226 protein-coding genes, 4 tRNA genes, 1 rRNA gene and 1 other RNA gene (2 of these 232 cut by a window edge) are annotated in these 228,274 nt (G+C 58.5%); 109 read left to right on the forward strand and 123 right to left on the reverse strand.

The window, feature by feature from the left end; all coding sequences use genetic code 11:
• Window positions 1-415 carry the 5' portion of a dCTP deaminase gene (gene dcd / locus ACZ5OO_RS06240; RefSeq protein WP_013266313.1) on the reverse strand. The gene continues 137 nt to the left of window position 1, outside the view, so the window shows 415 of its 552 coding nt (coding positions 1-415); it begins with the start codon at window positions 413-415; its stop codon lies beyond the left edge, outside the window.
• 151 nt (window positions 416-566) lie between these two features.
• Here dcd and ACZ5OO_RS06245 point away from each other — a divergent pair, with 151 nt between their 5' ends.
• Window positions 567-1,346: a DUF1614 domain-containing protein gene (locus ACZ5OO_RS06245; protein ID WP_464078042.1), complete on the forward strand. Its 780-nt coding sequence runs from the start codon at window positions 567-569 to the stop codon at window positions 1,344-1,346.
• Here the strand turns inward: ACZ5OO_RS06245 and ACZ5OO_RS06250 are convergent.
• Both ACZ5OO_RS06250 and rnpB read right to left on the reverse strand, forming a co-directional pair.
• Window positions 1,343-2,398 carry a class I SAM-dependent methyltransferase gene (locus ACZ5OO_RS06250; protein ID WP_464078043.1) on the reverse strand — a complete coding sequence of 352 codons (1,056 nt, stop codon included), beginning with the start codon at window positions 2,396-2,398 and terminating at the stop codon, window positions 1,343-1,345. The genes ACZ5OO_RS06245 and ACZ5OO_RS06250 overlap by 4 nt on opposite strands.
• Before the next feature lie 16 nt (window positions 2,399-2,414).
• Window positions 2,415-2,732, reverse strand: an RNA gene (gene rnpB / locus ACZ5OO_RS06255) — RNase P RNA component.
• Window positions 2,733-2,814: 82 nt separating this feature from the next.
• Here rnpB and ACZ5OO_RS06260 point away from each other — a divergent pair.
• Both ACZ5OO_RS06260 and ACZ5OO_RS06265 read left to right on the forward strand, forming a co-directional pair.
• The gene (locus ACZ5OO_RS06260; RefSeq protein ID WP_013266317.1) at window positions 2,815-3,681 is read left to right on the forward strand and encodes an NAD(+)/NADH kinase; all 867 of its coding nucleotides are present in this window, start codon (window positions 2,815-2,817) and stop codon (window positions 3,679-3,681) included.
• A 16-nt stretch (window positions 3,682-3,697) separates the two neighbouring features.
• Window positions 3,698-4,099 carry a hypothetical protein gene (locus tag ACZ5OO_RS06265; protein ID WP_464078044.1) on the forward strand — a complete coding sequence of 134 codons (402 nt, stop codon included), beginning with the start codon at window positions 3,698-3,700 and terminating at the stop codon, window positions 4,097-4,099.
• Here the strand turns inward: ACZ5OO_RS06265 and ACZ5OO_RS06270 are convergent.
• Both ACZ5OO_RS06270 and ACZ5OO_RS06275 read right to left on the reverse strand, forming a co-directional pair.
• Window positions 4,086-5,399, reverse strand: coding sequence for a tRNA (N(6)-L-threonylcarbamoyladenosine(37)-C(2))-methylthiotransferase (locus ACZ5OO_RS06270; RefSeq protein WP_464078045.1), 1,314 nt, complete (start codon window positions 5,397-5,399; stop codon window positions 4,086-4,088). The two genes, ACZ5OO_RS06265 and ACZ5OO_RS06270, sit on opposite strands and share 14 nt — an antisense overlap.
• A 34-nt stretch (window positions 5,400-5,433) precedes the next feature.
• Window positions 5,434-5,907, reverse strand: coding sequence for a Holliday junction resolvase-like protein (locus tag ACZ5OO_RS06275; RefSeq protein ID WP_158303780.1), 474 nt, complete (start codon window positions 5,905-5,907; stop codon window positions 5,434-5,436).
• A 114-nt stretch (window positions 5,908-6,021) separates the two neighbouring features.
• Here ACZ5OO_RS06275 and ACZ5OO_RS06280 point away from each other — a divergent pair, with 114 nt between their 5' ends.
• Both ACZ5OO_RS06280 and ACZ5OO_RS06285 read left to right on the forward strand, forming a co-directional pair.
• Window positions 6,022-7,593 carry a CTP synthase gene (locus tag ACZ5OO_RS06280; protein WP_464078567.1) on the forward strand — a complete coding sequence of 524 codons (1,572 nt, stop codon included), beginning with the start codon at window positions 6,022-6,024 and terminating at the stop codon, window positions 7,591-7,593.
• A 120-nt stretch (window positions 7,594-7,713) separates the two neighbouring features.
• A complete protein-coding gene (locus tag ACZ5OO_RS06285) occupies window positions 7,714-8,304 on the forward strand; it encodes a transcription elongation factor NusA-like protein (RefSeq protein WP_013266322.1) in 591 nt (196 codons plus the stop codon).
• 188 nt (window positions 8,305-8,492) lie between these two features.
• Here ACZ5OO_RS06285 and fen read toward each other — a convergent pair whose 3' ends face one another.
• The 3 genes from fen to ACZ5OO_RS06300 form a co-directional block, all read right to left on the reverse strand.
• Window positions 8,493-9,545, reverse strand: coding sequence for a flap endonuclease-1 (gene fen, locus ACZ5OO_RS06290; protein WP_464078046.1), 1,053 nt, complete (start codon window positions 9,543-9,545; stop codon window positions 8,493-8,495).
• Between the two features lie 37 nt (window positions 9,546-9,582).
• The gene (locus tag ACZ5OO_RS06295; RefSeq protein ID WP_048812736.1) at window positions 9,583-9,867 is read right to left on the reverse strand and encodes a hypothetical protein; all 285 of its coding nucleotides are present in this window, start codon (window positions 9,865-9,867) and stop codon (window positions 9,583-9,585) included.
• 170 nt (window positions 9,868-10,037) lie between these two features.
• Window positions 10,038-12,260, reverse strand: a complete 2,223-nt coding sequence (locus ACZ5OO_RS06300; protein ID WP_013266325.1) for a CDC48 family AAA ATPase — start codon at window positions 12,258-12,260, stop codon at window positions 10,038-10,040.
• Window positions 12,261-12,416: 156 nt separating this feature from the next.
• On the opposite strand from ACZ5OO_RS06300, the gene ACZ5OO_RS06305 reads away from it, so the two are divergent.
• Genes ACZ5OO_RS06305 through ACZ5OO_RS06325 form a run of 5 tightly spaced genes read left to right on the forward strand, consistent with a single transcriptional unit; the run spans window position 12,417 to window position 17,273 of the window.
• Window positions 12,417-12,668 carry a hypothetical protein gene (locus ACZ5OO_RS06305; protein WP_464078047.1) on the forward strand — a complete coding sequence of 84 codons (252 nt, stop codon included), beginning with the start codon at window positions 12,417-12,419 and terminating at the stop codon, window positions 12,666-12,668.
• Window positions 12,669-12,700: 32 nt separating this feature from the next.
• Complete coding sequence (locus ACZ5OO_RS06310) at window positions 12,701-14,176, forward strand: B12-binding domain-containing radical SAM protein (protein WP_420805105.1); 1,476 nt, start codon at window positions 12,701-12,703, stop codon at window positions 14,174-14,176.
• Window positions 14,166-15,155: a flippase-like domain-containing protein gene (locus ACZ5OO_RS06315; RefSeq protein ID WP_464078048.1), complete on the forward strand. Its 990-nt coding sequence runs from the start codon at window positions 14,166-14,168 to the stop codon at window positions 15,153-15,155. Before ACZ5OO_RS06310 ends, ACZ5OO_RS06315 begins: the two co-directional genes overlap by 11 nt.
• Window positions 15,156-15,198: 43 nt before the next feature.
• The gene (gene asnS / locus ACZ5OO_RS06320) at window positions 15,199-16,497 is read left to right on the forward strand and encodes an asparagine--tRNA ligase (RefSeq protein ID WP_464078049.1); all 1,299 of its coding nucleotides are present in this window, start codon (window positions 15,199-15,201) and stop codon (window positions 16,495-16,497) included.
• Window positions 16,494-17,273 carry a diphthine--ammonia ligase gene (locus ACZ5OO_RS06325; RefSeq protein ID WP_464078050.1) on the forward strand — a complete coding sequence of 260 codons (780 nt, stop codon included), beginning with the start codon at window positions 16,494-16,496 and terminating at the stop codon, window positions 17,271-17,273. The genes asnS and ACZ5OO_RS06325 overlap by 4 nt, the downstream gene beginning before the upstream one ends.
• On the opposite strand, the gene ACZ5OO_RS06330 is transcribed toward ACZ5OO_RS06325, so the two are convergent.
• Window positions 17,213-17,944: a TatD family hydrolase gene (locus ACZ5OO_RS06330; protein ID WP_464078051.1), complete on the reverse strand. Its 732-nt coding sequence runs from the start codon at window positions 17,942-17,944 to the stop codon at window positions 17,213-17,215. The two genes, ACZ5OO_RS06325 and ACZ5OO_RS06330, sit on opposite strands and share 61 nt — an antisense overlap.
• A gap of 132 nt (window positions 17,945-18,076) precedes the next feature.
• On the opposite strand from ACZ5OO_RS06330, the gene ACZ5OO_RS06335 reads away from it, so the two are divergent.
• Window positions 18,077-18,154: transfer RNA gene (locus tag ACZ5OO_RS06335), tRNA-Val, on the forward strand.
• Window positions 18,155-18,170: 16 nt separating this feature from the next.
• Here the strand turns inward: ACZ5OO_RS06335 and ACZ5OO_RS06340 are convergent.
• The 4 genes from ACZ5OO_RS06340 to ACZ5OO_RS06355 all read right to left on the reverse strand — a co-directional run bounded on the left by ACZ5OO_RS06340 (window position 18,171) and on the right by ACZ5OO_RS06355 (window position 22,942).
• Entirely contained in the window at window positions 18,171-19,229 is a 1,059-nt protein-coding gene (locus ACZ5OO_RS06340) for a site-2 protease family protein (protein ID WP_013266332.1), read from the reverse strand.
• 66 nt (window positions 19,230-19,295) lie between these two features.
• Entirely contained in the window at window positions 19,296-20,150 is an 855-nt protein-coding gene (locus tag ACZ5OO_RS06345) for an SAM-dependent methyltransferase (protein WP_013266333.1), read from the reverse strand.
• Between the two features lie 65 nt (window positions 20,151-20,215).
• Entirely contained in the window at window positions 20,216-20,683 is a 468-nt protein-coding gene (locus ACZ5OO_RS06350; RefSeq protein WP_464078052.1) for a PadR family transcriptional regulator, read from the reverse strand.
• Between the two features lie 195 nt (window positions 20,684-20,878).
• Window positions 20,879-22,942, reverse strand: a complete 2,064-nt coding sequence (locus ACZ5OO_RS06355; RefSeq protein WP_464078053.1) for a V-type ATP synthase subunit I — start codon at window positions 22,940-22,942, stop codon at window positions 20,879-20,881.
• Between the two features lie 143 nt (window positions 22,943-23,085).
• Here ACZ5OO_RS06355 and ACZ5OO_RS06360 point away from each other — a divergent pair, with 143 nt between their 5' ends.
• Genes ACZ5OO_RS06360 through ACZ5OO_RS06375 form a run of 4 tightly spaced genes read left to right on the forward strand, consistent with a single transcriptional unit; the run spans window position 23,086 to window position 27,231 of the window.
• Window positions 23,086-23,418, forward strand: a complete 333-nt coding sequence (locus ACZ5OO_RS06360; RefSeq protein ID WP_464078054.1) for a V-type ATP synthase subunit F — start codon at window positions 23,086-23,088, stop codon at window positions 23,416-23,418.
• Entirely contained in the window at window positions 23,415-24,023 is a 609-nt protein-coding gene (locus ACZ5OO_RS06365) for a V-type ATP synthase subunit E (protein WP_048812739.1), read from the forward strand. Before ACZ5OO_RS06360 ends, ACZ5OO_RS06365 begins: the two co-directional genes overlap by 4 nt.
• 5 nt (window positions 24,024-24,028) lie before the next feature.
• A complete protein-coding gene (locus ACZ5OO_RS06370; RefSeq protein WP_148217247.1) occupies window positions 24,029-25,831 on the forward strand; it encodes a V-type ATP synthase subunit A in 1,803 nt (600 codons plus the stop codon).
• Window positions 25,828-27,231, forward strand: a complete 1,404-nt coding sequence (locus tag ACZ5OO_RS06375; RefSeq protein ID WP_013266339.1) for an ATP synthase subunit B — start codon at window positions 25,828-25,830, stop codon at window positions 27,229-27,231. The genes ACZ5OO_RS06370 and ACZ5OO_RS06375 overlap by 4 nt, the downstream gene beginning before the upstream one ends.
• A gap of 71 nt (window positions 27,232-27,302) precedes the next feature.
• Here ACZ5OO_RS06375 and pyrH read toward each other — a convergent pair whose 3' ends face one another.
• Complete coding sequence (gene pyrH, locus ACZ5OO_RS06380; RefSeq protein ID WP_013266340.1) at window positions 27,303-27,992, reverse strand: UMP kinase; 690 nt, start codon at window positions 27,990-27,992, stop codon at window positions 27,303-27,305.
• A 115-nt stretch (window positions 27,993-28,107) separates the two neighbouring features.
• Here pyrH and ACZ5OO_RS06385 point away from each other — a divergent pair, with 115 nt between their 5' ends.
• Window positions 28,108-28,521, forward strand: coding sequence for a hypothetical protein (locus ACZ5OO_RS06385; RefSeq protein WP_464078055.1), 414 nt, complete (start codon window positions 28,108-28,110; stop codon window positions 28,519-28,521).
• 53 nt (window positions 28,522-28,574) lie between these two features.
• Here the strand turns inward: ACZ5OO_RS06385 and ACZ5OO_RS06390 are convergent, their stop codons facing one another.
• Window positions 28,575-28,961 carry a hypothetical protein gene (locus tag ACZ5OO_RS06390; RefSeq protein ID WP_013266342.1) on the reverse strand — a complete coding sequence of 129 codons (387 nt, stop codon included), beginning with the start codon at window positions 28,959-28,961 and terminating at the stop codon, window positions 28,575-28,577.
• Between the two features lie 92 nt (window positions 28,962-29,053).
• Between ACZ5OO_RS06390 and ACZ5OO_RS06395 the strand changes: the two genes are divergently transcribed.
• From ACZ5OO_RS06395 to ACZ5OO_RS06410, 4 genes are all read left to right on the forward strand, one after another.
• A complete protein-coding gene (locus ACZ5OO_RS06395) occupies window positions 29,054-29,341 on the forward strand; it encodes a DNA-directed RNA polymerase subunit K (RefSeq protein ID WP_013266343.1) in 288 nt (95 codons plus the stop codon).
• 217 nt (window positions 29,342-29,558) lie between these two features.
• Entirely contained in the window at window positions 29,559-29,858 is a 300-nt protein-coding gene (locus ACZ5OO_RS06400; RefSeq protein WP_013266345.1) for a 50S ribosomal protein L21e, read from the forward strand.
• 18 nt (window positions 29,859-29,876) lie between these two features.
• A complete protein-coding gene (locus tag ACZ5OO_RS06405; protein ID WP_013266346.1) occupies window positions 29,877-30,233 on the forward strand; it encodes a DNA-directed RNA polymerase subunit F in 357 nt (118 codons plus the stop codon).
• Window positions 30,234-30,404: 171 nt separating this feature from the next.
• Window positions 30,405-32,444 (forward strand): DNA topoisomerase I, encoded by a 2,040-nt coding sequence (locus tag ACZ5OO_RS06410; RefSeq protein ID WP_013266347.1) that lies wholly within the window; start codon window positions 30,405-30,407, stop codon window positions 32,442-32,444.
• Here ACZ5OO_RS06410 and ACZ5OO_RS06415 read toward each other — a convergent pair.
• Together ACZ5OO_RS06415 and ACZ5OO_RS06420 are read right to left on the reverse strand one after the other, a co-directional pair.
• Window positions 32,441-32,977: a signal peptidase I gene (locus ACZ5OO_RS06415; RefSeq protein ID WP_013266348.1), complete on the reverse strand. Its 537-nt coding sequence runs from the start codon at window positions 32,975-32,977 to the stop codon at window positions 32,441-32,443. The two genes, ACZ5OO_RS06410 and ACZ5OO_RS06415, sit on opposite strands and share 4 nt — an antisense overlap.
• A gap of 217 nt (window positions 32,978-33,194) precedes the next feature.
• Window positions 33,195-36,128 carry an adenosylcobalamin-dependent ribonucleoside-diphosphate reductase gene (locus ACZ5OO_RS06420; RefSeq protein ID WP_464078056.1) on the reverse strand — a complete coding sequence of 978 codons (2,934 nt, stop codon included), beginning with the start codon at window positions 36,126-36,128 and terminating at the stop codon, window positions 33,195-33,197.
• Between the two features lie 355 nt (window positions 36,129-36,483).
• On the opposite strand from ACZ5OO_RS06420, the gene ACZ5OO_RS06425 reads away from it, so the two are divergent.
• Window positions 36,484-37,353: a hypothetical protein gene (locus tag ACZ5OO_RS06425; protein WP_048812740.1), complete on the forward strand. Its 870-nt coding sequence runs from the start codon at window positions 36,484-36,486 to the stop codon at window positions 37,351-37,353.
• Here ACZ5OO_RS06425 and ACZ5OO_RS06430 read toward each other — a convergent pair.
• Complete coding sequence (locus tag ACZ5OO_RS06430) at window positions 37,286-38,143, reverse strand: hypothetical protein (protein WP_013266351.1); 858 nt, start codon at window positions 38,141-38,143, stop codon at window positions 37,286-37,288. The two genes, ACZ5OO_RS06425 and ACZ5OO_RS06430, sit on opposite strands and share 68 nt — an antisense overlap.
• Before the next feature lie 117 nt (window positions 38,144-38,260).
• Between ACZ5OO_RS06430 and ACZ5OO_RS06435 the strand changes: the two genes are divergently transcribed.
• The 3 genes from ACZ5OO_RS06435 to ACZ5OO_RS06445 all read left to right on the forward strand — a co-directional run bounded on the left by ACZ5OO_RS06435 (window position 38,261) and on the right by ACZ5OO_RS06445 (window position 40,373).
• Window positions 38,261-39,043: a radical SAM protein gene (locus ACZ5OO_RS06435; RefSeq protein WP_013266352.1), complete on the forward strand. Its 783-nt coding sequence runs from the start codon at window positions 38,261-38,263 to the stop codon at window positions 39,041-39,043.
• A 65-nt stretch (window positions 39,044-39,108) separates the two neighbouring features.
• Window positions 39,109-39,432, forward strand: coding sequence for a 4Fe-4S dicluster domain-containing protein (locus ACZ5OO_RS06440; RefSeq protein WP_013266353.1), 324 nt, complete (start codon window positions 39,109-39,111; stop codon window positions 39,430-39,432).
• Window positions 39,429-40,373, forward strand: coding sequence for a heterodisulfide reductase-related iron-sulfur binding cluster (locus tag ACZ5OO_RS06445; RefSeq protein ID WP_013266354.1), 945 nt, complete (start codon window positions 39,429-39,431; stop codon window positions 40,371-40,373). Before ACZ5OO_RS06440 ends, ACZ5OO_RS06445 begins: the two co-directional genes overlap by 4 nt.
• Here ACZ5OO_RS06445 and ACZ5OO_RS06450 read toward each other — a convergent pair.
• From ACZ5OO_RS06450 to map, 8 genes are all read right to left on the reverse strand, one after another.
• On the reverse strand, window positions 40,359-42,593 hold the full coding sequence (locus tag ACZ5OO_RS06450; RefSeq protein ID WP_464078057.1) for a hypothetical protein: 2,235 nt from the start codon (window positions 42,591-42,593) through the stop codon (window positions 40,359-40,361). The genes ACZ5OO_RS06445 and ACZ5OO_RS06450 overlap by 15 nt on opposite strands.
• A 135-nt stretch (window positions 42,594-42,728) precedes the next feature.
• A tRNA-Glu gene (locus ACZ5OO_RS06455) sits at window positions 42,729-42,806 on the reverse strand.
• A gap of 29 nt (window positions 42,807-42,835) precedes the next feature.
• On the reverse strand, window positions 42,836-45,733 hold the full coding sequence (locus ACZ5OO_RS06460) for a DEAD/DEAH box helicase (RefSeq protein ID WP_464078058.1): 2,898 nt from the start codon (window positions 45,731-45,733) through the stop codon (window positions 42,836-42,838).
• A 149-nt stretch (window positions 45,734-45,882) separates the two neighbouring features.
• Complete coding sequence (gene thsA, locus ACZ5OO_RS06465; protein WP_013266357.1) at window positions 45,883-47,541, reverse strand: thermosome subunit alpha; 1,659 nt, start codon at window positions 47,539-47,541, stop codon at window positions 45,883-45,885.
• A 141-nt stretch (window positions 47,542-47,682) separates the two neighbouring features.
• The gene (locus ACZ5OO_RS06470; protein WP_013266358.1) at window positions 47,683-47,961 is read right to left on the reverse strand and encodes a hypothetical protein; all 279 of its coding nucleotides are present in this window, start codon (window positions 47,959-47,961) and stop codon (window positions 47,683-47,685) included.
• 58 nt (window positions 47,962-48,019) lie between these two features.
• Window positions 48,020-48,304, reverse strand: a complete 285-nt coding sequence (locus ACZ5OO_RS06475) for a hypothetical protein (protein ID WP_013266359.1) — start codon at window positions 48,302-48,304, stop codon at window positions 48,020-48,022.
• Window positions 48,304-49,416 (reverse strand): DUF1512 domain-containing protein, encoded by a 1,113-nt coding sequence (locus ACZ5OO_RS06480; protein WP_013266360.1) that lies wholly within the window; start codon window positions 49,414-49,416, stop codon window positions 48,304-48,306. The genes ACZ5OO_RS06475 and ACZ5OO_RS06480 overlap by 1 nt, the downstream gene beginning before the upstream one ends.
• Window positions 49,417-49,475: 59 nt before the next feature.
• Window positions 49,476-50,387: a type II methionyl aminopeptidase gene (gene map, locus ACZ5OO_RS06485; protein WP_013266361.1), complete on the reverse strand. Its 912-nt coding sequence runs from the start codon at window positions 50,385-50,387 to the stop codon at window positions 49,476-49,478.
• A gap of 105 nt (window positions 50,388-50,492) precedes the next feature.
• Between map and ACZ5OO_RS06490 the strand changes: the two genes are divergently transcribed.
• Window positions 50,493-51,179 (forward strand): metal-dependent hydrolase, encoded by a 687-nt coding sequence (locus tag ACZ5OO_RS06490; protein WP_013266362.1) that lies wholly within the window; start codon window positions 50,493-50,495, stop codon window positions 51,177-51,179.
• 32 nt (window positions 51,180-51,211) lie between these two features.
• Complete coding sequence (locus tag ACZ5OO_RS06495) at window positions 51,212-53,017, forward strand: ribosome biogenesis/translation initiation ATPase RLI (RefSeq protein ID WP_464078059.1); 1,806 nt, start codon at window positions 51,212-51,214, stop codon at window positions 53,015-53,017.
• On the opposite strand, the gene ACZ5OO_RS06500 is transcribed toward ACZ5OO_RS06495, so the two are convergent.
• The gene (locus ACZ5OO_RS06500) at window positions 53,014-53,751 is read right to left on the reverse strand and encodes an RNA methyltransferase (RefSeq protein ID WP_464078568.1); all 738 of its coding nucleotides are present in this window, start codon (window positions 53,749-53,751) and stop codon (window positions 53,014-53,016) included. The two genes, ACZ5OO_RS06495 and ACZ5OO_RS06500, sit on opposite strands and share 4 nt — an antisense overlap.
• A 3-nt stretch (window positions 53,752-53,754) precedes the next feature.
• Window positions 53,755-54,336 (reverse strand): 6-phospho-3-hexuloisomerase, encoded by a 582-nt coding sequence (gene hxlB / locus ACZ5OO_RS06505; protein ID WP_048812953.1) that lies wholly within the window; start codon window positions 54,334-54,336, stop codon window positions 53,755-53,757.
• A 330-nt stretch (window positions 54,337-54,666) separates the two neighbouring features.
• On the opposite strand from hxlB, the gene ACZ5OO_RS06510 reads away from it, so the two are divergent.
• Complete coding sequence (locus ACZ5OO_RS06510) at window positions 54,667-54,936, forward strand: hypothetical protein (RefSeq protein ID WP_013266366.1); 270 nt, start codon at window positions 54,667-54,669, stop codon at window positions 54,934-54,936.
• A gap of 35 nt (window positions 54,937-54,971) precedes the next feature.
• Window positions 54,972-55,349 (forward strand): hypothetical protein, encoded by a 378-nt coding sequence (locus tag ACZ5OO_RS06515; protein ID WP_464078060.1) that lies wholly within the window; start codon window positions 54,972-54,974, stop codon window positions 55,347-55,349.
• Window positions 55,350-55,353: 4 nt separating this feature from the next.
• Here ACZ5OO_RS06515 and ACZ5OO_RS06520 read toward each other — a convergent pair whose 3' ends face one another.
• The 4 genes from ACZ5OO_RS06520 to ACZ5OO_RS06535 all read right to left on the reverse strand — a co-directional run bounded on the left by ACZ5OO_RS06520 (window position 55,354) and on the right by ACZ5OO_RS06535 (window position 57,922).
• Window positions 55,354-55,668 carry a hypothetical protein gene (locus ACZ5OO_RS06520; RefSeq protein WP_464078061.1) on the reverse strand — a complete coding sequence of 105 codons (315 nt, stop codon included), beginning with the start codon at window positions 55,666-55,668 and terminating at the stop codon, window positions 55,354-55,356.
• Between the two features lie 72 nt (window positions 55,669-55,740).
• A complete protein-coding gene (locus tag ACZ5OO_RS06525) occupies window positions 55,741-56,364 on the reverse strand; it encodes a methyltransferase (protein WP_464078062.1) in 624 nt (207 codons plus the stop codon).
• On the reverse strand, window positions 56,337-57,089 hold the full coding sequence (rsmA, locus tag ACZ5OO_RS06530) for a 16S rRNA (adenine(1518)-N(6)/adenine(1519)-N(6))-dimethyltransferase RsmA (protein ID WP_464078063.1): 753 nt from the start codon (window positions 57,087-57,089) through the stop codon (window positions 56,337-56,339). The genes ACZ5OO_RS06525 and rsmA overlap by 28 nt, the downstream gene beginning before the upstream one ends.
• The gene (locus tag ACZ5OO_RS06535; RefSeq protein ID WP_464078064.1) at window positions 57,086-57,922 is read right to left on the reverse strand and encodes a DUF655 domain-containing protein; all 837 of its coding nucleotides are present in this window, start codon (window positions 57,920-57,922) and stop codon (window positions 57,086-57,088) included. Before ACZ5OO_RS06535 ends, rsmA begins: the two co-directional genes overlap by 4 nt.
• Window positions 57,923-58,110: 188 nt before the next feature.
• Here ACZ5OO_RS06535 and ACZ5OO_RS06540 point away from each other — a divergent pair, with 188 nt between their 5' ends.
• The gene (locus ACZ5OO_RS06540) at window positions 58,111-58,473 is read left to right on the forward strand and encodes a hypothetical protein (RefSeq protein WP_013266372.1); all 363 of its coding nucleotides are present in this window, start codon (window positions 58,111-58,113) and stop codon (window positions 58,471-58,473) included.
• On the opposite strand, the gene ACZ5OO_RS06545 is transcribed toward ACZ5OO_RS06540, so the two are convergent.
• The 5 genes from ACZ5OO_RS06545 to aspS form a co-directional block, all read right to left on the reverse strand.
• Window positions 58,470-59,615 (reverse strand): glycosyltransferase family 2 protein, encoded by a 1,146-nt coding sequence (locus ACZ5OO_RS06545; RefSeq protein WP_464078065.1) that lies wholly within the window; start codon window positions 59,613-59,615, stop codon window positions 58,470-58,472. The two genes, ACZ5OO_RS06540 and ACZ5OO_RS06545, sit on opposite strands and share 4 nt — an antisense overlap.
• An 86-nt stretch (window positions 59,616-59,701) precedes the next feature.
• Window positions 59,702-60,055 (reverse strand): transcription factor S, encoded by a 354-nt coding sequence (locus tag ACZ5OO_RS06550; protein WP_013266374.1) that lies wholly within the window; start codon window positions 60,053-60,055, stop codon window positions 59,702-59,704.
• Window positions 60,056-60,138: 83 nt separating this feature from the next.
• Window positions 60,139-61,200 (reverse strand): phosphoesterase, encoded by a 1,062-nt coding sequence (locus tag ACZ5OO_RS06555; RefSeq protein ID WP_464078066.1) that lies wholly within the window; start codon window positions 61,198-61,200, stop codon window positions 60,139-60,141.
• Between the two features lie 93 nt (window positions 61,201-61,293).
• Complete coding sequence (locus tag ACZ5OO_RS06560) at window positions 61,294-61,869, reverse strand: DUF429 domain-containing protein (RefSeq protein ID WP_464078067.1); 576 nt, start codon at window positions 61,867-61,869, stop codon at window positions 61,294-61,296.
• The gene (aspS, locus tag ACZ5OO_RS06565) at window positions 61,869-63,197 is read right to left on the reverse strand and encodes an aspartate--tRNA(Asn) ligase (RefSeq protein ID WP_464078068.1); all 1,329 of its coding nucleotides are present in this window, start codon (window positions 63,195-63,197) and stop codon (window positions 61,869-61,871) included. Before aspS ends, ACZ5OO_RS06560 begins: the two co-directional genes overlap by 1 nt.
• Before the next feature lie 113 nt (window positions 63,198-63,310).
• On the opposite strand from aspS, the gene ACZ5OO_RS06570 reads away from it, so the two are divergent.
• Both ACZ5OO_RS06570 and ACZ5OO_RS06575 read left to right on the forward strand, forming a co-directional pair.
• Window positions 63,311-64,144 (forward strand): CoA transferase subunit A, encoded by an 834-nt coding sequence (locus tag ACZ5OO_RS06570; protein ID WP_464078569.1) that lies wholly within the window; start codon window positions 63,311-63,313, stop codon window positions 64,142-64,144.
• A complete protein-coding gene (locus ACZ5OO_RS06575) occupies window positions 64,144-64,890 on the forward strand; it encodes a CoA-transferase subunit beta (RefSeq protein ID WP_464078069.1) in 747 nt (248 codons plus the stop codon). Before ACZ5OO_RS06570 ends, ACZ5OO_RS06575 begins: the two co-directional genes overlap by 1 nt.
• Here the strand turns inward: ACZ5OO_RS06575 and ACZ5OO_RS06580 are convergent.
• Window positions 64,887-65,678, reverse strand: a complete 792-nt coding sequence (locus ACZ5OO_RS06580; protein WP_464078070.1) for an aldose epimerase family protein — start codon at window positions 65,676-65,678, stop codon at window positions 64,887-64,889. The genes ACZ5OO_RS06575 and ACZ5OO_RS06580 overlap by 4 nt on opposite strands.
• Window positions 65,679-65,878: 200 nt before the next feature.
• On the opposite strand from ACZ5OO_RS06580, the gene ACZ5OO_RS06585 reads away from it, so the two are divergent.
• Entirely contained in the window at window positions 65,879-67,471 is a 1,593-nt protein-coding gene (locus ACZ5OO_RS06585; RefSeq protein ID WP_464078071.1) for a radical SAM protein, read from the forward strand.
• On the opposite strand, the gene ACZ5OO_RS06590 is transcribed toward ACZ5OO_RS06585, so the two are convergent.
• The gene (locus ACZ5OO_RS06590) at window positions 67,449-68,069 is read right to left on the reverse strand and encodes a trimeric intracellular cation channel family protein (protein WP_013266382.1); all 621 of its coding nucleotides are present in this window, start codon (window positions 68,067-68,069) and stop codon (window positions 67,449-67,451) included. The two genes, ACZ5OO_RS06585 and ACZ5OO_RS06590, sit on opposite strands and share 23 nt — an antisense overlap.
• Before the next feature lie 115 nt (window positions 68,070-68,184).
• On the opposite strand from ACZ5OO_RS06590, the gene ACZ5OO_RS06595 reads away from it, so the two are divergent.
• The 10 genes from ACZ5OO_RS06595 to ACZ5OO_RS06640 all read left to right on the forward strand — a co-directional run bounded on the left by ACZ5OO_RS06595 (window position 68,185) and on the right by ACZ5OO_RS06640 (window position 78,377).
• Window positions 68,185-69,243: a phosphate signaling complex PhoU family protein gene (locus ACZ5OO_RS06595; protein ID WP_013266383.1), complete on the forward strand. Its 1,059-nt coding sequence runs from the start codon at window positions 68,185-68,187 to the stop codon at window positions 69,241-69,243.
• Window positions 69,244-69,284: 41 nt separating this feature from the next.
• Window positions 69,285-69,590 (forward strand): hypothetical protein, encoded by a 306-nt coding sequence (locus ACZ5OO_RS06600; protein WP_013266384.1) that lies wholly within the window; start codon window positions 69,285-69,287, stop codon window positions 69,588-69,590.
• 2 nt (window positions 69,591-69,592) lie between these two features.
• A complete protein-coding gene (gene gatA, locus ACZ5OO_RS06605) occupies window positions 69,593-71,032 on the forward strand; it encodes an Asp-tRNA(Asn)/Glu-tRNA(Gln) amidotransferase subunit GatA (protein WP_464078072.1) in 1,440 nt (479 codons plus the stop codon).
• Window positions 71,029-72,486, forward strand: coding sequence for an Asp-tRNA(Asn)/Glu-tRNA(Gln) amidotransferase subunit GatB (gene gatB / locus ACZ5OO_RS06610; RefSeq protein WP_464078073.1), 1,458 nt, complete (start codon window positions 71,029-71,031; stop codon window positions 72,484-72,486). The genes gatA and gatB overlap by 4 nt, the downstream gene beginning before the upstream one ends.
• 70 nt (window positions 72,487-72,556) lie before the next feature.
• Entirely contained in the window at window positions 72,557-73,708 is a 1,152-nt protein-coding gene (locus tag ACZ5OO_RS06615) for an alkaline phosphatase family protein (RefSeq protein WP_464078074.1), read from the forward strand.
• Between the two features lie 54 nt (window positions 73,709-73,762).
• Complete coding sequence (locus ACZ5OO_RS06620; RefSeq protein WP_464078570.1) at window positions 73,763-75,010, forward strand: MgtC/SapB family protein; 1,248 nt, start codon at window positions 73,763-73,765, stop codon at window positions 75,008-75,010.
• Between the two features lie 152 nt (window positions 75,011-75,162).
• Window positions 75,163-76,143, forward strand: coding sequence for a DNA repair and recombination protein RadA (radA, locus tag ACZ5OO_RS06625; RefSeq protein WP_013266389.1), 981 nt, complete (start codon window positions 75,163-75,165; stop codon window positions 76,141-76,143).
• 4 nt (window positions 76,144-76,147) lie between these two features.
• Window positions 76,148-76,798: a hypothetical protein gene (locus ACZ5OO_RS06630; protein WP_013266390.1), complete on the forward strand. Its 651-nt coding sequence runs from the start codon at window positions 76,148-76,150 to the stop codon at window positions 76,796-76,798.
• Entirely contained in the window at window positions 76,799-77,338 is a 540-nt protein-coding gene (locus tag ACZ5OO_RS06635) for an HIT family protein (RefSeq protein WP_013266391.1), read from the forward strand.
• Window positions 77,316-78,377, forward strand: a complete 1,062-nt coding sequence (locus ACZ5OO_RS06640) for a DHH family phosphoesterase (RefSeq protein ID WP_013266392.1) — start codon at window positions 77,316-77,318, stop codon at window positions 78,375-78,377. The genes ACZ5OO_RS06635 and ACZ5OO_RS06640 overlap by 23 nt, the downstream gene beginning before the upstream one ends.
• Here ACZ5OO_RS06640 and ACZ5OO_RS06645 read toward each other — a convergent pair whose 3' ends face one another.
• The 9 genes from ACZ5OO_RS06645 to ACZ5OO_RS06685 all read right to left on the reverse strand — a co-directional run bounded on the left by ACZ5OO_RS06645 (window position 78,378) and on the right by ACZ5OO_RS06685 (window position 84,456).
• A complete protein-coding gene (locus ACZ5OO_RS06645) occupies window positions 78,378-78,785 on the reverse strand; it encodes a hypothetical protein (RefSeq protein ID WP_013266393.1) in 408 nt (135 codons plus the stop codon).
• A 75-nt stretch (window positions 78,786-78,860) separates the two neighbouring features.
• Window positions 78,861-79,820, reverse strand: a complete 960-nt coding sequence (locus ACZ5OO_RS06650) for an ABC transporter ATP-binding protein (protein ID WP_202965459.1) — start codon at window positions 79,818-79,820, stop codon at window positions 78,861-78,863.
• 80 nt (window positions 79,821-79,900) lie between these two features.
• Entirely contained in the window at window positions 79,901-80,842 is a 942-nt protein-coding gene (locus ACZ5OO_RS06655) for an ABC transporter ATP-binding protein (protein WP_013266395.1), read from the reverse strand.
• 93 nt (window positions 80,843-80,935) lie between these two features.
• Window positions 80,936-81,057, reverse strand: a 5S ribosomal RNA gene (rrf, locus tag ACZ5OO_RS06660).
• A 117-nt stretch (window positions 81,058-81,174) separates the two neighbouring features.
• Window positions 81,175-82,239 carry a tRNA (guanine-N1)-methyltransferase gene (locus tag ACZ5OO_RS06665; protein WP_013266396.1) on the reverse strand — a complete coding sequence of 355 codons (1,065 nt, stop codon included), beginning with the start codon at window positions 82,237-82,239 and terminating at the stop codon, window positions 81,175-81,177.
• 2 nt (window positions 82,240-82,241) lie between these two features.
• Window positions 82,242-82,913, reverse strand: coding sequence for a ribonuclease HII (gene rnhB / locus ACZ5OO_RS06670; protein WP_013266397.1), 672 nt, complete (start codon window positions 82,911-82,913; stop codon window positions 82,242-82,244).
• 42 nt (window positions 82,914-82,955) lie between these two features.
• Window positions 82,956-83,405 carry a metal-sulfur cluster assembly factor gene (locus tag ACZ5OO_RS06675; protein WP_013266398.1) on the reverse strand — a complete coding sequence of 150 codons (450 nt, stop codon included), beginning with the start codon at window positions 83,403-83,405 and terminating at the stop codon, window positions 82,956-82,958.
• 60 nt (window positions 83,406-83,465) lie between these two features.
• Entirely contained in the window at window positions 83,466-83,660 is a 195-nt protein-coding gene (locus tag ACZ5OO_RS06680; protein ID WP_013266399.1) for a hypothetical protein, read from the reverse strand.
• Window positions 83,641-84,456: a nicotinamide mononucleotide deamidase-related protein gene (locus ACZ5OO_RS06685; protein ID WP_013266400.1), complete on the reverse strand. Its 816-nt coding sequence runs from the start codon at window positions 84,454-84,456 to the stop codon at window positions 83,641-83,643. The genes ACZ5OO_RS06680 and ACZ5OO_RS06685 overlap by 20 nt, the downstream gene beginning before the upstream one ends.
• A 116-nt stretch (window positions 84,457-84,572) precedes the next feature.
• Between ACZ5OO_RS06685 and ACZ5OO_RS06690 the strand changes: the two genes are divergently transcribed.
• Entirely contained in the window at window positions 84,573-84,824 is a 252-nt protein-coding gene (locus ACZ5OO_RS06690) for a hypothetical protein (protein WP_013266401.1), read from the forward strand.
• Here ACZ5OO_RS06690 and ACZ5OO_RS06695 read toward each other — a convergent pair.
• Window positions 84,796-85,467 (reverse strand): V-type ATP synthase subunit D, encoded by a 672-nt coding sequence (locus ACZ5OO_RS06695; RefSeq protein ID WP_013266402.1) that lies wholly within the window; start codon window positions 85,465-85,467, stop codon window positions 84,796-84,798. The genes ACZ5OO_RS06690 and ACZ5OO_RS06695 overlap by 29 nt on opposite strands.
• Window positions 85,468-85,545: 78 nt before the next feature.
• Here ACZ5OO_RS06695 and ACZ5OO_RS06700 point away from each other — a divergent pair, with 78 nt between their 5' ends.
• Window positions 85,546-86,631 (forward strand): pelota family protein, encoded by a 1,086-nt coding sequence (locus tag ACZ5OO_RS06700; RefSeq protein ID WP_013266403.1) that lies wholly within the window; start codon window positions 85,546-85,548, stop codon window positions 86,629-86,631.
• Here ACZ5OO_RS06700 and ACZ5OO_RS06705 read toward each other — a convergent pair.
• From ACZ5OO_RS06705 to ACZ5OO_RS06755, 11 genes are all read right to left on the reverse strand, one after another.
• Window positions 86,606-87,400: an inositol monophosphatase family protein gene (locus tag ACZ5OO_RS06705; protein ID WP_013266404.1), complete on the reverse strand. Its 795-nt coding sequence runs from the start codon at window positions 87,398-87,400 to the stop codon at window positions 86,606-86,608. The genes ACZ5OO_RS06700 and ACZ5OO_RS06705 overlap by 26 nt on opposite strands.
• A gap of 60 nt (window positions 87,401-87,460) precedes the next feature.
• Window positions 87,461-88,561 carry an MFS transporter gene (locus ACZ5OO_RS06710; protein ID WP_464078075.1) on the reverse strand — a complete coding sequence of 367 codons (1,101 nt, stop codon included), beginning with the start codon at window positions 88,559-88,561 and terminating at the stop codon, window positions 87,461-87,463.
• A 7-nt stretch (window positions 88,562-88,568) separates the two neighbouring features.
• The gene (locus ACZ5OO_RS06715; RefSeq protein ID WP_048812745.1) at window positions 88,569-89,615 is read right to left on the reverse strand and encodes a glycosyltransferase family 4 protein; all 1,047 of its coding nucleotides are present in this window, start codon (window positions 89,613-89,615) and stop codon (window positions 88,569-88,571) included.
• Between the two features lie 5 nt (window positions 89,616-89,620).
• Window positions 89,621-90,892, reverse strand: coding sequence for an NAD-dependent epimerase/dehydratase family protein (locus ACZ5OO_RS06720; RefSeq protein WP_464078076.1), 1,272 nt, complete (start codon window positions 90,890-90,892; stop codon window positions 89,621-89,623).
• 94 nt (window positions 90,893-90,986) lie between these two features.
• The gene (locus ACZ5OO_RS06725; protein ID WP_048812746.1) at window positions 90,987-91,271 is read right to left on the reverse strand and encodes a winged helix-turn-helix domain-containing protein; all 285 of its coding nucleotides are present in this window, start codon (window positions 91,269-91,271) and stop codon (window positions 90,987-90,989) included.
• Window positions 91,268-91,927 (reverse strand): hypothetical protein, encoded by a 660-nt coding sequence (locus tag ACZ5OO_RS06730; protein WP_013266409.1) that lies wholly within the window; start codon window positions 91,925-91,927, stop codon window positions 91,268-91,270. Before ACZ5OO_RS06730 ends, ACZ5OO_RS06725 begins: the two co-directional genes overlap by 4 nt.
• Before the next feature lie 60 nt (window positions 91,928-91,987).
• Window positions 91,988-92,806: a carbohydrate kinase family protein gene (locus ACZ5OO_RS06735; RefSeq protein WP_013266410.1), complete on the reverse strand. Its 819-nt coding sequence runs from the start codon at window positions 92,804-92,806 to the stop codon at window positions 91,988-91,990.
• Window positions 92,803-93,855: a potassium channel family protein gene (locus ACZ5OO_RS06740; RefSeq protein ID WP_013266411.1), complete on the reverse strand. Its 1,053-nt coding sequence runs from the start codon at window positions 93,853-93,855 to the stop codon at window positions 92,803-92,805. The genes ACZ5OO_RS06735 and ACZ5OO_RS06740 overlap by 4 nt, the downstream gene beginning before the upstream one ends.
• Window positions 93,856-93,905: 50 nt before the next feature.
• A complete protein-coding gene (locus ACZ5OO_RS06745) occupies window positions 93,906-94,541 on the reverse strand; it encodes a thiaminase II/PqqC family protein (RefSeq protein ID WP_013266412.1) in 636 nt (211 codons plus the stop codon).
• Window positions 94,542-94,585: 44 nt separating this feature from the next.
• Complete coding sequence (locus tag ACZ5OO_RS06750) at window positions 94,586-95,797, reverse strand: MFS transporter (protein ID WP_013266413.1); 1,212 nt, start codon at window positions 95,795-95,797, stop codon at window positions 94,586-94,588.
• 32 nt (window positions 95,798-95,829) lie between these two features.
• A complete protein-coding gene (locus ACZ5OO_RS06755; RefSeq protein WP_013266414.1) occupies window positions 95,830-96,171 on the reverse strand; it encodes an MGMT family protein in 342 nt (113 codons plus the stop codon).
• A gap of 73 nt (window positions 96,172-96,244) precedes the next feature.
• Between ACZ5OO_RS06755 and ACZ5OO_RS06760 the strand changes: the two genes are divergently transcribed.
• A complete protein-coding gene (locus ACZ5OO_RS06760) occupies window positions 96,245-96,757 on the forward strand; it encodes a DUF1641 domain-containing protein (RefSeq protein WP_464078077.1) in 513 nt (170 codons plus the stop codon).
• 72 nt (window positions 96,758-96,829) lie between these two features.
• Here ACZ5OO_RS06760 and ACZ5OO_RS06765 read toward each other — a convergent pair whose 3' ends face one another.
• The 5 genes from ACZ5OO_RS06765 to ACZ5OO_RS06785 form a co-directional block, all read right to left on the reverse strand.
• Window positions 96,830-97,081 carry a ferredoxin gene (locus ACZ5OO_RS06765; protein WP_013266416.1) on the reverse strand — a complete coding sequence of 84 codons (252 nt, stop codon included), beginning with the start codon at window positions 97,079-97,081 and terminating at the stop codon, window positions 96,830-96,832.
• A gap of 114 nt (window positions 97,082-97,195) precedes the next feature.
• Window positions 97,196-97,831: a superoxide dismutase gene (locus ACZ5OO_RS06770; protein ID WP_013266417.1), complete on the reverse strand. Its 636-nt coding sequence runs from the start codon at window positions 97,829-97,831 to the stop codon at window positions 97,196-97,198.
• Window positions 97,832-97,886: 55 nt separating this feature from the next.
• A complete protein-coding gene (locus ACZ5OO_RS06775) occupies window positions 97,887-98,630 on the reverse strand; it encodes an ABC transporter ATP-binding protein (protein ID WP_464078078.1) in 744 nt (247 codons plus the stop codon).
• A complete protein-coding gene (locus tag ACZ5OO_RS06780; protein WP_013266419.1) occupies window positions 98,624-99,613 on the reverse strand; it encodes a FecCD family ABC transporter permease in 990 nt (329 codons plus the stop codon). The genes ACZ5OO_RS06775 and ACZ5OO_RS06780 overlap by 7 nt, the downstream gene beginning before the upstream one ends.
• Window positions 99,594-100,865 carry an ABC transporter substrate-binding protein gene (locus ACZ5OO_RS06785; protein ID WP_013266420.1) on the reverse strand — a complete coding sequence of 424 codons (1,272 nt, stop codon included), beginning with the start codon at window positions 100,863-100,865 and terminating at the stop codon, window positions 99,594-99,596. The genes ACZ5OO_RS06780 and ACZ5OO_RS06785 overlap by 20 nt, the downstream gene beginning before the upstream one ends.
• A gap of 126 nt (window positions 100,866-100,991) precedes the next feature.
• Between ACZ5OO_RS06785 and ACZ5OO_RS06790 the strand changes: the two genes are divergently transcribed.
• From ACZ5OO_RS06790 to ACZ5OO_RS06800, 3 genes are all read left to right on the forward strand, one after another.
• Window positions 100,992-101,876 carry an eIF2B alpha/beta/delta subunit family protein gene (locus tag ACZ5OO_RS06790; protein ID WP_013266421.1) on the forward strand — a complete coding sequence of 295 codons (885 nt, stop codon included), beginning with the start codon at window positions 100,992-100,994 and terminating at the stop codon, window positions 101,874-101,876.
• Between the two features lie 16 nt (window positions 101,877-101,892).
• Window positions 101,893-102,240, forward strand: coding sequence for a hypothetical protein (locus ACZ5OO_RS06795; RefSeq protein WP_048812957.1), 348 nt, complete (start codon window positions 101,893-101,895; stop codon window positions 102,238-102,240).
• A 135-nt stretch (window positions 102,241-102,375) separates the two neighbouring features.
• Window positions 102,376-103,281: a mechanosensitive ion channel family protein gene (locus ACZ5OO_RS06800; RefSeq protein ID WP_464078571.1), complete on the forward strand. Its 906-nt coding sequence runs from the start codon at window positions 102,376-102,378 to the stop codon at window positions 103,279-103,281.
• On the opposite strand, the gene ACZ5OO_RS06805 is transcribed toward ACZ5OO_RS06800, so the two are convergent.
• The gene (locus tag ACZ5OO_RS06805; RefSeq protein ID WP_464078079.1) at window positions 103,278-104,495 is read right to left on the reverse strand and encodes an OFA family MFS transporter; all 1,218 of its coding nucleotides are present in this window, start codon (window positions 104,493-104,495) and stop codon (window positions 103,278-103,280) included. The two genes, ACZ5OO_RS06800 and ACZ5OO_RS06805, sit on opposite strands and share 4 nt — an antisense overlap.
• A 49-nt stretch (window positions 104,496-104,544) precedes the next feature.
• Here ACZ5OO_RS06805 and ACZ5OO_RS06810 point away from each other — a divergent pair, with 49 nt between their 5' ends.
• The gene (locus ACZ5OO_RS06810; protein ID WP_048812748.1) at window positions 104,545-105,294 is read left to right on the forward strand and encodes a helix-turn-helix domain-containing protein; all 750 of its coding nucleotides are present in this window, start codon (window positions 104,545-104,547) and stop codon (window positions 105,292-105,294) included.
• On the opposite strand, the gene ACZ5OO_RS06815 is transcribed toward ACZ5OO_RS06810, so the two are convergent.
• Window positions 105,291-106,181: an MBL fold metallo-hydrolase gene (locus tag ACZ5OO_RS06815; RefSeq protein ID WP_464078080.1), complete on the reverse strand. Its 891-nt coding sequence runs from the start codon at window positions 106,179-106,181 to the stop codon at window positions 105,291-105,293. The genes ACZ5OO_RS06810 and ACZ5OO_RS06815 overlap by 4 nt on opposite strands.
• Before the next feature lie 130 nt (window positions 106,182-106,311).
• Here ACZ5OO_RS06815 and ACZ5OO_RS06820 point away from each other — a divergent pair, with 130 nt between their 5' ends.
• Both ACZ5OO_RS06820 and ACZ5OO_RS06825 read left to right on the forward strand, forming a co-directional pair.
• A complete protein-coding gene (locus tag ACZ5OO_RS06820) occupies window positions 106,312-107,169 on the forward strand; it encodes a DMT family transporter (RefSeq protein WP_048812750.1) in 858 nt (285 codons plus the stop codon).
• 144 nt (window positions 107,170-107,313) lie between these two features.
• On the forward strand, window positions 107,314-107,541 hold the full coding sequence (locus ACZ5OO_RS06825; RefSeq protein ID WP_048812958.1) for a UPF0147 family protein: 228 nt from the start codon (window positions 107,314-107,316) through the stop codon (window positions 107,539-107,541).
• Here ACZ5OO_RS06825 and ACZ5OO_RS06830 read toward each other — a convergent pair.
• Window positions 107,538-108,128: a hypothetical protein gene (locus tag ACZ5OO_RS06830; RefSeq protein WP_464078081.1), complete on the reverse strand. Its 591-nt coding sequence runs from the start codon at window positions 108,126-108,128 to the stop codon at window positions 107,538-107,540. The genes ACZ5OO_RS06825 and ACZ5OO_RS06830 overlap by 4 nt on opposite strands.
• A 163-nt stretch (window positions 108,129-108,291) precedes the next feature.
• Here ACZ5OO_RS06830 and ACZ5OO_RS06835 point away from each other — a divergent pair, with 163 nt between their 5' ends.
• From ACZ5OO_RS06835 to ACZ5OO_RS06860, 6 genes are all read left to right on the forward strand, one after another.
• Entirely contained in the window at window positions 108,292-109,971 is a 1,680-nt protein-coding gene (locus ACZ5OO_RS06835; RefSeq protein WP_464078082.1) for a long-chain fatty acid--CoA ligase, read from the forward strand.
• Between the two features lie 129 nt (window positions 109,972-110,100).
• The gene (locus ACZ5OO_RS06840; RefSeq protein ID WP_464078083.1) at window positions 110,101-111,456 is read left to right on the forward strand and encodes an NAD(P)-dependent malic enzyme; all 1,356 of its coding nucleotides are present in this window, start codon (window positions 110,101-110,103) and stop codon (window positions 111,454-111,456) included.
• Window positions 111,453-111,941, forward strand: a complete 489-nt coding sequence (locus ACZ5OO_RS06845; protein ID WP_464078084.1) for a GNAT family N-acetyltransferase — start codon at window positions 111,453-111,455, stop codon at window positions 111,939-111,941. Before ACZ5OO_RS06840 ends, ACZ5OO_RS06845 begins: the two co-directional genes overlap by 4 nt.
• 2 nt (window positions 111,942-111,943) lie before the next feature.
• Entirely contained in the window at window positions 111,944-112,432 is a 489-nt protein-coding gene (locus tag ACZ5OO_RS06850; protein WP_013266433.1) for a GNAT family N-acetyltransferase, read from the forward strand.
• Window positions 112,433-112,521: 89 nt separating this feature from the next.
• A complete protein-coding gene (locus ACZ5OO_RS06855) occupies window positions 112,522-112,932 on the forward strand; it encodes a metal-dependent transcriptional regulator (protein ID WP_464078085.1) in 411 nt (136 codons plus the stop codon).
• Entirely contained in the window at window positions 112,922-113,371 is a 450-nt protein-coding gene (locus tag ACZ5OO_RS06860; protein WP_148217113.1) for a CopG family ribbon-helix-helix protein, read from the forward strand. Before ACZ5OO_RS06855 ends, ACZ5OO_RS06860 begins: the two co-directional genes overlap by 11 nt.
• A gap of 1 nt (window position 113,372) precedes the next feature.
• On the opposite strand, the gene ACZ5OO_RS06865 is transcribed toward ACZ5OO_RS06860, so the two are convergent.
• Entirely contained in the window at window positions 113,373-114,494 is a 1,122-nt protein-coding gene (locus tag ACZ5OO_RS06865) for a tryptophan--tRNA ligase (protein ID WP_464078086.1), read from the reverse strand.
• 112 nt (window positions 114,495-114,606) lie between these two features.
• On the opposite strand from ACZ5OO_RS06865, the gene ACZ5OO_RS06870 reads away from it, so the two are divergent.
• A complete protein-coding gene (locus tag ACZ5OO_RS06870) occupies window positions 114,607-115,551 on the forward strand; it encodes a winged helix-turn-helix transcriptional regulator (RefSeq protein WP_464078087.1) in 945 nt (314 codons plus the stop codon).
• Here ACZ5OO_RS06870 and ACZ5OO_RS06875 read toward each other — a convergent pair.
• Together ACZ5OO_RS06875 and ACZ5OO_RS06880 are read right to left on the reverse strand one after the other, a co-directional pair.
• Window positions 115,541-116,887 carry a BUD32 family EKC/KEOPS complex subunit gene (locus tag ACZ5OO_RS06875; RefSeq protein ID WP_013266438.1) on the reverse strand — a complete coding sequence of 449 codons (1,347 nt, stop codon included), beginning with the start codon at window positions 116,885-116,887 and terminating at the stop codon, window positions 115,541-115,543. The two genes, ACZ5OO_RS06870 and ACZ5OO_RS06875, sit on opposite strands and share 11 nt — an antisense overlap.
• The gene (locus ACZ5OO_RS06880) at window positions 116,884-117,144 is read right to left on the reverse strand and encodes a DUF504 domain-containing protein (RefSeq protein ID WP_464078088.1); all 261 of its coding nucleotides are present in this window, start codon (window positions 117,142-117,144) and stop codon (window positions 116,884-116,886) included. The genes ACZ5OO_RS06875 and ACZ5OO_RS06880 overlap by 4 nt, the downstream gene beginning before the upstream one ends.
• 59 nt (window positions 117,145-117,203) lie before the next feature.
• Between ACZ5OO_RS06880 and ACZ5OO_RS06885 the strand changes: the two genes are divergently transcribed.
• Both ACZ5OO_RS06885 and ACZ5OO_RS06890 read left to right on the forward strand, forming a co-directional pair.
• Window positions 117,204-117,692 carry an HIT domain-containing protein gene (locus ACZ5OO_RS06885; protein WP_464078089.1) on the forward strand — a complete coding sequence of 163 codons (489 nt, stop codon included), beginning with the start codon at window positions 117,204-117,206 and terminating at the stop codon, window positions 117,690-117,692.
• A 112-nt stretch (window positions 117,693-117,804) separates the two neighbouring features.
• Window positions 117,805-118,494: a PHP domain-containing protein gene (locus tag ACZ5OO_RS06890; RefSeq protein WP_013266441.1), complete on the forward strand. Its 690-nt coding sequence runs from the start codon at window positions 117,805-117,807 to the stop codon at window positions 118,492-118,494.
• Here ACZ5OO_RS06890 and ACZ5OO_RS06895 read toward each other — a convergent pair.
• Window positions 118,488-120,011 carry a DUF2139 domain-containing protein gene (locus tag ACZ5OO_RS06895; RefSeq protein ID WP_464078090.1) on the reverse strand — a complete coding sequence of 508 codons (1,524 nt, stop codon included), beginning with the start codon at window positions 120,009-120,011 and terminating at the stop codon, window positions 118,488-118,490. The genes ACZ5OO_RS06890 and ACZ5OO_RS06895 overlap by 7 nt on opposite strands.
• A 101-nt stretch (window positions 120,012-120,112) precedes the next feature.
• Here ACZ5OO_RS06895 and ACZ5OO_RS06900 point away from each other — a divergent pair, with 101 nt between their 5' ends.
• The 6 genes from ACZ5OO_RS06900 (at window position 120,113) to ACZ5OO_RS06925 (ending at window position 126,946) form a co-directional block, all read left to right on the forward strand.
• Window positions 120,113-120,814: a cyclase family protein gene (locus ACZ5OO_RS06900; RefSeq protein ID WP_464078091.1), complete on the forward strand. Its 702-nt coding sequence runs from the start codon at window positions 120,113-120,115 to the stop codon at window positions 120,812-120,814.
• A gap of 106 nt (window positions 120,815-120,920) precedes the next feature.
• Entirely contained in the window at window positions 120,921-122,360 is a 1,440-nt protein-coding gene (locus ACZ5OO_RS06905; RefSeq protein ID WP_464078092.1) for a B12-binding domain-containing radical SAM protein, read from the forward strand.
• Window positions 122,347-123,891 carry a radical SAM protein gene (locus ACZ5OO_RS06910; RefSeq protein ID WP_464078093.1) on the forward strand — a complete coding sequence of 515 codons (1,545 nt, stop codon included), beginning with the start codon at window positions 122,347-122,349 and terminating at the stop codon, window positions 123,889-123,891. Before ACZ5OO_RS06905 ends, ACZ5OO_RS06910 begins: the two co-directional genes overlap by 14 nt.
• Window positions 123,892-123,982: 91 nt before the next feature.
• Window positions 123,983-124,528, forward strand: a complete 546-nt coding sequence (locus ACZ5OO_RS06915; protein WP_013266446.1) for a DUF4382 domain-containing protein — start codon at window positions 123,983-123,985, stop codon at window positions 124,526-124,528.
• A 266-nt stretch (window positions 124,529-124,794) separates the two neighbouring features.
• Window positions 124,795-125,742 carry a beta-ribofuranosylaminobenzene 5'-phosphate synthase family protein gene (locus ACZ5OO_RS06920; RefSeq protein ID WP_464078572.1) on the forward strand — a complete coding sequence of 316 codons (948 nt, stop codon included), beginning with the start codon at window positions 124,795-124,797 and terminating at the stop codon, window positions 125,740-125,742.
• A gap of 37 nt (window positions 125,743-125,779) precedes the next feature.
• On the forward strand, window positions 125,780-126,946 hold the full coding sequence (locus tag ACZ5OO_RS06925) for a DUF1464 family protein (RefSeq protein WP_464078573.1): 1,167 nt from the start codon (window positions 125,780-125,782) through the stop codon (window positions 126,944-126,946).
• 19 nt (window positions 126,947-126,965) lie between these two features.
• Here the strand turns inward: ACZ5OO_RS06925 and ACZ5OO_RS06930 are convergent.
• Window positions 126,966-127,052, reverse strand: a tRNA-Ser gene (locus ACZ5OO_RS06930).
• Window positions 127,053-127,180: 128 nt separating this feature from the next.
• Between ACZ5OO_RS06930 and ACZ5OO_RS06935 the strand changes: the two genes are divergently transcribed.
• A complete protein-coding gene (locus ACZ5OO_RS06935) occupies window positions 127,181-127,711 on the forward strand; it encodes an inosine/xanthosine triphosphatase (RefSeq protein ID WP_013266449.1) in 531 nt (176 codons plus the stop codon).
• Here the strand turns inward: ACZ5OO_RS06935 and ACZ5OO_RS06940 are convergent.
• Complete coding sequence (locus ACZ5OO_RS06940) at window positions 127,686-128,921, reverse strand: FprA family A-type flavoprotein (protein WP_013266450.1); 1,236 nt, start codon at window positions 128,919-128,921, stop codon at window positions 127,686-127,688. The two genes, ACZ5OO_RS06935 and ACZ5OO_RS06940, sit on opposite strands and share 26 nt — an antisense overlap.
• Window positions 128,922-129,120: 199 nt before the next feature.
• Between ACZ5OO_RS06940 and ACZ5OO_RS06945 the strand changes: the two genes are divergently transcribed.
• On the forward strand, window positions 129,121-129,912 hold the full coding sequence (locus ACZ5OO_RS06945; protein ID WP_013266451.1) for a sugar phosphate isomerase/epimerase family protein: 792 nt from the start codon (window positions 129,121-129,123) through the stop codon (window positions 129,910-129,912).
• Window positions 129,913-129,952: 40 nt separating this feature from the next.
• Window positions 129,953-131,371, forward strand: coding sequence for a threonyl-tRNA synthetase editing domain-containing protein (locus ACZ5OO_RS06950; RefSeq protein WP_464078094.1), 1,419 nt, complete (start codon window positions 129,953-129,955; stop codon window positions 131,369-131,371).
• Here the strand turns inward: ACZ5OO_RS06950 and ACZ5OO_RS06955 are convergent, their stop codons facing one another.
• From ACZ5OO_RS06955 to ACZ5OO_RS06965, 3 genes are read right to left on the reverse strand one after another with little or no spacing between them, the layout of a single operon-like run.
• Complete coding sequence (locus ACZ5OO_RS06955; protein WP_013266453.1) at window positions 131,372-131,530, reverse strand: hypothetical protein; 159 nt, start codon at window positions 131,528-131,530, stop codon at window positions 131,372-131,374.
• Window positions 131,527-132,264, reverse strand: coding sequence for an ABC transporter permease (locus ACZ5OO_RS06960; RefSeq protein WP_013266454.1), 738 nt, complete (start codon window positions 132,262-132,264; stop codon window positions 131,527-131,529). Before ACZ5OO_RS06960 ends, ACZ5OO_RS06955 begins: the two co-directional genes overlap by 4 nt.
• Entirely contained in the window at window positions 132,251-133,114 is an 864-nt protein-coding gene (locus ACZ5OO_RS06965) for an ABC transporter ATP-binding protein (protein WP_013266455.1), read from the reverse strand. The genes ACZ5OO_RS06960 and ACZ5OO_RS06965 overlap by 14 nt, the downstream gene beginning before the upstream one ends.
• A 129-nt stretch (window positions 133,115-133,243) precedes the next feature.
• Here ACZ5OO_RS06965 and ACZ5OO_RS06970 point away from each other — a divergent pair, with 129 nt between their 5' ends.
• The 3 genes from ACZ5OO_RS06970 (at window position 133,244) to ACZ5OO_RS06980 (ending at window position 137,726) form a co-directional block, all read left to right on the forward strand.
• A complete protein-coding gene (locus ACZ5OO_RS06970; RefSeq protein ID WP_464078095.1) occupies window positions 133,244-134,566 on the forward strand; it encodes a lyase family protein in 1,323 nt (440 codons plus the stop codon).
• Window positions 134,567-134,899: 333 nt separating this feature from the next.
• On the forward strand, window positions 134,900-135,694 hold the full coding sequence (locus tag ACZ5OO_RS06975; protein WP_013266457.1) for an aldo/keto reductase: 795 nt from the start codon (window positions 134,900-134,902) through the stop codon (window positions 135,692-135,694).
• Window positions 135,695-135,806: 112 nt separating this feature from the next.
• Window positions 135,807-137,726: an AMP-binding protein gene (locus ACZ5OO_RS06980; protein WP_464078096.1), complete on the forward strand. Its 1,920-nt coding sequence runs from the start codon at window positions 135,807-135,809 to the stop codon at window positions 137,724-137,726.
• 5 nt (window positions 137,727-137,731) lie between these two features.
• Here the strand turns inward: ACZ5OO_RS06980 and ACZ5OO_RS06985 are convergent, their stop codons facing one another.
• Window positions 137,732-138,130: a DUF1634 domain-containing protein gene (locus ACZ5OO_RS06985; protein WP_013266459.1), complete on the reverse strand. Its 399-nt coding sequence runs from the start codon at window positions 138,128-138,130 to the stop codon at window positions 137,732-137,734.
• A gap of 12 nt (window positions 138,131-138,142) precedes the next feature.
• Window positions 138,143-139,009: a sulfite exporter TauE/SafE family protein gene (locus ACZ5OO_RS06990; protein ID WP_013266460.1), complete on the reverse strand. Its 867-nt coding sequence runs from the start codon at window positions 139,007-139,009 to the stop codon at window positions 138,143-138,145.
• 193 nt (window positions 139,010-139,202) lie between these two features.
• On the opposite strand from ACZ5OO_RS06990, the gene ACZ5OO_RS06995 reads away from it, so the two are divergent.
• Complete coding sequence (locus tag ACZ5OO_RS06995; RefSeq protein WP_013266461.1) at window positions 139,203-139,940, forward strand: helix-turn-helix domain-containing protein; 738 nt, start codon at window positions 139,203-139,205, stop codon at window positions 139,938-139,940.
• Here the strand turns inward: ACZ5OO_RS06995 and ACZ5OO_RS07000 are convergent.
• A complete protein-coding gene (locus tag ACZ5OO_RS07000; RefSeq protein WP_013266462.1) occupies window positions 139,927-140,271 on the reverse strand; it encodes a nascent polypeptide-associated complex protein in 345 nt (114 codons plus the stop codon). The genes ACZ5OO_RS06995 and ACZ5OO_RS07000 overlap by 14 nt on opposite strands.
• A 98-nt stretch (window positions 140,272-140,369) precedes the next feature.
• Here ACZ5OO_RS07000 and ACZ5OO_RS07005 point away from each other — a divergent pair, with 98 nt between their 5' ends.
• Window positions 140,370-141,659, forward strand: a complete 1,290-nt coding sequence (locus tag ACZ5OO_RS07005) for an MBL fold metallo-hydrolase (RefSeq protein ID WP_013266463.1) — start codon at window positions 140,370-140,372, stop codon at window positions 141,657-141,659.
• A 101-nt stretch (window positions 141,660-141,760) separates the two neighbouring features.
• On the opposite strand, the gene ACZ5OO_RS07010 is transcribed toward ACZ5OO_RS07005, so the two are convergent.
• A complete protein-coding gene (locus ACZ5OO_RS07010; RefSeq protein ID WP_464078097.1) occupies window positions 141,761-142,471 on the reverse strand; it encodes a phosphoglycolate phosphatase in 711 nt (236 codons plus the stop codon).
• 90 nt (window positions 142,472-142,561) lie between these two features.
• Between ACZ5OO_RS07010 and ACZ5OO_RS07015 the strand changes: the two genes are divergently transcribed.
• From ACZ5OO_RS07015 to ACZ5OO_RS07030, 4 genes are read left to right on the forward strand one after another with little or no spacing between them, the layout of a single operon-like run.
• Entirely contained in the window at window positions 142,562-144,232 is a 1,671-nt protein-coding gene (locus tag ACZ5OO_RS07015) for an acyl CoA:acetate/3-ketoacid CoA transferase (RefSeq protein ID WP_013266465.1), read from the forward strand.
• Window positions 144,233-144,279: 47 nt separating this feature from the next.
• Entirely contained in the window at window positions 144,280-144,558 is a 279-nt protein-coding gene (locus ACZ5OO_RS07020; RefSeq protein WP_013266466.1) for a lipoate protein ligase C-terminal domain-containing protein, read from the forward strand.
• Window positions 144,548-145,366 carry a lipoate--protein ligase family protein gene (locus tag ACZ5OO_RS07025; protein WP_464078098.1) on the forward strand — a complete coding sequence of 273 codons (819 nt, stop codon included), beginning with the start codon at window positions 144,548-144,550 and terminating at the stop codon, window positions 145,364-145,366. The genes ACZ5OO_RS07020 and ACZ5OO_RS07025 overlap by 11 nt, the downstream gene beginning before the upstream one ends.
• 57 nt (window positions 145,367-145,423) lie before the next feature.
• Window positions 145,424-145,849: a CBS domain-containing protein gene (locus ACZ5OO_RS07030; protein WP_464078099.1), complete on the forward strand. Its 426-nt coding sequence runs from the start codon at window positions 145,424-145,426 to the stop codon at window positions 145,847-145,849.
• Window positions 145,850-145,851: 2 nt separating this feature from the next.
• Here the strand turns inward: ACZ5OO_RS07030 and ACZ5OO_RS07035 are convergent, their stop codons facing one another.
• The 5 genes from ACZ5OO_RS07035 to ACZ5OO_RS07055 form a co-directional block, all read right to left on the reverse strand.
• The gene (locus ACZ5OO_RS07035; protein ID WP_464078100.1) at window positions 145,852-146,406 is read right to left on the reverse strand and encodes a DUF998 domain-containing protein; all 555 of its coding nucleotides are present in this window, start codon (window positions 146,404-146,406) and stop codon (window positions 145,852-145,854) included.
• Window positions 146,407-146,444: 38 nt separating this feature from the next.
• Window positions 146,445-150,476, reverse strand: a complete 4,032-nt coding sequence (locus ACZ5OO_RS07040) for a DEAD/DEAH box helicase (RefSeq protein ID WP_464078101.1) — start codon at window positions 150,474-150,476, stop codon at window positions 146,445-146,447.
• A 68-nt stretch (window positions 150,477-150,544) separates the two neighbouring features.
• Entirely contained in the window at window positions 150,545-151,471 is a 927-nt protein-coding gene (locus ACZ5OO_RS07045) for a TFIIB-type zinc ribbon-containing protein (protein WP_048812753.1), read from the reverse strand.
• A 6-nt stretch (window positions 151,472-151,477) separates the two neighbouring features.
• Complete coding sequence (locus ACZ5OO_RS07050; RefSeq protein ID WP_464078102.1) at window positions 151,478-151,762, reverse strand: H/ACA ribonucleoprotein complex subunit GAR1; 285 nt, start codon at window positions 151,760-151,762, stop codon at window positions 151,478-151,480.
• 171 nt (window positions 151,763-151,933) lie between these two features.
• Window positions 151,934-152,614, reverse strand: a complete 681-nt coding sequence (locus tag ACZ5OO_RS07055; protein ID WP_048812755.1) for an MBL fold metallo-hydrolase — start codon at window positions 152,612-152,614, stop codon at window positions 151,934-151,936.
• 136 nt (window positions 152,615-152,750) lie between these two features.
• On the opposite strand from ACZ5OO_RS07055, the gene ACZ5OO_RS07060 reads away from it, so the two are divergent.
• Both ACZ5OO_RS07060 and ACZ5OO_RS07065 read left to right on the forward strand, forming a co-directional pair.
• Window positions 152,751-153,920, forward strand: coding sequence for an MFS transporter (locus tag ACZ5OO_RS07060; protein WP_464078103.1), 1,170 nt, complete (start codon window positions 152,751-152,753; stop codon window positions 153,918-153,920).
• Between the two features lie 48 nt (window positions 153,921-153,968).
• Entirely contained in the window at window positions 153,969-154,646 is a 678-nt protein-coding gene (locus ACZ5OO_RS07065) for a diacylglycerol/polyprenol kinase family protein (RefSeq protein ID WP_048812757.1), read from the forward strand.
• On the opposite strand, the gene ACZ5OO_RS07070 is transcribed toward ACZ5OO_RS07065, so the two are convergent.
• Window positions 154,625-156,304: an MFS transporter gene (locus ACZ5OO_RS07070; RefSeq protein ID WP_464078104.1), complete on the reverse strand. Its 1,680-nt coding sequence runs from the start codon at window positions 156,302-156,304 to the stop codon at window positions 154,625-154,627. The genes ACZ5OO_RS07065 and ACZ5OO_RS07070 overlap by 22 nt on opposite strands.
• 164 nt (window positions 156,305-156,468) lie before the next feature.
• Between ACZ5OO_RS07070 and ACZ5OO_RS07075 the strand changes: the two genes are divergently transcribed.
• Complete coding sequence (locus tag ACZ5OO_RS07075) at window positions 156,469-157,212, forward strand: DUF72 domain-containing protein (RefSeq protein WP_464078105.1); 744 nt, start codon at window positions 156,469-156,471, stop codon at window positions 157,210-157,212.
• Here the strand turns inward: ACZ5OO_RS07075 and pgsA are convergent.
• The 8 genes from pgsA to ACZ5OO_RS07115 all read right to left on the reverse strand — a co-directional run bounded on the left by pgsA (window position 157,209) and on the right by ACZ5OO_RS07115 (window position 163,922).
• Entirely contained in the window at window positions 157,209-157,787 is a 579-nt protein-coding gene (pgsA, locus tag ACZ5OO_RS07080) for an archaetidylinositol phosphate synthase (RefSeq protein WP_013266478.1), read from the reverse strand. The two genes, ACZ5OO_RS07075 and pgsA, sit on opposite strands and share 4 nt — an antisense overlap.
• 6 nt (window positions 157,788-157,793) lie before the next feature.
• Complete coding sequence (locus tag ACZ5OO_RS07085) at window positions 157,794-158,552, reverse strand: polysaccharide deacetylase family protein (RefSeq protein WP_464078106.1); 759 nt, start codon at window positions 158,550-158,552, stop codon at window positions 157,794-157,796.
• Entirely contained in the window at window positions 158,479-159,774 is a 1,296-nt protein-coding gene (locus tag ACZ5OO_RS07090) for a glycosyltransferase family 4 protein (protein WP_013266480.1), read from the reverse strand. The genes ACZ5OO_RS07085 and ACZ5OO_RS07090 overlap by 74 nt, the downstream gene beginning before the upstream one ends.
• A complete protein-coding gene (locus tag ACZ5OO_RS07095; RefSeq protein ID WP_464078107.1) occupies window positions 159,762-160,604 on the reverse strand; it encodes a lysylphosphatidylglycerol synthase domain-containing protein in 843 nt (280 codons plus the stop codon). The genes ACZ5OO_RS07090 and ACZ5OO_RS07095 overlap by 13 nt, the downstream gene beginning before the upstream one ends.
• An 83-nt stretch (window positions 160,605-160,687) precedes the next feature.
• A complete protein-coding gene (locus tag ACZ5OO_RS07100; RefSeq protein WP_464078108.1) occupies window positions 160,688-161,449 on the reverse strand; it encodes an SDR family NAD(P)-dependent oxidoreductase in 762 nt (253 codons plus the stop codon).
• 39 nt (window positions 161,450-161,488) lie between these two features.
• Window positions 161,489-162,325, reverse strand: coding sequence for a sulfite exporter TauE/SafE family protein (locus tag ACZ5OO_RS07105; RefSeq protein ID WP_464078109.1), 837 nt, complete (start codon window positions 162,323-162,325; stop codon window positions 161,489-161,491).
• A gap of 104 nt (window positions 162,326-162,429) precedes the next feature.
• Window positions 162,430-163,581: an inositol-3-phosphate synthase gene (locus tag ACZ5OO_RS07110; protein ID WP_013266484.1), complete on the reverse strand. Its 1,152-nt coding sequence runs from the start codon at window positions 163,579-163,581 to the stop codon at window positions 162,430-162,432.
• Between the two features lie 62 nt (window positions 163,582-163,643).
• A complete protein-coding gene (locus ACZ5OO_RS07115; protein WP_013266485.1) occupies window positions 163,644-163,922 on the reverse strand; it encodes a U6 snRNA-associated Sm-like protein LSm6 in 279 nt (92 codons plus the stop codon).
• A 138-nt stretch (window positions 163,923-164,060) separates the two neighbouring features.
• Between ACZ5OO_RS07115 and ACZ5OO_RS07120 the strand changes: the two genes are divergently transcribed.
• From ACZ5OO_RS07120 to ACZ5OO_RS07135, 4 genes are all read left to right on the forward strand, one after another.
• Entirely contained in the window at window positions 164,061-164,903 is an 843-nt protein-coding gene (locus ACZ5OO_RS07120) for a fumarylacetoacetate hydrolase family protein (RefSeq protein WP_013266486.1), read from the forward strand.
• A gap of 63 nt (window positions 164,904-164,966) precedes the next feature.
• Window positions 164,967-165,920 carry an aldo/keto reductase gene (locus ACZ5OO_RS07125; protein WP_464078110.1) on the forward strand — a complete coding sequence of 318 codons (954 nt, stop codon included), beginning with the start codon at window positions 164,967-164,969 and terminating at the stop codon, window positions 165,918-165,920.
• A gap of 51 nt (window positions 165,921-165,971) precedes the next feature.
• The gene (gene gcvT / locus ACZ5OO_RS07130) at window positions 165,972-167,096 is read left to right on the forward strand and encodes a glycine cleavage system aminomethyltransferase GcvT (RefSeq protein WP_464078111.1); all 1,125 of its coding nucleotides are present in this window, start codon (window positions 165,972-165,974) and stop codon (window positions 167,094-167,096) included.
• 4 nt (window positions 167,097-167,100) lie between these two features.
• Window positions 167,101-168,594 carry an amidohydrolase gene (locus ACZ5OO_RS07135; protein WP_464078112.1) on the forward strand — a complete coding sequence of 498 codons (1,494 nt, stop codon included), beginning with the start codon at window positions 167,101-167,103 and terminating at the stop codon, window positions 168,592-168,594.
• Here the strand turns inward: ACZ5OO_RS07135 and hutI are convergent.
• From hutI to ACZ5OO_RS07150, 3 genes are read right to left on the reverse strand one after another with little or no spacing between them, the layout of a single operon-like run.
• Window positions 168,580-169,818 carry an imidazolonepropionase gene (gene hutI / locus ACZ5OO_RS07140; protein ID WP_052296723.1) on the reverse strand — a complete coding sequence of 413 codons (1,239 nt, stop codon included), beginning with the start codon at window positions 169,816-169,818 and terminating at the stop codon, window positions 168,580-168,582. The two genes, ACZ5OO_RS07135 and hutI, sit on opposite strands and share 15 nt — an antisense overlap.
• 10 nt (window positions 169,819-169,828) lie before the next feature.
• Entirely contained in the window at window positions 169,829-171,241 is a 1,413-nt protein-coding gene (locus ACZ5OO_RS07145; RefSeq protein WP_464078113.1) for an aromatic amino acid ammonia-lyase, read from the reverse strand.
• A gap of 60 nt (window positions 171,242-171,301) precedes the next feature.
• Window positions 171,302-172,219 (reverse strand): arginase family protein, encoded by a 918-nt coding sequence (locus ACZ5OO_RS07150; RefSeq protein ID WP_464078114.1) that lies wholly within the window; start codon window positions 172,217-172,219, stop codon window positions 171,302-171,304.
• Between the two features lie 144 nt (window positions 172,220-172,363).
• Between ACZ5OO_RS07150 and ACZ5OO_RS07155 the strand changes: the two genes are divergently transcribed.
• The 5 genes from ACZ5OO_RS07155 to ACZ5OO_RS07175 all read left to right on the forward strand — a co-directional run bounded on the left by ACZ5OO_RS07155 (window position 172,364) and on the right by ACZ5OO_RS07175 (window position 181,662).
• Window positions 172,364-174,220, forward strand: a complete 1,857-nt coding sequence (locus tag ACZ5OO_RS07155) for a urocanate hydratase (RefSeq protein ID WP_013266494.1) — start codon at window positions 172,364-172,366, stop codon at window positions 174,218-174,220.
• Window positions 174,221-174,453: 233 nt separating this feature from the next.
• Complete coding sequence (locus tag ACZ5OO_RS07160; RefSeq protein WP_464078115.1) at window positions 174,454-177,909, forward strand: MMPL family transporter; 3,456 nt, start codon at window positions 174,454-174,456, stop codon at window positions 177,907-177,909.
• A gap of 83 nt (window positions 177,910-177,992) precedes the next feature.
• Window positions 177,993-178,157, forward strand: a complete 165-nt coding sequence (locus ACZ5OO_RS07165; RefSeq protein ID WP_013266496.1) for a YHS domain-containing protein — start codon at window positions 177,993-177,995, stop codon at window positions 178,155-178,157.
• A complete protein-coding gene (locus ACZ5OO_RS07170; protein WP_464078116.1) occupies window positions 178,154-180,430 on the forward strand; it encodes a heavy metal translocating P-type ATPase in 2,277 nt (758 codons plus the stop codon). The genes ACZ5OO_RS07165 and ACZ5OO_RS07170 overlap by 4 nt, the downstream gene beginning before the upstream one ends.
• A 53-nt stretch (window positions 180,431-180,483) precedes the next feature.
• Window positions 180,484-181,662: an aminotransferase class V-fold PLP-dependent enzyme gene (locus ACZ5OO_RS07175; protein WP_013266498.1), complete on the forward strand. Its 1,179-nt coding sequence runs from the start codon at window positions 180,484-180,486 to the stop codon at window positions 181,660-181,662.
• On the opposite strand, the gene ACZ5OO_RS07180 is transcribed toward ACZ5OO_RS07175, so the two are convergent.
• Both ACZ5OO_RS07180 and ACZ5OO_RS07185 read right to left on the reverse strand, forming a co-directional pair.
• The gene (locus ACZ5OO_RS07180; protein WP_464078117.1) at window positions 181,652-183,085 is read right to left on the reverse strand and encodes a hypothetical protein; all 1,434 of its coding nucleotides are present in this window, start codon (window positions 183,083-183,085) and stop codon (window positions 181,652-181,654) included. The genes ACZ5OO_RS07175 and ACZ5OO_RS07180 overlap by 11 nt on opposite strands.
• Before the next feature lie 137 nt (window positions 183,086-183,222).
• Window positions 183,223-183,660 (reverse strand): peroxiredoxin, encoded by a 438-nt coding sequence (locus ACZ5OO_RS07185; RefSeq protein WP_048812966.1) that lies wholly within the window; start codon window positions 183,658-183,660, stop codon window positions 183,223-183,225.
• 134 nt (window positions 183,661-183,794) lie between these two features.
• On the opposite strand from ACZ5OO_RS07185, the gene ACZ5OO_RS07190 reads away from it, so the two are divergent.
• Window positions 183,795-184,949, forward strand: a complete 1,155-nt coding sequence (locus tag ACZ5OO_RS07190; protein WP_013266501.1) for an acyl-CoA dehydrogenase family protein — start codon at window positions 183,795-183,797, stop codon at window positions 184,947-184,949.
• 1 nt (window position 184,950) lies between these two features.
• Here the strand turns inward: ACZ5OO_RS07190 and ACZ5OO_RS07195 are convergent, their stop codons facing one another.
• Together ACZ5OO_RS07195 and ACZ5OO_RS07200 are read right to left on the reverse strand one after the other, a co-directional pair.
• Window positions 184,951-185,916, reverse strand: a complete 966-nt coding sequence (locus ACZ5OO_RS07195) for an AbrB/MazE/SpoVT family DNA-binding domain-containing protein (protein ID WP_464078118.1) — start codon at window positions 185,914-185,916, stop codon at window positions 184,951-184,953.
• A 140-nt stretch (window positions 185,917-186,056) separates the two neighbouring features.
• Complete coding sequence (locus tag ACZ5OO_RS07200) at window positions 186,057-186,746, reverse strand: peroxiredoxin (RefSeq protein ID WP_048812967.1); 690 nt, start codon at window positions 186,744-186,746, stop codon at window positions 186,057-186,059.
• 183 nt (window positions 186,747-186,929) lie between these two features.
• Between ACZ5OO_RS07200 and ACZ5OO_RS07205 the strand changes: the two genes are divergently transcribed.
• From ACZ5OO_RS07205 to ACZ5OO_RS07215, 3 genes are all read left to right on the forward strand, one after another.
• On the forward strand, window positions 186,930-187,949 hold the full coding sequence (locus tag ACZ5OO_RS07205; protein WP_464078119.1) for a radical SAM protein: 1,020 nt from the start codon (window positions 186,930-186,932) through the stop codon (window positions 187,947-187,949).
• A 69-nt stretch (window positions 187,950-188,018) separates the two neighbouring features.
• Complete coding sequence (locus ACZ5OO_RS07210; RefSeq protein ID WP_013266505.1) at window positions 188,019-188,735, forward strand: DUF364 domain-containing protein; 717 nt, start codon at window positions 188,019-188,021, stop codon at window positions 188,733-188,735.
• 67 nt (window positions 188,736-188,802) lie between these two features.
• Window positions 188,803-189,075: a hypothetical protein gene (locus ACZ5OO_RS07215; protein WP_013266506.1), complete on the forward strand. Its 273-nt coding sequence runs from the start codon at window positions 188,803-188,805 to the stop codon at window positions 189,073-189,075.
• Here ACZ5OO_RS07215 and ACZ5OO_RS07220 read toward each other — a convergent pair.
• The 5 genes from ACZ5OO_RS07220 to ACZ5OO_RS07240 are packed head-to-tail and all read right to left on the reverse strand — an operon-like array spanning window position 189,038 to window position 191,822.
• The gene (locus tag ACZ5OO_RS07220; protein WP_048812968.1) at window positions 189,038-189,580 is read right to left on the reverse strand and encodes an XTP/dITP diphosphatase; all 543 of its coding nucleotides are present in this window, start codon (window positions 189,578-189,580) and stop codon (window positions 189,038-189,040) included. The genes ACZ5OO_RS07215 and ACZ5OO_RS07220 overlap by 38 nt on opposite strands.
• Before the next feature lie 11 nt (window positions 189,581-189,591).
• The gene (locus ACZ5OO_RS07225; protein ID WP_464078120.1) at window positions 189,592-190,290 is read right to left on the reverse strand and encodes a Kae1-associated kinase Bud32; all 699 of its coding nucleotides are present in this window, start codon (window positions 190,288-190,290) and stop codon (window positions 189,592-189,594) included.
• Window positions 190,269-191,324: a KEOPS complex N(6)-L-threonylcarbamoyladenine synthase Kae1 gene (gene kae1, locus ACZ5OO_RS07230; protein WP_464078121.1), complete on the reverse strand. Its 1,056-nt coding sequence runs from the start codon at window positions 191,322-191,324 to the stop codon at window positions 190,269-190,271. Before kae1 ends, ACZ5OO_RS07225 begins: the two co-directional genes overlap by 22 nt.
• Window positions 191,284-191,466 (reverse strand): 30S ribosomal protein S27ae, encoded by a 183-nt coding sequence (locus tag ACZ5OO_RS07235; RefSeq protein WP_013266510.1) that lies wholly within the window; start codon window positions 191,464-191,466, stop codon window positions 191,284-191,286. Before ACZ5OO_RS07235 ends, kae1 begins: the two co-directional genes overlap by 41 nt.
• Window positions 191,466-191,822: a 30S ribosomal protein S24e gene (locus tag ACZ5OO_RS07240; protein WP_148217119.1), complete on the reverse strand. Its 357-nt coding sequence runs from the start codon at window positions 191,820-191,822 to the stop codon at window positions 191,466-191,468. The genes ACZ5OO_RS07235 and ACZ5OO_RS07240 overlap by 1 nt, the downstream gene beginning before the upstream one ends.
• Before the next feature lie 389 nt (window positions 191,823-192,211).
• Here ACZ5OO_RS07240 and ACZ5OO_RS07245 point away from each other — a divergent pair, with 389 nt between their 5' ends.
• Complete coding sequence (locus ACZ5OO_RS07245; protein WP_464078122.1) at window positions 192,212-193,804, forward strand: N-6 DNA methylase; 1,593 nt, start codon at window positions 192,212-192,214, stop codon at window positions 193,802-193,804.
• A 252-nt stretch (window positions 193,805-194,056) separates the two neighbouring features.
• On the opposite strand, the gene ACZ5OO_RS07250 is transcribed toward ACZ5OO_RS07245, so the two are convergent.
• A tRNA-Arg gene (locus tag ACZ5OO_RS07250) sits at window positions 194,057-194,132 on the reverse strand.
• A gap of 144 nt (window positions 194,133-194,276) precedes the next feature.
• Between ACZ5OO_RS07250 and ACZ5OO_RS07255 the strand changes: the two genes are divergently transcribed.
• The 7 genes from ACZ5OO_RS07255 (at window position 194,277) to ACZ5OO_RS07285 (ending at window position 201,485) form a co-directional block, all read left to right on the forward strand.
• A complete protein-coding gene (locus ACZ5OO_RS07255) occupies window positions 194,277-194,681 on the forward strand; it encodes a helix-turn-helix domain-containing protein (RefSeq protein ID WP_013266514.1) in 405 nt (134 codons plus the stop codon).
• 59 nt (window positions 194,682-194,740) lie between these two features.
• Complete coding sequence (locus tag ACZ5OO_RS07260) at window positions 194,741-195,721, forward strand: amidohydrolase family protein (RefSeq protein WP_013266515.1); 981 nt, start codon at window positions 194,741-194,743, stop codon at window positions 195,719-195,721.
• Between the two features lie 119 nt (window positions 195,722-195,840).
• Window positions 195,841-197,820, forward strand: coding sequence for an acetate--CoA ligase (acs, locus tag ACZ5OO_RS07265; RefSeq protein ID WP_013266516.1), 1,980 nt, complete (start codon window positions 195,841-195,843; stop codon window positions 197,818-197,820).
• A 4-nt stretch (window positions 197,821-197,824) separates the two neighbouring features.
• A complete protein-coding gene (locus ACZ5OO_RS07270) occupies window positions 197,825-198,388 on the forward strand; it encodes an acetate uptake transporter (RefSeq protein WP_013266517.1) in 564 nt (187 codons plus the stop codon).
• A 169-nt stretch (window positions 198,389-198,557) separates the two neighbouring features.
• Entirely contained in the window at window positions 198,558-199,127 is a 570-nt protein-coding gene (locus ACZ5OO_RS07275) for a GNAT family N-acetyltransferase (RefSeq protein ID WP_464078123.1), read from the forward strand.
• 39 nt (window positions 199,128-199,166) lie between these two features.
• A complete protein-coding gene (locus ACZ5OO_RS07280) occupies window positions 199,167-199,850 on the forward strand; it encodes a TTX_0299 family putative ATP pyrophosphatase (protein ID WP_464078124.1) in 684 nt (227 codons plus the stop codon).
• 114 nt (window positions 199,851-199,964) lie between these two features.
• Window positions 199,965-201,485: an ABC transporter substrate-binding protein gene (locus ACZ5OO_RS07285; protein ID WP_464078125.1), complete on the forward strand. Its 1,521-nt coding sequence runs from the start codon at window positions 199,965-199,967 to the stop codon at window positions 201,483-201,485.
• Between the two features lie 55 nt (window positions 201,486-201,540).
• On the opposite strand, the gene ACZ5OO_RS07290 is transcribed toward ACZ5OO_RS07285, so the two are convergent.
• Window positions 201,541-202,977, reverse strand: coding sequence for an MFS transporter (locus ACZ5OO_RS07290; RefSeq protein ID WP_464078126.1), 1,437 nt, complete (start codon window positions 202,975-202,977; stop codon window positions 201,541-201,543).
• Window positions 202,978-202,982: 5 nt separating this feature from the next.
• Window positions 202,983-203,159 (reverse strand): hypothetical protein, encoded by a 177-nt coding sequence (locus ACZ5OO_RS07295; protein WP_158303782.1) that lies wholly within the window; start codon window positions 203,157-203,159, stop codon window positions 202,983-202,985.
• Window positions 203,160-203,433: 274 nt separating this feature from the next.
• On the opposite strand from ACZ5OO_RS07295, the gene ACZ5OO_RS07300 reads away from it, so the two are divergent.
• Window positions 203,434-204,672, forward strand: coding sequence for a YeeE/YedE thiosulfate transporter family protein (locus ACZ5OO_RS07300; protein ID WP_464078127.1), 1,239 nt, complete (start codon window positions 203,434-203,436; stop codon window positions 204,670-204,672).
• A 5-nt stretch (window positions 204,673-204,677) separates the two neighbouring features.
• A complete protein-coding gene (locus ACZ5OO_RS07305; RefSeq protein ID WP_464078128.1) occupies window positions 204,678-204,947 on the forward strand; it encodes a hypothetical protein in 270 nt (89 codons plus the stop codon).
• Window positions 204,948-205,071: 124 nt separating this feature from the next.
• Here ACZ5OO_RS07305 and ACZ5OO_RS07310 read toward each other — a convergent pair whose 3' ends face one another.
• Window positions 205,072-206,808 carry a hypothetical protein gene (locus ACZ5OO_RS07310; RefSeq protein ID WP_464078129.1) on the reverse strand — a complete coding sequence of 579 codons (1,737 nt, stop codon included), beginning with the start codon at window positions 206,806-206,808 and terminating at the stop codon, window positions 205,072-205,074.
• A gap of 306 nt (window positions 206,809-207,114) precedes the next feature.
• On the opposite strand from ACZ5OO_RS07310, the gene ACZ5OO_RS07315 reads away from it, so the two are divergent.
• Window positions 207,115-208,770: an ABC transporter permease gene (locus ACZ5OO_RS07315; protein ID WP_464078130.1), complete on the forward strand. Its 1,656-nt coding sequence runs from the start codon at window positions 207,115-207,117 to the stop codon at window positions 208,768-208,770.
• Here the strand turns inward: ACZ5OO_RS07315 and ACZ5OO_RS07320 are convergent.
• From ACZ5OO_RS07320 to ACZ5OO_RS07360, 9 genes are all read right to left on the reverse strand, one after another.
• Entirely contained in the window at window positions 208,757-209,464 is a 708-nt protein-coding gene (locus tag ACZ5OO_RS07320; RefSeq protein ID WP_464078131.1) for a carotenoid biosynthesis protein, read from the reverse strand. The two genes, ACZ5OO_RS07315 and ACZ5OO_RS07320, sit on opposite strands and share 14 nt — an antisense overlap.
• A 41-nt stretch (window positions 209,465-209,505) precedes the next feature.
• Window positions 209,506-212,280 carry a GH116 family glycosyl hydrolase gene (locus ACZ5OO_RS07325; RefSeq protein WP_464078132.1) on the reverse strand — a complete coding sequence of 925 codons (2,775 nt, stop codon included), beginning with the start codon at window positions 212,278-212,280 and terminating at the stop codon, window positions 209,506-209,508.
• Window positions 212,281-212,331: 51 nt separating this feature from the next.
• Window positions 212,332-212,937: an indolepyruvate oxidoreductase subunit beta gene (locus tag ACZ5OO_RS07330; RefSeq protein WP_464078133.1), complete on the reverse strand. Its 606-nt coding sequence runs from the start codon at window positions 212,935-212,937 to the stop codon at window positions 212,332-212,334.
• Entirely contained in the window at window positions 212,928-214,829 is a 1,902-nt protein-coding gene (iorA, locus tag ACZ5OO_RS07335; RefSeq protein WP_464078134.1) for an indolepyruvate ferredoxin oxidoreductase subunit alpha, read from the reverse strand. Before iorA ends, ACZ5OO_RS07330 begins: the two co-directional genes overlap by 10 nt.
• A gap of 97 nt (window positions 214,830-214,926) precedes the next feature.
• Entirely contained in the window at window positions 214,927-216,339 is a 1,413-nt protein-coding gene (locus ACZ5OO_RS07340; protein ID WP_464078135.1) for an APC family permease, read from the reverse strand.
• Between the two features lie 169 nt (window positions 216,340-216,508).
• Window positions 216,509-216,928 (reverse strand): hypothetical protein, encoded by a 420-nt coding sequence (locus ACZ5OO_RS07345; protein WP_464078136.1) that lies wholly within the window; start codon window positions 216,926-216,928, stop codon window positions 216,509-216,511.
• A 49-nt stretch (window positions 216,929-216,977) separates the two neighbouring features.
• Window positions 216,978-219,134: a 2Fe-2S iron-sulfur cluster-binding protein gene (locus tag ACZ5OO_RS07350; protein ID WP_464078137.1), complete on the reverse strand. Its 2,157-nt coding sequence runs from the start codon at window positions 219,132-219,134 to the stop codon at window positions 216,978-216,980.
• Between the two features lie 5 nt (window positions 219,135-219,139).
• Entirely contained in the window at window positions 219,140-220,597 is a 1,458-nt protein-coding gene (locus ACZ5OO_RS07355) for a complex I 51 kDa subunit family protein (protein ID WP_464078138.1), read from the reverse strand.
• Between the two features lie 35 nt (window positions 220,598-220,632).
• Window positions 220,633-221,805, reverse strand: a complete 1,173-nt coding sequence (locus ACZ5OO_RS07360) for a pyridoxal phosphate-dependent aminotransferase (protein WP_464078139.1) — start codon at window positions 221,803-221,805, stop codon at window positions 220,633-220,635.
• Window positions 221,806-221,914: 109 nt separating this feature from the next.
• Here ACZ5OO_RS07360 and ACZ5OO_RS07365 point away from each other — a divergent pair, with 109 nt between their 5' ends.
• Window positions 221,915-223,639 (forward strand): chloride channel protein, encoded by a 1,725-nt coding sequence (locus tag ACZ5OO_RS07365; RefSeq protein WP_464078140.1) that lies wholly within the window; start codon window positions 221,915-221,917, stop codon window positions 223,637-223,639.
• Here the strand turns inward: ACZ5OO_RS07365 and ACZ5OO_RS07370 are convergent.
• Both ACZ5OO_RS07370 and ACZ5OO_RS07375 read right to left on the reverse strand, forming a co-directional pair.
• Complete coding sequence (locus tag ACZ5OO_RS07370; RefSeq protein ID WP_464078574.1) at window positions 223,614-224,741, reverse strand: tRNA sulfurtransferase; 1,128 nt, start codon at window positions 224,739-224,741, stop codon at window positions 223,614-223,616. The genes ACZ5OO_RS07365 and ACZ5OO_RS07370 overlap by 26 nt on opposite strands.
• 54 nt (window positions 224,742-224,795) lie before the next feature.
• The gene (locus ACZ5OO_RS07375; protein WP_464078141.1) at window positions 224,796-225,890 is read right to left on the reverse strand and encodes a thioredoxin family protein; all 1,095 of its coding nucleotides are present in this window, start codon (window positions 225,888-225,890) and stop codon (window positions 224,796-224,798) included.
• 185 nt (window positions 225,891-226,075) lie between these two features.
• Here ACZ5OO_RS07375 and ACZ5OO_RS07380 point away from each other — a divergent pair, with 185 nt between their 5' ends.
• Window positions 226,076-226,468 carry an Sjogren's syndrome/scleroderma autoantigen 1 family protein gene (locus ACZ5OO_RS07380; protein WP_420805107.1) on the forward strand — a complete coding sequence of 131 codons (393 nt, stop codon included), beginning with the start codon at window positions 226,076-226,078 and terminating at the stop codon, window positions 226,466-226,468.
• Here ACZ5OO_RS07380 and ACZ5OO_RS07385 read toward each other — a convergent pair.
• Window positions 226,465-227,091 (reverse strand): hypothetical protein, encoded by a 627-nt coding sequence (locus tag ACZ5OO_RS07385; RefSeq protein WP_013266540.1) that lies wholly within the window; start codon window positions 227,089-227,091, stop codon window positions 226,465-226,467. The two genes, ACZ5OO_RS07380 and ACZ5OO_RS07385, sit on opposite strands and share 4 nt — an antisense overlap.
• 62 nt (window positions 227,092-227,153) lie before the next feature.
• On the opposite strand from ACZ5OO_RS07385, the gene ACZ5OO_RS07390 reads away from it, so the two are divergent.
• Both ACZ5OO_RS07390 and ACZ5OO_RS07395 read left to right on the forward strand, forming a co-directional pair.
• A complete protein-coding gene (locus ACZ5OO_RS07390; RefSeq protein ID WP_464078142.1) occupies window positions 227,154-227,981 on the forward strand; it encodes a DMT family transporter in 828 nt (275 codons plus the stop codon).
• Between the two features lie 79 nt (window positions 227,982-228,060).
• Window positions 228,061-228,274, forward strand: partial view of a RuvB-like helicase gene (locus ACZ5OO_RS07395; RefSeq protein ID WP_464078575.1) — the 5' end (the start) only. Its footprint extends 1,136 nt past the window's final position; the window shows 214 of its 1,350 coding nt (coding positions 1-214); it begins with the start codon at window positions 228,061-228,063; its stop codon lies beyond the right edge, outside the window.

The raw sequence follows: 228,274 nt of genomic DNA on the forward strand, positions 1-228,274 counted from the left end.
AGAGCTTCACTGGGAACTCGCTCCCTATGACCTCTATGGTTAGCTGCCCCTCAAAGCCAGCGTCAACGACGGTGCTGGGTATGTATATGCCCGTCCTGGCCCACGTGCTCCTGAGGTTCACGAGGCCCGCCACGTAGGGCGGCAGCCTTATGTACTCCGCCGTGTGAAGCAGGTAGTGCCTGTGAGGCGCAATGATGAAGCTTCCTCCCTCCCCAGCATCCCTGCAGTCGTAGAACTCTCCTGGGTCCCCTGGCGACCTGGGATCCAGCACGGTTCCGGTGCTCCTGAACTCACAGTAGGTGCTCCCCAGCCTGAGGTCAAGGCCGTTCTCCCTTATGACCTCGTCGTCCAGCGGCTCTATGCCCAGCTCCCCTGCCCTTATGAGTGTCTCGATGTCCCTGTCGCTGAGTATCATAGATGATTCCCCTTGCTCATATTTATTCTAGGACGGCAAGGTAGTTACATCTTTAGGGTCGATATTACCTTACCCTGCCTAAGGAAATTGTAGACAACCTATTCAACTGCAAGTAACTCGGATCTTAAATTTTAAATCTTTGAATATCTAGTTGGCCTGGGAGCGCGACTTAATGGATAGGGATGAAATACAGAACAGGAAAGTGCTGATAACTTACCCAACGCATCCAATGTTCCTATGGGCTTACCTTGCAGTGGCCTTGATTTTAGCAGTCCTCTTCTCGAGGTTTCCGCTCTACGTTGCAGAGGTCTCTTATAGCAGTGACTCCTTAGAGCTGGCGTCGATAGCTATAGCACTTATAGTGTTAAGTCCTATACTGAGCTTCATAAACCTTGTAATTAAGAAGCTTAACACTGGAGTCATTGCCAGTGAAATCGAGCTTAACTATGTAGAGTTTTTTGGAATACCAATACCGATACCGAGGCTTAGGATGCGCGAGGTGAAGACGCTTTTAGCCATGAATGTGGGCGGCGCCCTTGTGCCGATAACCACATCCGCTATATTCTCATATTTGCTGGTCAACTCTCCCTATAAGGGCATGTTCGTGGCCTCCGCTGCCATAGATGTAATAGTAGTCGCAGCTGTTACATACGCACTTTCAAGGCCTATGCCAGGCGTGGGCATTGTGGTGCCCGCCTTTATCCCGCCCTTAATAGCGGCCTTTGTTGCCATAGCTACAAGCGGCTTTGGAGTCCCGGCGGCGGCCGCCGCCTACATAGGCGGTTCCTTGGGCAGCCTCCTTGGAGCTGACGTCATTAGGCTATCGCGGAGCTACAGGAATCTAACGGCCACGGTACTAAGTATAGGCGGCGCTGGGGTATTTGATGGGGTGTTCATGAGCGGAGTCCTTGCGTTTCTCCTGGCCATCTAGAGGCTGAGCGAGTTAGGGCGTCTCGCATAACCCTTTACTTCAAGGTCAACCACGTATATGGACTTGGAGGGACTGTACTCTATGGCTTTGCGCGAAGATACAACTGTGAACTCCTTGCAGGTTCTCGAAGCCTCCTCAGCTATTGCCCTGATTGCTAGGTCTTCACTTTCAGCTAGATAGTAAACATGAAGTATGGATCCACTTGCGAGGGAAAGCTGGCAGGCAGCCTCTATGAACTTAGGCGAAGAAGTAGGGTTGTTCATTATTATCCTGTCAAAGCCTCCCTTAAGCAGTGATGGCAGGGCGCTGGCGTCGGACCTCGTAATAGTTACGTTGCCCTTAAGCAGCTTCCTGTTAAGCCTGGCATTAGCGCCTGCCAGGGCAGCTGCGTAGGGGTTAAGGTCATTAGCTATCACTGAGGCCCTCCTCCTGGATGCTATTAACAGTGAAAAAGGCGCTACGCCGCAGAACATGTCAAGCACCCTCTCGCCGCTTTCTACTAGCGATGATATCCTAAGCCTTTCCCCGGAAAGCCTGGGGTTAAAGTACGTCCTGGCGACGTCCACGTAGAGCCTGAGGCCTGACTCCTTGGTTATAGTAATAGTGTTGCCATCACCGTATATGAGCACCAGCTGGGGGAGCCTCAGCTCGCCAGTAGTTCCAAGTTTTAGAAACACTGAGGTCACCCTAGGATACATCCTCGAAATCGCCTCGGCGGCCCTTACGTAAGCTGGAATCCCGACGCTGGAATTGTAGTTCAATAAAACAATGCTGCCTATAATTAGGAAGCCGGATAGCCCTGGCACTTCGTCGGAGAGCTTGCTGAGCCTCTCCTTGGCATCAAATCTTTCTTTGCAGGGCCTGACGCTTATACCCTCGGTTAAAAGCGCAGAGATAGCCCTCTCGACATTGTTAACTGGCACTGCAAGCTCATCACTTCCAAGCCTTCTGGGTTTTAAGTTGGTCAGGAGCCCTGCTAGCCTGAGCATCTTCAGCGTCCTGTCGGCGTCCGTTAGCTTAATTGCTATGCAGTCATGATATTCACTGGCCAAGTTAGCAGCACCTGGGAGGCCGAGGCTATAACCCGCCTTCTGTACTTCGGCGGCATTTGACTCAGCGGTCCCCAGGGCCTCCCGCGGCCCCTCACAGGCCCTGGCCTTGCTCCGCCGGGGACGGCCGTTTCACCGCATCCCCCGCGGTCCTCGACCGGTTACTGCGGGCCTGTCGCCAGGCCCGCCTCGCGGAGTCATCGCCATGCCGTGGGGGCCGTGTCGTCTCTGTGCCGTTGCCCAGGGGCCTGCCCTGGCCCCTTGCGGGGTCCGGCTGCCGCTGGGAGGGCGGTGTTTCCTCAGGCCCTCTCGGGCCCGTGGCCGCCAGCCTCGGCCTCCCAGGGTTTCATTAAATGTCGGGGACGCAAGTAATAAGGGTTGGCTGTAAGTGAGATATCTGCGGCAGTAAGTGAGGCGGCTTGACAGAAAGGGAGGCGGTTGGAATAGTTGCTAGGCCATCAAGTGGCATTGCTGAGGGCCTTGCCCTAAAGGCAGCGGAGGTCCTTAGGCAGCTCGGGGTGGAGCCCCTTGTTGAGGCGGAGACCGCCGCTGCATACAGTAACACCTTGGGGAAGCTGGGAACCTTTAACATAGAACGCGATCCGCCGCATAAGGTGATAGTGATAGGCGGCGACGGGACCCTGCTCAGGGCAGCGATAAGGTCTGGGAGCAACGAAGTTGTTTTCCTTGCAGTGCGCGCAGGCAAGCGCGGTTTCCTCTTAGACGTCGATGAGTCAGTGCTGAGCGAGAGAATTAGGGACTTCGTTAACGACAAGTATGAACTGGTGCTCCACCAGCGCATCAAAGCTTACGTGAACGGTAATCAACTCCCCTGCGCCGTAAATGATGTCGTCATATTTACTTCGGAGGGCTCCATGGTCAGGCTTGACGTCTATCATGATGAGGAGAAGCTTAGGGAAAGGGTTATGGGAGTTGACGGCGATGGGCTCATAATATCCACTACAACGGGCTCCACAGCATATAGCCTTAATGCTGGGGGGCCCATAGTGGACCCTCGGCTTGACGTAATTATCATAACGCCCCTCAATCCTGTGCAGCTATTCTTAAGACCTGTGGTTATGTCTAGGAGCAACAGGCTCAGCATAATAATGAGGGACGAAAGCGGGCCCGCTTACCTGGTCCTTGATGGCCAAGTCAAGGTTAACCTAAGGCCAGGTGACAGGGTTAACATTTATCCCTGCGAGGTCCCCCTGAAGGTGGCCAGGTTTGAGTGGTGGTCAAACTACTACGAGAGGCTCTTCGCCCGCCTGCTCAGCTATTGGTAAAGGTGTCAGCGCAGCTGTGCTAGACACGGCTGCTCTGCTGGCATCAGTCCAGCTGCACCTGCCCTTGACGTGCGTCACCACTGAGGAGGTCTACGATGAAGTCAGAGATGAGGAGTCGAGGGCGGCTTTAGATCTCTCCGCTGGGGCTGGGAAACTCCTTGTCATCACGCCCTCAGCGGAATCGAGAAGTAAGGCCTTAGAGTACGCTAGAGCTGCCGGAGTGCTCGGAAAGCTGAGCGCCGCCGACCTAAGCGTGCTCTCCCTAGCCATAGAGCTAAGGGATTGCGGCAACAGGGTTTCTGTAGTGACGGACGATTATGCCCTTCAGTTGGCCTCTGTCCATGCAGGGCTTGACGTGGTGAGGGTGAGGTACAGGGGCATTAAAGAGCTCAGGAAGGGCAAGGCTAACTTACGATAACTCCCCTCAGGTCAAAGTATGTGGCGCCCGTGATCTTAACGTCTACGAACTCTCCGTAACTTCTTAACGTGCTCGCTGGCACCGCCACAGGGAAGTAGTTGTCAAGTCTTACTGTGCTGAAGCCCTCCCTGAAACCTCTCGACGCCAACAGCCCCCTGAACCTGCCACCCACGTAACTGCCGTAAATTTCAACGCCTATCTTCTTAATTACTTCCTGTATTCTCAGGCTCCGCTCCTTCTTGACAGGCTCGGGCACCTGAGGCATGGAGGCCGAGGCCGTCCTGGGCCTTATGCTATACTGGGCGAGGTAGACCCTCTCAAACTTGAGTTCCTCCACCAGCCTGACGCTGTTCATAAAGGCCCCTTCATCCTCGCCTGGATGGCCTACTATGATGTCTGTGGCAAAGAGCGAGGATGGGTACTTAGCTTTAACCTTGCTATGAAGTTCCTTGAACTCGGCCACGGTGTACCTGCGGTTCATTATTTTAAGCACGCGGTCGTCGCCGCTCTGGACAGGTATGTGAAAGAACTTGAAGACGCGTTCATCGCGGTAAACGTCCAGCAGGTCATCAATTATCTCCATGGCCTGGTTTGGCGTCATCATGCCAATTCTGAGCCTGTACTCGCCTGGCACCTTATCAAGTATATCTGCTATGAGGTCAGGAAGCCTTGGCTTGCCGGGCAGGTCTACGCCATAAGCTGCCGCGTCCTGCCCGGTGAGCCTAATTTCCCTTGCCCCGCCCTGCACCAGGTCCCTAACTATACTGACTATGGCCCTAGGAGGGTATGACTTCAGGTACCTCCTTGCCAGCTTGGTCTCGCAGAAGCTGCAGTTCTCAAGGCAGCCCTCGGATATCATTACCGTGGCTACGCTGTCCCTCGTTGGAGGCTTTGGCAAGAAGTTTACATCTCTCTCACCATCTAGCATGTAGATGGGCCTATCAAGAGTGACCGCGTCGAGTATTCTAGTCACGTTCTGAGGAGATACCAGGCTGGCTGCAGGGGCTGTCCTCAGGATCAGGGAGGGCCTAGCCTTGGAGAGGCAGCCGCTCACTACGAGCTTCTTGCCCTGAAGCGACAGGCCATTTAACTCCTTAAGCCTTTTCACTATTTTGGCTTCCGTGTCGAGCCTCACTGCGCAGGTGTTAACTATTATTACATCTGCTTCCCTCGGGTCCTTGCACTCCTCATAGCCGGCACCTCTAAGGATGCTCCTCATTATCTCGCTGTCGAACTCCGACAGGGCGCAGCCATAGGTCTCAATGTAGTACTTGGTCGTGGAGCCCACCGAAACCTTCAAAGTGGCCTGAACTTTTCTGCTTTAGTTATAACTGTTAGCGCCTTAGAAGGTCCTCAGCCTTAACAACCTCGAACGAGACCCTGCAGCTCTCCACAGCGTCTTTGACTGCCTTCTCCCTGTCGGTCAGCTTCGAATCGCCGCTCTTAAGCTCAACAAACCTTACATAAACTCTCTTACCATCTTCAAGCCCGTCAAATACTACGAAGTCTACTGGGCTTCCGAGGAACCTCACGTCCTTTGGGTTGAACTTAAATCCAGGCAAAATAGGGGCGAGCTGCTCATATATCTTGCCTGCAGTGACGGCCGAACTTCTCTTGGCGGCGTCCTCCCTGGCCCTATCTACTATGGCCGCGGCCATCTCTCGGGCTCTGGCATCAGCGAGCTTATCTATGTTCATTTCCAGGGTCTTCAAGGACCTCTGGGCCAGGGCTAGCCTAACCGTCTGGACCACTATAATTATTAGTTCTGCCAGTATTATTGAAGCTATGAGATAATACAGGATCTGCATCATCCCACCTTGCTCTAACCGCGGCTGGAGCGCTTACCGTTAAAAGAGCTACTAGTCCAGAGACCAGGAGGCACAGTGCCAGAGACGAAATACGTGTTCATAACTGGCGGCGTGATGTCAGGCATAGGCAAAGGCATAGTGTCGGCCTCCACGGGCCTTCTGCTTAAGTCCCGTGGATACAGGGTTGGCATAGTTAAGGTTGACCCCTACCTTAATGTTGACGCAGGAACTATGAATCCGTACGCCCACGGCGAGGTCTACGTCACTGAAGATGGCGGTGAGACCGACCTAGACCTAGGCCATTATGAGAGGTTCCTTGGGGAGAACCTAAGCAAGAAACACAACATAACTACTGGCCAGGTCTACTACAACGTCATAATGAAGGAGAGGAAGGGCGAATACCTAGGCAAGACTGTGCAGATAATACCTCATATAACTGACGAGATAAAGCAGCGCTTATCTTCAGTTGCCCGCGAGACTGGAGTTGACGTATTAGTTGTAGAGATCGGCGGCACTGTAGGCGACATAGAGGGGCTCCCGTTCCTAGAGGCGGCCAGGCAGATGTATGTTGAGCTAGGCTCAAACAACGTGGCATTCGTTCACGTTGCCTGGGCCCCAGTGCTGAGCACCACGGGAGAGCAGAAGACAAAGCCTGTGCAGCACAGCGTTTACGAGCTTCGCAGGATAGGGATCCAGCCCAACATGGTCGTGGTTAGAAGTCCAAGGTCCCTTGAGGCTGAGTCCCGCCAGAAGATAGCGCTTTTCTCTAACCTATCTCCCTCGGACGTGATAAGTGATCACGATGTAGACTATGTCTATGAGGTCCCACTGCTCCTTGAGTCCCAGGGTTATGCGGCCAGGCTACTGTCGAGGCTGGGCCTTCAGGACAGGGAGCCGGATCTTGAGGCCTGGAAATCCTTTGTCGACAGGCTCAAGAGCATCGAGAAGACCGTCAACATAGCCATGGTGGGCAAGTATACCAAGCTGAGGGACAGCTACCTCAGCATAGTTGAGGCGCTGAGGCACGCCGGGGTTGCAGTTGGCGTTAAGCCGAACTTAGTCTGGGTCGAGGCTACAGAGGTTGAGGAGGGCAAGATAAAGGTTGAGGATGTTCTGTCGACCGTCGACGGCGCTGTTGTGCTGCCCGGCTTTGGGAAGCGCGGCGCAGAGGGCAAGATAAGGGCCATTAAGTACCTGAGGGAGAATAACATACCAACGCTAGGGATTTGCTTTGGGCTCCAGCTATCGGTGGTGGAGTTTGCCCGTGATGTGGTAGGTCTCGAGAATGCAAATAGCACGGAGATAGACCCAAGCACCCCTTACCCTGTGGTTGACCTGCTTCCATGGGAGCGCGACGTTAAGGAGCTTGGAGGCACGCTAAGGCTTGGAGCCTCACAGATAAACCTAGTCAAAGGCACCCAGCTCTATGACCTGTACGGTAGGGACGTGATATATGAGAGGCATAGGCACAGGTATGAGGTTAACCCTAAGTATGTTGAGAAGCTCGTCGAGGCGGGCCTTATAGTAAGTGCCTGGAGCCCGCAGGGCCTAGTTGAGGCGGCAGAGCTGCCGCGCAAGGAGCACAAGTTCTTCATAGGCACGCAGCCCCACCCAGAGTTCAAGAGCAGGCCCCTGTCACCCAGCCCACCCTATGTGGGCCTACTCAGGGCTGCCCAGACGAAGTGATAGCAAGCCAGCACTGGGGCCTGCGCCTAACCTTAGTTAAGGGCCCTCGGTTACAGCATTAATTTTAAAGTAAACGTTTAAGCTTTCCTGCTCACATGTAGCTCTTTGGTGTAACAGAATATGCAGATACCCTTAGACAAGATCTGCGTCAAGAGCGGGGTGCTCTGTGACAAGTGCAAGGCTAAGATAGACTCTGGAAAGTACCAAGGCTGGGAAGTCGATGTGATGAGGGCCCTTCTGAACCTCGAGTCAAACTTTAGGGAACTGAAGAACGCCTCCTACAGAAAGTCCGTGATAGTGGGGGATACGCTTTACATAGTGCTAGACAATGTTACTGTGGTTAGCAGGCAGTTAGCTAGGGCCCTGGAGAAGGAGCTTTCAAGCCTTAACATTAGGAGGATATTTGTCGTGCCGGGCTCAAATGACCCAAGGAAACTCATAGAGAGCCTGCTGCCCTCCCAGGTGCTCTCCGTGAACACCTACTACGCGCCTGACGGCTCGACCTACTATATAGCTAAGCTGCCCTCGAATGAGAGGTGGAGGATATCGGAGTTAGAGCAGAGCACCAAGGCCGTCTTCAAGTCGCTGAGCGGCAGCGACCTCTACATAGAGTACGAGAACGTAACTGTGCCAGGCCGTCCTCGGGACCTTGAGGAGAGCAAGATAGATAAGACAAAGCTCTCGGACGTCCTGCGTCGCATAGGTAGCTAAGCGGCAGGCCGCGGACTCTTATGAGAAGCCCTGCCCTCAGGGGCAGGGAGCTTATAAAGTCTTGACGGGCTCTATGCTGGGGTTAGCACGCGGCCCTGAGCGAGGCGATGATTCTAGGCAGCGAGGACCGCTCTAACCATGATGGACTCTCTAGGCGTCAAAGAACTCGCCCTAGTGTTGGGAGGAGTTCAGCCAAACCACATGTCCAGCCTGGACTGCTTCCCCCTCAGGTTCTCCTTGAATGCCTTAGCAAGCCTCTCAGCAGCCTTGACAACTCTGTCCTCGCTGAAGTCATGCTCTCTGACCAACAGCTCCTTAATCTTTTCAACGTCGGGCTCCTTGAAAAGTATCCTGTAGTCGGAGCTCACTGGAGGCCTAGCAAAGTAATCAAATATCTTAAAGGGGTCGACGTCTCCAGGAAGCTGCGACTTTATGGACTCCAGAGCCTTGGTGACGTCCTTCACGCCCTTGACGAAGTTAAGGGCAGTCTTAGGTCCATAGCCTTTGATGCCGTCTGGGTCAAAGTCCGTCCCTACCAGTATGCCCAGGAGTATTAGCTGCTCCCTAGTTATGCCCAGCGCCTTAAGCATGGCGTTGAGGTCTATGATCTCAGGCTTAACCTCGACGTACTCGTCCTTGTTAGGCAGCTTTCTTTTACCAGTTATTGCCAGGTTCCTGACCAGCCTGGGGGCGCCGAAGAGCAGGCTGTCATAGTCCTGGCTCCCCGCGGCCCAGGCGTCGCCCTTTTGAGCCAGGTGAGCCGCCTGCGCCTCCCCATCAGCTGGCGCCTGAACCCATGGTATGCCCATATAGTCTAGCAGCCTCTTGGCCTCGCTTACCATGTCGCTGGAGAGCTCAGAGGTCGCCTGGGCGTACTTCCTGGCCTCCTCAATGGAGCCGGACTCCTTGGCCTTGGCATACTTCTCCGCGGCCTCCTTCTTCCTCGCGACCCTCTCCTCTATCTCTTTCCTCTTCATCTCCGGCGGCTTGCCGTCAAAGACGTAGACCGGCTTCAGGCCCTCCTCCACGAGGTTTATAGTCCTGTAGAAGAGCCCGCTCAGGTGGCTTGTGACCCTTCCCTGCGAGTCCTTGAGTGGGGTGCCGTCGGGCTGCCTTATTGCTGAGAGGAACTGGTAAAGCATGTTGTAGCCGTCTAGGGCAATCACATAGCCCTTAAGCGCCTTCAGGTCGACTTCGCGCCTCGCTTGGTCAGGTATTATGTCCCTAATGTTAACGCCCACGGAGGCCCCCTTGTATGTTAGGAGCCTGCGAAGCTATCTATGTTTGCTGCTCTTCTACGCTTTTGGCCTCCTCAGCGTTTCCATGACGTCCTACAAACTCTATCTGTCTGTCCTCCTTTGTGCTGGAGCTTACCCTGACAAGTCCCATAATTTCAAGTTTGAGGAGAATCTTTGTCAGGTCAGCCAAGGAAATGGAGTACCCATTCTTGATAAGGTAGGATAACACCTCCTCGTCAGTCACTGGAACTTTGCCATCGCTAGTCATCTCCCTCAGGGTTTCATACACTATGTTTATTAGAGGTTGATTGTACCATACGGACAACCCTGTTCACCGTCTGCGGAGTAGCTTAACGCTGTCCTCCAAACAGATTAACTTACCTGAGAGTAGTTTAAAATTTTACTTTTAATTATAACGTGTTATAATGAAAGGGAGCAGCGGCAGCTTAAGGTTAAGGCCGTAAAGGTCGTCGGCCTTTCTCTAGATTTGAATAATTACAGCGAGAGAGAAGGCTGCGATGGCCTCTGTGATGACACGCTTATCTGCCTTGCAGTTTCGAGCCACCTAAGGTAGAAGTCTATCATATACTTAGTCACGCTGGGTCTGACCTTGTTAAGGGCCTGCTCGAAATGCTTGAACTTCACTATCGGGGAGTTTATATCCTCCCTCAGCGCGGTGAGCGCCGCCTCCCTCACAAGCGCGGCTAGGTCTGCGCCGGTGTAGCCGTTGGTCATCTTTGCCAGCTCGGCTAAGTCGACGTCCTCAGCTAAGGGCACGTTGCGCGTGTGTATCTTCAGGATCTCCAGTCTGCCCTTCTCGTCTGGCGGAGGCACGTATATGAGCTTCTCAAACCTGCCAGGCCTGAGCAGGGCTGGGTCCACGAGGTCAGGCCTGTTGGTGGCCGCTATTACTACCACGTTCTCAAGGTTGGTTATCCCATCTATCTCTGTGAGCAACTGGCTCACTATTCTCTCGCCAACGTTGCTGTCCTCCTCGGTTCCCCTAAGGCTCGCTATCGACTCTATCTCGTCGAAGAACACGACAGCCGGCGCGTACTGTCTGGCTTTCTTGAATATCTCCCTTATGGCCTTCTCGCTCTCGCCGACCCACTTGCTCAGCACCTCGGGCCCCCTTATGGCTATGAAGTTGGCCCCGCTCTCGGTGGCCACTGCCTTGGCAAGCATTGTCTTCCCGGTGCCCGGCGGGCCGAAGAGCAGCACGCCCTTTGGAGGCTCAATGCCAAGCCTGCTGAATGAGTTGGGATACTTCAGCGGCCACTCAACTATTTCCCTGAGCTCCTGTTTAACGTCCTCGAGGCCGCCTATGTCGCTCCAGTGAACCTCAGGCACCTCAACTTCTATCTCCCTCAGGCCACTGGGGGTTACCTCCTTAAACGCCGCAAGGAAGTCCTGCATTGTGACTACCATTCTCTCTAACAGCTCCGTAGGTATCTTCTCCTGGTCTATGTCTATTTCAGGCAGGTATCTCCTTAGGGCGTGCATGGCTGCCTCCTTGGCCAGCGCCGCTAGGTCAGCGCCTGTGTAGCCCTTGGTCATCTCAGCCAGCTTCTCAAGGTCTACGTCGTCTGCCAGCGGCATGTGTCTGGTGTGTATCTGAAGTATCTCAAGCCTTCCCTGTTTATCTGGTACCGGTACCTCTATCTCCCTGTCAAACCTCCCGGGCCTCCTGAGGGCAGGGTCTATGGCGTTGGGTCTGTTGGTGGCCCCTATTACTATGACCTGCCCCCTCCCCTCAAGGCCGTCCATTAGGGCCAGGAGCTGCGCGACAACCCTTCTCTCGACCTCACCTATGACCTCGTCCCTCTTCGGCGCTATGGCGTCAATCTCGTCAATAAAGATGATGGCTGGCGCGTTCTTCTTGGCCTCCTCAAATATTTCCCTCAGCCTCTGCTCGCTCTCGCCGTAGAACTTGCTCATGATCTCAGGGCCATTTATCGCAACAAAGTACGCGTCGCTCTCGGTGGCGACGGCCTTGGCCAAGAGCGTTTTCCCAGTACCTGGAGGCCCGTAGAGCAGGACCCCCTTGGGAGGCTCAATGCCAAGCCTGCTGAAGAGCTCTGGGTGCCTCAGGGGCAGCTCCACGAGCTCCCTAATTCTGGCTATGACTTCATGCAGGCCTCCTATGTCCTCATATGTAACCTTTGGGAACGAGGTGGTTATAGGCTTCTCCAACACATCAACAGCGGTCTTCTCAGTTACCACCACGACGCCCCTTGGCTTGGTATCTATTACCACCAGCTGCACGGCCTGCCCTATTACAGGTATCTGGACTATGTCGTTCTCAACGAGCGGAAGGCCTATGAGCTTCTTCTTCACGTACTTCTTGAAGCTGTCGTCTATCGATATTGAGTGTATGGTGGGCGCTAACTTAACCCTTATGGCCTGTTTAGGTTCAGCCTTCCTAACTATGACCTTGTCACCTATGTTGACGTCCGCGTTTCTCCTGAGGCTGCCGTCCATCCTTATTATGTCAAGCCCTGCGTCCTCGGGCAGCGCTGGCCACACTATGGCGGCTGTCTTCTTCTTGCCCTCTATCTCTACTATGTCACCAGCCTCAACGCCCAGCTCCTTCATTATATCGATGTCTATTCTTACCCTCTTTCTGCCTGAGTCCCTTGGCTTGGTCTCAGAGACCCTTAGGACGACTTCTTTAGATGGAGGCCTCTGTTGGTTTTGGTTGCTGTTGTTTTCGGCCAACTAAGCGCACCTCCAATATTCCTCCTGTGTCGGGCCTAATAAAATGGAGCTCTTTAGATTAAAAATAAAAACAAAGATAAAAATAAATTAGATTAATACTAATATTAGAGGACCTTTTTATAGGTGCCCTTCAGTTATGGAAGGCGGAGATAGCATTTGCAGGTGCAACAGAAGAAGTTTACACTTGATATTAATAGTTATCATATAATTAGATGGGACCCAAAGGTCCAGGGAGAGGACGATCTCAGGAAAATGCTGGCCGACAGCCTGAAGAAAGGAGCCAAAAGGGTAGCTATCATAGTTAAATCAGATGACGTCGACTATATGGTAAAGGCCAGAGAAGTCATAGCTGGCTTCATAGCTCAAACCATAGTAATCTTTAGGGAGAAGGAGGTGGAGATAGCTTGACATTCGATGTTGTGATAACTACAGATAGAAGCATGATGACCGATCATCATCATCACGAGTTCCTGGGGTTCATGACGACGGGGCCCGCCTTTGGGGTCCCTGAGTGGGTATGGAGGTGGATAGCGGCACCAAAGCCCAAGGTAGACAGCCTGGGAAGGCCTAAGGTGGCGCCCTACGGACTCAGGAAGATAGAGGCCGCCCTGGTCGACGCTGGTTTTAACGCTGCAGTCGTGGACCCTGACCATATAAGCAAACACCTGGACACAATGAAGGTCCTCATGATAGGCCACCACGACTTCTTCGCCTATGGGCCGCCCAGCAGCGAGTGGTGGACTATAACGGGCAGGGAGCCCTTCAACAGGGTCAGCTTCAGGAGGTTCATGGAGAGCCCGGCCGTCAGGGAGGCCAAGAGGAGGGGTGTCAAGATAATAGTTGGGGGCCCCGCGGCCTGGCAGTGGCTCTGGAGCACTGACGAGTGGAAGAAGTGGGGCGTTGACACGGTAATTGACGGCGAGGCTGACAGGGTGGTTTCAGAGGTAGTGGACAGGGCCATCAAGGGCCAGGAGCTTCCAGACTACATATATGTAGGGCCTTATGACACGCCCGCAACTGCGGATGAAATACCTAAGATAAAGCACGCCAGCGTCAATGGACTAGTGGAGATCATGAGAGGATGCCCAAGGGGGTGCAAGTTCTGCAGCGTGACCCTAAGGCCGTGGAGGTTCATACCGGTCGACGACGTAATAAGTGAAATAAAGGTTAACATGAGCGAGGGCGAGAAGGGCATTATACTCCACAGCGAGGACGTTCTCCTCTACTACGCTGATGGCATAAAACCAAGGCCTGAGGGCCTGCTAAAGCTTCACACTGCGGTGAGGCAGCTTACCGATGAACCCATAGGCTGGAGTCACGCGAGCCTGGCGGCCATAAAGTACGCTGAGGACAACTACAAGCTCATATCTAAGCTGACCGAGATAATGTTCTCAAGCGAGAAGCAGAGGTACCTGGGCGTCGAGGTTGGCCTGGAGACGGGCAGCGTCAAGCTCGCCAGGAAGGTCATGCCAGCCAAGTCAGCCCCCTACCCAACTGAGAAGTACCCAGAAGTCGTGGAGGACGCGTTCGCGATAATGCATGAACACAACGTGATCCCCGCCGCCACATTAATAATTGGCCAGCCGGGCGAGGAGCCTGATGACGTAGTAGCCACTACCGAGCTCGTGGAGAAGTTAAGGCCTTACAGGAGCCTTATAGTGCCCATGTTCTTCGTGCCCATGGGGGCTTTCAAGAACATGGAGTGGTTCAGGAGGAACATGGTGAGGCCTGAGCACGTGGAGCTCCTCAGGGCCACGCTCAGGCACAGCGCCTACTGGGCCAGGGATATAGTGGATAGGTTCTACCTTAAGGGAACCAGGTACTTCCTAGTGAGGGCAGCGGTCAAGTGGATCATAGGGTATATAGAGAGGAAGGCCGAGGAGGCTGCTAGGGCTGTGGAGCAGCGTGGAGCCTAAAGTTAACGGCTCGGGAAGCGCTAAGAGGTACCTGGTCTTTATAGTTATACTCTTTGCGCTTCTAGTGCTCGCAATCTTTAATATAGTAGGAGGCGGTCTCGAGCACGTAGTATACTACTTGTCGCGCAGCTATGACGCTGTTCTCATAGCTGCCGCCATCATATTTCTCGAGGAGTCCCTGAAAAGCGTCAGGTTTGTCATAGCTGCCAGGTCGAGAGGGCTGAGGCTTTCCCCCTTAAGAGCCTGGGAGGCCCACTTCTCAAGCCTCTTCATAGGAATGCTGACGCCCGCGTTCTCAGGGGCCATACCTACGGCCACCGCAATAATAGGCAGCGCCACGGGGGCGCCTCCTCCAGAAGCGCTGTCGGTAGCGCTCTCAGCCACGTTCATAGACTCCGTAGTGCCAGCCGCCGTATCCTTGTACTTTGCCTGGTCACTCATGCCTAGGTCTGTGGTGGTGTTGCTGATCTCGATAACTATCATAGTTATCTGGGCCATGGTGATATCGAGAAGGCTCACGACCTGGTTTCTATCAGAGGTCTCAAGGAGGTTGAACTCTAACGCTGCGAGATTAATAGAGGGGGAAATCGAGAACATGCGGGATTCCCTAAGCCATATTATAGCGTCAAGGAGATCAATGATACCGATGCTGTTGGTGTCAGCGGCTTCCTACATTATAGAGGCGTTCTCTATCTATGTGCTTACTCTGGGAGGCCTTCACGGCTTCCTTATAGACCTCGAGGCCCTAATGATGTCATATGTAGGAGGCAACGTGCCCACGCCTGGCGGCGAGGGAGGGGTTGAATACTCCTTAGCGTTGGTGCTCAAAGGAGTAGACGCGGTGCTGTGGAGGACTGCTTACATAATAGTTGCTATGGTCCCCATAGTGCTGCTCGGAAAGATCGTGTCTGAGTATGTAGACTACGGAAGCCTCGTTTACTCTCACTACAGGGCAATGCTCAGGGGCCGCGGGGGATAATGCCAAATATATAAGACCTACGCGGCATCCTCTGCAGGGGCACATGATGTCTGTGAGCTTTATGAGCAGCAGGGAAGTGGTTGCAAGCAGCGAAGGCAGCAGGGTTAAGTTAAGGGGGTGGGTGTATCGCAAGAGGGACCTTTCCTCGAAGATATTCATTGTGGTCAGGGACTCAGAGGGCATAGTTCAGTGCGTGGTTGATAGGAGCAACGAGGAGCTCTCAAAGGTGGCGGAGAAGGTGACCATAGAGTCCTCCGTGGAGGTGGAGGGAGTTGTTAGGAGCGACCAAAGGGCCCCTGGAGGCAAGGAGGTGAACGTGGAGAGGCTGAACATAGTGGGCCTAGCTGACGACTTCCCCATAAAGGGAGGGGAGAGCGTAGACTACCTCCTTGACATAAGGCACCTGTGGCTCAGGTCAAGGAGGCTAACCCAGATTATGAGGATACGCGCGACGGTCCTTGAAGCCCTGAGGAACTACTTCATTTCAAACGGCTGGTGGGAGGTCAGTCCCCCCATATTGACCCAGAGCGCGGTGGAGGGCGGAGCCACGCTTTTCCCAGTGGACTTCTTCGGCAGGAAGGCCTACTTGAGCCAGAGCGCGCAGTTCTACCTAGAAGTCATGATATTCAGCCTTGAGAGGGTGTGGTCGCTCACGCCAAGCTTTAGGGCCGAGAGGAGCAGGACCAGGAGGCACCTCTACGAGTACTGGCACCTGGAGGGCGAGGCTGCATGGATGGACATGCACGACATGATGAAGTTCGTCGAGGGCCTAGTAAAGAGCGCCGTTAAGGCTGTCCTGGATAAGAGGCAGGAGGAGCTGCAGTTCCTCAGGAGGAACCAGGAGCCGCTCGAGGAGACTCTGAAGTCGTCATTCGAGGAGGTAACCTACGACGAGGCCATAGAGAGGCTGCAGAAGAGGGGCTTCAAAATAAAGTGGGGCGATGACATAGGCGCCGACGAGGAGAAGGCGCTGACGCAGGACCTTAGCGTGCCCTTCTTCCTCACCATGTTTCCAAAGCACCTCAAGAGCTTCTACATGAAGACCTGTGATAAGAGGCCAGAGGTTGTGTTAGGCTTTGACCTCGAGGCCCCTGAAGGCTATGGGGAGGTAGTTGGTGGAAGCCAGAGGGAGGACAGATACGACGTCCTGCTGCAGAGGATAAAGGAGAGTAACCTAAACCCTGACGACTATCAATGGTACCTCGACCTGAGGAGGTACGGTTCGGTGCCACACAGCGGCTTTGGCCTAGGCGTGGACAGGCTGGTGATGTGGATAGCGGGCCTCGATCACATAAGGGACTCCATACCGTTCCCGAGGCTTCGCGAGAGGATATACCCATGAAGGTCTGTGGCCTCCTCTCTGGGGGCAAGGACAGCAACTATGCATTTTACATGGCTTTAAGGGAGGGCGCCGAGGTAAGCTGCATAGCTTCCGCAGCTCCAGCCAGGGAGGACAGCTGGATGTTCCACAGGCCCCTGGTTGAATTTGTAAAGCTTCAGGCTGAGGCGATGGGGTTCGGCGACAGGTATCATACCATAGGCGTGAGCGGCGTTAAGGAGAGCGAGGTCTCAGAGCTCAGGGAGGGGCTCAGGAAACTTAAGGCAATGTATGGCTTTGACACCATAACAGTTGGGGGCATAGCGAGCAGGTACCAGTATGAGAGGTTTAGAGCAATAGCGGAGGACCTAGGAGTGAAGGTTTACGACCCCCAGTGGGGCATGGATCCAGAGGAGTACATGAAGGAGCTCGTGAGAAAGGGCGTGGTCTTTGTTATAAGTCAGATAACCACCGAAGGCCTTGATATGAGGATGCTCGGCGTGCCGGTCCAGGAGCTCTCTCAGGTGGAGGAGATATTAAGGCTCTCAAGGAGGTATGGCTTCCATCCAGCCTTCGAAGGGGGCGAGGCCGAGACGTTTGTAGTTATGGCGCCTCACTTTAAGAAGGGCATATGTCTGAGGGCTTCCAGGGAGAAAATAGCGGAGTACCAGTACGTTCTAAGCGTTTCTTCCGCTCAGCTATGTGATGACGTGGCCATATCTGTGGATTCAGAGGTATATCACGTATTCAGAAGGCGTGACGAGTTAGCCTCAACAGCCTTTAGAAGCTCCTCAAGCTGAACAGACTTTAGGTTGGCCACCTCTTTGGCCAGGTCAGGGATCATAAGCGGCGTGAGCCTAAGTCCATGGTAATTATACGGGCCGTCGCTCTCAAATACCATGAAATCTATGGGAGTGGCCTTAGCCACATCCTTAAGCTTAGGCTGAACCTTCAGGGCAACGTTTATCGAAACGAAGTAGCCTCTGCCGGTTATTTCTGGTATCAGGTTGAGCGGGCCGCTGTACCAGTGGAACATAACCTTAGGTACGCCGACCTCGACAGCTATTGAGAGCGCGTCGCGCCATGCATCGGGCGAATGCACGTTGAGCAGCGCACCAAGCTCCTTGGCCGCCTCGGCATAAGCTCTGAAGACCTTTACCTGGGACTGCATGGTGTCTATAGGCATAAAGTGCCTGTCAAGGCCTACCTCTCCAAGGCACCTTATTCCGTGCCTGGTAGCAAGTCTTAACAGGTCCCAGGCCTCGGATATGTCGTGGTCCTTAAGTGACCACGGGTGAAAGCCTGCGCAGGGCACCACGTTGGGGAACCTCTCGGAGAGCTCAAGTACCCTGTTGAACGACTTTAGGTCCTCGGACACGGCTACTACCTTTAAGTCTTTAATCGTCTCGAACAGATCCTCTACTTCCTTATCAGTGAACTCACTAAGGTGACAGTGCATGTCATAATACAAGGGCGTCACCCGACCTCTCTGTGGGGCTATACTTAAAGGCCTTTAGTTTACTTTCAACGGCTCCGACAGCTAAAAGGCCTTTAAGGGAGGCCACAGAGGTTTCTACAGGGCCCGGCAAGGAGCCGAGGTCGTGGGCCCGTCGTCTAGACTGGATAGGACGCCGCCCTTACACGGCGGAGGTCGCCGGTTCAAGTCCGGCCGGGCCCACCAATTTAATGGGCCTGCGCTATGCAGGTATCGGAAGAGTTAGCGCCAACAGTATGCCATATATTATTATGGCAACAATGCCAGGCCATGAAAGCCTGGAGGTCTCTATTGCGGGCCCAGGGTGCCTGCCCCTGGTGAGAAGCAGCAGGAATAACGCTATTATCCCAAAGAGGCCCAAGGTGGGCAGGTAGAGGCCAGCGATTAACAGTGTTACTACAAACACAAGCGAGATCAACATGTGGCCTCTCTCGCCCAGCGCCGCCCTCAGCACATGGCCTCCGTCAAGCTGGCCAACAGGGATTAAGTTAAGGAACGTCACAAAGAACACTATATAGGCGGCGAAGGACAGAGGGGACATCTCCACTACATAACCGGATGGCGTGTGTATGAACGCCAGAAGGAGGTCCATGATTACAGGTACCGCAGGCAGGGAAGAGCTTGGAGGTACCGCGGCGGCCGGCACCAGGGCAGACATGTGAAGGCCCAGCAGAGCTACCGGTATCGCCGCAAGGAAACCAGCCAAGGGGCCGGCCACCCCTATGAGGGCCAGCTCATCAGCGGTGGCGGGTATCCACTTCATGTTTATCACGGCTCCTAACGTACCAAGGAAGCCGAGCTGAAGCGGCGGCGCGGGTATTAGGTAGGGCGGACTTCTTGGCACGTCGAACCTTCTCATGAAGGCCCAGTGGCCCGCCTCGTGTATTAGGAGGGGGCCCAGCAGCCCTACCATGTAAAGCAGTGGGGTTAAGCCGCCTCCGCCTGGCAGTCCTGTCAGGGCCATCCCTGACACGTAGACAGTCACTATCGTGAAAGCCGCGAGGCCTATTAGTAATGCCAGGTTAGAGCCCCTGCTGTACTTGGTCACTATCAACGTAAGCGAGCCGTCGCTCTCCTTCCTAAGGGCCGGCGCCAGGCCTATCCTGACAAGCTCCTTGTAGAGTGACTTGAAGGAGTGAGTCAGATCCCCCTTAACTCCTATAACCTTATACTTAACGGCCCCTCCTTCAAGCTCTGCGCGCTCTGTTAAGTCCATGTACTTTATCGCGACCTGGTACGCAGGGTCGTGTTGGTAGTCCATCCTTTCCAAGTTCCCCAGGGTACAGGGAGTCTCCGGATTTAATTAAACCTACTTCATGACACCGCCTCAGGCGCTGCTAGAATACATGACCCTGAGCGCCTCGCTGTACGCACTACACGCGTCAAAGCCCTGTAAAAGTTTATTGTGCGACATCATGATGTCCTCAGGAACCGAGTAGGCATACCGCAGGAACTCCCTCTCGCTCACATGTAGCCTAGACGGCACCACAAGGCTTCCAACATCAACGTCGGGGATGGAGTCCGCGTTGCCAAGAGTGAAGTGTTTTACTATAGTATTTTCGCCTACGGAGACCAAAAGTACCATCATGTTCATCAGCTCATCCAGCTTGGTTCCTATCAGCCTCCTAAGCGATTCCTTCAGCTCCTTGACGGCCCTGGAGGGGCTTAGGCTTAGGCCTTCAGGGGACACGTCAAGGAGTAGCAGGGTGTGAAGGTCATGACATAAGTTACCTAGCAGTCCCAGCGCTGCCTCCTCCGCGCCCACACCCCTCCAGGGACCCGGTACCGTTACAGTTCTGCCGAACTTGTAGAAATGAAGGCCAAGGAGGGACTCAACGGAGCAGGGGCCAGAGATGCCGCTTACAACTTTGACCTCGACCCCTCTCTTCAGGCCTTCCACCACTAGCGAGCTATGGGTGGTCGCTATTAGGGGATCCCCAGGAACTACGAGAACGACCTTGAGCTTAAAGGCCAGCTCTACAATATTTGATGATAGTTCCTCTAGCTCAGACCTTGAAGCCTCTCTCACGTTACTGTTAAGTTTTCTGACTGCAGTGGGAAGCCATTTACTTGAAGGCATAGTGTAAGTCTCTACTATAACAATATCGGCGCCTTTGATGGCCTCCTCGGCCTCACGTGTCAGCTGGGACTCCCTTAGACCGCTGCCTACAAGGATTAGCATAGGGACTCCTAATATCTTGAGAATTGCGAATACTACTTAAAAGCTTCTCAAGGGTATGGAAAGCCTCACTGTGCTTTGTTGGGCTGATTGGCGGCTTTAAGATCGCCGCATTCGGACTGAGCGCTCTCAATGAGTTCCTTGGTCCAATTACTGACACGATTACACAGAAGGCTTGCGTCCTCGTTATATCCATGTTCCCTCAAGCGTCTTATCGAGTTCTTGACTATAAAGCTGAGGAAGTTCATGTAGAGGTCGCTCTTCTTTAGCAGCAGCTCTCTGAACTCTTCCCACCCCTTATCAGTCAGGGTATAGGTTATCTTCTTGCCACCTCTGACCTTGTTCTCCTCAATGTTAGCTATGTCAACAAGTCCGAGATCCTTCATGTAGCTCAGGAGCGGGTATATGGAGCCCGCAGCGGGTTTCCACTGATTCATGGTAAGCTCTCTAATTCTCTTTATTATCTCATAGCCATGCATGGGCTTCTCTGAAAGTATGAACAACATGAACCATATTAGCGTGTCCCTATACCTCACTGCGCCTTTAGTTTCCTCTTCGGCTTCAGTCATGCAGGATCCCGTCTTCTTGCAGCTGTCCCATCTAAATCTGTAAGTATAACTAGCATATATATCTTTTACTATCTAAAGATTGCCTTAACTTTCGGGCGCTCAGCCCTGGCGTCACTCCTCACATCTTCTCGGTAATACCAGCTCTCCTCACAGCGCCTCGTTTTAGCTGGAGGTGGGAAGGATTACAAAGGTAACTCCAGGCACCCTTATTGGGTTGAACGGCACTCCAAGGCCTCTGTAGAACTTGTTGAACCACTCGTAGAAGTGAAGCCTCAGGTCATGAGCGAAAGCCACTATGCCCTCAAGTCCTGCTGTCAGCAGGTTGCCAATTATGTATATCACCGCTGCGGCGGTTATTGTGTAAGGCGTTGGGTGTGCTGTGAGGACCACGTATGTAAGCACCGTGAAGCCTACCATGAGTCCCGCGTGGGCCAGGCTGAGGCCCATGATCCTCAGGAAGCTTATAGTGTTGCCAAGGGCCATTATCAGTCCCTCAAAGACCCCTAGGAAGCTCTCGTATGGGTCAAGCCTAAAGCCCTCGCCCACAGAAGCTTTATACAGGCCATCCCCCAGCACAAGCCATATTACGGAGGCTATGCCGCCGTAAAAGACAAAGGCCTCCATGGGGCCCCCGCGGCCCAGGCCGAACACGGCAAGCTCTATTACGTAGCCTGCCCTGTAGGCATTGAAGTACGCTAGGAACGGCAGGTCTGCTGCAAGGAAGAGCAGGAGCAGTGGGGCCCTCCTGGCGACCAGGTCCTCATAATCGTGGCTTATCAGGTCGTCAGCAACTCCGAGGGCGTTGCCAAACACTAGCATAAAGCCGCCTATCCAGAATGACAGGTCTAAGATCTCATCAAAGAGCAGCATAGTGTAGTTACTGCTCGGGTGTTCGTAGGCCTCGGCTACGGGCGATTCAAGCGGCGGCACCTTGAATCCCAGCGATCTCCAGAGCGAGTCCAGCCCAACGAAGTGGGCCGGGATGGGGCCGAAGAATTCGCCGGCGAAGAAGCCAGCTACCATGCCGGCGGCCCCTAGCACGACAACCACCTTGCCGAGGTTCCTGTCCCTTGGGAGTATGTAAAGCGCCGCAAAGAGGAGCACCAGGAGGCCGTGACCTATGTCAGGGAACATGAGTCCAAATATTATGGGCATTGTAATCGCAAGGAAGAGGGTCGGCACAATTTCATTATTTGAGGGGGTCCCATACATGTCAACTATGCTCTGGAACCACCTGAAGTAGCCTGGAAGCTCAACCTTTGAGGGAACGTAGCTCTCGCCCCTCTTAAATCCAAGGCTTAGGACCATGTAAGAGCCGTTGCAGCACGCGTCGAGCGACTCCCTGAGCCTTTTAGAATCCTTGGTGTCCACAAAGCCGTGGATAAAGGTAATCGTCTCGGTTTTGGCAGAGTAGCTCAGTATCTTGAAGACTTCGGATAGCGCCGAAACTTCGGCGTAGTACTCCTCAAGCTCTGGCAGCCTCTTTTTTATATCGCTCTTTATGTCCTCCAGTTCAGAGCTCAGCTTGGAGAGCTCGTCGCTCACCTGGGAGGCCGCTTGGGAGGGCGATCCGGGAAGCTCAGGTGGCAGGACTAGCTGCCTCCAGCCAAGGGACCTCGTGAGCTCGGCCGTCGCGTCCCTGACCTGGCCGGGCTCGCCTGCCACGGCAAATATCGCTGTATCCTTGCCTATTAGCTCGATGGCATAAAGCAGCCCTCTCCTGCTGGCTACACTCATGGCGTTGTCCAGCTGCGCGGCGCTTACTATGCCGACTGAGGCCTTTATGTTGCCCCCTTCCCCGGCAGACCTAACGTCGGAGGACAGTCCCTTGAACGGCTCAAGGGCCAAGGCTATGTTCTGGAGCTCGGCTATGCGGGCGGTGAGCTCCGTGGCCCTTGCTGAGAGCTTCTCTAGGTCCTTCTCGAGGTTTACGTGGACCTTAACTACGCTATTAAAGGTCTCCTCCCAGCTGCTGACCTTTATAGTTACGTTGATGTTGCTTGACGGCGCAAGCCCAGCGGTCTTAAAGAACCCCTCAAGCCTTGACTTGAGCTCCGTGGACTCTGTCATCAGGCGCCTGTAGCTGCGGTTGACGTACCTTGAGAGGTCCCCTGAGGGCTCCTCTACGTGAAATATCCCTAAGGAGGCTAAGGCTGCCACTGCGCGGTCGTACTGCTCGTTAGGTATTGCTATGAGCACTTCTTCAAGCCTGTTCGCAATTATCATAGCTTTCTCAGGAGCCCTCTGTGCTGAAGGGCATTTTAAACTTCACAGGGAGAGACTACTACGTACCCTCAAGGGCTGCAAATCGTGAATTAAAATAAAATAAAAAATGAATACATCAAAAGCTTTAAAACTAGCTCGTCTTGATGAGAACCAAGGGCCCATTGTTGATGTCGGCGGGCGAGGAGTCAAACGTTGTAGTAGTTGGCGATAAGGAGACATTACCTCTTTTCAGGATGATAGGTATGGATGTGGTTGAAGCTAACGACCAGCGAAGCGCCGAGGAGGCGGTCAGGCAGGCAGCCTCAAAGGGCACAAGACTTATCATAGTGCTTAAACACTTGGTATCTGACGAGGATTCTTTAAGGAAAGTGGCGCGGCAGTACGACGCAACTCTACTTGTGCTTCCAACTAAGTGGGCCAAGTCAGAGCCTATTAATATAGAAAAGCTGCTGGCTGAAGCCCTTGGTTTAGGGTGAGCAAAGTGAGCATGAGCGGGAACCCAGACAAGGTGGCGACTGACATCGTCAAAAAGAAGTTAGCTAGCTTCAACTCAATGCTAAGCGAGGCGGAAGGCGCCGCGGAGAAGCTGCTCTTAAGCGCCTATAGCGATGCTGAGAGGAGGCTCAGGAACTCCATAGAGGCTAAGGCCACGGAGCTTAAAGAGAGGCTCAGGAGCGACATGGCTGCCGCAGACCTTCAAGTTAAGCTTAAGGAGGACGAGATAAAGGACAGGGCGATAAGCGAGGTAATAAATGAAGCCATATCAAGGCTGAGGTCAGACAGGGGCGAGTGGTACACCAGGTACATAAAGTCTGTAATAGAGGAGCTTGCCGAGGAGTCCAAGGAATATGGCGGCTTTATCATACAGGTTAACAATGATGACAGGAAGCTGGTCTCTGACATGATAAAGGCTTACCCTACCCTTGAGCTTTCTGAGAAAACAGCGGACATAACGGGCGGCCTTATAGCTATCTCCAAGGATGGCAGTTTAAGGGTGGACTACTCTATTGATCAGTTTATAAAGGAGAACTTCTCGTCTTTGAGGGGGCTGGCCTCAAGGGCATTATTCGGAAGTGAGTGACAATGGTGGTAAGGGGAAGGATATACAGGATATCAGGGCCGCTAGTTATAGCTGAGGGCATGACAGGGGCTCAGATGTTTGAGGTGGTCAGGGTTGGCGAGGAGGGCCTCATAGGTGAGGTCACGAGGATTAGGGGCGACATGGCCTATATACAGGTCTATGAGTCAACTAGCGGCCTCAGGCCCGGCGAGCCCGTGGAGGGAACTGGGGCCCCGCTGAGCGTAGACCTGGGTCCTGGACTTATTGGCAGCATATTCGACGGCGTCCAGAGGCCGCTTCCGAGCATAGTAGCGACAATAGCTAGGACTAACCCCGCGAGGAGCATATTCGTCGAGAGGGGGGTCACCGTACCCCCAATACCAAGGGACAAGAAGTGGCACTTCACACCATCAGATAGAGTTAAGCCTGGCGACAAGGTTGGCCCAGGCGACATAATAGGCGTAGTGGAGGAGACGCAGATAATCCAGCACAAGATACTGGTACCTCCTAACGTTGAGGGGACGGTGAAGTGGATAGCTGGCGAGGGCGACTACACAATAGTAGACCCCATAGCTGAGATTGACGTTGGTGGTGGCGAGATAAAGCAGCTGTACCTATACCAGAGGTGGCCAGTGAGACAGCCAAGGCCCTACGTGCAGAAGCTCGAGCCGACGGAGCCCCTCATAACTGGGATGAGGATCATAGACCTCCTGTTCCCCATGGCTAAGGGAGGCACCGGCATGATACCTGGCGGCTTCGGCACTGGGAAGACAGTGACTCTGCATAACCTAGCGCAGTGGTCATCAGCTAACGTCATAATATATATAGGGTGCGGCGAGAGGGGCAACGAGATGACCGAGGTCCTTGACAAGTTCCCAACATACAAGGACCCATGGACCGGCAGGCCGCTCATGGAGAGGAGCATCCTGGTGGCTAACACGAGCAACATGCCCGTGGCGGCCAGGGAGGCAAGCATTTACGTGGGTATAACAATGGGCGAGTACTACCGTGACATGGGATATGACGTGCTCCTCGTAGCCGACTCCACCAGCAGGTGGGCCGAGGCCCTGAGGGAGATGGCCGGAAGGCTAGAGGAGATGCCGGCAGAGGAGGGCTACCCGAGCTACCTCGCCTCAAGGCTGGCAGAATTCTACGAGAGGGCAGGAAGGGTCAGAACCCTGGGAGAACCCAGCAGGTTTGGCAGCGTCACAGTCATAGGCGCTGTCAGCCCGCCGGGCGGCGACTTCACGGAGCCGGTTACAACGCACACCAGGAGGTTCACCAAGGTGTTCTGGGCCCTTGACACGGCCCTGGCCTACAGCAGGCACTACCCGGCGATCAACTGGATAACGAGCTACAGCGCGTACTCTGACACAGTTGCCGAGTGGTGGCACAAGAACGTGGATCCGCGCTGGAGCGAGTACAGGCAGGAGGTGATGAACATACTGATAAGGGAAAACGAGCTCAGGGAGATAGTTAGGCTCATCGGAACTGAGGGCCTCAGCGAGCAGGACAAGCTAATACTTGAAACCGCCAGGCTCATAAAGGAGGGCCTGCTGAAGCAGAACGCCTTTGACCCCATAGACACGTTCACGACGGTGCAAAAACAGATGGCGCTGATGCGGATGTTCGTTGAGTTCTACAGGGCTGCCAGCGACGCAGTGAGGAGGAACGTGCCCGTGAATAAGATAAAGGACTCGCTTGGCAGGATGTACAGCTACATGATGAGGGCCAGGTTCACGATACCAAATGATAAGATAGATGAAATAGACAAGATGACGCGGGACATAGTTAACATTATAAATAACATTGGAGGTGGCCAGGCATGAGCGTCCTGGGGGCCAGAGAGTATAGTAAGATCTCCGAGATCAGGGGTCCCCTGCTCATAGTGGAGGGCGTCAGCAGGGTAGCCTTTGATGAGATAGTTGAAGTTGAGCTCAGCAGCGGCGAGAGGCGCAGGGGCAGGGTGCTTGAAGTAGCTGGCAACACAGCTGTGGTTCAGGTCTTCGAGGGAACGACCGGCATCTCAACCACGGGGGCCAGGGTCAGGTTCCTGGGCAGAACCCTTGAGATGCCCGTGTCGGCCGACATGCTTGGCAGGACCTTCGACGCGCTTGGGAAGCCCATAGACGGAGGCCCAGACATAATAGCTGAGGAGAAGTATGACATTAATGGTTCGCCTATAAACCCGGCGGTCAGGGCCTACCCCGAGGACTTCATCCAGACGGGCGTAAGCGCCATAGACGGCATGAACACGCTTGTGAGGGGTCAGAAGCTTCCTATATTCAGCGGCACTGGCCTGCCCCACAACGAGCTTGCAGCGCAGATAGCCAGGCAGGCCACGGTAAGGGGCGAGGAAGAGGAGTTCAGCGTGGTCTTCGCCGCCATAGGCATAAAGTACGACGACTACATGTTCTTCAGGAAGTTCTTCGAAGAGACTGGCGCTATGAAGAGGGTGGCAATGTTCGTCAACTTGGCTGACGAGCCAGCGATGCTGAGGCTAGTGACGCCGAGGGCCGCGCTGACGCTCGCTGAGTACTTAGCCTATGAAAACGACATGCACGTCCTGGTGATACTGACTGACATGACTAACTACGCGGAGGCCCTTAGGGAGATCAGCGCGGCAAGGGAGGAGGTGCCGGGCAGGCAGGGCTACCCCGGCTACATGTACAGCGACCTGGCCAGCATCTACGAGAGGGCAGGCAGGGTTCACGGCAGGAAGGGAAGTATAACTCAGATGCCCATACTTACCATGCCTAATGACGACATCACGCACCCCATACCTGACCTAACCGGCTACATAACTGAGGGTCAGATAGTTCTGAGCAGGGACCTCTACAACAGAGGCATATACCCGCCGATCAACGTGCTCATGAGCCTCTCGAGGCTGATGAAGGAGGGCATAGGCGCCGGCAAGACGAGGGAGGACCACGCCCAGGTCAGCGATCAGCTCTACGCCGCCTACAGCAGGGGAGTGGAGCTCAGGAGCCTGGCGGCCGTGATAGGCGAGGAGAGCCTCAGCGAGACGGAGAGGAAGTTCCTGAGGTTCGCCGACCTCTTCGAGAAGAAGTTCCTGTCTCAGGGCCTTAGGGAGAACCGCTCAATAGAGCAGACTTTAGACATAGCGTGGGAGATACTGGCTGAGCTGCCAGAGGATGAGCTGACTAACATTAGGGAAGAGATGATAAAGAAGTACCACCCCAAGTACAGGTCGCAGGGGGCCTCTTAAACAGATAAAAAGTTCTACGTACCCTAGCATATAGCCCATTATTTTACTAGCTTTATTATTTGACACTAACTTCAGCCGACCAGCGTGCCCAGGTCCTCCTGGTTTAGTAGGATCCTTTGTATAACCTCTGGGTCCCTCCCATCCACGAACCTCACCTTTATGTGACTTCTCCTGACAACGCTCACGGCTACAGAGTCAAAGAGCTCATAGGTGCCGGCCAGGCTCCTTTTGTCTCTTACGATGTTCTCAAGCTCATCGTATGTGGCAGCCCTCAGCAACCTTGCCCCAGGCTCCCCTGGGGCGCCGCCGGCGTAGACCCCTGCCACGCCGTTAAGCAGATTTAGCAGCAGGTCCGCGCCTATGGTTTCAGCTAGGACCGCCGCGACCGCGTTAGTGCTGTGGCCTGGCTGAAGGCCCCCGAGGACAGGTATGAGGCCCTCCTCGAACACAGTGAGAGCCTCCCTGACGTTCCTTGGTATCTCTATGGGCGAGTATGGGTAAAGCGCTGAGGCGACGGCCATTGCATTCAGGACGGCAGACTCTATGCCTACCTCGTCAAGTATGGACTCAGGAACGCCAAGTTCCCTAAGCGCTGTTATATAGGATCTGGCCGTGGCCCCTCCGCCCACCACTATGCCTAACCTCCACCCAGAGCTCCTGGCCCGCTCAACAGAATCCCTGAGGCGCCTTAGATATAGGGGCGAGGGAGGGCTTACTAAAGATCCGCTGAGCTTCACTACAGCTACCTTCCGCTCACTCATGTTATCAGCCTCAGCCGCCTAGCCCCGTTCACCTCTCACCGCTTTTAACCTACATCATCGGCAGAATTCTGCGGTTACATCAAGGCTAAAAGCTCACGCGTCCCCCGCTACCTTGGTGCCTAAGTTGGCGTCTGTGACCCTCGAGGTTGACATGGGCAAGTACAAGAGCGTGAAGGTGCCCTTAGACGTCGCTGAGAAGCTCATAGTGGACGTCAGCAAGAGGCTGAACATAGAGTCTAAGGACGTTATGGAGTCTCTCAGGATAGTGAGGAACTTCGACGAGTTTTACGAGTTTCAACAGAAGAAGTTCAAGGACTACGTGGTGCCAGATAAGGACATAAGCGACATGATAAAGGGCGCTGTCGTTGTGGACAGCCTGAAGCTAATAAAGGAGGGGTCCTCTAAAGAAGTAGTCGTTACGTTTGACAGGAGGATCAATGAGAGCGTCATAATTGACTCGCTGAGGTCGCTGGGCTTTGATGTAGAGGTCAAGAGGTTTGACCTAATGCAGTTCCTCAAGGCCAAGTAGTGCCGGTAGATACGAAAGAAAAAGGGGGTCCTTCCGCCCGAACTTTAAAGGCCTCAGGAGCTGGCTCCCGGCTCCTTTTGCGACTCACTCTCTCCCCTGCTCTTTGAACCCTTTCTCCTCTTCCGCGTTGAGGATTTCTTAGCGATCGACTTGGACCTTGAACCCCTCCTCCGCCTCTTCTTTACGCTCTCGCCGACCTTCTTGAGGGCGTCCTCGACCTTCTCAAGGTAAAGGGCCTTAGCTTCGTCTACGGTTATCTTGCCCTCCTCCGCCTCCTCCAGTATGTCAAATGCATCAAGCATTATTTGTAGAAGCTCTGGGCTGCTGACCTTGTACTCTAAGGTCTCTGCCTCCTCACTGGTCTTCTCACTCTCAGCCTCGCTGCTCTCCTCAGTGGTGACCTCTTCGGTTTCCTTAGACTCCTCCTGGTCCTCGCTCACGGGGCCCCTCCTCAGCGATTTGGTTAAGTGCTGAAGCGTGAGTTAAAAATTTAAAACAACATAACAAATGTTAGAAAGAGCAGGTGCCTCTGATGCCTGAGCAAGTCAAGCTGCACCCGACTAGTAAGGAGGAGATAGTCATTGGGCCTCCTTACCTTACAAAGTACGAGAGGGCTAAGATCATAGGGCTAAGGGCCCTTCAACTTGACAGCGGCGCTCTACCCCTGGTGGATGTTGATAAGATTAACGTAAGGAGGGACTCAGTGGAAATAGCGGCCTACGAGCTGGACCATGGACTTCTTCCGATATCTATCGTGAGATACACGCCCTCGGGAGCTGTTCAGATAATACCTGTTAAGCTCCTACTGCAGGATCAATAGTCTCAGACCTAAAGCGAGCGGAAAGCTCCTTAAGCGCAGGCAGGTACATGGAACAGCTGCCTTCATTTATGCTGCGCCCTGAGGCCGTCAACTACAGGGTTTCCGCTAAGTCATAGAGTCAAGCTATCGAACTTGTCGACATAGAGCAAATACAGTAAACGGGCAGCAACGCTTTTAAATAGTTAAAGGCAGGTAAAAGAAGGTTTGGTGGCACAGCATGGTCAAGGCGCCTAAGGGCTACAGGCACAGGACAAGGAAGCTCTTAACCAAGGACGTGCGTGAGAAGGGCGCAATACCAAGGGCCAGCGTTATGTTTTATCCATATAAAGTAGGCGACAAGGTAGCCATAAAGATAGATCCGTCGTTCCACAAAGGCATGCCCCATAGGCGCTACCACGGGCTTACAGGTACTATAGTCGGCGTCAGAGGTAGGGCCTACGTGGTCTCTGTTCCTGTGGGCGACAGCGTGAAGACTATAATAACATACGCTGCTCACCTCAGGCCCCTTAAGGCCTGAGGGAGGTGCCCCTTAACCATGTTAAGGAGGATAGAGAGCAGGAGGTACCTGACTTACGCTGAAGCGCGCAAGATCCTTGAAGATAGGATCGCCGAAAGCGGCGGTGCTCTAAACCCGACACAGGATAGGACGTGGCAGTACCTCAAGCTGTTTGGAACTACAGACCCAGCAGCGGCCAGGGAGGCGGTAGACTCATTGGTCAAGGAGGGCCTAGATGAGTACCTCGCTGTGCAGCTTGTCAATATGTGCCCCAACGAGGACGGCTATATAAATGCAATACTTAGCTCTAAGGAAGGTCTTGAAATAAAAGAGGAGCTCTTAGCTAAGGTTAAGGAAACGCTCTCCAAGGTGTGCACTCAGTCGCCCTCAAAGTAAGTGTTGGCCTATAGATAAGTCATAGGTCTACCCAGCTATGACTTGGGTCAAGTCCTAACGGCTCCATATAAGGATAAAGTGGAAGCCATTAACGGCCGCTCTTACCTTAGAGGGCTCCTTATCTCCTTTTCTTCCCATCTTGAGCCCTTAACTTAATGTAGGGTAGCGAGGTTGCGCTCTAGCAGGGACTGCAACATACCGCAGTACTATGACGTTATAATAGCTGAGAAGCCTAAGGCAGCTGACAAAATTGCTCATGCGCTCGGGAGCCCGTTCAGATGCGCCATAGGCAGGGTTCCCATTTACATACTTAATGTAAACGGCACTAACATAGTCGTAGTTTCAAGCGCAGGGCACATGTTTGGACCGTCAACTGGCGTTGAGGGCCTTCCAGTTACCATGATAAGGTGGGAGCCTCTCTGGCGCTTTGACAGGAGGTCGAAGTACCTGAGGCCCTATTATGAGGTCCTCTCCAGGCTTGTGCCCAAGGCTAGGTATTTCATAAATGCATGCGACTATGACATAGAGGGAAGCACGATAGGCTACAAGATAATAGAGGCCTTCGGTGACAAGTCAAGGGCAAAGAGGATGAAGTTCTCTAGTCTGACCGCAGCGGAGCTCAGGCAGGCCTTCAGGAGGCTTCAGCCGCTTGACGTTAACAACGCCATGGCAGGCATAGCTAGGGCGGAGCTTGACTGGCTCTGGGGCATAAACATCTCAAGGCTATTGATGAAATCTTATAGGGAAGTGACGGGGGAAAGGCTTTCCCTTAGCGCAGGTCGCGTGCAGACCCCAACTCTAGCGGAGGCTATAAGGAGGTGGGTCAAAATAAACACGCACGTGCCTATTCCTCAGCCCTCGCTGACAGCAAGGCTGCTTCACAAGGGTGTAGAGTTCACGGCATACCCGCTGGGCTGGTCCGTTAGCACGGTGAAGGAGGCCAGGGAGGTCGCTAAGGAAGTAAAGGAGGGCATGTACATGGAGGTGATATCACTTAGCAGGGCCTCGGAGAGCGTCAGGCCGCCGCCTCCCTTTAACCTGACGGACCTGCAGAAGGAGGCCGCGAGGATCTATGGCCTCTCCCCATATAAGACGCAGGAGGTGGCAGAGGACCTTTACCTGGCTGCCCTGATAAGCTACCCGAGGACCAACAGCGAGAAGCTGCCCCCCACGCTTAACTACAGGGAAGTACTTGACAGCATAGGCAGGCAGCCCAAGTACAGGGGGCTCGTGGGGGACCTGCTTAGGGAGACAGGAGGGGTTCTGAGGCCGCGGGAGGGACCTGCTGACGACCCTGCGCACCCGGCCATATATCCCACCGGTGAGCAGCCTACGCGGCTTGACAGAGTTCATGAGACCGTGTATGACCTTATTGTTAGGAGGTTCATGGCTGCTTTTGCGCCGCCAGCCACGCTCAGCACGGTGTCGGCGGTGCTCACTGATGTCAAGGCAAGGAGGTGGGAGGCTCGGGGACTGAACGTAGCTGAGAGGGGCTGGCTTAAGTATTATCCATTCCACAAATTCGATGAGTCGCAGCTTCCCACGCTTAACAGAGGGGACAGGCCTTTAGTTAGGTCGATAACCGTTAAGGTTTCATGGAGCGGTCCTGGGCTCAGGCTCAGCAGGCTCTCCTTGCTTGAATGGATGGAGGCCAACGACCTGGGCACTAAGGGCACCAGGGCTAGGATCATAGAGACCCTCTATAAGAGGGGCTTCATAACGTCTAGGGGTTCACACGCTGAGATAACGAACCTTGGCTACGCGGTTTACAAGGTGCTCAGCGAGGTGGCGCCCGAGTTGATGAGCGTCTCACTGACAAGGGACTTTGAGAGGATGCTTGATGAAATATCAATGGGGAAGGCAAGCAGAGAAGAGGTGGTGAGCAGAGCCAAGAAATACATATCAGAGCTGGTTGAGAGACAGCTAAACAGTAACAACATAAAGGTGATGGGCACCTACTTGGCTGAGTTCATAGGTAAAGTCAGGCCCAGGAGCAGGTGCGCCATATGTGGAAGGCCGACGGATGGTCAGAGCCTCTGTGAGCTGCATCTAGCGGCCAAGAGCAACCTGGAGAAGAGCATAGATGAGGTTGCCAGAAGGCTTGGAGTTAGCAAGGAGGAGGCCCTCAGGAGAATTTCCAACAACAGGTTGGCAGGCAAATGGGTTAGGGACGTGGCCGCACTAATGATATCAGGGAAGGAGAGGCCCTAGGGCTGTTGCGACGAGGGATGGAACATGAGCGAGAGCCCGCCTATGTAAGGTATCACCAGGGGGTGCTGGCCGCCTATAACCACTCCCTTAACATAAAAATACGGAGTCCCGCCGACCTCATAGCCATTTATGTCAACAGTGCCGCATATCGACGGGTAACCCGGGTCAGGGAACGGGTTGTTGTCGCCCTTGGTGACAAAGCACAGTATTCCATTATGATAGTACTTGTAGATGACCCTGTGAATTATGAGCGCGTCGTTAAGATATATGCCGTAAAAGTTACCTGTAAACTTGTATACCACTACGTCACCAACCCTTATGTCCACAGGATTAACTTTCTCTATGAACACTACGTCGCCGGTCTGAAGGGTTGGCAACATGCTCCTGCCGTCAACTACGACGGCCTGAAGGCCATATGCCACATGCCAGTATGCTATAAGCGACGTTAACGCTACTATAACTACGATAAGGGCAACAAGCCCTAAGGGAGCGGCTTCCAGGCCTTCTCGTCTAGCCTTGGGGCTCTGGGACATGACAGCTCATAGGGAGCTTACTTCAGAGCCCTTAAAATTGTTTGTTAGTGACGCAACTAGCACTTAGCTTTTCAGTAGTGTCGTGCGCGCAAGGTCCTCGCGAGCTTCTATGTAAGGTAAGGCGCAGCCAGCGTGCGCAGCCACGCTCATGGAGATACAAAAGGACTAGAGATGGAAACTACGAACTGCGATCTGGGCTCAAGAATCGGCTGTCAGATCAGAGGTTGCAGGTCTTACATGTGCTGTTTTCATCAGACTCAACTTCCACAATGTTGCTGTCCTTCTTTATCTTGAAGAGGCCGCCCAACTTCTCGTCGGCTAAGGCCTCCTCAGCATTCATGGATCTCTTTATTAGCGCCATCCTCATGCTTGGCTTCTTGAGCAGCTTCACTGGAACCCTGTTGAGCTCGCGCTGCTGTCCGCCGAAGTAGATGACCTGTACGCCCTTGCTTTCATCCCTGTAGACTGTGACCCCCTTGAGGCCCGTGAGCCACGCGGTTAAGTAGGCCGTTGCCACGGCGTTCACGCTGGCATCCTTGGGCAGGTTCACGGTTTTGCTTATGGCCTGGTCCGTGTAGAGCTGGGCCGCCGCCTGGTGGGCTATGTGGTACCACACGTCGAAGTCCATGCTGGTGGCGAAGAGTTTGGCCAGCTCCTTAATCCTCGATATTAGCTTCTCGGCATCCCAGTTGGCCTTAACTATCTTCCCGTCAACCTCCTGCAGCTGGGCGTCCCTTATGGCCTTCTCAACGTCCTCCAGCGCCCACCTTAGGCTGCCCTTATGCCTTGATATCGCCTCAAGCAGCTTCTCTCCTAGCTCGGCAGGGGCCCCTGCCTCAGCTATAGCAGAGTATAGCCTGTCCCTGAACTCCCTCACAACCTCCCAGAGCTCTCCTATTGTAACTCTCCTGAGGTACACCAGGGCAAAGTATGGCTCTATGCCGCTCGTAGTGCCAGCTATTATAGAGATGGTGCCCGTCGGCGCGGTGGTGTTCACTGCGGTGTGCCTCGGCGCCCTGGCCCCCAGGGACCTGCCGTAATCCTTCAGGGCATTCCAGAGCCTGGCCGGATCATATATGGCCATGGCTAACATATGCCTTGGGCTCGCGGCCAGCTCCTGGGGCCTCATCCTCTCGGCCTCTGAGAGGGTCTCCTCTGTTACGTCGAACACGTCCCTCAGGACCCTCTCCAGGGCCTCAAGCTTCAGCAGCTTCACGGAGCCGTCGGCGGAGACCCTCCTCGCGCTTTCGCCCTCCAGCTGGCTCATTATGTAATCGCTGAGCTTCACATCATGGTATTTAACGGTCAGGTAGCCATCCCTTATGCTCGCCACCTCAGCGGCCTTCAGCAGCGCTGGAGTCAGCAGGTTCACCATCTCCTCTGGGTCGGCCTTCTCCACGCACTTCAGCTCCTTCCAGTCGAACTTCCTGCATTCAAACGCTGGGGCGTGGCCTAGCCTAGAGCCGAGCTCCCAGCTCCTCTTCCAGGCCTCGGCCTCTATCATTGCCATAGCTATCATGGTGAACGCCACTGCCTCCTCGCTGTCATACGGAATGTTGAGCTTAGCCAGGGCGTTAGCAAGTCCCATTATTCCAAGGCCTACCTTCCTTGTGAACTTGTTGACTAAGTCCTGCCTCTGGTCCGGCTGCCTGTTGTAATCTATTACTGCGTCAAGGCCATCAACGGCTAGGTCTACGTCCTTGGCGAAGGAGTCCAGGTCAAACTTGCCGTCCCTGATGTACTTGTCAAGGCTGAGGGACCCCAGGTTACAGCTCTCATAGGGGTACAGCGGCTCCTCGCCGCACGGGTTGGTGGCCGCCACGGCCCCAAGCCATGGAGTTGGGACCCACTTGTTGTGGTTGTCAAGGAATATCATGCCTGGGTCTCCGCCCTCCCAGGCACCCCTTACAATCTCCTCCCACAGCCTCCTGGCAGGGTAGTGCCAGCCGTGCGGGTTTCTCCTTGAAGTGTCCATGTCCTTAGGTATCCTTGACTTTGCCCTCTCAACGACTTCCTCAAACACGTTCATGTAGGGGGTCTCTATCCTGCTTTCCCTGAGCACCCTTAGGGCCCTTCCCTCGCCCGTGGCCCTAGAGACTGAGTAGTGCAGCCTGTAGATTCCATCACCCTCATCACTGTACCTTGGGTTTACCATCCACCACTCCTGGCCGTTTATGACAGCCTCCATGAACGCGTCGTGCGTTCCGACGCTTATGTTGAAGTTAGTCAGGAAGGCATCCTGCATGGGCGCCCTCTTGGCCTGTATGAAGCCGGCCTCCTCAGGGCTCTGCCAGCCTGAGGTTAGCCTTGTCAGCGCCTCGAGGGCCGTTTTATCAACCTCATAGTAACCGTCCTTCTCAAGCTGCTCTAAGGTCTTTCTGTACTGTTCTAGTATCGCGCTCACCTGCGGGGGCAGCGTGGAGGCCAGGGCTTTCCAGGGGTCGTAGTCCGGGTTGTAGAGGTCGGGGTGCCAGTCGTGCAGGATGCCCATGTTAGCCCCCCTCCTCTTGCCTCCCTGCTTGACTACATCGGTTGAGACGTCGTAGAGCCTCATGAAGCTCAGGGGGCCGCTGGCCACGCCGCTGGTCCCCGCCACCACGTCACCCCTTGGCCTCAGCTCCGAGAAGCTGAAGCCCTCGCCGCCGCCGTACTTGAACGTCATGACCTGGACGGTGAGGCCGTCCATAATGCCCCTCATGTCGTCATACACGGGGGTCACGTAACAGGCGCTCAGTGCGCCCTTTGCGCCGTCAGCGTACATGTTGAAGAGCGTCGGCGAGTTAAACATGAACCTGCCCTCTATCATAGCCCTGTAGAGGGAGTCGGGGTCAACCCTTCCGCTGAAGCCCAGGGCCACCCTCCTCATTACCATCGAGGGGGTCTCTATGTACCTCCCCCTCAGGTCCTTGGTCATGTACCTGCTCATGAGGACCCTGATGGCGTTGTAGGTAAACTTCATGTCGTCTTCACATATGCTATTTACGCACGCAGGAAGCTCGGAGACCTTGCCGCCGTTAGGGGCACGCCCGCTGTAGGCCTGCCTGACCTCTGAGTATATGTCTAACAGCAGCAGCTTCTTAGCCTCATCCTCAAGCTCAGGCCTTGTCAGCGAGGCCCTTATGAGCTCCAGCTGCTTTGCATCGCTGCTCATTGTATCTTCACCTCAGCGTGCTAGCAACAGATGTGTGTGAGCGGAGGCTCTTCTGTAGCTGCCATTGCGTGGGAGGAACCTCGATTTCGGCAGGACTATATTTTGCAAGAAACTGCAAAGTTCTCGCTGCTTTAGGGCCAAGTCATAGTTGATGTTGTAATAGGGACTTCGGTATGACCTGTAGGCATCAGCGGTAGTACCATATACCGTGTTACTAAGGCGTTTGGGCTGCATTGCTAGAGCCCCGGTCATATATTTAGGGCAACAATCTTTAGGCTGGGTATAACCTGACTATTCACACGGCCCGCCGAATATCTATAACTTCCGCTGAAACTTAAAGCCTGTGCGGCCAGCCTTGGAGCCCTCAGGAACCTGCAGCGTCTGCGGCGTCAGGCAGGCGAGGTACTACAGGGCTTCCAGTGGCGAAAAGTTATGCGACAGGTGCCTCTTCAGGCTCCTTGAGAGGTCGATGGCCAGAGCCCTCAGCAGGGCAGCCGCCAGGGAGGACAGCAGGTTTGCCGTGCCTATAACTTCGTTTTCGCCGTCAAGCTCCATGCTCGCAGCTAAGGTATTAGCGCACGTGGAGCGCAAGTTTAAGTCTAAGGTATACGTGCTTCTGCCCAGCTTTTACCGCGGGCTCGAGGGCCTCCTTGAGGGCCTGCCTCAGCCGGCTGAAGTGGTTGACGTTACCGTCGACCCGCCTCCTCCTGGGAGCTCAGGAATAATTTCATGCATTAGGTACGACAGGTCATGGTCGCTTAGGGCTTCGGAGCAGCTGGGCGTTGATATAATTGTCATGCCGCTGGCCAGGACCACATCAACGCTGGTGCTCCTCGAGTCGCTCATGACGGATGGAGGGATAGGGCGCACGGAGTCCTTGGAGGTGCTCAGCGTAAACAAGGTTAAGGTTGTAAACGCCTTTTACAGGCTTGAGGATGAGGCTGTGAGGGCTGCAGAGTTCCTGGAAGGGTTTAGCGAGGCGCGGCCAGCCTGCAGGGCAACGATTACGGTTAAAGGCATTTACCTTTCAGTGGCTGGGAGGCCAGAGCTAGACCACAGCTCTGAAGAGCTTGTAGAGCACCTAGCGGCCTCCGTTACGTCAACGTGCCCAGTCTGCGGCGGCGCCTCAGAGGGGGGCATGTGCAGGTACTGCAAGGCTATGGGACTTGAGAGCCTGAGGGTAACTGTTGGTCCCCGGCCCCTTGGGCCCGGCCCTGGCTATTAAGGAGCTTCTGCAGGATCTCCCTCTCAGACCTGCTCAGGTGCAGGACCAGCGCGTAGCCCTGCTTAGGGGCGAGGCTGGGGGGCTTCACGTCATCATCAAGCACTACGTAGCCGGCCGACGCTATCTCCTCTATGAGCCTCGGGTGAAGCCTCGTTGCCAGGGACTCGAGGACCTTCTCGAGCCCGATGTGCTTCTTAATTTCACCTTCGCTGAGCTCAGCGCCGCAGACCATGCAGGTGAGGTCAGGGGTCACGGCCCTGAACCCGCACCTGGGGCACTCAACAGGCGTTGGGTTACCGTACTGGGACCAGAGGGACCTAAGGCTGTCAATTATGTCGTCAGCCTTCAGCCTTAGGGCTTCCCTGTACAGGTAAGGGGCTGCCCTGCCAGCCATCTCGGGCGCATAGGCCACTATGAACTCCAACTGCTCCCTGGTCAGGTGCTGTCCCTTCGAGAGCAGCGATGCCGACACCGCCTTAAGTACGTTATCCTTCATGGCCACTATCCTCTTCATGGCAGCCTCCTCGGTTAACTTGGAAGACCTGGACTCAGCCAGGGAGCTTACAATTGAGTATACAAGGTCCTTTATGTCAGCCGGTTGCAGGCCTATCAGGTCAAGCCCTAAGGCCGGTATCAGCCTTGAGGAGAGGGACTCGGCAATCGCCTTCACGTCCTCCTCGCTGGTGCCCCTCTTGACAGCCGAAGACCTGCGCTTTCTCTGAGCGGCAGCGGCGGCGTCCTGGGGCTCCTCTGCGCGCTGTTTTCTTCTGCCCCTGGGCAAGTTCCACATCCACCATGTCTGGTTCTAGGAAAGGTAATAGGGCTAGCAGTTCCGTGGTCTTGCCGTCGCGGTTTAAGCTTCAGGCGTTTAGGCCGCCGTCAACACTGTACAGGCAAGCGAGCAGAGTTGAGCCAGGAGGGCTACGACCCCCTTCAGAGGGCTGAGGCCGTCAGGAGGCTGGTTACGAGGGAGGTTAACGGCGTGGAGCAGAGGCTATACTATAGGTTCAGGGCTGATAGGTGGTATGGCGGCATAGCCACCGGTGACGTCATAGGCTGCGACCTCTCGTGCGGCTTCTGTTGGAGCTGGCGCTTCAGGGACAACATATCCCTTGGTAAATTTATGACGCCTCAGCAGGCCTTCAACGCCATATACTCAATAGCCAAGTCCAAGGGCTTCACGCAGGTCAGGTTGAGCGGCGCGGAGCCCACCATAAGCAGGAGGCACCTGCTCGACCTAATAGAGCTCTTTGACGAGAGGGGGATAACCTTCGTACTTGAGACCAACGGCCTCCTAATAGGAAACGACCCCTCATACGCCAAGGACCTCGCAGCTCACCCAAACGTCGTGGTCAGGGTGTCGTTCAAGGGAACCAACGCGGAGGAGTTCCACAGGCTCACGGGGGCCAGGGCTGAGTTCTTTGAGCTTCAGTTCAGGGCCATTGAGAGCCTGGTCTCGGCGGGCCTGGAGCCCGGCAGGGAGGTCTACGCGGCCGCCATGATAGGCTTCAGCGACGACAACTCCATAAGGGACTTCGTGAGGAGGCTAGCCTCAATAGATGAGAGGCTCGCTGACGTGGACTGGGAGTACGTCATACTTTACAGGCACGTTGAGGAGCAGCTCAGGAGGCTGGGGCTAAGGCCGAGGAGGGCTGTTACCCCAGACAACATACCCGTGAGCATGATATGAACCTCCGCTGCTCGACAATACGGAAGCGTGAATAGGGGCGAGGCCACTGTAATACAAGAGGGCGCTTGAGCTACAGGGACCAGCTGCTGAGCGAGGCCAACAAGTGCGTGTACTGCGGCTTCTGCGAGAGCGTCTGCCCTACCCAGCCCTTTGGGCCGCACAGGGGCTACGGTCCCAGGGGCAGGGTCACCCTGCTGAGGGAGCTCCTGGAGGGCCGCGCGAGCCTAAGTGACGAGGTGCTGTCAAGTTTCTACAGCTGCCTGCTATGCAATGCCTGCTCAACAGTATGCCCAGCCAGGATCAGGGTTGGGGACCTGATGAGGATGGCCAGGGCGATGCTGTGGGGCAGCCCCGTGATCAGCTCTAACGCGGCGGTGAGAACGAGATGAGGGGGCTTAAGATCTCCTCGGTCCTCAGGTTCATGAGAACTTACACGCTCCTCACAGGCTACCCGGTGCCGGCGCCGCCCGGCTTCGCCTCACAGTGGTCACGGGGCCTCGACCTGAAGAGAAGGGGCAGCAGGTATCTCCTGTTCACGGGGGCTCTCTATCAGCTGGTGCCCTACATCAATGCGACGGTGAGGTTCCTCAGCCTCATGGAGTCGCGGGGGCTGTCCGACCTGCTTGACGTCGCTGAGAGCCTCGCGAAGCTGAGACCCTCTTACCTTCAGGGACTTGTTAGGCCCGACCCCCGCGAGGTGGAAGAATATAATGGGATCCTTAGATCTATAGCCTCACTGCTGGCCAGCTCACAGGTGGACTTCATGTATGACCCTGCGGTCTCAAACATGTACAGCGGCGCTCTGCTCTTTGACTATGGGATAGCTGACGGCCTCAGGGAGCACGCGACGAAGGTAGCTAAGGCCATAGAGTCCGAGGGGGAAGTAGAGGGTGTAATAACCATAGATCCGCACACGACCCTCACCCTGATGCACTACAGGGAGCTCGTGGGCTTTGACATTAAAGTCGTCAACTACTTAGAGTTGGTCAAACCTAGGCTGTCCACCCAGATTAAAGCCACCATTCACGACTCATGTATATATGCGAGGGACCTAGGGCTCGCCGACAGGGTCAGGTCGCTGCTTAAGGGGGCAGGCGTTTCATTGGTGGAGCCAAGGAATCATGGCACCAGGACCTCGTGCTGCGGCGGGCCAGTGGAATCCCTCTCGCCTGGCCTGGCCGAGGCCATAGCTGTGAGGAGGGTCAGGGAACTCAGGGAGGCCTCTGACATGGCCATAGCTATGTGTCCCATATGCCTAAGTAACCTCAGGCGGGCCGGAGGATCTGTAGTAGATATAGCGTTGGTTCTGAATGGCTTAGTCAAGCAGTGACGCCATGGCTAGCGACACCGCAATGATACCCTGACCTAATACGGCTGATGGTATAGCAGCGATAAGGGGGGCGATTCTATTGGCGCGCGAGGCGGTGATGTAAGCTAATGGCAGCGCAACGGCCAGGATTAGGGAGATGAGGGCCAATGGAAGGCTTGACAGTTCAAGAATCCACGATACCTTGAAATGCACTCCTATGACTATGCCGATGGCCGCAGAGACCGCATAGGTTATGGCATTAATCATGAGGTTACGCCTCCCTCTAACCTTGGTGGTTACACTAATTATCCACATGGACAAGGCTGCAGGGGTGAGGAACGTGGTCGCCCCCAGCATGAGTGAGGCCGCTACGCTGCGAGGCTCCCCGCTGACGTAAAGGGTCATAGCTATGATTACAATTAAGGCAGCGAGCGACGTTAGAGGCCCAGACGTCAATAATGGTATGGCGGCGGCGCCGTCCATTAGGGCGGCCGCACGTAGCAGTGTAAGGCTATCTTTGCGCGTGGACACGAAGAGCATAGCCGAGAGCAGAGCGAAGGCGCTCGTTACTGAGGCCGCCAGAGCTAAAGTCAGAGGAAGGCCCACTGCTTTAGAAGGCCAAAGGGTGCCGTACTCAAAGGATCCTAAGGCCAACGGCAGCCCACTGCTTAAGTCATAGATTAAAGCGGGCGGCCCATTAGCCGCTCTCGAGGCCATGACGACAGGCCATGAGATGTAGCTCCTTGCAGCGAGGGCCACAAGGCCTAGGCCCATGGGCAACACGAGCGTGGCGATCATAACGTCCAGCGACTCTTTCGACCTTAAGAGGTCCCCGGCCCGCGGCAACAGGATTATCATAGTTAATGACATCGAAAATACAGCAATAGTAAGTAGGCTCAGCACCCCGCTGGCGTAAATCGAAATTGCGGCTATAGTTGAAGCTATGCCCAGGCCCTCTAATGAAATGGACCTAATCAAGGGGCTGCCATCGCCCTTCACGTTAGTGAGGGAGGCTAGAAGTCCAACGAAGGGGAACCAGAGCCAGTAGGAGTAAAGGGGGCGTGGATAAATGAAGAATGCAAGCGCTGGAAACACAAATGCAGCGGCCTCCAGCTCATCATAAAACGAGTAGGTAAGCGCTGAACCCACTATAAGGGTTGTGACTGCTGTGACGTCAAGCCACAGCCTTGGCAATGTCAGGTGCGATATGAAGTAGACGCTTGAGATGCCGAAGCCCTCCAGGTCCAGGTCAAGCCTTGCTGGAAGCAGGACATCACTTATGAAAACGCGCGGGGAGCCGACAAGGAAAGGCAAGTTTACTATGGCTACAGTAATTAACATTGAGAGAACGCCCTTCAGGGTCCTTGATCTGCCAAGCCTCCGAAGCGACAGCGGGAAATAGACGAAGGCTAGCGCGGCCGCGTACTGCCTATATGAGGCTGCAAGGCCTATCATGACTCCAGCTATCACTGGGTTATTTGCGAACGTAACCATTAGAATGGCCGGCGCGAGCCAGCCAGTTATGGGATCAAAGGTCGCTGGGTCCATTATCATGTAAAGCGCTCCTGACGCAACTACTAAGGGGAAGAGGTCCCTTCCGGCCTGCCTGAGCCTTAAATATAAAATTGCCAGCGCGGCCCCGAGGACTGCCGAGTCCCAGACATTACCTGGTATCCGCAGTAGCACTGCCGGAATGTAATAAATGAAGGAGAACGCCGGGTAGTCGAGCGACGAGACGAAGCCTACGGCATGAGAGGCATTATATGGAGGTCCCGCCTGGTAGATAAGCGTCAACTTGTTTATAGCGGTCCTTGATAGCAGGACACCTGAGTAGTTAACCAGGTAGGGGTTCAAGCCTTTGAGCAGTTCCCTGGCAGCCTCTAACTGAATTACATAGGAGTCCTCACGGCCGCCGCTTACTATTATTTTACCGTGCAAATATGTCAGAAAAGTCATGAAAGCTGAGGCCCCAGCTATTATCACTGAGGTTAGCACGGCCTTGCTTTCCAGCCTTCTATTAACTACGACCCCTGAGAGCAGCATCATGCTAATGCCTATTGCAAAGAGCAGGAATGCTATTGCCACGGCAGCTGGATAAGGAACATAATAGGGGAAGGGGTACCCCATGAAGCGACCTATGTTAACATCCGTGCCATCAGCCCCGTAGACCATGACTGAGAGGACGGTTAGGTTAAACCCAATTAGTGAGATGAGCAGCTTATTAAAGTCCCTGGAATTCATGCTGGTATCGCCATAATCTGCTGTTCACCGGTAGGGTGTGTCAGGAGAAATAAAAGGGCTGGACCTCTATGACTTTAATTATAACGAGTAACTGCTGGGCTGGCGACGTTATTTGAAGTCATTTTAACATGAAGGTGGTGCCGCGGCCGGGATTTGAACCCGGGTCACAGGCTCGAGAGGCCTGCATACTGGGCCGGGCTATACTACCGCGGCACCTTGGTACCATATGGGACCTGGGATATTTAAAAATAGCCGTGACCTTGAGGCTGCTCCCTTTTGTTCCCAGCGTTATTATCTATGAACTTCTTGTAGACAAGATACTCCTCCTTGGCCTTGAGCAGGGCCTTGTAAAACGCCTGCTCTCCTCCCTTGAAGTATTCCTGCATGACCTTCTTAGCAGCCCTTGGGCCAACACCAGAGGTCATTAGGGCCTCGATCACGTACCTGCCAAGGCCCTGTGACGCGTAGTTTATGTAAAGTATTGCCCTCTCCTGGACCTCCTTTATCAGCTTCCTCTCGTCGTTGTTGGGCTTCTTGAGGGATCCTCTTCTCCAGGCGGCGTACTTCGCGGCGGCCTCCTCCCCCCACTCAGTGGCGGGCAGGGGGGCAACCATCATGGCGCCGCACCTGGGGCACCTGATGGAATCACCTATGTCAGAGACCCTGGCCCTCCAGGCGTTGCCGCAGGCGGTGCAGAGGAACAGCGCCTCCTTTGAAAGCGCGGCCCTCCTGAGGCCCTCAGCTATGTAGTCTATTGCCACCTCCTTTATGTTAGTGGCCAGCTCCCTCCTAAGGTAGGGGTTATTTATGACCTCCTTGAAGAGCGGCGAGGGGGCTGAGGAGCTCGCCACGTGGACCTCCCTGAGGTTTGAGAGGAATTCATGAACTGCCAGGGGGTCCAGCTTATCAAAGGCTATCTCCTTCAGGGTCTCCTCGTCGACTATTGAGCCCCTGTAGGCTTCCATGGCCTTCCTGCCCTGCTCCAGCGAGATCCTGGCGTCAGGGTCAATCACGCCTAGCTTCTTAGCGACCTGCAGGAACCTAGCTATGTAGAGGGGCGTTGACCTGACGGCGTCATAGCTCATGGCCACGAGCTCCGCCTGGTCAAGCGACTTGAGCTTCTCAAGGGCGTCCTTTATCGCCTCCGCGGGGACGCCTGATGGCGACGAGAACACTATGGCGTAAGGTATGTAGTCGAACCAGACCTTCATCCTGCTCTCCAGGGCCTTAGATATGAGGAGCGCGAGCATCAGGTTGCCCTTGCTTCCGAGGCAGGCGTAAAGTATGCTGACCCCCTTCGACTCCTCCACTACGGGCTCGCTATACGTCAGTACCGTGCCCCACGTTTTGCGGCTCTCCTCAGCGACCCTCACGATTCTGTTGGCGGTCTCCTCATCAATGCCTTTGGACTTCAGCAGCTCAAGGCCCTTCTCAGGCTCCATCATCGAGAAGCTCAGTATGCTGCAGACCTCCCTGGCAACCTTTGAGCTAACTGGTATGAGCTCCCCTTCCCATATGGGTATTGCGCCCTCGGCCTCGCCAACTGGCTTAGCGTCTATCCTCTCGCTGTCATAGTCTATGTTAACGACCTCCCACACCTTCCCGGCCAGGGTGAAGCGGAACTTCGTGCTCCCGCTGGTTAGCATTGCGACCTCCACGAACCTTTCACTGACCTCGCCAACGAGGTTCGTGGAGGATAAGTCGTAAACCTTGAAGTTTATCTCATCGGGTATCATTGAAACTTCGTAGAGGTACTTAAAGGTCCTTCTCGACCTCTTAATTTCCCCTGTCTCGGGGTCGAACCTAATAACCTTCACGGAGTCCAGGTGCTCGGCCACCTTCCTAACGTCATCAAGGGACACGTGGGCTAGCGGCGCGGCCCTTGCGACTATCTCATGCACTCTCCTGATGTTGTCCGCTGACCCCTCAACTAGCATGGCGGTCATCTGGTGGGCTAACACATCAAGTGGGCTGCGCGGGAAGCCGAGGTCCTCGAGTTCGCCCTTCTCGGTCCTCCTTGCTATTGAGGTGGACTCCAGGACCTCAAAGACGTTGTCGAAAGTAACTATCGTGGCCCTGCTCGTCCCCCCGAAGACGTGGCCGGACCTCCCCGCCCTCTGGGTCATAGCTATTACCTCCCTTGGTGACATGAACTGAACAACGTGGTTAACGGACCCGATGTCTATGCCAAGCTCCATGCTTGAGGTAGCGACCATTAGCTTTACCTTGCCCTCCCTGAACTTGGCCTCTGCCGTCTCCCTCACGCTCCTGGACAGGCTTCCGTGGTGTACAGCTATGTTGTCATCGCCAACAATGTTCCCTATGAGTGATGCCAGCTTCTCTGCCACAGACCTCGTGTTTGTGAAGACAAGCACCGAGCCGCTCTCCCTTTCACCTATCTCAGCTATTCTCCTGGCGGCCTCCTGGAACTCGTCCTGGCCCTTGCCCCTTACTACATCCACAGTAATTACATACCTTCTCTCCCCCTTGTCCTCAACTATGTTGACTGGCCTGTTGAAGGCCAGGAGCGACGCAGCCTCCCTCTTAGACTTCTCGGAGAGCGTCGCGGAAAGGCCGACCCTCTGGATCCTGCTCCTGGAGGCCTCTTCAAGCCTCTCCAACACCACGGAGAGCTCAGCCCCCCTCTTATTGTCAAGCATCTCCTGAATCTCGTCAACTATGACAAAGGAGACTGACGACCAGAGGTCCCTGCCCTTAGCAACCGTCAGTAGCAGGTTGAGGCTCTCAGGCGTGGTCACCATGAAGTCAGGGGGGCTCTGCAGGAACCTCCTCCTTATGGTGCTCGTCGAGTCACCGTGACGAAGTGATATCGTGAAGCCGATGGATTCGACGATCCTAGAGATCCTCAGAGTTACGTCCCTGTTAAGCGCTCTAAGCGGGGTTATGTAGATGGCCTTAACGGTGCCATCGCCCGGCGTGAAGCGCTCAAGCATCATGGACACGACTGGAAAGACAGCGGCCTCAGTCTTGCCACTGCCCGTTGGGGAGATAACCAGGGTGTTGTTGCCCGTTAATATCACGGGTATGGCCTTTTCTTGTATAGGAAGAAGGCCTCTGTAGCCGAGGGATGCTATGGCCGCCCTCAGCTTGGGGTTAAGCATGTCTATGGAGCTCCCCAACGGGCTTCATCCACCCCTGAACGGGGGAAGGGAAGGCTATTAAGGGAGAGGGGGTCATTGAGTTAAAGAAGAAACTGCATGGCTATAAAATAATTATAATATAACATAAAAGTGGAGTTACGAGGGTAGTTCAGACTAAGTCTAAGAGCTTAGCTGCTCCCGCTGCTGCCACTTGAGGGGCTTTCCTCGCCCTCCTTGCCCTTCTTCTCCTCCTTCGGCGGCGCTGCGGCTATGAGGTCATCTATCTTGAGCAGGGCTATGGCGGCCTCAGAGGCTCCCTTTATTACCTGCTTCTTGACCAACAGAGGCTCGTAAACGTTTATGTCTAACATGTTCTCAGCAGTCTTGCTGTTAAGTACGTCAACGCCAGCGAATGTGAGCTTCTTGCTGTGCAGGGATCTGAGCTGCATCACGGTGTCAAGCGGGTCCATGCCGGCGCTCTCGGCCAGCACGCTCGGTATGGTCTCAAGGGCGTCTGCGAAGGCCTCTATGGCGAGCTGCTCCTTGCCTCCTATGGTGGCAGCGTAGTCCCTGAGCTGCATGGCAATCTCAACCTCTGGGGCACCTCCGCCGCCCACTATCTTTGGCTCCCTCATTATGTTCCTCAGTGCGTGAAGCACGTCGTTAAGGTTCCTCTCAGCCTCGTCAAGTAGCATGTCGTTGGCTCCGCGGAGCAGTATGGTCACGCTCCTGGGGTTCTTGGCGCCCTCTATGAAGACCATCTTGTCATTGCCGACCTTCCTCTCCTCGACTAGGTCAGCGTAGCCCAGGCTCTCAGGCTTGAGGTCCCTCACGCTGGTCACTATCTTGGCACCGGTAGCCTTGGCCAGCTTCTCTATGTCGCTCCTCTTGGCCCTCCTGACGGCAAGTATCCCCTTCTTCGCCAGGAAGTGCTGGGCCACGTCGTCAATTCCCTTCTGGGTTATCACAACGTTGGCGCCGGTGGCGGCTATCTGGTCTACCATGTCCTTAAGTATCTTGGTCTCCTCATCTAGGAACGAGTCGAGCTGGTCGACGTCGCTTACCCTTATCTTTGTTGTTATGTCAGGCTTCTGTATCTCAAGCGGGGCGTCGAGCACGGCTATCTTTGCGTGCTCGACCCTCCTTGGCATGCCTGGGTGGACGACCTCCTTGTCGAGGACTATGCCCCTGACGAGCACGGAGTCCATTAGGCTCTCTCCCTTCTTCTTCTCTATCTTGATGTTGTCAAGGTCTACGTTGAAGCCGCCCTCTGGCTTGGGCTCGGCAACTATCTTTATGGCGTTAACCGCCAGGTCCACCATCTTGTCCTTCTCAGGCCCCTGGCCCGCGTACTTGCTGCCTATGGTGGTGTAGGCTATCTTCCTGAGGTTCTCGTCATTGTTCACGTCGACAGGCATGGCTATCTTGTCCAGGATCTCAAGGGCCTTATTCATGGCCTTGGTGTAGCCGTCAATTATGATTGACGGGTGTATGTTCTGCTCCAGCAGGGCCTCGGCCTTCTCCAGCAGCGCCCCGGCGAGTACTACGACGCTGGTGGTGCCGTCGCCCACCTCAGCGTCCTGGGCCTTAGCTATTTCAACTAGGAGCTTGGCAGCGGGGTGCTGGACCTCCATCTCCTTAACTATAGTGGCGCCATCGTTAGTTACTGTGACGTCACCGAACGAGTCTATTAGCATCTTATCCAGGCCGCGAGGCCCGAGGCTTGTCTTAAGCATCTCTGCCAGGACCTGGGCAGCTAGTATATTATTCCTCATGGCCTCCCTGCCGTAAGACCTCTGGGTTCCTTCCTTGAGTATCAGCACGGGTATCCCTTGGGCTGCCGCCATAATCCACCACCGTATAGCTCTCAATAAGCTATCGTGAGATTACTTCTATAAAAGCTTTTCTCTGACGGCAGGCCCTGGCTAAGCCAACAGGTTTAATTCAGAGAAGCGAGCCCTGTCTTGTTGAGCTAAGTTAAGGCTCCCTTAAGATTCCCTGGAGTGATAGGCCCTCCTTCTTGTGTACTTCCTTTCTTCCTTGCCATGGGATTCCTTGAGGGAGCTCAGGAGCTCCTCGTTGACGCTTAGCTCTCTTGGCTTGCGGGCTGCCGTGGCCCCTCCCACGGAGCCGCACGATAGGAGCCCCTGGAGGGTAATCAAACACTCGTCGCAGACCCTGAGCACCCTGCTATCAACGCGGCACAGCCTCGTAGGCACCCTTCTCTCGCAGATGTCGCAGACCTCCCATGATAGCGTGTCGCGCAAAGCTAGCTCCCACCTAGCTCTATACGATTAGGAGCCCTTATTACGCGATCACCGGCGACTAGAGGCCTCCCCGCTTCTTGCTCTCCTCTTTGATTGCGTATATTCCTATGATCCTCCTGGGCGTTCCGTCGGAGCAGGAGCCCGTGACGAGGCCCACGTAGTCACCTTCCCTGAAGTCTCTCGTGCTTGTGGAGCCCCCGCACTGCTCCACGGTGACTATCTTAGGCCTCTTCCTGAGCTCCTGCAACTTCTTTATGTCGTTCATCTGCTTTATTGTCATCACGGTAGTCGCGGCTAGCAGCACTATGAGGAACATCAGCATGTAATATTGCAGGGTGTTCATCACTGGCCCACCCCCGCGGTGTTGCCAACCCCTATTACCACTACCGTGTCGCCCTCCCTGCTCTCGCTCCTGATGATCTGCTTGACCCTCTCCACGGCCTTCTCAACGCCGTTATATATGTCCTGGTTCATGGCAAGTATGGCCTCATCCATGCCCATCTTGACGATCACGGCCCTCAGAGGAATGTTATACTCCGTGGCTACCCTCTCGAACCTTATCTTCTCGGGGCCAGGGTCCCCTATAGCAGCTCCGACGCCCTCGGCGACGTCACCTGTGGCCTCCCCCTCGAACTTCAGCGCCGCGTCGACTGTTATCATGAGCGAGACCTTCCTGCCCTGCGCTATGGCCTCCCTTATCACCTTTTCCGCGGCCTCGCCCGGCCTCCCAACGGTGGACGCGGGCCCCTTGGCCTTGACAAGTATTATGTTGCGCCCCTCGAAGTTGGTCTCTGTGACCACGGTGTCCTCCGTAACCTCCCTCCACTTCGCGTCGGGCCCTGCAAGCCTCAGCGCCACCATGGGGCCGGCGCCGTCGCCTACCGGCACCTTGGTCAGGAAGTCGTCCAGGGCCTTCCTGTAGGTCTGCGCCAGCTGCACTATCTGTGGCATGAATATCTCCAGCTGAAGTATCAGGTACCAGTTCTTGGTCTTCTCGCTGAAGAGCAGGAGGTGCCTCACGTACTTATAGATGAAGTTTAACGCTGAAGTTATCTCAGCAGCCGTGGAGGCTATGCTCCTGGTGACATCGTCGGAGTTAGGCATGGCCTCTATGAACGAGTCCTTAAACCTCATGTCCCTGATGTTAAGCAGGTGCCTCATCCTGCTTATGATGTCCGTGGGCTCAACGGACACAGGGTCTATTGTAAAGAAGTCGGTCAGCCTGTCAAGCAGGGAGGCCGCGTCCTTAGCGTTGTTCTTGTTCATGAAGTCCAAGGTTGCCTTCTTAGCCTCGTCCGCGAGGCCCCCCAGGAGGTTAAGCTTTGACCTTATGTCGGCCCTGTACCAGTAGACCTGAATCCAGTTGCCCAGGCCTGTAAGCCATAGGAATAGGAGCGCTATCCACAGTATGTTGACGCCCACAGTTATCCAAGTGGCCAACGCGTTGGTAGCCATCTTCTTTTCTCTCCGCTTAGCGGAAAACCGCAGAAGCTTTTAAACTATAGCAACTAAGGTCACAGCTTCGTGGCAACTATCACCCCATCGTGGGTTATTACGAAGGTGTGCTCAAACTGCGAGACAGGGGCCCTGGAGGCCTCTATGAGGACTGGGTACTCGACCAGGGCCCTCGCCTTAACGAGCTCTGCAAGTCCGGCCTCTATTTCCTCACGCTTCCACTCCGGGTAGAGCCACCTCTTAGCAAAGGGCAGCGTGCTGTAGTGAGAAAGTATATACTCAAGGAGCTGTCTTGCGGTCTCTGAAATCCTCTGGGGCCTGTTGCCCGTGGCGGAGTATATATATGCCTTGGGTCCGTCAACCACGAGGCCCCTCCCGCTGGTGGCAAAGGGCTCCACCGCGACCTGGGTTCCGGGCCTCAGCCTGTGGTAGAAGAGCGTCCTCTCCGCGTAGTTAGGGACTGAGAGGCCAGCATGAAGGGTATACCTCTCTATGGTGTGGCCTGTCAGGTTCCTCACTGGCTTAAAGCCCATGGACTTTATGACACTCTCTATGGTCTTGCCTATGTCGTAAACCCTTATGTCGGGCTTCATAACTTCAGCCACCTTGTCGAGGGCGCTCTTGGCCGCGAGAGCCAGCTGCTGGAAGGACTCGCTGCCTATGGCTACTGTCACGGCAGTGTCGGAAAGGTACCCGTCAACGGAGGCTCCCACGTCCACCTTTACGACGGCCTTGTCTGGTACCTTGACGTCGTCATCTATGCCGGGCGAATAGTGCGCCGCGACCTCATTAATGGAGAAGTTGCACGGAAACGCGGGCTTCGCCCCCCTCCTGATGATAAGCGACTCTACCTCGTCACAGATCTCCCTTGCGCTTGCGCCGGGCTTCACCAGCGAGGCTCCAAGCTCCCTGGCCTCAGCGCCTATGCGGCCGGCCTCCAGAATCCTAGAGATCTCCTCTTGGCTTATCAAAGGCTAACCCTCACGCTGCGGGGTCCCTGGGAAGGCTATAAGTGGAGACACATAGGTATTTGCTTTTATCCTCCCTAATCCCTGGCAGCGCCAGTGGGACCAGGCATGGGGTACCTAGTCTATTATGGGCACTCCGCATTTGAGGTTAACGTCTCAGGAAAGAAGATACTCATTGATCCATGGGTCACTAACCCCCTCTCGCCGGTGAAGCCAAGCGACATAACAGGGGTGGATTACATAATTTTGACGCATGATCACGACGACCACCTGGGCGACACCTTTGAGATCATGAAGAACAACCCCAAGGCTAAAGTTGTCAGCACTTATGAGATAGCCAACTTCATCGCTGAGAAGATAGGTGACGAGTCAAGGGCGATCGGAGGCAACATGGGTGGCCCTATGGTATTGGAGGGAGGCATAAAGGTGGCCCTGGTGCCCGCTAACCACACGAGCACTCACGGCTCGGCAGTGGGCGCGGTAATAATAACAGGCGAGGGAACCCTTTATCACGCTGGCGACACTGGCATCACAGCTGAGATGAGCCTCATAGGTGAGCTCTACAAGCCCGACATAGCCATGCTGCCCATAGGCGGCCACTTTACGATGGACCACAACGAGGCCGCCAAGGCCGTGGAGCTAATAAGGCCCAAGGTAGCCATACCAATGCACTACGGCACCTTCCCAGTGCTCTACGGTGACCCCCAGGAGTTCGCAAGGATGGTAACGTCAAGAGGGCTGCCGACCAAGGTTGTAGTTCTGAAGCCAGGAGAAAGGTTTGAGTTTAAGTTTTAAGGTTCCAGTCGCCCTTTAGCTAAGGGTCACTTATGACAAGGATAGCTGTAATAGACAGCGACGAGTGCAAGCCTAAGCGATGTAGCTATCAGTGTATTTCGGTGTGCCCCATAAACAAAAGTAAGAAGGACGTAGCTATCGAGGCCGACACCAAGGCCAGGGCAAAGCCGGTAATTCATGAGGACGTCTGCATAGGGTGCGGCCTCTGCGTCAAGGCGTGCCCCTTTGACGCCATAGCTATAGTTAACCTGCCTGAGGAGCTCAGTGAGGAGGCCGTCCACAGGTACGGCGTTAACGGCTTCAAGCTATTCAGGCTGCCAATACCTAAGGACGGGCAGATCATAGGGCTCCTGGGCAAGAACGGCGTCGGCAAGACAACCGCCCTGAAGATACTTGCCGGTGAGCTGATGCCCAACCTTGGCAGGACCGACGTTAAGGAGGTGCCAGCTGAGGAGGTTCTAAGGCATTTCAGGGGCAGCGAGCTGCAGACCTACCTGCAGAAGCTTTATGATGGAAAGCTCACAGTGGCCCACAAGGTCCAGTACATAGACCTTGTGCCCAGGTACCTAAAGGGAACCGTGGGGGAGCTCCTTAAGCGTGCAGATGAGAGGGGGGTCGCCAGGGACCTGGCCCAGGAGGTAGGCCTGGACGCTTTATGGGACAGGGACGTAAGGAACCTTAGCGGCGGCGAGCTGCAGAGGATGGTCATAGTTGCCACTCTGAGCAAAGACGCAAACGTTTACATGTTTGATGAGCCCAGCAGCTACCTTGACATAAGGGAGAGGGTAAGGGTCTCAAGGCTCATAAGGTCCGAGGTGAAGCCAGGCAAGTACTTCCTAGTGGTAGAGCACGACCTTGCTATGTTGGACTACCTGAGCGACAACGTTCACATACTCTACGGCGAGCCTGGGGTCTACGGCATAGTCTCACAGCCCTACGGAGTCAGGGTCGGCATAAACGCTTTCCTTGACGGCTACTTGCAGTCAGAGAACATGAGGATAAGGAGCACGCCAATAATGTTCAGCAGATCCGTTCAGGCCGCCCAGCAGGAGGCGGAGTACAAGTACCTTGAGTGGACCCAGGCCAGGGTAAGGCTTGGGGACTTCACGCTTGACGTGATGCCAGGCTATATCAACGGGGGAGAAGTTATAGCTGTGACAGGACCTAACGGAATAGGCAAGACGACCTTCATAAGGTACCTAACGGGCGAGCTCAAGGCTGATGAGGGAGTGCCGTTTTCCTACAGGGAACTCAAGGTGAGCTACAAGCCCCAGTATATAGGACCTGACTTCTTCCCGGAGGGCATGACTGTGGCCGACGTCCTCAGGAGCGTTAACCCGGAGGCCGTTATGACCGGCACGTGGCTTTACATAGAGCTCACTGAGAAGCTGGGCCTCCACAGGCTCTTTGACAGGGAGGCAAGGGAGCTGAGCGGAGGGGAGATGCAGAAGCTGGCCATAGCTATGTCCCTGAGCAGGGAGGCGGACCTCTACCTGCTTGACGAGCCCTCAGCACACCTTGACGTGGAGGAGAGGCTCGCGGTTGGCAAGATAATAAGGAGGCTAACCGAGACGAGGAAGGCTGCGGCCTTCGTGGCAGAGCACGACATAATGATGATAGCCATGATAAGCAATAGGGCTATGGTGTTCAGCGGCACCCCGGGAGTCCATGGAATAGCGTCCTCGCCAGCGCCGCTAAGGGCCAGCATGAATGAGCTGCTCTCGCAGCTGGGCATAACTATGAGGCAGGAGAAGGAGAGCGGCAGGCCAAGGATAAACAAGGAGGGCTCCTACCTGGACAGGCTTCAGAAGGCGAAGAAGGTCTACTTCGAGGTCTAGGCCTCCTCGCAGGGGCCCCCGCAGAGATCCTCCAGCTTCTTCCTTGCCATGCCCCTACAGCCAAGTGACGAGCAGGCCTTGCTGAGCAGGTTCAGGAGGTGCCTCGCCTCAGCCGCTGTGGCCTTTGAGAGCAGCCTCCTAACCGAGAGGCCTGGGTCGTCCTCGCCGCTGCCAACTGCCGCTGCCAGCGATCTTGCGTAGGCCTCCGCAAGCGCAATGGTCTTCCTGCTCGGGGGCTCGTACTCAGGCGACTTCCCCCTGACCTTGTAAATCTCATAAAGGAGTATGGCAGTGGCGTTGGATACGTTCAGCGCGGTGTACTTTGGCGACGCAGGTATTGTGCAGAGGAGGTCGCACTGGGCCAGCTCATCCCTTGTGAGGCCGACGCTCTCCCTCCCAACAACTAGGGCCACGGTGCCCTTCCTGGCGATCATCAGCTCAGCCGCCTGCTCTGGCGAGACGGGTGACCTCAACAGGTCCCTGGCGGAGCTCTCGTCGGAGGTGCACACGCTCAGCTCGACATCCCTCAGGGCCTCCTTAAGGCTTCCCACGACGGTTGCTTTCCAGGCCATGTCTGAAGCCTTGGCGGCCCACCTGAGGGACTCCGCGACGCTGGCGGTAGGGGACACCAGATAAAGCTCGTCTACCTCAAAGTTCTCCGAGAGCCTGAAGATGTAGCCCAGGTTCACGGGCCCCTCTATGCCCACGGCCACTAGCCTGAGCCTCAAGGCCATCACTTAGAACTCGACGTTCGCATGTCTGCTCCTCATCTCATCCTCGCTCACGTTAAGCTTTATCATGAGGTAGTAGACGACGCCGTCAAGGAACAGCATGGCCGTGTCCTCAAATAGCGTGCCCAGAGGGGCCAAGGGCTCGTGAAGTCCAAGTATCTGCCTCGCAAAGTAGTCATCCATCTTGCTTATCTTGGACCTCCCAGGTATCCTGACGACCAGGTCAGCTATGCTCCCTAGTGGGCTCTCTGGGAAAGTGGTTATTGCTATTACATAGGCGCCCACCTTCTTGGCGGCGTCAGCGGCGTCAACTATTAGGCCAGTTCTGCCGGAGCCTGAGATTGCTATGGCAACGTCGCCCTTGGATATGCTGGGCACTATGGTCTCGCCGAGCACGTATGAGTTAAAGCCGAGGTGGAGGAGCCTCATGGCAAAGGCCTTGCCCACAAGGCCGCTGCGGCCGGCGCCCATCACTAAAGCTTTGCCTTTCCTGCGGTAGACGTCGGTCAACATGTCGACCATCTTGTCGACCTCACTGACATCTATTACTTCAGCAGCTCTAATCGCGAACTCGGAGATCTCCTTCATAGCCTTTATGGCAGGGTGCTCGGAGCTCAAATGTAGCCCTCTCAAACAAGAGTACCCCTAACTTTAAGTTTTTCATGAAAATGTTAAGCTGCAGTCCAGCGATTCTGCCGTTAAGTAAAGCAACCTAGAATTTCTAAAAAATAAAATATTTTACTTTAGCGGAAGTGTTTTCACCCCTGAAGTTCCATAGGTCTACGTGGCCCCGCCGGTCTCACGTTGCCTGAGATCCCATAAGGGAGATGAAGATGATGGGCAAACGGTTAGGCGGGGCACACGCGTTATAATCCTTAATTTTTAAGGGCCGCCCTGGCCTCAGTTATGGGGACGCTCTTGAAGAAGGACAGGGAAGACTCTCCAGAGCCTCCGAGGGGAGTCATAGAGGTCGAGGGCCTTGCCATGAACGGCCTCCTGAAGAGCTTCAGCGTTGAGGACTGCGGCAAGCCAAAGGGGTACCAGAGGATAGTGGCAGAGACCATAGATGGCAGGGTAATTAAAACTGGGTGCCTCGAGCCTGACGCCGCCAGGAGGGAAGTCATGGTAATGAACTTATACCTCAGGCAGTGGAGTAAGTTTATTGTAAGGCAGGACTCAGGCCGGTGATGTAAGGTATTACCGCTGATCGGAAGTGACGAGACTTGTCCCCCACTGAGGCCGAGGGGTTCTGTAAAGGGGTTTCTAGACCTGAGTCGCAGCTCGTTGAGAGGCTCCTTAGGTCCCTGTCGTCTGGGCCGAGGGCGTTCATCGTAGATAAGAAGCTCGACGACTACCAGTCACTCTTAAAGATAATAAACGTAAGCGGCGCAGGAAGACTCCTTCAGGTAAGCGACCTGGGCAACCTGGTGGTCATCTATATAGATAGGCAGAGGCTTGAGAAAGCGTGCTCCTATGAGGAGTGCGGCGCCAAGAGCGACCCTGTGGAGAGGAACCTGTGCGCAAAGGAGTGCGGCGCCCGGAGGATCAGCGAGGTATTTCAGGCCATAGTTAGGGATCTTTGCGAGGTCCTTTCCTCCTGAGCCCTTACTTAGGTTCCTTCTTAGAAAGCCTCTCCAGACACCTGGATATCTGTTCATCCACAATAATAGCCGATGCCATAAAGCCCTTGTTCAGATCAGCCAGCGATTCAGGAGCTGCGGCGTAGAAGTCCCTTATGAGCCTCGCAATGGCAGCCCTTACCAGCGAGCTCTTGCTGACGTGGCAGATCTCGGCTATGGTGTTTATTGCTATAGACTCGGGCAGCGATATCTTAGCGCTTATAGTTATAATCTTTGAGACGTTTATGTCGTCAAGTGATATTATCTCAGCGCCCTGCGTTTCGGAGTACACGCTCTGCATAGCGTAAAGCCCCACAGGTTAATAACCTGTACTAATTATTATCCTATTCCTGTCGAAAGAGGGGAAATACCCTTATTTTTTAACGCTAAACCGATTCCATAGTTCAACGCGAAGCTCCTCCATAAAGAACCTTCGGCTAGCCAAGACTTCATCCATGTGAAGCCCCTCGTTCCTAAGACAGCTGTCTACATTAAACGAGGACAATGACGACCTTACTATAAGCACCTCGTTGCCGGCCTCAGCGGCATCCCTGCACAGCCTTTCATGGTTTGCGCCCTCGCTCCACGCCATGAACTCCCAGAAGTCGCACTCATCATGAGGAATATCGCTCGAGGGCAGGTATGGAGGGTTAAGTATTATCAGATCCCATCCACCGCTGAGGCACCTGGCGCCATCGCATTGTATAACTGCCGCGTCAGGGCCTAGCGTTGCCCTGGCGCACTCAACAGCGTAGGGAGAGATGTCAACAGCGGCAAGCCTTCTAGGGCGGAAAAGAAGTAAAGACGCCAACGCCAGCACGCCAGAACCCGTGCCAAGGTCAAGCACGGCCTCGTAGGTCCTTCCCATCTCCTTGAGTTTTACCATAGCGTCTATCGCTAACAGAGAGTCGTCGCTGGGCTCGTAAACACACCTGGACAAGGCCACTCTAAGCCTTCCAGCCGCAGTAGTTATATCTGCCCACCCAAGCTCAGCCACTTGGCAACACCGATCAGCTGTTCTGGAGCTAGGTCCCTGACTCTGGTGCTTGAGGGAAGGCTCTTGAAGTCCTCTGGCACGCTGCCCAGGCAACGGAGAGCGGCCTTCGTAACCAGCTTGTTCCTGTAAGAGAACAGGCACCTGGTGACCTTCTCTAAGGCCTCACCGATGGAGTCCCACCTTCTTATCCTCACCATCCGCACCACGGCGGCGTCAACTTTAGGCCTTGGCTTAAACCACGACGACGGCATTACCCCTATAATTTGCGTCCTGAAGTAGGCCTGGGAGATCACTGACAGCCTGCCGTATAGCTCGCTTCCAGGGCGCGCCGTGACTCTCTTAGCGACCTCAAGCTGTAGTCCAAGAACCATGAGTTCCAGGTTGTTGTTTCTGGCAGCGTTGGTTATTATGGAGCTGCTGAGGTAAAATGGGGTGTTCGAGACCAGTATTGGCGACCTAGCTATGAGCGCGTACCTAGCTCCGTCACCGACTATTATAGAGACATTATAAGGGACCCTAGCCACGAGCCTAGCTGCAAGCTCCCTATCAAACTCCACCGCCAGGACTCTCCTGGCCACATTAGCTATTGATACAGTCAGCTGGCCCTCGCCGGGGCCCACCTCTAATACATCAAGTCCTTCAAAGCCGCTGAGGCCTTCAAGGAAGAGGCTTACCCCATCCTTGTTGACAAGGAACCTCTGGCCAAGGTCCCTCGGGTACCTCATTTACGGCCCTCTTTGCGAGCTCCTTCAAGGACCGAGAGGTAATCCAGGAAGGGCACCCCGCTGGCAGAGGGCATCACAAATAGGTTGTATTTCGAACGACCCTCGAGCTCCTCAAGAACCTTGTCGGTGAGCACTTCAACAGGGTCGTCCTTTATTAGCTTGCGTATTTCATCAAAGGACTCAAAGGGCTTCTTGGTCCTGGCGTCCAGAATGGCCATCAGGGTCTTCTTGCCCACTCCCCTGAGGAGCTCTATGGAGTGAAGCCTTATGTTTATGGGCTCAGCCTTATTGAAGAACTCTATGAAAACCCTCTCGTTGGCCTTTATTATGAACTTTACGGCCTCCCTCAGGTTCCTCTTGGCTATCTCCGTTAGGCTTTCATATGTGAGGGGAGTCCTTGGGGCAGCTATGGCCTTAGGGGGCAGCCCCATGTTGGTGAGCGTCCTGGAGAACTCAGCGGGGGAATTAACTATCTCAAGCTCATCGCCAGCCATAACTTTAAGGAGGTCAAGTAGCCTCTGCTCAACCTTAGCTGTTGGCAGGCAGACCCTCTTAGAGTCGCCGGTGCTAATGCAGGCCATAGGTATGCTCACCTTTCTTGTGTGCCTTCCAACAGGGTCTAGGGGCTCCTCCACAGTCTCAAGGACCTCCTTGGTCACCGCGACCTCCTCGAGGGGCTCCACCGGCTGAAGTGGAATGCCGTCAAGCAGGGTGAACCTGCTCTCGCCGATTGCCTGGGCCACCGGCTTCTCCCTGTGCCACCTGTGTGGGTCCAGGTAGTAGCCGGCCTCCATGTAGTCCAAGATTATGGCTTTCCGCTCTACTTGGGACACCTCTGCTTGCTGCTCTCCTCTCCTCGGGGGCCCCCTCGGCGCTGCCATTATGTTACCTACCTAACTATTATCTGGTTGCGAAGCCTTTATATTGCTATAAAACGTCTACTCAGAGCTAAGGTGCCTACGCCCTGACCTCTCGGTAACACACTTTAAGCCTCCCGAGGCACGTCTCCCAGGGAAGTTACATGAGCGAGGAGGGCGGCAAAGGAAGGAGGAGGATGGATCTCCCAAAGAGACGCGAGGACCTGGAAAGGATATCTGAAGAAGTTGAGGCCAGGGAGCACTCGGAGATGGAGGAAGAGCATCACCACCATCATCATGAGGAGGAAGTGGAGGACGTGGTCTCCGTCCTTGAGCTTCTGGTAGACTCGCTGAACGCGAACTACAAGAGCCTGGAGTCTACGGTTAACATTCACTCTGATGAGATAATAAGGATATACAAGATATTGGCCAAGATAGTGGAGGCGTGCGGGGAAACGGATCCCTCAGCCCGGGAGAAGAGCCTTAAGGAGGCAGTAGAGCTCCTTCAGCCTCCAGTTAAGGCCTAGATTGACTTATCTATTACTACGAAGTCCCTGCTCCTCAGCTTTAGGATGCCATATATGAACCCAAAGCCTTCGAGCATCCAGAAGGCTGGTACTGCCAGGAGATACCTAAGCTTGCCGGCCCTCCTGACCCCATAGATGTATACGAACCAGTAGGCTGCGCTGGTGGGCGCCGCCAGCAGTAGCAGGAGAAGGGAGTGGGTCAGGGGCACAAGGACCCACAGGCCTACGATGCCCACGGTCCTCAGGAACGACTTAATGAAGGTCATCAGCTTCATAGAGTTTGGCACTCTCTTCCAGCTCTCAAGTATTCCCGCGTGCCACCTGCTCCTCTGCCTAATGAAGTCCTTCACCGAGTTGGGGCTGAGTATGCTCACCCTGGTCCTGCTCTGCCACGTGCGACCCCCAAGCCTCAGGACCTCGGCGGCGAACATGTAGTCCTCCACCCTGCTGGGCACGTTGAAGGCGTTACTCTTCAGCAGGAAGGAGCCCTTTACTCCCAGCAGTTCGCCGTGGAGGCCCACGTAGGGCCTCTTTACGAGTCCTGTGAAGAGCCTGAAGAAGGAGATGTCGTCAAGGAACCTTGTGAAGTCCATTATAAATGTCAGGTAGGACCTCCCCCTGCGTGGCATGAGGACGGGGTTAAAGGCCACGAAGCCTCTCCTCTCGTAGTAAGGTATCTCGTAGAGGAAGCTGTCGTCAAGGACAAGGTTATCATCATCAAGAAAGACATACCACATGTCAGGCCTTACGTAGTTTTCCACAAAGTACCTCAGGGCCCTTCCCTTGCCGAACAGGTCCCTTCTGTAATCCTTAGGTACGACGACCACGTTGATCCAGTTCAGGCTCTTCAGGTAGCCCTCTAAAGGCGCGCCCTCATCAATCACTACATATATTGGAATGTTCAGGAACCTGTTGTGGTTCAGGGACATTATGAGCGAGTCCCTGACCTTCTCATCAGCTACGGAAGGTATCACTAGGGCCACGTTATTGGCCTTTGTTGGACTCCTCTTCGCGGAGTACGCGGTGAGGGCTATGAGAAGCACTATGAGGTAAACGCTCAGCATGCCCCAGTCGACCGCAATTGCGTACTTGACGTAGGGCTCTGACTGAGGTATTTGAAGCGATGAAACTATTTCCTGCACCGTGTCCGTGGCGAAGACACCTGTAGAAGATGTTAAGGGGTGAAATATATTAACCTAAGCAGCTGCTCGGCAGGGTCACTTATGGCTTAGGCGTACTCACGCCACGTGTAGCCGCACTTGGTGCACCTGTAGAACCTGGTAGGCGGCTCATCCGCGGCCCTGGTCTGCATCATCCACGCCAGCACTTCGTCGTTGCCGCACCTAGGGCACCTGACGCTGCCCTTAAGCACCTGAGCCGTGGGCGGCGGCGCGTTTGCATCGACTACTATTATTCTCTCCTTAGGCGTGTGGGCAACCCTCTCAGTGAAGCTGAGCGGGGTGGCAACGCGCGCCTTGCTGGGCACCTCCTCCTCATAGCCGCACTTGGGGCAAACGAACACTAACTTGCCGTTGATGGACTTCGGCCTCATTAGCGTGCCGCACCTTGGACAGAACTTCATCTGCTGTGCCATGCTTCCTGCCCCGTCAGCCTCTGGCAGAGGTATAAATTACAAGTTAAATAGGTTAACACAGCCCTTGGCGGTTACTGGCCGCTGAACCTGAAAGCTGCCAGCGAGGCCTTTCTAATGGCGTCCTCGAGCTCCTTGTCACTGATGCCCTTCCTCACCCTTCCAGACGCTATGTTCTCATGGCCTCCCAGGTCCTCTATTACGCCCTGCTTGAAGAGCTCCTCGGCTATCCTCATGGCCTCCCCGTGGCCGCTCCTTATTATTAGGAGCTCCGTGTCGTCGCCCTTTGAAACAAGGAGGGCCACGGTGCCCCTGGTGATCTTATAAAGGGCTGAAGCTAACGCCGAGGCCCCGCTCTTGTTCCACTTGCCCCTGGCATCAACCAGCTTCAGGAAGCCCACGGCCTTAGCTGTCATGGCCAGCCCCGTGGCCACCTCCTTTATTTCCTTGTCGCTCCTCTCGGAGACCTCAAGGCCCTTTGACACTAGGTTCTCATAATCCCTGGCTGACGGCACTACTGAGACCTCAAAGGGCAACACGCTCGAGGCCCACTGTACGTACTTTCTCCAGAGCTCAGGGTCCTTGGACTGGTTTATTGCCTTAGATATGGAGGCCGCCAGCTTTACCATGCCTTCAGTTGCGCTTCTGTTGTTTCTGCTCAGCCAGCCGCCCCCCTCAAGCACGGCCGCGCTCGACACGAGGTCCTTAAGCCTTGGAGTCAGCTTGACGCCTAGTGACTCCAGGAAGACCTTTACAAGCACCGAGGTGGGCGAGAGCCCTATGAATGTAACGGCCGAGTACTTGCCCTCTATGTACGTGCTCTTCTCTATGGTTATCTTGTGATGGTCAAAGTAGTAGATCTTAGGCCTGCAGCCGCTTGCCGTCAGCTGATCTAAGGACGCCTCTACCTCCTGAGTGAACGGTATGTCCAATATTATAACGTAGTCCCAGCAGCCTCCCTTAAAGGCCTCAGACATGGTCCTTGGGCTCGCGGGCCGGAGCTCTGTCGGACACTTATTACCCTTTATGGGAAAGGCCTTTGCAACCTCGTTGGCATAGACCATCTCAGCTGATGCGATGATTCCGTCTGCGTCCCAGTCGCCAACTATCAGTATCTTAGGGCATTGTTCGCTCATTGCGGCTCTAAAACCTCCTGCCCCGGCGGAGCCCCAGTTCACTTTACATGTCCAGCAATGAAAAGCGTTTTTAATTGTTATCGCTTTAAAGAGTTAAAGCTTAGGCCTTACAGCATCGCACGTTCCTTTGCAGAGCCCCTCAGGCAACAGGACTAGCTCCCCCTCAAGTCCTTTGAAGCTATAGTAGGTCTGAGCCGAGTAGCACATAGCAACAAGGGCCGCCACCGCGGCGTCCACCTCGTGCCTGTTAGACATGGATCCCGGAAGCGCCTCAAGGTCAAGGCTTCTTATAACGTCACGCACATCAGCGCAGCCGCTTGACTTAACCGCGCTGGCGGGGTGGGTCTCTATAACTTTAATACCAAGACTAGATAGGGTATGGGCTATTCTCATGCCCCTGATGGCAAGCAACCTCATAGATCGCATCGTTAAGGGGAGCAGCCTAAAGCCCTTTGACATGGCTGCCAGCTCAAAGTCCCTAAAGGGTCCTTTTCCAAGGCTAAGCGGCGAGTCCAGGGCCACAACTTCGGGGGACGCCGTCACTACGAAGTTCAAAATCTCCTCATCAGTGTGGACGCTTTTAGTAGAGATGCTTCGGCCCCTCACAACGGCCAGCCCCGTTACCCCTTTCGGGCTGGCCGCCAGGTCTATGCCAACAAAGGACGGCATCAGGGCGTTAGCCTCTCTGGGTCCCTTGGGAGCAGCCTGGCCTCCCTCACGTTATCAAGGTTAAGGAACTGTTTAACTATCCTCTCCAGCCCAAGGCCCGCCCCGCCGTGCGGAGGCGCCCCGTACTTGAAGAAGTTCAAGTAGAACTGGAACCTCTCAGGGTTCAGGCCCTTGTCCCTGAGGTTCGCGAGCAGCTGGTCATACCTGTGCTCCCTCTGGCTGCCGGTGGCTATCTCAAGGCCCCTGAAGAGGAGGTCGAAGCCCAGCGTCCACTCCGGCTCCTGGGGCTTCCTCATCGTGTAGAAGGGCCTGACCTTCCACGGGTACTCGGTGACGAAGATGAAGTCGCTGTCGTACTCCTTAAGGACATAGTCGCCGAGCTCGCGCTCCGCCTGGGGGTCAAGGTCCTCCATGTAGGGCAGCTGGTGGTTGTACCTCTCTTTGAGGACCTCGTACGCCTCCCTTATGGTTATACGGGGTACCTTGGACGGCACCCTGAGCGTCAGGTCGAAGTAGTTGCGGACAGTCTTAATGGAGTCGTCAGCCTCCGCCTCCTTAGCGAGGTACCTGAAGAAGGACTCAAGCATGTTCATTACATCCTCCGGCCCCTCTATGAAGCCCATCTCTATGTCAAGCCCATGAAACTCCGTTAAGTGCTTCACGGTGTGGTGGGCCTCGGCCCTGAAGACAGGGCCCACCTCGAAGACCCTCTCAAGGCCTGCTATGACCGCCATCTGCTTATAGAACTGGGGGCTCTGGGCCAGGTAAGCCTCCCTGCCAAAGTATATCACGGGGAAGACCTCGGCTCCGCCCTCGGTGCCGGCAGCCACTATCTTAGGCGTGAACACCTCGACGAAGCCGTTCTGCCTGAAGAACTCCCTGAACTTGTTGGCGACCCATGATTCAAACTGGAAGACGGCTGACACCTTAAGGTTCCTGACGTCGAGCCACCTGTAGTCAAGTCTCACGTTGAGCTGGGCCTCGGTGCTCGTGGCCGGTTCAAGGGGTATGGGCTCCACAGGCTTTGAGAGGACCTGAATGCCTGAGGCCTGCAGCTCGTACTTCAGCTTGCTCTTGCTTTCAACAAGGGTGCCCTCAAAGCAGGCCACGGTTTCCTTGACAAGCTCCTTAGAGGTTTCTATGGCAGTCTCGGGGGTCACGCCTTTCTTTATAACGACCTGAAGGACGCCGCTCCTGTCCCTGAGCAGCACAAACCTGACGCCGCCCAGGTCCCTTATGTTGTCGACCCAGCCGCACACCCTGATTTTCTGGCCTAGTAGGCTGTTAGCCCTGTCGTATACCTGGGAAATGAAGCTGTCCTTTAGCACGCTGGCCCCCGCGTCGCACGCCGGTGAGCATATTTTTAAGCTTGATAGGGACCATACGTTCTGCATTTTAAGGTTAAAAATGTGGGGCTATTAATAAAATATCTGTGGGACTTATGCCATCAGTAAAGCTTACCAGCCTAAGTGAGGCAGCTGGTCTAGTGAGAGACAACGATGAGGTTACTATAAGCGGCATGACGTTCTTTAGAAACCCAATGGCATTAATATCCGCAATAATAAGGGCTGGCGTAAGGGGCCTCTCGTTCGTTGACAGAGAGCCAGGTCTTGGCCTCGACATTATGGTAGCCTCAGGCGCTGTTAACAGGGTTAGGGCTGCTATGGCAACTTTTGAGCATTACGGCCTGGCGCCTACGGTGAGGAGGAAAGCTGAGGAGGGTGCCATAAGCTACCTGGAGGACACCTGCGGGGCTGTAATAGCCGGCCTCAGGGCCGGCGCTCAGGGAGTCCCATTCATGCCCACAAGGGGCGTCGTGGGCTCTGACCTGCTCAAAATACATGAAGCAGCTGGCACGTGGAAGGTCATAGAGGACCCATTTACTGGGGAGAAGCTAGTCGCGGTAAGGTCCATAGAGCCTGACGTCGCGTTGATTCACGTTCACGTGAGTGACGAGTACGGCAATGCGATGATAATGGGACCGCGGTTCGAGGACGAGCTGAAGATAAGGGCTGCCAAGAGGGTTATACTATCTGCTGAGAAGGTGGTCGGCAGCGAGGAGCTTAGAAAACTGACCAGGGACCTGGGCCTGACGCTCTCAGCGACCTCGCTGTACGTCTCAGCCGTGGTCAGGGCCCCTGAGGGTGCGTGGCCCACGGGAGTCTATGGGCTCTACGAGCCTGATTACGGAGCCATAGAGGCCTACTACAAGGCTGCCAAACAGGGGTTAGCAGCGAATTGGATCAGGGACAACCTGTTGAGGAGGTGGCAATGATGTCGAGTAGGCCGACGGACCTTATGATAAAATGTATGGCGAGCTTTATACGTGATGGCGACTACGTATATCACGGCCTGGACAGCATACTTCCAGCTCTTGCCATGGTATATGCTGCCAGGTACCTTAAGAGGGACTTTGTATGGCACAGCGTAGGCGAGTCTTTCATGCCTGACCCCGCGAGGGTTGCGGTGAGGCCTTCCACCGGCGACCCCTCCATGGAGCCCGACCCAGTGGGGTTCTTCACTACTATAGACTCCTTTGACATAGCTGCCAAGGGTAGGATGGACCTGATGTTCTTTGGCGCGGCCCAGGTGGACGAGAGCGGGAACATAAACTTGACGACCATAGGCAGCTACGAGAGGCCCAAGGTGAAGCTCCCAGGGGGCGCGGCGGCCGCGTATTTGTTCCCGCTGGTGAGGAAAATAGTCGTGTGGGCAAGGCATGAGCCCAGGGTGCTGGTTCATAGGGTTGACTTCGTCACGGGGAGCGGCGAGGAGAGGCTCAGGAGGGGGCTGCCGCTTTACCTGTGCACTAACAAGGCCCTCATAGAGTTCACCCGAGAGGGGCCCGTGCTCAGGTCCCTGTTGTATGGCTTCACTGTGGACGACGTCCTGAAGTCCGCATCAATGAGAATAGCGGTGCCTGACAAGGTCGGGGTGATATCCCCTCTCAGTGAGGAGGAGCTGAGGGTCATCTCAGAGGCGGACCGCGGCAGGCTAAGGTATGAGGAGGGCTACGGCTAACCGTAGTACGCTTTGAAGCCGACTCTAACCGATTGGGAGGGCTCAATGATGGTGAGGCCCATGCGATTATGGTAGGCGTCAGGGGCCCCACTCATGGGCTCTATGGCCACGGAGCCCTTAATTCCAGTGTATATCTGGAAATACTTCATACTGTCGCTTACTACCCTGACGGCCTCCCTGCCATCTACTATGAGCTTGACTAGGCCTGAGGGAACGAGGAAGCAGTCATCATACTCTCCGTCATCGCCAAACTCGTAATAGTAGAGCTTCCCCGTTGGTATCTTGTCAACGGCCTCGCACCTGAAGGCCTCCGCCTCTACCCTCCACGGCAGGCTGCCGACGGCGAAGTAGGGGTGCCAACCCACGACTAAGGGCGCCCTCCTGGGTCCTAGGTTCCTGATCACGGCCTCGGCCGTCAGGAGGCCCTCGCTAATGGAATACGTGACCTGTACGTTGAGCTGTGAGGGGTAGCCTGGGTGAGAGAGCACGGTCTCAAGCGTCACGGAGTCCGCAGATGAGCTGATAACCTTGAACTCCCTGTCGAGAAGCAGGCCATGAATGGCGTTTCCTTCGCTGTTGCGGGGCAGGCTGTATATAATTCCGTCAAAGACGTAAGTTGCGCCCTTGACCCTATTGGCGAACGGCGCAAGGAAGGCCATGCCTGCCTTTGTTGGTGTGGAGGGGTCTCCCTCCGTTATTACAGCCCTCCCACGGTGCCTGAGAGCTGCCAGGTAGGCGCCTTTTTCATGTATGACTGCCTCGTCACCGCCGCTCTGAAGCCTTATCAACGACTTTCACCCAGAGAAGGCAGTTAAAACAGATTATTTTAAAGCTAAGAATGATAGTCTGGTGGGCTAAGTGTAAATAAGGCCCTGGGTCCTCGTTAAGGGTGGCGGATGAGGAGAACTTACCCGACTTAGCGGTGCTGAGGGGCTCAGGGTTCCCGACGCCGTAGGTTTTAACTAAAAGCCTTCAAAAGGTTCGGCTTTTGCGCAGGCAGAGAGGCCAGCGAGTCGTGAGGCCGAGGAAACTGCTGATAGTAGATGGTTACAACGACGAGCCAGGAGGCCTGGGAGTGCCTCCATACATAGACGTGTATGCCAGATACATAGCTGGGGCCGTGTTTGACGTCGATAAGGCTGCCAAGGTTCACTACATAACAATTGATGAGCTGAGGCAGAGGCCCAACCCGGCCCAGCTGCTGAGGCTTTATGAGGCCGTAATATTCATAGCCGGTGTTGTAGTTCCAGGAAAGTACATAGGCGGTAGGCCTGCAACGGCCGAGGAGCTGGCCTCCATAGCCTCGTCGCTTGAGGGCCCGCTCAAGGTCCTGGTGGGCCCAGCCGCGAGGTGGGGCATGGGGCCCGAGGGCGGCTCAGCGGGCTACCCTCCCTCGTTCTTTAAGGCTCACGGCTTTGACGTTCTCGTCACGGGCGACCCGGAGGAGTACGTCTACGACCTTGTTAAGTATGGTGAGGAGGTCGCGTCGCCGAGGGCTATCAGGGAGGACTATAGCAAGGTTAACAGGTTCGCGGTCCTCGGCGCTAGCATAGTAAGGTTTCACCCCAACTTCGGCAAGAACCTCATAGCAGAGATAGAGACCTACAGGGGCTGCGCCAGGTGGGTCAGCGGCGGCTGCTCCTTCTGCGTTGAGCCCCTCAGGGGCAGGCCAATAGCCAGGGACCCCATGGCAATAGTTAAGGAGATAAGAGCGCTTTACGAGGTTGGTGTCAGGAACTTCAGGCTGGGGAGGCAGGCAGACATACTGGTCTATAACTCAAGCCAGCTGGGCTCTGAGGAGTGGCCGAGGCCCTCGCCGCAGGAGCTTGAGAGGCTCTTTCATGGTATTCGCACGGAGGCCCCTAACCTTGAGGTACTTCACATAGACAACGTTAACCCGGGCACCATAGCCAGGTACCCGGAGGAGTCGACTGAGGCCCTCAAGGTAATAGTTAAGTACCACACGCCTGGGGACGTGGCGGCCCTGGGCGTCGAGAGCGTTGATCCTCAGGTAGTTAAGCTCAATAACTTAAAGGTGACCGCTGATGATGCCTTGAAGGCCATAGAGATAATAAACAAGGTAGGGGCCTCAAGGGGTTACAACGGGCTTCCTGAGCTGCTTCCAGGAATAAACTTCATCCTGGGCCTGCCCGGCGAGAGGAGGGAGAGCTATAGGCTTAACAGGGAGTTCCTCGAGGAGATCCTGAGAAGGAGGCTGCTCGTCAGGAGGGTCAACGTGAGGAAGATACTCGCGCTGCCCACCACGAGGGTCTACAACATGAGGTGGGGGATAAGCAGAAAGCTTGAGGCCGAGGCCAAGTCCTTCACTTACTTCGTGAGGCACGTCTTTGACAGGATGGAGCTGTCCTGGGTAGCGCCGAAGGGCACCATCATGAAGAGCCTCTGGGTCGAGGAGTGCGAGCTGGGCTACTGCTACGCGAGGCAGGTTGGCAGCTACCCGCTCATGGTTATGATAAGGGGAAGCTACCCGAAGCTACAGTACATAGATGCAGTCAGGGTTGAGGGGGTTCACTCAGCAAGGGCCGTGGAGGGAAGCGTCATACAGCCTGAGCCTGGTTAGCCCTGGGAAGCTCAAGGCCGAGCTCGTAGGAGACAAGCCTTAAGGCCAGCACAGTCACAAGCCCAAAGGCCGAGGCATATACCTTGGAGAGCTCCTGCGCAAGGTAGTAGACAACGCCTCCAGCGGCAGCGGCGGTGGCGTAGATCTCCCTCCTGAGCACCATAGGGATCTCCCCTACCAGCACGTCCCTGAGCGCTCCACCGCCCGTGCCCACCAAGGTCGCAATTATGGCAACGGCCACTACGTTCAACCCCCTTGAGGTGGCCAAGTAAGCCCCGAAGACGGCAAAGTCCGCGAGGCCTATCGCGTCGGCGACGAAGAGGGCCTTTGCAGTTGAGGGCCTCTGCAAAGCCCTCCAGAAGTAGAAGACGCCTATGGAGACCGCTATCGACATTAACAGGTCGAGGGGGTCCTTAAGCACGAGCGGAGGCACCATGCCTAGGAGGACCTCGGCTATTATTCCGCCAGCATAGCTGGTTACGAGCCCAAGCACCGCGACGCCAAATATGTCCAGGCCCTTCCTGACGCCCTTAAGGGCGCCAGAGGCTGAGAAGCTCACTATGCCTATATAGTTAAGCAGCCCGAGCAGCGAGACCATACCGCGTCGCCTTTAAAAGCGCAGAAGGCGCGCTTTTCAGATCTACTTGTCCAATGGCCTCAGGTGCTATATTTAACCCTTCGTTTAGGCATATAAGTTATATAGGGGCTAAGAGTTGCAGGGACAGGACGAGGAAGGGGAGGCCAGCTCCTTCATTGTCAAGAGGAAGGTTCAGATAACTGGCGGCTCGACCTATATAGTCTCTCTTCCTAAAGAGTGGGCTAAGGTGCTCAATATAGACAAGGGCTCAGAGGTTCTCCTCGAACTAAACCCAGAGGGGTGGATAAGGCTTAGGTCGCCGAACTCCGCCTCAAGGAGCGTTGAGAGGGCTACTGAAGTAGTGCTGAGGCCTAACCTGAGCGACGCGGTGCTATCCATGCAGATAATATCAGCTTACCTGGCGGGCTACGACACCATAAATATAAAGTTCGACACCCAGATGGCCGAGGCCGCTGAAAGAATAGCTAACTTCGTGAGAACCAAGACTATAGGCCTTGAGCTGCTGGAGGAGTCCAACGATCAGCTAACCTTGAAGACGGTGGTGGACCTCACCTCCATATCGGCTCACACTGCAGTGGAGAACATGATAAGGGTAGTGAAGTCCATGATAACTGACCTCTCGGACGTGATTGAGGGCTTAAAGCAGAGGGACCTCCTTGACGCAATAATAAGGCGCGACGATATAGTAGATAAGCTCTACCTCTATATATTCAAGCAGCTGAACCTCGCGCTCCAGGGCCTGATGAGCCCCAAGGAGCTTGGCATGAACGCGCTGGCAGAAGCTATAAACCTCTACACGATGGTCAAAAGCCTTGAGCGCATAGCTGACCAAGTCGTCTCAATAGCCCAGTGGCTCCTTGACTATAACGGCCAGCTGACCCCCGAGATAAGGCAGCTCTTTGACAAGGTGAAGCTGAGCGTCCTCAGCTCCATAGACCTCATAAACACGCTCTCGCAGGAGCAGATACTCCTCATGTATGAGTCCCTTCACAGGGAGGCCGTGTGGGTGGCGGAGCTCTACTCAAAGGCCAGGGCCTCTGGCTGTGCCAACGAGTGCTACCCAATATTTGACGGCGCCAGGAGGATAGTGGCGCAGACGATAGATCTGCTCGAGGCCATGATGGGCCTGAACGCCCTAAGGAGCCTTGAGAACAGAAGGGCGTTCGCGTCCTGAAAGAAAAGAATAAAACGCCCTTATCTTTGAGTTGTGCGGGGGTGCAGGTTCCCTTTGGGGAATGTTCGAGGGAGGAGCTTGAGGAGCTTCTGCGGCTTCTGAGGCTCTCCAGGCTTTCCTTTGAGGAGGATGAACTTCAACAGCTCTGCGTTGATGTAAGTAACATCAGGTCGCTGCTTTCAAGGGTTTCGAAGTACAGGGACTTCAGGGTGGAGCCTCTCTATAATGTTTGGGACGAGACGCTGTCGCCGCCTCAGCAGGTGGCCGAGAGGCGCATTACAATAACGTGGCTTCCTGAGGATCGCCTTAAGGATGGCATGGTCAGGGTGCCGTGGAGGGGCGGGTAACGATGAAGGCAAGGACCGCCGCTTCTGTGCTCTCAGAGGTGCTCTCGGGTTCTAAGACGCCGGAGGAGCACGTTATGGAGGTATATGAAGCTATTGAGAGGTGGGAGCCAAAAGTCAAGGGCTTCATAACCCTGCTTGACAGGGATGTGGTGATCAAAAGGGCGAAGGAAGTTGAGAGGGAGCTCAGGGAGGGCCGCAAGCTCCCACTTGCAGGCTTAGTTGTTGCAGTTAAAGACAACATATCAACAAGCTTCGCGCCGACCACTGCAGGCTCAAGGATCCTCTCGGGGTACGTGCCGCCATTTAATGCAACCGTTGTTGAGAGGCTCCTGGAAGCGGGGGCCATAATAATAGGAAAGACCAACATGGACGAGTTCGCGATGGGCAGCACCACGGAGCTCAGCGGCTTCTGGCCAACGCGTAACCCCTGGGATCTAGACAGGGTGCCAGGGGGAAGCAGTGGCGGCTCCGCCGCGGCGCTGGCCTATGGCGGCGCCGACCTGGCCCTGGGAAGTGACACAGGAGGCTCCGTCAGGCTCCCCGCTGCTTACACTGGCACGGTGGGGCTTAAGCCGACGTATGGCCTCGTGAGCAGGTACGGCCTCATACCGTATGCCAACAGCCTGGAGCAGATAAGCCCTATGGCCAGGTCCGTGAGGGACGTCGCGTTGCTCCTCGAAGTGATAGCAGGTCACGACCCTCGCGACGCTACCAGCTTAACTATTGACAGGATCAGCTTAAGCTCTACGCCTTCGCCGAACCCCAAGGACTTTCGCATATGCGTTCCCCATGAGATGATAGACGGCTCGGACGCCCCCGTGAGAGGAACCATAATTAAACTCCTTGACAGGCTGCAGTCCGAGGGCGTCGAGGTAAACTACGACGCGTCTCTTCCCTCAGCTGCCGACGCGCTGCCCATATACTATACAATAGCCTTGGCCGAGGCCGCGAGCAACCTGGCCAGGTATGACGGCAAGCTTTACCCCTTCGCTGAGCTGAGGCCCAACTACACGGAGACGGTAACCGCCACCCGTGCCAGGGGCTTCGGCAGGGAGGTCAAGAGGAGGATAGTGCTGGGAGTTATGGCCCTGAGCGAGGGCTACCGCGACGAGTTCTACGTGGCAGCGGCCAAGGGCAGAAGGCTGTTGAGGGACGAGGTCCTAAGACTTACCAGGAACTGCGTAGTTGCGGGCTCCGTGAGCCCAACGCTGCCGCCCAGGATAGGCGAAAGGATAACGGACCCGCTCAAGCTGTACGCCCTTGACGTCTACACGGTAATTGCTAACCTGGCCGGAGTCCCCTCCCTTGCCATGCCTGCAGGCTTCTACAGTGATCTGCCTGTTGGTGTGCAGTTCATGGGAGGCCCTCTTGAAGAGGCCAAGCTGGTAGCCCTGGGCGAGCTCGTTGAAAGCGTTACAGGGCTCGGGGGTGTGATGGCATGAGCTACCTGCCCTTCAAGATAGGCCTTGAAATACACTTACAGCTCACCGAGGCCGGGACCAAGCTGTTCTGCGACTGCAGGTCAAATTACAGGGGCATGGCGCCGAACAGTAACGTGTGCCCAGTGTGCATGGGCCTCCCAGGCGCTTTACCTGTGCCAAGGAGGCAGCCGCTCAGGTTCGCCACAGCCCTCTCCATGCTCATGAACTGTGAGATGCCGCCAGCGATGATATTCACGAGGAAGCACTACTTCTACCCAGACCTGCCCAAGAACTACCAGATAACGCAGTACCAGGGCGGTGGCGGCGCCCCCATATGTCTTAGGGGCAGGGCTAGGTACTACGACCCTGACGCTGACGGGTGGCGCGAGGTCACAATAAGGAGGATAAACGTAGAGGAGGACCCCGGCAGGACTGAGTACGATGGCACGATAACGTCGAGCGAGAACGCCTATATAGACTACAACAGGAGTGGGGTACCCCTAGTGGAGGTCGTCACGGAGCCGGAGCTGAGGAGCCCCAGGGATGTAAGAAGGTTCGTGGAGTACCTGCTGCTCATCATGGAGTACATAGGCGCCACTAACCCGCGCCTTGACGGAGCCTTCAGGGTCGACGCAAACGTCAGCGTTGAGGGCGGCGAGAGGGTGGAGATTAAGAACATAGGGAGCACCCTTGACCTGGAGAGGGCCATAAGGTATGAGCTGTTCAGGGAGAGCAAGCTCGTCTCCCAGGGAGGCCGTGTAGAGAGGGAGACGAGGGGCTGGGACCCCGTTAGAAAGGTCACTAAGCCACAGAGGGCTAAGGAGACTGAGGAGGAGTACCTGTACTTCCCAGACCCAGACATACCTCCGGTGCCCATGAAGGAGCTCATAGAGGAGGCCAGGTCGCTGATGCTCAGGGACCCCGCCAAATTCATGGATGTCATAACGGCCCATGGAGTGCCCAGAAGGCAGGCGTGGAGCATAGTGCTCTACAGGCCGGCCCTCTCGGTTTACTTGAGCGCCGTGGAGAAGGGAGCGGATCCGCTTATAGTAGCCAGAATGATAGCTGTTGACCTCAAGGGCCTCATGAAGAAGCAGGGTGTGGACCCGCACGAGGACAGCTCATGGCCTTCGCCAGAGACCATAGCCGCTCTAGCCGAGCTCATCAGTCGGGGCGAATACACCTACGATGAGATTAAGTATAACGCGTTGCCGCAGCTGGCTGCAAACCCTGAGACACCCATTGAGAGGCTGCTGCCTCCCAGGCTGAGCGACCTAAGCGAGGTAATCACAGCCGTCCTGTCTAAGGAGAAGAAAGCGGTTAAAGACTACCTAAGTGGCAGGGAGGAGGCCCTCGACTACCTGGTTGGCTCAGCGCTCAAGATGAGGAGGGGCTACGCCGTTGACCCTAAGCTTGTGCGCAGCGTCATACTCAAGGAACTAAGGCAGCTTCAAGGTAACAATAAGGACAACTGAGGCCTCCACTGTTAAGATTAATACATAGAAGTTAAAGCCTTGCTGTGGGCCAAGACGCTGGGAGGCAAGTATGGAGGAGAAGCAGGACTTCGTGTGGCCAGATTATACTACTGAGAGCAACCTGTACTCCGTCTCATGTGGCCTTGCGGAGTTCTTTGGTGTCAAAAGGCAGTGTATAGGCAAGAGCTTTGAGATAACTGGCAGGAGGCTGGTACTTATATACCTTGACGCGCTCAGCTGGGACCTCTTCGTGGAGTCGGGAGTCAAGGTGTCAGGCTCTGTAACTAGGGCTACGACTGTGTTCCCATCAACAACTGCCGCGGCCTTGAGCACCTTAATGACGGCCCAGTCGCCGGGCGAGCACGGTCTAGTGGGCTACACGGTCTTCAATAAAAGGCTCGGCGGCGTGATAAACGGAATAAAGTACTCGTATATGGCTGAGAGCGGGTCCGGTACCATAGATTATATGCCGCTTCAGAGGGCGTTTCCCGTCAAGCCATGGCTTGCTGAGAGCTCAGCCAAGGTGTTGGCGCTCATGTCAAGCGGCGCCGCCAGCGGGGAGCTCACCAGGACCTACTTGAACACCAGGCCTCAGGAGGGCCTAACTAAGATAAAGTCCCACTCCAACTCGTTTGAGATGGTGGCCTCCCTCAGGGAGGCTTTAGAGGGTGAGCCCTACGACCTCATATACGTGTACTATGATAACCCTGACCACATAGGGCACGGCTATGGCTTTAGGAGCCAGCACAGGGACCTGATACTTGAGGAGCTCAGGCTTACCTTGACGCACTTGGACGAGCTCGCCCAGAAGTACAAGGACAGGTACACGTTCCTGCTGCTGTCAGATCACGGTCAAGTAACCGTGAACAACGTCTATGTGTTTAACAATGACGAGGAGTTACTTAAGGTGCTTGAGGTGCCTCCCTACGGCGACTCAAGGGCCGTCTGGTTCAGGACCCGGGAGAACATAAGGGACATGCTAAAGTCCAAGTATAAGCTCGAGGTGATGAGCAAGCAGGAGGTCATAGAGAGCGGCATACTTGGCAGGGTCGACAGCTTTGTAGCTGATAATATACTGGGTGACTACCTGGGCGTGGCGACGGACCCGGCCTCCAAGTACCACTACTCTTACAGGGATGACGACCCTGCCCTGAGGCTCAGGGGCAACCACAGCGGAATGACGCCTGAAGAGATGTACATACCCCTGGTGATCTGGCAGTAACCTTCACATTTTAAAAGCCCTTGCAAGGCTAAAGCTGTGAAAGAGTAGGTGGCTATGGCTTACTCAGAGCTGGAGCCTCTGCTGATGTCTGTGGCGGTGGGGGCGATAGTCGGCCTCGTCAACGAGTATAGAAAGATAACTGGTTCAAGGATATTCCTGGGGCTGAGGACCTCCATTTTCACTTCAATGTTGGGCTACGTTTTTGCTCTGCTCTATGAGAAGGCCGGTTACCTGCTCCTGGGGGTCGCCTTCATTTCTATTACGGTGATAGCGGCCACAATATACGTGGAGAGGGCCAGGGCCACAAGAAGCCTTGGAGCGACTACTTACGTCAGCATGTTCCTCGTGTTCGCCTCAGGGATATTAGTAGGCATGGGCATGTACCTTCAGGGCACTGTAATATCAGTGCTCGTGGCCGTGCTTAGCTTCTACAAGACCCAGCTCCTTAATGCTATATCAAGGATTAGGCGCGAGGAGCTGCTGGCGCTCCTGAACCTCCTGGTGATATCACTAGTCATACTGCCGCTGCTGCCAGACAAGTTCATAGGGCCCCTCGGCATCTTCAACCCATACGAGTTCTGGTTCACTGTGGTGGTCGTTGCCATAATATTCTTCGCCCAGTACGTGACCCTGAGGGTCTCTAAGAGGGGGCTCCTGGCGTTTACAATAATAGGCGGCCTCATATCAAGCACTACCGTGACGCTCAGCCTTATACAGCTAAGCAACGAGAGGCGGGAGGCTTCGAGGTCGCTCGCCCTAAATACATTGCTCTCTAACGTGCCTCTCGCGCTCATACAGGTGCTGGCAGCTATATACTTCACAACTTACTCGGCGCAGCTCGCAGCCATAGTTGCTGTCCCGACCATGCTCATAGCTTTAGTTTTAACCCTTCTTGGAGCGATTAAATTCAAGGAGCTGAGCCCAACTAACATAGAGCCTCCCTCGACGCCGCTCCCGATACTGAGGATAGTGGAGTTTGCCGTGCTCCTCTTCATAATAACTTCAGTCGCCAAGGCCATAGGCGTCCTCTTCCCAAGCCTGTTACCTATTACAATATTTGTAAGCGCCCTCGGGAACGCCCTTGGAGCTGTAATAGCTGTCGGAATCCTTTACAACCGTTCTATAATAACCTTAAAGGTGGCGGCCCAGCTGGCGCTGCTCTCGCTGACCGCTGGAGTGATAGAGAAGGCCTTCCTCTCACTGCTATCGTCCAGCTGGAGCTACAGGAGGCTGGTGATAGCGGGCTCTGCGGCCCTGGGGGCCTTCACGGCAGTCCTTATGTATCTCCTTGACGTTGCGTAAAGGCCTTCCGGTAGCCCAAGGCCCTCTCCGCTTGGGGGTAAACTACATCGGGGTATTACTAAGGCTTCCCTATATAATAGTTTCAAGCGGCGCGGCTGCCTTACTTGGAAATATAGGGCTTAGTTTCTAGAGAAGTATCGAGGAGACCGAAAGTGTCAGAGGCTAATGCGAGTCAGGCAGTTAAAAAGCCCAAGGACATAACGGAGCTGCCCGGCGTGGGGCCTACCACTGCAGAGAAGCTTGTGGAGAGCGGATACGCCACCATCGAGGCCATAGCGGTGGCGACGCCGCAGGAGATAGCTCAGGCCACAGGAATACCGCTGCAGACGGCCCAGAAGATAGTGGATTCCGCGAGGCAGGCGCTCGAGATACACTTCAAGACGGCCCTCGAGCTCAAGAAGGAGAGGATGAGCGTAAGGAAGATAACCACCGGCAGCAAGGCGCTTGACGACCTCTTGGGCGGAGGCATAGAGACTAAGCAGATAACCGAGTTCTTCGGGGAGTTCGGCACTGGCAAGACTCAGATTTGCCACCAGCTCTCCGTAAACGTCCAGCTGCCTGAGGACAAGGGAGGCCTCAACGGAAAGGCCGTGTACATAGACACCGAGGGAACTTTCAGGTGGGAGAGGATAGAGCAGATGGCCAGAGGCCTCGGCCTCGACCCTGACAAGGTCATGGACAATATATACTGGATAAGGGCTATAAACAGCCACCACCAGATGGCGATAGTTGACCAGCTGTTTGACATGCTAGATAAGGACAACATTAGGCTAGTGGTGGTCGACTCGCTGACGAGCCACTTCAGGGCCGAGTTCCCAGGGAGGGAGAACCTGGCCGCAAGGCAGCAGCTGCTCAACAGGCACCTACACCAGCTCATGAGGCTCGCCGAGGTCTACGACGTGGCTGTAGTTGTCACTAACCAGGTAATGGCTAGGCCTGACGTGTTCTACGGAGACCCCACGGCGGCCGTTGGAGGCAACGTAGTCGCCCACGCTCCTGGCATAAGGGTTCAGCTCAAGAAGAGCAGGAACAACAAGAGGATAGCCAGGATAGTCGACGCGCCTCACCTGCCGGAGGGCGAGACCGTATTTGCAATAACAGAGTATGGCGTACGCGACGCTGAGGAGGAGTGACCTTTTGGAGTGGTCCTCCCTCTCACTCTCGCTCCTGCCCTGGGCCCTGGCTGCTATTGTGTCCCTGCCTCCCGCCGTGCTTGACTTCCTGTACAGGTCGGTGCCAGAGCACCTATGGTATATAGGAGGTAAGGTCGTGGCGGTGATCTCGTTCCTGATATATCTTAAGATTTACCCTTTAAGGCTTCTTTCCATGTTCTACCTTGAATCTCTGGTGGCGCCTGCAGCCGTAGGGGCCTCGGTGGCGATGGGCCTCATGGGGGCAGGCGACCTCTGGGCATCCCTAGCCATCTCTTTAATGCTGCCAGCGCCTCCGCTGGGAAGCCTCATGCCCCCTTCGCTGCTGGTGATCCTCTTGGCGGCAACTATGGAGCTTGCGTCAAGGCCTCTTGTCACGGCTGTTACGGCAGCTAAGCTGGGCTTAAGGGCGAGAGGCCTCAGCATGTCAGTGCCCTGTGACATGGCCCACAGGGTCAGGTGGTGGTTCCCAGAGGGCGCCTCGGCTGTTAAGGAGGTGCCCTCGGAGTCCATATCAAGGGCGTGCCAGGGAGGCGGCGAAGTTCGCCTGCAGGTAGGAATGCCATTCGTTACATTCATTTTAATTGCCCTGCCCCTGGCCCTAGTCCTGGAGCTTACGTTGTTCAGGGTGCCTTAGATGGACTGGCCCAAGTCGTGGTATAGCATACTGTGGGCTCCCTGGAGAATGACCTACATCTCAACCATAGCTGGAAAGTCTGAGGGGTGCTTCCTCTGCGAGGCACCAAGGAACCCGGACGAGAGAAGCGCCCTGGTCCTCTTCAAGGGTAAGTACTCATTCATAATACTTAACAAGTACCCCTATAACACGGGCCACCTGATGATAGCTCCCTACAGGCACGTGGCTTCAGTTGAGGACCTCACGGAGGATGAGATGAGGGAGATAGGCCTGCTGCTTAAAGCCTCGGTCGAGGCTATCAGGGCCGTTTACAGGCCTGAGGGGTTCAACATAGGCATAAACATAGGGGACGTGGCGGGCGCCGGGGTGCCAGGCCACATACACGTGCACGTGGTGCCCAGGTGGAAGGGGGACGCTAATTACATAACAGTAGTCGGAGGCACCAAGGTCATCTCGCAGGCCCTGGAGGACACCTATGATAAGCTCAGACCCGAGGTGCAGAAGGCGGCGAGGAAGTATGGAGTTACAGCCGAGGACTGACAGGAGGATAGTTATAATAACTCATAATGACCTAGACGGCGCGGCCGCCGCGGCCTCTTACCTCAGGATAGTAGGGGTTAAGCCGCAGGACGCTGTGGTACTGTTCGCAGAGCCCTATAATGTTGATCAGGTTATAGACCGTCTAACGCCTTACCTTGAGCCGCACACCACCGTGGCCTTCATGGACATAGGCTTTAACTCCCAGTCAACCCCCAGGGCTATAGACAGGCTTAGGTCAGCCGCCGTCAAGGACCTTGAGGTGGAGTGGTACGACCACCACGTCTGGGCCGAGGAGGACGTTAACGCTGTGCAGAAGCTGGGGGCAAGGCTTTTCGTTGACAGGAGCACGTGCGGCGCCGGGGTAGTCATAAGGTACGCCTCTAAGCTTTATGGCGTCGAGGTAGACGACTTCATGAATAGGCTTGAGAAGGCCGTATGTGCAGCAGACCTATGGAGGTGGGACGACCCCCTGGCCCCTAAGCTCTTCAGGGCCTCAACATCGCCCCCTGACACCCGTAATGGCCAGTGGAAGGAGAAGCTGGTGGAGAAGTTCTTCAACGGAGTTTTATGGGATGACGAGCTTCAGGCCAGACTTGAAGGCTACTTGAAGGAGGAACTGGCAAACTCGTCAGCAGAGCTAAAGAACAGCTATTCCGCCAGCAGCAACGGGTGCGTCATTGCATCTGTGGTGAGGGACTCGGACCTGCCGTCAGACAGCATACTTGGATCAATGCTCGTTTCAAGAGCTCATGCAAACGCCGCCGCACTGATTAAGAGGAAGGGCTTTAGGAGGGTCTCACTTTCATTAAGGAGCAGGGGAGGCGCTAACGTCCAGGTAATTGCAAGGCGCCTCGGAGGCGGCGGCCACCCGAGGGCTTCAGGGGCCTCAATTATCCTGCCCCTTCACGTGGCGCTGCTGGGCATGATAAGCAGGAAATACATAGCCAAATACGTGTCTCAGAGGCTCCTGGAAGTTGCTATGGCAACCGGGGCCTGCAAGTCAACAGCGGATGCGGGCGGCCAGGGCAACTCCATGTAATTACTGCTGGGGAGAACCTTCCTTCTTCTCCTCGGCAGGCTGAGCCTGTACTTGTTGTCCCTGTGAGGCCTGCGCCTCCTGAGTTCCGCCTGCGGCTGCTGGCTGCGCCTCCTGTGTGGCAGCCGCCTGCTGGGCCTTGGCCTTCTCCTCCTTGGCCTTCCTCCTCTCCTCAGCCCTCCTCTTCTTGGCCTCCGCTATCTCCTGATCTACGTCAACTACCTTCTTGCAGTTGAGCTTTGAGAGCACATCATTGAGCTGCGAGGGGTCGACCTTATAGGTGTACAGGTACCTCTTGGTCCTTACCTTTATCTTTGCCTTGCCGTCCCTCGTTACCCTCTTAACCCTGCACTCAAGCGCCTTCTGCGCCACCTTAACGAGGTCATCAACGCTTAACAGCTCTACTGGCACATAGCATCACCAGCGGCTCTGTACAAGGAATGGTTATAAAAGCTCTCCCTCTGCGCGGATGCATAGATAATGCCGTCACTTTGCCGCTAATGCTTTAGTTTCAGCCACGCCACCCTTCCCGGAGAGCTCCAGTATCCTCATTATAGGAACCATGCTCTGCCCAAGTATGCAGAGGCCCCACATGGCATTTATGAGCGGTGGGAACACGTTATAGAGCGCGTAAATCATGCCCGTTAGGCCCCCGATGCTGAGCCTTCCTGACCTGACCTGTTGAACGCCAACAAATGCCATCAGCGCTGGGAGGCCATACCCATAGAGCAGCGAGAGCGACCAGAACACCCTGTCATAGTGTACCTGTTTTACCATGCCGTGCTGCCACTTAGTGATAGAGCCCAGGACCTCGCTCTCAGGCGACTCGCCCCGCAGCAGGGTCTCGATCCTGTGTATCATGTCACTGTAGTACTTCCTCTCAACGCTTCTGGCCCTCTCGACCCCAGCAAGGTAAGGCTCCAGTATGGCCAGGGAGAGGGGCATAGCGGCTACCGTGAGCGCGCCTATGAAGGGCGACAGCTCCCACACAGTGACCGCCGCGGTGGCGGCTGTAAGCAGGTTAGGGACGAACGTGGTATACATGCCTCCCACGTTCCACATCACAAAGTCAACGTCATTTGCAACTCTTCCTACTACGTCTGAGGGGTCACCGGACTTCCTGAGGCCATTGACTAGCCTCAGCTTTATCTCGGAGATACCCTTAACTATCGACACCCAGAAGGGCCTGTAGAGCCACTCCGTGGCCCCATAGATAGCTGCAGCCAGTGCCATCATAAACAGGGCCCTTCTAAGCCCAAGGCCGTCACCCCTCTGAAGGTAGTTTACAAGGTTAGTTATAGAGAGCGGCACAAGGTAGCCTGAGGCGTATGCTCTGAGAATGAAGGCTGCCATAGCCGCAATAAAGCCTATGCTTATCTCCCGCTTCATGAGGTAGGCCCTGTAAAACTTGGCTGTAAGGGACAGCATCTTGGCGCTCCTCAGCAAGCTAACGGCCCCAGCTTGACGGATAGCTGAGAGTTTAAAAGGCACTGAGTTGACAAGGAAGTTCATTAGTTGGGGCGCGGTTACTCCTCAAACGTCTTAAACTTAAGTATGTTAAACCTGACCTTTTCGCCTTCCTTTAGCCTCTGGTTGGAGTAGCCCCTAACTTCGTAGTCTCCAAGCTCTATGTGGACTAGGTACCTGCCCATTATGAACTCCACAGCGTCAACTACACCTTCGTAGGGGCCCTGGCCTATGATTACGTCATCAGCCCTAACGCCTATCGTCCCCTTGAGGCCAAGCACGGAGCCGTCAATTATGGCCATGGGCGGGTCTCCAACAAATGCTGCCACGTATTTGTTAGCAGGATCGTAGTATAGCTCCTCTGGCGTGCCCACCTGAAGTATCCTTCCCTCCATCATTATCGCCATCCTGTCAGCCTCGGCCATGGCTTCTATCTGATCGTGCGTGACGTATATGGTGGTTATCTTCTCCCTCCTCTGCAGGTCCTTTATGAACCTTCTTGCTGATATCCTCTGCGGCGCGTCTATGTTGCTCAGGGGCTCGTCCAGGAGGAGCACCCTGGGCCTTCTGACCAGGGCCCTGGCCAGGGCGACCCTCTGCTGCTGCCCTCCGGAGAGCTGCGAGGGGTAGCGGTCAAGCAGGTCCCTTATGCCGAGCTCTTCAGCCATATCAATGGCGCGCTTGCGGGCGTCCGGCTCACCCTCTATGGGCATCATTATGTTCTCAAGGACAGTCTTATGAGGGTACAGAACGTAGTTCTGGAAGAGCATGGAGACGGACCTCCTGCCTGGGGGCAGGTTTGTGACATCAATATTATCTATGTATATTTTTCCTGAGTCGACCTTCTCAAGGCCTGCTATGCACCTGAGCAGGGTGGTCTTTCCTGACCCGGAGTATCCCAGTATCACAAAAAGCTCTCCGTCGTGGACATCAAGGTCTATGCCGTTTAGCACTCTGTGCTTTCCGAAGCTCTTAACTAGGCCCCTTATTGAAAGCCCCAAGTAGCAGTACCCTGCCTCCTGTGGACCCTTAACTTTAATTCCTTATCACGTGTCAGCCTCGGCCCTAGTTTAAGCCGAGGATCTTCAGAAGCGCCGGCCCCGGCTTGGAGGGGGCTGCGAGGCCTTTCGGACCTCACGGCCCCCTCCAACGTGGCCTGCTTAACTTCCGGGTTCGAGATGAGTCCGGGTGTTGCCAGGCCACTATGGCCGGGCCGGCAGGCTTACAGTTTCCAGAATGGGGTAAATAAGCGTTTCCTTACGGTAGTGGCGGCCTGAAGATCTTTTAACCAGAAGCCTAGGCCTTTGTCGCTTTAAAGCCAAAGAGCGCCATTTCAGCCGCTGTTTACAACCTCCACGTGGGCGCGCCTGGCGGCCTCAAGGAACTCGTCATAGGTGAGGGGAAGCCATGACCTCAGCTGTTCATAGAGATCATTGTTCACCCTGTTTGTGCCCTTGTCGTTGGAGTACTTCACTATCTCCCTGTAGGCCCTAGCTATTCTGTCCTTCTTGCTCATAGTTGTTATTATGGCCTTCTCTATGTCGCCGCCGTAGAGGTAGCGGCTCTTGAGGAGGACCTCTACTATCCTGTTTATTCTCTCAGGAACCCCTATTACAGAGCCCTTGAGCTCTATCCTCCTTGGCACGCCCCACGGCACAAGGCTGTCCAGCATTCTGCTGAGGCCAGGCCTCGGTATCTTGTCCACGATGCCCCCTATCAGGAAGGCATCAGCGGTCATCACGTCGTCCGGCTTGAGGGGCGTAGAGGCGTCAGGCCTCAGTATTATGACCTTGTCGGCGTCGTATCCCCAAAGGACCTCGCTGGGCCTGGCGTTGACTATGGCCACCTTGTTGACGCCCATGACTTCATTTATCCACTTGGCGGTCTCTTCATCAGCTCCCGTTATTGACATGTGGGCGTCCCACAGGTACTCCCTTATCACTGAGAGCGTGACTCCCAGCTGAAGCCTGAGCTTAGAGAGTTCCTCGGGCGTGTGCAGGAACTTCATGCTGAGGTCTATCACGAAGAGGGGAAGTGGGGGCTGAGGCAGGTAGTCAAGGAGCGCTCTCCACGGGACGGTCTTCTCAGTGGGGGAGGGCTTCCTCACTATTACGGCATCAGCATTAACGTCTCCCTTGCCGTACACTATTGACTTGTTCTTGCCCTTCCACTCGGTCTCGTAAGCCTTCTTGCCCTTGAAGGTCTCCTCGCCGAGGAAGTACTCCCTTATCAGCATCTCAACCGCCGCGTACTGGAAGCCCAGCCTGTAGAGCCTGTCCCCCTCAAGCCACTCCCTTGACCCAAGCACGTCATAACCATAGGCGTCCATAAGCTTGAGGAGGGCCCCAGAAGGCCTTGACTCTAGGCTCTGCTGAACTTTATCGCTCGTCTCCAGCACCCCTATACCATGAAGTCCTCAAGTGTCCTCCTAGGGCTTTTAGCTTTCCTAACAAAAGCGTTGGTGCCCCTCAAGGTGCCCCAGGAGTACCTTATTATTGGTGGCCTGGCGCCGGAGGAGAGCACCTTCATGACCCAGCTCACGGTCAGCGGGTCCGAAGGGTAGCCGCTGCCCTCAACCCCATACATTGACCTGAGCACTTCTATCCTGCGGTCCCTTATTACCTTGGCAATTATGCTCGCCGCTGAGACTACTACATAGTTTGCGTCAGCCTTAGGCTCCACTACGAGCCTTCCCCTGAAGCCAAGCCTCTTAAGCTCCCCAGGAAGGATCCTGAGCTCGCCGAACTTGTCGATATAGATGGCCTTGACGAGCTCGGGCCTCAGCCTGCTGAGCAGGACCTTTAATCCTTTGAGCGCAGCCCTCTCCTCAAGCACGTTGACGTTCTCCCTGTCTATCTCGGCTGGCGGTATTGGAACTACAACGAACTCGCCAAGCCTCACTATAGACCTGTAGAGCGTCTCCCTCGAGTGGGGGGTTAACTGCTTGCTGTCCCTCACGCCCATATCTTTAAGGAGGCCCAGGTTCTCCTCCTTGGTTGCAAAGCACGCCAGCATCAGCTCTCCGACAAGGCTCCCCCTTCCAGCCTCGTCAACGCCTATTATCCAGCTCACGACGCCCTGCCTACGCTAACGGCTATAGCTCTGGGTAAAGCTTTATGCGTTGCCCTGCTGCGGGCTCTGCTCTTCGTTCATCTGCTGGTACCTCTGCTTCCACTCCTCAACTACGTCATAGCCATATACTTCCTTGAGCAGCTCCCTGCCCTCCTCGCTGACCATGTCAGGGCTCCAGGGCGGGTCAAAAGTCACGTCAATCTCTATGTCATCCTCGCTGATTCCAGGAACCCTGTCTAATATGGCCTGCTCAACGTAGCCTAGTATTGAGCCTGTTACGGGGCAGCCGACAGCCGTCAGCGTCATAAGTACCCTGACCTTGGGCTTCCCGTTCTCCTTGGTGGCCTCTATCTCATAGACTAGGCCAAGGTTGAATATATCAACAGGTATTTCCGGGTCATAGACCTCTTTGAGCGCGTCCTCAACGAGCTTTATCAGCTCTGGGTCGCCGCTCACCTTAAGCTTAGGTGGCCCTGCGCGGTTCTCAGCCAAGGCTTACCTCCTCATAGTAAGGTTCGCGGGAAAATTTATATAAAGCCGTTTAGACTCCGCTCAGCTCTCGCGGAGCACCTCGTCCCTGTAGAGCCAAAGTACTATGAGGTATGAGATCCAGGGGGCCGCCAACATTATAGCTGCGCCCAGGAAAAGGTAGGCCCTGCCAAGCCTGGGGCTCATGGCAACCAGAGCTCCCCCTGCGGCGGCTATAGAGAAGGTCAACACTAGCTTGTCACGAACAGCCCTCCTCACTAATCTTTCCGCCGAGCTTCTGCGCTCCAACTTTGACAGCCTCCAGGGCTGACATGGCCTTAGTCAGGGCCTCCTCCCTCGTGTTTCCCGAGGCCAGGACTTTTATCTCTAGGATGGGGTTCCCGACCTCCACCCCCTTGGGGTGGCTCTTTACGTAGCAGCCTGGGTTCTTCCTTTCAGCCTCCTCGACGAAGGGGGCGAGCGACGACTCGGGCACGCCAACTACCTTGAAGCCGCACTCCACCACCGACAGCTGCGGGGCTATAGCCTTAAGCCTTGGCATTACCTCCTCCTCAAATATCGCCTCCATCTCCTTGGGCACGCCGGGGAGTGAGACTATTATGGTGCTGCCGAGGTCAAGCCATGAGCCTGGGGCGGTCCCCGCTGAGTTCCTCAGCGCCACCGCCCCCTCGGGCATGTAGGCCATCTTCTCCCTCTCCTTAGTCATCTGCATGCCGCCCTGGCTGTACTTGGCTAAGACCATCTCGTAAGCCTCCTTGTTCAGCACAAGCCTGCGGTTAGTGGCCAGGGCCACGGCCTCCAGGGTCCTGTCATCATACGTTGGCCCGAGCCCCCCGGTGGTTATGACTAGCCTTACGCCATGTGACAGGGCCCTCCTTATTTCATCGCCTATCTGCTCGAGGTCGTCAGGGGTCACTATAATCCTCTCGACGCTGAACCCTAGGAAGGTCAGCTTTCTGGCAAGCCACGCGGCGTTGGTGTTCACTATCCTTCCTATCAATATCTCGTTGCCTATGGTCAGCAGCCACGCCTTGGGGCCCTGCTGTAGGGCCATATGCAAACCCTCATGCTAAGTGAGGTCCGAGGGAAAACAGCGTTGCGCTTCGGAAGTATTACTACGTGTGATACCCTTAGTGAGCCCTAGGAGTAAGTAAGTACCGGTGAGAAGGGGTGACCTTAGAGGCCCTGCAGTACGCTGTAAACTCCGTGTTTGGTCACTTTGGCGGGCTCCAGCTGAGCTCCGCGGGTAACGTGCTTGCCCTAGTAGGCATTGCAATGCTGCTCGCCATAATAGTAATAGGGGGAGTGGTGCTCATAGCCAGGGGCATAAAAGCAATAGGAAACCTGACGCCGGGCAAGTTCCTGGCGGTGCTCATAGGCCTTGCCGTGGCGTTCATAGTTGTTGGGGCGTTGGCGCCCTAGCGGCCCTGCTCTCCTCAGCAGCCGTGAGCATTCTTTTGAGGTGCTTGAGCCTGACGAAGTCCTCCCTTTCCCTCTCGTCAAGCACCATAGATATGAACTTTATGGCCCTCTCGTAGCTTGGTATTATGACGTAATCGAGCGAGTTGATGAGCCTCTGCGTCCTCTTCAGCTCCTCTATCAGCCTAGTTATGGTCTCCTCGTACTGGGCAAGCCTAAGTATTGCGGGCACCTCCTCCCTTAGCATAACGTAGCTTTCTACCAGGTCAGGCGAGGAGCCGGGAGGTATGGCGGGAGTCGCCACAGACGTAGGTATGAGCTGAAACACGGGAGCCCTTACCGTGAACATAACCGTAACCCCGGCCTTTATCCTGAGAGAGCTCTTCACGGAATCGGCGTAGGCCCACGTCCTCTGTATGCCCTCGGAGGCCTCACCCCTGTAGAACTCTGTGAACATCTCCTCAAGCCTGCTGTAGACCTCCTTCTGGTACCTGTTGTAGTCCTCCGCGACGCTCCTTATGTAGTGAAGCAGGACGTCCCTCTTCTCCTCGAGTACCCTCCTAATCCTCCTTATGGTGGCGTACTCCCTTCGCAGCCTTATCAAGTTTATCTTTGTTGGCAGCGTGCTCCTGACGTCTATGGCCAAGCCTCAGGCCCCAGTGTCTACGGGCTATGCTAGACTTTAAGCGGTGCGGTCCACCTGGACTAGGAAAGGAAGCACGGCATGGAGGTCAGGCTGCTGGACTCCAAGGCCAGGTACATAGAGGTGCTGCCCAGAAGCGAGGAGGACCTGTGGACGTTAGCTATGACCTTAAGGCAGGGGGACCTTATCAGGACTGTCGTCACCCGTGACGTGAGCGGAAGGGACGCAAAGAGCAAGGAGAGGAGGCCCATCGAGGTCCTGTTAAGGGTTGAGAACGTTGAATTTCAGCCGTTCACTGGGGCCCTGAGGATCTTTGGCGTCATTGAGGAGGGCCCAGACAGGTTCGGCGTCAAGGGCAAGCACCAGTCGGCCTACATAGGGCTCAACCAGTGGGTAACCCTCATAAGGGACGGGGGGTGGAGCCAGAGGATTATAGAGAAGCTGAGGGCGAGCGGGCCCAGGGGCAAGGCAATTATACTCGCTGTTGACTACGAGAGCTACGCGCTGGCGGTCCTGACGCCTGTGGGCCTAAGGGTGCTTTACGAGAACCCCCTCTCCCTGGGCTCCAAGGATGACCCGAGGAGGGAGGCTAACCTTGAGGAGGCTATAGATAGAATTGCCAACGAGCTTGTCGAGCAGGCCTCCAAGGAGAGCGCAAACGTAGTCGTGGTCGCAGGCCCAACTGCTGTGAAGGACGAGGTGGCGTCAAAGGTAAGGCTCCTGGCCCGCGGCCTGAGAGTCGTAGAGGACACCGTCTCCTCTGGGGGCATAGAGGGGGTCTATGAAGTTATGAGAAGGCAGAGCGTGCTGGAGGCGCTTAACGAGATGAATAGCGTTAGGGCTGAGAGCATACTTGACGAGTTCATGAAGCTCGTCTCCACAAGCCCCGACCTGGTGGCCTACACGCTCCCTGAGGTAAAGCTGGCAGCGGAGCTGGGGGCCGTGAGGTCCCTAGTTATAATTGACTCCCTTCTCTACTCCATCGATGATAGTGAAAGGGAGACGGCCCAGAATATAATTGAGAGCGTGGAGTCCAGGGGAGGAGAGGTCGTAGTGATAACCAGGGAGTCCCCGGCATCAGACACCGTGGCCTCCATGGGGGGCGTGATAGCCATCCTGAGGTACAAGGTGCCCAGGGAGCTCAGGGAGGCTCAGAGACCGCCCTGATGATATCCCCTGCCCTCTCCTTCCTGACAACTATAACGTCGCCGACCACCGACACCTTATCTATGTCCCCGCTCAGCTCATCGCCCCTGGAGTTCAGCGTGGCGGCGCCGCACTCCCTGGCTATGCCAAGGGCCGCAGCCACGTCAACGTTCCTCAGCTTATCCCTGAGGTCAATGAAGGCAAGCCCTCTGCCAAGGCCTACCATGGCTATCTCTAGGGCTGAGCTGCCGAGGCTCCGGACCTTGAGCTTAGGCATATAATTGAAAAGCCTGGATATCCTGTAAGCCTCCTCAGGCCTCTCAACGTAGACAAAAACTATCTCGCTCTCAGAGGTCGCCGGCGAAACCCTCTCGCTGCCCTCAAAGCATCCCTCTCCCCTGCCAAAGGATATGGTCTTGCCGAACCCTATGGGGGCCACCGCGCCGGCCACTGCATCGGACAGGGACCTGGAGCCTGGCGGTATAACAGCTATGGAAACCGAGCACCACGGTATGCAGTTCTCATAGTTGAGGCTCCCGTCCAGGGGGTCCACTATGAAGGTGTAGTCCCCGCTGCCCATGACTCCGCTTTCCTCGCTCACCATCCTGAAGCTTAGGCCCTGAGCCTTGAGGTCCTCGAATATGGCCCTCTCGGACTCAAGGTCAGCCCTTATGGTTTCCCCCTTGACCTTCTTTGTTGACTCCGTGCACCACTCCTCCCTCAGCATCCTGGCGGCCCCCTCAGCTATCTTGACCACCAGTGACCTGAGGTCCTCTACCTCCTTGCTCATCTCTCATCCCCTGCACCTGTTCCAATCAGCGATTTAAAGTGGAAGCACTGGCCGTCGGGCTCAGAGGACCAGGGCCAGCGACAACGCGACGACTGCGAGGGGCACAGAAATTATGTATATGTGCTCTATAGCGCCCAGCGTAACCATAAGCGAGGCCACAAGCGGGGCGAGCACCTCTCCAGCACCTGAGGAGAGAGCTATCACGTAGCTAGCCTTGATCTCGCTGTCGGGGGACGACTCGAACGACTCATAGAGTGAGACAGGGTAAATGAGCGCGTGAGGCACGCCGAAGAGTATAATGCCTGCGGTTACAAGCATTGTGGCGTTAGTTGACAGCAGGGCAGTTGATACTGTGAGGGCCGTCAACGCTGTGATCTCCGCGGCCCTCACGTTCTTGAGTCTAATTGAGGCAAGCCTTATGGCTGCCGATATTATAAACATGGCCGTCAGGAGCCCAAAGGCCTGTCCAGTGCTCATGCCCAGCACTTTAATTGCGTAGAGGGACCAGTAGGATAAGACCAGCGGAAATATTGTAGAGTACAGGAAGTTCACGTAAAAGGCCTTAGCGAACCTCCGCGTGGTGAAGAACCTCTTGACGTCGCTAAGCCCAGGCAACTTTATGTGTACGTTGGCGTGGGACGGCACAGGCGTTAAGAGCACGTGGGCCGCTGAGGCGACGGCCACCGCCCCAGCAGCGATGAAGACTATCCAGAGCTTTGAGGGCGGCATCAGCGAGGAGACCAGCGTGGCGGTGATGAGTCCAAGGGAGAGTCCCAGGGAGTAGCTGCCCAGCCCCTCCATGGGTCTTTCCCTTGGCGAAAGCCTGTGCAATGACGGTGCCAGCGCGGAGCCTGCCATCCCAGACCCAAAGCCAGCAACTATAATGCTTAGGACAGCGAGCTTTGGGCTCACGGCTAAGGTTATGAGCCCCAGCGCCATGAGCGGAAGCCCTACAAGGCTACTTGCCTTGGCCCTTTTAGCCAGGGTCGCCGCGAGCGAGCCAATGGCTATTGATGCCCACATCAAGATTACCATGTAGGAGATGAGCGGGGTCTTAACGCCTGTGATCGCGAGAAAGGCCACGGCGGTGGCCTGAAGGGACGCAGTGGCGAACCTTATGGAGGCGGCGGAAAGCACGAAGCCTACTGACTCCCTCCTCAAGAGCCCCTCAGCCTTCTAAAGCCTGCCTATACACCTTAAGGAGGCTTTCCCCTATAACTTCAGGGTCGTGGTCCCTCCTGACGACTTCCTGTGCCCTTAAAGAGAGGCTCTCCCTGAGGCCCTGGTCGCTAACGAGCTTCTCCAGGGAGTCAGCAAGCATATCGTAGTCGTCCCTTTCTATTATAAGACCTGCCTCCCCGACGAGCTCAGGAAGGGCGCCTACGTTGGTCACTATTGGGACGGCCCCATAGGCCATAGCCTCAAGCACAGTCAAGTTATATGCCTCAGCCCTGCTTGGGGCAAGCACGACGTCGGTCGTGGGCATAATGACATCATGTAAGGTGTCATCGTCGACCTTATCAAAGGCCCTGACCCCTTTAAGCCCTACCTTAGCGAGCCTTGACGCATTGGGGCCGACAACTATTAGCCTCACGTTGTTAAAGTGCCTGTGAACCCTTACAAACGCCTTAAGCGACACGTCGAGCCCCTTTCTAATGGGATCCCTGGCTATTATCAGTATGTTAACGGCATCGTGGGGCCTTCTGCTCTTGACGGAAACTGGGGGAGGGATGACGTGAACTTTCGAGCTTGGCACTCCGTCCCTCACGAAGCCCTCGTGGGCCCACTTGGACCAGGTTATCACGGCCCTACAGTTGTCGTCAACAAGCCTGTCCACGAGGGCCCCTGTAATGATGTTCTTGGCGACATCTGGCACGTTAACGTACTCATCAAGGTACTGTCCAGGGCTCTCGTCACTCTCGTGAATCCACGGCACCGAAGTGCGAGTTAGGTCTATGAAGAAGCTGTGGACCAGGTCAAAGCCCTCCCCGAGCGGCGTCCTGAGGACCCTTGAGGCCTGTCTGACGAGCGACCTGAGCAGCTCCAGGGGCGAGAGCTCGCTGTAGTTGGCTGGGGCCTCATACATCTTTGAGCGCTGCAGGGCAAAGTACCTCACGTGCGGGGGCGGGTTGAGGAGCCTCAGCAGCGGCCCTCTCCTTAACTTCCCAATTCTCCTGTCATACTCGGAGAGCAGCAGCACCTTAAGCTCGTCCAACGGGGTCACCCAAAGCCCGCCAGCTTGAGTATCTCGTTTACAGCCAGAGGCCTCTCGACTTCCCTGGGCAGGCTGAAGCCCTGCCTGTCGTAGATGTACGAGTCCTTCCACCTGGCATACGGGTAGATAAGCTCCTTCATGGACTCAGCCCTGGACCTGTACTTTATGACATCCTCGAAGATCTCCCTTATGACGTCCTTCATGTCCTTCTCCCTGTGGAACCCAAGCGAGGGGAGTATCCTGTGCTCTACGTCATAGAAGTGTTCTTCCTTTTCAACTCTCGGGTCCTCGACCCTCTCATAGTCAACGTCTATGCCGTACTCCCTGGCGACCTCAGCGACCATCTGGGCCAGGGTCAGCGTATCATAGATCATGTCAAGCTGGTTGACAGTCCTGTACTCGCCCTCCTTGGGCGGGTTCTCGAGGAGCAGAGTCATCGCGTTGATACTGTCGTACAGCGACAGGAAGCCTCTGGTCTGCCTTCCCTTGCCGTAGATCAGGAGCTTCTTCAGGAGGACTGCCTGGACCACGTACTTGTTTATCACCGTGCCCCAGGTGGAGTCAAAGTCAAGCCTGGTCTGAAGCTCCTCGGCTATTGTGGTTTCGTGCGTCCTTGTTCCGAAGACAACGCCCTGCATTATGTCGGTTACCCTGAGGCCGTAGATCTCGTTTGCGAGGAGCAGGTTGTATGTGTCGAAGATCTTGCTGAGGTGGTAAAAGCTCTGGCCCATCCTTGGGAACATGAACTTGTCCTTACGGCCCCCATACTCTATCTCTATGTCACCTTCCGTTATAGTGATGTTAGGGGTCCCGTACTCCCCCATGGAGCCCATCTTAAGCAGGTGGGCGTTGGGCGCGTGCCTTGCCAAGGAGAAGATTATGTTGAGGTTTCCAACAACGTTGTTCACCTCTGTGTAGACAGCATGCCTCTGGTCTATCATGCTGAACGGGGCAGACCTCTGGTGAGCCAGGTGAACCACCGCTGAAGGCTTATACTTAGCTATGACTTCATCGACTCTCTGAGGGTCCCTCACGTCGCCTGGCTCAAATACGAGGTTGTCCCTTCCTGTGTATTCCTTAAAAGCCTTGAGCCTCTCGGCCATGGCGGCTATGGGGATTAAGCTGTCCGAGTTCACAGATTTTACGAGCAGCCTAGTTGACATGTTATCAAATATGACTACATCGTCGCTGGTTCTCATCGCAAGGTGCATCGCAAGGGGCCATCCAATGTAGCCGTCGCCGCCGAAAACTATTATTGGTCCCTTGAGCTGTGGCATTGCCTTTCATCATTGCTAGGAATGTCATTCCCTCCAAATAAGCAGTTTGTACTCGGAGTACAGTGCGCTCCTTTCTGAGGCAGTTCACTTCATTTTAAAGTGAGAGCCCGAAGCCCCTGAGGAAGTAGTCCATTCTGCGGAGCTCGCGGTAGAAGTTCATGCCCTTCTCCGTCAGCACGAGGTAGTTACCATCGTTGCCTCTCTCCTCTATTATAAATCCCTTCTCCTCGAGCTCCGAGAGGTACATAATGAACCTGTCATAGGGAAGGTTAGCGCTTGAGAGCACGTGCGAGAACCTCGCCCTGCCGTTTTCGTCTGCTATGCTTTTCAGCACGTCGTAGTAGATTTTCAGCCTGCTCCTCGGCGGCGACCTGCTCAATACCTGCTCCACCTCAGCAGGAAGAGCGCCAGCAGCGCGAACGAGACGAACTGAACGAGCTCGCCGTAGATGTAGAAGTAGGGGTCCCTGACGGCCGAGGAGTACAGCATTATTACGTGTGACGCCAGCAGGAAGCCGAAGGAGAGCAGGATAAGCCTTGAGACCTTGCTTCCCCCTCTGCTCTCGAGCAGGAGGCCCTCAAAGACGACTATTGAGAGGAGGGTTATTGACATAACCTGAGACGAGTCGAACACGAGGTGACCTAAAAGGAAGTACTCCCTCAGCTGCCTCGGCTCAATTACCAGTGCCCCCAGGGCCCCCCAGTAGGCGGCCTTGGTGTAACCTATTGCAAACACCAGGTAGGCCACGTTCTGCAGGAGCAGGTAGGAGACTCCAGCGAGGTAGGTCAGCCTGGCGTCCTCATATATGTTGCCTATGCCTAGCCCTAGTGACATGCTGAGCCACCCCTGTATTATAAGGCCGATGCCGAGGAGCAGGAACCCAAAGCTTATGTAGTTCAGGGGAGACGCCCTTACCGTCCTCTGGTACATGAACGCTATGTAGCTCGTGATCAGCGCCACTACCCCGCTCAGCAGGCTCAGCATGCCGCCCAGCGTTATGAAGTCCCTGAGTAACATCAGCTGGCCTCCTGCCATGATTTGGCTGCGGGGGCAAGTTTAAAAGTATAAAAATAAACCTGAGAGGGCCGCCCAAGGTTAGGACTGGCCGAGCACCTTAGCCTTTGAGAGCCTCCTCATTATTTCAAGGAAGTCCTCCTGAGACCTAAGGTAGGCCTCGTCGAGGGGCAGGCCCTGCATAAGGAACCTGTGAGAGACCAGCGCAAGCATGACGTCCCCCGCCCCGGTCCTGTCCTCGAGCAGCTCGTTGCCCTGAGGCGACGGCACGGCGGTGACCTTGCCACCAACGTAGATCAGCGCCCCGCCAGGCCCCACGGTATAGAGCACGTTGGGGAACTTCCTCGCAAGGGACTCGGCGACGGACTCGCCAGCGTCGTCATTGGAGAGGTGAACCAGGGAAACGTGCTCAGGGCTCAGCCTCTCCCACCACCCGTCGCCCAAGCTCCTTGAGAAGCCCTGCACGTCAACGCTTACCCTCCTGCCCCTGAGCGCGCTGGAGCCTAGTAGCTCCGGGGGCACCTCGGAGTACACGGGGGATATGATTACAAGGTCAGGGTCGCACTCCTTAAGGGCGGAGTAAAGGTCGTCAGCCGTGAGCGGACCAGAGACGCTCTCTATTGTTGACCTCCTGGCCGGCGACCCAGGGTCATAGTAGTGGGCGAAAACGTAACCCTCGCCGCGGCCCTCGCAGCAGATCCTCCTTATGCCAAGGGACGACTCCAGCTTCAGGGTGGGGCTGACCAGGCGGCCGTACGTTCCCAGCGCGCACACCTCATATCCAAGGCTCCTGAGGGCGAAGCCAGCGTAAAGTGCTGGCCCGCCGGCCTGAAGCCTGACCACGCCGTTAGGAAGCCTCACCCTGTCGAGCGTTGGGGAGGCTACTATAATCGCCCTCAAGAAGGTCCACCACCCGCCGAGCATATCTCCCTTATTCCGGTAAACTTGGTTGGGTCCCCAAGGACCACGAGGCCGTCACCCTCCTTGAGCTTAAAGTCCATGGAGAAGTATGGAGTGAAGACGCCGTTACGCTCCACTAGGACAGGTATGACCCCCTTCGGCAGCTCCCTTAAGGCCATGCCATCGCACTTGGAGCCCTTCTCAACCTTGAAGAAGCCGATGCCGTAGCCCGCCTGGCGAAGCGCCTTGCTGCTGCCCTCTGTAGACTCCAGCAGCACTCCTCCAAGGTTGCTCGACAGAGCCATGCCCGCCAAGGCCCTCCCTATGAACCTCCTGAGCCTAACTACCTGCGTCGCCCCTGAGTCTAGGAACACGTCAGTTAGATCCTCGTTGTGTATCATTACCACCGTCCTGACCTTCGGGTTAAGCCTCCTCACCCTGATGAGGGCCGTGAGCGAGTCGGAGTCGCTCTCAAGGGCTATTATTACAACTGCCGCTGACTCTACCCCGGCCGCCCTCAGCTCCCTTTCGCTTGTCGGGTTCCCTATTATAACCCTGTGGTTCTGAAGGCTAGCAGCCAGGGACTCGTTGCTCGTAACCATGATGTACTCAATCCCCATCCTGTCCAGCTCTGCCGCCACCTCAGGCACGTCGCCAAGCACCACCACGTGGTCCTTCACGTGCGAAGCCCTCCACCTGGCCCTGGCGTCAGTCCACACAGTCCTCTTAGTTATGGTTGAGACTATATTCATTACTATGGTTGTGTAGGTGGCCACCGATGCTAAGACTAGGGCCGTCAGGAACAGCTTTTCGGAGTCCGGCATGGCGTTTATCGACGGGGTGTAGAGGCCTATGGTGGTCACCAGGCCCACGGACGCGTATATTGCAGACACCAGGTCAATGTGCTGGAAGTACATGAAGACGTAGGCGGTTATAGCTATTATAACGGCAAGGGCTGCCATCTGCGGCATAAGCCTTGAGAGAACGGAATAAGGAGCTGAGAGGACCTCAAGCACCTCCAGCAGCAGCCTGCTGCGAGTCCTTACCATTAAGCCCTTGGGCCTAGATGGGGCGGCGGCCTTAATAGCCTTGTGCAGGCTCAGTAAACGGTTGGATCCTTCCTGAGGGCCGACTCCCAGAAGGATATCTCGAACCTGACGCTGTTGACAAAGGCCCTCTGCATCTCCGGCGTCACGCTATACTGGTCAAGCACCTCAAGCACGGCCCTCACGCGCGAGTTATAGTCGTCAGAGGCGTAGAACTCCCCCCAGGTCCTGTAAAGGGGATCGCTGGAGTGCATAACATAGCTGCCGACCTCGCTGTAGCCCCACATGCAGGGGGCCCACGCCGCCAGGAACTCCGGCCAGCCTAGCGACGCGTAGTAGTTAAGGTGTCTCGTGTAGGCGTAGCTGGTCAGGTTCATGCCTGTGGAGCTCACCTCGACCTCGCCTATGTTGAGCTCGCTGAAGAGCCTTGAGTGCACCTCGGCCCCGCGCTCAGGGTTTGCAAAGACCGCCAGGAGGACCTTAACCGCCTCTGGCAGGGGCGCCTGGGAGGCCGCCCTTATGACGGCCCTCTGCATCTCTTCCACGTACTTAGAGTCCTGTATCAGGTAGTACCTGAACGCGTCCCTCGGCAAAGTCCCGTCACGGAGCATCTCAACAAACCGACTCCTCACGTACTGGTTCCACAGGTCCCCAGCCGACTGCCTGAGGACCTCAGAGGCCCTAGCCAAGTTAGGTCCCGCTTACTACTGTTGGTGGTAAAATAAAAGCTAGCTTAGGGGCCTTCAGCAATCATGGGGGGCCTGACAAGCACGGCTGAGGCCCTCCGGGCAAAGAACATCGTGGCGCCGAAGATAACGGCGACTATGGGCACTATGCTCAGTATAGTGGTCTGATACCCGGCGGCCGTCACTATGGCTCCAAGCGCGGCCGGCAGCCCGGAGCCTATTATCATCATTATTGAGAAGAAGTAGCTGTTGGCGGCGTTAAGGCTCCTTGGCTCGAAAGTCCTTGATATAGAGATCACGCTGAGCGTGTAGGTGAGCCCGTGTGGAATTCCAAGTAGCAGCAGTGCAGCCATGTACACCAGCAGTGTGGGCGAGGCCCAGGCTGCTATGAGGCCCAGGAGCGTGAGGCTTGACGAGAGTATCATTAGCCTCACCACGTTATATGGGGGCCTTATGGCCAGCACGAGCCTCCCCAAGAATGACGTTGTGTAGAATAATGAGTATAACAGGAGCGCTATGGAGTCGCTCACGTGAAACCTGTACTCGGCGTAGAGGCCAGCAAAGCTTGTTATGAAGGCGAAGGGCACCGAGTACGTTAGATTATTGAGGGAGGCCGCTATGAACCCGTTGTTGGCAAGTATCGAGGTCACGCTGGGCCTGGTTGAACCCTTGGAGGGGTGCCCCTCCTCAGGGAACCTGACCAGGGGGGCCATGACGGCGACGAGGGCGGCTATAGGCTCAAAGAAGATGAAGGAGGCCTTAAGCCCAACATATTTAACTATAACGGAGTCTATGGCAGGGCCCACGAGTAGAGACGTGCTGAGGGCGAGCGTGTATATGGTCAGAAGCCTCTCCCTTGCCTTGAGGTCCCTAACGCTTCCAGCGGAGGTCATTATGTTAGGCATTATAGGGCCCAGCGCCATGCCGGCAGCCACGGCGAGCACCCAGACGGTCAGAGGACTTGAGAAGGCGTAGAGCGGGAAGAGCGCTGCGTAGGCTATAGCCGCTGCCACGAAGAACCTTCTTCTGGACACCGCAGGAAGCCTGGCGTTTATGAAGGTGCTCGAGACGAAGGTGGACCCCATGAAGGCCGTAGCTATGAGCCCTACGGCGAGGCCGTTAAAGTTGAAAAGCCTCTTGACAAGGAGGGGCAGCGTGGTGGCTATCATATTATTTGAGGCCCTGGCGCCGAACGTCACCAGTATCACTATGGCCGCTATCACCGCGAACGAGTCTCCACTGCCTTTGGCTGCCTTCATTTAGTTTCACCTTTATCTGTCAGCGCGAGACTTTACGTATTACGGCTAGTCACCCATAAATTTTTATCTATAGACCTCAGGTCCCTGACTATGAAGTCCTCGAGCACTTTGCCCTTCTCATCAAACCTGACGCCCTCGGATAGCAGGAGCAGCCTCTTTACTTCAGGACCTCCAAAGGCGTAGCCGCCGAGGCTCCTGTCGGACATTATCACCCTGTGGCATGGCACCTCAATGGGCCTTGGGTTTCTCTTTAGCGCTCTGGCCACCGCCCTGGGGGAAACGCCCAGCAGCTCAGCTATGGCTTTGTAAGTGGTCACCTTACCTCTTGGTATTGCCTTGACGACCTCGTAGACCCTTTCATCCAGGCTGTTCACAGCTGGCCCTAAGTAATTATTTAAGAACTACTTATAAAGGCGTAACTATTAGAAGAAGGCTGAGGAGAGCAGGTTGAGCGAAGACAACATTAAGGCCGCCCAGCTGCTTGGCGCGGCCCTGGGCGCCTTCGTGTCCTCGCTGCTCACCGCCCTTCCAGCGTCGCTGGAGGAGATTGCAAGGCAGGGCGGCCAGAGCGAGGGACCGTCGAGCCAGATAGCGAGGTGGGCCGTTTCCACCTCTCAGGAGATATCAAGGGTGTTAGACTCAAAGCTGCCCCCTCAGGAGGTTGGCAAGTTGGTTGAGGAGCTGGTGGTGTCCTTCAGGGGGCTTGCCAGCGTTGCCATAGAGCTCTCAAAGACCCTGGGCGACCCGCAGGTGGCCGAGGTCATAAGGAGGACCTCGGAGGGCTTTAAGAAGAGCCTTAACCTCATATCGTCATCTTATTACGACCCCATGGCAATGGTAAGGGCCATGTCAGACCCTGACGTGGCCTACGCGCTGGGCGTCATACTTGCTATACTTAAGGCCTTTGGTGTGGCCCTCAGGGTATCCGCGGACAAGGCCGTGGGAGGCTCAAAAATCTAGTCTTAGGTCAACAAAAACCTTGGGGCTTAGAAGGCTAGCGTTAGGCCCTTTTTAACTGAGAAGCTTTCGGCTTCAGTAAGAGCCGTTAGGCCCCTCGTAGTGAATTATCTGCGTCGGACAGCTCTTGGCTGCCGCGTCAACGCAGTCCTGGAATTCGTCCGGCACCTCGCCGTGGTTTATGTCGTTGGGGTCGGCCCTCCACTTGGCTATTATCTGGCTCTTGCCGTCCACGTCACTCATCTCAAAGACGTCTCCGCACAGGCTCACGCAGACCATGTCAGCTATGCAGTTGTCCCTGGGGTCTATCCTGACCTTTATGGTCATTTTTGGTCCCACCTCTCAGTAGTTTTTAGAAAGAAAAAAGCAAGAATATGTACCTAAAAATTAAAAACTAAATGATAACAAAAATATATACAGACCTATTTATTGTTCATAAGATCAAAGTATCAGTTTTGGCGTGTTCAAGGCCTTCTGGTACCTGGCCTCGACGTCGTCCCAGTTTATCAGGTCCCACCAGCTGTCAACGTACTTGGCCCTGTCGTTCCTGTAGTCTATGTAGTAGGCGTGCTCGAACACGTCAACCGCCAGCAGTGGTATCAGGTTTGTGGTGACGACGTTGTTGTGCTTCTCAACCTGCAGTATCCTCAGGTCGCCTGTGACCGGGTCATATGCAAGTATGGCCCATCCCACGCCCTCAACGTTCTTGGCCGCGTCGCCGAAGAGCTTCTTAAACTTGTCAAAGGAGCCGAAGAACTTGTTTATTGCGTCCCCAATGGCGCCTCCAGGGGTTCCTCCACCCTTGCCCTTGGGAGCCATGTTAAGCCAGTAGAGCGTGTGAAGTATGTGTCCTCCGTAGTTGAACTCGAAGTCCCTGCTCACGGCCCTCACGTCTATGTCAGTCAGCTGGCCGTTGAGGTACTTCTCAAGCTTGTCAAGAGCGGCGTTGGCGCCGTTGACGTAGCCCAGGTGGTGCTTGTCGTGGTGATACCTTAGTGTTTCAGCGCTTATTATTGGCTCGAGAGCATCATAATTATACGGAAGAGGCGGGAGCTCGTACCTCTTGAGGGAGACCACTCTTCTCGCCCAGGAGCTCAGGGCGCTGCTGGAATATAAACTGATGTATGATTATTCACTTAGAAAATCTTTTTAAGAGTAGTTCAGGCATGTAGGATGGCGTGTTCCTGTCCACGCGCCTTATACTGATCCCATAGACGTCGCTCAGGAGCTCTTCACTTAAGGCCTCCCTGGGCGGGCCAAACGACACCAGCCTGCCGGACTTCAGCACGGCAACGTTGTCCGCCACGGCGGTATACTCTATGTCGTGCGTGGCCACCACTACTGAGACCCCGTCCCCTGTGAGCTCCTGCAGCAGTTCAATGACCTTGGTCCTGTTGGTGACGTCTAGGAACGCGGTGGGCTCGTCAAGTATGAGCAGCCTTGGGTCACGGGACAGGGCCGCGGCCAGGAGCAGGAGCCTCTGCTCGCCGCTGCTCATCGATATGACAGGCCTGTTGGCGAGTCCTCCCAGGCCAAACCTGCCCAGGACCTCCAGGAACCTCTCCCTCCAGAGGCCGTCAGGGGGGCGGTAGTTCATGGCAAGGGCCACGTCGAGGCCCCTGGCCATGGGGTCCAGGGAGGGCTGCGCGGGCACATACGATATGTACCTGCGGTACTCCTCGGGCCTAACCCCGTCAAGCTCAACGGACCCCCTGAACTTTATGAGCCCGGCCAGGGCCCTCAGCAGCGTCGTCTTGCCAGCCCCGTTGGGACCTATTATCATGAGCAGGCCTGAGCCGTGCGTGAAGCTTATGTCCTTCAGTATGTGGACGCCGTTTACCTCATAGCTGAGGTTTTTTACAGCCACGCTTACCATGAGCCCTCGCTCCTCGACTTTAACAGTATGTAGACCAGGAGGGGGGCCCCAAAGACGCTAGTGACGGCGGTGAGCGGCGCCTCCGAGGGATATATTACAAGCCTCGCAGCTATGTCGCTGAGCACCGTGAGGGTAGCGCCTATAGTGGCTGCCGCTGGAAGCACTGTGGTGAAGTTGCTCCCATACATGCGCCTTGCAAGCCACGGCGACACGAGGCCTATGAAGCCCACTGGGCCTGACATGGCTACGACTGCCGACGTCGCGGAGGAGGCCAGCAGGAATGACAGGGCCCTCACTAGGCTGACGTTGACGCCCAGGCTCCTGGCGACCTCGTCGCCAAGCATGAACGTGTTGACTTTCCTTGCCAGGAGGAGGAGCCCTGCCAGGGACGCCGCCGCCACGGCCGCGGACTTCTCAAGTATATTAGCCGTCACGAAGGCCACGCTGCCGAACATCCAGTAAAGGGCCCCAGGCAGCCTCGGGCCGAGGTCTATCATGAGGAACATCGTCAGGCCGCTCAACAGGTAGGAGGCGGCGACGCCAGTTATTAAGAAGGTGGACGCGCCGCCGCCAGCAAGTGAGGAGACCACGGTAACCAGGGCGAGCGTAAGGAGCCCCCCAGCCATCGCCGCGGCGTACAGCTCAAGGAAGCCCACGCGGCCCAGGTATATCATGAGCGTGACCCCCAGCAGGGCCCCCGAGGCCACGCCTGCCAGGTAAGGGTCGACGAGGGGGTTGCGGAGCGTGTACTGCAGGGATGCCCCGGCTGAGGCCAGGGACACGCCTAGGACTATGGCTGCGGCCGTCCTGGTCAGCCTGTATACTATAATATAAAAGTAGGTGCTAGGTATGTCATGGCCTACCATCAGGTCCACCAGCTGGGGCAGGCCGACCCTGGAGTAGGGGCCTATGGACACCGACGCCAGCGAGGCCAGCGCCAGCAGTATCGGGGGCGCCAGCCACCTAAGCTGGCCCGCCCTCAAGGTTCACACCTGGCACGCCCAAGGTTGACGGCGAGATCACGCTTGGCAGGCTGCTTATGTTGAAGGCCTGCGGGTGGAGTATCTCAGCTATGAGCAGGGCCCCGTACGGCGCGAGCACGGAGGGTTCGCTCAGGACGCTCTCGTACCAGCCCTCAACCAGGTAAACCCTACCTGAGGCTATGGCGCTGATGTTCTTGTAGGCCGGCCCTATGGAAGAGTTGAGCCACTGTATAAGGTAGGACTCATTGAAGAGACCCCCGTTGCTCATCAATATTATCACCTGCGGGTTCACCTCAAGGAGCTCCTCGGCGGTCACCACTGGCCACCCGCTGCTGTTGGCAAAGGCGTTGACCCCGCCGCCAAGCGTTATAAGGTTGTCCTGGAAGGTGCCGCCGCCGGCCACGTAGGTTGGGTTCACCCAGAGTATTATTGCCACCCTGACCTCCGGGAGGCCATGAAGCCTCGACTCCAGGGAGTCAACTATGGCGGAGTCGTTCTCTACAATGCTTACAGCATCCTTTACGTGGCCTGTGGCCTCGCCTACCATAATTATGGACTTATACACGTCGCTCAGGGAGCTCGACGAGGGCAGCAGGAGCACGGGTATGCCGTACTGGCTGAGCACCGAGGCTATGTAGTTGTTGTAGCCCCACCCCGCGGTCCCAATGACTAGGTCAGGCCTCAGCGCAAGTATGGCCTCAACGCTCGGGGAGCTCCAGGTGCTGCCGATGCTGGCCACGGAGCCGTTCTGGTAGAGCTTATTTATTGTGTAGTTGAAGGGCGGCGGAAGGTACACGAGGCTGTCATTGTCAACTCCGACCAGCTGGCCGGCGGCACCTACGGCAAGCGCTATCTCGGTGGAGGCCGGGTCAAGGGTCACTACTCTGTGGGGCATGGAGGGCACGTAGACGGTCTGGTTGAGCGCGTCAACTATGGCAACGGGGAACCCTATGCTCGCCTCAAGGCCTGAGACCTCGCCCCTTATCTTGGCTACCTGGGAGCTGACGCTCGTGTTAAGCTGCGACAGCAGCTCCCCAAGGTACTCACTCTCGTTGGCTAGCCTGCTCGACACCTCACTCATTACGGTGCTGTTTATATTTGACACCGAGGAGCTGATGTCGCTGAGCTTCCTGTTAATCACCTGGACCTGGTACATGGAGTAAGCAGTTAGCCCCACGAGAACCACCATAATTATCAGCGTTGCCGCCAGGAGGACCGTCGACGCGGACCCCTTAGCACCTCCTAGGCTCATATGAGATCCCTGGATACCGTATCCAGGCATCTAATTAAAAGCTTTCGTCCCAGCGCGAACGTAAAAGGCCTAGTCCCTGCGAAAAGGAAAAATCCCTTTTTGTTCCCAGCGTGCCCTGGGGGTAATGTGCTGGAAAGCATACGAAGGGCTGTGCTTGAGGTTTCATCAGAGCAGATAAGGGGGGCCTCATGGTCCGCTGAGACGCTTGCCAGGGCCGTCATTGATGACTTCTCGGGCGGCAGGGCGTCGTGCGATAACGTGGACAGCATCTCAGGCCTGCTCATATCGGCCAACCCAACTATGGGAAGTATAGACAGCCTCGTGTGGGCGCTAAAGGAGGCGTGCTACAGCGGCAGGACACTTAAGGACGGGGCCGAGGCCTTCCTTGACTATATGAAGTGGTCAAGGGAGGAGGTCGTCAGGCACGCCGTGGACTTAGTCAAGGGCCAGCCGATAAGCGTCATCACGATAAGTTACAGCAGCAACGTAGTTGACGTTCTGACTTCTCTACAGAACATGGTCAGGAAGGTCTACGTTCTTGAGAGCCTGCCAGGAGGCGAGGGGAGGAACGCGGCGGCGGAGCTCAGGTCAAGAAGGCTTGACGTGGAGTTAATAGTGGACGCGGCGGCTAGCTCCTACGTGGGACGCACAGACATGGTTCTCATAGGCGCGGACAACGTAACTTCCGATGGCTGCATATACAACAAGGTGGGCTCCAAGAACCTCGCAATACTCGCCGGCTACTTTGGAAAGCCGGTGATTGCCGTGTTCGAGCCGTACAAGATAACGGAGGACTCCCAGTGCGGGGGCGTCAAGTTGGTGGAAAGGAGTTACCAGGCCGACCCTTGGGGCGAGGTGAGCTACAAAGTTTTTGATGAGTTGACCAGGGACCTGGTTGACGCGGTGCTCAGCGTGAGGGGGCTAACAGATAACACCCCCGCCCAGATATCCTCCCTCAGGAGGTCCTTTGAGGAGTGGGTGATGTCAAGGATTGAAGGAAGGCAGCGATGAGGACAATGAGGCCCCTCTGACGGAGCTGGAGAAGCTAATCCTGGCGCACATATACAAGTACGGGCCTGACAGCCCGTGGTACATGGCCAGGAGGCTCATGGGGGCCAGCGGGTGGGCCCCTAAGTACAGCGAGGACGAGATAGAGCAGGCTTGCAACGACCTGGAGGCTAAGGGGTACCTAACCAGGTTCAAGGGACAACTTAAGAGGGAAGTGACCTCCTCAGTCAAGCCGTGGCTTAAGTTCAAGTCCAGGGAGATGGGCCACAAGCCAAACGGCGTCTACTACGACTTAACCAAGGCGGGAAGGAAGCTGGCGTCAACGATCTACAAGGCCATGAGGCAGGAGGGAACTCACGATATCTAAACTAAAATAGCCTCTAGCTTACCATGAGCCTGGCTAACAAGATTTAAGGGACCTCTGCCTGTGGTGAGGTCCCTTGGGTGCAAGATGGCTGTAAGCAGCACTTATAATGCAATGCCGCGGCGTCCTGGCCACAGCATGCTGTACTTCCTTTTGCTGTCAGCCTTAGTGGTAGTTATAGTAATACTTGTGGGCTACGTGCTTATAAAGCTGAAACTCATACCGACCGGGTTCGAAGACTACGTCTATGGCGTGCTTTGGCTCATAGCTTCAGTGACCGTGACGCAGCTAATTGCAATAGCCCTTAGGAACAGGCTCGCCTCGACGGTGGGCCCCGCCAACGCCTCCTCCGTGGCCTTCATAGTGAGGCTCAGCGGCTACGTGATAGCGTTCGTGGTGTTCCTGGCAATAATAAGGGTGGGGGTAACAGAGGCCCTGGCGGCTGGCGGCTTTGCGGGGCTGGTGGTAGGACTTGCCTCGCAGTTCGTCCTCTCTAACATATTTGGAGGCATCGTAATAATACTTACAAGGCCCTTCAAGGTAGGCGACAGGATAACGTTCAGCACATGGCAGTATGGCCTCATAGTGCCCTCCTACCCACCCAAGTTCTTCTCAACAGACTACCTGATACCTGGCTATACTGGAGTTGTGCAGGAGATAAACCTGATGTACACGGTTATACTCTCAGACGACAACGTCCCGGTAAAGGTGCCGAACAGCGTCATGGCCCAAGCGGCAATATTTGTGCACTCGGACAACGAGGTCAGGAGGGTCAGGACCCGCTACGAGGTCCCCAAGGACCTTGACCCTGAGACGGTCATAGAGAGGCTCAAGAAGGAGCTTTCATCGCTCCCTATAGTAGCCGATGTGCCAACAATAAGGGTCATAGAGACCAGCCAGAGCACCTACGTTATAGCAATAGATGCCAGGTGCAAGACCATGTTTGAGGACGAGGCGCGGCACAACATCCTGATAACAGTGATGAAGACCGTCAAGGCGATTCAGGAGGAGCAGAAGAGGGCTAAGCAGGCTGGCCAGCCTTAGCGTCCCCTCCTCCTGGCCTCCACGGCGGCTAACATTAACGCCGAGGCCAACAGGGGCGAGCCTACGACAAGGGCCCCAGCGCCGTAGCCGCCTTCTATAAGCGCGGCTATCACGACGCCGCCCAAGAGGCCGCTGAACGCCTTACCGGTGTACATAGCGGCGTTATTTGACGTTGAGAAGGCCTCGCCGTAGAGGTCGCCGACAATGCTGAAGAACAGCGGTATCTGGGCGCCGTTGAAGAAGCCTACGAGGGATACCGCGACTACCTTGGCGAGCGCAGGGCCATAAAGTGCCAGGGCCGAGGAGAAGGCTATTATGAGGAGTGACGCCAATATGGTCCTGGGCCTTCCCAGCTTATCAGATAAGGCGCCAAGCGCGGGCCTTCCAAGGCCGCTTGACAGGGGGAAGAGGGAGGCGGCCACGCCAAAGAGGTACCCCTTGAGGTCCGTCAGCCTCCCCAGCGAGCTTGAGAAGGACACCAGCGGAACCAGGGAGAGGACGAAGGTAACGTAAAGCAGCCACCAGCTGGGCGACCTGACAGTCGTTGTAAGGTCGACTCCCCTGAGCCCCCTTGGATACTCTATGAGCGATGAGATGACCGTAAGCGCCGCCAGCTCCACGACCCCTATGGTTAGGCTCGCCTCCCTGAAGCTCCTCGAGAGGCCTATGAATGGGTTAGCCACCGCGGCCCCAAGGCCGAAGCCAAGGCTCACGAGCCCCGTGGCCAGGCCCCTCCTGTCAGGGAACCACTTCACAGCGGCGTTTGAGGCTATGCCGTAAAGTACCCCCTCGCCCACGCTCCCAGCGCTCCAGAAGGCGTAAAACTCTATCAGGGAAGTAGAGAAGGCCGTGCCCAGGAAGCCCATGGCTGAGAGCAGCGAGGCGAGGGGCGCTATGAGCCTTGGCCCCCTCCTGTCCACGAGTGGGCTCACTGCCAGCTGTGAAGCTGTCGAGAATATTGCAAAGAGAGTGAAGGCCACGCTGACCTTAAGGAAGTTTATGTGAAGCCCTGAGGCTATCAGCGGGCTGAGGACGCTCCAGGAGTACTGGTAAAGAGAGTTAAAGGCCATCACTATGAAGCTCATGGCCAGGAGCCCGCTCCTTCCCGTCTTTAGGGCACCTCGCTGGCTGACCCTTTTCTCTAGCCCTTTGAGTGTTTTATCGTTAAGCACCCGCGGGGCGCGCAGGTGGGCCCTCTGTTCGGTATCAGACATTTAAGCATTAAAAGATGCATAAGTTACTTACAACGCGCGGGAAGTAGGGTTGAGCAGTGACGTGAATGAACTTGAGACCACCATCAGGAGCCTGCTGGGAGTCAACAAGTATGAGGCGGCGGCCTACCTGGCCCTCCTGAAGCTTGGAAAGGCAAAGCCTCAGGACATAGCCAAGGAGTCCTCCGTCCCCTCCCAGAGGATTTACGACGTGCTCAGGAGCCTCGAGTCCATGGGCTTAGTGACGGAGTTTGACGGGGTCTATCAGCCCATTGAGCCGAGGCAGGCCATAAATGCCATAGCTGAGAGCGAGATAATGAAGAGCCTTGAGAAGGCCAACAGGCTGAGGGAGCTCGGGGACATGCTCTCGAGAACCTACGGGGCCAGCATTAAGGAGGGGGCCAGGGTGAGCCTGGTGAGGGGACTGAACAACGTCTTCGGCGCAGCCATGTCCTATGGCAGCTCCTGCAGCTCAAGGCCCATATTTATGGCGTTCAAGGTTTTTGACAGGCTTGCCGAGCTGCTCCCAGAGCTGAGGAAGCTCGTGGCCTCCTTGCCGTCAGGAGCGCTTGTAATAGTGCCCAAGGGATCGCTTGAAAGGTACGGACAGTTGGCCGACGAGTTCAAGAGGCTCGGCATAGAGTTCGTGGAGTCGGAGGCAGCTTTTATAGACCTCATGGTGTCGTGTAACGCCGTCATAATAGGGCTTCCCCACGGCAACGACGCCGTTGCAGTGGTGGTAGTTGATAAGGACTTCTCAGAGGCCATGTACAGGAGGCTCAGCGAGTTCATCTCACATTAGGCGGGCAGGGGCTCCCCTCTCTTTACCGCGTCCACGAGGCCGTCAATGGTGTTCTCAAGGAACCCCTTTATCATGAACTCCTCGCCGTCCGAGAGCAGCGACCTCACGTAATCATCGTTCTTGGCCAGCAGGTCCTCCAGGACGCCGTAGCTGTGATCGCTGGACCCCTTGATGAGCTTGAGCCAGAGGGTCACCTGGGACTTCGCCCTCTCAAGCCATGCCATGGCGTCCCCATGAATCCCGAAGTGGGTTGGCGCTATACTCCTTGGTTTCAGTGACACCATCTTATCTATGCTTTCGACGTACATCATCGGCTTGAAGGGCGGCGGCGTGGTGGGCAACATTACCTCGTGCCCCTTCACTGTAAATATGACGCCTGCCGAGTCCCCGGTGAAGATTATGCCGTCAGGCTCCAGCAGTAAGCTCATGTGGTGACTGGCGTGTCCCGGGGTGTGTATAACCCTTACCCTCGAGCTGCCAAGCTCCAGGACCTTCCCGTCCTCGGCCGGAAAGACCCTCTCAGGGCTCGCTGCGAGGGGCTTACCGTAGGTGCGCGGCAGTATTGGGGCCACCTTGAAGGAGGCGTCGTAAAGCTTTGAGGGGTCCACTATGTGGGGCACACCCCTGGGGTGCGAGAAGACTATAGCTGAGGGGAAGTCCTTCAGCAGGTGGGCGGCCGACCCCGCGTGGTCGAGGTGCACGTGCGTCACCACTATCAGGTCAGGCTTTACGCCGAGGGCCTCAAGGCCAGACCTGAGCTTGTCGTAGGCGCTCTCAGGGCCCGGGTCCACCACGGCCACCTTCTCATCTACTATCACGAAGGACGAGATGTAGCCCCTGAGCTCCCCCGGGCTAACGTCGATAACTTTCACTTCCGTCAGTTCCAATCACCTCAGTTTTGGACGAAGCGCTGGGTTAAAGCTGTGAGTAAGGTGCCAGAATCATAATAACAGGCTATATGTATTGGTCAGCTGGCGCGTTTTATCCCTTGCACCCCAGGGGTCCCCTGGAAGGACTTTGCGCGTAGCCGACTACGCCCTAATGGCAGTGATGGCTGTCAGCTTCTCGTCAGCTGCCATTCTAGTCGTGCTTAGCGGCGCGCCGGGGCCCGTGGCAGCCACTTGGAGGCTAATAATATCATCTGCAATTGTAGCGATCTTGGCGTGGGCCAGGGGCTCCATAAGTTCCCTGCTGAAGCTCTCCAGGAGGGACTTGATGATAGCCTTAGCTGGGGGCCTCTTCCTTGCAATGCACTTCGACCTGTGGATGACGAGCCTGCGCTACATAAGCGTGGCCGTCAGCGTGACCCTAGTGGACTCCTACCCAGCAGTCCTTATAGTGGTTGGGCTTGCCTTCTTCAAGGAGAAGTACAGGCCCCTCGAGGTTCTGGGCTCGGCAATAGCCATGGTGGGCGTCGCCCTCCTGTCGCTCTCGGACCCCGGGGACAGTTTTGCGATTGGCGTGCTGCTGAGCCTGGGAGGCATGGCTGCAATGGTCCTCTACCTCAGCGTCGGGAAGTCGATGAGAACGAGGCTTGACACCTTCAGCTACGTCACAGCAATATATGCGCCGGCCGCAGCCTTCAGCGCCGCGGCGTCGCTGGCCCTGGGCTACAACCTGCTTTACTATAGCGTTAAAACGTGGCTGTGCTTTCTGGGCCTGGCCCTTGTCCCAATGATGGGCGGCCACACGGTGATGAACTACCTTATAGGTAGGAGGAACTTCATAGCGTCCACCATAGCAATGATGGCTGAGCCCGTGGGCTCCGCGGTCCTGGCTTACCTAATACTTGGTCAAAGCATACTTTTCATACAGTATGTATATATGGCAGTCACTCTTGCAGGCATAGGGCTTGCCGTGGTGCCTCAGGGTTAATACGCCGCAGAGTTCCGTACTTAGTGGGCAGGGCGGAGATTCCATAAACTCCTTATAACTTTTAAGAACACAGCTAACAGAGAAGCGGGGTGAGCCAGCGTGTCAGCCGCACAGGTAAGTACTGAGGAGAAGATTAGGCTTGCCATGACCATTCTGACCACAATAGTAAACGACGCGGGCGTTCCAAGAAACATAAGGAGGGCCGCCGCCACGGCGCTGACCTACCTAAGGGACACCAAGCTGTCGCCTGCCGTGAGGGCAGCCAACGCGGTGGGGGCCCTTGACGAGATAAGTCAGGACCCCAACATGCCCCTCCACGCTAGGACTAAGATATGGCAGGTTCTCACCACACTGGAGACCATAAGGGATTAACATCCGAGTCCTGAGAGGCCCAGCATGATGTCCATGAGGCGTGGCTCCTCAAGGCCTTCCTCCAACGCCCACTTTTTGTCTTCGCTTATTTGTTTGTTGAGACCCACTATAACCCTGGGCCCCCTTCTCCAGAGCGATGAGATTTCCTTAGCACCCTTGAGCCCCGGCACTATCAGCGGGAGCCCCGCGTTAACAATGAGGGACGAGGCCTCAACTGAGGCAGGCGACGTGAACCCCCTGACCAGGTAGATAAACGTTGGCTTCGCTGATGCCACCAGCCTGGCGATCCACGCTACAGCCTCCTCTAGGTCAAGCACGTCAACGAGGGCCCAGCCCCTGACTGGGGCCCTGAGGGACTCGACGTCCCCGTCAGCCAGCGTGGCCTCCCCTATTACCCTTAGGTCACCTGGCCTCCTCACCTTGGCTGTGGTCTCCCCAGCATCCTTAAGGAGGCCCAGCGGGTCAGTTATGGACGGCCTTCCAGAGGCGACGCTGAGGGTCACCATGGGCCAGTCCTCCACTAGGGCCACGCAGGCGGCCCTGCCGCCAGGGCGCCAGAGGAGGTCGTAGGGTCCCTCGCTGAGCACCAGAGCGTAACCGCTGTCCCTGAGGACCTCCCTAGCTGACGCCGTCTTAGGTCCTATTTAAAGGGGCCCAAGGTGGCTTATTTAAGTAGTTTTTACGAATAATCCTCTTATATTTTCCTTATCGTAAACTTCCTTCAGAAGGAAAAGAGAGGTGTACACACCTGTGTCCCTACCTGAGGAGGTCCCAGACAGGCCAGGCTCGGAGCTGACTATAACAAGGATATACGAGAGGGCCAGGTACCTGTTCCCTGACCAGGAGATAGTCTACAGGACGAGGAGGGGGGTCTTCAGGTACACTTACTCGGACTTTGCTGACCGCGTTGAGAGGCTGGCGTCGGCCCTGTCGTCGCTGGGCGTCAAGGGGCTCGACAGGGTCGCCACGATGGACTGGAACACGCACTGGCACCTTGAGGAGTACTACGCGGTTCCAATGATGGGCGCCGTGCTTCACCCGGTCAACGTAAGGCTTGCGCCCCAGGAGATAGTCTATACGATGAACCAGGCCGAGGACTCTGTCCTGATTGTTAACGCTGACTTCCTCCAGCTGGCGGAGGCGGTGGTGCCGAACGTCAAGAGCATAAAGCACGTGATAGTTGTTGACGCGGACTCCGTGCCCAGCAAGGTAGGAGGGGTTCAGGCCTACCACTACGAGGACCTACTTAAGGAGCGCGGCGGCAGGTTCGAGTTCCAAGCCCTCAACGAGAGGAGGCCGGCATTCATGTTCTACACCAGCGGCACCACGGGCCTCCCCAAGGGGGTGTACCACAGCCACAGGCAGGTGGTTCTGCACGCCTTCTCAATACTGTCATCAGTCGCTGGGTTCGGGGCAGGTCCCAAGGGAATACAGATAACCAGCAGGGACGTGAGCATGATAGTTGTGCCCATGTACCACGTGTATGCCTGGGGCTTCCCGTTCTCATCAATAATGTCAGGGCAGAAGACCGTGCTCCCAGGGAGGTTTGACTCAAAGGCCTACCTTGAACTCATAAAGCAGGAGAAGGTCACCTACTTCGCTGGCGTGCCGACCATCCTCTACATGCTCCTGACCGATCCGGAGAGCGAGAAGTACGACCTGAGCGGGGTCATATTCATAAACGGCGGCTCGGCGCTGCCCGAGGGGCTGGCCCTTATGGCTGAGAGGAGGGGCATGAAGGTCTTCGTGGGCTATGGCCTCACGGAGACGGCCCCCGTGCTTACGCTGGCGCTCCCGCCCTCAAGGCTTCAGGATAAGCTGAGCGACAGGGAGCTCTTCTACATAAAGTTAAGGACTGGCTACCCAATATTCTTCGTGGACATAGCGGTCGTCGACCAGGACGGGAAGCCTGTGCCGAAGGACGGCAAGACTCTTGGAGAGGTGGTCGTCAGGGCTCCATGGGTCACCTACGAGTACTACAAGGACCCTGAGAAGACGGAGGCCGCGTGGAGGGGAGGCTGGTTCCACACAGGCGACCTGGCGGTGTGGTACCCCGACGGCAGCATACTGATCATGGACAGGGAGAAGGACGTGATAAAGAGCGGGGGCGAGTGGATAAGCAGCCTAAGGCTTGAGGACGCAATAAGCCAGCACCCGGGCATTCTGATGGTCACAGTTATAGGCGCCAAGCACCCCAAGTGGGGCGAGAGGCCTGTCGCCCTGGTGGTTCCAAGGAGGGGCTGGGAGGGCAAGCTTACCACAGAGGAAATAAACAGGTTCCTCACGGAGAACTTCGTTAACAGGGGAGCTATACCAAAGTGGTGGCTTCCCGACAAGGTAATAGAGGTCCAGAGCCTGCCCCTGACAAGCACTGGTAAAGCCGACAAGAAGGTGCTCCGCGCCCAGTACAGCGACGTTTTAGCAAAGTAAATGGCGAGTCCTCGGAAGTTAGGCCAGAAGGGAGCGAAGTCGTGACTACATTTCAAGATCTTCCTTATGTATGAATAGGAGGCCCTTTAATATTTCTGAGCGCAGGTGGATACCTGCAGGTGTGCGCTCTTGGCAGAGGAGGAAGAGGGCACAGAGGAGTGGTATAAGCTGAGCACGGAGCTCCACAGGTTCTACGGCGGCAAGATAGAGGTTCTGCCGAAGGTGCCAGTAAGGAGGCTGAAGGACTTTGCCATATGGTACACCCCAGGCGTCGCCCAGCCCAGCAGGCTCATAAGCTCGGACCCAGACCTCTCCTTCGAGCTCACCTCCAGGTGGAACACGATAGCCGTCGTGAGCGACGGCACCAGGGTTCTGGGCCTCGGCAAGGTTGGCCCCGAGGCCGCCTACCCGGTGATGGAGGGCAAGGCGCTGCTCTTCAAGTACCTGGGGGGCGTCGACGCCGTGCCCATAGTGCACAGGGCCAGGGACGCGGCCAAGTTCGTGGAGCTCCTTCAGCTCATAGAGCCCTCCTTCGGCGGCATAAACCTTGAGGACATAGAGAAGCCCAAGTGCTTCACCATACTGGACGAGGCCAGGTCGAAGCTCCAGATACCGGTATGGCACGACGACCAGCAGGGGACAGCGACTGCCGTGCTCGCAGGCCTCATCAACGCGCTTAAGGTTGTTGGCAAGAAGCTCCAGGACGTCAGGATAGTGCTCTTTGGGGCTGGGGCAAGCAACGTGGCCTTCTACAGGCTGCTGAAGGCCCTGGGGCATAATATGCACAACGTGGTCGCGGTTACTACAAAGGGTGTCCTCCACCCTGAGATGAAGGACATAGACAAGCTCATGCTCACAGATCCATACCAGTACCAGATAGCCATAGAGACCGGCGGAGGAGGGCTCCCACCTAATTCGCCTATCGAGAAGGCCTTCGATGGGGCGGACGTCGTAATAGCCGCCTCAGTGCCGGGCCCAGGGGTCATAAGGCCCGAGTGGGTCTCGAGGATGAACAGGGACGCCGTTGTGTTCGCCCTGGCGAACCCGGTGCCCGAGATATGGCCATCGGAGGCCAGGAGGGCCGGGGCCAGGGTGGTGGCCACGGGAAGGAGCGACTTCCCTAACCAGGTCAACAACAGCCTCGTCTTCCCGGCGGTCTTCAGGGGGGTGCTGGACGTGAGGGCCAGGACAATAACCGACACCATGGCCATAGCGGCCGCGGTGGAGCTCGCCAAGTTCGCCGAGGAGAGGGGGGGCATAGGCGAGGACAGGATACTGCCCACCATGGAGGAGTGGGAGGTCTACCCGAGGGTCGCCGCTGCAGTTGCGGTTAAGGCTGTGGAGGAGGGGGTCGCCAGGAGGACTACCACTTACAGGGAGGAGCTGGAGAGGGCGACCGAGATAATAGGGACCGTGAGGCAGAAGATCCAGCTGCTCTGGGGCAACGGCATTATACCTAAGCCCCCTGTTGACTATCAGGGGTGAGCTGCTTGTACGCGGAGACAGGCATAAACATAAGGAGGGCGATCAAGGAGGACGTGAAGCAGCTCTCGGAGCTCATCTACAGGTTCTACTCGTTCAACGCTGAGTTTGACCCCAGCTGGGCGGCAGTAAATAACCTCAGGGAGCTAGCTAATGATCGTGCCAACAAGCTTGTTGAGGACCAGGGGTCGCTTGTCCTGGTGGCCGTCCAAGGACTCGAGGTCATAGGGTACCTCGTGGCCTACGTTGAGGAGAACGACCTACTGATAAATGGTAGGCAGCTGGTGATCAAGGAGCTCTACGTTAAGCCGGAGCAGAGGAGGCAGGGCGTGGCGACCCTCCTGGTGAATAGGGCCAGGGACGAGGCCAGGAAGCAGGGGGCGTCGCTAGTGACGGTTGAGTTCCCAGCTGGAAATAAAATAGCTGAGGACCTCTACGCTAAGATGGGGTTCAGGCCGTACCTGGTCAGGTACGTGAAGGAGGTGTGAGCATGTCGATAGAGAACATAGTGATAAGGAACATGACAGAGGCCGACATAGATCAGGTAGCCGAGCTCGTGGTAAGGCTAAAGGGGCTCAACGAGGAGCTGGACCCGCACTTCAAGGTGGTTCCCAACATATATGACGTGGTCAAGGAGTACCTTGCAAGGTCGCTTAAGGATGAGAACACGGTGGTGCTTGTCGCTGAGGACACGTCGAACAAGGTGATAGCGGGGATCATAAGGTTTGTCATAGAGGACAGGCTCTTCTACGAGCCAAGGCTTAAGGCCCAGATAACGGACTTTTACATCAGGCCTCAGTACAGGAGGAAGAGTCTTGGCAAGATGCTGATAGACAAGACGTTCGAGGAGGCACGGAAGAGGGGGGCAGGGATAGTGACGGCTATTTACCCAGCAGGCAACTCAATAGCCGACAGCTTCTACACGAGGCTCGGATTCACGGAACTCAACAAGGAGCTTTACAAGCCTTGCAGCATTTGAGCTGTATTACTGACGCCTACCTGATGGCCTGCGTCCCTCAAGGGCTACCTACTAACTCTTTTTACCCTTCTGGCAAGCTAAAGCTAAGGGTGCTTGTGACGTACACCGGCAGCAGGCCCATATCACCCAGCCTGCAGGAGTACCTGACGGCCATTTACAAGCGCGGGGGCCTCAACTCGTGGGTTCGCACTACGGACGTCGCTGCAGACCTGGGGATGACCCCTGCCAGCGTCACCGAGGCATTCAGGAAGCTCGCGGCCCTCGGCTACATTGACTACATACCGTACAGGGGGGTGAAGCTGACGGAAAGCGGGGCCTCGGTGGCAGAGCCCATAGTGAGGAGGGAGATGCAGATAAGGTCCGCCCTGATTACCATGGGCATAAGTGAGGCGGAGTCCGAGAGGCTGGCGTGCATGCTTGAGCACGCTATGAGCGACGAGGCCGTCGAGAAGCTTAGCGACTTTGTGAAGAGGTGCTCAGGTGGCGGCCATGGGCAATAAGGTGAGGTTTGGGGTAAGCCTTCCTGATGACCTGAGCAGGGAGCTGGACCTCTTGGCAGCCAAGGTTAACGTGAGCAGGAGCGAGCTCGTGGAGCAGGCGCTCAGGAACATGCTGAGCGACTACATACATTACTTGGTTCCACACGACTGCGATGGAGTTATGGTTGCGCTGTGCCCTGAGAGCAGGGGAAGCGAAGACATAATAGAGCAGTACTCGGACATAGCTGAGACCTACATACACGCGCACAGGAACGGCAAGTGCTTTGAGGTCCTGATGCTCTCAGGGCCCTCCCAAAGGATATCAGAGCTCCACGGCAAGCTGCTCGCGGCGGGGTGCGGGGTCAGGTTCCTCCCGAGCCTCTCCCTGGAGTCCTACTTCTCAATGCCGGAGAGCGCGGCCCAACCGACGAGGAAAGGGGAGGAAAGGGTGACCCTCTAAGTTAATACTTTGGCAGCTCCACGAGGGACTGCGCCTTGTCCCTGTAGGCCTCAAGGGAGCGCTGGTGGGCCTCAAGGAACTTGGCCAGCTTCTCGGCGCCCATTGCCTTGCACTGGCCGCAGAGCAGGGCCCCTCCCCTGCACCTGGACTCTATTGAGGAGAGCTCTGAGTCGTCAGGGACAAGGTAGTAGAGGTACTGGTCAAAGACGGGGCACTTGTCGGGCTCCCCGCCAAGCCTCCTCTGCTCCTCGGCCGTGTTGCGTCCCCCTGTGAGGGACGCCTTGAACTTCCTCACGGCCTCCCCTATGGGCTCGGTCAGGAAAATCGTGGCCTCAGGCCTGCTCTTGCTCATCTTACCGCCGTCGAGGCCCCTTATCAGCTTGTGGTAGGTCGCCGCCGGCGGCGTGAGCTCTATCTCGCCCTTCATCCTGGTAGCTATGTCCCTGGAGAGCCTTATGTGGGGGTCCTGGTCGGCGCCCACTGGAACTACGACGTACTTGTAGCCGCCGTACTCCTTCAGCATTGGGTGAAGTATGTCCGCCGCCTGGGTGAGGGCGCTCATCACCTTGGCTGGGCTCAGGTCGCCGTATATGGCCTCCATCTCATTAAAGGTCACCTTAGCGCTGAAGAGCTGGATAAGCTCGTGGTAGGGCCCCTCCCTGCCTGTCTGGAAGTAGAACTCGGTCCTCTGCGGGTCAAGGCCCAGGGCGAGGAGGTTAGGTATGAACTCCTCCAGGGCGCTCTTAATGGCCTCCTCCCTGCTCACCCTCCTCACGGCGTAGGCCTCGGCGTCAGCCATGCAGACGAACACCCTGAAGCCGAGCCTTTGGTAGAACACGAGCTGAAGGCCCGTGAGCATGTGGCCGAAGTGGAACTGTCCGCTCGGCATGAAGCCCGTCACCACCGCCACTGGCTCGCCCGAGGCCCAGGCGTTGAGCACGACGTCCATGTCCCTGTGTCCGAATATTATCCCCCTCCTCATGAAGGCGCTGGGCTCCACCCCCATGGACTTAAGCTTCTCAAGTATCTCAGAGAAGGGCCTTATGCCGAAGACCTCGTACAGCCTCCTGTAGTCCTTTATGTCAGGCCTTCCCCAGGGGTCTATCCTCTCCTCGCTGCTCATGAGCTCTCCTTCCTCCCGCGCCTCAGCTGAAGTATTAAGCCTAAGCCGCGTTATATTAAGAGGTTATTAAGTTATTTAAGAGTTGAAGAACAGCTGTGCTTTAGGGAGTGCCTTGCTGGATCAGGTGGACACTGACGTCATGAGGGCGATAGCCGACTACGGACCGCTGACGCTCTCGGAGCTCTCGAGGACGTTGGGCTGGAGCAAGAGCATGGTGCTCAAGAGGGTCAGGAAGCTCGAGTCCCTCGGGCTGATAAGGGTCAGGGACGAGGGAGGGGTGATAATAATAAGCCCCGGGGGCTCGAGGGCCAAGGCGCCCGCTGTAATAGGCATAGTGAGGGCGAGCGAGTACCCGTACATAATGAGGCTCGTCAAGAAGCTCTCGGAGAGGTACGGCTCGGTCACAGTAAAAGTCTATGATGACGCGCTTCAGGAGGCCATGGATTTGGCGGCGGGCAGGATACAGCTAGCCATGGCCCCTGCCATAACTCTGGTAACCCTCAACAGGCTCACGGCCGGCTCCGTTCACATAGTTGGCGGGGGGAGCCAGGGAGGGGCAGGGATAGTCACGGGCAGGGGGGAGCTCGGCCACGCCACGTCAAGGATGTCCTCTATGGAGCTCTGCGCCGAGGTCAGCAGGCTTGAGCCCCCAAGGGTTTACGCTAATAGCGGCGACAGCATACTTGACATGGCGCTCAGGGGACAGGTGAGGGAGGCCGTCATCTGGGAGCCCTACCTATCTATTGCTGAGAGAAGGGGACTTAAGGTGGAGCAGTGCGACCTCGAGACCTGCTGCCTCCTGGGGGCCAACAGCTCGCTTGAGGGCGAGTACGACAGGATAGCCAAGGCTATGGAGGAGGCAGTCTCTGAGGTGAGGGAGGCCGACCTACAGGCCTACGCCAACCTGGTCAGGATGCCATATGAGCTCGTCAGCGAGTCCGTCAGGAGCTACAGCTTCCTTGAGAGGCCCGACAGGGAGGTGCTCAGGAGGCTGCTGCCCTACATGAGGTCCGTGGCCCTCCCGAGCTCGGCCGTCAACGAGGCCGTCAGGGCTTAATGGACTCGACGGCTGACCTCAGCTCAAAGAAGAGCAACGGCAGGCTGGCCAGGAACGGCGCCAGCCTTGCGCTGAAGAGCTGTCCCCTCACCTTCTTCCACAGGGACGGCTCAAGGCTGCTGGCGTAGCTCCTGAGGGACTCCTTGACCAGGTCCAGGGGGGCGCCGAAGAACCTTGAGTAGTAGAAGAACACCGCCAGGTCCCAGGCCCCCCTCTGGGGCGTGAACTTGCCGGCCTGCTCGACGTCTATGAGCCATGCCCCATCCCTGCCAATTACCACGTTGCTCGGATTCGGGTCGCCGAGCGCGTAGCCAGACCTATGGACTGTGGCGAGCACCCTGCCGGCCTCCTGCCAGTGGGCCGGGTCCCTGCTTCTCAGCACGTCGCTGCCGTCCACATAGTCCCTTACCATGGAGGCCTCCATGGGGTTTATGCAGAGGGCCAGCACCCTGGGCGTCCTGACGTACTGCCTGAGCTCCAGTAGCCTGCGGTACTCGTTTGAGGCCCTGCCAGAGGGCGTCTGGATGAAGGGGTACGCCGTTATTGACACGACCCCGGCGAAGAGCCACTTAAAGGTGCCATAGCCGTAGTCCTTAATGACAGCCCTTGAGTTGCCGTCCTCGCAGAGGAGCGAGGAGTAGAGCAGCGATGACCTCCTGCACGTGGCCCTCTCCATCTCCAGCTCAACCGGGTGAGAGGTCCACCTGCACGAGCTGAAGAGAATGCCCTCGGGGATCACCACGGTCCTGTAGGGGTCCTCGAGGAGGACGTTGGGAGGGCACTCAGAGGACCTCATGAAGAAGGACATGTAGGCGCCGGCCACGCTTATGCCCGCGGCCACGCTCTTTACAATGCCAGATATCAGCGAGGCCACTGAGCCCTTGACCTTGGACTCGCTGAGCTTAACGTAGCCCTCGGGCGTCAGGTCACCCACGAGCTTAGCGTAGTCGCTGTAGATCTCTCCCAACAGGTCAACGTTGCGGGTGGACTCATTGAATATGCACGAGTACAGCCACGAGAGCTTCGACATCCTGGCTATCGGGAAGAAGTAGGGAGGCACCTTGGCCAGGCCAGCCAGGGGCCCGAGCCTGGTTATGGCCTCCGAGGCCTCCTCCACCACTACCCTTGTCCTGTAGGACTTAACTATGCTGGCAAGGTCGCTGCTGTAGTCCACCGCCGGAAGGAGCAGGGAGGCCAGGGACTCGCCCATCACTCCCAGGCTAGCGTCAAGCCTGAGCAGCTCTGCCCCGACGGTAACTTCCCTGCCGTTTACCTTGGGTGTCGCAAGGCCCTCAACAACCCTTATAGCGTATGATGGACCCTTTACGTAGCTCAAGACTTTAGTCCTCTCCTCCAGGCCTCCCCGTTAGGCCCCCTCACCTCGACTACCCTGTGCAGCGGTATAACTGTGTCGCCGTCGTCAAGCGTGAGGGCCCACTCGCTCACAGCGGCTATCCTCGAGGCGTTGAGCTCCGCCAGCCTCTGGCCAGCCTGGGGGTCCCTGTCAACGTAGACTATTATGTAATCCTGAGGCCTGCCGCTCATCAGGGCCCTGTTTATAACCTGCCTTATCACGCTTCTCCTCTTGGTCAAAGCTACCCGTGCCAAAGGAGTTTATTCCGCGTTAATAAGGCTCAGGTGGGTGTAAGCCTGTGCCTGAGGACGACGCGTTCTGTAAGATAGCCAGGGGCGAGTCCAAGGCATACGTTGTCTACAGCGACGACAAAGTTATGGTCATACTGGACAGGTCCCCCATATGTAGGGGCCACATGCTGGTGATCTCAAAGGACCACTTCACCGCGGTCGAGGACGTGAGGCCTGACGTGGTGTCAAGGGCCTTCCTCGTGGCGGCGGCCATAGCGAAGTACCTCAAGAGGGAGCTCAAGGCGCCCGGCGTTAACATCGTCACTAACAGCGGCAGCCAGGCCGGGCAGGTGGTGTTCCACTTCCACGTGCACATAATACCCAGGTGGGCCGACTGCCCCCCGCCCATATTCAGCGACGAGGGGGCCAACATAACAAGGGTGGCCCAGAGGCACAGGCTGACGGAGGCGGAGGCCGCCGAGGTCCTTAACATGATGAGCGGCGTCATCAACTACATAGAGGAGTACGTCAGGGAGGAGCAGAATCCCGGCAGGTGAAGGTCAGCACTCAAGACCCTCCTCATCGCGGGCGCTCAGCAATGCCGAGCTCATCACACTTACACGTCAGAACCTAACGATTATTAATTCAGATGGAGTCCCCTCAGCGCTGGTGGGCTTTTTGGCCTGCAGGGCTGAGCTTCACTCCCACAGCAGGGCCAGCGACGGCAAGCCGACGCCTGAGGAGGTCGTAATAAGGGCCGCCCAGCTGGGGCTGAGCGCCGTAGCGCTCTCGGACCACAACACGTTCAGGGGCTCGGCCCTCGCCCAGGCCTCGGCCAAGGAGCTGGACCTCGACATAACGATCATACCTGCCAACGAGGTGAGGACTTCAAGGGGCGACGTCCTGGTCCTCTGCCCCTCGCTGCCTGACGAGGACCCGCCCAAGGGGATAGAGCCGCCTGAGCTGAGGAAGTGGAGCCTCGAGAGGGGGTGCATAATGATAGCTGCCCACCCGTTCCAGCCCGGCAGGAAGGGGGTCGGCAGGTACCTGTTCTCTCATTACACGGAGTTCGACGCCGTGGAGGTGTGGAACGCCAGGGGGCTGCCCCCTCTTAACTGGCTCGCGGAGAGGTTTGCCAGGTCAAAGGGCCTCCCCATGACAAGCGGCAGCGACGCCCACGTGATATCTGAGCTTGGGGAAGCGCCCACTGTAGTCTTCGCGGAGGGCTGCACGGCCGAGCAGATAATAGAGGCCATAAAGAAGGGCATGTGCAGGCCCACGAAGGGCAGGATGGGCTTCAAGGCCCTGAGGGAGGCCGTTGAGTGGAGCGTGGGCAGGAGGCTTGGAAGGGCCTACTGAAGGTCAATGACTATCCTCGCCCTGGGGTCTGGGTCCTCGAGCCTGAACGAAAGTATTGAGCTGCCGAAGCCGCTGAGGTCCAGGACGTTCTTGCCTCCAGTTATGTCATAGGTCTCCTCGTAGGCGTCCTGGGCGGGCAGCGAGAAGTCGTACTCATACACGTGAAGCCTGTTGCTCCTTCCAGCCCTTATGACAAGCCTTGGCCTGCTGTAGCCTGCTAAGGGTATGCCGCCGAAGACCTTGTCCTTCACCAGCGCCCCTGGCACTGAGAACCTGACGGGCGGCCCCCTCTCCAGGACCTCCGATATGGGCTCTATTATGAACCCCCTGTAGCCTATGTCCAGGGGCAGGGCGTTGTACCTGGAGGTGTTGGACATGGTGTTGGCCCCTATGACGAGCCTGTCCCCCACCGACTCAAAGCTTGTTATCCTGGCGCCATAGGCGCCCACTATCCTTGCCACGGGCGGGGTTATGTAGAGGAGCACGCTGGGGCCCACTATTGTGTTTGTAGCCCTTGCAACCATCTCCTCAAACTGGTTGGTGGGCCTCACGAGGGACTCAGAGTAGGCGTTGAACGCGACCATGACGCCTCCCCCTATTGGCTTGGCGACCGTCCTCCTTGAGAAGTAGCCCGAGTCGCCGAAGTCAAACAGCCTCACGAACCTGACGAGCTCCGTCCCCTCGTCAATGGGGTTGCCCACGAAGGCCCCTCCCTTGACGAAGAGGAAGAACCTGCCGTAGGCTGAGGCCGCCGGGCCCGTCTGGGGCCAGCTTACAGGTGCGCCGTCAACTGAGCGCCTGCTTATGTCGCCAAGGCTCGTGTACGTTACCTTACCGTTGGTGAGGTTAACGCACTGTATCCCTGTGACAGCCTTAGTGAACAGCACGCCATGTATGTCCTTTATCTGACGCTCAAGTATGTCAAAGCAGGCATACTCATAGACTAGCGCCCCCTTGAGGGCGGGCCTCTCTGAGAGCTTCCTTGGCTCGCCCGTCCTGCGGTCAATGCCGTAGACTCCCAGGTTTATAGTCCCGTCCCCCCTGGCTACGAGCAGCTCGTCCTGAACTGGGTTGTAGATGATCTCAGAGACCTCGCCAGCCCACTCGTCCTTCCTGGCAGCCCCCTCCTTCCACAGCAGCGAGACCCTCCTGTCCTCGACGTCATAGAAGTGGACGTGGCTGTACTTGTTGACGAAGGATATGGTGCCCCTCAGTGACGCCTCAGAGCCCTCGTAAACTGCGGGGGCGTGGACCCAGCCGCCGAAGTATATGCTGTCGTCAACGGCATCAACGGCGTTATAGGTGTCTCCCCCTGAGGTCGGCAGGGGGCCTACCTGCTCAAACCTGTACCTCTCCACGCCGCTGTCGGTGACGAAGTTGGCTATGGCGTCAAACGCCAGGGTGTAGTAGAGCACCCCCCTGTAGTACTTCAGCCCAAATATGCCTCCGCTGCCCCACTCGGGGGCGTAGCTTGGCGGGTGGTCGTGCAGCATTCCGAGTATTTCATTTGTACCCACGGCGCTGCCCCAGGGAGCCTGTGCGCCCAGGGTAAAAACGGGTCTCAGGCACAACGCGGGTCTACTCAGCGTCTTTATAGTCCTGCCGTGACATAGCCCTGGTGAGCGCGTTGAGTCGCGGCTTCTCCGGGAGGGTGATAGACCTCACGTGTGAGGTCTACAACGGAATGCCGACATATCCGGGGGACCCGCCCTTCAGGCACGAGTTCGTGCTCATGGGCTCCAGGGAGGGCGAGGTCACCCTGTCGCGCCTTGAGGCGGGCTCCCACTCCGGAACCCACGTGGACGCCCCGCTGCACTTCATACCTGGCGGCCTCAGCGTGGACAGGATACCGCCCGAGAGGCTCGTGCTGCCCGTTGACTTTGTCGACCTCAGCTACAAGAGGCCTAAGGAGGCCATAACGTCAAGGGACCTCGAGGGCAAGGTGCACGCGGGGAGGGCCGCCGCGCTCTACACTGGCTTCTCAGGGCTGAGGGGGTCCGAGGACTACCTCCACGCCTGGCCCTACCTTAGCAGGGACGCGGCTGACTACCTCGCAGGCGTGGGGGTTGGGGCGGTCGTGACAGAGGCTATGAGCGTCTCCGGCTGGGCTGGGGCTAAGGGATACCCATGGCCCCCGCTAGTGAGCGAGGAGGACGCAGCCTACGTTCACGTCAGGCTGCTGTCCTCGGGAGTGATTATAGTGGAGGGCGCATGCAACCTGGGCGAGCTTGCGGGCTGCAGGGACCCGCTGCTGGTGATAGCGCCGCTTAAGGTTCGCGGGGCCGAGGGGGCCATGGCGAGGGTCCTTGCCATATGCTAGCGCCAAGTAGCCCTGATCTACAGCCTATCATAGGGGCAAGCCCTAGGTCATCTACAGCTTAGCGTATAGCTATTAGATCTATATATCAATAATAGGGAGATAAACAGTGAAGGTGCTCTTGGCCCTCCCCCCGGACGTCCATAACCTGGAGATCTACAAGGTCACGGGGATGAGGGCCCCTCCCCTCGGCCTTGCATACATAGCCTCAGTCCTTGAGCAGGCCGGCCACAAGGTGAAGATAGTTGACAGCCCCACAAGGAAGCTCAACTTGAAGTCGTGGATGGCCGAGGTCAAGGCCTTTAGCCCAGACATAGTTGGGATCTCGATGCAGACCCCCCTTACCCCCAAGGGTTACATGGCTGCCAAGGCGCTTAGGCAGGAGATGCCAGATGTAATCTTAGTTGCAGGGGGGACGCACCCAACCTACATGTATGACGAGGCGCTCGACGCCGGGTTTGACTTTGTCGTGAGGGGGGAGGGTGAGTTCACGATGCTTGAGCTCACGAGCACCCTTGAGTCCAAGGGGAAGGACTACGAGGCCCTGAGGTCGGTGAAGGGCATAGCCTTCAGGGAGGGAGGCAAGACCGTAGTGACGCCCGACAGGCCGTTCATAGAGGACCTTGACAAGCTTCCCTGGCCCGACAGGGACCTGCTGGACATGGATAAGTACACGCTCTTCAACAAGCCCATCAGGATAGCCCACGTCATGGCCAGCAGGGGGTGTCCGTACGGGTGCATGTACTGTATAACAAGCTACTACTGGGGGAGGAGGTACAGGTACAGGTCCGCCAAGAACGTGGTTGACGAGATAGAGTACCTGGTGAACAGGTACAGGGCCAGGGAGATAGTCTTCACTGATGACGAGTTCACCGCCAACTGGAGGTTCGTGAGGGAGTTCATCGCTGAGCTGAAGTCAAGGGGGCTCGACGTAAAGTTCTCGTGCGGCAGCAGGGTGGACCACGTGAACAAGGACATAATGAAGCTGCTCTATGATAACGGTTGCAACGCGCTGTACTTCGGCGTTGAGTCGGCCAGCCAGGAGACCTTGAACAGGATAGGCAAGAAGATAACCATAGAGCAGGCCAGGAGGGTCTTTGAGTGGAAGAGGGAGCTCAAGGGGTTCGCAACGGGCTCCTTCATACTTGGCTTCCCCTGGGAGACCGTTGACGACATGAAGAGGACCGCCCAGCTCGCCGTGGAGCTGAGCCCGGACTACGCCCAGTTCACGGCGTTGACCCCGTACCCGGGCACCCCGCTCTGGGACTTCGCGGTGAAGCACAACCTGATAGTGGACACCAACTGGGAGCACTACACTACCGTGAGGCCTGTCATGAGGGGCTTCCACTTCACTGCCGAGCAGTTGGGCAGGGCGCTTATCTACGCTTACAGGAAGTTCTACCTGAGGCTGGGCTTCATATCGCAGGAGCTCAGGGCCGGCCGCCTGGGCGACCTCATGTCGGTGCTCGCGAGGGAGACCCTCTCGGCCTTCGGTGACGCGGTCGGCCGCATATTTGAGCCCCTGAGGTGGGGTGGTGAAGGTGAGTGAGGGCTTCTCCCCAGCAGGGCCGGACCCTGATGACAGCAGGAGGGGCAACATAGGTCACCTGCTGGCCGGCGTCAGGCTGGTGTTCAACAACCCTGTGACCAGGGCGTCGCTTAGGCTGGCGTCAAGGACCGTGAGGGTCAAGTACGGCGACGGCACGGTGAAGGAGGCGCCCCTTATCTACCACGCCCTCAGCAGGTTCGTTGGGGAGCAGATAGTAGAGTGCCCCCTCTACGCCAGGTTCCTCATACCAATAATAGACAAGACCATAGAGTTTGGCATCAGGATGCTTCACGGCGACGTCGAGGACGCGAGGAAGTCTATAAGCGACCCCGCCATAAGGAGGGGCGTCGCCCTCGTAATGAAGGGGCTGGGCCTCTACGGAGTCACCGTGCCCCAGAAGATGCCCGCGCCGTTCCTAATAGTGTGGAACTTCACAAACATGTGCAACCTCAGGTGCATGCACTGCTACCAGAGGGCAGGGGCCCCGACACCTGACGAGCTGACGCTTGAGGAGAAGCTCAGGGTGGTTGACGAGCTCGACAGGGCCGGCGTGGCCTCGATAGCCCTCAGCGGAGGGGAGCCCACGATACACCCGCACTTCCACGCGGTGCTTAAGGCCATAGCGTCGAGGGGCATACACGCGGCGGTGGCCACCAACGGCTGGGTCTTCGCTAACATAAACGAGCTTGAGAAGGCCAAGGAGGAGGGACTGAAGTATGTCGAGGTCTCGATAGACAGCGCCAGCCCGGAGAAGCACGACAAGTTCAGGGGCGTGCCCGGCTCCTGGGAGAGGGCGGTGAAGGCCCTTGAGAACGCGGTGAAGCTTGGCATGGACCACGGCATGGCTGTGACCATAACTAAGATGAACATAGGTGAAGTGAAGGAGCTCCTGGACCTGGCCGAGGACATAGGGGTGAAGAGGGTGATATTCTTCAACTTTGTGCCCACCGGAAGGGGCCTCGAGAACGTCTGGCTGGACCTCGACCCCGTGGAGAGGGAGAAGTTCCTCAGGAGCATATACCAGGAGATGAAGAGGAGGCCAGGGCTTCAGATAGTGAGCACGGCGCCCCAGTACGGCCGCGTCGCACTGCAGGTCAGCGGAGGCCAGGAGGTGGCCCCAACACACTTCGCCGTCAGCGGTGACCCGATAGTTAAGGCCGTCGCTGAGTTCGTCGGCGGCTGCGGCGCCGGAAGGATATATGCGGCCATACAGCCCAACGGGGACGTCTCCCCCTGCGTCTTCCTCCCGGTGGTGGTAGGGAACCTCAGGAAGCAGAGCTTCTGGGACATCTGGACCAAGACCCCGCTCTTCAACGACCTCAGGGACAGGGACAAGCTGAAGGGGTACTGCAGGGTCTGTCCCTACAGGAACATATGCGGCGGCTGCAGGGCCAGGGCCTACGGCTACTACGGCGACCCCCTGGCCCCTGACCCAGGGTGCATCTATAACTTCAAGGAGTGGCAGCAGCTGGCGTCGAAGGCGCCAAGGGTGAGGGTAGTCAACGCTAAAGAGACCTCAGGGCGGGAGTGAGGCTGTGCCGGCCCTTCCCTAGGCCTCCCGCGCCCTCTCCCGGCCCAGCCCTTTTCAGCTTTGGCCTTACACAGGGGCTGGGGTGACTCGAGTGAGGGCCTCGGCAATAGCGGCCATAGTGATAGTGATTATAGCCGTGGCTGCGGGAGGCGCGTACCTGGCCGTTTCAAGGTCTCAGGGCTCTGTCTACGTCTACATAAGCGACCCCGGCAGGGGAGGTAACGTTACTACTACAGGAATATACCTCACGGTGACGTCAATCATGGTGCACTCGGCCAGCACGGGCAAGTGGCTTACAATAACTAACAGGACCATAACCGTGCTGCTCTCCAGCGTGCCCCAGGCGGTGGCCCAGGCCAACCTGCCGCCAGGCGTCTACAACGAGGTTAGGCTCTACGTGAGCTCCGTCACTGTGCAGCTCGGCTCCGTAAACGTCTCAGCGAAGCTCCCGAGCAACGCGCTTAAGATACCGATAGTTAACGGGGGCCTCAACGTGACCGCCGGCAGGAGGGCGTACCTGGTCATATCAATGGGCCCGCACGTGACGCAGGCGGCCGGAGGCTACATAGTGAGCCCTGTGGCCGTCGCCTACGCCTACTACGCGCCGCCGAACACCACGACTAACACCACCGCCTAGCCGCGCCCCTAATTATCCTGCCCGTTTGTCCCTGCGCTTTCACTTCAGTCGTTTTTTATGTTAACTCGCGATCAAGCGAGGGACTTGACCCTCGTCCGACCGCCGAGCTTAACGGCAGGCGGGTCATGGAACTGCAGTTTACCGCCTTTCGCCTTATCGCTTCACTGCCAGCGGGCGCGTCTAGCGACTACCCTGCCCCCTCGCAGCGGGCTCGCAACTCACTTTTACCTTGATGGCCAGCACTGCAGGGGATCCCCTTGAGGTACGTGAGGGTGTTCGCACCGAGCCACCTGCACGCCGGCAACCTTGACCTGTGCGGCGACATGGGCAGGCTCTACGGCACCGTGGGCTTTACCCTGGAGGGACCAGGAATCGTCGTTAGGGTCGAGGAGTCCGACATCCTCGAGTCAAACGACCAGCACGCGCTCCAGGCCCTCAGGACGCTTAGGGAGAGGTTTAACCTGAGGGGGGCCAGGGTGACGGTAGAGAGGAGCTACCCCCCTTACTCAGGCCTGGGCTACGTCACGGGCCTTTACTTCGCTGTGGCGGAGGGGGTGTCAAGGCTCTACGGCCTCGGCCTGAGGCTAGAGGACGTGGCGCTTGCGGTCAGGAGGGGGCTCGTGACCGCCCTAGGCCTCTACGCGGCCAAGGTGGGGGGCTTCATAGTTGAGGGGGGCTTCAGGAAGGACATGGCTGAGAGGGAGGTGCCTCCCCTGATCTTCAGGGGCGACATACCCGCCCGCTGGCTCTTCATAGTGGCCCTCCCCTACGGTCCCCTCCCGCGGATACAGAGGTTCAGGGCCAGCTCAGAGGACAAGGCGCTCTCAGAGGTCAGGGAGGACTGCGGCCTGGCCTCCAGGCTCTCGAGGCTGGTCCTAATGAAGATGCTCCCAGGCTTCGTCGAGGGCGACATCAAGGAGTTCGGGGAGTCGCTGACGGAGTTCAACAGGTTGCTGGGGCTCGCCTGGTCAAGTTACCAGGGGGGCACGTACTGCTGCCCCCTCGTTGAGAAGGGCATTGAGATCATGCTGAAGCACGCCTATGGCGCCGCTCAGTCATCCTGGGGACCCACGTTCTACGGCCTAACTGACGACGAGCGGGAGGCCGAGAGGGCCGCCTCAGAGATCGAGGAACTCCTTAAAGCTAACGGAGGGGGTGAGGTGCTCATAACCAGGGGCAGGAACAGGGGTATCGAGGTGGTGGACTACGGTTAGGGCGCTGGGGACGGACTCGGGCACGAAGAGCTACGACATCTTTGGCTTCGACGATGAAACTAACGAGGTCATAGCTGACGAGTCAATACCCAGGGACTACATGGTCAGGGACCCGGGGGCCGTGCTCAGGAGGCTTAAGGAGATAGTGAGGGAGAAGGGCGTTGACACCGTGGTCGCCTCAAGCGGCTACGGGATACCGCTAAAGCTGGCCAGGGAGGCCAGTGACGAGGAGATAGCGCTTGCCACCTTCATATCGGCCGAGGACGCCGCCAAGGGTCACAGGATACTTGGCCTGAGGAGGCTCCTGAAGATGATAAAGGAGGAACCGGAGCTCAGGGATATCACCTACTTCACCCCGGGCGTGGTCCAGCTGCCCACGGTGCCTGCCTACAGGAAGCTGAACAGGGTTGACATGGGGACTTCTGACAAGGTCTACAGCGCAGCGCTGGCCATAGCCAGGCACGCCGAGGCCTTCAACTTAAGCTATAACGACGTTAACCTAATAGTAGTTGAGGTGGGCTTTGCGTACACCTCGGCCATGGCGGTCAGCTCAGGCCAGCTGGTAGACGGCGTCGCCGGCACGGCGGGCTTCCCGGGCTACCTGGGCTCCGGCTGCGTTGACGGCGAGGTGGCCTATGCCATCTCTAACGTGTCCAGGATCACGAAGGAGATGCTCTTCGCGGGGGGAGCGGCCTACCTGGGCCAGGGGAACCCCTTCACGAGGCCAGTGGAGGACTTCGTTTCCTCTGGGGGCGACGGCTACAGGGCGCTTATCGAGTCAGCCGCCAAGGACGTCATGTCGCTCCTGGTGTCGACGAGGCCGCAGGCCGTCTACGTCAGCGGCAGGTTCTCGAGGGTCGAGGGATTCGTTGATGACCTGGGCAGGGCAATAAACGGGGGCCTCCAGGGCCTTTGGACGGGGCTCAGGGTCGTCAAGCTCAGGACGAGCGGCAGGGTGGCTAAGGAGGCTGCGGAGGGCGCGGCGGTCATAGCCAACGGCCTTGCGGGCGGCAGGTACAGGAAGCTGGTTGATGTCATGAGGCTGAGGGAGAGCTCGGGCTCAATATTTGACTATGTGACAATGTTTGACAGGGAGGAGCTGAGGAGAGCTTACTCAAGGCTCCTGGGCGTCGACCCCGAGCCAAGGGCGATGCCAGAAGGATATCAACAAAGCTATGGATCAGGCAAGGGGACACAGCAATGATGGCCGTCACAGAAGTGAGTGGCGCCGCGGGCGGGATTTGAACCCGCGCGGGGTTTCCCCCACCGGCTTAGCAGGCCGGCGCCCTGGCCAGCTAGGCGACCGCGGCACCTGTTAAGGAGGAAAGGCAAGGTGCTTATAACCTTTAACTCCGCCAGGCCCAGCTCCTGCATGCAGGGGGAGGGCCTCAGTGATGTATTACCTCCGGCACTAAGGGTACCGATGAGGTGAAGGCATTTGGCTGAGGGGCCCTGCCTGGACGTTGCCCTGGGGAGCCAGAACCCCGTCAAGGTCGACGGCGTCAGGGAGGCCTTTGAGGCCTTCTACGGGTGCGCCACTGTAATTCCTGTCAGCGTCAGCGGCCTGCCTCCCCAGCCTGTGGGCCTTGAGCAGACGAGGAGGCTGGCCATACTTAGGGCGTCAAGGGCCCTTGAGGCCGCCAGGGCCCACGTTGGGGTAGGCGTCGAGTCTGGCATGTTCAAGGTTGACAGCGCGTGGTATGTCACAACTATTGCCTGCGTAATGAAGGGCGGCAAGGTGGCCTGCGGCGCCTCCCCCGCCTTTGAGGTGCCTGAGGACCTGGCCAGGGAATCCATGAGCTCCGAGCTTGACAGGGCGGTTGAGGCCAGGTACGGCATAAGGGACATAGGCTCAAGGGAGGGCATAATAGGGCTCATGACAAAGGGAATTGTGGTGAGGAAGGACCTGGTCAGGTGGGCCTCCCTGATGGCGTTAGCCGGGCTCAATGGCCTCCCTCGAGCGCCTTGAGGGCCTCCTCGGCGATTCTCTCGCCAAGCTTGTCCAGGGCCTCGAGCTCCTCCTTCCTTGGCCTTGTCCTCAACGTGACCAGGGGCTCCACGACCCTGAAGCCTGCCTTAGTCAGCGTGTCAGCCGCGAGCTTCGCCACGGGCCCCCAGCCGTAGCTTGTGACCACCCCGGCGGCCCTGCCCCTGCCGAACATCTTGACCTGGTATGTGTAGAGTATGTTGTTTAGGGGCATCGGTATCGAGGCGTCATACGTTGGAAACACCGTGAGCACGGCGGCCGAGTTGTTGCTGTAGCTCAGCGCGTATGACATGTGCTCCTCGGCGGCGTCTATGAGCCTCACCCTGAGCCCGTGGGACTTAACTATGTCGCTGAGCCTCTTGACGGCGTCCACCGTGTGGCCGTACATGCTTATGTAAAGTATTGACACCTCTGGCTCAAGCCTTGGAAGGGCCCAGTCGTAGTAGAGCTTCACGGGGAGCCTTGGGTCGCCCCTGTACAGCGGCCCGTGGGCAGGCGCTATAACCTTCACCTTGTCAAGGACCGCGGAGAGCTTGTTGAGGGCGTCAATGGTGTTCTTGGTGTACCTCCCCACTATGTTGACGTAGTACCTCTTGGCCTCCTCTATGTAGTGCTCCATCTCAAGCTGGTCGTCGAAGAGCCCTCCCCTCAGGGCCACGTAGGAGCCAAAGACGTCGCACGTGAAGAGCACGGAGTCAGTCTCATCAAGGGTCACCATGGTCTCAGGCCAGTGGAGCCAGGGCGTGTAGATGAACCTCAGGATCTTTCCGTCTACCTCAAGCCTGTCGCCGTCCTTAACTGGAACCACCCTGTCCTCAGGCACGTCGTAGAAGTCCCTTATCATCCTGGCGCCCACTGCAGATATCAGCACCTTGGCGTTCCTCGCCCTCCTCAGCGTCTCCTCCAGGGACCCCTGGTGGTCCGGCTCAAGGTGGTTCACCACTATGTACTTGACCTTGTCCATGTCGTCAACTACCTTGCTCAGCTTGGCCAGGTAGAGGTCGGTGTACTCCTCCTCAACGCCGTCAACGAGCACGTAGCCGCCGCCCGTCCCTATGACGTAGGCGTTGTAGGAGATCCCCTCGGGTATGGGCCACATGTTCTCGAACCTTACCTTCCTGGTGTCGTTGACGCCGACCCAGTAAACCCCGTCAACTACCTTAACTGCGGAGCTGAGGTCCGCGTAGCTCACTGCTGTCACCTTTATTCTAACTTAAGTTAATTAAAAGCAGCATTTATACGTTTTTATCTCTTAATTAGAAGAAAATTTTGTCTAGAAGCATGTATACTTTTGTGCAGTAACCAATCTCTTTTATTAGAACTGCTCCCAGAGGGCAGCGCCTTCCAGTGCTTAAAAACTTAGAGTTGGCTACCACTGAGCGGTGGCGCACATGAGGGTCGCCTACGCTACTATGCTTTACAGGACGCTGCCTCCAGCGGAGGCGGTAGTGAAACTGCACAACATGGGCGTCGACTACTACGAGCTTAGCTACGATAACTTCATCAACAGGAAGGGCCAGGAGGACGCGCTGCTTGAGGAGACGCAGGCCGCCCTTAAACGTCAGGGCCTCCTGGTCTCAAGCGTGCACCTGCCCTATGACAAGCCAACCCTTGACATGCTTGCCCAGGGCAAGGAGGGGGCAGTTACCCGCATGATACGCTGGATGAGGGCCGCCAGGGACATGGGGGCCACCATAGCGGTCATTCACACGCTCCCCCTCAAGCGCTCCGAGTCGGCCATAGCGGCTAACGTAAGCGTGTTGGGCAGGCTCGTCAAGGAGGCCAGGGAGCTGGGCCTCACGCTGGCCGTTGAGAACAGGCTGGAGGGCGACTTGGTCGGCTCCAGCGTTGACGAGCTGATTAAGATGGCGAGCTCCGTCGACGGCCTCAAGCTGTGCATAGACGTCGGTCACCTTAACGTCAACACGAAGAGCCCGCCCGACGAGATAAGCAAGGCGTCCCAGGCCGGCCTGATAGCGGAGGTGCACGCGCATGATAACGACGGCTACGCGGACGAGCACGCCCTGCCCATGACTGGGACAGTGGACTGGTACAGGGTGGCCGGGGCCCTGCTGCACTTCGACGGCCAGATAACCTACGAGGTCTCGTGCGGCGGCCCCGAGGCGAAGTGCGACAACTACGTCAGGTTCCTGAAGATGTTCAACAGGAACGTCTTCAGCTGACGCTTTTAAGGCCTAAGCCCCCTGGGAGCCGGGGCTGGCCTTGAGGCTACTTATGATACACGTCTCGGAGGTCAAGTTCTGGGCCGTTGAGGAGGCCATAGACAACCCGCCCGACCCGCCCTCAAAGTTTGAGGGCAAGGACTGCGTGGTGGGCTTCATAAGCGTTGAGGAGGGCGACACGCCGGACCTGGCAGGGCAGGCCGCCATGGAGATAGCGGAGCACGCCAGGAGGTCCGGCGTCAAGTGCGCCGTGGTCTACCCCTTTGCCCACCTGTCGCCAAGCCTGGCCCCTCCGGACGTGGCGGCTGAAATACTTAGGAAGGTTGAGGACGAGCTCAAGTCAATGGGCTTCCAGACGGCCAGAGCCCCCTTCGGGTGGTATAAGGGGTTCACAATAACGTGCCCGGGCCACCCGGCCTGCGAGCTCTCAAGGACCATAACCGCGCCCAAGGGGCCCTGGTACCTGCCGGGCGACGGCTCCCAGCTTGGGATAAGGGAGGCCATAGAGAGGGGCCTCCTGCCTAAGGAGGTCGAGGTGGGCAGCCCATGGGACAACGAGTCCCTGGGCTCGCAGTCAAAGCTGGGCCTGACCAGCGGCGGACTGACGTCGCTTGGCGAGGTGGCCACGGGGGCCCTCTCATCATGGCTTGCAGAGAGGCTGGGGCTCGCAAACGTTGAGACGAGGGGCGGCGGGCCAGAGCAGGTCTACGGAATAGGCGGCGTCGCGGCGGTGGTCAAGTCGTGCCTTGACGCTGGCAGGTACGCCGAGTCGGGCGTGAGGGTCAGGTCGCCGCTGCCGGGGGCTGACATGATAGTTGCGCCCACCGACGTGGGCGACGAGGCCATGGTTAAGATGCTTGAAGAGCTTGAGGAGGGAATATCAAAGGACACGACGTGGATTGACGTGGGGACCTCCAAGGGCTTCTCGATACCTTACGACATCCAGTACTCCCTCCGGCTCCTCGCTTACAGGACGAGGGGAGGGGGGCTGGCCGCCCTGGGCCTTCACGGCGCTGTTAGGGACAGGCAGGTGACGTGCTTCGGCCCGCTGAGGCTGATAATGTCGTCACTTATAGACTTCGGCCTCAAGCTGGCGGACTCCGGCAAGACGCCGTACCTGCCATTCTGGCTGTCACCCCTCCAGGTGGCTGTGATACCCGTTAAGGACCAGCACGTGGAGTACGCCAGGAGGCTCCTTCAGGACCTCATCGACGTGGGCGCCAGGGCCTACCTTGACCCGCCCACCAAGGGCCTTGGGGCCAGGGTCAGGGCCGCAGGCAAGGCATGGGTTCCAATAATAGCGGTCGTGGGCGACAAGGAGGTGGAGAGCAACACGGTAAACATAAGGAGGAGGTGGCTCCAGGGCCAGCAGGAGGTAGTGCAGGCCGAGGCCTTAGTTGAGGAGGTCTCCCAGCTCCTGGCCTCAGGCCCCGGCAGGAGCTTCCAGCCGCCCGAGTGACTAGTCCTCGCTCCTCCCGAGTATCTCGTGAAACGTGTTCCTCCTGCACCTGGGGCAGTACATGTATATCCTGTTGCCCTTCAGCGTGCTCAGGTCCATGCCTGTCTCAAGGTCCCTCTCGAGGCCGCACTCGGTGCACCTGACCCTCCACTTGGTCAATCCTCCCACCTTCCCAGCCACAGCCCTAACATGGCGTATGCGATGTTCTCCACTATAAATATGCCTAGCAGGGCGAAGGAGGGCGGGTCGCCAGCCATGAGCTGCTGTAGAAAGACGGCCGCGGGCGTCGCGGGGGACAGCATGAGGGCGTAGAGGGCTGGCCTGGGCAGCGCCGTGTACGGGTAGTATATCGGCGGTATCATGGTGAGGAATATGGAGAGGAAGGAGGCCAGGCCCCACGAGTTCCTCACGTGCCTCAGCCTGCTCCCGCCCAGGAAGGCGAGCCCGGCGCCCCCGACGGCCAGGAACAGGAGGGCTACGACCAGCACGGCCCACTCAAGGGGGGTCGTCAGGACCCTGAACACTATTAGCAGGGCCAGGAACACCGCAAGGCCTGGGAAGGAGTAGAGGAGGTTGCCGAGGCCTATGCCGACCAGGTACTCTATTGGGCTCACGTCCGCGGCAACCAGGAGGTCCTGAAGCTTTATCTCGAGCTTCATGAACGCTGTGTCGCCCAGGGCGCTCAGGGCGTTGCTGGTGACTGTTGAGATGACGCCGCCGAGTATGGCGTAGTCAATGAGCCTCCCCCTGCTGAGCATGTATATCATGAAGAGCAGGGCCAGGGGCCAGGCCATGTATGAGAGCACCCAGCCCGGCCCCCGCTTAACTGACGACCAGCCGTAGAACCAGGCGAACGTCAGCACAAACCTTGGACTTAACTTAAGCCTCGCCATTCCCCTCATCCTCGCTCAGGGGCCTGATGCCGTTTATTATGAAGACGTCGTCAAGGTTAACCGGCCTTATCGTGACCTTGAGGCCGTCACTTATGAGCCCCCTGGCCTCCTCCGGCGTCATGTATGATATCCTCATGCCACCTATGCTTATGTCGCCGTAGCCCTCTACCCTGACCTTGCCCTGGAGAGGCCTCATGAGCTCCTCAAGGGTTCCCTGGGCTATCACCCTGCCCGAGTCCAGGAGGACCAGGTACTCGCACAGCGTCTGGGCCTCCTCCATGTCGTGGGTGGTGAGGAGTATGTAGGACTTGAGCTGCCTCATGGCCCCCCAGGTCTCAAGCCTAGAGAGGGGGTCAAGGCCGGCAGTGGGCTCGTCCAGGAACGTGAGCTCCGCCTGGGCGGCCAGGGCCATGGCCAGGAACACCTTCCTCTTCATGCCGCCGCTCAGCTCGTCCGTGGCTATGTCCATGAAGTTACCAAGGCCTACGTCCTTGAGCACCCTTCGGGCCGCCTGCTTGGCCTCCGACATTGACCAGCCCCTGGCCACGAGGTACATCACCACGTGCTCGTAGGGCGAGGCCACGCCCATGGGTCTTGCCTCCTGCGGTATGCTGCATATTCTCCTCCTCAGCGCCTCCCTGTCAGCGACCACGTCCAGGCCCAGGACTCGGGCCCTTCCGCTTGTGGGCCTGAGCTGGGTTGAGAGTATCCTGACGAGCGTTGTCTTGCCGGCCCCGTTTCGACCTATTATACACGGCACCCTGGCGCTAAGCCTAACGCTGACGCCCTTGAGCGCCTCAACCCCGTTGGGGTAGACCTTTCGCAGGTCCTCGGTCTCAATTACGTCCAAAGGCCCCACCTTGCCTGGAGTCCTAGTGATACAGGGTCGCCTTAAGCCCTATTAACTGCTACCCAGGACTTGGCGCGGTAAGGCCTCAGCCGTAATAGCCTTCAGTAGCAGGAAAAGCCTGGGGTAGGCGTGAGCTCGTACGCGGAGAGGGCGAGGCCCTACTACCTTGAGACCGGCACCAGGCCCCCCAGGAGGCTCATATGGGCAGTCGCCATGATTAAGGCGGCCGCCGCCAGGGCCAACAGGGAGCTGGGCCTGCTGGACGCCGTGAAGGCCTCAGCCATAGAGTCCTCAGCCCTCGAGGTGGCCAAGGGGGCCCACGACGACAAGGTAACTGTTGACGTGTTTCAGACTGGCTCGGGGACTGGCATAAACATGAACATAAATGACGTGGTGGCTGACCTGGCCTCGGGGCTCTGCAGCTGCAGGGTTCACCCAAACGACGACGTCAACATGTCCCAGTCCAGCAATGACGTCATGCCAACGGCCCTCCGCCTGGCCGCAGTAGCTGCCATCAATGAGGACTTACTGCCGGCCGTCAGGGAGCTCGTCTCAGCGCTGAGGGAGGCCGGCTCCAGGTTCAGCGACGCAGTGAGGCCAGGGAGGACGCACCTGAGGGACGCCCTCCCCATAACTCTCGGGCAACAGATGGAAGCCTATGCGCACATGATCGAGAGGGACCTCTCAGCCGTGACATCAGTGCTTGGCCTGCTGTATGAGGTGCCCCTCGGCGGGACCGCGGTGGGCACTGGGGCTAACACGGACCCCAGGTTCGCAGAGGTTGCCTTGAAGGAGCTGAGCTCCCTGAGCGGGGTGAGCCTCAGGCCCTCGCCGTCTAAGTCGGCGCTCATGAGGTCGCTCTCTGACGTAGTAGCGCTCAGCGGGGCTCTCAGGTCCCTGGCCCTTGACATGCTGAGGATCTCCAACGACCTGAGGCTCCTGAACTCCGGCCCCAACACTGGCCTGAACGAGGTTGAGGTTCCAGTTGACGTGCCTGGGAGCAGCATGATGCCGGGCAAGAAGAACCCCGTGACCCTTGAGGCCGTTAACCAGGGGGCCGCCCAGGTGCTTGGCTACGACCAGGCTATAGCCTGGGGCGCCTCGCTGGGGGAGCTCGAGCTTAACATGGGCATCCCAGTGGTGGCGTACAACGTGCTTAAGGAGGTTGAGCTGCTTGCTGAGATGGCCAGGAAGCTGGCAAGGACGGTGTCACAGGTCATACCGCACAGGGAGAGGATGCTCCAGCTCGCGGCCTCAAGCCAGGCCCTTGTGACGTTCCTCTCGCCGCTCGTGGGCTATGACGTCGCGGCGGCCATCTCGGAGGCCATAAGCAGGGGGGCCTCGCTCGAGGACGCCGTGAGGTCAGCGGTCAAGGATGAAGAGAAAGCTAGGAAAGTCGTAGAGCTGCTCTCGGACGTAAGGAAGCTTACAGGTCCCGTGAGGCTGCGCTAGCCCGATTAGCGATGTTTAATGGGCAGGGTAACTCGCAGCGGCATGATAACAAGGGGCTGCGAAGGCTCTGGATGAGCTTCTAGCAGTTGCTTAGGCCCGAACATCAAGGCTACACTTTCAACGCTGTTGAACGGGCCGTGGCTCAGACCTGTCCACAGCCGTTACCTAGTTGAGGGCTCCGAAGCCCGCGTTAGGTTAACTTGCCGAGGGCTTTCAGGGCTCAGCAAAGGCCATTATCATCACGTTTCAGGGATAGCTGGGTCCTCACAGCCCTGAATGCTATACTGGTTCAGGCTTATTTCCTTATGCTGCGGCCGCTAAATAGGGTCAAGCTTGAGGCTATGCGACAAGGAGGCCTCGCCCCTCGGCCTGGGCACCTGGGGCATGGGCGGCGGGTTCTGGAGCCCTGACCACAGCAGGGATGACGTTTACGTTAACGCCATAAGGTACGCCTACGAGCGCGGCATAAGGGTCTTCGACACGGCCGAGATGTACGGGGGCGGCCACACAGAGGAGCTGGTGGGGAGGGCCCTCGCGGACGTCGCGGATGACGTGATAATTATAAGCAAGGTCTGGCCCAATCACTTCCACTACGACGACCTGGTGAGGTCGGCAGAGGCCAGCAGGAGGAGGCTGGGGGTGAAGTCAATAGACGTCTACCTGCTGCACTGGCCCAGCAGGGACGTGCCGCTGCAGGAGTCCATCAGGGCCCTTGAGGACCTGGTGGACAGGGGAGTCATAAGGTGCATGGGGGTGAGCAACTTCGACAGGCAGCTGCTGGAGGAGGCCATGAGCTTAGCCAGGAGGCACGAGGTGGTAGTTGACGAGGTTGAGTACAGCGTTTACAACAGGTGGGCCGAGAGGGACCTCATACCGTTCGCGAGGCAGGCGGGGGTCACCATAGTTGCCTACTCGCCGCTCGGCAGGGGCTCCGTGAGCTCTGACTCAAGGCTTGCGAGGGTCGGGGCCAAGTATGGGAAGACGCCCGTGCAGGTGGCCCTCAACTACCTCATGAGGAGCTCCCTGCCCATACCCAAGGCCTCGAGGAAGGAGCACATAGACGAGCTCCTGGGCGCCGTGGGCTGGAGCCTGAGCGACGAGGACTATAACTACATAAGGTCCCTCTAGGCCAACAGCGGGGCCTTGCCGCATATATAGGCGATTGCAGTTAGGTTATAAGTTCCTGTATACATTTTTGTAAAGAAGTAGGAAAAGTGTGGAATAAGAGGTGATTATTGCCTTGTCCAAGGTTACGGAGGAGATATACTCTGTAAGGAAGCTCCAGGCCCTCTCCTCCCTGGCCTCAAAGGACCCGGCCGCCTTCTGGGCGCAGCAGGTGGACCTGATAGACTGGTTCCAGAGGCCGGCGAAGGTCCTCGAGGGGAGCCCGCCGACCGAGAGGTGGTTCGCAGGAGGCCTCATGAACGTCTCATATAACGCCGTGGACAGGCACCTCAGGGACAAGGCCGACAAGGTGGCCTTCTACTGGACCAACGAGTCCCTGGACTACAGGGCAATAACGTTCAGGGAGCTGTACTACCAGGTCAACAGGGCTGCCTACGTCCTGAGGCAGCTTGGCGTCAAGCGCGGTGACGTGGTCTCGATGATAATGCCGAGCATACCTGAGGCCGTCTACTTTGGCCTGGCCGTCCACAGGCTTGGGGCGATACTGGCAATACACTACGTTGGGCTCAGTGATGACGTAATGGCCTTCAGGCTCCAGGACGCCGGGTCAAAGGTCCTGGTGGTCGCATCCAAGGGCTTCAGGGCCGGCCAGGAGATAAGGATAAAGGACATAGCCGACAGGGTGCTCAACAACTTCAAGACTCCCGTCGAGAAGGTCCTGGTGGTCAGCAGGGGCTTCAGCGACTTCAACGTCAACGGCAGCCGTGACGTGGTCTATGAGGACATAGCTCCCAGGGGGAAGGTCTACGTGCCGCCGGAGCCCGTGGACGCGAGCGACGTGGGGACCATATACTACACGAGCGGCACCACCGGCAGGCCCAAGGGGATAACCCAGACGCAGGGAGGCTACGTGGTGGCGCTTAACTGGACTTTCAAGGCGCTGTTCAACCTGGGGCCCAGCGACGTCTGGTGGACCATATCTGAGCTGGGGTGGCCGGTGTGGCCCATGGCAAACCTCTACACGGCCCCTGTCATGGGCGTGACTGCTGTGCTCTTCGAGGGCTTCGTGGGCCAGAGGCCAGACCTCTTCGCCAAGGTGGTTGAGAGGTTTGGGGTCACCCACGTGTGGTCCTCAACGACCACGCTCTACACTCTGAAGGGCCTGGGCTCGGAGTCGGTGACGGGAGGCGACACGTCCACCCTGAGGATAATACTCAACACCGGGGAGCCGCTCAACGTGGGCGCCTGGCAGTGGTTCAGGGAGAACCTGCCCAACACGTACATAGGTGACGCGTACTGGATGACGGAGCACCTGAGCCCCATAGCCGCGACGCCCTACGGCATAGCCGAGATCCCATTCAGGCCAGGCTCCGCCGGGATAGCCTTCTCGCCCACCAGGGTCCTCATAGTTGACGACGAGGGCAAGCCGCTCCCGCCCGGCAACAAGGGCTACATAGTGCTGAGCCCCTACACGCCGGCCCTGGGCAAGATGTGGAACGACCCCAACTATGAGAGGTACATTAAGACCTACTGGTCAAGGTTCCCGGGCTACTTCTACACGGGCGACTACGGCTACATGGATGAGGACGGCTACCTCTACGTGCTTGGCAGGGCGGACGACGTCATAGCCACCACGGGCCAGAGGATAGGCACCATGGAGGTCGAGAGCACCATAGGCACTCACCCCGCGGTTGCCGAGGTGGCCGCGGCTAGCATGCCGCTGCCCGGAGGCAAGGGCTCGGCGCTGCTGGCCTTCGTTGTGCTCAGGCCCGGCTACCAGCCCAGCGACCAGCTGGCCGAGGACATAAAGGCCTACGCCAGGAACGCCGGCTACATAGTTGACAGGGTTGTATTCGTGAGGAAGCTGCCAAAGACCAAGAGCGGGAAGATAATGAGGAGGCTGCTGAGGGCAGCGCTTAACCAGGAGCCGCTGGGCGACACCTCAACCCTTGACGACCCAGCAGCCTTTGAGGACACCAGGAGGATGATAGAGCAGGTGAGGGAGGAGTTCAGGAAGCTGCTGCAGCAGTCGTAAAAGGGCTACTTTACTACCAGGGCAGGTATGACAAATATTGCTAGCATCAGGTTTATGAACACCACAGCGGTGATGAACGTGTAGAGCCAGTTCCTCTCGTGTGCGAACTGCGCTATGCCTATGGCAACCCTTACCACGGGCGTCGCCATGAGGATTATGAGGCCTATGAGCACGTAGGCCAGGCCGTTGAGGCCCATGACTGTCCTGGAGTTTATGTAGCTGACCGGCAGTATCGACGTGTTAACCGGGGAGTTGGCGGCGACCAAGTCCTTGAACGTGTAGATGCCTGCCCCCCTGTGGACGTATATCAGGCCTATGCCGAATATTATGAAGACTGCCGATATTAGGACCCCCACCCTGAGGGTCCACCCTATTATGTCCTCGAAGCTTATGTTCCTGGGCATCGTCCTCACCCCTCAGTGTATTATGCCGACACCCCTCAGTACCATCTCAACTCCTAGGAACGCCAGTATTGCAGTGAATATGTACCTTATGGACCTGTTGGTTATCTTGGGCAATATCTTGGAGGCAGTCATTGAGCCCAGCAGGACGCCGAGGGCCGTGAAGCCAGCGAGTATGGGCTGTATAAGGCCGAAGGCCCAGTATATGGCGCTCCCCGTGGCCGCCGTGACGCCAATCATGAAGTTGCTGGTCGTGGTGCTGACCTTCATGGGCAGGTTCATGGCCCAGTCCATGCCGAGCACCTTGAGGGCCCCGCTGCCTATCCCGAGGAGGCCTGATATGAAGCCTGCGAAGAACATTATCGTCTCCCCCAGCCACCAGCGGACTCCGTAGTACTTAACCTCCTGCTTCAGGGCCTCGTCGTAGTACTCGCCGTGCAGCTGGAAGACCCTCGTCGTCCAGTCAGGCTTTATGGGCTTTGGGAGCTCAAACCTGGACCTCTCCATCTGGAAGTATATCTGGCTCAGGAGGACTACGCCGAACACTATATAAATTATGTACTCTAGGTGGTGGGCGTAGACGAAGGCCGCGGTCAGGGAGCCCACTATGGAGCCAGTGGTGGTAGCTATCTCCAGCCCCATGCCTATTCTCACGTTAGTTATCCTGTCCTTAACGTAAGCGCTGGCCGAGCCGCTGGAGGTGGCTATCGTTGATATAAGGCTTGCGCCTGTGGCGTAGGCTATTGGAATTCCAAGGAACAGCGTGTAAAGGGGGACCAGGAAGGTCCCGCCGCCAAGGCCTACCAGGGCGCCAAGGAAGCCCGATATTATACTTACTATTACCACAAGGGCGAAGAAGACGTCTATCGGTACGTGAAGCATCCCCTGTGCCCTAAGGCAAGGGTTAGGTAGGGTAATTAAAAAGACTTTCACCTCAGCTGTAATGTTTCAATATAATTATGAACTGATAGCTATGTTTTAAAACCAGTAATTATATTTTCAAACGAGTACTAGTTAATTTGTTGATCTAAATCCGCTTAATAGATTGCCCATAGTACCCCCTGCGGGGACCCCCTTGGAGGAGCTTGAGGAGTTCGCCTACAAGGCAGTAGCCGTCAGGATAGCTGGCGACATAGTGCTCAGCGACTCCCCCGGCGCCGCCCTGAGGAAGTGGAGGGAGTACTTCAAGCTGAGCCAGCAGGAGGTCGCTAAGTATATGGGGGTCTCCTCCAGCGTGCTCAGTGACTACGAGAAGGGCAGGAGGAGCCCGGGGGCGGGGTTCATAAGGAGGTTCGTCACTGCCCTCCTCAAGGTTGACGCCGAGAAGGGCACGAAGAGGTCCGAGAACCTGGTCAAGGCGCTCGGCATACCCACCACTGGCATAATAGACATGCAGGAGTTCAGCGAGCCCATGACACTTGAGGACATAATAATAACCGTTGACGGCATACTGCTCTACCCCGACTACCCCAAGGGCATAGTGGCATACGGCTACACAGTGATAGACAGCATTAAGGCCATAACTGAGCTCACCAGCATGCAGTTCTACACCATGCTGGGCTCCGTGCCCGAGAGGGTCATAGTGTTCACTAAGGTCACGGCGGGCAGGAGCCCCATGGTAGCGGTCAGGGTGTCCCTGGTGAAGCCCAGCATAATAGTGATCCATGGCCCCAGGGAGCACGTGGACTACCTGTCAATAGAGCTGGCGAGGCTGGACAGGATACCCCTCGTCCTCAGCACTCTCAACAGCGTCGACGAGCTCGTCCAGAGGCTTAGGAGCCGCACGGGCGGCAGGGGCTTCACGATCCCTTGAGCTTGAGTATGGCCTCAGCTATGTCGCCGTTGGCAGCTATGAGCGCGTTCCTGGCGGTCTCAAGGTCGACCCCGGCCTGCTCCGCCACGAGCTTCACGTCCTCCTCGCTCACCTGGGGCTGCGCCGGCTGCTGGGGCTTGACCTCCTTCGGCTCCCCCACGACATATATCATAGTGGGCTGGTTCCTCCCTCTAACTATTATTACCTGAGGCTCCTCGACGACCAACTGCTTGTCCTTGGCCTCTATGGTGACCCTGGTGGCCTCCAGCTCCTCGGCCTCGATGCCCATCCTCTTGAGCATCCTCTTGAGCTCCCTTGGGTTGACCCCCATCAACGGCCTCTCCTACAACTTCATGGTAAGTATCGCTTAATATAGCCTTCTGTTACACAAGGGCAGCGGAAGCTGTATTGGAACAGGTCAGATGAAAGATGGGTAGCAGTGACGAAACGCCCAAGGTAAGGATCCTGGGCAGCGGAAGGGAGGTCGGGAGGGCAGCCATAGGTGTAGAGCACAGGGGCCGCATGGTCCTCCTGGACTACGGCGTCAACTTTGATGAGAACGAGCAGCCCATATACCCGCTTCACGTGAGGCCCAAGGACGTTGAGGCCCTGGTGCTGACCCACAGCCACTTGGACCACGTGGGGGCAGCCCCGGCGCTGTTCATATCTGTCAAGCCGAGGCTCCTGGCAACCCCGCTCACCCTTGACGTGACGAGGCTGCTGCTCTACGACATGATAAAGCTCAACGGGCCCAACCTGATATTCGACAACAGCACAGTTGATGACATGCTTGGCGTGGCCGAGAGCGTGGACTACGAGAGGTCCTTTGAACTCGACGACTTCACCCTGACCCTCATGTCGAGCGGCCACATACCGGGCTCCGCCTCAGTGCTGGTTGACGTGAACGGCAGGAAGGTGCTGTACACCAGCGACATGAACACCATAGAGACGAAGCTCATGAACCCCCACAAGCTGACCGGGGTGAAGGCCGACGCCGTGATAATAGAGTCCACCTACTCCACCGTGACGCACCCCGAGAGGGAAAACACCGAGAAGGAGTTCTACGAGTCAGTGGAGGACGTGGTCAAGAGGGGCGGCACCGTGCTTGTCCCCGCGTTCAGCGTAGCCAGGGGGCAGGAGATAATGTGCCTCCTCGAGGAGAAGGGCTTCGGCTGGCCCGTCTGGATAGACGGCATGATAAGGTCCGTCACCGACCTTTACCTGGCGCACAGCAGCTTCATCAAGGACCCCAGGCTCCTCGCCAAGGCCCTTGAGGACCAGAAGGTGGTGAAGGGCTGGGGGGACAGGAAGAAGGCACTAAAGAAACCCGGAGTCATAATATCAAGCGCGGGCATGCTGAAGGGCGGCCCGAGCCTGTACTACTACACAAGGATGGTTCAGAACGAGAAGGACGCAGTGTTCCTAGTGAGCTACCAGGCGCCGGGCACCCCTGGCAGGCAGGCCCTTGAGGAGGGAGTATTCTTTGACGGCGAGAGGAAGCTGCCCGTGAAGGCGAGGCTGCAGATATTCGACTTCTCGAGCCACACAGACTGGAAGGGAGTCTTACAGACGTTGAAGTCCCTGGCCGGGGTCAGGAAGGTCATCCTGGTCCACGGGGAGCCCCAGGGCCAGATGAGGCTGGCGTCAAAGATAAAGGACGAGCTGGGCGACGTTGAGGTCCTGGTGCCCCAGAACGGCGACGAGATACCCGTCGACTAGCGGCAGCCTTATTTGTCTGGACCTCCACAGCTCAAGTGAATGAGGAATTTGCCGAGTGCTGAGCCGTTGAGGCTGTGAAGAGAGGGAACCTCGCCTGACGCTTAGTTGCGTTCTCCCTTAGCGAGAAGCCACCTGGCAAACTCCAGGAAGCCGGCGCCTCCCCTGCCCCTGGCCACGAACTTAACCTTAACCTTAACCGCGGGGGCCGCGTCGCCCGGGCAGCCGCTTATGGGCACCACTGAGAGCATGTCGAGGTCGTTCTCGCCGTCCCCTATGGCTGCCGCCTCGGAGGCGCTGACCCCTATTAGCTCAAGGGCCCTCAGGAGCCCCTCGCCCTTGCCGTTGCCAGGGTTTATGTGGACGGCGTAGCCGCTCCAGAGGACCCTGAGGCCGTGGGCCTCGGCTACCTCTGACACAGCCCTCAGCAGCTCGGCCTTCGAGTTCTCGTCTACCCCCCTGGGCATGAAGAAGGCCATGTCGTGGTACCTGAACTCGTTCTGCCAGCTGGGCCTGAGGCCGAGGTCCTGGAGCTTCCTGAGCAGCCCCTCGGGGGGCCTGCCGGAGCACACGTGGTATATCTGTCCCCTGTACATTATGACGCAGCCGTTCTCAGCCACGACGGGGCCGCTGGAGCCAAGGTAGACGCTGAGGCCTGCGGTCACGGGGAGGCTGTTGCCTGAGACCAGGATAACCTTGACCCCGCGGGACTCCAGCAGCCTTATCCCCCTGATCGCGTGCACGCTTACCCTTAGGTCGCCCCTCCTCACGGTGAGCGTGCCGTCAACGTCTGACCCGACAGCCTTCAGCGGCAACCGCGCTCCCAGCTTTAGCTCTCGCAGTAAATATTAAAGCCCCTACATACTTCTAAAGTAATTGAAGCACAGATTCGGAGGTAACTTAATATGAGCGACAGCGTTGTGAGCCTGATAGCAAGAAAGAAAATAGTTAATGACCCAGACTTCGTCCTGTCGCAGATAAAGGACGGCGACGTCGTTGCCATCTCAGGCTTCAACGAGATAACGTCGCCCGACTACCTCATAGAGAGGCTCTACAGGCTGTACTTGAAGACCGGCCACCCCAGGAACCTCTTCATAATAAGTGACACGTTCCCTGGGACGCCAGGCAGGGGGCTTGACAGCATAGCCCAGATGATGTACAAGAGGGGGGACAGGGACTTCATAAGGGGCATGCTGGTGGCCTTCTACGGCTGGAGCGAGACCCTCCAGAAGATGATAAAGGAGGAGTGGTTCGAGGCCTACGCCTGGAGCATCGGGATCCTGGCCTACTGGTTCAGGGAGGTCGGGAGCGGCAGGCCTGGCGTCCTGACCAGGGTCGGACTCAACACCACCGCTGACCCAAGGTATGACGGAACAGCCCTTAACGAGACCGCCAAGGAGAGGAGGACTGTCAAGGTGCAGCTGCTCAACATAGACGGTAAGGAGTACCTGCTCTACACCGCCCCGAAGCCCAAGTTCGCCCTCATAAGGGGGAGCACGGCCGACGAGATAGGAAACCTGTCCCTCGAGGACGAGGTGGCTTACGGCACCGTGCTTAACATAGCTCAGGCGACTAAGGCCATGCCAGAGAAGGGCACAGTTATAGCCCAGGTGCTCAGGGTGGCCAGGTTCGGCACCATTAACCCCAAGAGCGTGGTCGTTCCCGGACCGCTGGTGGACTACGTTGTAGTTGCGCCCAGGGAGTACCACAGGCAGTCCCACAGCTTTGACTACGACCCCATAGTAGCTGGAAGGGTGATACCCCCGGCTGACGTTATGACGGCGCAGATGGAGAGCGGCCTGGACGAGAGGAAGGTAGTGGCCAGGAGGGTGGCCCTCGAGCTTGCCAGGCTCGTGGAGAAGTACGGGAGGCCTGTGGTGGTCAACCTCGGCGTGGGCATACCGGCTATGGTGGGCGAGGTGGCGATGGAGGAGGACATACAGGACCTGGTGGTGCTCACCGTTGAGTCAGGCACGTGGGGAGGAAGGCCGCTCTACGGCCCTGACTTTGGGGTCTCCATAGGGGCCTTCGCAGTACTCTCGGTGCCGGACCAGTTCACCATGTACGAGGGAGGGGTCATCGACGCGGCCTCCCTGGGCTTCATGCAGATAGACAAGTACGGCAATGTCAACTCGTTCTTCACGGAGTCAAAGATACCTGGGCCAGGAGGGTTCCCAGCTATAGCGTCAGGGGCGCCTGACATCTACTATGCAGGCCTCTTCACGGCTGGCAGGGGGACAAAGTATGAGGTGGCCGACGGGAAGCTAAGGATAATCTCCGACGGAAACATAGTTAAGTTTGTCAACAAGGTGGACAAGGTCGGGTGCTCCTCGAAGGTTATGATAGAGAATAGGAAGAACGTGCTCTACATAACCGAGAGGGCCGTGTTCAGGCTGACGCCCGAGGGACTGGAACTCATAGAGGTGGCCCCTGGCGTCGACCTGGAGAAGGACGTGCTCGCCAAGATGGAGTTCAAGCCTATAATGAAGAGGGAGCCGGAGCTCATGGACCCGAGGATCTTCATGCCCAAGAAGATGGGCATGAAGGAGGAGCTAGTGAAGGCCATAAGGGTCTGAGGCTAACGCTTTTCTTTTCCTCCACGCCCGAGGGCGCGGGGTCCTTAGTGGGCACGTGCGAGGTTAAGGCAAGAAAGGGCCTCATAAGGGTCTCCTCCGAGGTCGTCGGAGGGGTCATAGCCAGGGTCAGCATAACGGGAGACTTCATGGTTATCCCGGAGGACAAGGTCTTCGAGCTTGAGGAGAGCCTCGTTAACACCAGGTTTGACAGGGGCGAGGTCTCCGGCGTCGTCAGGAGGGTGCTCCAGGGCTCAAGCCTGGTAGGCTGCTCCGAGGAGGACTTTGTGGACGCCATAATGTGCTCGGGTGAGGGCGATGCAGCTTAGGGTCCTGCTCTACGAGACCCCTGACGACCCATACATGAACTTGGCGTTCGAGGAGGCCCTGCCCAGGGCGAGGGGCTGCGGCATCTCCCCTGACACGCTGAGGCTGTGGAGGAACCGCAGGGCAGTTGTAATAGGCTACTTCCAGAGGGCCGAGGAGGAGGTGAACCTCGCAGAGGCAGAGAGGCAGGGCGTGAAGGTGGTGAGGAGGTTCACCGGCGGAGGGGCAGCATATCATGACCTTGGCAACATAAACTACGCAATATCGCTCTCCCTGGGCGAGAGGAAGGTAAGCAACCCCGTCGACTTCATATTCACTGAGCTCATAAGGGCCCCCGTCGAGGCGCTAAGGTCCCTGGGCTTTGAGGCCTCGGTGCAGAACGTCAACGACATAATTGTTGACAACAGGAAGGTGAGCGGCACGGCGGCAACGGTGTCCTGGGGCTCCATATTCTTCCACGGCGCCATGCTAGTGAGCGCAGACCTCAGCGCCCTGGCCTCCGTCCTTAAGGTGCCCCTCAAGAAGCTCGTAGACAAGGGGGTCTCGAGCGTCAAGTACAGGGTAACGAACCTGGCCGCCCTGAGGCCTGGGACCACTGCCAACGATGTTGCCTCCGCCCTAGCCAGCTCGTTCGCAAAGGTTCTGGGCTACGACGGCGTTAAGTACGACCTGCCCACGTCTGAGGAGCTGGAGATGGCGGAGATACTCTACACTTACAAGTACTCAGACAGGTCATGGAACATGGACAGGGCGCCCCACAGGCAGTTCAGGAGGGCCGAGGAGGAGCTCATGAGGGTATGTAGGAGGTAGCGTATCATATGCACTAAGCTGAGCGCTTAAAATCCCCACTGTGCGGACACTATTAAGGTGAGCTCCTTGAGCGTCTGGACCTCAAAGGTAGGTGACGTTGCAAGGAAGAACGTGGTGTCCGCGACTGCCGATGCCACGCTTGCGGAGGCCGCGAGGCTCATGTACACCAAGGGCACCGGCAGCGTCGTAGTTGTGTCTCCAGAGGGGAAAGTGATAGGCATCTTCACTGAGAGGGACCTGAGCAGGGTGGTGGCGGACAGGGTCAGCTATGACTCAAAGCTCGGCGACTTAATGACCAAGGACCCGGTGACCATAAGGGATGACGAGCCCGTAACTAAGGCAGTGGAGCTGCTTTCAACCCGCAAGATAAGGCACCTGCCCGTGGTTGACAGGGAGGGAAAGCTCGTGGGCATAATAACGGCCAGGGACATAGTTGACATAACTGAGAGGTACCTGGCGTCGACAGGCTTCGTCTCGGAGTGACCTCAGCCTTCAAGGTCTCGCAGGTCAAACGTCATAAGTATCACGAAGAGGTCTATGAGCACTATTCCGTAGGCCTCGAGGGTGGCCGCCGAGGGCCACCTGAAGGCTATGGCCCCGGCGGGCCCGATAACCCCAATGGCCACCTCCGCGGCCCCTCTTTTTGCCCTGCCCGAGACTATGGAGCCCGCGCCCCACACTATGGACGTCATGTCCATCTGAGCGAAGAACCACTGCGAGACGAAGACGTGGGGGTATGTGCCCTCGTGGAACACGCCTATCAGGGCAAGGAACAGGCCGGCGACCATCATAAATGAGGCGCCCACGGCCTCTAGCTTCTCGCTGCTGACGTTGACCGCGTACGAGGCGAAGGCTATTATGAGGGCGCCGACCGCTATAAGGCCATAGTTGTAGAGCCATGGGTCTGTGGCCCTGGGACCTCCCAGGTCGCTGAAGGCGTTTTTGGTGAACACGAACCAGGGGTTAATGGACACGCAAGCAATAATAATTACCCATGCCACCGCCGCCGCCGTGATGCCAAGGTACCTGAGGGCCCGCAAGTAAAACCCCTGTGGGTTAAGGGGCCGGAGGCTAAAATCTAAGCCTTTGACCTGGCGTAGAGGTAGAAGCTGGCGTAGGGGTAGCCGTGGATAAGCTTAACGACCTCGTTAACTTTTTCACTGTCCTTGGCCACCACAACGACGTAGCCCATGTTCATAGCCTTTTCAAGCTCCCCCCTCCTGGCCAGGGAGGCCAGCCTCCTGTAATAACTTGGCGACACGGAGGGCGACCTGCCAGTGAGCTTGAGGTACCTGGCGGAGACCAGGGGGGCGGCCGTGGGGGAGGCGCCTATAACCACTGAGCCCTCTCCCACGAGCTCCTCAACCTCTATAACGTCCTTTATGGCGCGGTCGACGCACTCGTCCAGGCTGTCACACCTCACCACCTTGCCCAGCCTGACGCCCCCCAGAGGGGGCCTGACCCCCCTGGCGAGGAGCTCCTCTATGGCCCTCTTGACCTGGGAGTCAGCCAGCTGCTGCCCTCCCCTTGCCCTGGCCGCTACGGCCGCCTCCAGCAGGTCCGAGAGCTCCTTGACCTTCCTGCCCTCCCTCAGGGAGAGCCAGAGCGATATGGCGTAGAGCTCAGGGTCAAGGTACCTCCTCGGCCTCCTCCAGCCCGAGGCCACGGAGACCAGGGCCACGAGGCCGTCGTAGCTTATCGACTTACAGGCCTCCTGCGCCTTCAGCCCTATTGAGGCGTCGTTGTCGCAGATGTTAAAGTAGACCCTGCGGCCCTCCAGCCCCCTCACGGCCCTTGATATGCACGTGCCGTCGCTCATCGGTATGCACCACCCCGCCTCCTCCTCGACCTTCTCCCTCGGCAGGTCGTAGGCCAGCAGCGGCCCCCTGACGACCTCGTAGTCTATCAGGCCCGCCACCCTCAGCACGTCAAGGTACTTGACGAGCCCCCACTCGCCCTCCCTGCCCTTGATGGGGATCGGGATGACGCCGTCCCTGTACTTGACGTACTGCATGGCCTCGGCTATCAGCTGCAGGGTCCTGTGCACGCTGAGGGGCCTTATGGCCTCCCCCTTGGCCATGGCCGACTGCACGGTCATGTCAGAGGGGTTGTAAAGTATGACAGCCCTCGCGGGCTTCCCATCCCTCCCGGCCCTGCCTATCTCCTGGTACAGGTCCTCCACGCTGCCGCTCGGCGCGGCGTGAAGGGTCCACCTTATGTTAGGTATGTCAACACCCATGCCGAAGGCCTTGGTGGCCACCACTATCCTTGGCCCCCTGCCCGTGCGGGAGGAGCTTACTATCTCCTCCTCGACCCGCCTCCTCTCGGAGTCGCTCAGCTGGCCGTGGTACACGGCTATGTCCTCGCCCAGCCTCCTGCCCAGGAACTTGGCCACCTCCTCGGCGTTAAGCCAGGGCCTTGAGTCGCTCTGGACGAATGGCACGAACACTATACCAACCCACGGCCCTCCGAGCGAGTCGGCCCACCTGGTGAGCTCCTCCGCGTGGGCCGCTATGTCCTCAAGCCTGTCAGGGCCGTCCCTGGCTGGCACAACATCAATGGAGATCTCAGGCCTCAGGGACGGGGCCCTCAGGACCACTGGCTTGCCCGAGTAGCTCACCTCCGCGGTCTCAGGGCCCAGGGATATACGGCGCTCCTCGTAGTCCTGGTAGCCGAGCTCGCTCAGGACGTCCCTGACCACGTCAGAGGGAGCTGAGGCGGTGAGGGCAACTATCGGGGGCCACCCGGCCGAGGCCCTGTCCTTGAGCTGCCTGGCGACGTACAGGTAGCTTGGCCTGAAGCTGAGCCCCCACCTTGAGAGGGCGTGGGCCTCGTCGAGCACCACGAGGCTCGCCTCGCCCGAGGTTGACACCAGCTCGGAGGCAGGCCCCGAGCTGAAGCCCTCGGGCGTCACGTAGACCAGGTCCAGGAGACCCTCCCTGGCAGCGGCTATTATCTCCCTCTTCCTTGAAGGCGGCACACTCGAGTCTATGTAGGCGGCCCTGAGCCCCCTCGACCTGGCGTTCTTCACCTGGTCGTGCATGAGCGCCCTCAGGGGGCTTATCACTATGGCCGTTGACCCCAGTCCCAGGTCCTCGAAGGCCTTCGCAGTCACCTGGAAGATCGCGCTCTTCCCGGCCCCAGTGGGAAGTATGACCATCAGCGCTGAGGCCCTGCCCGAGGAGGCCATCTGGGCCAACACCCTCACGGCGAGGCCCTGGTAGGGCCTCAGGCTCAGGTTGGCGCCCCAGAGCCTCTTGAACGCGTTCTCGGCCTCCTCCATTATATCAGTGTCGCTGAGCTCCACATCAATCTCGTGCCTCGAGGGGGCTACCAGCTCTATGTCGTCCCTCCTCTCGGCCTCGGCGTGGAGGGCCCTGCTGACCGCCAGGCCCCCGTTCTTGGCCACAAGCTCTATGACAGAGTCTACAAGCCTGTCGTGGACGCCATATGCCGTGTCCTCGGGCTCTGCTCTGATCAGCCTCTCGGGGAACACCATAATGGAGCGGTCGGCCACGCCCCCGGCCTCGGGCATGGCCAGGTAGTCATCCCATGATATGAAGCCCAGGCCTCCCCTGGAGAACCAGGAGTCTATGGTTTCAGCAGTTATGAACGTGCCTCCGTGGGCGCTGGCGGCCGCCCTGGCGAGGGCCCTCGTTGGAACTATTATCAGCGGCCTGGAGGCCCCCGAGGCCATGGCGACAGCTGAGGATATCGCCTCAGAGGCCCCCCTGAGGCCGCCCAGGATGGGCTCGCCGTAGGCCTTCACCTTGCCCTTGTTGGGGGCCGCTATGCCGAGGGACTCCGCCAGCCTCTGGGGGACGTAAGAGTTGGCGGTGAGCCTTATGTTCTTGGCTCCGGGGCACCTCACCTTGAGCTTCCTAAGGAGCTCCTCCTCGTCAGGCGGAGGCCTTGAGGGGAGGCAGTCGTCGTAGGTGCGAGCGCAGTCAAGTAGGACTTCTATATCGTCAAGGCACGCCAGGTCCCACGGCTCAACCTGGCTGCCAGGCCTTGGGCCTGCGGCCGTCTGCACCAGGGAGGCCATTATGGCTTTAGCTATTGGCCTGCCCTCGTCGCCGTCAAGGCTTGAGAGTCTGATGGCCCTCAGGGGGTCGCCTCCCCTTGAGGCCAGCGCCTTGATGACTATAGCTGCCACGTAGTCGTCCTGGGGGGCCCGCGAGGGGCTCACCGAGAACGGCCTCCACAGCGGCATGTAGGCCCTGGGCCTGTCCGTGACAACTATGGAGCGCTGTTCCTTGACGCCGCGCTGCCCCACGACGGAGTTCACCACGTCCCTGTACTTGACTATTTCGGAGGCGCCCCTCACGTCCTCGGGCATCTTTTCCCACTCGACCCCAACCCTGTTCAGTATGTCAACTGAGCTCTCGACCGCTGCAAGGACCACGGCTGACGGGGGAAGCATGGGGTTAACCCCTAGGTTGTAGGCTATTGACGCCAGCGAGGGCCTCACGTCAGGGTAGGCCAGCCTCACGAGCCTCCTGGCGTTTACAGCCCCCCTGAGGCCGCAGCTGCCCCAGCTTATGACAAGCTTCGCCCCTGAGAGCTCAGCTATTGAGCTCATTGCCTCCTCCGGCGGCGGGGACCTCCATGAGCTCCCAGGCGGCGGCACCTCGGTTACGACGCCATCTACCATGACCTCCCTGTAGTCGCCCTCGCACACCGCAACCATGACCTTTGAGCTGCCGGAGAGCTTTGGTTGCTCCTGCAGTAGCCTTGACGCCTCGGCCTCCCACTTGGAGAGCGCCAGCCCAAGTGAGTAGGCCCTCGCCCTGCGGAGGGTGACGGAGGGCACCGAGCAGCCCCTTGAGGCCAGGTATATGACGTCCTCGTAAAGTCCAAGGGAGATGAGCGACTCCGCCAGCCTCTCCGAGCCCTTGGGGCACGACCTCAGGGACCTCACTATAGCGGAGACCTGCTGCCTGCTTATGCCTAGGGACTCGGCAGAGGAGGCCACTTCGACTATGCTGTCGGGGTTCACCTTCAGCCTCAGGGAGGTGAGGAGCCTTGACAGCAGCCTCTTCCTGTAGGCTACATAGGTCGCCGCGCCCGCAGCGGCTGCCGCACCTGCAGCTAGGACGGCCTCTTGCACGCTAGCTCTCCTGGCTCCTCTAGGACCAGGCCCGCTTAAGGGAAGGAGAGCTCAAAAGCTAAAAAGGCTCAGACGTCAACGACCACTACCATGTTGTCCATCAGGAACCTGTAGAGCTTCCTCACTGTGGACTCCTTTATGCCGACTACCTTGGCCACGTCGCTCTGGCTGATCTCATAGCCGTTAAGCCTTGCAACCAGGTAGACGGCGGCCGCCGCCAGGGCCTCGGGCTTCTTGCCGTATGGTGTCTTGCCTGCCACGCCCAGGGACTTCCTTATGAAGTTCAGCGAGTCCTGCACGACTTGCTGAGGCAGCGACAGGCTTGACGCTATCCTGTTAATGTAGGTGAAGGACCTCTCCAGCACCCTGCCCTGGCCCTCGGAGGCCACGACGACCTTAAGCATGTCAAGGGCGCCGACGTCGTTGAGCTTCTTAAGGCCGTCCCATAGGTCGTTGTCGTCTATCTCAAAGAAGCTCTCTATCTCGCCCTTAGATATACTTAAGTTGTAGACCTCTACCACCTTCTCCAGGGCGGCGGCCACGACCTTGTTCACGTCCCTGCCTATGGGCTTCTTGGCCCTCTCAGCGTAGGCGTGGAGCACCTGCCCTAGGGCGTCCTTGGCGCTGTCGCTCAGCTCAAAGGCGCTCGCCGCCTTCTTGGCTATGGAGAACATGTTGACCAGCGGCGCCTCGCCCTTGAGCAGCGGGTGGGAGCTGCCTATCCTCATCCTCAGGTTCCTGACCCTCATCAGCGGCGACCTTGACCTGGCCGGGCTCATCCTCAGGTTGCCTATGCCTAGGTCATGCATCAGGGGATCGTTGGAGTACGAGGCCCTCTCAACGCCCTTCACGTTGCCGTTGCTGAGCGACCTCCACTCAGGGCCGTCACTGAGCTCGTTGCCGTCGTATATGTAGCCACAGTTGGGACAGACGAGAACCCCATTATCATCAACAAGCTTGGAGCCGCACCTGGGACACACGAGTGGGGCAACCACGTCTAATCACCTTCTCCTGTGATGGCTCCTCCTCCTGGGGGGCGAGAATATGAGGAAGAGCTCGTCCCCCTCCTTAACTGAGGCGCCCGGGCTCAGCTTGACCAGCAGGTATGGGGAGTTGACGTTTCCTATTATGTCGGCGGCCGACCCCACGAGCCTGCGGTCAGGGTTGATCACGGGCGACCCTTGCCTGAACTTCCTTACATCTATGTCGGCCCTGACCACGGCTAGGCCGTTGACTACGCCTGAGACCTTGCCGATCCTTAGGACTTCCCGGGCGCCTCCCTCCATAAGTTCCCCCCAGCGGGTGCCAAGGTTAGATGTCGCGGCCCTATAAGAAAACCTGGCAGGCAACCGCGGTCCTTGCCCCCAAGCTGTGGGAAAGGGGCCGTCTGAAGCGGGAGGCCAAGTCCTCACCTAAAGCTGAAAGGATAGTAAACCGAGATAAAGCTTAAAAAGACCTCACAGAAGCTCCCTCAGGTCCTGCCTGGCCCTTGCTGAGGCGTCCCCTACCACGGGCTCGCCGTGCCCTGGGAGCAGGACCCTGAAGTCCAGCGACAGCAGCCTCCTCACCGACTCCCTGGCCCTCTGCATGTCAGCGGTGAACAGGGGCGGCGGGCCCTGGACCCTGCCGTCGCGGAAGTTCAGGTTGTCGCCGGCGAATAGGTGCTCCCCGTCGTAGAGGGCTATGGAGCCGGGCGTGTGCCCTGGGACGTGGATCACCCTGAGCCCGTGGACCTCGTCGCCGTCGTTTAGGACAACGTCTGGCTTGACCGGCTTGAACCAGCGGTAGGCCTCGACGGCCTCCCTTGGGGCTTCCTTGGGGAGCTGAGGGGGTACCAGGCCCTCAAGTATTGGGGCGTCGTCCCTGTGCACGTATATCTTGGCCCCTGTGGCCGAGCGAATGGCGTTCGCGCTGCCAGAGTGATCCAGGTGGTAGTGGGTCAAAACTATGGCCTTGACCTGGGAGGGGCTGAAGCCCAGGGACCTTATGGAGTCCAACACCAGGCCGTCCTTGCCCGGAATGCCCGTGTCTATTATGATGAGGCCGTCCTCCTGGACGTAAAAGTATATGTTGCCGTTAGTCTCCTCCACGGGCACCCTGTAGACCCTGCTCGTCACCTGAAGGACCACTGCTCCCACGCGATGCGAGTAAGTCGGGAAAAGATATAAAGTTTTAATTAGTATACCCGAGGCCATCAGCCCCGCAGGAGTCCACGGTCAAAGGGGGTCCGACCCTCTTAACTCCAATGCCCGTATGCTCCCGTCGGGAGTACATGTGTGGTACTGGCTGGGGGTCACCTACATAGCGGCGCTCTCAATAGTTGACTTCATGATGTTCAACTACATAGGGTTCAGGACGGACGTGTCGGACATAGACTACGGCATAATCGGGGCCGCATGGAGCGCCGTGTTCATAGCTTCCAGCGAGTTCCTCGGCAGGCTGGCCGACAGGGGGGACTACCGTAAGCTGACGGCGGTGTCGCTCGTGGCCATAGCAGTGGCTTCCCTGCTGTTTGGCCTGGCGAGGGGCGTTGAGCTTATGGCGATAGCCTACATGTTCCACGCTGTTGCCACTGCGGCCGCTAACCTCGGCTTCTCGGCTGGCATGTTTGAGCTGTCGCCCGACACCGAGTGGGAGACGAAGGCATCAGGCCAGAGGCTGGGCCTCTTCGGCATAAAGGGCGCTGGGCTGCTTGCCCTGTCCTTCGTGATCCCCTTCATACCCCTCATGGGGCTGGCCGTGGGGGTAGGCGTCGCCTCCCTCGCCGTTGGGCTCGCCTTTATGTTATTCCTTCCCTCAGGCTGGCCCCCCTTCGAGAGGAAGCTCCACGGGCTCATGCTAAGGCTTGAGGGCTTCGGCCTCTACGCCACCGCGGTGGGGTCCTTCGCCTACGGCAAGTACGGGCTTCTCTACAACATCTCCAGGTCAGTTGAGAGGGGCGCGGGATCGTCGACAGGGGTGGCGGTGTCGGCTATGCTGACGACCTTTGTCGGCGATTACTACCTGACTGCCCTGCCGCTCATGCTCAGGTACGTCAACCTGGGCCTCAGGGACTACATGGTTGCCTTTGCAGCTGCGGGCCTCTCGGCGGCCGCGGCGTTGGCCCTAGTCCAGGGCACGGGCTCCAGGTCGCTGGCGGCGGCGGGCATAGCGATAAGGGGGGCGTGGGCCATAGTGGCCATAAGGTTCATAGACTCCCTGGCTGGCATAGTGGCCTACATAGTGGTCCTGGTAGCCCTCTTCAGCGTGCTGGACCTGTCGCTATATAGGATATACATAGGGATAACGGGGGGCTACAGGGTGCACGGCTACATGATGTTAAGGGAGCTGGGCTCCCTGGTGGGCTCCCTGGCAGGGGGGCTGGCGCTCTACCTTGGCCCGCTTGCCTTCATGGCCACCCCGGCCGTGATTACGGCGGCGGCCGTAGCCGCGGCCCTAATTTAGCTGCAAGCACTTTAATTCTGCGCATCACACAGGGTCAGCGAGAGCATGTTGTCCATAACGCTTCAGCTGGCCATAACCTTAGCCCTGGCGGCGTGGGTTGGCGCTGTAGTCCTCTACATCTCAAAGGCCGTCTACAGGCTGTCCACCTCTCATGGACTTGGGGACCGCATATCAAGGTACATGGCTAGGAAGACGATACATATCCTGGGCGGCGGCCTGGTGGCCGCGCTGGTGCCCTTTGTCTACACCCAGCCGTGGATGGCGTTTGCCTCAGCCATGGCTCTGACTGGTTACATCTTCTACAGGAGGAGGAAGGGCTTAATGGCGTGGTTCCAGGAGCCCGATAACGCCTACGAGGCCCACTTCACCATAATGTGGGGCCTTGTCATACTCGCCTCCTGGTTCTTCGACCCAAGCATGGTGATTGGGGCCGTCTCGGCGCTGTTCATGTCAGTCGGCGACGGCGTCACGGGGGTCGTGAGGGGCCTCAGGAGGGTCAGGGGCAAGGCGTGGTCGGGGACCATAGCTATGATTGTCGTGTCGTCCCTCATAGGGGGCTACTTCCTCGGCCTTGAGGGGGTGGCGGCCGGCGTGGCGGCCTCCTTTGTGGAGAGGATAAACGGGGTCGACGATAACATCACCGTGCCCCTCGTCTCGTTCCTCCTGCTCCTGGCCATGAGGTACCTGCTACCGGCGGGCCTGGCTCACTTCCCTCCCAGGCTCTGAGGGGCAGTCCTGCCCCTGAGGGCGGAGGCCACAGCCGCCACCACCACTATGACGCCTGATATCATCAGGGTGAACCTGAGCGCGTACATGAACGGGGGAGCTATGACGTGAGGGAACCAGGTGTTGCTCATCACCTCCTTAAAGCCCGAGGGGTCGCCGGCCTCTATGCTGCTCGCCACGCCCTGCGGCAGGTCCTGGAGGACCACCTGCATGGGGTTATAGCCGAGGAAGGCCGCGAACAGGGCCGCGGTCGGGGGCATCCTGGAGACCTCGAGGGCCAGGGCCTGCGGGAACCCAGCGCTCACAAGCGACGAGTATATGGCCGAAGGAAGCTTGGCCTCAAAGGCGCTCAGCAGCAGGGAGAAGTAGAGGGCTATGCTCACGGTGTTTGCCATGCTCGTCATGACCGACCTCATGCCTGAGGCCACCCCCCTGTGCTCCGGGGGCACGGCGTTCATTATTGAGGCGGTGTTCGGGGCCACGAACATGCCGTTGCCGACGCCCACAGCAAATATCATCAGGGCGAAGGGCAGGTAGGAGAAGTTATAGTTGAGCGTCATCATGGCCATCATAGCTGCAAACGCTATCAGCATGCCCCCGGTGGCCAGCTCCCTGGCCCCGTACTTGTCGGAGAGGGCCCCGCTCAGGGGCCCGAGGGCCACGAAGCCGAAGAGCATGGGCATCATGTATATGCCAGCCCAGAACGGCGTCGAGCTGTAGCTGTAGCCGTGGAGCGGGAGCCAGATGCCCTGAAGCATTATCGTGAGCGTGATCATGAGGCCCCCAAGGGCAAGGCCCGCCAGGAGCGCCGCAAATATCCCGGCCGAGAACTGCCTTGACCTGAACAGCTCGAGCCTGAACATGGGGTACTGGACCCTCATCTCCACGAGCGGGAACACTGCAAGCACCGCGGCCCCGGCGCTCATCAGCGCTATGACCCTGGGGCTGTCCCAGCCCATGGCCTCCCCATGGTAGGGCTCCAGGGCATAGGTTATGCCAGCCAGCAGGAGCACCAGGCCGCCAATGAAAGTCAGGTTACCGATTACGTCGACCTTCTCCTCCCTCCTGGGCCTCGAGAGTTCCCTGAGCTTCAGGTATGACCACACGGTCCCAGCCACGCCGAAGGGGACGCTTATTATGAACACAAGCCTCCAGTTAACTGTAGCCAGGACGCCCCCGAGGATCAGGCCCACCAGGTTGCCTACCATGCCCGCGACCTGGTTTATGCCGAGTGCCCTGCCCCTCTCAGTTATGGGGAACGCGTCAGTTATGAGGGCGGCGCTGTTAGCCATCAGCAGGGCGGCGCCGACGGCCTGCACCATCCTGAAGGCCACGAGCTCGGCCGCGGCCACCGTCCCCCTGCCCGGAGTTATTGAGAGGAGCACCGAGCCCACGGTGAATATCACGAAGCCGAGCCTGTACAGCTTGACCCTGCCGTACATGTCGGAGAGCCTGCCGAAGGAGACTACCAGCGAGGAGGAGACGACGCCGTAGCCCATGAGCAGCCAGAGAAGGTAGTCAAAGGAGCTCGGGGCCAGCGGGTTAAGCTGGATGCCCCTGAATATGGCAGGGAGCGATATTATGAGCACGGAGGAGTTTATCATAGCCATGAGTATCCCAAGCGTGGTGTTGGTGAGCACGGTCCACTTGTACTCCATGACCTCACCCCTATATCAGTTACCTGAGTATCGGTTACTGAGCTATTTAAAATTGCTTAACTCTAAACTTAAAAGCCTTACCTATCAGCGAGGAAGCTAACAGCTAAGCCGAGGGGCCTGGACGGCTTAAACTTCAGGCGCGGGTAAGTCCCCCAGGGGCGCCCATGCTGCTGGTGGGCTGCTGCGGCTGGTGCCTGGGAAGGCAGAGGTATTACGCCAGCTTCAACGTCGTCGAGCTTCAGGACACGTTTTATGAAATGCCTGACGAGGGCAGGCTGAGGTCCCTGAGGGGAGAGGCGCCCGAGGGCTTCAGGTTCACAATGAAGGCGTGGCAGGCGGTCACCCACCCCCCTGGGGGCCCCACGTGGAGGAGGGCCAGGCACAGGGTACCTGAGGAGCTGGCAGACCGCTACGGCAACCTCAGGACAACAAAGGAGAACCTTGAGGCGTGGGACGTGGTCGCCAGGGCCGCGAGGGCCCTCGGGGCCTCAGTGGTGGTGGTCCAGACCCCTCCGGGCTTCGGGGCCTCGGAGGACAACGTGAGGCAGGCAGCGGAGTTCTTCAGGGCCGTGGCAACGAGGGACTTCACGATAGGGTGGGAGCCCAGGGGCACGTGGCGCTCAAGGCCGGACCTCATAGCTAAGGTCATAGGGGACCTTGACGGGGTCATACACGTGGTCGACCCATTTAGGGCCAGCCCTGCCGTCGAGAGGCCTGTTGTCTACTTCAGGCTCCACGGCATAGGGGGCGGGGAGGTCAACTACAGGTACAGGTACACGGACAACGATCTTGAGGCGCTCTGCAACAAGGTCAGGGGGCTCAGGGAGGCCAGGGAAGTCTACGTTATGTTTAACAACGTCTTCATGAAGGACGACGCCTCGCGCTTCAAGTCATTGTGCGCGGTCTAGCCTATCGACCTCTTGACGTGAACGGACCTCTGGATCACTGTGGCGGCGGCCAGCACGGCCACTACCGCCATTATTATGTTGTCCACGAGCAGCTGCCTGAGGAGGAGCAGCAGCGACATGACGAAGAGTATTATAAGCCTCTCGCTCCTCTCGACAAGGCCTATGCCCTCCATCCTGACGTTGAGCAGCTCGCCCTTGGCCCTGGCGTAGCTTACCATGAGCGAGAAGGCCAGCGCTATCATGGTTATGTACTGGTTCACCCCGGCCAGGGCCATGGCCAGGAACAGGAAGGCGTCGCTGACCCTGTCGGTCACAGAGTCAAGGTAGGAGCCAAAAGCCGTGGTCCTCCCGGAGGCCCTGGCGACGGCCCCGTCAAGGACGTCCATGAGGCCTGCCAACAGTATTAGGAATGGCAGCATTATGAGCTTGCCCAGGTAAACCGCGAGGGGCGCCAGGGCGGAGAGGGCGAGGCCCGTGTAGGTGAGCTCGTCGGGGGTCACGCCGGCCTTATAAAGGGCCTTGCCCACGGTCGTTGGAGCTACGGAGTTAACGAACTTCCTCAGCTTGCCGAGCAAGTGCTCTCACCTGCCGCCCGGCTGAGCCAGCGCCCTGAAGTTAATATTGTCAAGGAGCGAGGGCGCCTCACTCATAGTCATGGGCCTGTAGCCCCTCCTAACCATGTAGCTCACCGCGTTCCTCAGGAGCCCGAGGAGCCTTGGGCCCGTGCCGACCCATATGTCGGGCCTCCAGTGCACCACGCCTGAGACCTCCCAGGGGTGCACGAAGAGCGTGGTAACCCTGGGCATCAGGGCCAGCAGGGGCCTCTGGAGGGCCCACGGCACGCGCAGCACGCTGCTCGTCACCGTGGCCGGGACCCTGACCACGCCGCCCTCAACAGTGAGGCCCCGCGGGAAGGGCGGCTTGTAGGAGGCCAGGCTGGCGTCAACGCTGACCCCCTCCTCCCTGAGGACAGGCAGGAGCTGCCGGGGCAGCTTAAGGTTGGGGGCCCTGAATGACTTGACCTCACTGAAGTCCCTGAGGACCCTCAGCGACCTCCTCACGTCGTCCTCGGCCTCCCTGAGGGGGACCCTGTCAAGCCTTACGTGCGCGTAGCCGTGGCTTCCAAGCTCGTGGCCCCTTTCAATTATGTTGTAGACAGCCCTTGGGTGCCTCTCGGCCACCCTGCCAACCACGAAGAACGTGGCCCTCACCTTAAGCTCGTCCAGCAGCTCCAGCAGCCTGGGCAGGCCCTCGACGATGCCCCTCTCAGTGTTCATGTACGGCGGGGCGTCCTGCTCCACGTCTGACGACAGGAACAATGCCATCGGCTGACCTCTCATGGTACTCCCACTTCCTCCCCCTGCACCACTCGCCCTCCTTAACGGGGTCCCCCGTGAGGGCCCTGTAGAGCCTGTAGGCCAGGAACCTCCTGTCGTCGCTGCACTTAACCTCCTCGGCCCTCCGGTACTCCTCAACGTACCTCCTGGCTATTATACTGCAGTCGAAGAGCCTTGCCCTGTCCTCGGCGCCCCTTGCAAGGTCCCTCCTGAGGCCCTCGTCGCTGGCAACCCTTACTATGGCATCCGCCATGGCCTCAGGTCCATCAGCTATGATGCCGCTCCTGCCGTCCTCAACCAGGTCTAGGACGCCCGGGCTACTGTAGACCAGCGGCGGCACCCCGAGCGCCATGGCCTCAAGGACGGCTATGCCGAAGGACTCCCTGTAGCTTGTCAGGACGAAGGCGTCAGCCCCAGAGAGAAGCTGCGCTACCCTCTCCCTGGGCATGAGCCCCAGGACCTTCACCCTGTCCTCAACCCCGAAGCCCCTGAGCGACTCCACGAGGTCCCTCATGAGCATGCCGTCGCCGACCACGTAAAACCTAGCCCTGGGGAGCTTCCTGGCCACCAGGGATGCCACCTTGGCTATCTCAAGGGGGTTTTTCCTCGGCGACAGCCTGGACGTTATAACTATGGCCGGGTCCCCGTCAAGGTGGGACCAGGTGGCCATCTCCCTCCATGAGTCGACGTCTATGCAGTTATGTATTACGTCCGCCGGCCTCCCGCTGATCCTTGAGACGTCCTCGGCCGCGGCCCTTGACACGCCCACCAGGAGGGTGGGCCACTTGAGCGCGTACTTGAGGGACAGCCTGCCCAGGCCCTTCAGGGAGCCGCTGAGGAGCGAGTGGTTAGTGAGCACTGACGGCACGCCGGTTCCCCCGCTGGCTATCATTGAGGTCATGAGGCCCAGCACTGAGGTCACGCCGTGGGCGTGAACTACGTCGACCGCGTTCCTCTTGACGAAGAGCGACGCCTTCGCTATTACAAGCGGGTCATAGGTGACGTCGTCCTTGGCCAGGAGGCGGGTCCCGATCCAGTAGACCAGGTAGCCGTCGCCCTTGACGAGGCCCGGCGGGCCCCTGTAGGAGCTGTTCTCATGAGTTACAACCATCACCTCGTGGCCCAGCCTGCCCAGGGCCTTGGACAGCTCGCTTATGCTGGTCTCGACCCCTCCAACTCTTGGAGGGAACCAGTCGCTGACCATTGCAATTCTCAGCGTCTCCAACTCCCTGCGCCCCTGGCCTGCCTGAGCACGCGGTAGCTCCCGGTCACGACAAGCACAATAATGCCCGCTATGCTTGGCATCACCGTGTCCACAAGCCTGATGGACACCAGGAACAGGACAGCTAGCCCCACGGGATACCCCATGAACTTCAGCGCACCTATGACCCCTAAGTCAAGGAAGCCCAGGGCCGCCGGGGTCGGCGCCGCGGACGTGACCCTGAGGATGACGTAAAGCAATATAAGGTCAAAGAGCGCAAGGTAGAGGCCGCTCATGAGGGCCACGAGCCACACCTTAATGACGTCTATGGCTATTATGGCAGAGCTCACGGCCAGGTAAGTTGCCATAAGCCTTCGGTCCCTGGACAGGAGCCTGAAGGCCTTGACCAGGTCCCTGACGGCTGACCTAACTGTCATGCCCTGGGGCTGGCCTGCCGCCACTGCTACAAGGGTGAGGGCCGCGGCGCCGATCGCGTAGTGCCTTATGATTACAGCTAACAGCAGAAACGAAATTATTAGGCCCTCGGCGACCCACTCGACGGCAGCCGCCGCCATAACTGACGTCCTCTTGCCCTCCTTGACGTCAAGGTATGCTATTCTGAACGCCTCCTGGGCCGCCTTGCCCGCCGGGAGCAGGTTGCCCAGGGGAAAGCTGGCCACTATTGCGCCGAGCGACTGAAGGTAGCTGACCCTGACGCCCAGGTACTTTAGCCCGGCCCTCCACCTCAGGGCCCAGAGCAGCGTAAGAACAACGTTTATCAGCGATCCCACTAGGACGGCGTAGCCCACCTCCTTAAGGTCGCTGAGTAGCGCCGTCAGCGAGAGGTCTAGCAAGGCGCTGTCCTCAAGTACATTGAGCAGGGGGTCCTAGGATTAAAGCCTAAGCTGGCCTCAGGGGACCTGACGCCTTTTAGTCCTCAAGTGTACCTGCCGCCGTTGATTCCAATTACCTGGCCGGTTATGTTGAGCGAGAGGGCTGGGTCGGCCAGGAAGTAGATGACCTCGGCCACCTCCTCGGGCTTTATTATCCTTCCCAGCGGGTGCATCTGCTCCACCTCCCGCCTTCTCCTTGGGTCGTTGAGTATGTCAGCCACCATGTCGGTCTCCACGAAGCTTGGCGCAACCGCGTTGACCCTTATGCCGTACTTCGCCAGCTCCACCGCGAGCCTCTTGGTGAGCTCAATCACGCCGCCCTTGGCAGTGCAGTAGGCCACGCTGGCCAGCACGTTCCCAGTCTGGCCAGCTATGCTTGCCAGGTTAACCACGGAGGCCCAGCTGGCCCTTCTCAGCAGGTCAAGGAGTGCCTTTGTGACCAGGAAGGGCCCCGTGAGGTCCACGTCCAGCACCTCCCTCCACCTCTCTGGGGTCAGACCCTCGAAGTCGTTGTAGTCAATTATGCCAGCGTTGTTTACGAGGACGTTAACGTAGGGCACCCTGCCGGAGAGCTCCTGGGCGAACTTGGACACGGACTCCCAGCTGGAGACGTCAACGCTGTAGTAGAGGACGCTGCGGGCCCCCTGCGCCCTGGCGTCTGAGGCCGTGCGCTCCGCCGCGTCCTGCCTGCTCCTGTAGGTGAACACTACGTTGAAGCCCGCCCTGGCGAACCTGAGCACGGTGGCCCTGCCTATGCCCCTGTCACCGCCGGTGACGACAACATACCTCTCCTCCAAGGCGACCACCTCGCCGGCTCAGCGCGATGCCTGGAAAATAAAGCGCGGTCAGAGCGACAGGTGCAGGACCTTGAATATCATGTAGATGCCCACCAGCACTATTATTATTCCATATGCCCTCTGGAGCGTCTTCTTAGGCGCCTTAACGGCCAGCGACGTGCCCAGGAAGCCCCCTCCTATGCCGCCAAGCACGTAGAGCAGCGAGATTATGAACAGGGTGTCGCCGTAAACAGCGTACTCAAGGCCGCCGGCCATGCCGAAGGTTCCGACGCTGAGCAGCGAGGTGCCTATGGCCCTGGTGATGCAGAGGCCTGAGGAGAACATGAGGGCGGGCACTATCAGGAACCCCCCTCCTATGCCGAAGTAGCCGCTTATCAGGCCAACCACGAACCCGAATATGGCCACGAGGCTGGCCACCCTGGCGGTCAGCCTGGGGCACCTGGAGTAGGCCTCAACAACCCTGCTTACCTCCTCGTGGGTCCCGGCCTTGGCGGCGTTCCTGAAGAACCCTATGTAGACGCCGAGGACTATCATTGCTATGGCGAAGTACAGCAGCAGCCTTCCGCCCGGCGTTATGTGCCCCAGGTAGGTGCCCAGTAGGGCGCCGACCACTCCGACGCCCGCGAATATGCCTCCAACCTTAGGGGAGACGTTCCTCTTCTTGAGGTGCATGTAGGAGTTTATGTATGCGTTCATGCCCACTGCAAGGTCTGTCGTTCCAAGGGCTATGTGCGCCGCGTTAGGTATGCTGCTGAGGCCGACGAAGTAGAGCAGCAATGGGACTGCGAGTATGGAGCCTCCCCCACCTATGAGGCCCAGCGAGAACCCCACCACTACGCCTGAGATCACCGAGAGTATGTATTGCAGCAGCGTTACGTGTATCATACTCCCACGCCCCACAGCTATTTACTTGTTTTCAGTATAGTTAACCTGTAAGACAGAAGCTTTATAAGTGTTTATCTTTTAATTAAATATATCCGGGCTGTCGTTCAAATAATGTCAAGCTTCTTGAGCTCCTTGAGCAGGTCCTGGTAGGCGACTATCTTGCTTATGTTCTTGGTGCCCCGGGGCCCTGGCATCTTCATGTAGAACCTGTTAACAGTGGCGTAGCTCCCGTGGACCCCCCTCTCCAGCAGCGACTTGGCTACCGGTACGATCGACGCCATGAGGCCGGCCAGGTTCGACTTGTCGTTTATCCTGGCGTTGACTATCACCTCGTCTCTGAAGCCCCCGAAGGACTCGTACTCTATGTGCATGGCGACGAACTTCCTGTCGCCCAGCGGCTCGAGGTAGCCCGTGGGCCTTATGTAGTGGGGTGCGTCGTAGCCGAGTATGTCGGCAACCATGCTGCTCTTGGTGACCTCCTTGGAGTGGTTCCTCTCGGGCTCTGTGAGGCTGAGGAAGTCCGTGTTGCCGCCTATGTTGAACTGCGCCACCGACAGCACCCTGCGGCCCCTCTCAGCCATGTGCTCGAGCAGGTCGGCGGTCAGCGGCGTCGCGCCTGTGGCGGCGTCATCACCTAAGACCAGGGCCCCAGCCCTCTCGAAGCGGCTCACGACGCCTGGGCTGTTGGCGGCGGCGGGGGGCGTCAGGTTGATGAAGGCCACGGGGTTCCCTGTCCTCAGCGAGTACTCGCTCGCGGCGTAGGCGTACGCCAGCGTTGCCCCCGCCGAGCACGTGGAGGCCAACTTGACGAACTCGCCCTCGCTCTCGACGAACCTCATGGGCTCCGTGGTTATCACGTTAACGATGACGTCAGGCTTAAGCTTCACGAGCTCAGAGATGAACTCCTCCAGGGCCTGCTGGGGGCTGCCCAGCGCGTCCTCAAGGCCTGAGGCATCTACATCAAGCCCCCTGAGGCTGCCGCAGTGGAGGCCCCTGCTCACAACTATGTCCTTCAGGGTCCTGGGCACCGAGCTGAACGGCGAGAGCTTAGAAGCTATTGAGTACATGTCCCTGCCAACCTTTGAGTTGTCAACGTCATACACTGCGACGACGTCTATGTCCTCCGGCCTGTGGGCCTTCATGTAGTTCACGAGGGGTATGCCCACGGGCTGTATCTCCCTTGCCTTCAGCTTCTCAAGGCCAGCGAGGAAGTATGAGGCGCCGCTGCCGGCGCCTATTAGCACAGTCCTTATCACATGTCCGCGCCCTTCCAAGCTGTTCACCTAGGGATATTTACGCCTTTCACTTTCTGAAAGTCTCACTTGGAGACCACGTCGGGGGCCGCCAGCTCCGGGTTGAAGCTGACATACTGTACCATGCTCCCCCTTATCAGTATCTTGCCCAGCCTGGCGACTATCTGCTTCCCGTCCTTGACCTCCACGGAGTTGTCAAGCACTAGGTTCATAGTTGAGTCAGTGACTAAGAGCTGGCCCACGTACTCGGTGCCGTCCTTCAGCTTAACGTATATCTGGCTGTCAACCGCATCCCTCAGGTACCTCAGCGGGTTGACGACCCTCTTCTCTTGGCTCGCGGCCACGACTCAAGCACCCTGGTTTTCCGCGTAGAGCCTGTCACCTCATCTTATAAAATTAACCCTCCTAAGCCTCGAGCGGCGTCCTGCGTGGCCTGCAACCGCTTTTAAACTTCCCGAGGTCTTGGTGTCCCGTGACTTGCCTTGAGGCTTGCCTCCGTGCTTGTAGGGGGAGCCCCTCGGCTGGCGCTGGTCGAGGGGGGCCAGGTCTACCTGGCTCTGCTCAACGGCTCACAGGTGGACCCGGCGGAGTTCTTCAGGGACCCGGTTAAGCTCGTGGGGAAGCTGGAGAGGGGGGAGCCCGTCCAGGGGCTCGACAGGCCGCTTGAGCCCCCGGTGCCCCAGCCCTCAAAGATAATTGGCATAGGCAAGAACTACGCGGCCCACGCCAGGGAGATGGGGTCCGTGGAGAGGCCTGTGTTCTTCATGAAGGCCCCAAGCGCCCTGACGGGGCACCTCCACAGCATTGAGGTGCCTGAGTTCATACAGAAGCCGGACTACGAGGGCGAGGTGGTGATAGTAATTGGCAGGGCGGTGAAGCACGCTGGCAGGAGGGAGGCCCAGGAGGCCATACTCGGCTACATGGCTGGGAACGACGTGACCGCCAGGGAGCTCCAGTACGACGAGAGGCTCCCCTGGTGCCTCTCAAAGAGCCTGGACACTTTCTCGCCGACGGGGCCCTACGTCAAGGTCCTCGAGGACTACTCCGAGCTGCAGGGCTCGTGCGTGGAGACCTATATAAATGGCGAGAGGGTCCAGCACGGCTGCGCCGATGAGATGACATACGACTTTGCCGATATAGTGGTTGAGCTCTCGAAGTACATGAAGCTCTACCCCGGGGACCTGATATTCACTGGGACCCCGCCGGGCGTTGGACACCCGAGGGGGAGGTACCTTAAGGACGGCGACAGGGTTGAAATAGTGGTCAGGGGCCTCGACCCCCTGGTTAACGTCGTGGCCAGGCCCCCGGGGCCAAGGAGCTCATAGCTTCCTTCAAGTAAAAGCTTCAATTTAAAACTCCTAGTTCTTCGTTCAGGAGGGGTGCCCTGTTTGGAGTACACGGAGTTCGGGTCAACCAAGGAGAAGGTGCCCAGGATAGGGCTTGGAGCCTGGCAGTTCAGCGACGCCTGGGGGGTCACGGACTACCAGAAGGCAAAGGCTGCAATAGCCAAGGCCCTGGAGCTTGGCATGAACTTGATAGACACGGCCATGGTGTACGGCAATGGCATGAGCGAGAAGTTCATAGGGGACGCCATAAGGGAGCTTGGGGTCCCGAGGAGCGAGGTCTTCATAGTAACTAAGATACCTGGCCACTTCCTAAGCTATGACGACGTATTCAGGGCGGTCGACGGGAGCCTGAGGAGGCTCCAGACCAGCTTCATAGACGCCCTTGAGGCCCACTGGCCGCCGGCGTGGCACAACATACCCACGTGCGAGTACGCCAGGGCCTTTGAGAGGCTAATAGAGATGGGCAAGGTCAGGTACATAGGGCTGAGCAACTACCCTGTGGCGCTGATAGAGGAGTTCAGGTACTGCCTGAGCAGGCACGACGTGGAGGTGCTGGAGCTGAGGTACAACATAGTTGAGAGGCAGGCGGAGCAGCAGCACATACCGTATGCCGAGGCTAACAGCATGACCGTGCTCGCCTGGAGCCCGCTGGCCCAGGCCGCCATACTGGGTAAGTACACGCTTGAGGACATAACTAAGTTCAATGACGTCAGGAGGAACAACCCGCTGTTCAGGCCCGAGAACTACTCGCAGATACTCCAGCTCGTTGAGGAGCTAAAGGAGGTTGCAAAGAAGTATGACAAGACTCTGTCACAGGTGGCCCTCAACTTCCTGCTCAGGGCCAGCAGCGCCGTGCTCCCGATACCCGGGGCCAAGTCGCCTGAGCAGGTCGAGGAGAACGCCGGGGCCACGGGCTGGGCCCTCTCGTATGAGGACTGGAGGCGCCTGGACGAGGCGAGCAAGAGGCTCAGGATATCATACGTTGACATACTATGAGTGGGAAGCCCTCGCCACTTTTTATTCTTCCCAGGCCCTTGGCCCGCAGGTGTGAGCTTGGCCCTCAGGACGGTTCAGCTCTCCTCCCTTCATGAAGGCCTAGGGGCGTCCTTCGGCGAGTTCGCCGGCTGGAGCGTCCCCATGGTTTACACCTCAACCATGGAGGAGCACATGGCCGTCAGGACCGACGTGGGCATATTTGACATAAGCCACATGGGGAGGCTGAGGCTCACGGGCCCCGACGCAGCGGAGCTCCTTGAGATCGTGTTTACCAAGAAGGTCTCCGCGACTAAGGAGGGCTTCATGAGCGGCCCCACACTCGCCCTCACGGAGCTGGCCAGGGTGATTGACGACGAGATGTGGTACAGGGTCTCTGACAACGAGTGGCTTGCCGTGCCGAACGCGGCCGTCACCGAGAGGATGAAGTCGCACCTGCAGCAGGCGGCGTCCTCCAGGGGGCTTAAGGTGAGCCTCGAGGACCTGACCTCGACGTATGCCATGCTGGCCATACAGGGCCCGAGGAGCCCCGAGGTAATGGAGAGGATGGGCCTCAAGGAGGCGGGCTCCCTGAAGCCCCTTCAGTTCCTCCTCAACGTTGGCCTGGGCGACGCCATGGCCTTCCTCGTGAGCAGGAGCGGCTGGACCGGCGAGGACGGCTTCGAGGTGTGGGCCGCCCCAGGCGACGCCGAGAGGATATACAGGAAGGCCCTTGAGCTGGGGGCTAAGCCGGTGGGCATCGCGGCGAGGGACACCCTCAGGATAGAGATGGGCTTCGTGCTCGGAGGCAACGAGTACGGCGAGGACCCCCTCAAGTTCCCCTGCGCCCTGAGCCTAAGGTATGGCCTGGGGGCCATAGACTGGGGCAAGAGGGGCTTCATAGGTGAGGAGGCGCTCAGGGCGTGCAGGAGGGAGGGGCTGAGGTGGGTCAGGGTCGGGTTTGAGATGAAGAAGTCCTCCGCCAGGTTCATACCGAGGAACGGCTACAAGGTGATGGTTGACGACGTCGAGGTCGGCTGGGTGACGAGCGGCACCTTCAGCCCCGTGCTGCAGAGGGGCGTCGGGCAGGGCTACCTTGACGTGAGGTACGCAGTCTTCGGGGAGACCGTAACTATAGTGGACGAGAGGGGCAGGTCAGGGGAGGCCAAGATAGTTGACTTCCCGCTGATAAGGAGGTAGCCCCTTGAGGGCCACGGCCTTCTACGGCAGGATATATGTCTCCTTCAGGCCGCCCAGGGCAGTCGACTCCCTGCTGGCCGTGAACGGCAGGGTGATGCTGGAGGGCGACCGGGGCAGGGTTGAGAGGGCCTGCAGGGAGCTTGAGTGCGAGGAGGTGGACATAGACAGGGGCGTGGGGCTGCCGGGCTTCATAGACGCCCACATGCACCTCAGCGGCCTGGCAATACAGGACAGCGGCGTCGACCTCAGGGGAGTTGACAGCCTGGACGAGCTGAGGCGCAGGGTCAAGGAGTTCCTCGAGAGGCACCCCAACGTCACAGCTGTGCTGGGCAGGGGCTGGGACGAGTCAAGGCTTAGGGAGAGGAGGCCTCCCACCTCGGCCGACATAGACGACGTAGCGGGCGACAGGCCCGTGATGTTGATAAGGGTCTGCGGCCACGCCGCCGTGCTGAGCTCCTCGGCCATGAGAAGGGTTGACCTGAGGGGTCTCGAGGACTACATAGACATAGGCCCGGACGGCAGGCCAAGCGGCCTGGTCAGGGAGGGGGCCGTGATAAGGGCGCTCAGGCAGCTCGAGCCGCCGCCTGAGGAGTACATGACTTACGTCGCCGAGGAGGCCAGGAGGCTGGCCCTGCAGGGGGTGACCACCGTAGGCTTCATGAACGTGCCGCTTAAGCTCATGGCCGGCCTGACCTCGCAGCCCCTGCCCCTCAGGCTCAGACTCTACCTTGACGCTGACAGCGTTGGCCTCCTTGAGTCCCTTGGCGTGGCTGGCGGCTTCGGAAACGACCTGGTCAGGGTGATGGGGCTCAAGGCGTTCGCCGACGGCTCCCTCGGCGCCAGGACGGCTTACCTGAGCGAGCCCTACTCGGACGACCCTGGGAACAGGGGGAGGCCGCTGCTCAGCCCCGAGGAGCTCAGGTCCCTGCTGGCCAGGGCCTCAAGGCTTAGGCTGCAGGTGGCTGTGCACGCCATAGGTGACGCGGCCCTCGACGTGGTCCTAAGGGGCTCCGAGGGCCTGCGCGGGTGGCTGAGGGTGGAGCACGCCTCACTCGTGAGGGACGACCAGCTCCCGGCTCTCTCGGGCCTCCGGGTGGCGGTGCAGCCCATGTTTGAGGTTGACGACTTGCCGTGGATACACAAGAGGCTGGGCCAGAGGGTCAGGTGGGCCTACAGGTTCAAGTCCATGATTTCAGCGGGCGCCGTGGTGGGGCTCTCCACTGACGCCCCAGTGGAGCCCGCCGACCCGTGGACGACGCTCTCGGCCGCCGTGAACGGCGTTGAGGGCGTGGGGGAGAGGCTGAGCGTGGCTGAGGCCCTAGACGCCTACACCAGGGGCTCCGCCGAGGTCCTCATGGACAGGGACGTGGGCAGCCTTGAGGTAGGCAAGATGGCAGATCTCATTATAGCCTCAGGGGACCCCCTGGAGGTCGAGCCCGGGGAGCTGGGCAAGCTGAGGACGCTGGCCACTTACCTTGGGGGCTCAGGGGTTCAGTAAGTCCTTGACCGCGGAGCCGCGCCTGATAACAACCAGTGCCCTGTCCCTGCCCCAGTCATACCCAAGCTCGCTGACCCTCTCAAGGTCCCACACCACCAGGTCAGCCAGCTTCCCGGCCTCCACGGACCCCCTGTCGCTCAGCCCCAGCGAGAGCGCGGCGTTAACCGTGGCGGCGGCCAGGGCCTCAGCCTGCGTCAGGCCGTAGAGGTAAATTGCAAGGTCAATAGCTGTCTGCATCGACGGCATGACGCTGTTCGCGCTGAGGTCGCTGCCCAGTGCCATGGGCACGCCGTACGCCCTCAGCAGGGGCACCGGAGGCCTCGAGGAGCCCATGGTAGCCATGAGGCTTGCCGGCAGGAGGCCAGCCGTGGATCTTGAGGCGGCTATCGCCTTCACGGACCTCTCGTCCGAGACCTCCAGGTGGTCAACCGAGGCGGGGCCCGCCTGGGCCACGGCCTCGGCGCAGCCTATCCTGGCCAGCTGGTCCGCGTGAGCCCTTGCTCCTAGGCCTACAGCCCTGGCTGACGTGAGTATAAGCCTTGACTCGTCAGGCGTGAAGGCACCTTCATCGCAGAAGACGTCCACAAAGTTAGCTAACCCTGCCGCCCTCCTAACTAGGTCGTTGGCAAAGCCCTTAACGTACTCCTCCCTGGCCCTCCCCTCCCTGGCCTCCTCGGGCGGCACGTGGGCAAGCAGGGTTGGAACCACGTCGACCTTTGCAGTGCTAGACGCCTCCCTCGCAACCCTAAGCAGCCTGAGCTCGCCCTCGTGGTCGAGGCTGTAGCCGCTCTTGACCTCAGCCGTCGTGGTCCCCAGGTGAAGCATCAGCCTGAGCCTCTTGACTAGCAGGTCCCTGAGCTCCTCGTCGCTGGCCGACCTCGTGGCCCTGACGGTCCTGTATATGCCTCCTCCTCTCCTGAGGATCTCTGAGTAGCTGACGCCGCTCAGCTTAGCCTCAAGCTCGTCGTCCCTGCTGCCGGCGAAGACCGCGTGGGTGTGCATGTCGACAAGTCCTGGCGAGAGGAGCCTTCCACCTGCGTTAAGCTCAAGCCCTGCCCTGTAGGTTCCCCTAACCTCGCCTCGCTGGCCTACCTTAGCTATGTAGTTGCCCTTAACCGCCACCTCGCCCCCTGCCAGGACCTTCACTTGGGAGGCCCTAGTGACGGGCCTGAACTCAAAGAGGACAACGTTAGCATTATATATAATTAGGTCGGCCTCGGGCAAGGGCGCCACCTCAGGCCAGGTTCACTATGAAGCTGAGGCCCGAGAGGCCGGCCTCCCCCACTACCTTGGCCAGCGACCTCTCTAGGGCGTCCTTAGGGTCATCGAGGGGGAGCCCCCTGGCGACCTTGGCGGCCTGTGAGGCCAAAGCGTCCTCGACGGCTATCAGCCTCGCCAGCACGGCCGTCGACCTTAGCAGCTCGTAGGAGGAGTTGGGCGCCATTGAGACCACGTCCTCCTGCAAGCCGCTGGTAGGAATGGAGTGCACAGATCCCGGGGAGGCCAGCTGGCGGAGCTTGGCAGCAAGCGACGCGGCCGTGTACTGGTAGATCATTGCTCCCACGACGGTGCCCTTAACTGCCAGGAAGTCCGGGAGCCCTGTGGTGGCGGAGCTCAGCAGGTGGGCCGTCCTCCTCTCTATCATGTTGCCCACGTGCGCCAGGGCGACCTTAACCATGTCTGACGCCATGCCTGCAGCCGAGGCGTGGAAGTTGCAGGCGTGATACACGCTGTCATTATAGACGAACGGGTTATCTGACGACGAGTACGCCTCCGCCTCAAGTAGCTTGGCAGCAAACCTGAGGACCTCGAGGGCTGAGCCGTAGACCTGGGGCACGCACCTTATGCAGTAGGGGTCCTGAAGCCTCGGCGACCTCTGACAGCCAACCTTAAGCGAGGCCACCACGTCCTTAACTCCCTCAAGCCTCTTGCTGTTGGCCACCGCTGTAGAGAAGTGCTGGGGGTTACACCCCGTGACCTCAAGCGTCTCGCTCATTACATTGAGGGACTCGCCCAAAAGCCTCAGGGAGGCGCAGACCCCTAGGGAGGCCATGGCGACGCTGAAGGCGTTGCTGTTAATTATAGCCAGGGCCTCGCCCGGCCCAAGCTCCAGGGGCTTAAGCCCGGCGGCCTCAAGTGCCTCCTCGCAGCTAAGCCTTCTGCCCCTCACGGTTGCCTGCCCCTCCCCGCTGTAGATGCACCTGGAGATCCTGGCTAGTGGCGCCAGGTCGCCGCTCGCGCCCACGCTGCCCTCCAGCGATACAGCTGGAACTATGTCGTAGTTTAACGCGTCTACGAGCCTCTGCGCCACCTCGGGCCTCACGGGCGCGAAGCCCTGGGCCAGCTGGGACGCCCTCACGAGCATGGCCGCCCTGACCACCTCCCTTGGGGCCTCAGGTCCAATGCCGAGGTCGTGTTCCCTGAGGACCTGGGCCTCCCTGCCCCTCCACGTGCCCTCCTCGGCCGAGGCCAGGGCCCCGAGGCCGGTTGAGTAGCCGTAGACCTTTCCCAGCGAGGCCCCGGCCTCGTAGGCCTTCCTGGACCTTGAGAGCAGCTGGAGCGACTCCTGGCACATGTTAACTGGGGAGTTAACAGCGACGTTACATATGTCTTCAACGGTCAGCCTCTGGCCCGCGCAGACCTTCAATGCATGCACCTGTGCACACTGGCAGTTCAAGGTATTAGAGTCAGCGGCCTTGACAAGTAATTACTTAGGCTGCGGTTTACGAGTCCAGCGAAGGGAGCCGTGCACGGCCCTGAGGAGTAGGAAGGCTGCAAGCTTAGACGTGGAGCCCGTGGGGTCGAGACTTGGTACGACCTCTACGACATCCACGCCCACTACCCTCGCGATCGACGTCACAGAGTCTATCACGGTTACGCTCTCAAAGGGGGTCATGCCAAGTGGGTTTGGGCTGTTGACGCCAGGGGCAAAGGCCTGGGCCAGGTGGTCCATGTCTATACTGAGGTAGACCTCGGAGCCTGAGATCAGGGAGCTGAGCCTCTCTAGTGAGCTCCTTGAGTCCCTTAGGAGCTCAAGCCTGCTGATAACTTCAATGTCCAGCTCCTTAGCCCTTGAGGGGGCGTAGGGAGGGTTGGAGTACTCAGAAACGCCGATGACTATTGCTCTGGCCTTAGGGGAGCTTTCAAGCAGCTCCCTGAGCCACGAGCCGCTCGTGACGCCCTCGCTGGGCCTCCTTATGTCATAGTGCGCGTCCAGCACCACCAGCGTGACGCCGCGCTGTACGAATGGCCTGGAAGCCCAGCCTGTTATGGAATGGTCGCCGCCGATAAAGACGACGGGCGTGCCCCTCTGCCTGGCGGCCTCCATTAACTGCCTTGAGGCCTCTGTGACCCTTCGCCCTGTCTCAGCCAGGTCCCCGCCAACTATGTCAACATCGCCTACGTCATCAAACCCCCACATAAGCTCGCCCAGGTCCTCAGAGAGGGGACTCATGGAGTAGAGTTCCGTCCTTATGGATGAGGGCGCAAACCTGGCCCCTGGCCTTCCAGCCGTGGACCAGTCCCATGGAATGCCTGCCAGCGGCACCAGAGGCCTGAGGTCTGCCAACCTCACGTCGTCAGGGTCCTTTAACAGCCTGGCCCTTCTTACGAACACCTGGGTCACCCGCAGCTACTTCCTGACAGGGTATAAAGCTAGAGGCAACCATATTATTTCCACTGACGGCCCTTTTTTGGCTATGCGCGTAGCGGCAGGCTCATTTCGATTGCTTAAATACTTATTGTATACACGGCTGCTCGGCGCGTCCATATGTCTGTACCTTCAAAGTATAAGGGTCAACCCATTGAGGAGCTGATATCCGAGGGCTATTACGACCCTGAGACCAGGACAGTTCATGCAATCACTGGCCCTGAGCTCCACGTCAGGAGCAGGGACTGGCAGGTAGAAGGAATACTAAGGATGCTCTTTCACGTCCTCGACCCCATGGTTGCCAAGGACCCCAAGAACCTCATAGTTTACGGCGGCACCGGCAAGGCCGCGAGGTCCTGGGACGACTTTGAGGCCATAGTCAACACCCTGCTCACAATGGACTCGGACGACACGATGGTGATACAGAGCGGCCAGCCCGTGGCGGTCTTCAAGACTGACCTGAGGGCCCCGAGGGTCGTCATGAGCAACGCCATGCTGGTGCCCAAGTGGGCGGACTGGAGCTACTTCTGGGAGCTCGAGAAGAGGGGGCTCATAAGCTTCCACCAGATGACGGCGGGCTGCTGGGCCTACATAGGCACCCAGGGGGTCCTCCAGGGGACCTATGAGACCGTGGGGGCGGCGGCCGAGAGGGCCTACGGCTCCCTTGAGGGAAGGCTCTACGTGAGCGCAGGCCTAGGGAACATGGGGGGCGCCCAGCCACTCGCGGCCAAGATGCTTGGCGGCGTGGCCCTCATAGCTGACGTTGACAAGCGCATGATAGACAGGATGATACAGACAGGCTACCTGGACACCTGGACCGACGACATAGATAAGGCCATAGACATGGCCCTTGAGGCCAAGAGGTCAAGGACTCCCACCAGCATAGGGGTCCTCGCCAACGCAGTTGACCTGCTCGAGCGCCTGGTCAAGGAGAACGTGGTGCCTGACGTCCTCAGCGACCAGACGCCGGCCCACGACCCGCTCTCCTACGTGCCGGAGGGGATGAGCGTCGAGGAGGCGGCGAGGCTCAGGTCACAGGACCCCGAAAGGTACATACAGCTGGCAAAGCAGACTATGAAGAGGCACGTCCAGCTCATGCTTGAGCTCCAGGCTAGGGGGGCCGTGACCTTTGAGTACGGCAACAACCTCAGGAAGCAGGCCTACGACGCTGGCCTAACAGAGGCCTTCAAGATACCCGGGCAGATGGAGTTCATGCGGCCGCTGTTCGAGGAGGGGAGGGGGCCGTTCAGGTGGACCAGCCTCATGGGCGACCCGAACGACATATATAAGCTGGACGACGTCCTGCTGCAGCTGTTCGGCAGGAACCAGAGGCTAGCCAGGTGGATAACGGCAGCCCACAAGTACGTCAAGTTCCAGGGCCTGCCCGCCAGGGTGGTTTACCTCGGCTACGGCGAGAGGGCCCTGTTCGGCAAGGTGGTCAGCCAGATGGTCAGGAGGGGCGAGCTCTCAGGCCCCATATGGTTCGGCAGGGACCACCTGGACGCCGGCTCCGTGGCCTCGCCCTACAGGGAGACCGAGGGCATGTTGGACGGAAGCGACGCCATAGGTGACTGGCCCATACTTAACTACGCCCTCAACACGGCGGTCGGCGCCACGTGGACCTGCTTCCACCACGGCGGAGGCACAGGCATAGGCTACGCGATACACGCTGGCTTCGGCATGGTAGTTGACGGCACTGAGCTGGCGGAGCAGAAGGCCATCAGGGTGTTCACCGTGGACCCAGGAATGGGGGTGGTGAGGCACGCCCACGCAGGCTATCCAAGGTCGCTGGCGGTGGCCAGGGAGAAGGGCGTGAGGATACCTATAATGAAGATGCTCGAGGAGAAGAGCAGGAGGGTAATAGAGGAGGCCAAGAAGGAGGGCAGGATATCAGACTACACCTACCAGAGGGTCAAGAAGGACCTGGAGGAGTACGAGTCAAAGAAGGGCAACTACTCGCCGCCGTTCAACACTTAGCGTAACATTCAGCTTAGGGTAGCCATAGACCCCTTTTTGCTGCTCTTGAGCCGCGGCCTCCTCTTCTTGCTGAGGACGGGTGTGGGACGTGTGACGCTCGCCACCCAAAGCTAGGCGTTGCAGCTGCGGGGCCCATAGGTAACTTTTACAGTTATTTAAATATTTTATCATTTGAGGGTCCTGGCTAAAGTTTTAAAGCGATTATATATAGCAGTTATCTATCGGAGATAGATATGTATAGCCGGAGAACGGCCTACGTAATAGTGGTTGTGGCGATAGCTCTGGCCGTGATCTTCTACCCATTCATGACAAGGATCAACAGCGTGGTCTCAACCAACGAGTCCTCAATGCTGCCCCAGGGGGTCGAGAGCATAAAGGTCATGAACATAATTTCGAGGGAGGGCAACCTGTCAGAGCAGGGAAACTACATATATGTCGTCACAGGGGTGCCCGTCAACTTGACCACGTTCTACAGGCTCAACGGCACACTGACGCAGGGCACCAGCTGGGTCAGCGTGGCGAGGGGGGTCTACATCAAGCTTAATAACGTCTCCCAGAGGCTCCTTAACGTCAGCCTCTCCACTGCAGAGGGCCTTGTGAGGCTCTGGGAGGCCGTTAATAACCTCTCGCTGAGGCTCGAGAGGCTCAACTCGACGCTGGTGGGCCTCACCTACATGCTGAGGAACGCCGACTACGCCTACGCTCAGTACTACTCCCTGGGCAGGAACCTCAGCCTAGCGTACTCCCAGGCGGTCCCCGAGGTCGTAGCCCTAGGCAACGAGACGGAGGGCCTCTCAGGGGCCTACGTGTCTACCCTCTTCAACGCCATCAGGGCTGAGTACGTGCTCTCCAACATGACGGACGCCTACTCCACGGGAAACCTGACGCAGGGCGACGTGGAGCTCGTGGTGAGCGAGTGCCCGCCCATAGGCGGCGCCCAGTCCCCCTCCCCTCAGCTTGTGGAGGCCCTGTTCCACTACGTGCTAAGCACCGGGGGACCTTCAAGGTTCAGCCTGGCCTCGGCGGAGAACTTCACCTACACGGTGCTCTACGGGGAGCTCAACGCCAGCGGCGAGCAGAGGGCCCTGCCGCTACTGCAGGCCTACGGCCTGGCGTTCAGGAACGCCTCGGCCGCATACAGCAGCTACATTGAGTCTCTTATGAACAACCTCACGCAGGACAACCAGTACAGACTTTACTACGCGCTGAGCTCCATAGGCAGCGCCTCGGGCAGGGAGGCCTTCCTGGCTGTGGTCTCCTCCATCCCAGCGCCGGGCCAGACCAAGGAGCTGCTGACGACCTTAGCTGAGGAGTACGCCGCCTCGGGCTTCAACGAGAGCGACGTGACGTTGATAGTGAGGAACGTCACGTACTCGCTCCTCTCCAGCAGGCTCCCCAGCGACGTAGCGATGGACATGGCGTCATACGTGGCCAACGGCTCCTTCAGCAGGGAGGCAGCGGCTGAGCTGGCGGCCAAAACATTGGCTGCCCGCCTGCCGGCCAACCTCAGCGGCTACGCCCCGCTGGTCCTCAGCTACGTGCCTGAGGAGCTCCTGGAGTATGACCCCAACGCCACCTGTGCCCTCTGCTCTAACATGACCCTGGCCGAGGCCTCGGCGTCAGCCATAGCCGAGAGGGGCCTGAACGTGACCCCGTCGCTGTCAATGGCCCTCCTCCGCGGCGAGAGCGCCTACTCCCTGTCCCTGGACCTGGTCAACAGGAGCCTCACGTCGCCGACCGCCAGGCTGCTCCTGGCAGAGCTGGCCTCGGCGGGTCCCATAGATGACTACCAGTCACTGTTGTCAAGGATGCCATCGCTCCTGAACAGCTCCCTTGCCAGGCTGGGCGTGCCCTCAAACCTGACGCCCGTGCTGTCAAGCGAGGCCGCCGTCGTGCTTGAGGACCCCTCCCTGTATGGGAGGGCCGTGACAAACGTAACTGAGTACGCGTTTAACAGAACCTTCGCCAATCTGCTGGGCGACCTCAGGGGGCTCCTTGTGCAGAGGAACCTTGACGGCTTCCTAGTAATGTACTCAGTCAACATGTCCTATGACGAGGCGCTCAGCGTCAGGGGCCAGCTGGTCAGCGAGCTGAGGTCCGCGGGCTACGGGAACGCCAGCGTCACGCTTACCGGCACGCAGGCCATAAACCACGACCTCTCAAGCTCATCGTTCAGGAGCATAAGCAGGGGGGACATGATAAGCGCCCTGCTGGTGCTCGTCATACTGGCCATAGTGCTCGAGTCGCTGGTGGCCGTCCTGGTGCCGTTTATAGGAATAGGCGTGGGCCTCGTGGTGGCCCTTGGCGTTGGGTACCTGCTGGCCAGCCACAACGTAATAACGCTGAACTCCATAAGCAGGACTATAATGTACGAGGCCGGCCTAGGGCTGGGCGTCGACTACTCGAGCCTGATATCGAGGAGGTTCAGGGAGGAGCTAGGCAAGGGCCTCAGCCCAGCGGAGGCAGCATGGTCCGCCGCGAGAAGGAGCTGGAGGGCGGTGGTCACGGGCGCGCTCACGGCCTCCATAGGCTTCGGGGCCATGACTATAGCCTCAAACTTCCCGTTCCTCAGGAGCCTAGGCGAGGCGGCCCCCATATCGATACTGATAACAATGGCCGTGAGCCTCACGGTGGTCCCTGCGGTGCTGGCCATAGTGGGCGGGAGCAGGATAGTGTGGTGGCCCTCCAGGGTGAAGGCCAGCGCTGCCCGGGCGAGTCCAGGGCGCAGCCCCAGGGCAAGGTACATAGCGTTTGTTGTGGTCATAGCACTCATATTAATACCTGCAGGCTTCATCTACGCCACCTTCAGGGGCAGCTACGACTTCACATTAATGATGCCCCAGGGCGCCCAGTCGGTGCAGGCCCTCCACTACATAACTGACAACTACGCCGCCGGCATAATGTACCCTGTCTACGTTGTGGCCGCCAACTACTCTACGCTGCAGGCGATAAACTCGTCCATATCGAGGCTAAGCTGCGTTCAGTCAACCCAGCTTTACAACTACTCCGAGCCCGTCCTTAGCGTCACTTTATCTGTGTACCCGCTCGGCAGGGAGGCCATAGCGTGCGCCCAGTCCATAAGGCAGCTGGCGAAGCAGGTCTCCCCAAGCGCCATGGTCGGGGGAGAGGCGGCCATAAACCTCGACCTTCAGAACATAGTGTACCACGACTTCTACCACCTGGTCTACCCCATAGCCATAGTCCTCATGTTTATAGTGCTGCTGGCCTTCTTCGGCAGCGTGCCCATGGCCTTGACGGCGCTGGCCAGCGTCGTGATCGCGGCGGTGTTCGGCAGCTCCCTCGCCATAGAGGCCTACAGGCTATCAGGCGTCAACCTGCCGTGGTACCTGCCCATAGTTGTCTTCACGGCGATACTTGGCGTCGGCATGGACTATAACAGCTTCATCATAAACAGGGTCAGGGAGGAGGCTGGCAGCCACGACGTGAGGACGGCAGTTGAGATAGCTGTGAGGAGCACCAGCGTCCTTGTGGTGGGCCTCTCAACGATAATGGCTGGGGCCTTCGCGGGCCTCCTGGCCTTCTCGGCCCCGGGCTTCAGGGGCATGGGCGTGGCCCTCATGGCGGGCGTGCTCTCAGCAGGACTACTGGCCGCGCTGCTCTTCACGCCTGCGGTGCTCTACATGCTTGGAGAGAGGGCCCTGTGGCCGTCGAGGAGGGCAGGCAGCTGACCTTAATGGCACTGACTTTCAAGCCCCCTCAGCAAGGACCCACGCTTTTTAAGTTGGGCGGGCTCAAGCCAAGGGGACAGGCTTTGGTCGTTGACCCGGTCTGCGGCATGGAGGTTGACGAGAGCACCCCCTACAAGACCATGTACAAGGGCAAGGTATACTACTTCTGCTCCGAGGGCTGCCTGAAGGCCTTCAGGAGGGACCCGGAGAAGTACCTCCGCGAGGGGCCCAAGGGGATGCCTGGTTGAGCGAGAACGAGAGGAGGCCCCTCAGGATAGGCAAGGAGGAGCAACTCAGAGTAGTTGGGATGCACTGCGCCACCTGCTCAACTACAGTGGCCAAGGCGCTGAGGGGCGTCAAGGGGGTTGAGGAGGCGGAGGTGAACCTGGCCTCCGGCACGGCCAAGGTTGTGGTCTCAGGGGCTAGGCTAAGGGACCTCGTGGAGGCTGTCAGGAGAGCAGGCTATGACGTGGTCACTGAGAGGCTGAGGCTTAGGATCTCCATGAACCCGGAGGACTCCAGGAGGGTCACGGAGCTCCTGGAGGGCCTTGACGGCGTCGTTAAGGCCTCAGTGAACCCGGGCACCGGGGAGGCCGTCATCGAGGTCAACCCGTACTCGACATCAGCGGAGGCCATAGTTGAGGCGCTGAGGGGCCACGGCTTCAGGGCCCAGGTGATATCGAAGGCCGCACCCGCCTCAGCAGGGGAGCTGAGGGGCTACCTGAGGGCCCTGGCCGTCGCCTGGTCCTTCGGGCTGCTGACCCTCTACCTTCAGTACACCTCGAGGCCGCTCCTGGCGATGGTAGCCTCGGCCCCGGTGGTCTTCTACGCCGGCCTCAGGTACCACCTGGGGGCTTACAGGGCCTTCAGGAACAGGACGACCAACATGGACACGCTGGTTTCCACCGCCACCCTGGTGGCGTGGCTCTACAGCGCCTACTCACTGGCGGTTCACGGCCCGGTCTTCTTCGACGCCGCCTCCCTGCTGATATCGTTTCTCCTCATAGGCAAGACCATAGAGGCCTACATAAAGGAGAGGCTCTCCGGCGAGGTCGTCAGGCTGCTGCCCTCGAGGGCCAGGGTTATCAGGGACGGGAGCGAGGTGGAGGTAAGCGCTGACGAGGTCAAGGTTGGGGACCTGCTGGTGGTGAGGAGCGGCGAGTCCATAGCTGCTGACGGCGTCGTGGACGAGGGCAAGGGGGAGGTGGACGAGTCCATAGTGACCGGGGAGCCGATGCCTGTGACAAAGTCCAAGGGGGACCCGGTCGTCGGGGGCTCCAGGCTCGTCTCGGGCTTCCTGAAGGTGTACGTCACCAGGTCCGGCGAGAGGACATACATGGCCCAGCTCATGACTGCAGTGAGGGACGCCGAGGCCGCCAGGCTGAGGGCCCAGGACCTGGTGGACAGGGTGGCCGCGGTGTTCACGCCGACCATAATAGCCATAGCTGTCGTCACGTTCCTGGCGTGGCACTTCGCCCTGGGCTTCCCAACGCCGAAGGCCGTGCTCTTCGCGGTCGCAGTGCTGGCGTCGGCGTGCCCCTGCGCCCTCGGCCTGGCGACGCCCATGGCAGTGCTGGTCTCAGTGCACAGGCTGGCCAAGCGCGGGGTCATAGTCAAGGACGGCGAGGCCCTTGAGAGGGTCAAGGACGTTGACGTCTTCGTTTTTGACAAGACCGGCACGCTGACCGAGGGAAGGCCAAGGGTCAAGGACTACGTGGAGCTCCAGCCGGGCGTCATGGAGCTCGCGGCCTCCCTCGAGTCCCTCAGCTCCCACCCAGTGGCTAAGGCAATAGTTGACAGGTTCGGGGCCAGGCTCAGGGGCTTCGTCAAGGACTTCAACGAGTTCCCAGGGGACGGGGTCGCAGGCACCGTGGGGGACAGGCAGGTTATAGTGGGGAGGCCTGAGTTCGTGGCGCAGAACTGCGAGGGCCAGGCCAAGGGCGACGTGGCCGTCTGCGTGGACGGCAGGGTGGCCGGGTGGCTCAGCCTCGAGGACCCGGTTAGGCCTGAGGCCCTCGAGCTGGTGGCCAAGCTTAAGTCCATGGGCAGGAGGGTGATAATAGCAACGGGCGACAGCGGCCCCTCGGCCGAGGCCGTGGCAGCGGCCCTGGGCGTCGAGGTTCGGAAGGGCCTGAGCCCGGACGACAAGGCTGAGCTTGTGAGGTCCCTGAGGCAGGAGGGCCACAGGGTCGCCTTCGTGGGTGACGGCGTTAACGACGCAGTTGCCGAGAAGGAGGCGGACGTTGGAATAGCGCTGGCGGGCGGCACGGACATAGCTAAGTACGCCGGCGACGTCGTGGTGATGAACCTTAAGGGCATAGAGCTCCTCCTCAGGGAGTCCAGGATAGCAACAAGGAAGGTGAAGGAGAACCTGGCCTGGGCGTTCGGCTACAACAGCGTGCTTGTCCCGGTCGCTGCCGGCCTCCTCTACCCCGCCGTCTACCTGAGCCCCCAGTACGCGGCCCTGGCCATGTCAATGAGCAGCGTTATAGTCTCCCTGTGGTCCACGGTCCCCCTGTAGGGGCAGGTTTCACCCATTTAATGTCTGGGGCCACAGTGAGCTGGGGTTGCACCTTGTATGAGGCCGAGTTCCCCTCGCTCAGGTCAAGGCACTACCTGGACTGGGCGGCCGTCGGCGTCCCGCCGCTCAGGGCCATAGGGGCCATCAGGTCCCTCCTGGACGTCTACGAGTCGTCGCCCGAGGAGGCCTCTTCGATGGGCTCCCAGGCCGAGCTCAAGGCCGCCGCCAGGGGGCAGCTGGCCCCGCTCGTGGGCTGTAGCCCCGACAACCTCGTGTTCACGGGGACGAGCACCACTTCAGCAGTGCAGGAGGCCGTGGACTCCATACCTATGTCGAAGGGCGACAACGTAGTCATCTTTGACATGGACTTCCCCCTCGTGCACGCCGAGGCCTACAGGCTGAGGCTGAGGGGGGTAGAGGTCAGGGTGGTCAGGAACAGGGACGGAGACTATGATGTTGACCAGCTTTATGAGGTGGTCGACAGGAGGACCAGGGCAGTCATAGTGAGCTCCGTCATGTGGGTGAACGGGCTGAGGGTTGACGTCGAGGAGGTCGCCAAGGTGGCCCACGAGGCCGAGGCCTACCTTGTCGTGGACGCCATACAGCAGGCGGGCGCCATCAGGCCGAGGGGGCTCGAGAGGGCAGACTTCGTGGCCTTCGGCACGCAGAAGTGGCTCCTGGCGCCCTTCGGGCTCGGGGGTATGTGCGTCAGCAGGAGGTCCGTCGAGGAGCTTCAGCCCGCGAGGCCCGGGTACTCCAACGCCCCGGTCCAGGACTGGGACGCCTACTGGCTCGACCCGAACAAGGCGCCGTTTTACGTTGAGCCCTACAGGAGGGACTCAGCCCTCAAGTTCGAGTACGGCGGCTCCCTGTCGTCGCTCTCCCTCAGGGGGGCGGAGGCCGCCGCCTCGCTGATAAACGAGGTCGGAATAGATAACGTGGAGGCCCAGGTCATGAGGCTTAGAAAGGCCCTCCTCGAGGAGCTGGAGGACCTGAGGGCGGACCTGCTTACCATGCCGGAGCAGTCAAAGGCGTCTGGCATAGTGCTCTTCAGGGTCGGCGACAGCGTGAGGGAGGACTACGAGCTCGCCAGGAGGCTCAGGGCCAGGGGGATAGCGGTTTCCGCCAGGGGGGCCGCCGGCCTCTGGGGGATAAGGGTCTCCGTGCACTTCCCAAACAAAGAGGATGACATCACAGCGCTGTCAGAGGCCATCAGGGAGCTCAGGGGCTGACGGCCTCAGGGGCCAGCTCCGTGACGTTGAACGCCTTGACCACGTAGAGGTAGTGCACAGCCCCAGCGACCTGGCCCACCACGTCAACCCTGAGCGGCAGCTGCGTCAGGTTGGCGTTCACGTGGGCCCCCTCGCCTATGACAACCAGGGCGAATATCACGTGGTGGGTCTCCTGGGTGCCGTTTACTATCCTCAGCACGGCCACGTAGGTGGTCTGGTTCACGGCGAAGAGCAGCTCGCCCCTGAACTCGTAGACCTTGCCAACTATGTTCTGTGACTCCACGTAGGCGTAGAGCTTCTCGTCAAGCCCTATTATGAGCTCGTCGGCCCTGTATATGCCCCTGCCCACGGCGGCTGCCATGCCGTGGCCGCTGGAGGTCAAGTTCTCGGCTATCCCAGCGCTCTCGTTGGCAAACGTTATGGACTGGTTGATGTACTCGAGGGACAGGTTGTCCTCCCCTGCGGCGTAGTAGTGAAGGGCCGTGAGCGTGGCGTTTATGGCCTTGAACGTCAGGTTGAGGGCCTCCTCGCTCAGGTTGGCCTCGCTCCCTGTGAGGTAAGCCATAAGCGACTCGACCCTGCTGAGGCTCCTGTTAATTCCCACTAACGCCTTCACCTGGGCGCCGTAAAGCGTGACCCTGCCGGTGGCGTTGGGGAAGGGCTCAGCCATCGGGGCCCTGCTCTCTATCTCCTCTACCGCCCTGGCCAGACCCACGAGCTGCGCGGGCGTCGCGTTGGCGGCTGAGGAGTTCAGCTCCTCCTCAAGCTCCTTGACCACCTCGTCGGCCACCTGCGCGGGGCTCACGTTGGCCTCCTGCATGTAGGACCAGTTGGCCTCGAGCTCGCCCCTGGCCTTGTGGAGCTCCCTCACGAGCCTCCCTATCATGGCGTGCTTGGCGTACATCGACACCCTGACGCTGAGGTTAGCCAGGTAGCCCTTCAGGTCAGCAAGTATCTCAGCGGCTCCGCTCACGTTGCCGCTGGAGATGTCCTTGAGGGCCTCGTCCACCCGTGATATCACATACGACCTGTCAGTTGAGTTTATTGCTGGGGAGCTGTTCACGAACCTCTCTATGGCGAGCAGCTGGGCCTCTATGCCGTAGGCTGGCGGCATGTACGTTGGCCTGACCCCTTTGGCCTCGGACGCTATGTACTTAAGCGCCTCCAGGCAGAGGTCCTGGGCGCCGGTGTAGTTACCGTTGTTGTAGTAGCTGAGGGCCTTGGAGTAGAGCTCCTCTGCCTGAGTGACGTTGATCCCAAGCGACTTGCCTACAGCTATGGCCCTCTGGGTCAGGTTTAGCAGAGCCTGAGCCTGCCCCTGGCCAGCCCCCTGGGCCTCCCCTACTCTCACCTGTAACAGCAGGGGGGCCCCGAGGGCCAGGGCCACAAGGGCCACAAGGCCCAGGGCAAGCGCGACCTTCAAGCTTCGCTCACCTCAGGCCTGAAGTTGTCGGGCAGGCCGTATTAGGGACCTGGCGGGATTGGCTTCCCGCCCCTTCCCGCGCTGTCCCGGGAAGAACTTATAGCTTTGCCTAAGGCCTTCACGGGCCGTCAAGGGGCTTAAATGGACTTGACGGCCTCAAGGGCCCTGTCGGCGTGCTCCTCGGCCCTCTTCAGGTTGCTTATCACCTGCCTCACAACGCCGTCAGGGCCTATGACGAAGGTAACCCTTGAGGCCGTCATAAGCTTCAGGACGCCGAAGGTCTTTGAGACCTCCTTGGCCTTGTCGCTCGCCAGGGGGAACTTGGCCCCGTACTTCTCGGCGAACCTCTTAAGCGTGTCGACGCTGTCGACGCTGACTCCTATCACCTCGGCCCCGAGGGCCTTGAACTGGTCGTAGAGCTCCGTGAACCTCTTCAGCTCCCTCGTGCACCCCATGGTGAAAGCCTTGGGGAAGAAGTAGAGCACAAGCTTCTTGCCCCTGAAGTCGGAGAGCTTAACCTTGCCAGCCGTGGTCTCAAGCTCCAGGTCTGGCACCTGGTCCCCAACCTGAACCATATAGCTCACCGAACACCTTTTCTGAAGGGAAATATTTAAGCGGAGGTACAGCTGGCGGGGTGTTAATAGGTGGGATGGGCCACAACTTATTTACCTTGCTAAGTAAACAGTAGAGAGGTGCCAAGGTGTATACAATGTCGTCCAGCGAGAGCGTCGAGCTGCTCAGGTCTAGCGTCAGGGAGTTCGCGGAGAAGGTGATAAAGCCCGTGGCCAGGGACATAGACAGGGACAACACGGTACCGCCTGAGGTGATAAAGCAGGTAGCTGACATGGGCTACTTCGCCCTGAGAGTGCCCCAGGAGTACGGGGGGCCCGGCCTCTCCACCCTTGAGTCAGTCGTGGTCGTTGAGGAGCTGGCAAAGGCTTCAGGCGCCGTAGCTATAATGGCCACCGTCTCGGGCACCATGGTGGCCTACCCGCTCGTGCACTACGCAAGCGATGAAATAAAGAGGAGGTACCTTGAGAAGCTGGCCAGGGGCTCCATAGGCGCCTTTGCCCTCAGCGAGCCCTGCTGCGGCACCGACGCGGCGGCCATAACAACGAGGGCCGAGAAGGACGGCGACGAGTACGTGATAAACGGCAGGAAGACCTGGATTACCAACTCGCCCTACGCGGACTTCTTCCTGGTGGCCGCCAGGACCGGCACGCCAGAGCAGAGGCACAGGGGCGTCTCGCTGTTCGTCGTGGACAAGGGCTCCTGCGTGGAGGTTTCGAAGCTTGACATGATGGGGTACAGGGGGAGCGGGACCAGCGAGGTGCTGTTCAAGGACTGCAGGGTGCCCGAGGCCAACATGGTTGGTCAGCTCAACGGCGGCTTCAAGATAGTCATGGACACCCTCAACGAGGGGAGAGTGGTCACGGCGGCCACCGCCCTTGGCCTGGCGGAGGCGGCCTTCGAGGACTCCCTGGCCTACGCCAAGCAGAGGGAGAGCATGGGCGTGCCCATAGCCGAGCACCAGATGGTCCAGTACATGCTGGCCGAGATGAAGGTAAGGGTTGAGGCCATAAAACAGCTAATCTACGAGGCGGCCCGCAGGGTTGACGCCGGCGACCCCGAGTACCCCATGTGGAGCAGCATGGCTAAGCTGGCCGCGGCAGAGTGGGGCGTCGACGTGGCCCGGATGGCCGTCCAGGTGGAGGGCGGCTTCGGCTACAGCAAGGAGAGCCTGGTCGAGAGGATCTACAGGGACGTGAAGATGGTCGAGATAGGGGACGGCACGAACGAGGCCCAGAGGCTAGTTATAGCCAGGAGCCTGCTGGGCAGGATAAGGCCTGTCAGGCAGGGCTAGCTCACTGGGTCGAGGGCTTCAGGTACTCCTCCCCCATCACGGCCCCGCAGAGTATGGTCATGAACACTATGGCCATGGTCTTTATGGCGTCGTCAACCTTGGCTATTATTGCGGCCTCCGCCGCGCTCTGGGAGGACTTTATGTAGGACTCTATGGAGCTTATGGTCGCCACGACGTTGAACGCCACCTCGTGGAGCCTCTTCACGCTCGGCTGGGCCACCATGGCGCTCACCAGGGGGGCCAGGTCCCTCACCTGGGACGCCAGCTGGGAGACGACCCTTGACCTCACCTCGAGCCTTGAGGCCATCTTGGCCGCGTCAAGCAGCGTGTTCCCCACGACGCCCAGGAGGGCGGTGCCAACTATCGTGCCCTGCAGGTTTCCCTCGACGCTGCCGCTGTTCATGGAGCCGACCACGTACCTCATGATAAGGTGCTGGTACTTCGTGAGCTCGTTTGTGGCTATTGAGAACTGGTCCTCGGTGACCTGGCCCCCCTCAACCACCTGCCTTAGGAGCTCCGCTATGTTCGAGACTGCCGAGCCCAGGCCCTTTATGGCGTGCTTGGGGTCGGCCTTTGAGTCGTCCAGGACTATCTTCATTACGGCCCTGTCCCTCTCGACCTCAAGCAGCTCAAGCCCAAGGAGCCTCATAGAGGCCTCCTTGAGGACCTGCATGGCCTCCGGGCCCATGCCCCTCAGGTCTATGGTGGCCTCGTTGACGTTGTTAACGTAGAGGCAAGTGAGTGCCCAGGAGACCAGCTGAGGCATGACGAGCTTGTAGGCCTCAAACTCGTAGGCGTTCCTGTCGCTGCCCGTGCTGGCTGGGACTATCTTAAGCCTGTCGCCCTCGTCAACTATGTAGACCACGTCGCCCGCCTTAAGGCCGTGGGCCTCTATCCACGTGTGCGGCAGCGTCACGACAAGCGACGAGGCCCCGAGCTTCTGGAGCTTCCTTGGCGTTATGTTCAAAGTATCAACCCCGTATATACTGGACCTTGCTACCTTGTCTATGCATGTGAGAAGTTTTAACGTTTACTTAGTATTTTCACCTAAAAATTGTTTCAGCGAGAAAGAGTTTTCAAAAAAGTTATGGTAATGTTGAGCGGCCCTCAGGGGGCATACTTCTTAGCCTCTTCAACGTCCTCCCTCGGCGCCTCCCTGAAGGTGAACCACCAGTCGTAGCCCTTGAACTGGGTGAGCCTCAGGGACGCCTCCTCTACGCTTGCAGGCGTGGGGTTGAGCAGGTTATCCTTTATTATCTCGTTGTTCGGCCAGTTGGCTGGGGCAACGGCGCCGGTCTTGTCTATCAGCTGGAGGGTCTTCACGACCCTCAGTATCTCCTTCACATTCCTGCCGAGCTCCAGCGGGTAGTATATTATCGCCCTTATGGTGGCCTTGCTGTCAACGAAGAAGACGGCCCTTACGGTGTTGGTAGCGCTCTGGGCGTGGAACATGCCCAGCCTCCTGGCCACGAGGCCGAGGGGGTCTGCAATTATAGGGAACGGCACCTTTATCTTTAGGTTGCGCTCTATCCACTGCACCCACGATATGTGGCTCGGGTTGCCGTCCACCGAGAGGCCTATGAGGCCCGTGTTGAGCTTCTCGAACTCAGGATAGTACAGCGAGAAGCTGTAGAACTCGGTCGTGCAGACCGGCGTGAAGTCGGCCGGGTGACTGAAGAGGACGAACCACTTGCCCTTGGAGGTGAAGTAGTCGGGCAGCTTCAGCCTTCCGTGCGTCGTCGCTACCTCAACCTCTGGGAACTTCTCCCCTATGAGGGGCATCCTCTCCTGGGAGATGACCTCCGAGGCCGACATGGCTGGTCGCGCTTGACTGTGCAGGGCATCGCTAAAAGCCTTTCTCTATGTAGAGAATAGCTTAGTATAGCCGCAACTTTAAGGCCATCGGCCGGCGCAGCAGTAGGCGCGCAGTCATTACTAGCGCATAAAGGTCCCCAGCCCCCGCAGGCCGGCAGGGAGCAAATGCTGCTGGGCGACGCCACCAAGGGCCTCATGACGGGGAGGCTGACGAGGGGCTGCGAGCTCTGCTACGCGGGCCTCAAGGCGGTCATCTTCATAACCGGCGTCTGCGACGAGAACTGCTTCTACTGCCCCGTCGACAGGGACAGGTTCGGCAGGAGGGTGATGTACGTGAACGACGAGAGGGCCTATGACATCAACGACATAATAAGGGAGGTGGAGAGGCAGGGAGCCACCGGGGCAAGCATAACGGGCGGGGACCCGCTCGCGGACCTGCCGCTGACGCTCTCCCTCATAAGGGCCCTGAAGGCCACCTTCGGGCCGGAGTTCCACATACACCTCTACACGCCCGGGAGGCACTCAACCCCAGAGGCGCTGCTGGCCCTCTGGAGGGCGGGCCTTGACGAGATAAGGTTTCACCCCGTCAGCAAGAACTACATGAAGGGAATAGAGTACGCCGTCAAGCTCACCGGCATGAGGGTGGGGGCTGAGATGCCCATAGCCCCGGGCCTCGAGGGCTGGGTCAAGGAGGTCATAAAGTTCGTGGACTCAGTTGGGGGGCACTTCGTTAACCTTGACGAGATGGAGTTCGCCGAGCCCAACAGGGAGCCCCTCAGGCTCAGGGGCCTCAGGCCCGACGACTCGAGGGAGGCGGCGGTCAAGGGCTCCCTGAGGGCCGCCATGGAGGTGCTCTCCTGGGCTGAGAGCAGCGTCAGGGTGCCGGTGCACTTCTGCCCAGTCTCCTTCAAGGACCTGGTCCAGGTGAGGAACAGGTACAGGAGGACCGCCTCAAGGGACCTGAGGTGGTACGAGGTGCCGCTGGACGACGGGACCGTGGCCAGGGGCGAAATAGTTGGCGAGGACGGCAACGTTATAGGCTACTTCAGGCCGGGGGAACAGGTGAGCCTGCCAAAGGGCGCCGTGGCGAGGGTCGTGGTGACCTACCCGACCCAGGCCAGGTCGCCCGTGCTCTGCGAGTCGGAGTCCGAGGACCCCGCTGAGGCCTTCAGGGAGTGCTCCTAGGCTGAGCGGGGCCTAAGTCCTGCTGGTAGGGATTTATCCTTCACATGCCATACACTGAGGGGTGAAGCGTTGAACGTAGTCAAGGCCCTCGTGGAGGAGTCGCTGCCGAGGGCCAGGGGCAGGGCAATAAGGAGGGTGGCCGTGGGCAGGTACGCCTACGTGGAGCTTGACGACGGCAGGGCAGGGCTCGCCTATGTTGACTGGGACTGGGTCAAGCCCAACAGGGACCCCTGGAGCCCCCCTAGGTCGGCCGAGGAGGCGGTTGGCCTGGCCCTCTCCTACGACCCAGTTATGGCAGCCGTGGGGGTCGCCACCATAAACGCGCTTGTAAACACCGGGGGCCAGCCGGTTGACCCCCTTGACCTGGTCAAGGTCAGCCCCGGCTCAAAGGTGGCCATAGTGGGCTACATAAGGCCCTACGTGAGGAGGCTCAGCGGGACGGCCAAGGTGTACGTCTTTGAGCTGTCCCCCTCCGAGGAGGACTTCGTGCTGCCATGGTACGCCGAGGAGGAGATGCTGCCCCAGATGGACCTTGTAATAGCCACCGGGGTGACTGTTGTCAACAAGACCATAAACAGGATAGCCGAGCTCTCCAGGGGGTCCCAGCTCATAGTTGTGGGCCCCACGACCCCTATGCTCCCCGAGGCCTTCGAGGGCCTCAGGGGCGCCCTGGGGGGCTCCACGGTGGTCGACAGGGAGCAGGCCTACTCGATGATAACCATGGGCTACGGGGCCGGGGCCCTGCTCCACTCTAAGGTCCTGAGGAAGGCGACAGTCCAGCTCTAGTTTCTCTATTAATAGAAAGGTTAAAATAATACCTCTTGTATACAAGTTTAACAACTGGGGGATAGGCTTGAGGCTCCCCCTCGTCAACCTGAAGGAGGTCGCGGGGCCGGGGCCCTACAGGGCCAGGCTCGAGGTCACGCTATGGCCCGGCCTGGTGGAGGAGGTCAGCGTGCCGAGGCTCTCGAGGCAGCCGGACAGGGCGTACTGCAGCAGGATTGAGGGCCTCGAGGCCAGGAGCTACGTGGTGACCCTCTGCAGCTCGGGGGAGCCCTTCGCCTCCGTCTACCTCTGCCCCCCGTGGATCAGGAGCGCTTCAGGTACCACTCGGCAAACGCCCTGAGGGCCCTGCCCCTGTGCGACATGGAGTCCTTCTCCTCGACGCCCATCTCAGCGAAGGTCCTGCTGTGCCCCTCAGGCACGAACAACGGGTCGTAGCCGAAGCCGCCCGAGCCCCTGGGCGACTCAGCTATGGAGCCGCAGACCTCGCCAGCGAAGGTCCTGACGCCGCCCTCATCCGCGTAAGCCAGGCCGGTCCTGAAGCAGGCCCTCCTGTTAGTGACGCCGCTGAGGAGCTTCAGGACGCCGCCGAGGCCGACCTTCTCAAGGAAGAAGCTGCTGTAGGGCCCTGGGAAGCCGTTAAGCGCGTCTATGTAAAGGCCAGAGTCGTCAACTATGAGCGGCACCCTGAACTGCTCGTAGGCGTGCCTGGCGGCCACCTCGGCTATCCTCACGACGTCCTCGTCCTGCACCTCAAGCTTCTCAGCCTTTATCTGCTGCAGCTCTATGCCGTAGGGCTTAAGTATGAGCGAGGCCTCGAGGAACTTCCTGTCGTTGTGCGTCACCATGTAGAGCCTCCTCACCCCTCTCCCCCCTCCCCAGCCCACACGCTCCTCCTCGAGGCGACGTACCTGCCCCTCATCTCCACCTCCCTGGCCCTCCTGCTGACCTCCTCCGCCGCCCCCTCCCCTAGGGCCCTTGAGTAGCCCCTCATGAAGGCCTCCATGAACCTCCCCGCCGCGGAGGGGTGGGTGCTGGTGACGGCCTCCCTCAGCAGGTGCACGTCCACGGCCCTGTCCTCCAGCTCTGACGAGAAGTCGGCGAGCCCGAAGTCTATCAGGGTCACGCCGCCGTCACTCACCACCATGTTAGACGTGGTTGAGTCGCCGTGAACTATGCCGGCCGAGTGGAGAAGCCCCAGCTGGAGGCCGGCGTCCTCTGCGAGCGACTCCCAGCCAGGGGAGCCCACGAGCTCCTTGAGGGTGGGCCCCCTGACGTACTCCATCACTATGAGTCCGAGCGACGGGAAGACCGCGTAGAGCCTCGGCACCCTGACCCCCCTGGCCAGGGCCACGGAGAGCACCTTGGCCTCCTTGAGGGTCCTCTGCGCCCTGAGCCTCGAGTCCAGGGCCGGGTCCATGTAGGGCTTGCTGACCCTGAGCTTGTATATCGCCTTCATCCCCATGAAGTCCCCCAGCCTCACCTCCGACTCCGCCCCCCTCTTGAGCAGGGTCAGCGAGGAGGCCCAGGACTCTATCATAGAAGCTTCCCATACCAAGGTACCTCCACCTCGTCGAGCCTCCACCTCTGGTTTATGAACGCCCTCTCAGGCTCAACGTGCACCCCGCTCAGGTGCGCCAGGAGGCCGGCCAGCGATATCATGGCTCCGTTGTCGCCGCTGTAGTAAGCCGGGACCCCCCTGTAGGTCCCGCCGTGGAGCCTGGCCATGGATTCGAGCTTTGAGTTAAGCACCCTGTTGGCGGCGACCCCGCCGGTTAGCACGACGTCCCTCTTGCCCGTGTGGGCCAGGCACCTCTCGGTGACCTCGACGGCGGCTGAGAAGGCCACCTCCCTGAGTGTGTAGCACACGTCCTTCAGCTTAGCCCCCCTCCTGAGGGCCCTAAGCGCTGCAGTCAGCAGCCCCGAGTAGGAGACGTCCTGGCCCTTCACGACGTAGGGGAACCACCCTATGAACTCCCCTCCCTCGGCGCAGGCGTCAACCACGTGGTTGCCGTTGACCACGTACGGCGGCCCCAGCTTGACCTCCCTGGCGAAGGTGTCGAGGAGGTTGCCAAGGGCCATGTCAAGGGTTTCGCCGAAGACCCTGTACCTGCCCTCAACGAACGTAGTCACTGCAGTGTTGCCGCCGGAGACGTAAAGTATCACGGGGTCCCTGAGCCCCGTGGTGTACCTCGCCACCTCCAGGTGGGCCACGGCGTGGTTCACGGGGACCAGGGGCACCTTGAGGGCCGCCGCCATCGCCCTGGCGACCGTTGCCCCGACCCTCAGCTGGGGCCCCATGCCGGGGCCCAGGGCCACCGCTATGGCGTCCAGGTCCCTCGGCGTAAGCGAGTTCACTGAGAGGGCCTCCTCAACGACCTCCGCGGCTACCTGGCTGAAGAACTGGGCCACCTCCCTGGGCAGTATGCCGCCCTGCTTAGGCACGTAGTTCCTCCTGGCGTCCTTGAGGAGCTCGGGCCCGGCCGAGGTCCACCTGGAGGCCCCGACGCCAAACGTGTGGGCGGTCGACTCTATTCCAAGTACAATTACTTCACTGTTGGACGACGAACTCCGTGTAGCCGCAGTAGCCACAGTGCCACCTCTCGACAGGCTTCAGGTGGTGGGCCATAAAGTTGCCGCACTTGGGGCACTTCCTGTTCTTTGCTTTTATAGTCATGTTGTTGTAGTCTACCTCGTAGAGCAGGTGCACGTAGGCCTTTACCTGCTTCGCCATCACTTGCCACCCCCTGCCTTGGTCTTGGCCTGCTTCTTCTCCGCCTCGCCGTGCCTTGCAAGGACGTACTGGGGCTCGACCTTAACTGCGTCATCGTGGCTGTCATATACGTGGATGTGAACCTTAGATATGCCGACGCCGTAGCTGGTCTTTATCGTCTTAACGTAGACCGCTTCAGCGTCCTTGTTGTAGGCCTTTGCAACTGCCTCCCTTATGGCGCTCCTGGCGGGGGTCGACTTGAGCTCGTGGTGCGCCAGCGCCTCTACCTCAGTGCGCTTGAGGAGGTCGTTCCTCCTCTCTGAGAGTACCTCCAGCCAAGAGCCATCTCCCAGGTCAACCCTCTTGGCCTCTGGCATGCCTGGCACCTCACTTAGGCCTGTCACCTGGGATTTTAACCCTTGAGCACCTCAGGCGTCACCCGGCGGCTCAGCTTAAGTGTTGAGGTCGGCTAAAGTCGGAGGGACCTTTATGAGCGAGGGCGGCCGCCCGGCTATGAGCAAGGCTTAGTAACAGGTAATAGAAGAAGAGAAGAAGTCGGATCTCTCTCAAAGGGCTGGGGAGTTAATTGGTATTACCGGCCACGCCGGCGTTAGGTTTATATAATATCAAGCCTAAGCCATAGTATGGCTAAGATGTTGGGTAGAAGTAAGTTGTGGGGCGAGGGCCGCGCTGCGGCATCAGTTTTGGCCGGGAGGGCCTTAGGTATAACTATAATTAAAAAGGTAGTAGCGGAAAGGGCGTGATCATGCACATAGATGAAAGTCAATATAAAGTGCAGGACCTCGTGGACAGGAAAAGGACGTCTTCATACTACACTACATATGATGGAATCTCAGTCATAAGGTCCTTCCTAAAGGAAGTCCCAAGCAGGGAAGGGGCTGTATTAATGGACCCCTTCATGGGCTCTGGCGTCCTACTTTCCTCAGTTGACGACCTGGTTAAACCTAGCAGGGTCATTGGCATTGAGATAAATAAAGAGCCCTGCGAGCTGGGGCGTAAAATGCTCTCCTCAATTTACGATAGCGTGGAAGTTATATGCGGTGACGCGTTCAAGGTGGCGTGGAAGTACAAGGCCGATATAATAGTTTCTAACCCTCCCTTCGTCAGGTGGCACCTGATAAGTAACAGGGACGAGCTGCTCAACTCCGTAATTTCGCACGGTTACGGCAGCTTCGTTTCGAGGAGGGACCCCGGGCTTCACATACTGTCGATATTTCTAATGGACTACATATTGAAGGAGGGCGGGCACGCGCTGCTCGTGCTCCCGGCGTCAACGTTTTACACGAGGCAGGGCGACGGAGTGAAGAAGCTCCTGAAGTACAGGTACGACGTTCTCGCAATGGCGGAGAACTTAAAGTCGCCCTCGTTCAGCTCTGGAAGCGGATTCAAGGAGCTCATAGTATTCCTTAGAAAGAGAAAGCTGTTCGAGTTTAACGCCGTGCAGACGGCCATATACCAGTATGATGGCAACTTAAAGGAATCGCGCAGGGTAAACCTAAGTAAAATGCCCAAACTTTTAGACAGGAACTGGCTAAGCTTATTCGATTATGATAACGCAAAAGCGGTGGCTGAGATGATTGAGAAAGCCTTAGATATGGGGCTATTACGTTACCTGAGGAAGGGGGAAATTATAAGGGGCGTGGAAATGTACGGCCCAGACTTCTTTTTCATCCCAAACAGGGCGTGGAGCATCGTAGGGGAGGACGAAAGCTCCGTCCTGATAAGCAACAGGGAGCAGACCCTGAGGCTTCCCAAGAGGTATTTAGTCAAGTGCCTCAGGAAGCCCGAATACTATAATGACAGCATTGTAGTGCACGACCCCAGGTTTTACGCTATTGCAATCAATGATGACCCGGAGGGCGACGTCGCGAAGTACGTTGAGTGGGGCGAGAGGCAGAACATACCCGCCTTAAAGTTTGGCAGCAAGTGGTACCAGCACGTGTGGAGACAGCTGCAGACCAAAAAGCCATATGGGCACGTTTTCATTCATGACAAGTTAGATCCGACTAGACACGTGATCCTGGCCAACTACAGCGAGAAACCGCTGTGCGCGTCAAAGAACTTTTACATCATAAGGGAGAACAACCCGCTGATAGCCGCTTGGCTTAACTCGGGCATTATGCAGTATATATTGCAGACCTTCAGTAAGAGGATATCGGACAACTGGACCAGGCTGTTAGAGGATGACTACTTGGAAATTCCTGTGCCCTCGAAAGTCAAGGATGTGGATCTAAGCAGCGTTCAAAACGCGGAAAAAGCGATAGAAGAGTATTTGGACATTAGAAGCATTAATGCAACAATTATCAAGGACCCCCCTAACTCTATCCATGAACTCTAAGGGCTTAAGTTTAAGCTACAATCGGTTACAGGACGGGGGTAGGTCTGTCTTAGGTTTTTAACATGACTCCCATCGCCTCCTTTCCTCTCTAGGCCTTCAAAGGGCTCATAAAACGCTTCACTACAGCTCTTAATCCTAGCCATGCGGCTACGTCTGGACATGCCCTTCTGCGGCCGCACGTACGCGGGCAGGGAGCCGCCGCCCAGGCGCCCCGCATGCGGCGCCCTGGGCAAGGACTTCGCGAGGTCCTGACGGGTCCGGGGGGATTTGAACCCCCGACCTCCGGCTCCGAAGGCCGGCGCGCTGGTCCTGGCTACGCCACGGACCCCTGTTTACAAGGTGGGACAGGGGACATTATTTCTTTCCAGTACTCCACGGCAACGCAGGCCAGGGCCTATGGTCTTTATGAAGAGCCCTTGAATGTATTTATGCTCACGCATTAACAAGCTTCAGTCTTGGTACGGGGTGCGTCTTGGCAAAGCAGGTCCAGTGCAACTCAATAGGGGTCTCAGTTAAGTTCGGCAACGTCACATGCTACGACGACGGTAGCATAGTCGTTGAGGGCCCCGCCGTGCTCTGGGTCTCCAAGGCGCTCATGGGCGTCGACGGCAGGTCGAGGAAGGTAGGCGCGGTGCAGAGGGCCATAATGGACGCCATCTCCAGGGGGCTCCACACCAGGGAGGAGATAGCGGCGAGCGTGGGCATCTCCATAGGTTCCCTGGGGTACTCGCTGACCTCGCTGGTGAGGAAGGGGCTGGTCATGCTCGTCAAGGCAACCTCGGGAGGGCCCTGCAGGTCCTACTACTTCCTGCCAGGCCAGGACATACAGGCTTACCTCACGGCCAACAGGCTTGTGCCCTGTCGCAAGTCTTCATGAGGGCACACTGCTGTGTACATATTAACTTCACTTGCCCACCAGCGGCACAGGCGCGGCTGATGAGGGCAGACGTGCCGGTAGAGTGCGTAGTGGACGCCCACGTTCACATGCCGCTGCTCAGGGAGAGGGGCGAGGTCAACAGCTACATAAGGGGGCTCGTGGAGAGCGGCGTCGGCGGCGCAGTGCTGCTGGGCATACCGCCGTTCAAGGAGATCCTGGCCTCCATACCGCTCGAGGAGGTTAAGAGCGAGCACGAGAGGGTGAGGGGCCTCATAGAGAAGCTGGCCGGCGACATAATGGACCAGCTGGAGCCCGAGAGCCTCTACCTCTCAGCCGTTAAGCTCTCCGAGAGCTTCTGCTCCTTCGCCAGGCACTCCGAGCTCGCCGGGGTAGTGAACTTCCCGGTGATGTACCCGGCCAACCTGAGCCTGGGCCCGGACGAGCTTGCAAGGCAGCTCGAGGAGGCAGTCTCCCTGGGCTTCAGGGGCTTCAAGGTGATCTCGACGCTCTTCCTCAAGTACCTCAGCTCGGAGCAGGTGGAGGCAGTGATAGAAGTGGCCGAGAGAAAGGGGGTTCCCGTCGTGGTCCACGGGGGCTGCGACCCCGGCATATGGGAGCTGCCGAGGTACTGCAAGTACGGCGACCCCTCAAAGCTTGAGCCGCTCCTCTCCAGGCACAGGGACGCCACTGTTATAGTGGCCCACGCCGGCGGCTACAGCGCAATAGCCCCGGGCGTCTTCTTTGAGGAGGCCCTCTCGCTTGCCAGGAGGTTCGAAAGCGTCTACGTTGACACCTCGGCCCTGCCCCCGCAGCTGGTGCCCGTGGTGCTCAGGGACTTCCCTGCTGGGAGGGTCCTCTACGGCTCCGACTACCCGGCAGTAGCGAACTCCAGCCTGAGGGAGTACATGGAGGAGGTCTTCATGACCCTCCTCGCCTCCGGCTGGAGGGGCAAGGAGCTCGAGGGCTACGCCCACGGCGTCGCCGAGGAGGTCTTCAGGGCGTCCTGCGTCACGCCGCTCTACGACGGCGTGGGGCTCTGACGTCATAAAAGTGCTTTTTAAATTATAAAATAGTGGGAATATTTACATATAAGCCCACCATAGAAATCTTTTAAACTAATCCAATAGTGTATACAAGTGAACGGAGTGGACAGAGGGAGGTGGAGTCCTTGTCCGAGTCGCCTTCTAAACAGGAGATAGAGCTCCTGCCCTACGGTGAGAAGTACCACCCGTACCACAACAAGTATGTCGACTTCTGGAGGCAGAGCCTGGCCGACCCCATGAGGTTCTGGGACGAGAGGGCGAGGGAGCTGGTGTGGTACCGCACCTGGGACAGGGTGCTTGACGACTCCAACCCGCCCTTCTACCGCTGGTTCGTCGGCGGCGAGACCAACGTAAACCTGAACGCCCTGGACAGGTGGATGAACACGCACGTGGCCAACAAGGTCGCCTACTACTGGGAGGGGGAGGACGGCACCACGAGGGTGCTCAGCTACAGGGACCTGTTCCGCGAGGTCAACAAGTTCGCCAGGGCGCTGCAGGACCTGGGCGTCAAGCCCAACGACACGGTCACAATATACCTACCGATGATACCCGAGCTCCCGATATCCATGTTGGCGGTCACCAGGATAGGCGGGATACACAGCGTGGTCTTCTCGGGCTTCAGCCCGTCAGCCCTGGCGGACAGGATAGTGGACGCCAAGTCGAGGGTCCTCATAACTGCCGACGGCTACTGGAGGAAGGGAAAGGTCGTCGAGCTCAAGAAGAACGCCGACGAGGGCGTTAGGCTGGCCGAGGAGAGGGGGGCAAAGGTCGACAAGGTCATAGTTGTCAGGAGGCTGGGCAACCAGGTGGCCTGGAACGAGGGCAGGGACGTCTGGTACCACGAGCTCGTCTCAAAGTACCCTGAGAACACCTACGTTAAGCCCGTCCCGAGGAAGGCCGATGACGTCCTCTTCATACTGTACACCAGCGGGACCACCGGCAAGCCAAAGGGGATAATGCACAGCGTGGGCGGCTACATGGTTTACGTCTACAACGTGTTCAAGTGGAACTGGGACATAAGGCCCGAGGACGTGCACTGGACCATGGCTGACGTGGGCTGGATAACGGGGCACACCTACATAGTCTACGGCCCGCTGCTCAACGGCGCGACGGAGGTGATGTATGAGGGGGCCATAGACTACCCGCAGCCCGACAGGCCGTGGCAGATAGTGGAGAGGTATGGGGTCACGATATTCTACACGAGCCCGACTGCCCTCAGGATGCTGAGGCAGTACGGCGACGAGTGGGTCAAGAAGCACGACCTCTCGACTCTGAGGATACTCGGCACCGTGGGCGAGCCCATAAACCCCGACGTCTGGAAGTGGTACTTTGAGGTAGTCGGCAGGGGGAAGTGCCCAATAGTGGACACCTGGTGGATGACGGAGACAGGGGCCGCAATGATAGCTCCGGCCCCCGGGATATCGCTTGTGCAGCTCAAGCCGGGCTCAGCCACCTTCCCGATGCCTGGCATAGAGGCCGACGTGCTTGACGAGAGCGGGAAGCCCACGCCGCCGGGCGTCAAGGGGTACCTGGTCATAAAGAGGCCGTGGCCCGGCATGCTGCTCGGTGTCTGGGGCGACCCTGAGAGGTACGTCAAGACCTACTGGTCAAGGTTCCCCGGCTACTTCTACCCTGGCGACTACGCGGTCAAGGATGAGGAGGGCTACTTCTGGCTGCTGGGCAGGGCCGACGAGGTCCTCAAGGTGGCCGGCCACAGGATAGGCACGGCGGAGCTAGAGGACACGCTGATAAAGCACCCCGCCGTCGCCGAGGCGGCCGTCATAGGCGTCCCTGACCCGATAAAGGGTGAGGTGCCCGTGGCCGCGGTGGTGCTCAAGGCGGGCTACAGGCCCAGCGAGGATCTGAAGAAGGAGCTCATAGACATGATAAGGACCAACATAGGGCCCATAGCGACCCCCCAGGCGATACTGTTCGTGAGCAAGCTGCCAAAGACGAGGAGCGGCAAAATAATGAGGAGGCTGCTGAAGGACATAATGGAGGGCAGGCCGCTGGGCGACACGACAACCCTAGAGGACCCCACCGCGGTCGACGAGCTCAAGAGGGCTTGGGACGAGTTCAAGTCGCAGATGAGGTGAGACCTTGAGCCAGGACCAGCCCTTCGCGGACCCCAGCTCCCTGGGCCTCTGGGGCTTCGCCCTGACTACCATAGTGCTAAGCCTTCACAACGCCGGCCTAATATCAACTGCGGGTCTCACCCTGGCCTATGCCTTCTTCTGGGGAGGGGCCGCCCAGGTCTTCGCGGGCTGGATGGACTTCAAGAGGGGCAACATGCTCGGGGGCACGGCCTTCAGCACCTACGGCCTCTTCTGGATCGGGCTGGCCATGGCCTTCGTGTTGAGCAGCTGGGACCCCTCAGTGTTCAGCATGAGCGGGGCCGAGCTCGGGGCGTGGTTCGTGCTCTGGGGGGTGCTTACTTTGATCTACGCGGTGGGCGCCTACATGGCCAAGGCCAGGGTGCTCACTTCAGTGCTCGCCCTGCTGACCCTGACCTTCTGGGTCCTGGGAGCGGCGTTCTTCTCCGGCAGCGCGGCCATAACCAGGGCAGGGGGGTGGATAGGCGTCATAACTGGACTTGACGCGCTCTACCTCGGGGCCGCCCTGCTGATTAACTGGGTCGCCAGGGGGCAGGCGCTGCCAACCTAAGGCCCAGGGAGCCCCTTTACTTTAATAGCTTGACTTTTTTAATTTACGGCCCTCCTTTATTTTATCGCCTGAGGGGCTCTCCCACAGGAGTGCCAGTAACCATGATCTCACGGACCATTTTTCCTCAATTTATATATTTGTTATCTCGCATTTTTAGCGCGGTGGACCCTTGAGCTCCTGCAGGAGGGAGAGGCTCGCAGCCCTGGGCAGCTACTCCATTGAACTCCTCTGCCCCGAGGACGCCAAGTACGTGGTGGAGTTCTACTCGTCGCTGGACGCCTTCTCGCTCTACTACAGGTTCCTGGGGATATTCAAGGACTTCGAGGGGCACGCCAGGAGGCTCTTCTCGGGGCAGTGCAACTACGCCATAGGCGCATTCCTTGGCAATGACATAGTTGCCCTGGGCGAGGGCTTCTCGGACTGCAGGAGCGCTGAGCTGGCCTTCGCAGTGAAGGAGGAGCACAGGAGGAGGGGGCTGGCCACAGTGATAGCCGCCCTGCTGATACTTGAGGCCTACAGGAGGGGGATCAAGACCATGGAGGCCTACATGCACGGGGACAACTACGCTGCCATAAGGATAGGCGAGAAGGTCGGGCTTAACCTTGAGTGCGAGGGCGACGTCTATCACGGTAAGGCCGAGGTGGCCAAGATAAGGGACAGGTGCCTAAACGCAATAAGGGAGAAGGGGGGCTCCCTGGAGCCCTGGTACCTCGAGGCCATAGCCTCGGTAAAGCCTTAGGCATTTAATCCCTTGGACCCTGGCTGTGCTGGGATCAGGATGGGAAGCAGGGTCGCCATGTTCTCCGGCGGCAAGGACGGGCTGAGGGCCGCCTCGCTGGCCTGGCCCGTTGACATCCTCCTGTTCCTGGTGTACGACTTCCCTGAGCCGAGCCCCCACATAGAGAACGTCGGCGCCACCATAGCCGAGGCCTCGCTCATAGGAAAGCCCATAGTCGTCGCGAGGCTTGACAGGGGCAAGGAGTTTGAGGAGACCACCGACCTGCTGAGGAAGCTGAACGCTGACAAACTCATAGCTGGCGACGTCTTCGTTGAGGACCACCTCAAGTACATGGAGTCCTTGGCCTCGGAGGCCGGGGCGTCGCTCCTCGAGCCCCTGTGGGGCCAGGACACGCTGGAGATACTCATGAAGGACCTTGAGGAGGGCTACTCCATGAAGGTCCTGGGGGCCAGGACAAGGGCCCTGAGGAGGGCCGTCGGCGAGGTAGTGGACAGGCACAACTCAGAGTGGTTCCTGTCCCTTGCCAAGAGCGACGGGGCTGACCCCCTTGGCGAGAACGGGGAGTACCATACGGTCGTCGTTAACTCCCCGCTCCACAGGGCCCCGCTCAGGACGTTCAACGTCAGGAGGATATCCATGGAGTGCTGCGACATAGAGCTTGTGGCGGCCCCGTTCAACCAGGCCGCGCTGGGCTCCTACATAAGGGCCTTCGGCACGCCGTAGCCTCTATAGGCTTATGGGCCTTTAGGTAAATTACCTACATTACGTTTTAATAGGTAGCCAGCGGGAGGGAGCCTTTTATAGCTGAGTAATCCCAGGGGTCAGACGGGTTCGGTTTTGGGAAATAGTCGCGGCTCGATCTCCACGGCCGCCCTGGCGGCCATAGTTGTTGTAATAATTATTGTCGCGGTGGCCGGCCTCGCTATATATTACACGCACAGGCCCTCTAAGGTCACAACTTCAACAAAGCCGACGCCAACAACCACATCTACGACCACAACTTCAACGTCAGCGAGCTCGCAGCAGGTCACGCTAACGATAGCGACCTACACCGGCGCGCCGCAGCAGTTCCTCAGCATGGCCGCCCAGCTCTTCGAGCAGGAGCACCCCGGCGTTGTAATCAAGGTCGACGCCTACCCGTTCACGGAGTACATAACAAACGAGCTCACAGTCCTGAAGGCCGGCGAGAGCTCCTATGACATAGTGACGTTCACTCCCACCAGCGCGAGGCTGCTGGCGCCCTACCTGGTGCCGCTGAACTCGTCGGTGATAAACACCAGCGACATACTCTGGCCGGCTGAGAGCTTCGGCGGCGTGATATATAACGCCACCACCAACACCTCAGAGATGGTTGGCGTGGCCCCCTGGGTCTCAAACGTGCTCATAATATACAACACCAAGTACTTCGACAACGCCACCCTGCAGCAGGAGTTCTACAACGAGTACCACATGCAGCTGAACCCGTGGACCTGGCACAACTGGACCGTCGTGGTTGACGTGAGCCAGTTCTTCGTGAGCCACAACATAACCAAGTACGGCGTCCTCATAATGGACGACACGGCCGGCGGCGACCTCGACTCGAGCTTCGAGTCCATATACGGCTGGTTCTACATACACAACCAGAGCCTCAACTGCGGCACAGTACATGGAATACCCGGCTTCGGCATAGAGTTCTACGGCTGCTACCCCAAGGGCTGGACCTACCCGTTCCCGCCGCCCGCCATAAACACCTCGGCCGGGGTCCAGGCCCTTGAGATACTCAGGGAGCTGGTCAGCTACGAGCCCTCGCCGACTGTGTTCCAGGTGTCGTTTGACAACACGCCTGAGCTCTTCGCCGAGGGCTACGGCCCCGCGGCCGTGAACTACGCCTCAAGGCTGGCCGCCATACTTGCCCAGAACGTGAGCCCAAGCGAGATAGGCCTGGCCCCGCTCCCGGGCAACTACTCCATGGCAGGGGGCACCTACTTTGGCATAAGCAGGTACTCGCAGAACAAGCAGCTCGCCCTTGAGTTCCTGCAGTTCGTAGAGTCGCCGCAGGTGCAGGAGGAGATGTTCCTGAAGCTGGGCCTGTTCCCGATATCGAAGCAGGCCTACAGCGTGCTGCTGTCGAACTCCTCGGTGCCGGCCTACGAGAAGAACTGGCTGCTGGCCAACGAGATCTCGGCTGAGTACGGCAACGCGTGGGAGCCGCTGGTGCCGGTCACCTTACAGCTCGGCAACGCCCTCGGCAACGCGCTGCTGAACTACCTTGAGAACCCGACCAGCCAGAGCCCGCAGCAGGTGCTCAACTCGGTGGCAGCGCAGTACATAAGCATATTGAAGTCGTACTACGCCTCGACCACGACCTCCTCTTCGTGACAGAGGCATATATAATCATTGTAATCATAGTCATTTTTTCTTTTCCTGTAGGCGATCAGCTCCTGCCCCTTATGGCTGACGCCACGGCGCCGGCCACCACTAGCCATATCATAACCATGTATATTGCCCTGAGGCCGCGCACGAAGCTCACCGCGCTGGCGGCCTGGGCCGCCGGCAGCCCTGTGAATATGGTCGCGAGGACCCCCCTTGGAATGTAGGAGGCCGCCAGGGCGCTCGCGAGGGCCAGGCTCAGCGACTGCCCCGCGAACCTCATCAGGTTCAGCGTGCCCGAGGCCACTGAGAGCCTGTCCCTTGGGGCCGCGCCCATGACGGACGCGGTGTTAGGGCTTGAGAAGAGGCCCATGCCAATGCCCAGGAGCACGGCCCTCCACGTTATGTCCTGCAGCGACGCCCTCAGGCCGAGCTGCATCAGGAGGGCCAGGCCGACCGCTATTATTGCCATCCCAGCGGTGGCGAGCGGCCTCGCCCCCACCCTGTCCGAGAGCCTCCCGCTTACGGGGGAGAGGACAACCATGGCCAGCGACAGGGAGAGGAGGGCGAGGCTCACGTATATGGGCCCTATGCCCAGGACCTCTATCATGTAGTAGCTTAGGAAGAAGGGCACGAAGAAATATCCAGCGTAGTTCAGGAGGGCCGCCAGGTTCCCCGCGGAGAAGGGCACGGACCTGAAGAGCCTGAGGTCCAGGAGGGCGCGCGGCCCAAGCCTCGACTCCCTGACAGCGAAGGCTGAGATGAGGGCGAGCCCGGCCGCCAGCAGCGAGAGGTACTCAGGGGACCAGCCCTCGAAGGCCCCGACGGTGAGGCCCATGAGGGTGAGCCATATCCCCGCGGCCGCCAGCAGCCCCCCGAGCACGTCTACAGGCTCGTCAACGCGCTCCGACTCCTTAAGGTACGCCTGGGACAGGGCGTAGCCGAGGGCGGCAAGGGGCACAGTGACCAGGAAGACCCACCTCCAGCTCGGCACCCCAGCTATGTACCTGAAGCTTGTTATTGCGCCTCCCACCACGGGCCCTACAGTTGTTCCAGTGTAGACCGCAAGCGTCCAGTAGCCGAAGGCCTTGCCCCTCTCCCACGGCGGGTAGGCCTCGGTAATTATGGCGCCGCTGTTGGACAGTATCATGGCGGCCCCGAGGCCCTGCACGGCCCTCCAGGCGTCGAGCTCGAGGCCGTTGACCGAGAGGGCGCACATGATCGTGCCAACGGTGAATATAAGGAAGCCCACGGTGAACACTCTCTTCCTGCCACGCACGTCGCCAAGCCTGCCGAAGAGCAGGAGGAACGCCGAGAGCGAGGCCAGGTACCCCACGGGGACCCAGATGGTCTCCAGGTAGTTGGCGTGCGAGCCCCTGGCTATGGCCGGCAGGGAGACGCTGACTATTGTGCTGTCCAGGGGGGTTAGGATGGCCGCGAATGAGGTCACTATTGACACTAGCCTGAGGTACTCCCTGGGGTACCTCCAGGGGCGGGACAAGTCAGTTACCCCGTGAGCGACCTGACGAACTCCTTGGCCGCCTCGTCCAGCCTCCTGGAGGCCTCCCTCAGGGCCTGCTCCTTCATGTCCCTTATGGACTTGAGGTACTGCTCGTAGCCCTCCTTAAGCTTCCTGAGGGACTCGTCCTCCTTCCTTCTGAGCACGTCGTCTATGGAGCTCAAGGCGACCACACTTTGGCCCTGGGCCCCAGAGTTTTAAAGCGTTGGCGTGGGGCTCAAGTCATAATAGCACTTTAGGAATTAACTAGCTTTTAAATAAAAAGAACGCTTATATATATTAGAAGCTTTAGATTACTTTTCGACATATTTTTTATTTTAATACAATTTTTTAATAAGTTATTAAACGATATTTGTAATTATAACGTATTTGGTGTAAAACCTCCGTTTACGATTCTAGCTAATTTAGTCAAATAACCTTAGTGAGGTGAGGCGTAGGTTGATAACATACACGGCCCCCATGTGGGTGGGCCTCATAATAGGCTTCATAATAGGGGCCGCGGCGGAGGCCTGGGGCATCGCCAACCCTGAGACGCTGATACGCCTTGCGAAGTGGGAGGACAGGCTGTTCCTTGACTGCATAGCCCTCGGGTTTGCAATAGGCACGCCAGTGCTCTTCGGCCTCTACGCCCTCGGTGTGGGCTTCCACTGGGGCCCCAAGCCCCTCTACGTGATAGGCGTTGGCCTTGGAGGCGTGCTCTTCGGCTCAGGGCTGGCACTCTCAGGCTACTTCCCAGGATCCATATGGATGGCCCTCGGCGAGGGCAGGAGGGACGCCGTCTACGCGCTGTTCGGCGCTATACTCGGGGCCGCGACGTGGACGGCGATGTACCAGGACCCGGCCATAAGGAAGGCGCTCGTGGGGACGCTCAACTTCGGCAGCCAGATAATAGGCGCAACTCACCTGAGCGGTACAGAGTACCTGGTGCCGTGGCCTGGGCTTAACAGGTACTCACTGTTCGGCATAGCACTCGTCTACGGCATAATAATGTTCCTCATAGCGTACTACGTGCCGAGGTACAGGGGAGGCTCAAGGAGCTGCCTGAGGGCCAACATTGAGAAGAGGGTGACGCCCGTTGAGATGAAGATGCACGAGGACACCGCGAGGTACCTCACGGACGGCGCACTGCCATACAAGAAGGGGAGCCTGGCGCAGAAGCTCAACGAGTACTACGCGGTTGAGAGCAACGTGACCAGGTGGTTCATGGTCTCCGTGGCGGGCATAGTGGCCCTCACGGTGGTTGCGGAGATGTTCCTGCACCAGATATTCGGGGAGTCCACCACGGACAGCTGGATAGCCGGCCACCTCTTCATGCCCAACTTCGCCTACAGCAAGATAGTGTTCAAGGGCATAGGGTGGGAGCCCTACAGCGACATAGGCACGCTGATGGGCAGCTTCTTCGCAGCCATATTCCTGACCAGGAGGTTCACGGCCTTCAGGAACATAATACCGCCCAGCTGGGCCGAGAGGTTCGGCACCAACAGCGCAGTGAGGTTCCTGGGCAGCTTCGGAGGGGCGTACCTGATGCTGCTCGGCGCCAGGATGGCTGACGGCTGCGCCAGCGGGCACATACTGAGCGGAGGCCTTGAGATGGCCCTCAGCGGCCTCGAGTTCGCCGGCTTCGTGTTCCTGAGCATGGTGCTGGTCGGCAGGGTTTACTACCAGAGGAGGAGGTGATGGAGATGGCGAAGGTGAGCGAGGAGACCCTGGACAAGATGGACAGGACCTTCAAGGCGATATTCATAATAGCCTTCATAATGCAGCTGGTGATAGCTGCAATAGTGACGCACGACGCCGCTATGACCCCGCTGACGGGCTGGCAGGTGGCCTCAGTAGGTATAATAACTGTGATACTGCTGGTGATAGCTGCCGTCATCTACAGCCAGTACCCGTATTCAGTGCTTGGCCAGCCCGTGGAGCAGCAGGGAGGCCAGCAGGCAGAGAAGAAGTGACGATCCCCTAGCTTACGAAGTTTTTTGGTAATCACTTTACTTCTCCTTTTTTGGTAACCGCTTCTAGGCTTCCCCTCTGGCACGCCCGTGAAAGTGAAGCTTCTAAACTCTTGTAAAGGCGGCTTCAGCCGGCGGACCCATTAAACGTCACGTAGATTATGTTATGGGGCATGGTGAAGTTAATGCCAGAGCAGTAATTATAGTAAACCGGGGTCAGGTTGCTGAAGTAGACGTAGACGGGCGGGCTCTTGAGGCCGTTCTGGACGCTTATAATATCGCTGTCGACGGCAAAGGTGTGGGTTCCAAAGGTGATAGGCTCGAGGGCCCCGGCCAGCAGGGGGCCGCACGGGGCGCCGTCGCAGGCGAGGTCCCCCAGGGCTGAAACAGCTATGGATCCCACGTCAAGGCCCACCGCGTAGGTGCTCTCGGGCCCGTCGACCTCGAGGCTGGTGTAGCTAATGGAGAGGCTCCCGAAGGTGGGCACAACCTTAAGTGGCGTGAGGTTGACGTCGTACGAGCCCCAGAAGATGGGGGCCGGCGTTGGGGGCGGCGGGTAGGCGACCTCGAGGCTTCCCAGTATTTCAGCTGCGCCCTCGTTTCCCTGGGAGGCCTCGTAGGCCAGCGCGCTCTCCTCGGCCCAGGCGCTGAGGTTCACGGGGTTCACGTAGCTATACCAGAGGTGCACTATAGGCGCTACACCCGTGCCGCTCCTGTAGACGTTTAAGGCAGTCACGAGGGGGCCCAAGTACCAGGCGTGTACATAGCCAACAGCCCTGTCGCAGGCGGCGCTGTACTTAACCACGGTCCAGTTTATGAAGGCTATCTGACCGACAACGTAGAGTTGCGCCACGTCAGGCCCTCCCGTAAAAACGTTGCCGTCCTCCCATGAAGATACTGAAACGTACTCAAAGGAAAGGGAAGGGTTGACCACAAGCGGCGACAGGGCCTTGGTGGCCTCGCTGAGCGCCTCAAGGCCCGCGCTGTTAAAGTGCTGGGCCGCGGCGCCTATTGCCCCGGAGGCTATCATGACCGCGTTGAACCCCACGTACTGGACCGTAGGGCCCAGCAGCATCACTTGGAGGTTGTTCGAAGTAGCGTCAGGGCTGGGCTGCAGGACTGCCACTGCAAGGCTTATGGGGGCCAAGCCGCTGCTGTTGGGGTACCAGGAGAGCACGTGAGGCGCGGCCTCATAGTAGTAATTGTGCCAGCAGCGCCCCAGCTGCCCCCCTAGGGCTGAGGTCGTGTTTGTGATGGGCGCTGTTGTCGTAGTAGTCGTCTGGGCCGACATGATGGCGCCAGCGGAGGCGGCCCTAGGCCTGGGCTGCCCAGGGCCGACTATGGCCTTGAAGGGGCGGGACACCTGGACCTCAAGCACGGCGCCTGAGCCGCTCAGGGGCACGCTGAGGTTCAGGGGCTCCAGCTGGGGCTCTATGGCCAGCTCAACGCTGCCGTTGGGCAGGTCTATGGGGTACATCACCCAGACGATTATGGAGGGCTCGAAGGAGGTCAGGGCGCCCTGGCCGTAGTATCTCATCCAGTCCTCGGCCCAGGCAAGCAGCCTGCCGACGCTGACCACCGCCTGGGCGCCGACGCCGTTGTAAACTGGCATGAGCTCAGTGCTGTTCTGCGTCGGCGCCCAGGCCCACACGGAGAAGGAGGCGTTGGTTATCTGAACCGGGTCGCCGCCCCTGAGGTAGAAGGCCCTTATGATGATCCTGCCCCTCACCAAGGCGCCGGGCAGGACGTAGATGCCCGTGAGGAGCGCCGAGGCCGCGGTGACAATTATTATGAGGACGGCGGCGGCCCTGGCGGTCAGCGAGGCCCTCCCGCGGGGGTGAAGGAGGAGGGACACTGGGAGCACGCCCCAGCGGTGGCCCCCGTTTAGCGTTAAAAAACTTCACCGGAGAACCATTTTAGCTCCGCCGGCGGGCGGCGCGCAGTCAAAGTGACGGCTTCGAGCCGCCGCCCTTCAGCGCTGCCTTGCTCAGGCCTTTGCCTGAGCAAGAGGCCTCGCCTCTTATGTGCTGCAATTACATGTTAAAAATTCCATATGGGAGACCAGTAGGAAAATTGCCGCCTTAAGCTCCAGGGCCCGCCGCGGGCCTGGGGGCCTCTTGGCCATGCTACGCTTAAAATATCCCTGCCCCCCAGTTCCTTGGGAAGCTGCTTGCGCTTAACGGCCCCCTACGTGGCCTACATAACGGCCTTTGGGGTAGTCCCCTTCTTCGCCACGTTCGCCCTGGTCGGCCTTGACTTCCGCTCGGCCCTGGTGGCCCTAAGGCTCGTGCCCGTGGGCCAGGTGTTCCTCAACACCTTCATACTTGCCGTGGCCACCTCAGTGCTCGGCACCCTGATAGGCCTGGTGGCCGCCGTGGCCGTTGACATGCTTGACGTGAAGTACCAGAGGCCGCTCTCGCTGCTGACGGTGCTCCCGCACACGGTGCCCTTCGTCTCGGCGGCGCTCATATGGTCCATAAGCCTCTACGGCGGCGGCTGGGGGTGGTTCACCTACCTGCTCCACATAAGCTTTGACCCGCTCTACCTGGCTAACACGGCGCTCTACGGCGTCATACTTGTCAGCGTCTGGGGCGCAATAGCGTTCCCCTTCATAATAATATACGCGACGCTCAGGTCCATACCGCCCGAGATAAGGGAGAACGCCATGATAGACAACATAGGCCTCTCAAGGTACTACGGCGAGGTGGCCATACCGCTGGCTAGCAAGGCCATACTGATAGCCTTCATAATAGAGCTCGCCTTCAGCTTCGGCGCCTTCGACGCGCCCTACGTGCTCACCGGGGGAGGGCCGGGCTACGCTACCACAACGCTGGGCATACTCACCTATGAGGCCGTGTACAACCTCAACAGCTACTCCGCGGGGGCCCTGATAGCGGCCGCCATAGCCGCCCTGGCGACAGTCCCGGCCATAGCCCTCTTCAGGGTCCTGAGGAGCAGGCGCGCCCTGCTGCCCGCGGTCAGCGTGAGGCTGCCAGACCCGGTGTTCAAGGGGATAATGCTGGCAGTGCTCTCAGTCATACTGTTCTTCAACGTAATGCCCATATACTGGATGTTCCTCGTGGCATTCAGGCCCAACACCCTTGACTTCAGGTCACCCCCGATCATGATACCCGTCAAATTCACCAGCGCGTTCTTCGTGCAGGCTCTCAGGGGCTCGGTGCCCTACATGGTCAGCAGCGTGGTCGTCAGCGTGGCAGTTGGGGTAATAGCGGTCCTCCTGGCCTCCGGGGCCTCATATGAGATAGCCAGGGGCAGGGCCTGGGGCTGGCTGCTGCCCCTCTCCATCTACCTCTACGTCCTGCCCCCCATGGCGTTCGTCATACCCCTCTACATAGCCTTTGCCAGGGCGCACCTGCTCAACACCTGGTGGGCGCTTATAACGGCAATGCCCCTCGGCTACGTGACCTACGCCCTGTGGATAATGAACGGCTTCTTCGTTGACCTCCCAAAGGCATACGACGAGGTCGCTGACCTGTTCAACATAAAGGGCAAGTTCAGGAGGCTCATACTCCCGCTCTCCAGGCCCGTGCTCCTCTCAACCTTCCTGCTGGCCGCCGTGGGGGCCTGGCACGCCCTCTTCTACCCGCTGATATTCTCGGCGACCCCGTACAACTTTGGCTTCCCGCCCCAGGGGGCCCAGACGGTAACCATATACGCGCTGACCGCGATACAGGAGTCAACCATAGACTGGGGCCTGCTGGCCTCCATGGCGTTGGTCGCCGCGCTGCCCCCCATGGTGCTCGACATAGTGTTCCTGTCGCTCATAGCCAGGGGGAGCAGGGCCAGCGGCCTCAAGTTCCTGTGAGGGCTCCAAGGGCCAGGGCCAGGGACGCCGCCAGGAGCCCCGCGGCCCCTGCAAGCCAAAGGCCTGAGACGAAGTCCATGGCTGACCATGCCGCCACGTACTCAAGGTAGAAGGCCCTGGAGACTAGCCGCGGCCTTGGCTTGGCCCTCCCCAGTGCGTCGTAGGCGTAGTAGAACGCCATGGAGACCACGAACCAGCCGATGAAGTTAGTTATGGGCACCCCGTAGTATGGCCCCCTGGTCTGCCAGAGCCAGAGGTGGCCCTCTATGGTCAGGAAGGGGTCAAAGGCTAGGTCCATGGCCACCATTGCCAGGGAGGCCGCGAGGTAGCTGCCAGTGGCGGCCAGCGAGTAGAAGCCCAGGGAGGCCCAGAGCAGCGGTATGTAGACCGGCACCCCAAGCACCTTGAGTCCGAGGCCCTTCGTGTAGTAGTACTTCCCGAAGGGGAGGCCGTAGTGCACCCCCAGGAACTCGAAGGCGTACGATATGGCCGCCGAGGCCGCGAGGAAGTAGAGGGTCCTCCTCCCTCCCAGCTCGGAGTAGGACGCCAGCAGGTAGAAGGCGACGAAGAAGATGGGGGTTGATACTACGGCCGCAACGAGGCTGAGGGGCCGCGGGACGTCAAGGACTGACAGGAACAGGAAGGGAGGGTATAAGGCCGAGAGGCTCCAGGCGACGAGCCTAAGCCTGTTCAAGCTAAGGCCCCGCTGTCGCTGCCTCACTTGAGTTAAAAACTTCACTGGCCGAGGCTGACCTCAAGCAGGTCCCCCGGCCTCAGCGTTAGCTCCCTCGAGAGCCCCAGCTGGCCGTCCTTCACGTAGCTCAGCGGGACCTCTGAGCCGTTGTACTTCACTGACGCCCTGCAGCCCTTGAAGTCAAGCCTTAGCGACGAGAGCCTGAGGCCTGGACCCTCAACGGCTTTCAGCGTTATCGAGCCGCTGCAGCCCTCCCTCCTGTAGCTGACGCTGAGCAGGTTACCAGCTACCATCACTGGCCCCCTGAAGCTGGGGCCTCCGAGCCTCGGCGCTACTGCAAGCTCACCGCGGACGCCGTCATAGGTTGCGCCGGCTATAGAGTTAGGTATTGCGAGGGCCGCCAGCGGCCTGGAGTAGTGGCCGTCGCACTCAAGGTGGTTGAAGTAGAGCCCCCAGGAGCGGTACCTGTCGTGGATCGACCTGAGGACCTCCATGGCCTCCTTGACCATGCCCTCGTAGAGCATCTGGGAGGCGACGCCGAACTCCACCCCGGTCCACGGCGTGTCGGCCTGCGACGACACCCTGTTCAGTATCTTGGTGCCGTTAGGCTCCTCTACGTCACCTACCATCGATGGCCTTGGGGTGCCCGGGTAGGTGCCGTTGAGGAGCCCCTCCCACCTCCTGAAGTTGGCCCTGTAGACCTCCCTGAGCGCCGACCTCACCTTCTCGCTGTCAACGCCGTCGCCAAGGCCGAGCACCTGCAGGTACCACTCCCCAGTGAGCTGCGCCGAGAGTATAGCCCTGTCCCTCAGGCCGCTCTCGGGGTCGTACCAGTCGTCGAAGTAGCTGCCGTTCCAAAGCAGCTTCACCATGCTCTCGTAGGCCCTTAGTGAAAGCTGCCTCAGCTCCTCGGCCCTCCCCAGCCCCTCCCTTGAGGCCGCCTCGGCTGCTGCCCTTAGGGAGGCAGCCCACAGGTCCCCGGTGAAGGAGGCCACGCCGAGGAGGCTGAACGTGTCAAACGTGTTCACAGAGTTCATGACGAACTCGGGGCCTGAGAACAGCAGCTTGACCACGTTGCCGCCGTAGAAGCCCGGCACGAGGCCCTTCTCCGCCGCGTCCTGGGCCACCCTTGAGAGGCCCTCGTAGTCTGAGGGCATGTAGTGCTCTATGAGCCCCGTGCCCCTGCTGTCGTGCTGCCTCCTGGTCCCATCTATGACTGTCAGCACGTCGTTCCAGAGCGACCTGAGGTACTCCCTGTCGCCCGTGGCGTAATATGGCAGGAGGGCTATGAGCAGGAACTCGGGCATGAGGTCGTTCCTGTCGTAGCTGTCTATCAGGTTAAAGGACGCCCTGAACGAGTGGGGCACCCTGCCCGTCGGGTCCTTGCTGGTCCTCCTCACGACCTCAGCTATGGCCTCAGAGAACTTAGCTGGGTCGTTCTGTATCGATGGGTCCTTCCTCAGCATCTCCCTGTAGAGGCTCATGTTCTCATGGAAGCCGAGGGCGAAGAGCTCGTAGTAGTAGTGCTTGTCAGGCCTGAGTATGTGCCTGGCGACGTCCTTAACTGCGGCCTTTACCAGGTCAGGGTACATGTTGATGACCCCGGCGAAGGCCCAGAGGACCACGTCAACCGTGTTGATCCCGCAGCACCCCGGTCCCCCCTCCCACAGGCCGAAGTGGCCGTCCCTCGTGAGCCAGGAGAGCTTCGGGATGCTCGTCAGCTGGGCGGTGACCAGGTCTATGACCCAGTTGTCATATGACGCGTCGTACATAGCGCTTGAGAAGGCCTCCAGCCTGGCCGTCAGCTCGTGCTTGTTCTCAAAGATGTAAGAGATCACCTGCTCCACGTTGCCGAAGAAGTTCTCGTAGTAGTGCCCCACCCTCTGGCCCGAGGCGTCTACGTGGTTGGGGAAGTGCCATGCTATGGCCCAGTAGAGCTCCTCCGAGGACCCAGGCGTCAGCTCTATAGGCCTTGTGGCTACGGCTGAGTAGACGTCTAGGTCTGACGTCATGCTTGAGGGTCCCGTCAGAGTCCCGTCGCCCCTGAAGTCAACCAGGAGCCTCCTCAGGAAGTTAACGAGCTGCGGCCTGTTGGAGGAGTCAACGGACCCCACAGCGCCTGAGGACGGCTGGCCCAGCGAGGCGGCCGCCAGGGCCCCCCTTGCCATGGGGTGCCTCTCGTCGACGCAGCAGGCGCTCATTATCATCGCTGTCCAGTCCGGCCCCTCCCTCACCTCGCTTGACGGCCTGCCCCCGGCTGACCTGGCAGGGTTCCTGGCCACGGCCATTAGTGATACCTTAACCCTGGACGTCCCCCTGTTGGTGACCCTGAACCTAAGTATGACTGCCGGCGTTGACGACGCCTTCAGGTCTCCCGGGAGCAGGGGCGAGTAGGCGTCAAGGCTGACCTCGACGCCTAGCTCGTCCAGCAGCGAGTCCCTGTAGCTCAGCGTCACCCTTGGATACCTGACGTCCATCTCCACGCCCTCAACTCCCTTGGCCCAGGGCAGGTGGTACGGCTCAGCTACGACCCACGGGCCGCAGCCCCTGTAGGTGTAGTCCTCCGCCGAGCCGTACCAGAGCCCGGTGAACAGGCCCCTTAGGATGGGCTCCTGGCCCTCGGGCTCAATCCTCAGGAAGAACACGAGGTCGTCGGGAGTCATGAACCACTGGGGCTGGCCGTAGCCTGCCCAGGGCCTGTTGTTGAATATCAGCCACTCCCTGAACCTGCCGTCAGGCCCTATCTCAAAGGAGCCCGTGCCGAGGCCTCCCATGGGGACGCCTGCCAGGGAGGTGTCATAATATGATATGCGCAAATGTAACACCATAAGGAAAGGTGACGGGAAATATAAAAGCTGACAGCTTAATTAAGGCCTGAGCCTCGCCTGGGAGCCCAGCCTGATGCCCTCCTCAAACGCCGCCAGGTTCTTGTCAGCCATGGGGAGCTCCTGCACCTTGGCCCTTATCCTCTCCGGCTCAACGAAGCCGTCCAGGGCCCCGGTGCCCACTAGCGCGCCAAGCATTACCATGTTCTCTGCCAGGTAGCTCCCGACCTTCTCCGCCACCTCCCTCGCCGGTATCACCACGTACCTCACTCCGGCCCCCTTGAGGGCGGCCTCTATCTGCTGCCTCTTCAGCGGCCTGAGGCCAGGCGTGGGCGGCATCATTAGCGTGTCGGCCGTCAGCAGCACTCCGCCCTGCCTTAGGTAGGGCACCCCCCTGACGGCCTCTATCATCTCAAACGACAGCACCACGTCCGCCTCCCCCCTGGGCACGAGGGAGGAGTAGACGTCGCCAAGCCTCACGTGGACCTCCACGGCCCCTCCCCTCTGGCTCAGCCCGTGGGTCTCGGCGACCAGCGCCTTGCAGCCGCCCTCCACGGCCGCCTCGCCGAGGATCCTGGCGGCCGTTATGAGCCCCTGTCCTCCGACCCCCGTCATGACTATGTTTATCCTCCTGCGGCTCACATCCATGCCTCCTCCCACCCCTTGCCCTCCTGGACGACCTTAACTATGGCCTTGTACGGGCATATCTCAGCGCAGACCCCGCAGCCGGTGCACAGGCTCGGGTCTATCCAGGCCCTCCTGTCGTCCTTGACGAATATGGCCGGGCACGAGAAGGCGTTGTAGCATATGCCGCAGGCCGTGCACTTGTCGTCCTCGACCTGGTAGAGGGGCACCTGAACCTTGGCCTTCCTGGCCCTCCTCAGGGCGTCAAGGGCGCAGGCCCTCCTGGCCACTGCAACCGCGGGCCTCCTCTCTTTGACCACGTACTCCAGCGCCTCGGCCATCGCGTTCGTGGCCCCATTTATGTCGAATGGGTCGAAGGTCACGACCTTCTCTATGCCTATGCCCCTAGCTATGCCCTCTATGCTTATGACCGGCGCCTCGTCCCCCATGGCTGTGACCCCTGACCCTGGGTCGGGCTGCTCGCCGGTCATGGCGGTGGTCCTGTTGTCGAGCACCAGCAGGAGCATGGGGGCCCTGTTGTACATGGCGTTTATCAGCCCGGGTATCCCGGCGTGGAAGAAGGTGGAGTCGCCGATTATCGCTATGGGCACCTGGTCCTGGGCGGCGTGGGCCAGGCCGTTGGCGGCGCCGACGCTCCCTCCCATCTCAATAATTATGTCCTGCTCCCTGAAGGGCTCGTAGAGGCCCAGGCTGTAGCAGCCTATGTCGCCGCTGTATATTGCCTTGAGCCTCAGCCTGTTGACGGCCCTCCTCAGGGCGTAGAAGGTCGCCCTGTGCGGGCACCCCGGGCAGAAGGCGGGAGGCCTGGGGGGTATCTGGAGGTCTACCTTGTAGAGCCTCGGCTCCTCCACGGGCAGGCCGAGGAAGGACCTCACAGCCCTCCTGACGCGGTCAAGCGTCAGCTCCCCGGCCAGGCCCACGAGGTCCTTGCCGTGGACCTCGGGCGTCAGCCTCTCCTCCTCGAGGGCCTGCTTTAGCTGGCCCTCCACCACGGGCTCAAGCTCCTCAATTACCAGAATCCTTTTGACGTTGGATACTGCGTCAATCACGAACGACCTGGGGAAGGGCAGCGGCGTGGCTATCTTGACTACCTTAACCTTGTCGGCCTCTGGGCCGAGCTCGGACAGGGACTCCTTAACGAAGCCGTAGGCGACGCCGTCAGTGACTATTGCAACGTCGCCGTCCCCCTCGACCCTGTTGAACTGGCCGAGGCCAGTGAAGGTCTTCCTTATGTCCTCCCACTTGGATATGAGCTTCTCCCTCTGCTCCCTTGCCACCGCTGGCACCAGCGTGAGGCCCCTGGCCCTCTCGAACTTGCCTGCGGTCCTGGGGGGCCTCAGCGGGCCCAGGACCACCGGTCCCCTCGTGTGGGACACCCTGGTGGTGCTGACCATCATGAACGGGTGCGAGAACTTCTCGCTGAGGTCGAGGCCGAGCACAGTGAGGTCCTTGGCCTCCTGCGGGTCGCTGGGCGTCAGCACGGGCACATATGATATGAGGCCGTAGTACCTGTCGTCCTGCTCGTTCTGGCTGCTCCACATGCTCGGGTCCCCTGCCACGAAGACCAGCATGCCGCCCCTGACCCCGGTGTAGGCTATGCTCATGAGGGCGTCCGCGGCAACGTTGAGGCCAACGTGCTTCATTGTCGCTATGCTCCTCACTCCCGCGAGGGAGGCGCCATATGCGGCCTCAACGGCGACCTTCTCGTTGGAGCTCCACTCGACGTAGATGCCTGCCTCCTTGGCCACCTCGGCCAGCGACTCTATTACTTCAGTTGACGGCGTGCCAGGGTAACCTGCGGCGAAGCCGCCGCCAGCCTCTAGGAAGCCCCTGGCCACCGCCTCGTTGCCCATCAGCAGGGCTGTACTCCCAGCCCTACCCAGTATGCGATACAATAGCGGGTCCCAGGTAGCTATGGCGGCTGGAAATTAATTAGTTGTGTATTAGCAAAAAAGTTTTTGATCCTACGCCTTTAACATCGCAGGCCAAGGGTCAGCCCTCCTGGGAGCCCCTCACGGGGGCCCTTATGGCAGGCATGGCAGGGGGCGAGGCCTTTATGGTACCGGTGGCTATCATGGCGGCAACTGCTATGGCGAAGAGGCCGGTGACTATGGCCGCGACGTTTATTGGGTACGCCGGCGGGTAGAAGCTGAAGTAGACTCCAAAGAGCAGTATCACGAAGGACACCACGGGGGCTATTATGTGGTACACCACGTTAAACTCGCCGAGCCTCCTGTAGAAGAACGGCAGGGCAACGTCGCCAAGCATGTGGCCGACGAAGAGCGCTATGGCGGAGGCGTTTATCAGGAACAGGAAGCCGTTGAAGGGGCCCATTACGAGCCCAGCCGCAAGAATGACAGCCGCCGAGAGGCCGGAGAGCAGCAGTATGCCCTTGTGCGGCGTCCTCCGCTTGGGGTGCACTTCAGCAAGACAAGCCGGGGCGGCGCCGTCCCTCGCCAGGGCGTAGAGGAGCCTGGAGCTTGAGTTAAGGGGCGCCAGGGAGCCGGCCACCAGGCTGTTGAGCATGAAGGCCAGGAGCAGGACCAGGAACCATATCCCGATGTCATCCTTGGCCAGTATGAGGCCCGGCACGCCAGAGGAGGCGAAGGTATTCATGTCGTTGAGGCCCCAGGCTATCACCATGGCGTAGGACGTCAGCACGAAGACGACGCCAGTTATGAGGAAGCTCACCAGCACCGCCTTCTTGACGTTCTTAAGCGGGTCCCTGGTCTCCTCAGCTATGTAGACGGCGGCCGAGGAGCCTGACATGGAGAAGATGGCAAGTATCATGCCCTCGAAGACCGGGGCCCAGCCATGGGCCGGCCCGGGCGTGAACGGGGCCAGGCTTAGCCTGCTGGAGAACTTGGCGAGCAGCACGGCCGAGAACACTATCAGGAGGGTTATCTCGATAATTGACGTGTAGAGGCTGTACTTGGTGGAGGGCCTTATGCCGAGGTACGCGGGCAGCGTTATGAGGGCCAGGAAGGCCAGCGTTATGGGTATCCAGGACCACCAAGGCAGGCTTACCCCGAAGAAGTCGCTGAGCATGGAGGGCAGGAAGACCCCGCCCACGAACAGCACGGCATTTGTTATGGTGTTGAAGTAGGAGAAGAGGTATAGGTAGCCCGTGAACGTGCCAAGCCTGCGCCCGAAGCCCTGGGAGACGAACTCGTAGAAGCCGCCGGCGCTGCCTATCTTCCTTGAGAACTGGTAGGGCACGTTAACCCATGCCAGGACCCCGAATATACCTATTATATATGCCAGCGGGAGCGAGCCGAGGGCGTACTGGGCGGCGCCCGTGAGGGTTGCGGCGACGGCGCCCAGGGGCGCTATCATGGCTATTGCCTGGCCCAGGAGCTCGTTGTATCCTATGGCGTTCCTCAGGAGCCCCTTGCCCGATGACATGTAAGTTCCCTAGAGGCTCACCCCGTGGAGCCAACTATAAAATGTTCGCAGGTTCCGAGTAAGTTAAAACAATGTAATGCCCTAAATAATATCATGTTAATCTGGCCGTTTCTGCTAGAACGTGTGTTATCTTTTCCTTACAGAATTCCAAAGCTTTACACGTTAGAGGTCAGTTCACCCTGTCCAGGGCTATCGACATCACCGACCTGGTCCTCTGCCCGACCCCCTTGACCTGGAGCTCGGGCCTCTGCGAGAGGTAGTCCAGGTACTCGAGGAGGCTGTTGTAGAAGCTCACCCTGTTGTGGTCAGCCACCCTGTTGTACTTGCACTCGCCCTTGGTGCCCGTGACCGCCAGGGACATGGGGTCCACGTATATGAGCACCTCGGCCCTCCTGTTGAGCTTGCCCATGTCAGGTATAACTATGATCTCGTGGGGTCTGTCCACGTATATGCTCTTGACCACGTCTATGTCTATGGCGTTCCTGAGGAAGTCGTACCTGCCCGCCTTTACGTCCCTGTACACCCTCTCGAAGAGCTCGTCGAGCTCCCTCCTGAACTCGTAACACTCGTCCTCTTCCCAGCTGCCCAACCGCAGTGCCCAGTCATGGTAGGCGTCGCAGGTTTTTAACTGAGGGCGCTTACGCCGCCATGCGCCTCAGGTCGACCTTGGCCGGCCCCCTGGCCATGGAGTCGTAGTCGGGCAGCGGCGCCTTCACCAGGGACCTCAGCTCGTCCCAGGCGTCCCTGGAGGACGAGTACCTCCTCTGGTAGCCGAGGGCCTCCAGGAGCCTTGAGGCGACCTCCCAGCCCCTCATGGCGTTATTAATTACCACGTTGCCCCTGGCCAGCGTCAGCCTGCCGTCAGCTGAGACGTAGACCCCCTCCTCCTCGACGTGCGAGGCCAGGGGCAGGTGGAACTTTGAGGCGTAGCTCACGCCGACCCCGGCCGCGGGCGATATGGAGACGACCAGCGGGACCCTCGACATGGCCTCAAGTATCGACTCCCTCATGGGCGATGGCGAGGCCAGGTCGTAGCCTATGATGACCAGGGCCCTGAGCCTCCCGTCCCTGGCGGCCTCTATCATCTCAGCGGAGCTCATGCCCGGCTCCCCTGGCACGCTGGCCTTCCAGGCCCCCTCCAGCCCCCTGGCCTCGTCGAGCCTTAGGCCTCCAGGCAGCCTTGAGGGGCTCACGCCGAAGGCCACGGCCTCGTAGTTGTCGAAGTACGAGAGCAGCGGCAGGAGGCCCGAGCCCTCCCTGCTCAGGGCACCTGAAAGGGCTGCCAGGCTGAGCGACTCTGAGGCGACCCCTGGCGTGCCGTCAAGCTCTGAGACTATGACCAGCCTCCCGGCCGAGGCTATGGTTTCAGCCGCGGCCCTCACGGCCCCCTCGTCGACGCCAGCCTGCCTCGAGGCCCTCGAGCCTCCCAGCGACCTGAGGCTCAACGCCAGCGACGCTGCGCCAGGGAGGTACTTTGAGGCCCCGGCCACGTCAACCCTTCCTCCCTCGGCGAGCGAGGCCTCCACGGCCCTTACGGCGGCCTGCATGTGCTCCTGACCAGACTCTACGAAGACGTCGGCGAAGCGCGACAGCTTGTCGTCCTTAGTTGATATGACCACCAGCCTCGAGTACCCCTGGAGCGACTGCCTCCTTATCGCTGAGGCCAGGGCCGGGTGGTACTCCTCAACCTGGCCTATGGTAACTATCACGTCGGCGTCCTGGACCGCGGTGAAGGGCACCGTTGGCAGGGGGCCTCCGATTGGTGTTAACTCCCCGGTTGACGGGAGGAGGGTCGACGCCGTGTCGACGTTGTTGGTCCCGAGGCCCGCCCTTGCCAGAAGCTGGGACAGGTAGTAGGCCTCGGCAGTCAGCCTGGAGGACACTATGACGCCCACCGAGCTTGGCCCTCCATCCCTCACGGCCTCCCTGAGGCCCTGGGCCACGGCCTTCAGGGCGTCGTCCCAGCCAGCCTTTGACCACAGGCCGTTGGACCTGACCCTGGGCCCCTCGGGCCTCTCGGGCACGTAGACCAGGTCCTCCCAGTGGTACTTGCCCTTGAGGCACTCCGCGGAGAAGGGGAGCTGGCCCCTGTCCCCATCAACGTAGACGGGCCTGGAGCCCGAGAGGCCGACCCTGACAGGGCACGAGAGCGAGCACATGGAGCACGCGGTCTCGCCCCACCGGTCCGGCACGGACGAGGACATCACCTTGTCCACTATGGCCCCGCTGGGGCAGACGTCGACGCACGCCCTGCAGCTTATGCACGAGCTGGTGCCAAACTTGCCCGTCTCCGGGATGACCACGGTCTGCTGTCCTCTGTACATGGCCCTCCATATGAGCCTCCCTATGTACTCGTCGCACACCCTGACGCAGCTGTAGCAGAGGACGCACCTGCTGAAGTCGAAGCGGAGGAGCGGGTGGCTGTCGTCAACGAGTTCAGGCCTCTCCTCGCCGCCAGGCTCGACGCCGTACCTCTTGAAGAGCTCCGCCAGCCTGCCCCTGGCGTCCCTCGGGTGCCTCTCCGCGAGCATGCCAAGTATGACCTTCCTGTGCTCGACCACCTCAGGGGTCTCCGTTGAGACCTCCATGCCGTCCTGCACGTACGTCGTGCAGGCGGTCACGAGCCCCCTGCCCTTGACCTCCACGAGGCACAGCCTGCAGCTGCCGTAGGGCGAGAGCCTCTCGTCGTAGCAGAGCGAGGGTATGTCTATGCCCGCCCTCCTGGCGGCGTTGAGTATGGTGGTGGGCTTCTCCAGCACGACCTCCCTTCCGTCGATTATCACTTTAACAGGCACTTTGATCACCTCACTATCTCCTTCCAGAACTTCTTAAGCGTGACCGCCACCGCCTGCCCGGCGGCCTGTCCGTGGCCGCACAGGCTGGCCACAGCCATGGTGTTAGCTATGCTCATCGCCTCCCTGGCCTCCTCCTCGGTCAGGTAGCCCTTGCTGAACATCCTCTCCAGCTTGGCCGTGCCGAGCCTGCACGGGAAGCACTTGCCGCACGACTCGAAGGAGGCAAACAGCAGGACCTCATGTAGCATGTCAGCGACGCTTGTGTCGTCGCTGAAAGCTATGACGTTGCCGTGGCCCAGGCTGGCCCCTATGGCCCTCAGCTCCTCCACGCCGAGCTTCACGTCAAGCTCCTCAGGGGGTATGAGGGAGGCCAGGGGGCCTCCGATCATCACCCCCTTCAGCTTCCCGAACCTCACTCCCCCTCCCATGTCGTAGACAACCTCCCTGAGGCTGACCCCGAACTCGACCTCGTAGAGGCCAGGCCTCGAGAACGTTGAGCTGAGGCTCAGCACCTTGGTCCCCCTGCTCCTGCTGAAGCCCAGCTCCGCGTAGGCCTCGCCTCCGTTCTCAACTATCCAGGGGACGCTTGAGAGAGTCTCCACGTTGTTAACAACTGTCGGCATGCCGAAGAGCCCCCTCTCGGTTGGGTAGGGGGGCCTCGGGGTGGGCTCGGGCCTCCTGCCCATTATGGCGTTTATCATAGCAGTCTCCTCGCCCACCACGTAGGAGCCCCTGCCAACGTGGACCTCAAGTTCAACGTTAGGCCCCCTGCTGGCCTTGCTTCCTATGTAGCCTGCCTCCCGCAGCTCCTCTACTGCCCTCCTCACCGCAGCCACAGCGCCCGGGTACTCCCTCCTTATGTAGAAGTAAACCTTGCCTGCGCCTATTGCATAGGCAGCTATGAGGGCCCCCTCAATAACGAGGTATGGGTCCCACTCCATGAGGAACCTGTCCACGTAGGCCCCCGCGTCCCCCTCGTCCCCGTTGACGACGACGTACTTTGCGGGCGCCGCCTGCCTCATGGCTGACTCCCACTTGAGGCCCGTTGGGAAGTATGCACCTCCCCTGCCCCTGAGCTGGGACCTCTTGACCTCCTCTACCACCTCGGCCTGGGGCATGGAGAGGGCCCTCCCCAGGCCCCTCATGCCTCCCCTGGCCAGGTAGTCCCTGAGGGACTTGACTGGCCCGTCCACTATGTGCCTGAGCACTATGGCCTTCCTGGACCTGACCTCGACGTGAGGGGCGCCGCCGGTCAGCGTGCTTGAGGGCCCGGCGTAGCACTTGCCGAGGCAGTAGGTAGGCGGCTGCTGCGCCACAGCCTTCTTCCAGGCCTCAGGGTCAAGGGACCTGGCTGCGTAGCACGCCAGCCCCCTGCAGTGCTCCTCGGGCGGCGCGAAGTCAGGGAACGAGTAGAACGTGTTCACCTCCTGCTTTGGAAGGTTAATCCTAATCGTCAGAGGCACCCTATTGCCTTAAGTATCCTAAGATAGATAAATTCCTACTGCCCCGCCTCCCCCAGGGCCTCCCCAATCCTCCTTATGCCTTCCTCGAGCCTCTCCGGCGGCTGGCTGACGAAGGTGACCCTTATGAAGGTCCTGTTGGCCGGCCCGAAGGCGGTCCCGGGCATCACCGTGACCCTGTACTTTGAGGCCAGCCTTGAGGCGAAGGACTCAGCATCGTTGACCAGCGGCGAGAGGTCGGCGTAGAGGTACATGGAGGCCCGGGGCTCCGTGAACCTCGCCGAGGGCACGTACTTCCTCATAGCCTTTACTGCAGCGTCCCTCCTTCTCCTGTACTCAGCGACCACGGACTCTATGAACTTCTCCCTCCCCTCCCACCTCAGGTAACGCAGGACGTAGAGCTGTGACATGTTTGAAGCCCCGAAGAAGGCGTGCCCATTGAAGGAGGCGTATGCGTCTATGAAGTCCTTGGGGCCGTAGATGTAGCCGAGCCTCAGGCCGGGGACGCCGGGGTCCTTGGAGAAGGTGCCCAGGCCTATCACGCTGTCAGGCGCGTACGGCTGGACGCTCCTGTAGGAGCCCTCGTAGACTATCCTCCTGTAGGCCTCGTCAACCATTAGGTAGACCCCCCTGTCCTGGGCCAGCTCAGCTATCGCCCTGCCTATGTCGGGGTCAAGGAGCCTGCCAGTTGGGTTGTCAGGGTCAACGAGGACTATCGCCTTAGTCCTGTCGTTTATGGCTGCGGCCACTGCATCCGGGTCAGGCTGGAAGCCCCTCTCGGGGCTCGCCCTGACCCACCTCACCCTGCCGCCCAGGTACTCTATGACGGGCCTGTATATCATGAACGTCGGGTCCACCAGTATGACCTCGTCCCCGGGGTCCAGGAGCACGGACATGGCTGAGAATATGGCTGAGGTCCCGCTGGGGGTTATGGCTACCTCGTCGAAGCTGACAGAAGTGCCGTCGCGCTTCAGCTCTTCGGCGACGGCCTCCCTCAGCTCCGGCAGGCCCCTGGTAGGCGCGTAGGCGTAGCTCTCCGGCCTCCTCAGGTCGTCAACGAGGGAGTCCACGAGCTCAAGGGGAGGGGGCAGGCTCGGCTCCCCAGCGTGGAGCCTTATGACGTCAGCACCTGCCGGGCCCAGAAGCGAGTCTATTATCTTCATTGGCGACGCGGCCAGCGAGGACAGCCTGGAGCTGAGCCTCCTGGGCATGCCGGTCTCCGAGGCCCCCGTGTCCCCCAAACTTTTATCGTTACCCTTGGCCTTAGCCCCTTCGGCCTCACTTTTATACCCCCGTTCCAGGTCCACCGCGGGGCCGACGTTGAGGTTATCAGAGCTGCCCTACTACGAGAGGTGGTTCATAGCTGGCATAGTTATAGGGATCTCAGTGGGCCTAATGGCGTTGGCCCTCTACTACCTCGAGGTCTACGCCCTCGGCAGGCTTGTCCTGCTAGACGTGCTCCATGTCAACGAGAGGGGCATGACGCTCCACCAGTACTACGCCTCCCTCCCGTGGCTCCTCCTGATGCCCCTGGTGCTCGCGGCCGCCTTCCCGCTCTCGCTCTTCGTTGCACTTGCAATGAGGACGCCTGAGGTGGGCAGCGACCCTGCGGTGAAGGCCTACCACAGGAACGCCAGGATGAGGCTTGAGGAGGCCCCGGCGGCGATCATCTCGTCGGCGATAACCATAGGCCTCGGGGGCAGCGCCGGGAGAGAAGGGCCAGCGTCGCACGCCGGGGCTGTAATATCGCAGTGGCTCTCCAGGATAATGAACATGAGCGCAGAGGACAGGAGGAGGGCGGTGGCCATAGGCCTCGGGGCTGGCATAGGAACCGTCTTCAAGTCCCCCTTCGCAGGCGCCATACTCTCCGCAGAGCTGCTCTACAGGAGGGACATGGAGCCTGAGGTCATATACCCGTCGCTCATAGCGTCAAGCATAGCGTACGTAATATACGGCTCCGTCACGGGCTTCTCCCCAATACTCGGGCTGCGCAGCTGCCCCTTCAACCCACTTTATCTCCCCCTCTTCGCCGTCCTGGGCCTGATAACGGGGAGCATGGCAATGCTCTACGTCAGGTCACTCAACTACTTCTCAAGGCTGTTCAGGTCGCTGGCGAACCCCTTCGTCAGGGCAGCCCTGGGAGGCGCGCTGGTCGGCCTCCTGGTCATACTGTTCCCTGAGGACATGGGCGAGGGGCTCAGCTGGGTCAGGTCGCTCATGGGGGGCGGCCAGGTGGTGACCCTGCTGCCCCTTGCACTTGCCCTGCTGCTCCTGCCCCTCTCAAAGGTCCTCGCCACATCGCTTACCCTCGGGAGCGGGGCCAAGGGCGGCGTCTTCGCCCCAGGGCTTGACATAGGCGCCTTCACCGGCCTGGCGTTCGGGGAGGCCCTTCACTTCGCCTCGCCCAGCCTCTTCAGGGAGGTCGGCCCCTTCGTTGTAGTTGGCATGCTGTCGACCTTTGGGGCGGCCAGCTCGGCCCCAGTGAGCTCAATGCTTATGACGGTTGAGATGTCGGGCAGCCTGGCGCTGCTGCCGGGCGAGATGATAGCGCTGGCAGTGGCAATGATAGTGTTCAGGGGGCCGACCCTGCTGAGGGAGCAGGTCGAGAGCAGGGCCAGGTCGCCGGTCCACGCCGGCGAGTACGCAATACCCGTGCTGAGGAAGGTCAGGGTGGCCGAGGTGCCCCCGAGGCAGCTCTACGTGAGGCAGGACGCCAGGGTCTCCGAGGCCCTCCAGGTCATCACGTCAGCGGGCCTCCTGTCGCTGCCCGTGGTGGACCCGCTGGGCAGGGTGCTCGGCATAGTTAACTCTGTTGACCTGAGGCAGGGGAGGCCCGAGGAGCCGGCTATGAAGTACATGAGGCCCGAGCCGGGGCACGTGAGGCCGGACTCAAGCCTTGAGGAGGCCATAAACATGATGTCAAGGACTAACTCAAGGTACGCTATAGTTGAGGACAACGGCAAGTTCATGGGCATAGTGACCCTTGACGACGTGGTCAGGGCATACGAGAGGGAGGCCTCTAGGTACTCTGGCCCTCAGGGCTGACCTTTACCACTTCAGCGCTCTTTACGAGCTCCCTGTAGTCGAGGTTCATAGCCTGCTCCGCCTTGATGACGTCCTCGACCCTGGCCCTCGTGGTCGAGGCCTGGGCTATCGCGCAGTACTCCGGCACCTTAGCTGATACGCTGTAGGTGCCTATCCTCCTCGCGACCTCAGCTATCTCGTCCTTGTCCATGGCTATGAGGGGCCTCAGCACCGGCAGCTCTATGCCGTGCTCCTCTGCCTCCAGGTTCCACATGGTCTGCGAGGAGACCTGGGAGAGGGACTCGCCAGTGGTTATGGAGTGCGCCCCCTCGCGGATGGCCAGCGCCTCGGCAAGCCTGTAGAGGACCCTCTTGAGGGTGACCACCCTCAGCTCCCTCCTGACCTCGGCGAGCCCCTTCATGACCGGGATGCCGTCTACGAAGAACACCTTTATGTCGTGGCGTCCCGACCAGGCCCTAAGCGCTCTGACCTCCTCAAGCACGGCCCTCCTGTGCTCCTCCCCTCCTATGGACAGGTTAAGCACCAGCGGCACGACGCCCCTCTTCATGATCATCCACGTTGCCACCGGGGAGTCTATGCCCCCTGAGACCAGGGCCACGGTCCTGCCCGCGACGCCGACAGGAAGCCCTCTGGCGCCCTCGGCTAGGCCAGTGTGCACGTACGCCAGGCCCCTCTCGACTATGTCAACGTACACCGTCACCTCCGGGCTCTCAAGGTCAACCCCGGCTGAGGCCTGCAGCAGGGCAGCCCCAAGCTCCCTGTTGACGTCCGTGCTGGTGAACCTGTCCTCGCCGCCTGCCCTCCTGGCCCTCACGGCAAACCTCCTGCCCCTGACGTCCTCCACTACAAGGGCCGAGGCCTTCCTGGTCAGGTCCTGGAGGTCCTCGTACTTGACCGGGGTGGCCGCGGAGTAGTGAGCTATGCCGAAGACCCTCGAGAGGGCCGACAGGTCGCCGTCAACCTCCAGCACCAGCGTGCCCCCGTAGGCCCTCCACGACCTGAGCCTTACCGTGGCTGAGACGTTCCTTATGAGCTCGTTGACCATGTGGGCCCTCGTGGGCCTCCCCTTTATGCCGAGCTCCCCCGCCAGGGTTGCTACCACTGTTGTCAAGGGACCACCGCGACTAGGGCTTAAGGGGAGGCCAAAAAGCACTGCTCAGACCACTACGACGTAGACGAACAGCAGGACCCCTATGAGCACCAGCGTCAGCCCGGCCACCGTGCCGTACCTCCTGCTCAGCGACATGGCCCTGCCCACGGCCCCCGAGAGGCCGACGTATACGGCCGAGTACCCGGCGCCAAAAGCTATGGAGCTCATGATGGCCGTCGTTAGGCCCGCCGCGGCCACAGCTGAGATGGCCGCCACGAAGAAGGGGAGGGAGCACTCTAGGCCGGCAAGGGGCGCAAAGGCGGCCGCTGGGCCGCCCAGCATGACAACCCTGCCCCTCAGCAGCTCGTAGCCCAGGAAGGCGGAGAAGCCCGCGGCGAAGCCCTCCAGCGAGGACTCTATGAGGGGCGACAGGGAGTACACCTTGGCCAGCAGGGCCCCGAAGGCGGCGACGCCGAGGGTCATGAGGGCCAGCTCAAGGGCCATCCTGGACAGGGCCCTCCTCCTCGAGGAGGCGGAGTAAAGCGCCAGCATGGGTATGCTGCACGGGCTCACAGCAGCAAGGGCCCCCACGCCAAGGGCTGCCGCGGGGCTCACGTACTTCAGGTCTGAGGTTGGACTGCCCGCGGCGGCCGGCGCTGGGCCGACGCTGAGGGCCGGGGCTATTGGCCTGCCGCTGAGGGAGCTGTTGACGAACTGCTCTATGTAGGGCAGCTGGTCAGCCGTGGGAGGGGGCCATATGCCCACGTGGTAGCCGTAGACCATGCCGTGGTATATCACCAGCTCCGTGGGGGTCCCCTGTATGTCATAATATGAGACCAGCCTCTCGACGAGGCCTGGGTCGTTGGAGTAGAGCAGGTTAAGCTCAACGTTGACCATCTCAACGCCTGGGTGGGCCTGGGCGTACTGCTCAGCGTAGGGGTCCAGTACGTGACAGTAGACGCAGTCGGTGGCCCTAAATATGAGGAGCACCGGCCTGCTCGTGTTCAGCGCCGAGGCCAGCTGCTGCTCCGTGGTCACTGTTATCATGGACTGGCGCCTCGCGGTCGCCGGGGCCAGCCTCAGGGCGAGCACTAAGGCAGCGACTATCAGGCCTGCCACCACAGCGTACTTCCACCTGACGCCCAGGTTGGATGACCTCATGGGCAGCTCCATCCTGTGGCCTGGCAGGGCTACCGCCTCCCTCGGTTTGGCCTCCCAGGCAGATCAGCTTTGCTCGTAAGTATGCTTAGCGTTTTAACTTCAGGGGACACAGCTGTCGGGGAAAGAGTATGGGTGAGGAGGGAAACAAGTACGACGCCAGGAAGGACCCTAAGGTAATCAAGATAATGACGCAGCTCATGGCGCAGGGCGGGGTCATGCTGGAGCAGACCTGCCCCATATGCGGCCTCCCCCTCTTCAGGCTTAAGAGCGGCGACGTCGTCTGCCCGCTCCACGGCAAGGTCTACATAGTGAGCAGCGACGAGGAGGCTCGAGAGGTGGAGATAGACGAGACCATAAAGCGACTGGAGTACTTTGCAAGCCTTAAGCTCAGGGAGCTGATGGACAAGGGGGACATAGGCGAGGCCGGCGACCTGCTGGGCATAATGGAGCAGGCGGAGAGGGTGCTGCGCCTCAGGCTCGAGAGGCTCTCGTCGACCTCAAGGCAGGCCCAGCCGCAGCCGCCCCAGCCGCCGAGGCAGAGGGGCAAGGAGGAAGAGGAGGAAGAGGAGGAGGCCTAGCCCTTAAGCAGCCTCGCCAGGAGCGGCGAGAGGCTGAGCAGGTCCTCCACGTCCTCGGGCGTCGCCGGGAGGACTATCCTTATGCTGTCCAGCCCCGTGGCCTTCAGGACTGCGTTCACCAGCCTCTCGTGCCCCCTGCCCCATATTACGTCGCTCACGCCGTCGAGGAGCTCGTCAACAAGGCCAGGGACCGTCATGTCGAGGATCCTCAGCAGGTTAACAGAGTTGACCCTCAGCCTGCCGCCTGCTATGAAGCCTGACACGTAGGCGTAGAGCGCCTTGCCCCTGGGGGACCTGGAGCACGCGTCGCCCATGAGCCTGCAGTCGAAGTAGTCGGCGGGCAGCCAGCCGTCTATGTGGAGCAGCTCGGACTCAACGACGCTCAGGCCCAGCGAGAAGGAGGCCCCCCGGTACCTGTAAATGACGTACTCGCGGCCCGAGGCCTCCCTGGCGTCGCTCCAGAAGGCCCTGGCCTGGTACTGGTTAAGCCCAATTCTGGAGAGGAGCCGTGACGTGGCCAGGGGCGGGTCCCTGCACCTCAGCCCCCTCTCCCTGCACCCCGCTATTAAGGCCCGGGCCGCCTCTACCATGAAGCCCAGGGAGGCCTTCCTCACGACGCCCACGGCTTAACTGTAAAGCGACCACTTTAAATGTGTGAGAAGGCCCAGCGCTGTTAGGGTAAGGCTTGGACAGGGCGTCGGCGGGCTGGCTGGGACTCTACGTCGTCGGCTCAGCCCTGCTTTACTTCTTCGTCAAGGCAGGCCTGGCCTACGCCCAGCCGCTCGAGTACACAGTGCTCAGGTTCGTCCTGTCGGCTGCCGTGCTGCTGGCGCTGACCAGGTCGCTAACGCTCAACAGGTACGTGGCCCTCCTGGCGGCGCTGGCGGCCGCGAGCTCCGTGGTCTGGGCCTGGGGACTCATGCTGGTCCTCCCAGCGACCTCAGCGAGCCTGAGCTACTTCATGCCGTTCGTGGCAATAATAATGGGCTTCCTCGCGCTTGGAGAGCGGCTTGACAAGTGGGGGGCCGCCGGCACCGCCATAGGCGCGGTGGGGGTGTCCCTTTACGCAGTCGAGTCCATAAGGGGCAGGAACACGGCGCTCGGCGTTGGCCTGACGCTATTTAACACCGTCCTCTGGGCCGGCTACACGGTGCTCTACAGGAAGATAGCTAAGATGGGCAAGGGCGTTGACATGAGCTCGGTTAACCTCTCCATGTTCCTGCTCGGCACGGTCATGATGCTCCCCTTCGTGGCCGTCGACCCCTCCCCTGTCAGGTTTAACCTGACCCTCATCGCGAGCCTCGCCTGGGCCTCCACCATGGGAGGGGCGCTGCAGTTCCTCTCCTGGAGCAGGCTGCTTGAGAGGATGAGCGTCTCCAGGGTCACCCTGCTGAGCTACCTGGTGCCCGCCGCAGCCGCCGGGATCCAGGCCGTCATGGGGGAGCCCCCGGACCCGCTCCAGGCCCTCGGCCTTGGAATAATGGTCCTCGGCGCCTACGTTGCCCTCCGCTGAAGGCCTCATGCACTGGAATCGCGCCAGCCCTTACTAAAGCTTAAAGGCCCCTTGGACAACCATGGAGACGGTGTGCGACATGTCCGAAATACAGATAACGCCCGTGAGGCAGCCCAAGTGGTCATCAGTTCACAGCCACATAAGGGGGCTCGGGCTTGACAAGAACGGCAAGGCGCTCAGGGTAGCTGACGGCATGATAGGCCAGACGGAGGCCAGGGAGGCGGCGGGCCTCGTCGTTGAGATGGTGAAGCAGGGCAGGCTGGGCGGCAAGGGGGTGCTGATCGTAGGCCCGA

The sequence above is a fragment of the Acidilobus aceticus genome (genome assembly GCF_055392325.1).

Coding starts and splice junctions, on each gene's coding strand:
- ACZ5OO_RS07205 (WP_464078119.1), top strand. CDS start 186,930: ATGCTGCTGGGCGACGCCACCAAGGGCCTCATGACGGGGAGGCTGACG.
- ACZ5OO_RS06785 (WP_013266420.1), bottom strand. CDS start 100,865: ATGAGCCTAGGAGGTGCTAAGGGGTCCGCGTCGACGGTCCTCCTGGCG.
- ACZ5OO_RS06355 (WP_464078053.1), bottom strand. CDS start 22,942: ATGATAATTGCGAACAGGCTTGAAGAAGTGCTCATAGCAATACCTAAC.
- ACZ5OO_RS06360 (WP_464078054.1), top strand. CDS start 23,086: ATGAGAACCAAGGGCCCATTGTTGATGTCGGCGGGCGAGGAGTCAAAC.
- ACZ5OO_RS06280 (WP_464078567.1), top strand. CDS start 6,022: ATGTCAGGCATAGGCAAAGGCATAGTGTCGGCCTCCACGGGCCTTCTG.
- ACZ5OO_RS06615 (WP_464078074.1), top strand. CDS start 72,557: ATGGAGGAGAAGCAGGACTTCGTGTGGCCAGATTATACTACTGAGAGC.
- ACZ5OO_RS07245 (WP_464078122.1), top strand. CDS start 192,212: ATGCACATAGATGAAAGTCAATATAAAGTGCAGGACCTCGTGGACAGG.
- ACZ5OO_RS06520 (WP_464078061.1), bottom strand. CDS start 55,668: ATGCAGAGCGTGTACTCCGAAACGCAGGGCGCTGAGATAATATCACTT.
- ACZ5OO_RS07340 (WP_464078135.1), bottom strand. CDS start 216,339: ATGTCATCGGGCAAGGGGCTCCTGAGGAACGCCATAGGATACAACGAG.
- ACZ5OO_RS06775 (WP_464078078.1), bottom strand. CDS start 98,630: ATGGTAAGCGTGGCTGTAAAAAACCTCAGCTATGAGGTAAACGGCGTC.
- ACZ5OO_RS07260 (WP_013266515.1), top strand. CDS start 194,741: ATGAGGGCAGACGTGCCGGTAGAGTGCGTAGTGGACGCCCACGTTCAC.
- ACZ5OO_RS06400 (WP_013266345.1), top strand. CDS start 29,559: ATGGTCAAGGCGCCTAAGGGCTACAGGCACAGGACAAGGAAGCTCTTA.
- ACZ5OO_RS06990 (WP_013266460.1), bottom strand. CDS start 139,009: ATGCTTCACGTACCGATAGACGTCTTCTTCGCCCTTGTGGTAATAGTA.
- ACZ5OO_RS06865 (WP_464078086.1), bottom strand. CDS start 114,494: ATGAGCAGCGAGGAGAGGATAGACCCCTGGGGAAGGCCTGACATAAAG.
- ACZ5OO_RS07185 (WP_048812966.1), bottom strand. CDS start 183,660: ATGGTTCAGGTTGGGGACCAGGTGCCAGACCTGGAGCTTGAGACCACG.
- ACZ5OO_RS06850 (WP_013266433.1), top strand. CDS start 111,944: ATGTCGATAGAGAACATAGTGATAAGGAACATGACAGAGGCCGACATA.
- ACZ5OO_RS06375 (WP_013266339.1), top strand. CDS start 25,828: ATGAGCGTCCTGGGGGCCAGAGAGTATAGTAAGATCTCCGAGATCAGG.
- ACZ5OO_RS07025 (WP_464078098.1), top strand. CDS start 144,548: ATGCAGCTTAGGGTCCTGCTCTACGAGACCCCTGACGACCCATACATG.
- ACZ5OO_RS06825 (WP_048812958.1), top strand. CDS start 107,314: ATGACCATTCTGACCACAATAGTAAACGACGCGGGCGTTCCAAGAAAC.
- ACZ5OO_RS07375 (WP_464078141.1), bottom strand. CDS start 225,890: ATGAGGTCATCCAACCTGGGCGTCAGGTGGAAGTACGCTGTGGTGGCA.
- ACZ5OO_RS06490 (WP_013266362.1), top strand. CDS start 50,493: ATGGGGTACCTAGTCTATTATGGGCACTCCGCATTTGAGGTTAACGTC.
- ACZ5OO_RS07220 (WP_048812968.1), bottom strand. CDS start 189,580: ATGGTGACGCACAACGACAGGAAGTTCCTCGAGGCCTCGCTCATACTT.
- ACZ5OO_RS07190 (WP_013266501.1), top strand. CDS start 183,795: ATGTCGTCCAGCGAGAGCGTCGAGCTGCTCAGGTCTAGCGTCAGGGAG.
- ACZ5OO_RS06960 (WP_013266454.1), bottom strand. CDS start 132,264: ATGGCGAGGCTTAAGTTAAGTCCAAGGTTTGTGCTGACGTTCGCCTGG.
- ACZ5OO_RS06720 (WP_464078076.1), bottom strand. CDS start 90,892: ATGCCACAGCTCAAGGGACCAATAATAGTTTTCGGCGGCGACGGCTAC.
- hxlB (WP_048812953.1), bottom strand. CDS start 54,336: ATGAAGGAGATCTCCGAGTTCGCGATTAGAGCTGCTGAAGTAATAGAT.
- ACZ5OO_RS06700 (WP_013266403.1), top strand. CDS start 85,546: ATGGAGGTCAGGCTGCTGGACTCCAAGGCCAGGTACATAGAGGTGCTG.
- ACZ5OO_RS06575 (WP_464078069.1), top strand. CDS start 64,144: ATGTCGAGTAGGCCGACGGACCTTATGATAAAATGTATGGCGAGCTTT.
- ACZ5OO_RS07240 (WP_148217119.1), bottom strand. CDS start 191,822: ATGCCAGAGGCCAAGAGGGTTGACCTGGGAGATGGCTCTTGGCTGGAG.
- pyrH (WP_013266340.1), bottom strand. CDS start 27,992: ATGAGTGAGCGGAAGGTAGCTGTAGTGAAGCTCAGCGGATCTTTAGTA.
- ACZ5OO_RS06985 (WP_013266459.1), bottom strand. CDS start 138,130: ATGCCCAGGAACATAAGCTTCGAGGACATAATAGGGTGGACCCTCAGG.
- ACZ5OO_RS06285 (WP_013266322.1), top strand. CDS start 7,714: ATGCAGATACCCTTAGACAAGATCTGCGTCAAGAGCGGGGTGCTCTGT.
- ACZ5OO_RS06345 (WP_013266333.1), bottom strand. CDS start 20,150: ATGCTAATCCTTGTAGGCAGCGGTCTAAGGGAGTCCCAGCTGACACGT.
- ACZ5OO_RS07305 (WP_464078128.1), top strand. CDS start 204,678: ATGGCGAAGGTGAGCGAGGAGACCCTGGACAAGATGGACAGGACCTTC.
- ACZ5OO_RS06325 (WP_464078050.1), top strand. CDS start 16,494: ATGAAGGTCTGTGGCCTCCTCTCTGGGGGCAAGGACAGCAACTATGCA.
- ACZ5OO_RS06765 (WP_013266416.1), bottom strand. CDS start 97,081: ATGACCATAAAGGTCAGGATAGACCCCAGGGACAACTGCATAGCTGAC.
- ACZ5OO_RS06730 (WP_013266409.1), bottom strand. CDS start 91,927: ATGGCAGGAGGCCAGCTGATGTTACTCAGGGACTTCATAACGCTGGGC.
- ACZ5OO_RS06495 (WP_464078059.1), top strand. CDS start 51,212: ATGACAAGGATAGCTGTAATAGACAGCGACGAGTGCAAGCCTAAGCGA.
- ACZ5OO_RS07280 (WP_464078124.1), top strand. CDS start 199,167: ATGGGAAGCAGGGTCGCCATGTTCTCCGGCGGCAAGGACGGGCTGAGG.
- ACZ5OO_RS07360 (WP_464078139.1), bottom strand. CDS start 221,805: ATGCCCAGGAGGCTCAGCTCCAGGCTGTCCTCGCTGGCCGCGTCGCCA.
- ACZ5OO_RS06620 (WP_464078570.1), top strand. CDS start 73,763: ATGGCTTACTCAGAGCTGGAGCCTCTGCTGATGTCTGTGGCGGTGGGG.
- ACZ5OO_RS07380 (WP_420805107.1), top strand. CDS start 226,076: ATGACGCAGCTCATGGCGCAGGGCGGGGTCATGCTGGAGCAGACCTGC.
- rsmA (WP_464078063.1), bottom strand. CDS start 57,089: ATGAGGTACCCGAGGGACCTTGGCCAGAGGTTCCTTGTCAACAAGGAT.
- ACZ5OO_RS06450 (WP_464078057.1), bottom strand. CDS start 42,593: ATGAATTCCAGGGACTTTAATAAGCTGCTCATCTCACTAATTGGGTTT.
- ACZ5OO_RS07005 (WP_013266463.1), top strand. CDS start 140,370: ATGGGTAGCAGTGACGAAACGCCCAAGGTAAGGATCCTGGGCAGCGGA.
- ACZ5OO_RS06635 (WP_013266391.1), top strand. CDS start 76,799: ATGGACTGGCCCAAGTCGTGGTATAGCATACTGTGGGCTCCCTGGAGA.
- gatA (WP_464078072.1), top strand. CDS start 69,593: ATGAAGGCAAGGACCGCCGCTTCTGTGCTCTCAGAGGTGCTCTCGGGT.
- ACZ5OO_RS07070 (WP_464078104.1), bottom strand. CDS start 156,304: ATGGAGTACAAGTGGACCGTGCTCACCAACACCACGCTTGGGATACTC.
- ACZ5OO_RS07155 (WP_013266494.1), top strand. CDS start 172,364: ATGTCTGTACCTTCAAAGTATAAGGGTCAACCCATTGAGGAGCTGATA.
- ACZ5OO_RS06560 (WP_464078067.1), bottom strand. CDS start 61,869: ATGCCGTCCTTTGTTGGCATAGACCTGGCGGCCAGCCCGAAAGGGGTA.
- ACZ5OO_RS06640 (WP_013266392.1), top strand. CDS start 77,316: ATGGAGTTACAGCCGAGGACTGACAGGAGGATAGTTATAATAACTCAT.
- ACZ5OO_RS07050 (WP_464078102.1), bottom strand. CDS start 151,762: ATGGAGGGAGGCGCCCGGGAAGTCCTAAGGATCGGCAAGGTCTCAGGC.
- ACZ5OO_RS06945 (WP_013266451.1), top strand. CDS start 129,121: ATGAGGGTCGCCTACGCTACTATGCTTTACAGGACGCTGCCTCCAGCG.
- ACZ5OO_RS07075 (WP_464078105.1), top strand. CDS start 156,469: ATGCTGCTGGTGGGCTGCTGCGGCTGGTGCCTGGGAAGGCAGAGGTAT.
- ACZ5OO_RS07160 (WP_464078115.1), top strand. CDS start 174,454: ATGTATAGCCGGAGAACGGCCTACGTAATAGTGGTTGTGGCGATAGCT.
- ACZ5OO_RS06420 (WP_464078056.1), bottom strand. CDS start 36,128: ATGAGCAGCGATGCAAAGCAGCTGGAGCTCATAAGGGCCTCGCTGACA.
- ACZ5OO_RS06590 (WP_013266382.1), bottom strand. CDS start 68,069: ATGGTCTCGCTGCTCGGGCTGCTTAACTATATAGGCATAGTGAGCTTC.
- ACZ5OO_RS06555 (WP_464078066.1), bottom strand. CDS start 61,200: ATGAGCGAACAATGCCCTAAGATACTGATAGTTGGCGACTGGGACGCA.
- ACZ5OO_RS06740 (WP_013266411.1), bottom strand. CDS start 93,855: ATGGTAAGGACTCGCAGCAGGCTGCTGCTGGAGGTGCTTGAGGTCCTC.
- ACZ5OO_RS06405 (WP_013266346.1), top strand. CDS start 29,877: ATGTTAAGGAGGATAGAGAGCAGGAGGTACCTGACTTACGCTGAAGCG.
- ACZ5OO_RS07015 (WP_013266465.1), top strand. CDS start 142,562: ATGAGCGACAGCGTTGTGAGCCTGATAGCAAGAAAGAAAATAGTTAAT.
- ACZ5OO_RS07000 (WP_013266462.1), bottom strand. CDS start 140,271: ATGGGGGTCAACCCAAGGGAGCTCAAGAGGATGCTCAAGAGGATGGGC.
- ACZ5OO_RS07105 (WP_464078109.1), bottom strand. CDS start 162,325: ATGATACACGTAACGCTGCTGCAATACATACTCTCGGTGATCTCAGGC.
- ACZ5OO_RS06705 (WP_013266404.1), bottom strand. CDS start 87,400: ATGAGCAAGGAGGTAGAGGACCTCAGGTCACTGGTGGTCAAGATAGCT.
- ACZ5OO_RS06500 (WP_464078568.1), bottom strand. CDS start 53,751: ATGGCCTTGAGGCTCAGGCTAGTGGCCGTGGGCATAGAGGGGCCCGTG.
- ACZ5OO_RS07085 (WP_464078106.1), bottom strand. CDS start 158,552: ATGAGAGGTCAGCCGATGGCATTGTTCCTGTCGTCAGACGTGGAGCAG.
- ACZ5OO_RS06540 (WP_013266372.1), top strand. CDS start 58,111: ATGAGCGAGGAGGGCGGCAAAGGAAGGAGGAGGATGGATCTCCCAAAG.
- thsA (WP_013266357.1), bottom strand. CDS start 47,541: ATGGCGGCAGCCCAAGGGATACCCGTGCTGATACTCAAGGAAGGAACC.
- ACZ5OO_RS06750 (WP_013266413.1), bottom strand. CDS start 95,797: ATGAAGGCAGCCAAAGGCAGTGGAGACTCGTTCGCGGTGATAGCGGCC.
- ACZ5OO_RS06860 (WP_148217113.1), top strand. CDS start 112,922: ATGGGCAATAAGGTGAGGTTTGGGGTAAGCCTTCCTGATGACCTGAGC.
- ACZ5OO_RS06805 (WP_464078079.1), bottom strand. CDS start 104,495: ATGTCTGATACCGAACAGAGGGCCCACCTGCGCGCCCCGCGGGTGCTT.
- ACZ5OO_RS06475 (WP_013266359.1), bottom strand. CDS start 48,304: ATGAACACCCTGCAATATTACATGCTGATGTTCCTCATAGTGCTGCTA.
- ACZ5OO_RS06800 (WP_464078571.1), top strand. CDS start 102,376: ATGCTGTACTTCCTTTTGCTGTCAGCCTTAGTGGTAGTTATAGTAATA.
- asnS (WP_464078049.1), top strand. CDS start 15,199: ATGATGTCTGTGAGCTTTATGAGCAGCAGGGAAGTGGTTGCAAGCAGC.
- ACZ5OO_RS06570 (WP_464078569.1), top strand. CDS start 63,311: ATGCCATCAGTAAAGCTTACCAGCCTAAGTGAGGCAGCTGGTCTAGTG.
- gatB (WP_464078073.1), top strand. CDS start 71,029: ATGAGCTACCTGCCCTTCAAGATAGGCCTTGAAATACACTTACAGCTC.
- ACZ5OO_RS06550 (WP_013266374.1), bottom strand. CDS start 60,055: ATGAAGTTCTGTCCAAGGTGCGGCACGCTAATGAGGCCGAAGTCCATC.
- ACZ5OO_RS06415 (WP_013266348.1), bottom strand. CDS start 32,977: ATGTCCCAGAGCCCCAAGGCTAGACGAGAAGGCCTGGAAGCCGCTCCC.
- ACZ5OO_RS07330 (WP_464078133.1), bottom strand. CDS start 212,937: ATGGATGTGAGCCGCAGGAGGATAAACATAGTCATGACGGGGGTCGGA.
- ACZ5OO_RS06395 (WP_013266343.1), top strand. CDS start 29,054: ATGCCTGAGCAAGTCAAGCTGCACCCGACTAGTAAGGAGGAGATAGTC.
- ACZ5OO_RS06445 (WP_013266354.1), top strand. CDS start 39,429: ATGAGGGGGCTTAAGATCTCCTCGGTCCTCAGGTTCATGAGAACTTAC.
- ACZ5OO_RS07235 (WP_013266510.1), bottom strand. CDS start 191,466: ATGGCGAAGCAGGTAAAGGCCTACGTGCACCTGCTCTACGAGGTAGAC.
- ACZ5OO_RS06480 (WP_013266360.1), bottom strand. CDS start 49,416: ATGGCTACCAACGCGTTGGCCACTTGGATAACTGTGGGCGTCAACATA.
- ACZ5OO_RS06275 (WP_158303780.1), bottom strand. CDS start 5,907: ATGCAGATCCTGTATTATCTCATAGCTTCAATAATACTGGCAGAACTA.
- ACZ5OO_RS06685 (WP_013266400.1), bottom strand. CDS start 84,456: ATGGCCCTACAGCAGGGCCCCAAGGCGTGGCTGCTGACCATAGGCAAC.
- ACZ5OO_RS06430 (WP_013266351.1), bottom strand. CDS start 38,143: ATGTGGAACTTGCCCAGGGGCAGAAGAAAACAGCGCGCAGAGGAGCCC.
- ACZ5OO_RS06310 (WP_420805105.1), top strand. CDS start 12,701: ATGATGACCGATCATCATCATCACGAGTTCCTGGGGTTCATGACGACG.
- ACZ5OO_RS06340 (WP_013266332.1), bottom strand. CDS start 19,229: ATGGACTACCAACACGACCCTGCGTACCAGGTCGCGATAAAGTACATG.